The sequence below is a fragment of the Micromonospora sp. WMMD980 genome, from assembly GCF_029626035.1.
Taxonomy (GTDB): domain Bacteria; phylum Actinomycetota; class Actinomycetes; order Mycobacteriales; family Micromonosporaceae; genus Micromonospora.
Genome location: NZ_JARUBE010000003.1, coordinates 6,549,292 through 6,779,079 on the forward strand (window position 1 = coordinate 6,549,292; position 229,788 = coordinate 6,779,079).

Consider the following 229,788-nt stretch of genomic DNA (forward strand, 5'->3'; position numbering starts at 1 on the left):
CGGCGGCGATCAGCCCGTCCACCCGCTCGGCCGGGTCGGCGGCGTCGACCGACGGCGGTGTCGGGGCGGCGGTGCCCGGCGCGCCGCTCGGCTCGACCGGCGCCGTGGCGGTCGGGCCCTCGCCCGCCGGCGGAGCGTCGGTGGGCGCTTCCACCGGCCCGGCGGTCGGCAGCACCCGCGGGTCGGCCGTCCGGTCCGGGACCAGCGTCGGCGCCAGCAGCGCGGCGGCGGCGACCATTACCACGCCGGCGCCCGCCAGCAGCAGGGTTCGCCGCCGCTTCGGCGCGACCGTCGCCGGTGGGGCCGCCGGCCCGGGTGGCGTGGACGCCGGCGGCGCCGGCCGGGTCGGCGCGGACGTCAGCGCGGGCAGTGTCATCGTCGGCGCCAGCATGGTGGTGGCCTGCGGGTCGGCGGGCAACAACTGGTCGCGCAGCACGGCCGCCACCCGGTGCGCGGTGGGCCGCTGCCGCGGGTCGCGGGCCAGGCAGCGCAGGCAGATGTCCGCGACCGGCCGGGGCAGCCCGGGTACGCCGTCGAGCGTGGGCGGCGCGCTCTCCGCCAGCGCGGCGCCGAGCTGCTCCCAGGTGTCCGCCGGATACGGCGGTTGGCCGGTCAGCGTCTCGAAGAGCAGCACGCCCAGCGAGTAGACGTCGGTGGCCGGCTGGGCGGGCGCGCCGTCGAGCCGCTCCGGCGCCACGTACGCCGGGGTGCCGAACGTGCCGCCGTCCTCGTCCTCGTCCGGGGCGCCGACCCGGGTGGCGATGCCGAAGTCGAGCACCTTCGCCCCGACCCCGGTCATCATCACGTTGGCCGGGGTGACGTCGCGGTGCACGATGCCCAGCCGGTGCGCCGCGGCCAGCGCCTCGGCCACCTGGGCGCCGGTCTCCACCGCCGCCGGCCAGGGCAGCGGGCCCTCGGTCAGCCGGTGCTCCAGCTCCTCGCCGCTGAGCAGTTCCATCACCACGAACGAGGTGATCGAGCCGTCCGGGGCCACCGTCTCGCCGTAGTCGTGCACGGCGGTCACGTGCGGGTGGTCGAGCTGGGCGGCCGAGCGGGCCTCCTCGCGCACCATGTCGCGGAACCGGGCGTCGGCGGCGAGCGAGGGGGCGAGGACCTTCACCGCCACCACCCGGTCGAGGACCTCGTCGCGGGCCCGCCAGATCACCGACATGCCACCGGCGCCGATCCGGTCGATGAGCCGGTACCGCCGGGCCAGCAGACGGCCGGCCTGGAGTGTCGCCATCACCTCGCACCTGCCCTGGGCTCGGGAGCGCTACCAGGTTGCGGGAATGTGTCCGGCCTGTCAACGGGCCTCGATCTCCGGTGGCGCTGCGCGCCGCCGCGATGGCGTGGCGTGACCGGACGCCCGGCCCGGCGGCACGGCGGGCCGGGTTGTGGGCCGCGTGCCAGGATGAACGGCATGGCAGGCGGTCCGGTGGCGTTCGTGCTCGGCGGTGGGGGAGTGCTGGGCGCGGTCGAGGTGGGCATGCTGCGGGCCCTGTTCCGCGCCCGGATCCAGCCCGACCTGGTGCTCGGCACGTCGATCGGCGCGGTCAACGGCGCCCTGGTCGCCGCCGACCCGACCGAGGCGGTCACCGACCGGCTGGTCCGACTCTGGGCCTCCCCGGAGGCGAGCGAGGTCTACGGCGACTCGGTCGCCCGGCAGTTGCGCCGGTTCGCCGCGCGCACCCACCTGCACTCGCCGCGACCGCTGCGCCGGCTGCTGGAGAGTGAGCTGGGCGAGGCGACCACGTTCGCCGACCTGGCGGTGCCGTTCCGCTGCTGCGCCGCGAACATCGAACGCGCCGCCGAACACTGGTTCTCCGCCGGGCCGGTGGTGCCGGCGGTGCTCGCCTCCGCCTCGGTGCCCGGGCTGCTGCCACCCGCCCAGATCGCCGGCCAGCACTACATCGACGGCGGGGTGGTCAACTCGATCCCGGTCGGCGAGGCGGTGGCCGCCGGGGCGACCCGGATCTTCGTCCTCCAGGTGGGCCGGATCGAACGCGAGCTGAGCCCGCCGCGCCGGCCCTGGGAGATCGCCCAGGTCGCGTTCGAGATCGCCCGGCGGCACCGGTTCGCCCGGGAGATGGCGGGGCTGCCCGACGGCGTCGAGGTGCACGTGCTGCCGACCGGCGGCCTGGACCCGCGGGACGACAGCCCGTGGGCCTACCGGGACATGGCGGCGGTGGGGCGGCGGATCAGCCGGGCGTACACCGCCTCCCGCCGCTACCTGGACACCGCGCTGGACCGCTGATGCCGCTGCCACCCCGCTGGGTCCGCCGGTTGCTGCTCGCGCCCGGCGTCGTGCTGCTCGCGGTCGCCGTGGTGGTCACGCTGCCCGGCTGGGCGCTGCTGGCGCTGGCCGCGTCGCCGCTGGTTCCGGGGCGGCTGCGCCCGCTGCGGCTGCTCTGGATCGGCGCCGTCTACCTGGTCTGGGACGCCGCCGCCCTGCTCACCCTCTTCCTGCTCTGGCTGGCCTCCGGGTTCGGCCGGCACAAGCGGTCGCCGGCCTTCCAGCGGGCCCACTACGTGGTCGCCGGCCGCTTCCTGCGGGTGCTGTTCTGGCAGGCCCGGTGGACGCTGCGGCTGAGCATCGACGTGGTCGGCACCGACCCGGACACCGCACTGCCCGGCCGGCCCGAGCTGGTGCTCTGCCGGCACGCCGGGCCGGGTGACTCGTTCATCCTGATCCACGCGCTGGTGAACTGGTTCCACCGCGAGCCCCGGATCGTGCTCAAGGAGAGCCTCCAGTGGGACCCGGCCATCGACGTGCTGCTCAACCGGCTGCCCAGCCGGTTCATCGCGCCCGGACCGGACGGCCGGGACTCGGCGGTGCGGCAGATCGGGCACCTGGCCACCGGCCTCGACGACGACGACGCCTTCGTGATCTTCCCGGAGGGCGGCAACTTCACCCCGTCGCGCCGGCTGCGCGCGATCGCCAAGCTGCGCGGGCTCGGCCTGGAGCGGATGGCGCTGCGCGCCGAGCGGATGCAGCACGTGCTCGCGCCGCAGCCGGGCGGGCTGCTCGCCGCGCTCGACGCCGCGCCGGACGCCGGGGTGATCTTCGTGGCGCACACCGGCCTGGACCAGATGCTCACGGTCGCGGACGTGTGGCGGGAGCTGCCGATGGACAAGCGCATCGTGATGCGGTTCTGGTCCGTGCCGCCCGAGGAGATCCCCGCCGGCAAGCAGGAGCGCATCGACTGGCTGTTCGACTGGTGGGCCCGGATCGACAGGTGGGTCGCCGCGAACCGGGACGGCACGACCGACGCCTGAGCGGCTTTCGCGCCCGGTTCGGGCGTGGCGGCCCGGTCGCCGCGTAGGGTGCGCTGGTGGAGCAGATCTGCGTGGTGACGACTGTGGTGGACGCCCGCCGGGTGGCGGACGTGCTGGCGGCCGCGGCCGTCGCCGGCCGGCTGGCGGCGTGTGCCCAGGTCGGCGGTCCGCTGGACAGCACCTACTGGTGGCAGTCGGCGATCCAGACCACCGCCGAGTGGTGGGTGCGGTTCAAGACCGCGCCGGACCGGGTGGACGCGCTCGTCGACCAGATCCGCGCCAGCCACCCCTACGAGGTGCCGGAGATCCTGGTCAGCCGGGAGGAGAGCGGCAACCCCGACTACACGGCCTGGGTGCGCGAACACACCCGACCCTAGGTACGCCTACTCTGTCCGCCCACCGCGCCGTCGGTGAGGCTGGCGGGGTGGAGAACACCGGCTACCCCTGCCCCGGGTGCGGCGCGCCCGCCGACCTCGTCGTCGGCTGCCGCGCCTGCGGCCGCCCGCCGTACCCGCCCGCCGCCGAGGTGGTGCGGCTGGACCGGGAGATCGTCGCGCTGGCCCCGCGGGTGGACGCGGCCCGGCTCGCGTACCAGGAACTGGCCGGCCTGCTGTCCACGGCCCGGCAGCGGCGGGCGGTGCTGGCCGCCCGGATCCGGGCGGAGATTCCCGCCCCGCGCCCGGTGCCGGTGCCGGTGCGGCCGGCGCCACCGGTCGTCGTCCCGGTGCGCCCCGGCGGCGCGGAGACCTCCACCCGGGCGGTGCAGGGCCTGCTCTTCGTCCTGGGTGGACTGTTGCTCGGCACCGCCGCGGTGGTCTTCACCGCGGTCGCCTGGGCCGCGTTCGGGGTGGCCGGCCGGGCGCTGATCCTGCTCGCCGTCACCGTGCTGGCGCTGGCCGCGCCGCTGCTGGCCCGGGCGCGCGGACTGCGCGGCACCGCCGAGACGATCGCCGCGGTCGGGCTGCTGCTGGTGCTCCTGGACGGGTACGCGGCCTGGTCGGTGGACCTGTTCGGGGTGGCCGGCTGGCCGGGCAGCCGGTATGCCGCGCTGGTCGCGGTGGTCAGCGCGGCGGTGGCGGCCGGGTACGCGCGGCTCAGCCGGCTCACCGCGCCCTGGTTCGCGGCGTGGCTGGCAGCGCAGCCGGTGCTGCCGCTGGCCGCGGTGGCGGTCACGCCCGCGGCGGCCGGGTGGGCGCTGGTCCTGACCGCGCTGGCGCTGGGCGACCTCGTGGTGGTGGTCGTCCTGCGTCGCCGGGTCACCGGCGCCGCGTCGCGAGGGGGCGACGCGGCGCCGGTGACGGCCGGTCCGGCGGCGCGGGCCGGGGTGGTGCTCGGCTGGCTCGGGCACGGCACGGCGCTGGCCCTGGCGGCCGGCTGCGCGCTGGTGCCGCTGGCCGTGGGCCGTGCCGCGGGCACCGCGCTGTTCGCCGGTGGTCCGCTGGTGCTGGTGGCGCTGGCCCTGGTCGCGGGCGCGTACGCGGCCGGCGGTCGGGTGCTGCGCGCCGGGGCCACCGGACTGTTGGTGCCGGTGCTGGCCGCCGCGCTGGTGCGACCGGTCGCGGCCGAGCGTGCCGGGCTGCTGCTATGCGCGGCCGGGCTGGTGACGGTGGCGTCGGCCGGCGCGGTCCGCGCGCTGCCGGCCCGCTTGCGTACCGGTCCCCGGCTGGGCGCGCTCACCGTGGCGGCCGGCCTGGGGGCGGTCGCCGTGGTGCTGACCGGCCTGGTCGCCGCCGTCACCGCGATCGCCTCGTTCCCGGCCTGGCAGGGCGGCCGGTCCGTGCCGGCCCCGTCCTGGGGCTGGCAGTTGCCGGCGGCGCTGCTGCTGGTGGCGGTGGCGGTGGCGCTCTTCGCCCCCCGGGGCAGCCGGCCGCTGGTCGGGGTGCTGGCGGCCGGGCTGATCGCCCTCGCCGCGCCGGCCGTGCTGGCCACGCCCTGGTCGGCGGTGCTTGTCGCCGACCTCGCGGTGGCCGCCGCGTTGCTGCTGGTCGCCGTGCTCCGGCCGGGCCCGGGTCGGGTCACGGTGGCGGTCGCCGCGTCGACCGCCGCGCTGCTGCTCGGGCATGCGCTGCTGGTCGGCTGTGCCGCGCCGGCCGGGGCGACGGCCGTGCTCGCGGTGACGGCCGGGCTTGGCGTGACCGTGGCCGCGCTGGGCCGGCGCGGGTCCGGGGCACAGCCGGTGGTCGCCGGGGTCGCGTTGGCCGGGGCGCTGCTCGCCGTGCCGGCGGGGGTGGCCGTCGCGCTGTTCGGCCTGGGCGCGCCGCCGTGGTGGCAGTTGCGGGGCGGGACCGCCGCCGTCGTGCTGGCGGTGCGCGCCGTCCTCGCGGTCCGTCGCGGGTGGCCGGACCTCAGCGGGTACGCCTCGGCGGGGCTCGCGGTGGCGCTCGTCGGGATCGGCGTCGGGCCGCTTGTCGCGCCCGGCGCGGAGCCGGTGGGCCTTTACGCGGTGACCGGGGCGCTGCTGGCGCTCGCGGCCGGTGGCGGGGCCCGCCCGGCGGTCGCCCCGCGGGTGGTCGGCGTCGCGCTGGCCGGCCTGGCGCTGCTGGTCGCCGCCCCGGCCGCGCTGGCGGTGCTGGGGGGCCTGCCGGTCCGGCCCTGGTCGGGGGTGCCCGCCGAGGCGGGGGTTCCGGCGCAGGCGGCCCGCGCCGGGCTGGTGCTGCTGCTCCTGGGTGTCGCCGCGGCGGCCTACGTCCGGTCGGCGGGGACGCCGGCCCGGGTCGTGGCGGACCCGGACCGGGCTGGGGTGGACCCGGAACGGGGCTCGGGCTGGTGGTTGCCGGTGCTGGCCGCGCTGCCCTTCGGCGCGGTGGCGCTGCCGGTGCTGCTCGCGGCGGCCGGGGCGCCCTGGCCGGTGGTGCCGGCGGTGGCGTTCGGAACCGGGTTGGCCGCGCTGCTGACGGCCGCGGTCGCCGGCGCGCGCCCGGCGGCGGTGCTGGTGCCGCTGGGGGCGGTCCTCGGCGGTTTCGGGTTCGGCGGGCTGCTCGCCACCCGCGCCGGGACGCTGGTCGGGCTGGGGTCGCTGGTGGTGGCCGGCATCGTGGCGGGGAGTGCGGGCCGCTCGCCCGGGGTCCGGCTCACCGGCTGGCTGGGCGCCACGTCGGCGGCCGCCGGCTTCGCGGTCACCGCGCCGGTGGCCGGCGGGCTGCCGCTGCGGACGGCCGGGTTCACGGTCCTGGCCGTCGCGGCCCTGACCCTGCACGCGGCCCCGTCCCTGCGGTCCACCCCTCGGCTCGTTCGCGGGAGGCGCGATCCCGACGACGCGGGCGTCACCACGCCACCATCGACGGCGCGGGCGGCGCTGGAGGGGGTGGCGCAGGGGGTGGCGCTGCTCGCGTTGCTGCTCACCGGTGGGTCGCTGCGGTACGCGGCGGCGGTCTGCGTGCTGTGGGGGGTGGCGGTGGCGGTCCGGGTGCTGCGTCGGGGGGAGACGCCGGCCGGGCGGACCGGTCTGGCGGCGGTCGCGGCGGGCAGCGAGCTGCTCGGCGGCTGGCTGCTGCTGGCCGTGGGCGGGGTGGCGGTGCTGGAGGCGTACACGGTGCCGGCGGCGCTGCTCGCCCTCGGCGCCGGCCTGCTGGCGCTGCGGCGACGACCGGATCTGACCAGTTGGCTCGCGCTCGGCCCGGGACTGGGTGCGGCGCTGCTGCCCAGCCTGGTCTCGGTGCTGGCCGCCCCGGACCCGCAGCCGCTGCGGCGGCTGGCGCTAGGCGCGGTGGCGCTCGGCGCCGTGTGCGGCGGGGCGGTCCGGCGCTGGCAGGCACCGGTGGTGCTGGGTACGGCGACGTTGGTGCCGTTGGCGCTGCACGAGCTGGCCCGGGGGTGGGACCTGCTGCCCCGGTGGATCTTCCTCGGACTGGGCGGGCTGCTGCTGATCGGCCTGGCGGCCACGTACGAGCGGCGCCGACGTGACCTGGCTCGGCTGCGCGCGGCGGTCACCCGGCTGAGCTGACCGTTTCGGATTACCGGCAACCCCCTCACCGAACGTGGTGAGAGGGATTCGCTGCGCCAAAAATTGATCGACGGCAACTGTTGTTCCGATGCATCGAAGGTTGTTAGATTCTGCGCGGCACCCACGGGGGGCGCTGAACCGACTCATTCCAGAGCTTGGTCGCGGTGTCCGGCGCGCGTAGGACGCACGCCGATTCTTCTTCGCGGCAGTACGAACGGCACGTCACGTGCCGGGATACGTCATGCCCTTTTTCGTGCTCTCCGCGTGGAGGACTACGCATGCGCTCACGTCACACCCGCCGCCTGCTCGCGGCGGTGATCGCCGCCGTCCTGGTGGCCTCCGGCTCGCCGGCACAGGCCCGGCCGCCGGGTGACCCCGGACCGGCGCCGCGCCCCGGCACGGTGCTCCGTCCGCCCGCGGCCAAGGGCCGCGACGTGCCGAAGACCCCGCCGGGCCCGGCCAAGGTGCTGCCGTCGGTGGCCCGCCCGGTGCCGGCCGAGGCGATGCCGGCGCCCCGCCGGGTCCGCGAGCTGGCCGACCGCCGCACCGCGACCACGAAGGTCTTCCAGCTCGCCGACGGGCGGACCCAGGCCGAGGTCAGCCGCGAGCCGGTGCACTACCGCGACGAAAAGGGGCGCTGGCAGGACATCCGGCCCGAGGTCGCCGCCGCCACCACGGCCGGTTTCCCGTACGCGGCCACCCGGAACTCGTTCGTCAGCCGGTTCGGTGACCGCAGCGACCGGGTCCTGTCCTATTCGACCGGCGGTCACGGGCTCACCCTCGGGCTGGCCGGCGATCGGCGTGCCCTGCGGCCGACCGTGAAGGGCACCCGGGTCACCTACCCGGACGCGGCCGGCGACGCCGACCTGGTCTACGAGGTGACGCGATCGGCGGTCAAGGAGCAGATCGTGCTGGCCGCGCCGCCGAGCGGACCGGCGACGTGGTCGTTCACGCTCGACGTCGACAAGGTCCGGCCGGTTCCGCAGGCCGACGGCTCGGTGTCGTTCTACGCCACCGACCGCGAGGGCCCGGCGTTGTTCACCATGCCGCGGCCCTACATGTACGACAGCGCCGACGACCCGGACTCGGTGGTCGGCAAGAAGATGAGCTACCAGGTCGACCAGCGGGTCGGTCAGCAGGACGGCCGCACCACGGTGACGGTGACCGCCGACGGTGACTGGCTGCGCAGCACGGACCGGAAGTACCCGGTGGTCATCGACCCCACGATCAAGGTCCAGCCGACGCTGAGCCAGGCTCAGGACGTCATGCTCGCCTCCAACGGAGCGGACCAGAACTTCGACAGCACGTGGAAGCTCTCCGCCGGCGCGTCGACCGGTGGCACGTTCCGGTCGCTGACCAAGTTCGACCTGTCGAAGGTGCCGGCGAACACGGTGCTCGACTCGGCCCAGTTGGAGATGTACTTCGACCAGACCCACGGTGGCGCGGACGACGCGGCCATGGCCTTCGAGGCCCGCCGGGTCACCTCGGCGTGGACCGAGAGCACCGCCACCTGGAACAGCGCGGGCAGCAAGTTCGCCGAGGTGGGCGAGAACCGCGAGCAGGTCGACGAGGCGGACGCCGCGAAGGTCACCGCCTCCGGCGAGTGGCCGGGCGCCACCGGCACGGATCGTGCCCAGGCGCTCAACGGCGCCTACCGCTACAACGCCGACGCCACCACCGGGCAGACCTTCACCTGGGTGCCCCGGCTGACCGAGACCGGGCAGTACGAGGTGTTCGTGCACTACGTGCCGGGCAGCAACCGGGCGACGAACGCGCCGTACACCGTCTACTACGACGGCGGTTCGGTGGTGAAGACGGTCAACCAGACCATCGGCTCCGGCAACGGCTCCTGGGTGTCGATCGGCTCGTACGCCTTCAAGGCCGGCACCACGCACAAGGTGGTCCTCGGCGACGTGGCCAACAAGACGGTCGTCGCGGACGGGGTGCGTTTCGTCAAGCGCGCCGAGGTGACCAAGCCGCTGCACCAGACCAACGCGTGGCACAGGTACAGCGTCCGGTCGATCGTGCAGGGCTGGCTGGACAGCCCCACCACCAACCACGGCTTCATGGTCAAGGGCAAGGACGAGTCGAACAAGAACGGCGGCCCCCGCTACGAGTCGGGAGACTTCTCCTACGGCGGCGAGGACGACCATGGCCCGAAGCTGGTGCTGACCTGGGGACGTCCCGGGGTCGCGCTGAACCCGGTGAGCACCGTCCGTGCGACCGGCGCCGACCTGTCCTGGTCGACGTACGCCGACCCGTCCTCGTCACCCGACGACGACCTGCTCGAATACCAGGTGCACGCCAGCACGACGCAGAACTTCATGCCGAGCGCGGCGACGCTCGTCGCGCCGGTCCGTCCGGGTCGCACCACCTACTCGGACACCCACGCCACGCCGACCCCGGCGAACTCGGCGAGCCAGTTCGGCGACGCCTACTTCTACATGGTCGCCGCGCGGCTGCGGGACGGCACGGTCCTCCCGGCACAGACCCAGATGGTGCGGCTGCCCAAGGCCGGCCAGGTGATCAAGTTCTTCACCGGCGCCGACGACAACACGCTGACCAGCGCCAAGCCGACCAGCAACTGGGACAAGCTGGACGCCGGCGGGGAACTCCAGGTCGGCAACAAGGGCTCGATCTACGGCACCAGCCGGGTGGTGCTCAAGTTCCCCACGGTGACCGGGTTGCCGGCCAAGACCAAGGTGATCAACGCGCAGGTCGGGCTCTGGGGCTGGTACACCGAGGGCGCCGGGATCGGCCAGCAGCAGTTCCAGCTGCGCGGGCTGACCCGGGACTTCAGCGAGACCACCTCGACCTGGAACAGCGCCCAGTCCGGCGTCGCCTGGACCACCCCGGGCGGGGACGCCGAGTCGACAGTGCAGTCCACCGTCGGTTCGCTCAACGGCGACCCGGGCTGGACCAACTGGGAGGCCGGGCCGCTGGTGCAGCGCTGGATCGACACGCCCAGCACCAACAAGGGTGTGCTGATCCGGCAGGCCGACGAGGCCGGCGCGGAGCAGCGGATGCTGTTCCTCTCGGCCGAGGCGGCCGAGCCGTCGCTGCGCCCCCGGCTGCGGGTCATCTTCACCGCGCCGAACAGCGAGAGCACCTACTACGCGCCGAACACCCCGAGCCGGATGGTCCCCGGGGACCAGTACCTGGTCCCGGTCACCGTCACCAACACGACCGCGTCGGTGTGGTCACCGTCGGACTGGGTGCTGTCCTACCACTGGACGCGTCGGGACGGCACCGACGTCACCACGGCGGGCAACCAGATCGAGACGCCGCTGCCGTCCGCGCAGGCCCCCGGTGGCGTGGTCACCATCAACGGCACGGTCAAGGCGCCGACGTCCGGCAGCGACGGTGACCGCCGGGAACCGTACGTGCTGAAGTGGGAGCTGCGGAACAAGACCACCGGGCAGTGGCTGTCGCAGAGCGCCCAGATCGACCCGCTGGACCAGTCGGTAGCGGTCGAGGACCCGACCTCCGACCAGCTCGGGCTGGAGAAGTTCTACCAGTACACCGGCGGCAGCGCCGGCTCCGGCGCCTCGCTGATGGTCAACCAGTTCTCCGGCAACGCGGTCGTGGGCTACAACCCGCTGGCCAACCCGAGCCGTGGCGTGTCGACCTTCGTGCGGCTGACCTACAACAGCCAGGACACGTCCACCTCGTCGATGGGTCAGGGCTGGTCGCTGTCCACGTCGAGCACGGTCCGGCTCGGCTCGCCGCTGCAGTTCCGGGGCGGCGACGCGACCTGGCCGCAACAGGTGGCGATGACCGACGGGGACGGCACCACCCACCTGTTCAACCTCGACAAGCACGGCAGCGGCAATCCGGCCGACTGGCGGTACGTGCAGCCCGCCGGGGTCCACCTCTATCTGCAACGCACCAACAGCGGCGACACCAGCCAGGCCTGGACGATGACCCGGCCGGATCGCAGCCAGTTCGTCTTCGACGAGCAGGGCTACCAGAGCGCCGTGCGGGACCGCAACGGCAACCAGTTGCTGTTCACGTACGAGCGGATGCGGGTCGACAACCGGGACACCTCGGTCCTGCGCTACCTGACCGACCCGGACAACCGGCGGACGCTGAGCCTGGAGTACTACGCCGCCGGGGACAGCTACACCGCGTTCGTCAACGGCACGAAGCAGTCCCTGACCAACCTGCAGAACCCGCGCATCATCGACCAGGTCAAGTCGATCACCGACGTCAGCGGGCGGACGCTGTCCTTCGTCTACAGCGACGGCGGCCTGCTGCGGGAGGTGACGGACGGCTCCGGCACGCCCGAGGCCAAGGTCTTCGGCTTCGCCTACGACGAGTCGCAGGGGCCGCAGAACGCCCGCCTGACCCGGGTGACGGACCCGCGCGCGGCGAACACGAAGATCGCCTACAACGATCCCGGCGACCAGTTCCAGCAGGGCAAGGTCAACGCGATCACCGACCGGCTCAACAAGATCACCTACGTCGACTACCAGGATCCGGACGGCTCGGCGAGCAACGCGGTGATCACCACGGTGACCGACCCCAAGGGCCGGGCCACCGAGAGCATGATCGACGGCTTCGGCCGCGCCACCCGGATCACCAACGCCAAGAACCAGGCGACCATCCTCGGTTGGGACGCCGACAACAACGTCAGCCGGCTGGAGGAGGCCAACGGCGCGATCAGCACCTGGCGGTTCGACCAGGTGACCGGCTACCCGCTGGAGATCAAGGATCCGGAGGCCAACAAGAACAACACCCCCGGCCTGCGGATGGACTACCGGTACGGGCTGTCCGGGCACACCGCCGAGCTGACCGACAAGTACTCGCCCGAGGGGCGGCACTGGAACTTCGGCTATGACGCGGTCGGCAACCTGACCTCGGTGACCGACCCCAAGGGCACGGCGACGAGCACCGCCGGCGACTACACGTCGAGCTACACGTACGACGGGGTCGGTCGGATGCTGACCGGGACGGATGCGAACGACAACCTCACCCGCTACGCCGACTACGACCCCGTCGGGTACCCGAAGACGATCACCGACCCGCTCACCAAGGTCACGAAGTACACCTATTCGTCGATCGGCAGCGTGCTCACCGTCACCGACCCCAAGCAGCACACCAGCACCTTCACCTACGACAGCCTCGGCCGCCCGCTCACCCGGAAGGTGCCGAAGGACGCCGGCAACGGCGTCTACATCACCACGCCCGCACCGGTCTACGACAAGAACGACAACGTCACCCAGGAGACGTCGCCGACCGGCGCGTTGACCACCGCGGTCTACGACCCGCTCGACCGGCCGACGACGGTCACCTCGCCGAAGGACACCAGCACCTCCGACGCCCCGACCACCAAGTACGAGTACGACCAGGTGGGCAACGTCGTCAAGCTCACCGAACCGAAGGGCGTGCTGACCGCGGCCGACACCCTCGACTACACGACCGTCTACGTCTACGACGAGCTGAACCGGCCGGTCGAGGCCACCGACGCGCTCAACGGCCGGGTGAGCATCGAGTACGACCTCGCCGGCAACGTCGTGCAGCAGAACGACCAGCGTAAGAACGCGACGCCGCAGTCGACCGACTACACCGCGAAGTTCACCTACGACTTCAACCACCGGATCAAGACGTCCATCGACGCCAAGGGCAACACCACCGGCGTCGAGTACGACCGGGACGGCAACCCGACCGTCTCGATCGACCAGGACGGCAACCGCGCGCAGATGACCTACGACGAGCGGTCGGCGCTGACCGAGGAGAAGGTGCCGTACCAGACGGTCAGCGGCACGACCACCTACCGCACCACCAAGTACGAGTACGACGAGGTCGGCAACCTCAGCCGGCAGATCAGCCCGCGCGGCGTGGAGAGCACCGACGACCCGGACGACTTCGCCACCGTCACTCTCTACGACGCCCTCAACCGGGTGCGCGAGGTCCAGCAGCCGTACGACCGGGACGACTCGGAGTTCACCACCGCGCCGGTCACCAGGTACAGCTACGACGACATCGGCAACCTGGAGCGCATCTCGGCACCGCCGTCGAAGGGGCAGTCGACCCGCAACGACACCGTGCAGACGTTCTTCGACAACGGGTGGATCCGCACCTCGCAGGACGCCGGCTGGAACATCACCACCAGCTACGACTACGACGACAACGGCGCCCAGACGTCGCGCAAGGTCACCGGCTCCAGCGGCACGCCCCGCCAGATGAACTGGACCTACTTCCCGGACGGGAAGAAGAAGAGCCAGTCGGACAACGGCGCCGGCTCCGGCACGCCCAGCAAGAACTTCGCCTACGAGTACGACGTCAACGCCAACCTGGTCAAGATGCTGGACACCAGCACCGGGGCGGCCATCGACGCCTACGTCGTGTCCTACGACCCGCTCAACCGCGTCGCCAGCGTGGAGGAGAAGAACGGCTCGACGGTCAAGAACACCACGACCTTCGGGTACGAGCCGAACGACCTGCTCAAGAAGCGCACCCACGACACGCAGATCTCGGAGTACACGTACGAGGCCGAGCGGGACCTGGCCACCGAGATCAAGAACATGACCTCGCCGACCGACCCGAAGCCGAAGTACACCCGCTACAGCTACACGAAGCGCGGGCAGACGGCGACGGAGACCAAGGGCAACGGCAACGTCGTCACCACCGACTACTTCCTGAACGGCTCGACCCAGAGTCAGGTGGAGAAGAAGTCCGGCGGTGCGGTGGTCAACCAGCACACCTACGAGTACACGGCCAACGGGCAGAAGTCGAAGGACGTCTCGCGTAAGCAGAACGCGGACAACCGCACCGCGTACCTGGACACCACCAGCACCTTCACGTACGACCCGCAGGACCGCGTCCGGTCGGTGACCAAGACCGGCAGCGGCGCCGGGACCGAGAGCTACGTGCACGACGCCAACAGCAACGTCGTTTCGCAGACCGTCGGCGGCGTGCCCACCACCTTCACCTACGACAAGAACCGGCTGACCACGGCCACCACGAGCGGGGCGTCCGCGTCCTACGCGTACGACCCGTACGGTCGGCTGAAGACGGTCACCGCCGCCGGCACCACTGTGGAGAGCTACACGTACGACGGGTTCGACCACGTGGTCAGCAACACCAAGAACCCGGGTAGCAAGACCACGACCTACAAGTACGACCCGTTGGACCGGCAGGTCGAGCGGACGTACGGCGGCAAGACCACCACGTACGCCTATCTGGGACTGACCGGGGACATCTCCGCCGAGCTTGAGGGCACCAAGGTCGTCAAGTCCTACCAGCGGGGCCCCGGCGGTGACCTGTTGTCCCAGGTCAAGACCAACACCGACAACAGCCAGGAGGACTCGTACGCCGGGTACGACGGCTCCTCCGACATCGGGCAGATCACCGACGACAAGGGTGACGGCCGGGCCACCTACGGCTACACCGCGTACGGCAAGAACGACGCCGGTCAGTTCACCGGGGTGGACAAGCCGGACGCGGGCAACCCGGAGAACCCGGACAAGGTCCCGTACAACTCGTACCGGTTCCAGTCCAAGCGGTTCGACCAGTCCACCGGCGACTACGACATGGGCTTCCGCGACTACGACCCGGGGATCAACCAGTTCCTGTCCCGGGACTCGTACAACGGGGCGCTGGACGACCTGGGGTTGGCTGTCGACCCGTACACGGGTAACCGGTACGCGTTCGCCGGCGGTAACCCGATCAGCAACGTGGAGTTGGACGGCCACAACTGGCTCTCGGACGCCGCCGACGAGGTCGGTGACTTCGTCAAGGACGCGGCCTCGGCGATCGGCTCGGACGCCAAGGGGGCTGCCGAGGGCATCGCGCAGGTCGGTTACGACACCGCGGTGGGTGGCAATCCGCTGGTCGACAAGGACACCAGTGAGGCGGCGAAGAGCCGGGGCAACGCCCGCGGTGACGCGCTGAAGAAGACGCTGAGCAACCCCGGCCAGGCGGTCCAGGACTGGGCGGACGGGCTGACCAACGACGTCAAGTCGGGGCATCCCGGCAAGGCGGCCGGTCACCTGTTGTTCGACGCGTTCAGCATCGCGGCCGGTGGTGGCGGTGGCGGCGCGGCGAAGGGCGCTGCCCGGGCCGGCGCGGGTGACGTCGCCAAGGGCGGCGTACGTACCGGAGCGGCCGACGCCGGCAAGGGTGGTGCTCGGACCGGTGGCGGTGGCTCGCGGGCCGGCGGGAACTGCCTGGACAACAGTTTCGTGCCGGGCACGCAGGTGTTGATGGCTGACGGCAGCACCAAGGCGATCGAGGATGTGGCCCTGGACGACCTGGTGCTGGCCAGCTCCCCGGAGACGGGGGAGACCGAGGCCAGGCCGGTCAGCCGCTTGATCAACGGTGAGGGCCAGCGGGACCTGGTGGCCGTCACGGTGGACGTGGACGGCGCCGCCGGCGACGAGACCGCCGACATCACCGCGACCGCGGGACACCCGTTCTGGGTGGACGACGAGCAGCGGTACATCGAGGCCGGGAAGCTGCTCGGCGGCGACCAGGTGATCACTGACGACGGCCGTGAGCTGAGGGTGGTGGCTACGCGTCAGTGGACCGAGCAAGCCACGGTCTACAACCTCACCGTCGAGGATATCCACACGTATTATGTCCTCGCCGGGGGCGCGCCGGTCCTCGTACACAACTGCGGACCATCACTTGATGATCTCGCAGCAGCAGGTAAGGCGCCTGACAAGAATGGTTTCACTCGTGCAGGATTCGAGCAGCAGAAGCATGGAAATCGGGCAACAAATAACGGCCAATGGGCTGTTCCTGATGGAAAGCGAAATCCGACCGGCTGGAGCGGCGTCGGACAGGACACTCTAGAGGACATTCTTACGCACCCGAAGACGGCCACTCAAAGCTATGTCAACAGGGCTGGCGATAATGTGATGGAATTTCTTCTACCTGATAAGGGTGTTCAGTTTCGGCAGCCCGGCGGTGTCGGTGACTGGGTTCTTCACTCCTTTAGGGAGAGTTAAGCATGGCGGTTCACCAGTACGGGGATGTCCTTATCGAGATCACTGTACTCAGCGACAGGGAATCCGATGGATGGATGGCTGAGGTGTGGGATTTAACGCCTCAGACCGGGGGGGAATTGATGCACTACTACAGGCCGCCAGCTGGCGATCTGTCGGTCGACTTGCTGGGGAATCGGGTTCCGGTGGATCTTGTGATGTGGTCCATAACGGTTGTGAGGAACGAATTGGCGGGTTATCGATAGCGCTTCCTGTCGTTGATGGGCCGTCAGGCGGGCGGGATGCTAAGTGCGGAACCTCTCCAACGACGAATGCGCTACGGCTGACAGTCGACCGGGCGGCGCCCCGGCCAGTGAATCCTGGTCGGGGCGCTACTGGTCGTCTCCTTGCCGCGCGGTGGTGGCGCGTCCTCTCCCGGGTGCGCCACCGGCCCTGCCACATGGCCCAACCCGGCAGGGCCGTCCCGTCGCTTGCTCGGATGCGTGGGCGAAGTGCCTTTGCCGGCGACGCTGTAGGTGGCACTCGCCAGAGCCAAGGGAGCTCGCCCAAGCGAACTGCTTGATACTGAGTGGGAGTTGCTGGAGTTAGATCGACTCGGGATGATGGGATCGGTCGACTTCTACCGTTGGAACACCAGGGTCGGGGATTGGGGCAGAGTTGGCTGAGTCGAATATTACTCGCGGTTCGCTGCCGTTCTCCATGCCGGGCTTGGTCAGGCCTTGGGCGATCTCGGTGGGTCACAGCAAACTCCTCGTGCGGGTGCTCGTGGGGGACCCGGAGGGCGACGAACCGCTCAAGGTAGTCGACGTTCTCTTCCAGGATGTCTTGCGGATCTGCCTCTCTGATCAGAGCGCTGCTCTTGAACTGAAGCCAGCGCCGGAGCCCGTGAAGGCCGCCGAGATGGAGCGATTGGGTGCGAACTGGGATGAATCACCGATGTGGCTGATCTCCCCCGATAAGCACACCGAGTACGTGGTGGCCGGACGGGTCTACTGGGCCGAAGTCGCGATACATCCAGGTATGTCGAGTTCACTTCTCGAAGAGACCCCTGACATGCGCAGCTTTGTCGGCGACCGCTACTTCGCCTGAGGAGTAGCTCACGCACAACTCGTTGCAGCGGCGGACGGGCCTGCCAGAGGCAGACCGTCCGCCGCTGCCTGTTGCGGGTAGGAAGGGGCTGCCTCCTACCGCGGCGGTGGCGTTACGCTGGTCGACAAGGAGACCAGTGAGGGCCCCGACGGCACGGCGCTGGCCGGATCCAACTCCGCAGCCGGCGAGACGTACAGGGTGCAGATTGGCCGTCAGTATCAAGATGAAGGCGGGAATTGTTCCATGCTCAATCTCATAATCCGAACAGCCCCAACTGCAATCCTGGCGCAGCCAATGCAACGCACATCCCTTGGTCCAGCCAGTTCCCGGGGCTGTGATGGCTGTCGGCGCTGAGGACCTGATTCGACTACTTAGGCTCATCACTTCAGTTCATGCAGGGGAGCGGGAAGCCGGCGCGGAAAATGCGAGCGACTGGGCGGCCGCATTCGACCGCGAAGAAGCTGAATCGGTCGCACTCGTGCTGGCAAATATGGCATCTCTTGAGGGGGATGCTCGGGTGCGGGAGGCGCAGTTGCATGCGATTCTCGGGATCTCGGACGTTCACACATTGCGCGCCGGTTTGGTAAATTCGATTCATCAACTGAATGGCGACAAACTGAGTGAAGAGCAGTCGTCTTACCTGGATGAGCTGGGACTCGGAACAGGCAAGTTGACTGACCCGCCGGCATAGCGGCCACGAAAAGTGCGGTTTCGATCCGGGGTGGACGGCGATGACTGCGCCGCCCACCCCGGACGAGAGCATGGCGAGGCCTTTACCAACCATCAGGATCTGCTACCAGCGTGTGGGGCGGCGGATCAGTGAGGTATATGAGGAGCGGGACGTGGTCGATGACAGCGGCGTGACCACCATCGCCTGGCCTGGCCGCAGAGCCGACATCATCTCCGCTTTAGCACTCCTCGCGACCCTGCGCCCGCACGCCCTGACATCGTGGCCAGGCCTGACCGAAGCCGTGCACTGGCTTCTCGATGACACCTTCTGGGACCAGTGCCGACCCCACGGCGACATCGGCACCATTCTCGCCAGCGCCGGAGAGGCCGACGCGATCACCGCAACGCTCGGCCCGTTGTCGGTCATCCTTGACGAACTCGGACCCGCCGCAGCCGACGACGACTACCTCACCCATCCCCGATGGCGCGAGGTCACCCACGCCGCAATCCACGCTCACCAACTCATGACTGGCCAGACGCCGACCCAACCCGAACGCCGAACAACGAGCAGAGACTCACGCTCGACACCACACCACGGGACGTGACGGGATGCTGGCTCCCTGGACGAGGCGGGAGCCTGCGGGTCGCTCAGGGCGTCGCCGCCACCGGCCCGTCGGCCCGGTCGACGGGGGTCGGGCGGCGGGTCAGGACCCGCGGTCCGGCCTCGGTGACCGCGACCGTGTGTTCGGAGTGGGCGGTGCGGGAGCCGTCGGCGGAGCGGATGGTCCAGCCGTCGTCGTCGACCCGGATCTGGTCGGTGCTGCGGCACAGCCAGGGCTCGATGGCGATGGTGAGGCCGGGAGACAGCTTCATGCCCCGGTGGGGGCGACCGCTGTTGGCGACGTGCGGGGCCTCGTGCATGGTGCGGCCGATGCCGTGGCCGCCGAACTCGCCGTTGACCCGGTAGCCGTAGGAGTGGGCGACCTCGCCGATGGCGGCGGAGACGTCGCCGAGGCGGCCACCGGGCTGGACGGCGGCGATGCCGGCCTCCAGCGCGACCTCGGTCGCCTCGATCAGCTTCAGGTCGGCCGGGTCGGGGGTGCCCACGACGAAGGAGAGCGCGGAGTCGGCGGCCCAGCCGTCGATGGTGACCGCCATGTCGATGCTGAGCAGGTCGCCGTCGCGCAGCACGTAGTCGTGCGGCAGGCCGTGCAGCACCGCGTCATTGACCGACAGGCAGAGCACGTTGCGGAACGGGCCGCGGCCGAACGAGGGGGAGTAGTCCCAGTAGCAGGATTCGGCGCCGCGTTCGGCGATCCGGCGGCGGGCGTGGTGCTCGATGTCCGTCAGGTTGACGCCGACCGCGGCGACGCCGCTCAGCTCGGCGAGCAGCTCGCCGACGAACTTGCCGGTCACGGCCATGCGGGCGATTTCAGTGGTGGACTTGAGCTCGATCACGGTATTTTTATACCACGCCCGATCGGACCACCGAGAAGGGATATCCTGCTGCCATGGTTCGCCAGCCACTGACGCCTGAACAGATCGCCGCGGGCCGGCGCCTCGGCGCCGCGCTGCGGTCCGCCCGGGCCGGCCGCAGCCTGGTCGAGGTGGCGCTGGCGGCCGGCATCTCCCCGGAGACGCTGCGCAAGATCGAGGCGGGCCGACTGCCCGCGCCGGCGTTCGGCACCGTGGTCGGCCTCAGCCGGGCCCTCGACGTCCCGCTCGCCGAGCTGGCCGACGTCTGGCAGGCCGACCTGCCCGCCCGCCAGGCGTCCTGACCGCGCCGGTCGATCGGAGGTAGGGACAGCACCACCCCGACTCCGGGGGCTGACGGGATTACCCAGCGCTACCAATCATGGCAATATCGGTGACAGAGAGTCGCCTATCGGAGCGCGGCTCGTGGCACCCGGGGGCGACATCGGATGAGTTCTTCGACGTTGGCGGCACCCCGGCGGGGTAGCGACTACGCGCGCCTGTCCCGCCGGGTCGCCGAGGCGGGGCTGTTCGACCGGCGGCCCGGCCGGTACGCGGTCCGCATCGCGCTCACCCTGGGCGCCTTCCTGGCCGGCTGGGCGCTGGTGGCGATCGTCGGCGACTCCTGGTGGCAGCTCCCGCTGGCGGCCGTGATGGCGGTGGCCACCACCCAGGTCGCGTTCCTCGGGCACGACGCCGGGCACCGGCAGATGTTCCGCCGGCGCGGGCCGAGCGAGGTGGCCGGCCTGGTCGCCGGCAACCTGGCCGTGGGCCTCAGCTACGGCTGGTGGGTGGACAAGCACAACCGGCACCACGCCAACCCGAACCACGCCGACGAGGACCCGGACGTCGGCGCGGGCGCGCTGGTCTGGACGTACGAGCAGGCGCTGGCGACCCGGGGCCTGAGCCGGTGGATGGCCCGCCGGCAGGCGTGGCTGTTCTTCCCGCTGCTGCTGCTCGAAGGGCTGGCGCTGCACGTGGCGAGCGTCCGGGCGCTGACCGGGCGGGAGCCGGACGGCCGGTGGCGCGTCCCGATGCGGCACCGTGCCGTGGAGGCGCTGCTGCTCGCGGTGCACGGCGTCGGCTACGTCGGCCTGCTCCTGGCGGTGATGTCACCGGGCAAGGCGCTGCTCTTCGCCGCCGTGCACCAGGGGCTCTGGGGCCTCTACATGGGCTGCGCGTTCGCCCCCAACCACAAGGGCATGCCGATGCCCACCGCCGACGACGGGCTCGACTACCTGCGCAAGCAGGTGCTCACTGCCCGCAACGTGCGCGGCGGCCGGTTCGTCGACCTGGCGCTGGGCGGCCTGAACTACCAGATCGAGCACCACCTCTTCCCGAACCTGCCCAGCGCCAACCTGCGTCAGGTCCGGCCGCTGGCCCGGGCCTACTGCGCCGAGCTGGAGATCCCGTACGCGGAGACCGGGCTGATCGAGTCGTACCGGCAGGGTCTGGCGCACCTGCACGACGTGGGGCGACCGCTGCGCACGGGGTGAGCGCGGCGGGCCGGGCGGGGGCGTCGGGGGGACGTCCCCGCCCGGCGTGGGCTCAGGAGCCGGCGCCGGAGAAGGCCTTGGCGATCTCCGCCGGGGCCTCCACGGTGTCGCCGGCCGCCGGCCGGCTCAGCTTGACCGGCGCGCCGAAGTCGGAGTAGGAGGCGGTCATCGTGCCGTACGACGCGTTGATCGGCGTCATGTCCATCGTGAACGTGGTGAGCCGGCCCTCCGCGTCCACGGCGGCGGTGAACGGCAACGCCTTGGCCTTGTCGCCCGCGGCGGCCAGCGCCTTGGCATCGACGCCGGTGCGCGTGTAGTCGAGCGTGCCGGAGAACCCCCGGTCGCCGTCACGCCGCACGTCGACCACGGCGGAGAGCAGCTTCTTGACGCCGCCCGGGTCGTCGACCGGCATGATGCCCTTGCCGGTCGCCATGTGCATCCACTTCTTGCCGCTGCCGAGCCGCTCGCCGAGCGCGCCGTCGAACCGGACCCAGGTGTCCTTCCCGATCACCAGCGTGCTGGCCTTGCCGAAGACGGGCAGGTTCAGGGTGGCCTGCATGGTGCGGGCCTGCGGATCGGAGACGCCGGAGGCGGTGATCATCGCCGACTCCAGCTTCACCCGCATGCTCTGCTCGTTGAGCCGGGCGATGGCGGCGGTCAGCTCGCCGGCCGCGTCCGCCGCCGGGGTCGCGGACGTGGTCGTGGCGGGGCGGTCGGCGGACGTCTCCGCGCCGGGCCGGTCCGCGCATCCGGTCAGGCCGAGGCCGAGCACCGCGACGAGCGCGACCCCCGTGGTCGCCAGCGGTCGTCTGGTCATCTGTGGTGATTCCTCCGGGAGGGGTGGGGCTCGGCCGGGCGGCCGGACCGGCGCTCAATGTAGCGGTGCGCGTCCGGTGACGGGTGCCCCTTCCCGGCGTACGCGGAAAGCCGGCGGCCGGGGCGGCCGGTAGGGTCGTCGCATGGTGGACGGGCGCGACACGGTGCGGAGCGCGGCATGAGATTCGAGATCAGCAAGGTGCTGGACGCGATCGAGGGGCGGGTCTGCACCGACCCCTCGCTGGCGCGGGCCGTGGTCGACCTGGCCGAGGTGATCCGGTGGCAGAACCTCGACGGTGGGCGACCGGCCAGCCTGTTGCGGCTCGGGATGGTGATCGACGCGCTGTCCCGCCAGATCGGCGAGGACAGCGTCCAGGTCTACGCGATCGTGCACCGGGCGCTGCTCTCCGACGCCGACCTGACCTCGAACGAGCGGATGGTGGTCCGCCGCTGGGCCGACGATGGCCTGGTCGAGGTGCTCGACCAGCCCGGTGACCGGATGCTGGAGGTGGCCGACCTGCTCGGCCTGCCGGTGCTCACCCGGGCCCGGCTCGACGGGCTGATCGGCCGGTACCCGTGGATCGGCCAGGCCGGCCGGGTGCTCGCGCCGGTCCCCGGCGCCGGCGGGCCGGTCTTCATCGCGCACGTCGGCGGCGGCCAGGACCCGGCCAGCGGCAGCCGCTCGCCGGCCGGGGTGAAGCTGCTCTGCCGGCAGTGGCGCTGCCCCGAGCCGGGCTGCGCGCTCTTCGGCGCCGGCGGGGGTGGCGGCGCGTTCGCCGACCTGGCCGCGGTCGACCGGGCCCCGTCCGAGCAGCCGCCGCCCACGCTCCGGACCGGCGCGCCGACCTGCCCCCGGCACGGCGCGCGCCTCTCCGACGCCGGTCAGCGCCCGCGCAGCGAGGTGCTGGCGGTGCGAATCGGCGGGTTGGTGCGGCAGCGGTTCGTGCTCACCGAGACCGAGCCGGTGGCGGTCGGCCGGGCACCGGACGCTCCCGGCGGGGTGCAGCTCGGCCAGTGGCTGAACGACGAGGCGCGGCGCTGGATCAGCCGCAGTCACGTCCGCTTCGACCTGGGGCGCGCGGGCGAGGTGGTGGTCACCGACACCAGCACCAACGGCTCCGGCGTACGGCCGGGCGGGTCGATGGTCGAGACGGAGCGGATCCCGCTGCCGCCGCAGCAGTCCCGGACGCTCGGCGAGGGTGACCTGATCGAGCTCTACCCGGGCGTGCAGATCGGTCGGGCGGCCGAGACGAGCAGCGACGCCACGTACACCCCGAACTCGGTGATGGCCGAGGCGCCGACCATGGCGATGCGGCTGCCGCGTCCCTGACCCACGCGCGAAAGGGCGCCGGGACCGTCGTGGTCCCGGCGCCCTTTTCGGGTACGGAGGTCAGCCGGCCAGCACGGCGGCGAGCTGCGCCACCGCGTGGTCGATCTCGTCCTCGGCGATCACCAGCGGCGGGGCGAGCCGGATGGTCGAGCCGTGGGTGTCCTTGGCCAGCACACCCCGCTCCATCAGCCGCTCGCACGCCTGTCGGCCGCTCATCAGCGCCGGGTCGATGTCGACGCCGGCCCAGAGGCCGCGGACCCGGACGGCGACGAGGCCCTTGCCGAGCAGCGCCTCCAGGCCGGCCTTCAGCCGCTCGCCCAGCTCGGCCGAGCGGCGCTGGAACTCGCCGGTGGCGAGCAGCCGGACCACCTCGGTGGCGACGGCGCAGGCCAGCGGGTTGCCGCCGAACGTCGAGCCGTGCTGGCCCGGCTTGAGCACGCCGAGCACGTCGGCGTTGGCGGCCACCGCGGAGACCGGCACGATGCCGCCGCCGAGCGCCTTGCCCAGCAGGTACATGTCCGGGACGACGCCCTCCAGGTCACAGGCGAACGTGGCGCCGGTGCGGCCCAGGCCGGACTGGATCTCGTCGGCGATGAAGAGCACGTTCCGCTCGGTGCAGACCTCGCGGACGCCGGGCAGGTAGCCCTCCGGCGGCACCACGACGCCCTGCTCGCCCTGGATCGGCTCCAGCAGCACCGCCACCGTGTTCTCGTCGATCGCCGCGGTCAGCGCGGCCAGGTCGCCGTAGGGGACCACGGTGAAGCCCGGCGTGTACGGCCCGAAGTCGGCGCGCGCGTCCTCGTCGGTGGAGAAGCTGACGATGGTGGTGGTGCGGCCGTGGAAGTTCCCCTCCGCCACCACGATGTTGGCCTGGCCCGGGGCCACGCCCTTGACCTGGTAGCCCCACTTGCGGGCGACCTTGATGCCGGTCTCCACCGCCTCGGCGCCGGTGTTCATCGGCAGCACCAGCTCCTTGCCGCAGAGCGCGGCCAGCTCCCGGCAGAAGTCGGCGAACTGGTCGTGGATGAACGCGCGGCTGGTCAGCGTGAGCCGGTCGAGCTGGGCGTGCGCGGCCTCGATCAACTGCGGGTGCCGGTGGCCGAAGTTCAGCGCCGAGTAGCCGGCCAGGCAGTCCAGGTAGCGGCGGCCGTCCACGTCGGTCAGCCAGGCGCCCTCGGCCGACGAGATCACCACGGGCAGCGGGTGGTAGTTGTGCGCCGTGTGGCGCTCCGCGTCCCGGACCGCGGAGGGCGTCCGCAGCATGTCGTCGATGATCACTTGATTGCCTTTCCCTGACGGAGTCGCAACGTGCAGCACTTCGGTCCGCCGCCGGCCTTGCGCAGCTCGGACAGGTCGATCCCGATGGTCTGGTAACCCCGGTCGCGCAGCTTCGCGGCCAGGTCGGTGGCCTGCGCCGGCAGCACCACGTGCCGGCCGTCGCTCACCGCGTTCAGGCCGAGCACCTCGGCGTCGGCCATGGTGGCGTGGATCGCGTCCGGGAAGAGCCGGCGCAGCACCGCCCGGCTGCCCGGGGAGAACGCCTCCGGCAGGTACGCCACGGTGCGCTCGTCGAGCACGGTGAGCGCGGTGTCCAGGTGGTAGAAGCGGGGGTCCACGAGCTGCATGGTGACCACCGGATAGCCGAAGACCTCCTGGAGCTGCGCGTGCGAGGCGTGCGCGGTGCGGAACCCGGTGCCGGCGAGCAGGTGGTCGCCGACCAGCAGGACGTCGCCCTCGCCCTCGTTGACGTGCTTCGGGTCGTACATCTCGAAGCCGGCGGCCTCGAACCAGGCCCGGTAGGCGGGCGCCTCGTCGGCGCGCTGCGGGTCGCGGAACTGCACCGCCATCGCCTTGCCGTCGATCACCGTGCCACCGTTGGCCGCGAAGACCATGTCCGGCAGGCCGGCGACCGGGTCGATCAGCTCGACCTCGTGCCCCAGGTCGAGGTACGTCTGGTGGAGCTGCTCCCACTGCCGGATCGCCAGGTCGGGGTCGACCGGGGCGGTGGGGTCCATCCACGGGTTGATCGCATAGTCGACGGCGAAGTACGTCGGCCGGCACATCAGGAGGCGCTGGCGGGTGGCGTCCATCGTCATGTGGTGCTCCCAGGGTCGGGCGCGCCCGGCCACGGTCGGCCCACGGGCTGGCGCCGTGCTCCAACCGTATGCGGCCGGGGGCGTCGCCTTCCACCGTGAGCCCTTGCGTCCAGCAGCAGATCGTTGCGTCTAGTGGGATCGAATCGGCGGATCGTTGCGTCCACGCGCTCCTACGCTCAGTCCACCGTCTCTCGGGTGCCCGGGGCGTCGGTCGTGGGCCGATCACGAGTTGAGATCGCGACTTCGGGGAAGTGGCTGTGTCAAGACCGGCCGGTTGCCGCCACCACGGCGAACTGGCGCCGCTCGACGGGGTCGCCCGACGGCCGGGTCGGGGGAAACACTTCGGGGGCGGCGAATCGCCGCCCCCGAAAAGGGTGTTGCCCGGCCGGTGAACCACCGGTGTTGCCCGGTGAACCACCGGAGCTTGTCGGGCTGCCGGTCGCTGCCGGCGATCACCAAAATGCCCTCAGAACCGATCGACAAACTGTGAATCAAGCCACTCGCGGAACCGGCCCACCCAGTCGCCGTCCGTGGTCGGCCAGTCGAACTGGCCGGTCATCGCCACGATGCCGAGCACCACGGCGGCCAGGCCGACCAGGATGCCGATCAGCGCGTCGGTCTTCCCGGCCACGTGCCGGCGACGGGTGGCGATCAGGCCCAGCACCGCCAGCACCGCACCGACCGCGCCGAGCCCGATGCCGTAGCCGGCCAGCGTGCCGGAGAGCACGAAGAGCGCGCCGGCCACGGACACGATCAGACCGAGCGTGGCGAGGAGGCTGGCCCGCGGCTTCTTCCTCAGCTCCGGGTCGAGTTCCCGATCGGGGCGGCCGTCGCGGTCCAGGTCGACGGGTCGGTCCGGGTGGCCGTCGCGGTCCTGGTCGACGGGGCGATCCGGTCGGCCGTCCCCGTTCAGGTCGACGGTCTGCTCCCGGGCCGGGTCGGGGTCGACGGTCCGCGCGTCCCGGCCCAACGGCCGGCTGGTCGCCGCCCGGGCCGCAGCGGCCCGCTGTGCCGCCCGCCGCTCCGCCTCGCCCGTCCGTGGCGCGGTCTCCACGTGCCCGGCGCCGACCGGACCGGCCTCGCCGCTCGCCGGAGCCCGCCCGTCGTCGGTGACCCGCGCGGTCTCGTCGACCCGCGCGGTCTCGTCGACCCGCTCGGTGTCGGCGGCCCGTTCCGCTTCCGTGGCGGTCGCGTCGCTGCGGTACGTGGTCCGAGCCGCGTCGCGGTCGGTGACCACCGGTTGGCCGGCCCTGTCGTCCGCGACCGGACTCTCGTCGCGGGCGTCTACGACACCGTCACCGTTCGTATCGGTACTGCGCGCCGGAGACTTCCGGCGGGACAAGATGTTCACCTGGCACCTCCTGATGCAGGCGCGGAGGCCGCGCATGACAGAGAGGAGGTACCCAGGCGTGCGTCAATCGACACCCGGTGACGGAACCGGACCACCCGGCGGGCGGGCGCGGTTCCGTCACCGGGCGGCACCGTCGTCAGGACGGGGTCCGCGACCACTGCTGGTTGGTGCCGCCGCCGCAGCTGTACTGCTGGACGTCCGCGCCGTCGCCGGTGCCGGCGTTGACCACGTCCAGGCACTTGCGGCTGTGCCGGGCCCGGAGCTGGAACCAGTCGCCGGTCGCGGCCCACTGCCACTGCTGGTTGGCGCCGCTGCCGCAGGTGTAGTGGATGATGTTGGCGCCGTCGGCGGTGGACGCGTCGGCGACGTCGAGACACTTGCCGCTCGTGGCGTTGACGAGGCGGTACCAGCCGCCGCCGGCGTCCTGGAACTCCCACCGCTGGTTCCCGCCGCCGTTCCACGCCCACTGCTTGACCTCGGCGTTGTTGGCCGTGGAGTTGCCGATCACGTCCAGCACCCGGCCGCTGTGCCGGGCGGTGACCCGGTAGTAGGCGGGCGAGGTGCCGGTGACCGCCCCGGTGGTCACGTCGACGGTGACCGACGGGTACCAGGTCAGGCTCATGCTCGTGCTGGTGGGGAAACCGATCGGCAGCCACACGTACTGCGAGTCGTTGACCGGGCCGCCCCAGGCGCCCGCCCACCGGTCACCCAGGTAGAGGTAGCTGGTGGCGGACGTGCCCTGGACCGGCAGCACGAAGGCCGGCTGGGAGTTGAACGTGGTGCCGTTGCCCACGTCGGTCCAGCCGCTCCACGGCCCGGAGACGCTCGGCGCGGTAGCGTACCGGGCCTGGTTCGGGCTCCAGCCCGTCGCTGCCGACGTCAGCAGGAAGTAGGTGCCGCCTCGCTTGAACATCGCCGGCGCCTCGCGGGTCGCGCCGGCCCAGAAGTTGCCCACCAGGCTGGCCACGTTGAGGTAGTCCGAGGTGAGGCGGTAGATGTTCAGGTCGCGGTTCTCGTTGGCGGCCGAGATCATGTACGCGGTGCCGCTATCGTTGTAGAGCGTGATGTCCCGCGACATGTGCTGCCCGAGCGGCCGGAAGCTGCCGTGCCAGGTGTAGGCGCCGTCCACGGTGGCCGACGAGGCGACGGCAGCCCGCGCCTCGCTGTAGTCGGATCCGTTCTCCTTGTGCATCCACATCACGAACCGACCGGTGCCGGCGTTGTAGACGACCTTCGGCCGCTCGATGTTGGCCCGTTGCAGCTCGGCGGCCGACGACCGGGTGAGCACGTTGTTGCGGAACTCCCAGGTGCGCAGGTCGGTGGAGCGGTAGACGGAGACCGCCCGGAACGTGTTGTCCGGGTTGCGGTTCTCGCCGAACCAGTAGTAGTAGTTGTCGACCTTGAGGACGCCGCCGCCGTGCGCGTGCACCACCGCGCCGGTGGTGTCGGTGAACTGTGTGCCGTTGGTGACCGTCACCGGTGCCGCCTGCGCGCCGGTGGCCGGCCAGACCCCAGCCACGGCCGCGACGAGCGCGGTCGTCGCCGCCAGCAGGCGGCGGGTCATCCGCTTCGTCACCCCGGTCACCGCCCGCAGACCGGGGTGATGCCGCCGGGCGTCGCCGAGGCGGCCACGAGCAGCCCGAACATCACCGAGCCGCCCGGCGCCAGCGTCTCGTTCCACGAGGCGTTGTGGACCACGACCTGCTGGCCGGCGCCCTCCGCCACCCCGCCCCAGATCGACTGGATGCGTTCGTCGCCTGACCACCGCCAGGAGACGAGCCAGCCGCGCATCGGCTCCGCGCCGGTGTTGCGCACGGTGACCGTGGCCACGAAGCCACCGCGCCAACTGCTGTCGATGGTGGCCGACGCGGCGCACGTCGACAGCGTCCGAGCCGGGCCGCCGACGACGTACGGGTCCCGATGCCCCTGGGTGTCGCTGAACCGGAACCAGTAGTCGGTGTCGGGCCTCAGCCCCTCGACGGTCACCGTCCCGGAGCGCTCCGCCTTCGAGACGGCCTCGGCCACCGGGTCGCGCCACCCGGTGGCGTCCTCGCGGCTGGCGAAGAGGGTGACGACCATCGGCGGGTCGTAGCCGCAGGGCGGACTGAGCAGCATCCAGTAGGTGACGGTGAGGCTGGTGGCGGTGGTCCCGGTCACCTGGCCGCTGACCGGCAGCGCCGGCGGGCACGTCAGCGTAGGACCGGGTGAAGGCGTCGCGGCGGGGCGACTGGCGACCGAGCGGCTCCGGCGGGGGCGGCGAGGCCGGCGAGGGTGAGGGCGGCGGCCAGAGTGGCACCGAGGGTACGAATCATTCTGCGCTCCTGAGCTGGGGGCCCCGCGGCGCGATCGGCGGTGGGTGGCGTTCAACCGCCCGGCCGGCGCGACGGCGGCACGGCGGACTGCCGGAGAGGAGTGCCCAGCGCCGGGGTGGTGTGTCCCCCGCGCGTCTCGCTCCCGTTGGGATCGAACGGCTCGCACCGGCTCCCGAGCACGAGCGGAGACAGTCTCTCAGTCGACAGGCATCGATTCAACGACGTCCCGTGGTGCGGTCACGGGCCTCGGTGACCTGATCCCGACCTGGGCGGAGAGGTCCGCCGTGACGCTGTCGACCCGGCGGCGGCCAGCCGGCGGAGGTGAGCGGGGCTGGCTACCCTTGGCACCCGTGCCAGAGGGACACAGCATCCACCGCCTCGCGACCCGCCACGCCGAGCTGTTCGCCGGTGACAAGGTGCACGCGGACAGCCCGCAGGGGCGTTTCGCCGAGGGCGCGGCGCGGCTCACCGGCACCGTCCTGGACGGCACCGAGGCGTACGGCAAGCACCTGCTGCACCACTACGCCGGCGAGCTGACCCTGCACGTGCACCTCGGGCTCTACGGAAAGTTCGCCGACGGGCCGGGGGAGCCGCCGGACCCGGTCGGCCAGGTGCGGCTGCGCCTGCACAGCGACCGCAACTGGCTGGAGCTGCGCGGCCCCACCGCCTGCGAGCTGCTCACCCCGCCCGAGGTGGCGGCGCTGCGCGGCCGGCTCGGCCCCGACCCGCTGCGCACCGACGCCGACCCGGACCGGGCGTACGCCCGGATCCGGCGCAGCCCCACCCCGCTCGCCGCGCTGCTGCTCGACCAGTCGGTGGTCGCCGGCACCGGGCTGATCTTCGTGACCGAGGCGCTGTTCCGGGCCGGGTTGCCGCCGCTGCTGCCCGGCCGGGAGCTGACCCCGGCCGGCTGGGCGGAGATCTGGGCCGACCTGGTCGCCCTGATGACCGTCGCGGTCGAGCGCGGCCGGATCGACACCGTCCGCGACGCGGACCTGCCCGAGGCGACCGGCCGGGCGCCGCGCGTCGACCGGCACGGCGGCGAGGTGTACGTCTACCGCCGCCCCGGTGCACCCTGCCACGTCTGCGGCAGTGAGGTGAGCCGGGGTGTGCTGGCCGGACGCAACCTCTACTGGTGTCCCACCTGCCAGGCCGGCTGAGTCACGCCTCGTCGAGCAGCCAGCGGGCCGTCGCGACGTTGCCGGGGAAGACCTGGTCGCCGCCGACGCTCCAGGCCAGCGTCTGCCCGATCGCCCAGCCGCGCACCCGCTCCCGGTCCAGGCCCAGTTCGGCGCTGAGCCGGTCGAGCCGGTGCCGCACCGCCGCCGGGGAGTGCCCCAACTCCGCACCGCGCACCAGCGGAACGACCGCGAACTCCCGCTCGCCGACCAGCGGCTTCGGGTCGATGACCAGCCACGGCTCACGGTCGGCCGCGAGCACGTTGCCGGCGTGCAGGTCCTGGTTGACCAGCACCTGCTCGCCCTGGCTCGGCACCAGGTCGGCGAGGAACCCGAGGGCGGCGTCGAGCAGCCGCCGCTCGTACGGGCGGTTGGCCCGCTGCCAGTTGCCCGGCATCCGCTCCGCCCAGCCGGCCGCCTCCTCGGCGAGCGGCGTGAACGGCGGGCCGGCCGGCACCCCGAGCCGGGGCAGCAGTCCGACCGCCGAGTCGAGCGCGGCGTCGGCCGGCAACGCGTGCAGCGGGGTACCCGGGTCGCAGCGTTCGACCAGCAGCGCGCGGTGCCCGGCGTCGTGGGCGAGCAACCGGATCGCGCCCCGACCGGCCCAGTGCGCCAGCGCGGTCGCCTCGTGGACGCTGTCGTCGTCCGGGTACTGCAGCTTCAGCACCGCCCGCGTCCCGTCCGGCAGCTTCGCCGGCAGGGCCAGCGAGGCGAACGCGTAGTCGAACGGCGGCCCGACGGCGGTCAACTCCCACCGCGCGACACACTCGGCCAGCCGGTCGGGCAGCTCCGCCAGCCACGCCCGCCCGCCCGGCGCCCGCTCGACCCACCGCAACCCGTCCGGAATTCGCATCCGCCCATCCTGCCCGAGCCCGCCACCCACTTTGGGTGCGGTTGTTGTTGCCCCGGCGACAACGACCGCACCCAAAAGATGTTCAGGGAACCCAGCCGGCGGCGGACAGGGCGGCGCGGAGCTGCGCGACCACGTCGGCCGGCCGGTGTCGCACGTCGAACGCGGTGAACCGCAGGATGCGATCGCCCACGATCCAGACCCGGTTCTGCCGGCGCAGGTCCGCGGCCCAGTGGCGGGCCTCCATGTGGTGCCCGCCGTCCACCTCCACGTGCCGCCGCCAGCGCCGCCAGTAGGCATCGAGGTAACGCTGCCGGCCGTCGGCGTCCCGTCGGCGTTCCTGACCGTCAGGGAGCGGCAGCCCATGGCGGCGGCAGAGCCGAAACAGGTCGATCTCGGACAGCGCCTCCGCACCACCGGCCACGTCCCCCAGCGTCTGCCGGATCAGGCGCCGCCGTCGGGCGCGGGGTAGCCGGTCCAGCACCGCGCCGAGCTCCGCCGGAGTCGCCCGTCGCTGCTGGCAGCCGGCCGCCACGATCATCTGCGCCTCGTCGTCGGTACGTGCCCAACCCGCCGCGTCCACCAGCGAACGCGCCATCCCGGTGCGGTCCGGTCGGCCCCGCTGGCGGTCGGCCGGGGCCAGATGACGGACCCGGTGGACCCGCACCGCGGGCAGACCCAGCGGCAGCCGGCGCAGTAGGTCGGGGGCGTGCCGTTCGTGCGGCAGTAGGACATCCACCACCTCGTGTTCCCAGTTCACGCGCAGCCCGCCGGCCCGAGCGGCGGCCAGCCCGGCGAGCACCGCGCCGTCGCCCGCCGCCAGCACCGCGACCCACCACTGCTGTTCCCTGGTGTACGGCCCGTCCGGCGCGGCTCGCAGAATGCCGCGGCACACCCGGTGCCAGCGGCCGCCGGCCACCAGGTGACGGACCCGGCCGGGGGTGAGCTCGGCTGTCGCCTGGGCCCAGGTGAGCACCCCGGCCTGCCCGAACAGCAACCATTCCAACCGCGACGCGTCGTTCCCGGGCATCCGCACCAGTCAAGTCCACAGTGCTCCGGCGTGAGACGTCCGCCCCGGGACGGCGGCTGGCGGGGCGTTAAGAAGGGGCCCCGCCTATGCGGAAAGCGTTAAGAGGGGGCCCCGCCTTACCTGCCGGTGCCGGCGAGGGCGTCGACGGCCTTGCGGGCGGCGATCAGCACCGGATCCCAGACCGGGGCGTACGGGGGCGCGTAACCCAGGTCGAGCGCGGTCATCTCGTCCACGGTCATGCCGTTCCACAGCGCCACGGCCAGCGCGTCGATCCGCTTGGCCGCCTCGGACCAGCCGACGATCTGCGCGCCCAGCAGCCGCCCGCTGGGCCGCTCGGCGATCAGTTTCACGGTCATCTGCCGGGCACCCGGGTAGTAACCGGCCCGGTTCGTCGACTCGGCGGTCACCGTGACGAACTCGAAGCCGGCCTCGGTGGCGTCGCGCTCCCGCAGCCCGGTGCGCCCCACCTCCAGCTCGCAGACCTTGGTGACGGCGGTGCCGACCACGCCGGGGAAGGTGGCGTAGCCGCCGCCGATGTTGATCCCGGCGACCCGGCCCTGCTTGTTGGCGTGCGTGCCGAGCGGGACGTGCACCGGCATGCCGCTGACCCGGTGCAACGACTCCACGCAGTCGCCGGCCGCCCACACCCCGGGCACCCCGGGCACCCGCATCCGGCGGTCCACCCGGATCCCGCCGGACGGCCCGAGCGGCAGGCCGGCGGCCTCGGCGAGCGCGGTGTTGGGGCGTACGCCGAGGCCCAGCACCACGACGTCGGCCGGGATCGGTCCCTCGTCGGTGACCACCGCGGCGATCCGGCCGTCGCGTTCGGTGAGGTCGGTGACCGTCATGCCGGTGCGGATGCTGATGCCGACCCCGCGCATCGCCTCGGCCACCAGCTCGCCCATGTCCGGGTCGACGGTGGCCATCGGCTGCGCGGCCTGCTCGACCAGTTGGACCGTGAGCCCGCGCTGCACCAGCGCCTCGGCCATCTCCACGCCGACATAGCCGCCGCCGACCACCACCGCGTGCCGGGGCCGGGGCTCGCGTTCCAGCCAGTCGAGCAGCGCGGCGCCGTCGTCGAGCGTCTGCACGCCGAACACGCCGGCCACCTCCGCGCGTGCCCACTCCGGCTGCACCGGGGTGGCGCCGGTGGCGTACACCAGGGTGTCGAAGCCGGCGCGGACCTCGCCGCCGCCGGCCAGGTCCCGGGCGACGACCTCGCGGCGGTCCAGGTCGATGGCGGTGACCTCGTGGCGGGTCCGGACGTCGATGTCGTACTCGTCGCGGAACGCGTCCGGGGTCCGGGCGACGAGCTGGTCGCGTTCCGGCACCAGGCCGCTGATCCAGTAGGGGATGCCGCACGCCGAGTAGGACGTGAAGTGCCCCCGCTCGAACGCGACGATCTCCAGCTCGGCCCGGCCCCGGCGCCGCCGTGCCTGGGAGGCCGCCGACATGCCGGCGGCGTCCCCGCCGATGACGATCATCCGCTCCGCCACGCCGCTCATCCTGTCACGCCGCCCGCTCGTCGCGGGGCGGCTCAGCCACGGGTCTGCCGGGCCACGTCGGCGACCACGTCGACCAGCTTGCCGGTGCGCTCGAACACCGCCCGCTGCCGCGCCGCGCCGCTGCCGTGCCGGCGCAGCCCGCCCAGCAGATCGGTCACCCGGTCGAGGTCGCCGTGCCGGTCCAGCTCCGGCCGGAGCCGCTCGACGAGCCGGTCCAGCAACTCCCAGGCCGGGCGCAGCTCGCCGTCGTGCAGGTCGACGCCCTGGCCCTCCAGCCCGTCGTGGGCGGCCCGCCAGTGCGCCGCGACCAGCAGGTGGTGGTCGGTGTTGACGGCCGGCCTTCCGGCAGCGATGTCGGTCAGCGCGGTCGCGACGAGCCCGCGCACCAGCGCGGCCACCAGCACCGCGTCGTCCACGGCCGGGCAGACGTCACCGATCCTGATCTCGACGGTCGGGTACTTGGCGGAGAGCCGGGCGTACCAGTAGAGCATTCCCTCGTCGAGCATCACGCCGCTGGCGATGAGCTGCCGGATCAGCCGCTGGTAGTGCTCGTGCGACTCCAGGTAGGGGGTGGGCGCGACGGACGGCCAGCGTTCCCACTCGATCGAGCGCCAGCTCGCGTAGCCGGTGTCCGCGCCCCGCGCGAACGGGGAGTTGACGGTGACCGCCTGGAGGATCGGCAGCCAGGGCCGGACGTGGTTGAGCACCTGCACGCCGGTGTCCGGGTCGGGCACGCCGACGTGCACGTGCATGCCGTTGTTGCCGGGGCCCGGCACCAGCAGCCGGAACCGCTCGATCATCCGGTCGAAGCGGGGCTTGTCCACCACCGGCGGGACCGGCCCGTCGATCGGGCCGGTGCCGATCGCCAGCAGCCGTACCCCGGCCCGTTCGGCCGCATCGGACAGCTCGGCGCGGAGCATGCCCAGCGAGTGCCGGATCGAGGACAGCTCCAGCCCCGGCGGGCTGCCGATCTCGATCTGGCTGGTCTGGAACTCGCGTTCCACCTGCCCCCGCAGCTCGGCCGGCACCTGCTCCATCACCAGTTCGACGGCGGGCACGGCGGTGCCGGTGTGCGGGTCGGCGAGCAGGAACTCCTCCTCGACGCCGACCGTCAGCAGGTCCGTCCCGCCCGGCGCGGCGTTCCGTTCCTGCTCCGCCACTGAGCCGCCCATGGTCACCACCGTCTCCTCCGGACCGGTCGCGGCACCGTGCCGCCTGGTCGACGCCCTGTTACCCACCGTGTCGGTGCCGGGAAACGCGCCGGACGGCGTGTCGGCCCGATTCGCCCGTCCGGGTCGCCGTCAGGACGCCCCCGAGGGCCGCCGCGCCACGGGAATCCGGGTCTACGATGAGCCGGCCCGGCGGGCCGCCGCCGGTGCCGGAGGAGGTCACGGTGGCATCCCACAGCACGTCGCGGACGGTGACGGGAATCCGCGCGCAGGTTCCGCGCGCCTTCGCGACCCTGCTCGCGGTGGTCGCGGCGGTCTGCGCGCTCGCGGCGCTGAGCAGCGCCGTGGCCGCCGACGTGCAACCGGTCCGCACCGCGATCGACGCGCTGCTGGTGCCGGCGCCGGCCAACCTGGCGTACGCGGTGTTCCTCGGCGTGCTGGCCGCCGCGGCCCGGCGGCGCAAGCGGCTGGCCTGGTGGGTGCTGCTGGTCTATTTCAGCCTCACGCTGGTGGTCGGGCTGACGGCCGGTGGCCTGCTGCTGACGGTGGGCGCCAACGAGCTGAACCACGCGGCCGGCCAGCGGCTCTTCGGCACCCTGGAGACGATCGGCGTCTGGGTCGGCATCGCGTTCGCCGCCGCCGCGGTGGCGCTGCTGGTCGCCGCCCGGCGGGAGTTCTACGCCCGGGTCCGGCCCGGCAGCACCTGGCGGGCGCTGGGCGTGCTCGCCGGCCTGGCCGCCGCCTTCGTCGGCCTGGGCTACCTGCTGCTCCTGGTCGAGCCGGGCAGCCTGCACACCTGGTCCGACCGGCTCGGCTACGCGGTGGAGAAGGTCTTCGGTGGGGCCGTCACGCTGGACCTGACCCGGCGCGGGCAGGCGCCCGGCTGGGTCAACCTGCTGCTCGGCGCGTTCGGCGCGACCGCGTTCCTGGCCGCCCTGTTCACCCTGGTCCGTTCGCAGCGGGCCAACGCGGTGCTGCACACCGGTGAGGAGGAGCGGATCCGGGAGCTGCTGGCCCGGCACGGCGAGCGGGACTCGCTCGGCTACTTCGCCACCCGGCGGGACAAGGCGGCCGTCTTCTCGGCCAGCGGCAAGGCCGCGCTCACCTACCGGGTGGTCAACGGCGTCAGCCTGGCCAGCGGTGACCCGGTCGGCGATCCGGAGGCGTGGGGCCCGGCCATCGAGGCGTGGTTGGAGCACTCCCGGGCGTACGCGTGGACGCCCGCGGTGCTGGGCGCCAGCGAGGCCGGCGCGCGGGCCTACCGCCGACACGGGCTCAAGGTGCTCCAGCTCGGCGACGAGGCGATCCTGCTGACCCGGGAGTTCGACCTGGACGGGCGGGACATGCGGCCGGTCCGCCAGGCGGTGCACCGGGTCGAGCGGGCCGGCTACACCGCGCTGGTCCGCCGGCACGCCGAGATCCCGCCGGAGGAGCTGGCCCAGGTGGCGGCGCTGGCCACCTCGTGGCGGGACACCGGGCACGAGCGCGGCTTCTCGATGGCGCTGGGCCGCCTCGGCGACCCGGCCGACGGCGACTGCGTGCTGGTCGAGGCGCACGACCGCGAGGGCCGGGTGCGCGGGCTGCTGTCGTTCAGCCCGTGGGGCACGCACGGGGTGTCGCTGGACCTGATGCGCCGGGACCGGACCGCCGACAACGGGGTGACCGAGTTCATGGTCGCCGCGTTGCTCGCCGCCGGCCCGCGGCTCGGCGTCGACCGGGTGTCGCTCAACTTCGCCGCGTTCCGCTCGGTGTTCGAGCAGGGTGCGCGGATCGGCGCCGGCCCGGTCATCCGCGCGTGGCGGCACACCCTGCTGTTCTTCTCCCGCTGGTGGCAACTGGAGTCGCTCTACCTCTCCAACGCCAAGTACCAGCCGCACTGGACGCCGCGTTACCTCTGCTTCGCCGAGCGCCGGGAGCTGGCCCGGGTCGGTCTCGCGGCGGCCGCCGCCGAGGGCTTCCTGGCGTTGCCCGGTGGCCGGCCCACCCCGCTGCACGGGGTGCCGCCGGCCGGCGGCGGGGTCGGCTACGTGCCGCCGGCCGCCGCCGCGGTCCGGGCCGTCCCGCCGGAGCCGCCCGCGCGCCGCCCGGAGCAGATCCGGGTACGACTGGCGAAGCTCGACCGGCTGCGGGCCGAGGGCGTCGACCCCTACCCGGTGGGCTACCCGCGCACGACGAGCTGCGCGGCGGTGCGCCAGCGGCACGCCGGGCTGGCCCCGGACACCGGCGCCGGCGAGACGGTGGCGGTGGCCGGCCGGGTGCTGCTGGTCCGCGACCACGGCCGGCTGCTCTTCGTGACCGTGCGCGACGGCAGCGGCGACCTCCAGCTCCTGCTGGAGCACGACCTGGACCGTTGGCGGTCGAGCGTCGACATCGGCGACCACGTGGGCGCGACCGGCGAGGTCTACGCGACGCGGCGCGGCGAGGTGTCGGTGCGGGTGGCGAGCTGGGAGCTGACCGCCAAGTGCCTGCGCCCGCTGCCGGACAAGCACCACGGGCTGGCCGACCCGGAGGCGCGGGTCCGGCAGCGCTACCTCGACCTGGCGCTGGACCCGGCGGCGCGGGAGATGCTGCGGGCGCGCGGCGCGACGCTGCACAGCCTGCGCGCCGGGCTGGCCGGGCGGGAGTTCCTGGAGGTGGAGACGCCGATCCTGCAACGGGTGCACGGCGGCGCGAACGCCCGCCCGTTCGTCACCCACATCAACGCGTACGACCTGCGGCTGAGTCTGCGCATCGCGCCGGAGCTGTATCTGAAGCGGCTCGCGGTGGGCGGCATCGAGCGGGTCTACGAGCTGGGCCGGGCGTTCCGCAACGAGGGCGTGGACGCCACCCACAACCCGGAGTTCACGGTGCTGGAGGCATACCAGGCGTACGCCGACTACCACGACATGCGCGAGCTGGCCCGGGAGCTGATCGTGGCGGCGGCCGGCGCGGTGCACGGCGAGCCGGTGGCCCGCCGGCCCGGCGGCGAGCTGGTCGACCTGGGTGGCGAGTGGCGGGCGGTCACGGTGCACCAGGCGGTCTCGGCCGCGCTGGGCGAGGAGCTCACCGCCGACACCGACCTGGCGACCTTGCGCAAGCACTGCGACGCGGCCGGGGTGCCGTACGACCCGCGCTGGACGGCGGGCGCGGTGCTGCTGGAGCTGTACGAGCGGTTGGTGGAGGCGCGCACCGAGGCGCCCACGTTCTATCTGGACTTCCCGACCGAGGTCTCCCCGCTGACCCGCCAGCACCGGCGCGACCCGCTGCTGGCCGAGCGCTGGGACCTGGTGGCGTACGGCATGGAGCTGGGCACCGCCTACACCGAGCTGGTCGACCCGACCGAGCAGCGGCGGCGGCTCACCGCGCAGTCGTTGCAGGCGGCCGGCGGTGACGCGGAGGCGATGGAGTTGGACGAGGACTTCCTCACCGCGCTGGAGTACGCGATGCCGCCGACCGGCGGGCTGGGGCTCGGCGTGGACCGCCTGGTGATGCTGCTGACCGGCCGCTCGATCCGGGAGACGCTGCCCTTCCCGCTGGTCCGCGAGTCCTCCTGACCCGCTCCTCTCCGCGCAGCCCGACCCGGCGTGCCCGGCGGGCGCCGGTTTCGGCAGTTCGGTGTGGTGGACGCCGCCACTTCGCCGGGTTCGCGGTCACGGGGCGGCCGGGCGTGACACGACGTTCTAGGGTGGTCGTGTGGCGGGCATGCTGGGGCTGGTGACCGGGACGTGGGCGTACGCCCTCGCCCTGTTGGCGGACCGGCCGGCCGGCTTGCTGGCCGGCGCGGCGGTCGCCGCCGCCCTGCTGCTGGCCACGCTGCTGGCGCTGCGGGTGCGGCTGGCGCCCACGCCGCCCGGCAGCCGGCACGCCGCCTCCCTGCGTGCTCGCGTCCGGACCCGCCGGGTGCCCCGGCAGGTCGATCCGGACGCGCCGGGCCGTCCGCGCCCCCGCGCGCCGGGGCTGCGCCCCTCGGCCGTCTAGCCACGCCCCACCGACCGCTGCCGGCGTGTCCCGGCATCGACGGTCGACGCCGCGAGGTGCCGTCCGTCCGTCCGCGTGGCTCGCGGCCGATTCCGTCGTCATCCGTCCCGCCGCCGCGCCGTCGCGCGCCCGGGACATCCGGAATCGTCCGAGAGGTCTCCCCATGTACGCCTTCGCGCCGCTGCACTCCGCGGCCTCGGCCGCCGCGTCCGTCGTCACCTGGCTCGCCGACGCGCTCGTCCCGCTCGCCGGCACCGCCGCGACGGCCGCCGCCATCGTCCTGTTCACCGTCGGGGTCCGGTTGCTGATCTCGCCGCTCACGCTGGCCCAGGTCCGTGGGGAGCGGCGCCGCGCGACGCTCGCCCCCGAGGTGCGGGAACTCCAGCGCCGGTACGCCGACGATCCGACCACGTTGCAGAGCGAGCTGTTCGCGCTCTACCGGCGGGCCGGGGCCAGCCCGGTCGCGGGTTGCCTGCCGGCGCTGTTGCAGGCGCCGTTCTTCCTGGTCATGTACCGGGTCTTCGCGACCGGGGACGGCGCGCCGGAACTGCTGGGGCAGCGGCTGGCCGGCGTACCGCTGGGGTGGCACCTCGGCGACGGGCTGACCGGCGGCGTGCCGGTGGTGTTCGGGGTGCTGTTGGCCGCGCTGCTGGCGTTGGCCTGGTGGTCGTCGCGGCGGGCGCGCCGGCTGGCGGCGGCCACCGGCACGGTCGGCGGCGCGCCGGCCAACGGTCCGGGCGCGGCGGTGCTGGGCCGGCTGCTGCCGTTGCTGCCGTTCGGGACCGTGCTGGTGGCGCTCGTGGTGCCACTCGCGGCGGTGCTCTATCTGGTCACCACCACCGCATGGACCGCGTTGGAGCAGGGCGTGCTGCGTCGTCCGCAGCCGGTAGCCATCGACAAGCGTTGACAAATGTGGGGACGGGCGCGTAGAAATCGCTCTCAGAGAGCGCTCTCCGCCCCATCCCCGCAGAGAGGCACCCGAATGAACCCGATCCCGGCGGCTGCGGTCGCCCCCACCACCACGTCCCGGTCCCGCCGCCGCCTCCGCCTGGCCGCGGCCGTGCTCGCCACCACCACAGTGCTCGCCGGCGTCTCGATGACCGCGCAGGCGGCCGTCCCCGCCCCGCCCAGCGGGTGGAGCCTGGTGTGGAGCGACGACTTCACCGGCGCGGCCGGCACGCTGCCCTCGTCGGCCAACTGGATCGTCGACACCGGCACCAGCTATCCCGGCGGCCCGGCCAACTGGGGCACCGGCGAGATCCAGACCTACACCTCCAGCACCGCCAACCTGGCCCAGGACGGCGCCGGCAACCTGCGCATCACCCCGCTGAAGGACTCCGCCGGCCGCTGGACCTCGGCCCGGATCGAGACGGTACGCAGCAACTTCAAGCCGCCGAGCGGCGGCGTGCTGGCGATCGAGGGCCGCATCCAGATGCCCAACGTGACCGGCGCGGCGGCGGCCGGCTACTGGCCGGCGTTCTGGGCCCTCGGCTCGCCCTACCGGGGCAACTACCAGAACTGGCCGGGCATCGGCGAGTTCGACGTGATGGAGAACGTCAACGGGATCAACTCGGTGTGGGGCGTGCTGCACTGCGGCGTCGCGCCCGGTGGCCCGTGCGACGAGTTCAACGGCCGCGGCGCGTCCCGGGCCTGCCCGGGCAGCACCTGCCAGTCGGCGTTCCACACCTACCGGTTCGAGTGGGACACCTCGGTCAGCCCTCAGCAACTGCGCTGGTACGTCGACGGGCAGCAGTTCCACACCGTCACGCAGGGGCAGGTCGGTGAGCCGTACTGGACCCAGATGACCAGCCACGCCGGCTACTTCCTGCTGCTCAACGTGGCGATGGGCGGCGGCTTCCCGAACGGGGTCGCCGGTTCGGCCACGCCGACCGGGTCGACCGTCTCCGGTCGGCCCATGCTCGTCGACTACGTCGCGGTCTACTCCCGGGGTGGCGGCGGCAACCCGTCACCGACGCCGACCACGCCGCCGCCGGGCGGCGTGCGCAACGCGTACGCGACGATCGAGGCCGAGTCGTTCAACGCCCAGAACGGCGTGCAGGTGGAGACGTGCGCGGAGGGCGGGCAGGACATCGGCTGGCTGGCCAACGGCGACTGGGCCCGCTACGACAACGTGGACTTCGGCTCGACGCCGCCGCGCGACTTCGTGGCCCGGGTCGCCTCCGGCGCGGCGGCCGGGGTGAGCGGCCTGGTCCAGGTGCGGGTGGACAGCCCGACCGCGACACCGATCGGCAGCTTCGCGGTCGGCAACACCGGTGGCTGGCAGACCTGGCGGTCGGTGCCCGGCAACGTCGGCGCGGTGACCGGCCGGCACACCGTCTATCTCACGTTCAGCAGCGGCCAGCCGGCCGACTTCGTCAACGTCAACTGGTTCACGTTCCGCCGCTGAGCCCACGCGGTCAGCGCCCGGTGGTCACCGACTGCCGGGCGCGCCGCCGGCGTACCTTCTTCACCGCCCAGCTCACGATCATCACGCCGAAGACCGCGAAGATCGCGTAGTTGAACCACTGGCTGTAGTGGTCGACGTCCTTCCAGCGCGACCCGAGCAGGAAGCCGGCACCCACGATCACCATGTTCCACACCCCGCTGCCGAGCGTGGTGAGCAGGACGAACTCGCCCAGCGGCATGCGGTTCGCGCCGGCCGGGACCGAGACCAGGCTGCGCACCACCGGCACCACCCGGCCGATCAGCACCGCCCGGCGGCCGTGCCGCTCGAACCAGCGGTCCGCCTTCTCCAGATCGTCCAGGTCCACCAGCGGAATGTGGTCCAGCCAGCGCTTCAGCCGATCCTCGCCGAGCGCCGCGCCGAGCCAGTAGAGCACCAGCGCGCCGAGCAGCGAACCGGCGGTCGCGGCCAGCACGATCACCACCACGTTGAAGCGGCCCTCGGCGGAGAGGTAGCCCGCCATCGCCAGCACGATCTCGCTCGGGATCGGCGGGATGATGCTCTCCAGCGCCACCAGCAACGCCACACCGACCGCGCCCAGCGAGTCGATCACGCTCGCCACCCATCCGGTCAGCCCGGTGAACTGGTTCGGATCGACGTCTTGGGCCAGGGCCATGGCGGTCCTTTCCGCACGGGCGCCGGAGATCCGCAGGTAGTACCCGGGCGAGCCGGACTCACACCCGCCGGTGACCGGGCTAACCCTCCGGGTGCAGCGCCGCGTCCGCCGGCCCGCGTCGCCAACCGGTGAAGCGGACCAGCAGGCCGCCGTGGCTGGGCGAGCAGCAGTACGGCCCGGCCGTCGCCTCGGCCGCCGGATCGAGTGGCGCGACCCGCACCAGCCGCCACGGCTCGTCGTCGACCCGGGCCCGGACGGTCAACGCGTCCCCGGCGCGGCTCACCCGGACCGTCACCTCCCGCCCCGACCAGTCCGGCACCGGCGCCACCGACCAGTCGGAGAACTCGTCGGTGACCACGGCGCCGACCTGCGGTGCGCCGTCGCTCACCTCGACGCCGGCCTTGGTCCACCGCCGCTCGTCCACCCGCACCAGCACGCCGGCCTGGTCGAACTGGGCGGCGTAGTCGAGCCGGAAGGAGACCTCGACGGCGGTGTCCACGGCGAACGGGGCCAGCAGCGCGGAGCCGTCGTCGTGCACGAACCCGTAGCTGGTGCGCCGCCAGAAGTCGCTGCCGCCCCGCGGCTCGACCAGCAGCCCCCCGTCGACGGCGTCGGCCCGCTCCGGCGGGTTCAGCCAGTCGCCGGCGGACCAGTCGGAAGCCTCCTCGCTCATGGGGGCACGGTACCGGGGTTTGCCGGATCGCGGGTTCGGAGAAGTAGTCCCCGCATGGGTGACAGGTGGTATCAGGAGGCGGTCGTCTACTGTCTCGACGTCGACACGTACGCGGACTCCGACGGCGACGGGGTGGGTGACTTCCAGGGGCTGATCGGCCGACTCGACTATCTGGCCCGGCTGGGGGTGACCTGCCTCTGGCTCAACCCGATCCATCCCTCCCCCAACAAGGACGACGGATACGACGCGACCGACTTCTACAACGTCGACCCGCGGCTCGGCACGCTCGGCGACTTCGCCGAACTGCTGCACCAGGCGCAGAACCGCGGCATCCGGGTGATCATCGACCTGGTCGTCAACCACACCTCGGACCAGCACCCGTGGTTCCAGTCCGCCCGCTCCTCGCCCGACTCGCCGTACCGCGACTGGTACGTCTGGGCCGACCACGAGCCGGCGGACCGGCACCAGGGCATGGTCTTCCCCGGTGAGCAGCACGAGACCTGGACCTACGACCGCACCGCCAAGGCCTGGTTCTACCACCGCTTCTACAAGTTCCAGCCGGATCTGAACATCGAGAACCCCAAGGTCCGCGCGGAGATCAAGAAGATCACCTCGTTCTGGCTCCAGCTCGGCGTCTCCGGCTTCCGGATGGACGCGGTGCCGTTCATCATCGAGAAGACCGAACCGGGCAACCCGAACGCGACCAAGGACTTCGACTTCCTCACCGACCTGCGCCAGCACGTCCAGTGGCGGCGCGGCGACGCGGCCCTGCTGGCCGAGGCCAACGTCGAGCCGGACCAGTTGCCCGTCTACTTCGGTGACGCCGCCGGCTCGGGCAACCGGATCCACATGCTCTTCGACTTCATGCTCAACGGCCGGCTGATGCTCGCGCTCGCCCGGGAGGACCCGGAGGCGATCATCGACGCGCTGCGGGACACCCCGAAGCTGCCCACCGGCGGGCAGTGGGCCACGTTCCTGCGCAACCACGACGAGATCGACCTGTCCCGGCTCACCGCCGACCAGCGCAACGACGTCCTGGCGAGGTTCGGGCCGGACGAGAACATGCAGCTCTACGGCCGGGGCATCCGCCGCCGGCTGGCCCCGATGCTGGGCAACGACCGTCGACACATCGAACTGGCGTACGCGTTGCAGTTCTCGCTGCGGGGCACCCCGGTGCTGCGCTACGGCGAGGAGATCGGCATGGGGGAGGACCTGTCGCTGGACGGGCGCGACGCGATCCGCACCCCGATGCAGTGGTCCTACAAGGACAACGCCGGCTTCTCCACCGCCGAGCCGGAGAAGCTCATCCGTCCGGTGATCGACAAGGGCGAGTACGGCTACCAGCAGGTCAACGTCACCGCGCAACGCAAGGACCCGCGCTCGCTGCTGGGCTGGTTCGAGCGGATGATCCGTACCCTGCGGGAGGCCCCGGAGATCGGCTCGGGCAGCACCACGCACATCGACGTGCCGGTGCCGGCCGGCGTGCTCGCGCACCGCGCCGACGGGCGGACCGGCACCATGGTCTTCCTGCACAACCTCGGCACCGAGGACGTCGAGATCGACCTGAGCACGCTGGCGCCGGAGGCGGACCTGCCGATCGACGTGCTCAGCGACCGCCACTACGAGGACGTGGGCAAGCTCGACCGGCTCAAGCTGGCCGGTCACGGCTACCGGTGGATCCGGCTCTGCCGGGGCGGGGCACTCTGACGGACGCGGCGGCGGGTTAGGCTCCTCCGATCAGCCCAAGTTACCGGGAGGTAATCATGTCGGAGGAGCCCCGCGTCGCCATCGTGACCGGAGCCGCGCGCGGCATCGGCGCGGCCACCGCCCGCCGGCTGGCGGCCGACGGCGTGGCCGTCGCCGTGGTCGACATCGAGGAGTCCGCCACCAAGGAGACCGTCGACGCCATCGCCGCCGCCGGTGGCCGGGCGCTCGGCGTCGGCGCCGACGTGGCCGACCGGACCCAGGTGGAGGCCGCCGTCGAGCGGGTCGCCGCCGAACTGGGCGCGCCCACCGTGCTGGTCAACAACGCCGGCGTGCTCCGCGACAACCTGCTGTTCAAGATGGCCGACGCCGACTGGGACACGGTCGTGGCGGTGCACCTGCGCGGCGCGTTCCTGTTCAGCCAGGCCGCGCAGAAGCACATGGTCGAGCGCAAGTGGGGCCGGATCGTCAACCTCTCCAGCACCTCGGCGCTGGGTAACCGGGGCCAGGCGAACTACGCCGCCGCCAAGGCCGGGCTCCAGGGCTTCACCAAGACGCTCGCCATCGAGCTGGGCCCCTACGGGGTGACCGTGAACGCGGTCGCGCCGGGCTTCATCGTCACCGACATGACCGCGGCCACCGCGGCCCGGATGAAGGTCGACTTCGCCGCGCTCCAGGAGCACGCCGCCGCCGAGATCCCGGTGCGCCGCACCGGCCGCCCGGAGGACGTCGCGCACACCATCTCGTTCCTGGCCAGCGAGGGGGCGTCCTTCGTCTCCGGCCAGGTCATCTACGTCGCCGGCGGCCCGAAGGACTGACCGCTGCCCGGGGCGGCCCCGCTCAGGCGGGGTCGCGCCGGGTGCGCCAGAGCCAGAGCAGGCCGAGCGCCGGCAGCGCCAGCGGGACGTAGCCGTAGCCGCTGCCGAAGCCGGACCAGACCGTCTCGTCCGGGAACAGCTCCGGATCGGCGATGCTCAGCACGCCCACCGCGAGCACCCCGACCAGCTCGACCGAGCAGCAGGCCAGCGCGACCCGGCGGCCGGCGTGCCCGGCCCGGGCCAGCCCGACCGCCGCCACGATGTAGATCAGCGCGGCGACCCCGGAGAGCAGGTACGCCACCGGCGCCTCGTCGAACTTCGTGGCGATCTGCAAGCCGGCCCGCGAGGTCGCGGCGATGGCGAACAGGATGTAGACCGCGATCAGCAGCCGGCCCGGCCCCCGGTTGGTGGCGCGCTCCGGCGCCCGCGTCTCAGCCACCGACGACCTCCCAGGTCTGCTGCAACCGCACCACCACGACCGGGGTGACCAGGCAGATCGCGCAGACGATGGCCGAGCCCCAGCGGGTCGGCTCCATCCGGGCCAGCACCCAGGCCAGCGGCGGCAGGCAGACCAGCGTCACCAGGTAGCCGAAGAACGCGCCCGGCTCACCGGGCCGGTCGCCGCCGCCGAGCGCGACCAGCGCCACCACGGTCAGCGCCAGCAGCGCCACCTCCAGCACGGCCAGGCCGGCGAACTGGAGCCGGTCCGGCGAGCGGTGGCGGACCGCCGCCACCAGGGCCCAGACCGCGACCGCCAGCGAGAGCACGATCGCGAGCGTGGCGAGGAACCCGTCCACCGGCGACCCGGCCGCCGCCGCGCTGGTCATCGACGCAGTGTCGTTCACCGGGCCAGCCTACTAAGAGGCGTAGTAGCGGCTTCCCACGCGGGTCGGGGCGCGCCGGGCGGGCCGGGCGACTAGCGTGGATCACGGTCCCGGCGGACGCCGGCGGCCGACGACGACGGCAGGGGGTCGCGGGTGCGGTTCGGGTTGTTCGGCACCGGTCACTGGGCGGCGGAGACGCACGCCGCCGCCATCGACGCCCACCCGCGGGCCCGGCTGGCCGGCGTCTGGGGGCGGAACCCGGCGAAGGCGGAGGCACTGGCCCAGCGGCACGGCGTGCCGGCCTTCACCGACGTGGACGCGCTGCTCGACGCGTCCGACGCGGTCGCCGTGGCGCTCCCGCCGGACGTGCAGGCCGACATCGCGGTGCGGGCCGCCACCGCCGGGCGGCACCTGCTGCTGGACAAGCCGCTGGCGTTGAGCCTCGCCGACGCCGACCGGGTGGTCGACGCGGCCCAGGCGTCCGGGGTGGCCTCGGTGGTGTTCTTCACCCAGCGCTTCCACCCGAACGTCACCGGCTTCCTCGCCTCGACCGCGGCGGCCGGCGGCTGGCAGCACGCCCGCGCCACCATGTTCGCGTCGATCTACCAGCCCGGTAACCCGTACGGCGACTCGCCGTGGCGGCGCGACCGGGGCGCGCTGTGGGACATCGGTCCGCACGCCTTGTCGCTGATCCTGCCGGTGCTCGGCCGGGTCACCCGGGTCGCCGCCATGGACGGGTCGAGCGGCCTGGTGCACCTGCTGCTCACCCACGACGGCGGCGCGACCAGCTCGCTCTCGCTCACCCTCGACGCGCCCGCCGAGGCGGTCACCCGGGACTTCGTCTTCTTCGGCTCCAACGGCACCGAGAGCGCGCCGCCCGGCGACGGCAGTGCGCTCCAGGCGTTCGGCGCCGCGCTCGACCAGTTGCTGGAGGAGGTCGACGGGGGCACCCGTGACCACCGCTGCGACGTGCGCTTCGGCCGCGAGGTGGTGGCGGTGCTCGACGCCGCCGAGACCGCCCGCGCCCAGGGGCGCACGGTCGACTTCCGGTAATCCCGTAGCGGGCGCGGCGGCTCGCCGCTAGCCTGGCCGGCATGTGCACGCATGCCCTGATCAACGCGGCCGTCGCGCCGGCCGCGTGCGGGCTCCTCCTGGTCGCCCGCCCGCGGTTCCGGCGCCCGGCCCTGGCCGGCCGGGACACCCGCCGCGCCTGACCTGACCACCGGCCGCCGAGCCCGCCCGGCTCGGCCGCCCGCCACCTCGCCGAGGTGGCGGCATCAGGCACTCCCGGACCCCACTACCTCGCTGAGGTGGTGCGTGGGTCCGGTCCGGCCGCGTCCCGACCACCTTCCAGGGTCGTCCGAGTCCCGATCCGCTCGGACCGCCCGCTCCACGCCGATGGCGTGGCACCTCCGCGCAGCGGTCCGTTTCCGTCGCCATCCCGGCGACAGACAGGACGAACCCGTGGCGCCCCGCCGACCCACCGAACGCGACCGGTCCCGTCGCGTACTGTCCCAGAACTTCCTCGCCGACCCGGCCGCCGTCGCCCGGATGGTCGCCGCCGCCCGCCCCGGCCCGGACGACCTGATCCTGGAGGTGGGCGCCGGACGTGGCCGGCTGACCCGGCCGCTCGCCGCGCGTTGTCGCCGGCTGATCGCGTACGAGATCGACCCGGCCGTGCTGCCGGAGCTGACCGCCGCCTGTGCGCCGCTGCCGGCGGTCGAGGTGCGGGCGGCCGACTTCCTCGCCGCACACCCGCCCGACGAGCCGTTCTCGGTCGCCGGCAACATCCCCTGGTCGCTGACCGCGGCGGTGGTGCGCTGGTGCCTGGCCGCGCCCGGACTGCGCGCGGCGACGCTGCTCACCCAGCTCGACTACGCGCGCAAGCGCACCGGCGGACACGGCCGGTGGAGCCGGCTCACGGTGCTCACCTGGCCGGAGCACCACTGGCGGCTGGTCGGCCGGGTGCCCCGGGCGGTGTTCCGGCCGGTGCCGGCCGCCGACGGCGGCATCCTGCGCCTGGAGCGCAGGACCGCGCCGCTGCTGGCGCCGGCCGCGTTGCCGGCGTACCGGAGGATGGTGGAGCTGGGCTTCGGCGGCGTCGGCGGCTCGCTCGCGGCCTCGCTGCGCGCCGCCCACCCGGGCCGGCGGGTCGACGGCGCGCTGCGCGCCGCGCGGATCGCGCCGGACACCCCGGTCGGGCTGGTCTGGCCCGAGCAGTGGCTGGTGCTGTTCCGGCTGCTGCACGCCGATGGTGGACCGGGCGGAAAGTCGCGGCCATCCGGGCCGGCGGCGGCTCCGAATGCCTACCGTGCTGGCAGAGGGAGCGGGCGGAAGGCGGGACCGGATGACCCACGGCGACAGCGCCGGTGACGTGCCGGGGCGGTCGAGGCTGCACGCCGTGCCCCCGGCCGCCCCGGACCGGCGGGCGGAGACCGACGACCTGCTGCGGGCGGTGGCGCGCGGCGACGAGGCGGCGTTCGAGCGGCTCTACGCCCTCATCTCGCCGCGCGTTTACGGGTTGGCGCGGCGGGTGCTGCGCGACCCGGCCCAGGCCGAGGAGGTCGCCCAGGAGGTGCTGGTTGAGGTGTGGCGCACCGCCGCCCGGTTCGACCCGGCCCGGGGCTCGGCCACCTCCTGGGTCTTCACCATCGCCCACCGCCGCGCGGTCGACCGGGTCCGGTCCGAGCAGGCCGGCGCCGAACGCGCCCGTCGGGTCGCCGCCGGATCCGCCGAGACGCCCTACGACGAGGTGGCCGAGGAGGCGGCGGCCCGGCTGGAACGGCAGCAGGTGCGCCACTGCCTGGACGCGCTCACCGAGGTGCAGCGCGAGGCGATCACGCTGGCCTACTACGGCGGGCACAGCTACCGCGAGGTGGCCGGCCTGCTGGACACGGCGCTGCCGACCGTCAAGACCCGCATGCGGGACGGGCTGATCCGTCTGCGCGACTGCCTGGGAGTGGAGCTGACCCGATGACCGACATCCACGCGCTCGCCGGTGCGTACGTGCTCGACGCGGTGGACGACGTCGAGCGGGCCGCGTTCGCCCGGCACCTGGACGGCTGCGAGAGCTGCGCGCTGGAGCTGGCCGAGCTGCGCGAGACGGCCGCCCGGCTGGCCGACTCGACCTGGTCGGTGCCCCCGCCCGGGCTGCGCGAGGCGGTGCTGGCCGAGATCCGGCGTACCCCGCAGGAACGGCCGCGCCCGGGGGGCCGGTCCGGTTCGGCCCGCGCCGGGGCCCGGCGGCGCCGGTTCGCGGTCGCGGCCGCCGCCGTGCTGCTGGCCGGTGGCGTGGGCGCGGTCACCTGGGTGGCTCAGGAGCAGCGGGTACGCGACGCGCGCACCGAGGCCGGCGCGGCCCGGGACGAGGCGGGCGCGGCCCGCGACGAGGCGGCCCGGATCCGAGCGGTGCTGACCGCCCCGGACGCGGTGGTGCGCACCGACGCCGTGCCGGCGGGCGGCCGGGTCACCGTGGTGGCGTCGGCGAGCCGGGACGAGGGGGTGGCGCTGGTGGACGGGCTGGCCGCGCCCGCGTCCGGGCGGGCCTACCAGCTCTGGCTGATCGAGGGCAGCACGGCCACCTCGGCCGGGCTGCTGCCGGCCGGTCAGGGCGGTGGCACGAAGCTGCTCTCGGGCGTGCGCGGCAAGGGCCTGTTCGGGGTCACCGAGGAGCCGGCGGGCGGCTCGGCGCAGCCGACCATGACCCCGCTTGTGGCGTTCGCGCTCACCTGATCTTTTCGGCGGGCGACCCATCCGGACGGCGGTGAACACCGAATCCCCTTCAGACCGACAGTTCACCACTTGAAGGGATTTACTCGATGCGCCCCATGAAGCTCACCACCGTCGCCCTCGCCGCCACGCTCGGCCTCGGGCTCGCCGCCTGCGGCGGGAACGGCGACGACGGCGACGCCGCCGCGCCGGCCAGCAGCGCCCCGATGAGTTCCGCGCCGGCCAGCAGCGCGCCCGCGATGGCCGACGGCCAGTTCGGCCCCGGCTGCGCGGCGGTGCCCACCGACGCGTCGAACCCCGGCAGCTTCGCCGCCATGGCCCAGGTGCCGGTGGCCACCGCCGCCTCCGGCAACCCGCTGCTCAGCACGCTGGTCACCGCCGTCAAGCAGGCCGGGCTCGTCGACTCGCTCAACAGCTCCCCGGGGCTGACCGTGTTCGCGCCCACCAACGACGCGTTCGGCAAGCTGCCCAAGGCCGACCTGGACAAGGTCCTCGCCGACAAGAAGATGCTCACCGACGTGCTGACCTACCACGTGGTGGAGGGCAAGCTCGGCCCGGACCAGCTCGCCGGCGCGCACAAGACGCTCCAGGGCGGCGAGGTGACGGTCGCCGGCAGCGGCACCGAGTTCACCGTGAACGGCAACTCCATGGTCGTCTGCGGCAACGTGCAGACCGCCAATGCGACCGTCTACATCGTCGACTCGGTCCTGATGCCGAAGTCCTGACGTCGCCACCGCCGGTGAGGGGAGGAACCGATGACCCGCCGTACCCTGGCGGCCGCCGGAACGGGCCTGCTCGCGGCGGCCGCCGGGGTGGCGGTCGCGGAGCTGCTCGCCACCGCCGTCCGCCCGCAGGCGGCGCCACTTGTCGCGGTAGGGAGCGCCGTCGTGGACGGCGCGCCCACCCCGGTCAAGGAATGGGCGGTGCGCATGTTCGGCACCTACGACAAGCCGTTGCTGCTGGGCGGCATCGCGCTGGTGCTGGCGCTGCTGGCCGCGCTGACCGGGACCGCCGCCCGCCGCCGCCCGGCGCTGGGCCTGCTCGGGCCCGCGGTGCTCGGGGTGGCCGGCGTCGCCGCCGCGCTGACCCGCCCCGACGCCCGCCCGGCCGACGCCCTGCCGGCCCTGGCCGGCGCCGCCGTGGCCGCCGCCCTCCTGCGCTGGCTGCCCCTGCCCGGCCTGCCGGCCGCCGCCCCGGACCTCCCGGACGCCGCCCCCGACCCGGTGGGGGCGGGCGGTGGTGCGCAACGCGGCGCTGGTGGCGGCCGGCACCGCGCTGGCCGGCGTCGGCACGGCGACGCTGCGCCGGCTCGACGTGGCCGACGCGGCCCGGTCCCGGGAGGCCGTCCGGCTGCCCGCGCCGGCCTCGCCGGCCCGGCCCACGCCGGCCGGGGTGGCGCCCGGGTTCCGCACCCCGACCGCGGACTTCTACCGGGTCGACACCGCGCTCACCGTGCCCCGGCTGGACGTGGACGCCTGGCGGCTGCGGCTGCACGGCCTGGTCGAACGGCCGGTCGAGCTGAGCTTCGCCGACCTGCTCGACCGCGACCTGATCGAGCGGGACGTCACGCTGAGCTGCGTGTCCAACGAGGTCGGTGGCCCGTACGTGGGGACCGCCCGGTGGCTCGGCGCGCCGCTCGCCCCGCTGCTGCGCGACGCCGGCATCCGGGCCGGCGCCGACCAACTGGTGGCCCGCTCGGACGAGGGCATGACCATCGGCACGCCGATCGCGACACTCCTCGACGGACGGGACGCCATGCTCGCGGTCGGCATGGACGGCGCGCCGCTGCCGTTCACGCACGGCTTCCCGGTCCGGATGCTGACCCCCGGCCTGTACGGGTACGCCGGCGCGTGCAAGTGGGTCACCGAGTTGGAGGTGACCACGTTCGACGCCTTCGACGCGTACTGGGTGCGGCGGGGGTGGGCGCGGGAGGCGCCGGTGAAGACGGCGTCCCGGATCGACCGGCCCGCGCCGTTCGCCAGGCCTCCCGCGGGACGGGTCACCGTGGCCGGGGTGGCCTGGGCGCAGCACCGGGGCGTCGCGGCGGTGGAGGTCTCGGTGGACGGTGGCCCGTGGCGGGCCGCCGAGCTGCTGCCCACCGCCTCGGTCGACACCTGGGTCCAGTGGCGGTACGCGTGGACCGCTCCGCCCGGCCCGCACAGCCTGCGGGTACGCGCCACCGACGGCACCGGCGCGGTACAGCCCGAGCAGCGCCGTCCCCCGTTCCCCGACGGCGCCACCGGCCACCACACCATCACCGTGACGATGCAAGGAGGGGCCCCCGCTTAACGCCTGGGGTAGAGGAGGGGGCCCCGCTTTAACACCTCTGGTCGGCTAACCGGTGACGGTGACCAGGGCCTCACCCAACTCGGCCGGGGTGTCGAACTCCTCGGCCGGCAGGGTCCGGAGCGCCTGGAGCGCCTCGGTGCTGGCACCGTTCTCCTGCCCCCAGCGGACCAGGTCCTCCCGGGAGACCGGGTAGTCGAGTCCGGCCAGGAACTCCTGCAACTGCGCGCCGGTGACGGTCATGCCGCGCGGCTACCCGCTGTGCGCGCGGGCATGCCAGTACGGCTTCGGTTTGCCCCGGCGGGTCCCGGGTAGCCGCCCCCATGCTCGTACAGCGGCTCGGCGCGCCGAGCGACTTCGACCCGCTGCTGGAACGCGTTCGGGACGCCCGGATCGTGATGATCGGCGAGGCGACGCACGGCAGCTACGACTACTACCGGCTGCGGGAGCAGCTGACCCGCCGGCTCATCGCCGAGCAGGGCTTCGACTTCGTCGCGGTGGAGGGGGACTGGCCGGACTGCGACCGGGTGCACCGCTCGGTGGTGGGCGCGCCGGGCGGGCTGGCCGATCCGCTGGTCGCGCTGGAGCGGTTCGAACGCTGGCCCACCTGGATGTGGGCGAACGCCGAGGTGGCCCGGTTCTGCCGCTGGCTGCGGGCCTGGAACCTGGAGCGCCCCGAGGGGGGACGGGCCGGCTTCCACGGCCTCGACGTCTACTCGCTCTGGGAGTCGATGCAGGCCATCTTCGACTATCTGGGCGAGGAGGACCCGGCCTCGCTGGAGGCGGCCCAGGAGGCGTACCGCTGCTTCGAGCCCTACGGCAAACAGGTCGAGGAGTACGGGATGGCCAGCCGGTTCGTCTCCGCCCGGTGCGAGGAGGAGGTGGTGCGGCTGTTGGCGCGTACCCGGGAACAGGCCGCCGCGGACGGCCCGGACCGCTTCGCGGCCTGGCAGAACGCGGAGGTGGTGGCCGGCGCGGAGCGCTACTACCGGGCGATGGTCGGTGGCGGCCCGGAGTCGTGGAACGTCCGCGACGTGCACATGGCCGACACGCTGGACCGGTTGCTCGACCGCTACGGGCCGGACGCGCGGGGCGTCGTGTGGGCGCACAACACGCACGTCGGCGACGCGCGGGCCACCGAGATGGCGGCGGACGGCATGGTCACCATCGGCCAGCTCGCCCGGGAGCGGCACGGCCGGGACGCGGTCGCGCTGGTCGGCTTCGGAAGCTGGCGGGGGACGGTGGTCGCCGCGCCGCGTTGGGGCTCCCCGGCGGAGACGATGGCGGTGCCGCCGGCCCGGGACGGGTCGCTGGAGCACCGTCTGCACGAGCTGATGCCGGACCGGGCGGTGCTGGTCTTCGGCGGCCCGGACGAGCCGGACTGGGTGACCGGCGAGGCGGATCACCGGGCCATCGGCGTGGTCTACGACCCGAGCTTCGAGTCCTGGGGCAACTACGTGCCGACCCGGCTGGGGGAGCGGTACGACGCGTTCGTCTGGTGCGACGAGACGACCGCGTTGCACCCGCTGCCGGCGTTGGTGACGCCGGGCGAGATGGAGACGTATCCGGCCGGGGTGTGAGGTGGTTTGGCGGGGCCCCCTGTTATGCGCCAGGCGTTAACAGGGGGCCCCGCCTTTCACTTCACCTGGGCGGGCTCGTGGGTGGCGAGGTGGGTGCGGAGGCCCTCGCCCTCGACGTCCACGTTGGGCAGGATCTTGTTCAGCCAGCGGGGCAGCCACCAGGCGGCGTTGTTCAGCAGCGACATCACCGCCGGCACGATGGTCATCCGGACCACGAACGCGTCGATGGCGACACCGATCGCGAGCGCGAAGCCCATCGACTTGATGATCGGGTCGTCCAGGAAGACGAAGCCGCCGAACACCGAGATCATGATGAGCGCCGCCGCGGTGACCACCCGGGCGCCGTGGCCCATGCCGTTGATGGTGGCCTGGCGGGCGGTGTCGCCGTGCACGAAGTCCTCCCGCATCCGGGAGACCAGGAAGACCTCGTAGTCCATGGCCAGGCCGAACAGGATGCCGATCAGCAGGATCGGCAGGAAACTGACCAGCGGCGCCGGCGTGTCCACGCCGAGCAGGTCGGCCAGGTGGCCCTGCTGGAACACCGCGACCGTGATGCCGAAGGTGGCCGCCACGGTGAGCAGGAAGCCCAGCGCCGCCTTGACCGGCACCAGGATCGACCGGAACACCAGCATCAGCAGCAGCACGGAGAGTCCGACCACCAGCAGCAGGTAGACCGGCAGGGCGTCGGAGAGCTTCTCCGACACGTCGATGCCGATCGCGGTGACGCCGGTGAGCAGGACGTCGGCGTTCTGGATGCCGCCCACCTGCCGGCGGATGTCGTGCACCAGATCCTCGGTCTTCTCGTCGGTCGGACCGGTCTTCGGGATCACCCCGAGCAGCGCGGTGCGGCCGGACGGGTCGAGCTGCGGCGGGGCCACCGCCAGCACCCCGTCGGTCTTCTGGACCAGCGCGGCGACCTGCGGCACGGCGGCCTGGGTGGCCTGCGGCGAGTCGGCGGTGACCACGACCGCGAGCCGGCCGGTGAAGCCGGGGCCGAAGCCCTCCCGGATCAGGTCGTTGCTGACCCGGGCCGGGGTGCCCTCCGCGGCGGTGGAGGCGTCCGGCAGCGCCAGGCGCATGTCCTGCGACGGGATGGCGAGCAGGCCGAGGCCGAGCAGGCCGACCAGGATCACCGGGATGCGGAACCGGGTGACCCAGTGCGCCCAGCGGAAACCGAAGCCGGAGCGGTCCTCCGAGCCGGTGCCCGGGTCCGCGACGGCCTCCCGGTTGCGCAGCTTGCGCGGCAGCACCTTGCGGCCGGCGAAACCGAGCAGGGCCGGGGCCAGCGTGATCGCCACCAGCACGGCCACGGTGACGGTGCCGGCGGCGGCCAGACCCATCACGGTGAGGAACGGGATGCCCACCACGGCCAGCCCGGCCAGCGCCACCACCACCGTCGCCCCGGCGAAAACCACCGCCGAGCCGGCGGTGCCGACCGCGCGGCCGACCGCCTCCTCGGGCGAGAGCCCGTCGAGCAGGCTCTGCCGGTGCCGGGAGATGATGAAGAGCGAGTAGTCGATGCCGACCGCGAGGCCGAGCATCAGCGCCAGGATCGGCGCGGTGCTGGTCAGCTCGACCGTGCCGCTGAGCGCGAACAGGCCGGCCATGCCGACGCCGACGCCGATCAGCGCGTTCAGCATGGTCATCCCGGCCGCCACCAGGGAACCGAACGTGATGACCAGGACGATCGCCGCGACCAGCACGCCGAGTGCCTCGGTGGAGCCGACCTCCGGCTCGCCGTTGAGCACCTCGCCGCCGGGCGCGATCTGCCAGCCCTGCGCCTCGGCCTGCGCGCCGACCTTCTCGTAGGCGTCGCGCTGCTCGGTGGTGACGTCGTCGGCGCGACCGGCGAACTGCACCTGGATCAGCGCGTACCGGCCCTCCGGGGTGAGCGCCTGCGCCTGGTAGGGATCGATCGCGCCGACCACCCCGGGCAGCGTGGCCGCCTCCTGGGTGACCTGCTTGACCACCGCCTGGCCGGCCGGCGAGGTGAGCGCGCCGTCCTGCGGCGCCTTGACCGCGATGGTGCCGGTGGCGCCGCTGGCCGCCGGGAACCGGTCGGCGAGCAGGTCGATCGTCTTCTGCGACTCGGTGCCGGGCATGGTGAAGTTGCTCGCCGTCGGGCCGCGCAGCGTGGCCGCGGCCAGACCGAGACCGACGAGTACGACGAGCCAGACGACGGCGACGAGTCGCCGCCGGCGCAGGGATGCCCGGCCGAGCCGGTACAGCAGGGTCGCCATGGACCTTCCTTCGTCCTCGGGATTGCGACAGTGGGATCAGGTGGTGGGTTCGAGCGCGCGGTGCGCCACGGCGAGCAGCGCGGGTCGCAGCTCCTCATCGGGGATGTCCAGGAACTCACCGCAGGTCTCGGCGATGCCGGCCAGCACGACGAGCGCGGCGATGCGGGCCGCCGGCCGGTCGGAGAACCCGGCGAAGGCGGCGACCAGTCGTTCGGAGATCTGCTGGATGTGTGCGAACGCCGGCTGCTGGAGCAGGTCGGGGAACTCGCCCCGGAGCAACGCGATCTCCCGGCGGAACCGGACCGCCAGGTCGACGAAGCCCTCGGCGGCGATCCGCTGGGCCTCGGCGCCGGTCGGCTCGGCGAGCCGGGCGTCGAGCTGTTCGAGCACCGCGATGGCGGGTGCCATCAGCTCGCAGAGCAGCGCGTCCTTGCTGGCGAAGTGGTAGAGCACGGTGGCCTTGGAGCACCCCACGTCGCGGGCGATGTCCTGCAACGAGGTGCCCTTGTAACCGGTGACGGCGAACCGACGGGCCGCGGCGGTGAGCAGCTCGTCGTGGGTGGCCGGGGTAGCGCGCGCCATGCCCTCCAGCATGCCTGACCGATCGGTCAGCACCTGACCGATCGGTCAGACGGATTGCGTGGGCTTCGCCACAGGCGACCGGTGCCCGCCGTTCCAGCTCGGTGCGGCGGATCCGGGCGGAGACCGCTGCTCCTCCGGCCTGCAAACGTGCTGACATGAACGGATCAGTCGGCCTGCGGCGGAGGTGCGTCGCGCCCGTCCCGCATCGGGCCGCTGGTCCTGCTGGCCGTTGACTCGTTCACGCCATCAGGTTTGCAGCGTGGTCGCCCACTGCCGGACGGCGCGACGGCGTCGGCGGACGAGCCGGCCGCCGTGTCGGGTTGCCGGGCCGGGCCCGGGCCGGGAAGGTGGGCGGATGGGCGCCGCTGACGAGACCCGCGACGGGATTCCGCTGACCAACCTGGACCAGCCACTGTTCGACGGCGCCGCCGCGACAAAGCGCGACCTGGTCGACTACCTCGACGCGGTGCACGGCCGGCTCCTGCCGGAGCTGCGCGACCGGCCGCTGTCGGTGCTGCGGGTCCGGCCCGGGCAGGAGCCGTTCATGCAGAAGAACCTGCCGAAGTACACGCCGGACTGGGTGTGCCGCACCGAGGTCTGGGCCGAGGCGTCGCACCGGCGCATCTCGTACGCGCTCTGCGACGACCGGCGGACGCTGCTCTGGTTCGCCAACCAGCGGGCGGTGGAATACCACGCCCCACTGGCCCGCGCCGGGCAGGCCGAGCACCCGACCCACCTGGTGCTCGACCTGGACCCGCCGGAGGGCGACTCGTTCGGCGTGGCGGTGCGGGTCGCGCTGCTGGTGCGGCAGGCGCTCACCGACGCCGGGCTGGCCGGCGCGGTCAAGACCAGCGGGGCCAAGGGCCTGCACGTGATCGTGCCGGTGGCGCCGGCCACCACGGCTGAGGAGGCCGCCGCGGCGACCCGGGCGCTCGCGGCCCGCGCCGAACGGCTCGACCCGGCGCTGGCCACCACCGCGTTCATCGTGGCCGACCGGGGCGGCCGGGTCTTCGTCGACTCCACCCGGGCGTACGGGGCGACAGTGGTGGCCGCCTACAGCCCCCGGATCCGGCCGGGCACGCCGGTGTCGTACCCGGTCGGCTGGGCCGACCTGGAGTCGGCGACGCCCGCCGACTTCACCGTGCGAACCGTGCCGGCGCTGCTCGGCGCGCGGGATCCGTGGGCGGAGGCGCTGCCCGATCCGCAGTCGCTGCCGGCGGAACTGGTCGAGGAGGGGCGGGGCATCCCGGTGGCCCGGGTCCAGGCGATGCACGAGGGAAAGCGGCGGGCGAAGGCGCGGCGCGAGGCCGGCTGAGCCGACGCGAAAGCCCGGGCGCGAGGCCCGGGCTTCGACGTCTTCTGGTGCCCCCGGCAGGATTCGAACCTGCGCCCCCGCCTCCGGAGGGCGGTGCTCTATCCCCTGAGCTACGGGGGCTCAGCGACCCGAGAAGAGTAGCAAACCCCTTCCCGGATCACCGAATCGGTGTCGCCCGGGAGTCGATCTTCACCGGTCAGGCCGCGGCGACGGCGCGACCGCAGCTCGGCAACGGGTGCAGCGCGATGCGGCGGGGCAGCCGGCGGGGCCACTCGTTGCGCGGCCAGGAGCCGTCCACGATCAGGTGCACGGTGCGTTCCTCGGCGCCACTGAGCCGCAGCACGAAGTCCCGGGGCAGCGGTGGGTCTACCGAGGGTGTGGTCACCATGAACCGCACCCGCCCCCGGGAGGAGACCGCCGAGACCACGTCGGCCGCCGGCATGGTGCCCCGCAGCCGTACCCGGCCGATCCAGTAGACCTCGGCGGCGTGCTCCTGCGCGGCCCGCGTGATCGCCGGGTACTCGCTGCGCACCCACCGCTCGACCGCGCTCACGCACAGGCCGCAGGCACGCTCGCGCGGCTCGCGCGGCCCCAGCCCCCAGGCCCGGAGGTACGCCCCGACGGTGCCGGCGTCCAACGCCAACGCGAACCGACGCTCGATGAGCGTGGTCAGGCTCTGCCGCGTCCACAGCTCCTCGTCGAGGCCGAACTCGTCCGGGTGGACGCCCCGCAGCACGTCGATCAGTTCGAGTTCCTGTTCGCGACTGAGCGTTCCCGGCTCGCCCTGCCGCAGTCCGCGACGGACGGCTGCCACCGCTCCGTCACCGCCGATGGTGTGGCGTCGGCACCAGCTGGTCACCGACCGCCCTGCGTCTCTGAGTGCAACCCCCACGTCCTACGCAACGAGCCCGAACCATAACCGGTCACGATATGTATGGAGAAAACTCCTGAAATGGACAAGCGGGACGTCAGGGGGTTCCGCCCAGGCGCTTCAGCGCCGCGTTGAGGTTGGCCAGGTCGTTCTGCTGGGTGTTCTTCATGACCTGGGCGACCGCCAGCACGTCGTCGTCGTGTCCCTCGTCGAGGATGCCGTCGATCATGTGCACCCCGCCGATGTGGTGGCGGATCATCATCTGCAGGAACAGCACGTCGAACTCGCGCCCGCTCGCCGCCCGCAGCTTCGCCATCTCCTCGGGCGTGGCCATGCCCGGCATCAGACCGTCCTTCACCAGGCCGGCGCCGTCCGGCATCCACGCCATCGGGGCCTGCACACCGGTCGGGTCCAGCTTCCAGGAGCGCAGCCAGGTCTGCATGGTCCCGATCTCACCCTGCTGCCCGGTGGCGATGTCCACGCCGACCTGGCGCACCTCGGCGTCCTGGCCCTGGCGGAACGCCAGCAGCCCCATGGCCACCGCCTGGTTGTGGTGGGTGGTCATGTCCCGGGCGAAACCGGCCTCGGCCGAGGTGTCGCCCGGGCTGGTGAGCGTCGGGGTGAGCAGGCCGCCCGCGTACCCGAGGAGCAGCCCCACCACGACGGCGGCGGCCAGGGCGAGCACGCCGTAGCGGCGGACCGCCGGCCGGCCGCGCTCGTCGGCGGCCGGCGTCTCGTCGAGCTCGCTGTCGGTGGTCACCGGAGCGGTCATCGCGGCGTCCTCACTGGGTCGGCTGCTCGGGCATGTTCGGCTGGACGTTGTCCCGCGGGGTGGTGCCGGTGGCGGTGATGCCCTGGTCGCAGAGCGCGTTCGGGCCCTCGATCGAGGCGTTCACCCGCAGCGTCTTGATGAAGTCGTCGATCCGGCCGTCGTCGGCGTTGTCGACCTTGAGCTGGAAGCCCCAGGCCTGGAGCGAGATCGGCTTGTCCAGCCCCTCGTACGGGCTGAGCATCAGCTTTTCCTGGCCCTGCACCTTGCTCTTGAGCGTCGCCACCTGGTCGGCGGGCAGGTCGGGTCGGTAGGTGATCCAGACCGTGCCGTGCTCCAGGCTGTGCACCGCGTGCTCGTTGGCGATCGGGGCGTCGTAGACGTCGCCCATGCAGTTCTGCCAGGCCTGGTTGTGCGGGCCGCCGACCGGCGGGGACTGCTCGTACTTGATCGTGCCCGGCTGGTGGTTGCCGCCCTTGACCAGGTCCTTGTCCTTCTTGCGGAAGTCGACCATGCCGCTGATCGCGTCGGCCCGCTTCTGCCACGGCTGGGCGCCCTGGTAGACCGACCAGGCGCCGATGCCGATGATCGCGACGGCGAGCACGCCGACCGCGGCGAAGAGCGCGATCGGACCCCACGAACGGCCCTGGCTCACCTTCACCGGGGTCACCGGCTTGCGGCCCTTGCCCCCGGCACCCGGCCGTGGCGCGCCCTTGCCGGCGGGCTTGCCCGCACCGGCCTTGGCGGCGGGCTTATCGCCCGCGGCGGGCCGGCCGGCGGCCGGCTTCTTGCCGGTGCTGACCACGGTGGGACGGCGTTCCGGGCCGCCCGGGGTGCTGATGCTCATCGTGCCTCGTCAGGTCGGTCGGTCAGGGGAGCGCGGGGCCCGTTCACATGCTGGGTCGCCGCCGCGGTGCCCGAGTCTACCCCCGATAACATGGTTCGGTGACTCCCGCAGAACTCGCCGAGGTCGTCCTCGCCGCAGCCCACGCCGTCTTCGACGAGCGGGGTCTGGACCGCGCCGCGCTGCCCGCGCAGACCACCGTCGAGCGACCCCGCAACCCCGATCACGGCGACTACGCCTCCACGCTGGCGCTCCAGCTCAGCAAGAAGGTCGGGGTGCCCCCGCGGGAGCTGGCGACCGCGCTCGCCGAGCAACTCGGCCGGGCGCCGGGGGTCAAGTCGGTGGAGATCGCCGGCCCGGGCTTCCTGAACATCCGGCTGGACGCGGCCGCCGCCGGCCAGCTCGCCAGGTCGATCGTCGAGGCCGGCCCGGCGTACGGGCGCAGCGACACGCTGGCCGGGCAGCGGATCAACCTGGAGTTCGTCTCGGCGAACCCGACCGGTCCGGTGCACATCGGCGGCGTCCGCTGGGCGGCCGTCGGCGACGCGCTCAGCCGCCTGCTCCGCGCCACCGGGGCCGACGTGGGCACGGAATACTATTTCAACGACGCCGGTTCCCAGATCGACCGGTTCGCCCGCTCCCTGCTGGCCGCCGTGAAGGGTGAGCCCGCGCCGGAGGACGGCTACGGCGGGGCCTACCTCGCGGAGATCGCCACCGAGGTGGTCAACCGCCGGCCCGAGGTGCGCGAGCTGGACGACGCCGCCGCGCAGGAGGTCTTCCGGGTCGAGGGCGTCCAGCTCATGTTCGCTGAGATCAAGTCCTCGCTGCGCGACTTCGGGGTCGAGTTCGACACCTACTTCAACGAGAAGGACCTGCACGATCGGGGCGAGCTGGAGGCGGCGCTGACCCGACTGCGCGAGCAGGGGCACGTCTTCGAGTCCGAGGGCGCGACCTGGCTGCGCACCACCGACTTCGGCGACGACAAGGACCGGGTGCTGCGCAAGTCCAACGGCGAGTGGACCTACTTCGCCGCCGACTGCGCCTACTACCTGGACAAGCGGGAGCGCGGCTTCGAGCGGGTCGTGATCATGCTGGGCGCCGACCACCACGGCTACCTCGGCCGGATGAGGGCGATGGCCGCCTGCTTCGGTGACGACCCGGCGCGCAACCTGGAGATCCTCATCGGCCAGCTGGTCAACCTGGTCCGCGACGGCGCCCCGGTGCGGATGAGCAAGCGGGGCCGGCACCGTGGTCACCCTGGAGGACCTGGTCGACGCGATCGGCGTGGACGCCTCCCGCTACGCGCTGGCCCGCTACTCCAGCGACTCGCCGATCGACATCGACGTGGAGCTGTGGACCCGGGCCACCCGCGACAACCCGGTCTACTACGTGCAATACGTGGCCGCCCGCACCGCGAGCGTCAACCGCAACGCCGCCGAGGTGGGGTTGACCCGGGGCGACGCCGCCGACTTCCACGCCGAGCTGCTCGACCACGAGAAGGAGAACGAGCTGCTCAAGGCGCTGGCCGCGTTCCCGTCCGTGGTGGCCGCCGCGGCCGAGCTGCGCGCCCCGCACCGGCTCTCCCACTACCTGGAGGACCTGGCGCAGGCATACCACCGGTTCTACGACAACTGCCGGATCCTGCCGCGCGGCGACGAGGAGGTCACCGACCTGCACCGGGCCCGGCTCTGGCTCAACGACGCCACCCGGGTGGTCATCGCCAACGGCCTGCGCCTGCTCGGCGTCTCGGCGCCCGAGAGGATGTGAGCTGGTGCGCGCGCACGAGGCCGGTGCCCTGCACGGCGACATCGGCAACCGGGGGCCCGCCTGGCTGCGTACCCCGGTCGACGTCAACTCCCTGGTGCCGCAGCTCTGGCCGCGGCACGTGGCGCGCGGCCCGGCCGGCGCGCTGACCGCCGCCGGCCTCGACGTCCGTGACCTGGCCGCCGAGTTCGGCACCCCGGCGTACGTGCTGGACGAGGACGACCTGCGCGAACGCTGCCGCGAGTTCCGGTCCGCCTTCCCGGACGCGGACGTCTACTACGCCGGCAAGGCGTTCCTCTGCCGGGCGGTGGTCCGCATGATCGCCGAGGAGGGCATGTTCCTCGACGTCTGCACCGGCGGCGAGCTGGCCACCGCGCTGTCCGCCGGGATGCCGCCGGAACGGATCGGCTTCCACGGCAACAACAAGTCGGTGTCCGAGCTGACCCGGGCGGTGGACGCCGGGGTCGGGCGGATCATCGTCGACTCGTCCGACGAGATCGACCGGCTCAACGCGCTGGCCCGGGAGCGGCACGTGCGCCCCCGGGTGCTGCTGCGGGTCACCGTCGGCGTGGAGGCGCACACCCACGAGTTCATCGCCACCGCGCACGAGGACCAGAAGTTCGGCTTCTCGCTGGCCGGCGGCGCGGCCGCCGCGGCGGCCTTCCGGATCCTCGACGAGGACGTGCTGGAGCTGCGCGGGCTGCACTCGCACATCGGCTCGCAGATCTTCGACGCCAGCGGCTTCGAGGTCTCCGCCCGCCGGGTGCTCGCCCTCCAGGCGCAGATCCGCGACGCCCGCGGCGTGGAGCTGCCCGAGCTGGACCTGGGCGGCGGCTTCGGCATCGCGTACACCACGCAGGACGACCCGGCCTCGCCGCACGACCTGGCCAAGCGACTCCGCAAGATCGTCGACGGGGAGTGCGCGGCGGAGAACCTGGCCGTGCCGCACCTCTCCGTCGAGCCCGGCCGGGCGATCGTCGGCCCGGCCGTGTTCACGCTCTACCAGGTCGGGACCGTGAAGGACCTGGACGGCCTGCGGACCTACGTGAGCGTCGACGGCGGGATGAGCGACAACATCCGCACCGCGCTCTACGACGCCTCCTACTCGGCCACCGTGGCCAACCGGACGTCGGCCGCCCCGCCGTTGCTCGCCCGGGTGGTGGGAAAGCACTGTGAGTCCGGGGACATCGTGGTGAAGGATGAATTCCTGCCCGCCGACGTGCAGCCCGGAGATCTTGTCGCGGTGCCCGGCACCGGGGCCTACTGCCGGAGCATGGCCAGCAACTACAACCATGTGCCGCGCCCCCCGGTCGTCGCCGTACGCGACGGGTCGGCCCGGGTGATCGTTCGCCGGGAGACGGAAGACGACCTGCTCGCATTGGATGTGGGATGACCTTACCGGTTCGCTTGGCACTTCTCGGCTGCGGCACCGTCGGCAGCGACGTGGTTCGCCTGCTGCACGAGCAGTCGGCCGACCTCGCCGCCCGGATCGGCGCGCCGTTGGAGATCGCCGGCATCGCGGTCCGCCGGCTCGGCCGCGACCGTGGCGACCTGCCGGTCGACGAGGGCCTGTTCACCACCGACCCGCTGGGGCTGATCAAGCGGGACGACGTGGACGTCGTGGTCGAGGTGGTCGGCGGCATCGAGCCGGCCCGGGGCTGGCTGGTCGAGGCGCTGCGCGCCGGCAAGAGCGTGGTCACCGCCAACAAGGCGCTGCTCGCCGAGGACGGCGCCGCGCTGCACGACGCCGCCGCCGAGGGCGGCGCCGACCTCTACTACGAGGCGAGCGTCGCCGGCGCCATCCCACTGCTGCGCCCGCTGCGCGAGTCGCTGCACGGCGACCGGATCACCCGGGTCACCGGCATCGTGAACGGCACCACCAACTTCATCCTCTCCGCCATGGACGCCACCGGCGCCGGCTTCGCCGAGGCGCTGGAGGAGGCCACCGAGCTGGGCTACGCGGAGGCAGACCCGACCGCCGACGTGGAGGGCTTCGACGCCGCCGCCAAGGCCGCCATCCTCGCCTCGCTGGCGTTCCACACCCGGGTCACCGCCGCCGACGTGCACCGCGAGGGCATCACCGAGGTGACCGCGGCGGACGTGGCCAGCGCCAAGGCGATGGGCTGCACGATCAAGCTGCTCTGCATCGCCGCCCGGGGCGTCGACGCGGCCGGGCGCGAGACCGTCAACGTCCGGGTGCATCCCGCGATGATCCCGCTGGCCCACCCGCTCGCCCGCGTCGGCGACGCGTTCAACGCGGTCTTCGTCGAGGCCGACGCGGCCGGTCAGCTCATGTTCTACGGCCGCGGCGCGGGCGGCGCGCCGACTGCCAGCGCCGTCCTCGGCGACGTGGTCGCGGTCGCCCGCAACCGCATCGCCGGGGTGCGCCAGGCCAGCGAGTCGGCGTACGCGGACCTGCCGGTGCGACCGATGGGGGAGGCGCTCACCCGCTACCACATCAGCCTCGACGTGGCCGACCGGCCGGGTGTGCTGGCGTCGGTGGCCGGGGTGTTCGCCCGGCACGAGGTCTCCATCGCCACCGTGCGGCAGGGACCCGCCGGCGGCGACGCCGAGCTGGTCATCGTGACCCACGTCGCGCCGGACGCCGCGCTCGCGGCCACCGTGCGGGAGCTGCGCGGGCTGGACACGGTCCGCTCGGTCACCAGCGTGCTGCGGGTCGAGGGCGGGGCGTAGCCCGCGCGTCCCGCCTGATGGTTAGGGCAGGGTGTGGCGGTGGCCGGCGAGGCAGGGTGGGCCACGCTGGTGACAGGCCCCGCGACCGGGGCGACGGAAGCGAGGAGCGGGACATGTGGCGAGGGCTGATCGAGGCGTACCGGGACCGGCTGCCGATCACCGACGCCACTCCCGTCGTGACCCTGCACGAGGGGAACACGCCGCTGCTGCCGGCGCCGGTGCTCTCCGCCCGGGTCGGCGCCGACGTGTGGCTCAAGGTCGAGGGCGCGAACCCGACCGGCTCCTTCAAGGACCGGGGCATGACGGTCGCCGTCTCCAAGGCCGTGGAGGACGGCGACAAGGCGATCATCTGCGCCTCCACCGGCAACACCAGCGCCTCGGCCGCCGCGTACGCGGCCCGGGCCGGGATCACCTGCGCGGTGCTGGTGCCGCAGGGCAAGATCGCGCTGGGCAAGCTGGCCCAGGCGCTGGTGCACGGCGCGAAGCTGCTCCAGGTGCAGGGCAACTTCGACGACTGCCTGGCGCTGGCCGGCAAGCTCGCCCAGGACTTCCCGGTGGCGCTGGTCAACTCCGTCAACATCTACCGGCTGCACGGGCAGAAGACGGCCGCGTTCGAGATCGTCGAGGCGCTCGGCGACGCGCCCGACATCCACTGCCTGCCGGTCGGCAACGCCGGCAACATCTCCGCCTACTGGATGGGCTACTCGGAGGACCTGCGCGACGGCAACGCCACGAAGGCGCCCCGGATGTACGGCTTCCAGGCGGCCGGCGCGGCCCCGATCGTCACCGGCCGGATGGTGCCCGAGCCCTCGACCATCGCCACCGCCATCCGGATCGGCAACCCGGCGAGCTGGACCAGGGCCGTCGACGCGCGCGACGCCTCCGACGGGCTGATCGCGGCGGTCACCGACCGGGAGATCCTCGCCGCCTACCGGCTGCTGGCCCGCGAGGTCGGGGTCTTCGTCGAGCTGGGCAGCGCGGCCAGCGTGGCCGGCCTGCTCCAGCAGGCCGACGCCGGTCGGGTGCCGGCCGGGTCGCGGGTGGTGTGCACGGTCACCGGGCACGGCCTGAAGGACCCGGAGTGGGCCATCTCGACCGCCCCCGCGCCGCTGACCATCGCCAACGACGCGATCGCCGCCGCGCGCGCGCTCGACCTGGCCTGAGGCGCGTCCGGCCCCGGGCACGGGCGACGGGAGCGGGTGCGGCACACTCAGGGCAACTTCGCAGACCCCTCCTCAGGAGTGACCAACGCCCATGTCGTTGCTCGCCAGATTCAGCCTTGCCAACCGGGGCCTGATCGCCCTGATCGCGTTGGTGACCGCGGCGTTCGGCGCGTTCGCCGTGCCGTCGCTCAAGCAGCAGTTGCTGCCGTCGCTGGAGTTCCCGGCCGCGTTCATCGTGGCGCCCTATCCGGGCGCCGCGCCCGAGATCGTCGAGTCCCAGGTCGCGGAGCCGATCGAGAACAGTCTCCAGGGCATCCCGGGGCTGGAGAAGGTCACCTCGACCTCGCGTGAGGGCGCGGCGACCATCCAGGTGCAGTACGAGTTCGGCACCGACCTGGACGACGTGGTCAACAAGATGGAGACCGCGCTCAACCGCACCCAGCTCCCCGAGGGCGTCGACCCGCAGGTGATCGCCGGCAGCACCGACGACCTGCCCGCCGTGGTGGTGGCCGCGACCGGCGACGGCGACGAGCGGGCACTGGCCGAGAAGCTGCGCACCGCCGTGGTGCCGGAGCTGGAGGGGCTGGACGGGGTCCGCTCGGTGGACGTCACCGGCGCCCGGGACCAGGTGGTGGCGATCACGCCGGACCCGGCGAAGCTGGCCGCCGCCCGGGTGGCGCCGACCGCGATCGCGCAGGCGTTGAGGACCAACGGGGTGGCGGTGCCGGCCGGCGCGCTGGCCGACGGCGACCGCTCGCTGCCGGTGCAGGTCGGCACGCCGATCCGCACCGTGGACGACCTGCGCGGCATCGTGCTCACCACCGCGCCCGCCGCGCCGGTGCGCCTCGGCGACGTGGCCCGGGTGGAGCAGCAGCTCGCCCCGGCGACGTCGTTCACCCGCACCAACGGCAAGCTGAGCCTGGGCATCGCGGTCACCGCCAGCCCGGACGGCAACGCCGTCGGCATCTCGCACGACATCCGGGACCGGCTGGACGACCTGGCGGCCGCCTCCGGCGCCGAGCTGACCGTGGTCTTCGACCAGGCCCCGTTCGTCGAGCGGTCCATCGAGAGCCTCACCACCGAGGGCCTGCTCGGCCTGCTGATGGCGGTGGTGGTGATCCTGGTCTTCCTGCTCTCGGTCCGCTCCACGGTGGTCACCGCGGTCTCCATCCCGCTGTCGGTGCTGGTCGCGCTGATCGTGCTCTGGGCCGGCGACTACTCGCTGAACCTGCTCACGCTCGGCGCGTTGACCATCGCGGTGGGCCGGGTGGTGGACGACTCGATCGTGGTGCTGGAGAACATCAAACGGCACCTGGAGTACGGCGAGCCGAAGCGGGAGGCGGTCCTGACCGCGGTCCGTGAGGTGGCCGGCGCGGTGACCGCGTCCACGCTCACCACGGTCGCCGTGTTCGCGCCGATCGCCCTGGTGGGTGGCTTCGTCGGCCAGCTCTTCGCGCCGTTCGCGATCACCGTGACGGTGGCGCTGCTGGCCTCGCTGCTGGTGTCGTTGACGGTCATCCCGGTGCTCGCCTACTGGTTCCTGCGGCCGCGTCACCGCGCCGACGACGAGGCCGAGCGCCGGGCCGCCGAGGAGAAGGAGCTGCGCAGCCCGTTGCAGCGGGCGTACCTGCCGGTGATCGGGTTCGCCACCCGGTCGCGGCGGAGCCGGTGGGCCACCGTGGCGCTCGGCCTGCTGGTGCTGCTGGGCACGTTCGGCCTGGCGCAGAAGCTGGAGACGAACTTCCTGGACGACTCCGGCCAGGACACGCTCGCCATCCGGCAGGAGATGCCGGCCGGCACCAACCTGGCCGGCACCGACCGGGCCGCCGCCCGCGTCGAGGAGGTGCTGAAGCGTACGTCGGGGGTGGAGACCTACCAGGTCAGCGCCGGTGGTGGGGACAACCCGTTCGCCGGAGGTGGCGGCAGCGACCGCGCCTCCTGGTCGCTGGCGCTCTCCGACGACACCGACGCCAAGACGGTGCGTGAGGCGCTGCGCGAGGAGTTCGACACGCTCGGCCCGGAGGTCGGCGAGCTGACCTTCGGCGGCGGGCAGAACGCCTCCGCCAACCAGGTCGAGGTGGTGGTGCAGGCCGCCGACCAGGAGACGCTGGCGCGGGCGGCGGAGGAGGTCCGGGCCGCGATGGCCGGCACCTCGGGCGTCGAGGACGTCACCACGAGCCTGGCCACCCGGGTGCCCCGGGTGGAGGTGACCGTGGACCGGGTCGCCGCGGCCCGCGCCGGCCTGACCGAGGCGGCCGTGGGGCAGCTCGTGGCGCAGACGTACCGGGGGGCGCCGCTCGGCCAGGTGACGCTCGACGGCACGGCGCAGGACGTGGTGCTGAGCACCGGGGCCCGGCCGCCGGTGAGCGTGGACGAGCTGCGGGCGCTGCGGGTGGGGGCGGTGACGCTGGACGCGATCGCCGACGTCAACCAGGTCGACGGACCGCAGCAGGTGACCCGGATCGACGGCGAGCGCAGCGTCTCGGTGACCGGCACGGCCACCGGCTCGAACCTCGGGGCCACCACGCAGGAGTTGCAGAAGAAGCTGGACGCGCTGGAGGTGCCGGGCGCCACGTACGTCATCGGCGGGGTGAGCGCCGACCAGGCGGACGCGTTCGCGGACCTCGGCCTGGCGGTGCTGGCCGCCATCGCCATCGTCTTCCTGATCATGGTGGCCACGTTCCGCAGCCTGACCCAGGCGCTGATCCTGTTGATCTCGGTGCCGTTCGCGGCGACCGGGGCGATCGCGCTGCTGCTGGCCACCGGGACGCCGCTGGGCGTGCCGGCGCTGATCGGTGTGCTCATGCTGGTCGGCATCGTGGTGACCAACGCGATCGTGCTGCTCGACCTGATCAACCAGTACCGGGCGCGGGGGATGGGCGTCACCGAGGCGGTCGTCGAGGGGGGCCGGCGGCGGTTGCGGCCGATCCTGATGACCGCGGTGGCGACCGTGTTCGCGCTGCTGCCGATGGCGTTCGGCCTGACCGGCGAGGGCGGCTTCATCTCCAAGCCGCTGGCGATCGTGGTGATCGGCGGCCTGCTCAGCTCCACGCTGCTGACGCTGGTGCTGGTGCCGACGCTCTACACGATGGTGGAGCACACGAAGGGTTCGCTGCGGGCGCGCCGGGACCGTCGCCGCGGCACCCCGGAACCGGCCGAGGCGGTGGAGGCCCCGGCCGATGCGCCGGAGTCGGAACCGGAGCCGGAGCCGGTGACCGTGGGGGGCGGGGACGGTCGGCCCGTGCCGCCGGCCCGCCCGTCCGGGGCGTTGATCGACGGCACGGACCAGTTCGAGGTGCTCCGCCTGCCGAAGAGCCGCCGTTCCCCCCTTCCCCCGACCGAGTGAAAGGCGGGGCCCCCGCTTAACGCTTCCCGTATAGGCGGGTGCCCCGCTTGCCACCTGCACCGCGCGCGGGGCGCCTCCGAGCCGCACCCGGCGGTACGCTCAGTGAGCTGGTGCCTACTTGGGGTGCGGGGGCGCGGATGGCGGGCGGCGCGAGCCGGTGGGGGCGGCGCACGCTGCTGCGCCGATCCGCGCTGGTGCTCGGCGGCGCGGCGCTCGGGCCCGCCGCCACGGTGGAGAGCACCTGGGTGGCCGACCGTCGACTCCCGCTGGCCGGCGGCCCGGCCAGCGCCACGCTCGGCAACCGCCGGCAGGATGTCGGCGGCGGCGGGGTGGAGGTGGTCTGGGGGTCCGGCTCGGCACTCCGCTGGTGGCGCTGACGTTCGACGACGGTCCCCGCCCACAGTGGACTCCGATGGTGCTGGACACGTTGGCCGAGCACCGGGTGCCGGCGACGTTCTTCCTGGTCGGTGAGCGGGCCCGCCGGCATGCCGCGGTGCTGCGCGGCCGAATGGGCGAGCACGAGGTGGGCAACCACAGCTGGGCGCATCACGACCTCACCCGGATGGACGCCGCGACGGTGCACGACGACCTGAGTCGCAGTCACGACGCGATCGTCGCGGCCACCGGTTCCGCGCCCCGGCTGCTCCGGCCACCCTGGGGCCACCTCGGCGGGGCGGTGCTGCACGCCGCGGCCCGGCTGGACTACCGGGTGGTGCTCTGGACGCTCCAGATGGTCGAGCGCGAGTTCCCGCACGATCCGGTCGGGCACGCCCGGCGGATCGTCGCCAACGTGCGCCCCGGCACCATCCTGCTCGGGCACGACGTCGGCGACGAGCGGCGGCTGGTGGCGCTGCGCGGGCTGCCCGACATGATCGCCGGGCTGCGGGCCCCGGGCTACACCTTCGTCACGGTCTCCGACCTGCTGCGTCGCGCTTCCGGCCCGGGAGCGGCCCGGTAGGGTGCCGGCGTGTCACCCACCCTCTCGGTCCTCGTCCGCAACCGCGACTTCCGGAACCTGTTCCTCGCCGAGCTGGTGGTCTTCGGCGCCGACTGGTTCGTCATGGTGCCGCTGCTGGTGCTCCTGCCGGACCTGACCGGCAGCGGGGTGTGGGGCGCGTTGGTGCTGGCCGTGGACACCGGCACCACCGCGCTGCTGCTGCCGTACGCCGGCACCGTCGCCGACCGGTTCGACCGCCGCCGGGTCATGATGGCGGCCAACCTGGCCGCGCTCGCCGGCATCCTGCTGCTGCTCGGCGTGCGCTCCGCCGGTACGGCGTGGCTGGCCCTGGTGGCGATCGCGGTCGTCGCGGTGGCGAAGGCGGTCTACTCGCCCGCCGCGCAGGCCGCACTGCCCAATGTGGTCGACCCGGCGGACCTGGCGGCGGCGAACGCGGTCGCCGGCTCGGCGTGGGGCACCATGACGGTGGTCGGCGCCTCACTCGGCGGCATGCTCAGCGCCGCGTCCGGGCCGTACGCCAGCTTCTACGTGGCCGCCGCGGGCCTGGCCGGGGCGGCGGTCCTGGCCGCGCTGATCCGCCGCCCCCTCCAGGCGCCCCGGGACCCGGCGGCGGCGGTGCCGCGCACGCTCGCGGCGATCCGGGAGGCGCTGGGCTACATCGCCCACCGGCCGCGCGTGCTGGCGCTGGTCACGGTGAAGTCGGCGGTCGGCCTGGGCAACGGCGTGCTGACCGTCTTTCCGCTGCTCGCCGGCGTCTACGGCGTCGGCGCGGTCGGCGCCGGCCTGCTCTTCGCGGCCCGGGGCGCCGGGGCGCTCGTCGGCCCGATCCTGATGCGCCGGGTGCTCAGCAACCGGGCCTGGCTGCTCACCGGTCTCGCGCTGTCCATGTCGCTGTACGGCCTGGCCTATCTGGGCGCCTCGGCGGTGTCCTGGTTCCCGCTGGTGCTGGTGCTGGTCTTCCTGGCCCACCTGGGCGGCGGCAGCAACTGGGTGCTGTCCAACTACGCGCTGCAGGGCGAGGTGCCGGACCGGCTGCGCGGCCGGGTCTTCGCCACCGACATGATGCTGGCGACGCTCGCCATCGCGGTCAGCCAGCTGGTGGTGGCGCTCGTGGTGGACCGGGTGGACGAGCGCAGCGTGCTGGCCGGCTGCGGCCTGGTCACCGTCGTCTACGCGATCGGTTGGCGCCTCGCCACCCGCAGTCTCTCGCTGACCGACCCGGTCGAAGCGCCCGCCCCGGGGCGGGCCGACTGACCGTTGACGCGCCGCCTTCGGGGGTGTCGGCCGCCCTCCGGTCCCAGGCTCCGGGCGGGTCCGGTGCGTGGTCGCGGTCAGGCCCTAGCATGAGCCGGTGCCGACGACTTTCGCCTCCGGTCCGGTCCGGGTCCGAGTGCCCGCGACCAGCGCCAACCTCGGCCCCGGCTTCGACGCGCTCGGGCTGGCTCTCGGCCGGCACGACGACGTGACCGCCGAGGTGACCGACGGCGGCGTACGGGTGGTGGTCACCGGTGAGGGCGCCGGTGAGCTGCCGTCGGACGACCGGCACCTGGTGGTGACCGCCATGCGGGCCGCCTTCGAGGTGCTCGGCGCGCAGCCCGCCGGCCTGGCGCTGGAGTGCGTCAACCGGATCCCGCAGGCCCGTGGTCTCGGCTCGTCCTCGGCGGCGATCGTGGCCGGGGTGCTGGCCGCCCGCGCGCTGGTGGTCGACGGCGAGCGGCGGATGGCCGACGACGCGGCGCTGCGGTTGGCGGCGGAGTTGGAGGGGCATCCGGACAACGTGGCGCCCTGCCTGCTCGGCGGCTTCACGATCGCCTGGACGGAGCCGACCGGCGCCCGCGCGGTGTCGCTGCCGGTGGCGCCGGCGGTCCGCCCCACCGTCTTCGTGCCGGCCGAGCGCGGCCTGACCTCGGTGGCCCGGGCCGCGCTGCCGGCCTCCGTGCCGCACGCCGACGCCGCGTCCAACGCCGGCCGGGCCGCGCTGCTGGTGCACGCGCTGACCGCCGACCCGGCCCTGCTGCTGCCGGCGACCGTCGACCGCCTGCACCAGGAGCAGCGGGCCCCGGGGCTGCCGGGCACCGCGAAACTGGTCGCTGAGCTGCGTGGGGCCGGTGTGGCCGCAGTGGTCAGCGGGGCCGGTCCGACGGTCCTGGCGCTCTCCGACGTGCCGGCGGGGTTCGAGGCGGGAACAGACTGGCGCCGGTGGGAGTTGCCCACAGATGTCAGCGGGGCCCGGGTTTTCCGGGGTAGACTTTGACACGCCGAGCGGGACCCTGTTGCCGCAGGTCGGAAGAGTTGATTACGCTCTAGACCGAGCACAGCCGCGAAGCATGCGATCTTCCTGCGGTTCGGCGCACCACCGAGGCTCTCGGCGGTCAGCCCGTCACCCCTGCCCAAGGCCTACGCCGCACCGCAGTTTCCACAGGTCGCCGCAGACGGCGAGACCTGCTCACCGATGTTGGTGAGTCGGGAGACCGCCCGGCTGCTGTGTCACAGACTCCCGCGACGCGTCCATGCGAGGCGGGTGCACCGAGGCCGCCCGGCCACCTGGTTCCACGACTCCGGGCAGTCCCGGCCTATCGAGGGAAGGAATCCATTGAGCGACACCACCGACGTGACGTCGGATGTTTCCAACGTCGCTGGCGATGCCACCACCGCCGCCCCCACGCGCCGTCGGCGTAGCGGCACCGGCTTGTCGGCGATGCTGCTGCCGGAGCTCCAGAGCCTGGCCGCGTCGCTCGGCATCTCTGGTACGGCTCGCATGCGCAAGGGCGAGCTGATCAGTGCGATCACCGAGCGGCAGGGCGGCGCCGCCGCCGGAACCCCTCGACCGCGGGCCGAGGTCGCGGCCGCGGCCGCTCCCGCCCGTGAGGAGGTGCACGCCGAGGTCCAGGAGCGGACCGAGGGGGAGCGCCGCACCGCCGAGCAGGCGCCGGCCGCCGAGGTGACCGAGGGTCGTACCCGGGGTCGTCGCAGCCGGGCCGCCGCCGCGACCGCCCCGGCCGCACCCGCCGAGGCGCGGCCGGCCGAGACGCGTGCCGAGGAGGCTCCCGCCGAGACCGGCGACCGGGCCGAGCGCGGTGGCGACCGGGCGGAGCGCACCGACGACCGGGGCCGTGAGCGGTCCGATCGTGGCGGCGAGCGTGCCGAGCGGGGCGACCGCGCCGAGCGGGGCGACCGTGCCGAGCGGGGCGACCGTGCCGAGCGGGGCGACCGTGCCGAGCGGGGCGACCGCAACGAGCGGGCCGAGCGGGGCGACCGCAACGACCGGGGTGACCGCAACGACCGCGGTGACCGCAACGACCGGGGCGAGCGCGGCGAGCGTAACGACCGCGGTGAGCGGGCCGAGCGCGGCGACCGGGGTGACCGTAACGACCGCGGTGACCGTAACGACCGCGGTGACCGTAACGACCGGGGTGACCGCAACGACCGGGGTGACCGCAACGACCGCGGTGACCGCAACGACCGGGGGCCGCGCGCCGACCGGGACAACGACGACGACGACGAGGGCGGCGGCCGGCGGGGCCGGCGCAGCCGGTTCCGGGACCGTCGACGCGGACGCGGCGAGCGTGGCGAGGGCGGCGACGGCGGCGGTGGCGGTGGCCGCGAGCCGCAGGTCGGCGAGGACGACGTGCTCGTCCCGGTCGCCGGCATCGTCGACGTGCTCGACAACTACGCCTTCGTCCGGACCACCGGCTACCTGGCCGGGCCGAACGACGTGTACGTCTCGATGTCCCAGATCAAGAAGTACGGCCTGCGCCGCGGTGACGCCATCACCGGCGCGGTCCGCGCGGCCCGGGACGGCGAGCAGCGGCGCGACAAGTACAACCCGCTGGTCCGGCTGGACACCATCAACGGCATGGAGCCGGAGGAGGCGCGGCGCCGGCCGGAGTTCTACAAGCTCACCCCGCTCTACCCGCAGGAGCGACTGCGGCTGGAGACCGAGCCGCACATCCTGACCACCCGGGTGATCGACCTGGTGATGCCGATCGGCAAGGGCCAGCGGGCGCTCATCCAGTCGCCGCCCAAGGCGGGCAAGACGATGGTGTTGCAGGCGATCGCGAACGCGATCACCCGCAACAACCCGGAGTGCCACCTGATGGTGGTGCTGGTCGACGAGCGGCCCGAAGAGGTCACCGACATGCAGCGGTCGATCAAGGGCGAGGTCATCGCGGCCACGTTCGACCGTCCGCCGCAGGACCACACCACGGTGGCCGAGCTGGCGATCGAGCGGGCAAAGCGTCTGGTCGAGCTGGGCCACGACGTGGTCGTGCTGCTCGACTCGGTGACCCGGCTCGGTCGGTCGTACAACCTGGCGGCGCCGGCCTCGGGTCGGATCATGTCGGGTGGTATCGACTCCACCGCGCTCTACCCGCCGAAGCGTTTCCTCGGCGCCGCCCGCAACATCGAGAACGGCGGCTCGCTGACCATCATCGCCACCGCGCTGGTGGAGACCGGGTCCATGGCGGACACGGTCATCTTCGAGGAGTTCAAGGGCACCGGCAACGCCGAGCTGAAGCTGGACCGGAAGATCGCCGACAAGCGGGTCTTCCCGGCGATCGACATCAACCCCACCGGTACGCGTAAGGAGGAGGTCCTGTTCGCGCCGGAGGAGCTGGCGATCATCCACAAGCTCCGCAAGGTGCTGCACTCGCTGGACTCGCAGGCGGCGCTCGATCTCCTGCTGGACCGGCTCAAGCAGTCCCGCACCAACATCGAGTTCCTGATGCAGATCGCGAAGTCCACTCCGGGCGAGTGAGCTGACGGATCGACGACGAGGGGCACGGCCGGCGGCCGTGCCCCTCGCTCGTGTCCGGGACGCGCCCGGCGATGAAGTTTTTCTACGGTTAAGCCATGAGATATTGAAACTTCTGTTCATGGTCGGGTTGACTGTCGTCCATGCGAATCCGCAGACGATCCGCCCGTCTCACCGGCGTCCTGCTGCTCACACCGCTGCTCACCGTCGCCGCTCCGGTGCCGCCCGCCGCCGCCGCGCCGCCCGCGGCGCGGCCGGCGCAGGCCCCGGCCACGCCGGCCGAGGACGCGCCGGCGGCGTCCTCCCGTCCCGAATCCGCTGTCGCGCTGGCCGGTGTGGAGCCCGGCGACGGCCTGGAGACCGCGAAGACCACCCGTCCGGTCGCGCCCGGTCTCGACCTGACCTCCTTCGACAGGTATGACGCCGCCGGCTGGCTGCGCGCCGACGCCCTCACCGCCGACCTCTCCGGCGGGCTGACCGTGGACTACGTCAACTCCGGCGCGGTCACCCGGGACGAGCCGCTGCGGGCGGCGGTGGACCGCTCACGGGCGGTCGCGGCGGTCAACGGCGACTTCTTCGACATCAACAACTCCGGTGCCGCGCAGGGTGTCGGCATCCGCTCCGGCGAACTGGTGCAGTCGGCGGTCGCCGGGCACCCCAACGCGGTCGGGATCGACGCCCGGGGCATCGGCCGGGTGGTGCAGGTCGGCTTCGAGGGCACCGCGGCGCTGCCCGCCGGGCCGGTGCCGCTCACCCAGTTCAACAACATGGTGCAGCGTGACGGCGTCGGGGTGTTCACCCCGCTGTGGGGCTCGTACCCCCGGCGGCGGGCGGTGGACGGCGCCGTTCGGGTGGTCGAGGTGACGCTGACCGGCGGCCGGGTCGCCGCCGTGGCCACCACGGCGGGGGAGGGGCCGATCCCGGCCGGCAGCACGGTGCTGCTCGGCCGCGAGGCCGGCGCGGACGCGCTCGCCGCGCTGCGCCCCGGCGACGCGGTGGACGTGTCCTGGCGCCCGCGCGCCTCCGACGGCGGCGACCTGCGCGCCGCGGTGGGCGGTGGCACCGTGCTGGTCCGCGACGGGGTGGTGCAGACCGTCGCCGACCCGTCGCTGGCTCCGCGTACCTCGGTGGGGTTCTCCGCCGACGGCCGCAAGATGATCATGATGACGGTGGACGGGCGTCAGGTCGACAGCCGGGGCGTCACCCAGACCGAGATGGGCCGGATGATGCTCGAACTGGGCGCGGCGAACGCGCTCAACCTCGACGGCGGCGGCTCCTCCACGCTGCTGGCCCGCGAGCCGGGCGCGGCGGCGGTCCAGGTGGAGAACAGCCCCTCCGACGGCAGCGAGCGGCCGGTGCCGAACGGCCTGGCGATCTACGCGCCGAAGGGCAGCGGCCGGCTCACCGGCTACTGGCTGGAGACCGCGAGCGACCCGACCGCCGCGCCGGGCGTCGCCCCGGTGCGCGGCGGTCGACCGGACCGGGTCTTCCCCGGCCTCACCCGTCGGCTCACCGCCGCCGGCTACGACGAGACGTACGGTCCGGCGGCGGGCGAGCCGCGCTGGCGGGCCACGCACGGCCGGGTGGACGCCGACGGCGTCTTCCGGGCCGGCAGCCCCGGCCCGAGCACCGTCACCGCCACGCGGGGGCGGGCCCGGGGCACGCTCGACCTGACCGTGCTCGGCCCGCTGGAGCGGGTCGACGCCACCGTCGACCGGGTCGGCCTCGACCGGGCCGGCGACACCGGCCTGTTCGGCGTGGTCGGCTACGACACCGAGGGGAACACCGCGCCGATCGAGCCGGCCGACCTGAAACTGGAGTACGACCACGAGTTGCTCTCCGTCACGCCCACCGCCGACGGCAACCTGGCCGTCGAGGCGCTCGGCGACGCCGGCTCCGCGCTGGTCACCGCCCGGGTCGGCACGCGTACCACGGTGCTGCCGGTGACCGTCGGGCTGACCGACGTGCCGGTGGCCGGCTTCGACGACGCCGCGTCCTGGACGTTCAGCCAGGCCCGGGCCGCCGGCTCGGTCGCCCCGGCCGACGGGCACACCGGCACCGGCCTGCGGATGTCGTACGACTTCGACCGGTCCACCGGCACCCGGGCCGCCTACGCCGACCCGCCGGCCTGGATCGACGTGCCCGGCCAGCCGCAGGCGTTCGGCATGTGGATCAAGGCGAACGGCACCGGCGAGTGGCCGAGCCTGCACCTGCACGACGCGCAGGACACCCAGTTCGTGCTGCGCGGACCCTACCTGGACTGGACCGGCTGGAAGTACGTCGAGTTCGCCGTCCCGCCCGGCGTGCAGTACCCGGTGCGGGTGCGCCGGTTCTACGTCGCCGAGACCGATCCGGCCAAGCAGTACCGCAGCGAGATGGTCGTCGACGACCTGGTCGCCCGGGTGCCGCCGGACGTGCAGGCCCCGCCGGAGCCGAACCGTACCGACCGGGTGGTGCTGCGCGACGGCACCGTGGACGGCGCGCCCTGGCGCTTCGCGGTGCTCTCCGACGCCCAGTTCGTCGCCGCCGACCCGGACAGCGAACTGGTCGTCCAGGCCCGCCGTACGCTGCGCGAGGTCCGCGCCGCCCGGCCGGACTTCCTGGTCATCGACGGCGACTTCGTGGACACCGCCTACCCGGCCGACTTCGCGCTGGCGAAGCGGATCCTCAACGAGGAGTTGGGCGGCCAGGTGCCCTACTACTACGTGCCGGGCAACCACGAGATCATGGGTGCCCCGATCGACAACTTCCGGAGCGTCTTCGGCGACACCTCCCGCGTCCTCGACCACCGGGGCACCCGCCTCGTCACCCTGTCCACGGCCGCCGGTTCGCTGCGCGGGGGCGGGTTCGACCAGGTGGAGCTGCTGCGCCGGACGCTGGACCAGGCCGCCGCCGACCGGTCGATCGGCTCGGTCGCGGTGCTGTTCCACCACCCGCCGCGCGACCCCAGCCCGGCCAAGGCCAGCCAGCTCGGCGACCGGAAGGAGGCCGCCCTGGTCGAGCAGTGGCTGGCCGACTTCCAGCACCGCACCGGCAAGGGCGCGGTGGTGGTCAACGGGCACGTCGGCACGTTCCACGCCGACCGGGTGGACGGCGTGCCGTACGTGGTCAACGGCAACGCGGGCAAGGACCCGTCCACACCGGCCGGGCAGGGCGGGTTCACCGGCTGGACCGAGTTCGGGGTCGACCCGGTGACGCCGCGGGAGGCGGAGCGGGCCCGCCGCGACCCGCTCCGCGAGGGGCCGGAGTGGGTCGCCGCGGAGATCCACGCCCACGCCGACCGGCTGGCGCTGAGCACGCCGGCGGAGGTGCGCCTCGGCGCCCCGGCCACCGTGGCGGCCACGCTCACCCAGCCCGGCGGCCGGCAGGTGCCGGTGGCCGCGCCGGTCAGCGCCGACTGGGCCGGCTCGCCCAACCTGCACATCGGCGACGCGTCCGGGGTACGCCCGTGGCACGTGGCCCGCTTCGATCCGGCGACCGGGCGGCTCACCGCGCTGCGCCCGGGCGGCCGGGTGCTGCTCACGGTCACGGTCAACGGCGTCCGCGCCGAGGCGACGGTGACCACCGCCGCGGCGGCCCGGGCGCGGGCCGCCGCCTGAGGCCGGCGGGAGGGCTCCTCGACCTGGGGGAGAAGCGCTCCCGCCGGCCCGCGCGTCGTCGATCATGAGGATGACGGCGCCGGTTGTCCGCATTGTCGCGGTCACCCTCATGAGCGGCGCGACCCGGTGGGCGGGCGAGGCGTGGGGACGGGGTGGGTGGGAATGCGGGGAGATGGCCGGGCGTTGTGGCGGGCGGACCTGCTGTGCCGGCCGGTCGACCACCATGGCACACTGGTCAATCGGCCACCGGTTCCGGTTCACGTCCGAGCCCGTCGTGACGACGGGCAGCACCGAGGGCGACCCGGCGACCACCCACGAAAGGACCGAGGCGACATGAAGCCCAACATCCACCCGGAGTACACGACCACCGAGGTCCGCTGCTCCTGCGGCAACACGTTCACGACCCGCAGCACCGCCAAGGGCGGCGCCATCAGCGTCGAGACCTGCAGCGCCTGCCACCCGTTCTACACCGGTAAGCAGCGCGTGCTGGACACCGCCGGTCGGGTCGCGAAGTTCCAGCAGAAGTACGCCAAGGTTCAGGCCAAGAAGGCCAAGTAGCTCCACCGACGACGCCCGTGTCCGGCTCCTGCCGGGCACGGGCGTTCGTCCGTTTTCCGCCGGTGTCGTCGTGTCGTCGTCCGAAGGAGCATCCGCAGCATGAGCAGTGAGCGCCTGGCCGCCCTCCTCGACGAGTACGCCGAGCTGGAGAAGCGGCTGGCCGACCCGGCCATCCACGCCGACCAGGGCACCGCCCGGCGGGTCGGCCGGCGGTACGCCGAGCTGGTCCCGCTGCACAAGGCGGCCGGCGAGCTGGAGCAGGCCCGGGCCGACCTCATCGCCGCCCGCGAGCTGGCCGCCGAGGACGCCTCGTTCGCCGCCGAGGCGGACGCCCTCGCCGCCGCCCTGCCGGCGTTGGAGGAGCGCCTCGCCGAGCTGCTCATCCCGCGCGACCCGCACGACGCCAAGGACGTGATCGTCGAGATCAAGGCCGGCGAGGGTGGCGAGGAGTCGGCGTTGTTCGCCGGCGACCTGCTGCGGATGTACACCCGCTACGCGGAGCGGCGGGGCTGGCTCACCGAGGTGATCGACGCCCAGGACTCCGACCTCGGCGGCGTGAAGGACGTCTCCCTGGCGATCAAGACCAAGGGCGTGCCCGACGGTGGCAACGGCGTCTGGTCGCGGCTCAAGTGGGAGGGTGGCGTGCACCGGGTGCAGCGCGTGCCGGTGACCGAGTCGCAGGGCCGGATCCACACCAGCGCGGCCGGCGTGCTGGTGCTGCCCGAGGCGGAGGACGTCGACGTCACCATCGACCCGAACGAGCTGCGGATCGACGTGTTCCGCTCGTCCGGGCCAGGCGGCCAGTCGGTCAACACCACCGACTCGGCGGTCCGGATCACGCACGTGCCGACCGGCATCGTGGTCTCCTGCCAGAACGAGAAGTCGCAGTTGCAGAACCGCGAGCAGGCGATGCGGATCCTGCGTGCCCGGCTGCTCGCGGTGGCGCAGGAGCAGGCCGACGCGGCCGCCTCGGACGCCCGCAAGGCGCAGGTCCGCACCGTGGACCGGTCCGAGCGGATCCGCACCTACAACTTCCCGCAGAACCGGATCACCGACCACCGGATCGGCTACACCGCCTACAACCTGGACCTGGCGCTCGCCGGCGAGCTGGACGGGGTGCTGGACGCGCTGGCCGAGGCGGACCGCGCGGCCCGGCTGGCCGGTGGCACCGAGTTGTCCCGCCGCTGACCGCCGGGGTGTTAACAGGGGGCCCCGCCTCTACCGGAGGCGTTAACAGGGGGCCCCGCCTTACACCTCAGCTCGCGCGGAGACGGTCCTTCGCGCGCAGCATCTCGCGGTCGGCCAGCTCGAACGCGGCGCCGAGCGCCTCCCGGACGCTGATCGTGGTGCTGCCGTCGACCTCGGCGAAGCCGATGGTCACCCCGACCGGAGTGCCCGGCACCAGCGACTCCCAGTCCTCGGTGCGCACGGCCGCCTCGATCCGCCGGGCCACCTCCACCGCCTCCGACATGCCGGTGTCAGGCAGCACCACGACGAACTCGTCGCCGCCGTAGCGGGCCACGAAGTCACCCCGCCGCATCACCCGGTTGATCACGCCGGCCACCCGTTGCAGCACCAGGTCGCCCGAGTGGTGACCGTGGCGGGTGTTGACCGCCTTGAACCCGTCGAGGTCGCAGACGCCGATCACCACCCGCTCGCCCCGGGACACCACCGCGCCGAGATAACGCTCCAGCCGCCGCCGGTTGGGCAGCCCGGTGAGCGGGTCGGTGAGCGCCTCGCCCTCGTAGCGGGCGGCCTCGCGGCGCATCTCCTCGTGGTCGATCCGGGCGGCGATGCCGTCGATGTAGACGTCGCGCAGCCGGTCGCTGCGCCGCGCGGCCAGCCGGAACGCGTGCCGGTCCGCGCGGTGCGCGCCGGCGTGGTCGCCGGCCCGGGCCAGCGCGATGCTGCGCAGCCGGGGTGCCTCGGCCGCGCCCAGCGTCTCGTCGGAGACCCGGATGGCGTCCAGTCGGGTGACCGCCTCGATCGGGCGGCCGGCCGCGACCGCCAGGCAGACCTGGCCGAGCTGGCGCAGGTCGCGGGCGCGGGCGCTGTCCCCGCCGTGGCCGAGCAGTCGGTTCGGGTCGGCGTCCCCGGCGGACTCCACCCGGTCGCCGAGCGCGGCCCGGCGGGCGGCGGCGTACCCGTAGGCGGCCAGGCTGCTGGGTCGCAGGTTGCCGGCCCGCCCGCCGCGCAGGAACCGGGCCAGGTCGCCGGCCACGTCCCGCAGCACCCGCAGGCAGCCGTCGCTGTCGCCGTTGTGGTCCAGCGCCACGGCGTTGCGCAGCCGGATCCCCGGCGCGGCGAACGTCTCCTCCGGGATGCCGGCGCTCAGCCCGACCTCGCGGGCCCGCTCGATCGCGCCCAGCGCGTGACCGTGGAAGCTGAGGTAGGAGTAGGCCATCGCCAGGTCGTGCCAGCCCCATGCGGTGTCCCGGTCCGGGGCGTCGTCGGCGCCCAGCGCGCGGGCCGCCCGGACCAGGTGCATGACGCAGCGGTCGAGCGCGCCCTGATGGTGGGCGGCGAGCGCGGCGAGCGCGTTGAGGTGCCCGTGCAGGTAGGGCTCGGCCAGGTCACGCACGGCGGCGGAGGCGTCCTCGACGGCGCGGGTGAACTCGGCGGTCCGACCGAGATTGATCAGCGCGGACAGGCGCTGGACCAGCGCGTCGGCCCGGGCGTACGGGTCGTCGGTGGTGCGGATCACGCGATCGAGCAGGACGCACGCCTCGGCGGAGCGGCTGGCCTCCTGCAACGCGCGCGCGCTCCGGAGGGCGTCAACCTGGTCCTCGACCTGGTCGAGCCAGCCCACTCGCGACCTCCCTGCCGTGTGCGCCCGGACGCACCCGCTCGTGTGGCGACCCGCGACGCTTCATGATTATTGCGTGAGCACACTCCCGCAACACCCGTCCGAAGGGACAGAACGCGAACGGGTCTCGGTGGTGGTCGCCCGGACGGCACGGGCACTGGCCTCCGCCGGTGTCGAATCGCCCCGGGCGGAGGCCGAGCAACTGGCCGCGTACGTGCTCCAGGTGCCGCGCGGCCGGCTGGCGCTGGCCGACGGTTTCACCCCTGCGCAGCGCGACCGGCTCGACACGCTCGCCGACCGGCGGGTGGCCCGGGAGCCGTTGCAGCACCTCATCGGGGCGGCCGGGTTCCGGCACCTGGAGCTGTCGGTCGGCCCCGGGGTGTTCGTGCCCCGGCCGGAGACCGAGCTGCTGGCCGGCTGGGGGATCGACGCGGCCCGCCGGCTCGCCGCGCCGCTCGTGGTCGACCTGTGCAGCGGCTCCGGCGCGATCGCGCTGGCGGTGGCGCAGGAGGTGCCGGCGGCCCGGGTGGTGGCGGTGGAGCGGTCCCCGGCCGCGCTGGGCTGGCTGCGCCGCAACGTCGCCGCGCGCGCCGACGCCGGGGACCGGCCGGTCGAGGTGGTGGTCGCCGACGTCACCGACCCGGAGTTGCTGGCGGACCTGGTCGGCCGGGTCGACGTGCTGCTCTGCAACCCGCCGTACGTGCCGAGGTCGACGCCGGTGCCGCCGGAGGTGGCCGGCCACGACCCGGACGAGGCGGTGTTCGGCGGCGCGGACGGGTTGGACGTGATCCGCCCGGTGGTGGCGCGCGCCGCGACGCTGCTGCGACCGGGCGGCGTGATCGGCGTCGAGCACGACGACACGCACGCGACGGCGGCGCCGGCGGTGTTCTCCGCTGACGGTCGGTACGAGCGCGTCGAGGAGCACCGGGACCTGGCCGGGCGCCCCCGCTGGGCCACCGCGTCCCGCCGGGCGGACGGCCGTCACGCCGACCCCGCCCCGGCGTGGCAGACTGACTTCTCGTGATGCTCTACGACTGTCGGTCGCCCGCCGACCGGGACCGCGGCATCGCCGCTGCCATCGAGGCCGTCAAGAACGGCGAACTCGTCGTCCTGCCGACCGACACGGTCTACGGCATCGGGGCGGACGCGTTCACGCCGTACGCGGTGAAGGCCCTGGCGGACACCAAGGGTGGCGCCCGGCAGGCGCCCCCGGTGCTGATCGGTTCCCGGCACACGCTCGACGGCCTGGTCTTCTCGCTCCCGCAGGCGGCCCGCGACCTGGTCGAGGCGTTCTGGCCGGGCGCGCTGACGATCGTGGTGGAACACTCGCCGAGCCTGGCCTGGGACCTGGGCGACACCAGCGGCACGGTCGCGGTGCGGATGCCGTTGCACCCGGTCGCGCTGGAGGTGCTGCGGGAGACCGGTCCGATGGCGGTGGCTTCGGCCAACAAGATCGGCCAGCCGGCCGCGCTCACCGCCGAGGAGGCGCGCGACCAGCTCGGTTACGGCGTGCGGGCCTACCTGGAGGCCGGCCCGGCGGTGGACCCGGTGCCGAGCACCATCGTCGACGTGACCGGGGAGGTGCCCCGGGTGCTGCGGCAGGGCGCGGTGACGTTGGCGAAGCTGCGTGAGGTGGCGCCGGGCATGCTCGACGAGCGGGGGTTCTGAGTGCCGCCTTTCACCGTCCTGCACGTCTGCATGGGCAACATCTGCCGGTCGCCGATGGCCGAACGGCTGCTGCTGCTCGCCGTCCGGGAGCGGCTGGCCCGTCTCGACGTCGACCCGGCCGGCTCGGACGCGTTGGTGCACAGCCACAGCGCCGGCACCGGTGGCTGGCACGCCGGTGAGGAGATGAACCCGCCGGCGGCGCGGCAGGTGATCGCGCGCGGGGGCGAGGTGACCGGTTTCGCCGCGCGACGGCTGCGCTCCGACCTGATCGACGCCGCGGACCTGGTGCTCACCGCCACCGCCGACCAGCAGGAGTACGTGGTGGCGCTGCGGCCGGACGCCGCCGGTCGCACGTTCGTGCTGGGTGAGTTCGGCCGGCTGCTCGGCCCGCTGGACCGGTCGGCCCTGCCGGCGGCGGAGGCGACACCGGAGGCGGTGCACGCCCGGGGCGTGGCGCTGGTGGCGGCCGTCGAGGCGGCCCGGCAGGGCGCTTCCGCGCTGCCCACCGACGACCTCGACGACCCCTGGGGCCGGGGCGACCAGTGCTTCAGCCGGGTGGCCGACGAGATCGAGGAGACGGTCCAGCCGCTAGCCGCGGTGCTGCTGCCCTGAGGTTCATCCTTTCTCGCGAACTTCCTGCGCATTTCTCCGAAGCAGCCGGCAAACCGGGCGAATCCGGTCATTCTTGACGGGTCCATACGGCCGGCTCCTGCGGGGAGAGCTGATGAACCGCGCCCATCTCGACAAGCTGTTCACCGTTCTGCTCGCCGGCGTGCTCGCCGGCCTGGCCCTGGCCGCCGCGGCGCTGCCGGCCGCGCTGGTCTTCGGGCTGGGCGTGAAGAACCTGATGCCGTACACCGAGCTGCCCGAGGCGCTCAAGGCGCCGCAGCCGGCGCAGCGCTCCAACCTGTACGCCAACGACGGCCGCACGCTGGTCACCTCGTTCTACGTGGAGGACCGGGTGGACGTGCCGGTCGGCGAGGTGGCGCCGGTGATGCGCGACGCCATCGTGGCCGCCGAGGACGTCCGCTTCTACGAGCACCACGGCGTCGACGTGCGCGGCGTGCTGCGGGCGCTGACGGCCAACCGCAAGGAGGGCACCCGGCAGGGCGCGTCCACGCTGACCATGCAGTACGTGCGCAACGCGCTGGCCGGCGACCCCCGGCTGACCGAGCAGCAGCGGGCCGCGGCCACCGAGATCACCGCCGGGCGCAAGATCCGCGAGATGCGGTACGCGCTGACCCTGGAACGGCGGGTCGGCAAGGACGAGATCCTCGGCCGCTACCTGAACATCGCCTACTTCGGCGCCGGGGCGTACGGCATCGCCGCCGCCAGCAAGCGCTACTTCTCCACCACCCCGAACCGGCTCACGCTGGGCCAGGCGGCCATGCTCGCCGGGTTGGTGCGCGCGCCGGACCACGACGACCCGATCAACGGCGACTCCGGCGCGGCGCTGGACCGCCGCGCGTACGTGCTGGACCGGATGGCGGAGACCGGACGGGTCAGCCCGGCGGACGCGGCGGCGGCCAAGGGCACCCCGCTGAACCTGAAGCCCAACGCCACCCCGAACGACTGCGCCGCGGTGCCCGCCGACCACAACGACTGGGGCTTCTTCTGCGACTGGTTCACCCAGTGGTGGAACGCCCAGCCGGCGTTCGGCCAGACCGTCGACGAGCGGCAGCGCACGCTGCGCCGTGGCGGCTGGTCGATCGTCTCCTCGCTCGACCCGGACGTGCAGGCCAAGGCGAGCGAGCAGGTGCGCACGATCTACCCGGAGACGATCCAGCGCGCCGCGCCGACCGCAGTGGTGCAGCCGGGCACCGGCCGGGTGCTGGCCCTGGCCGTGAACCGTGGCTACGGCGTGGGCGACAACCCGGACGGGCAGCAGAACTACCCGAACACGGTCAACCAGCTCGTGGCCGGGGGCGGCGGCATCGCCGGCTACCAGGCCGGCTCGACGTTCAAGCTGTTCGCCCTGCTGGCCGCGCTGGAAGCCGGGATGCCGCTGGACACCGAGTTCGACGCGCCGCGCGTCTACGTCACCAAGTACCCGATCGACGGCGGCCCGGCCAGCTGCGGCGGCCGGTGGTGCCCGGCGAACGCCAACACCTACTGGATGGACGGCGACCGGGACATGTGGGACGCGTTCGGCCGCTCGGTGAACACCTACTTCGCCTGGCTGACCGAGCGGGTCGGCGCGGACCGGGTGGTCGAGATGGCCGAGCGGCTGGGCATCGTGTTCCGCGCGCCGCAGGACGCGAAGATGGCCCGCGACGGGGCGGCGAACTGGGGGCCGTTCACCCTCGGCGTCTCCGCCACCACGCCGCTGGACCTGGCCAACGCCTACGCCACGGTGGCCGCCGAGGGCACCTGGTGCCGGCCCACCCCGGTCACCTCGATCACCGACGCGACCGGCCGGCGGGTGGCCGCCGGCGACACCGACTGCCGGCAGGTGCTCGACACCGAGGTGGCCCGCGCGGCGGCCGACGCCAGCCGCTGCCCGGTGGGCGACCAGTCGATGTACCGGCGTTGCGCCGGCGGCACGGCCGAGGATCTGGCCCCGGGCCTGCGCCGGCCGCTGGGCGGCAAGACCGGCAGCTCGGAGCGGAACGCCACGGAGACCGTGGTGGCGTTCACCCCGCAGCTCGCCGTGGCGACCATCGCGGCGAACCCGGACGACCCGCGCGACGCGGTCGGCGGGGGCGTGCAGAAGCGGCAGATCCCGGCGGTCGGGCGCATCCTCGCCTGGGCGCTGCGCGACCAGCCGGTACGCGACTTCGTCCCCCCGGGCGAGTCCGTCGCCTTCCAGCACACCAACCCCCGCACCGGCAACTGAGGTGTAAGGAGGGGCCCCTTGTTAACGCCTGGCGATAACAGGGGGCCCCTCCTAACCGGTGGTCTGTTCGGCGCCTCGGGCTATGTTGCGGGCCATGCCGCCGAAGACGACGGCGTGGAACGGGGCGACCGAGGCCCAGTAGAGGTGTCCGGGCAGGCCGTGCGGCAGGAAGACGGCGCGCTGGACGTAGCGGCTGCCGCCCTCGGCCGGCTCGGCGCGCATCTCCAGCCAGGCGCGGCCGGGCACCCGCATCTCGGCGCGCAGCCGCAGCAGCTCACCCGGGACGATCTCCTCGACCCGCCAGAAGTCCAGCGCCTCGCCGACCTGGAGCCGGTGCGGGTCGCGCCGGCCCCGGCGCAGCCCCACGCCGCCGACCAGCCGGTCCAGCCAGCCGCGCACCGACCAGGCCAGCGGGAACGAGTACCAGCCGTGCTCGCCGCCGACCCCCTCGATGACCCGCCACAACGCCGCCGGCGGTGCGTCGACGGCCTGTTCCCGCAGGTCGGTGTAGGCGGTGCCGCCGGACCAGTCCGGGTCCGACGGCAGCGGTTCGGCCGGCGCGTCCGGCCCGCTCGCGTTCGACCAGCGCGTCTCCACCTGCGCGTCGCGCACCTTGGTCAGCGCCAGGCCGACCGCCTGGTCGAAGCCGGTCAGCCCCTCCGGCGGGTCGGGCACGTACCGGGCGATGTCGTGCTCGTGCGCCACCGCCTCGTGGATCAGGCTCTCCACCAGCGGCCGGGCGATCGCGTTCGGCACCGGCGTGATCAGGCCGACCCAGTGCGCGGAGAGCCCCGGGGTGAGCGGGCGCACCGGCAGGATGATCCGCGGTCGCAGCCCGGCCACCCGGGCGTAGCGCTGCATCATCTGCGCGAACGTCAGCACGTCCGGGCCGGCGATGTCGAAGCCGCGGTTCACCTCCGGCGGCAGGTGCGCGCAACCGGCCAGGTAGCGCAGCACGTCGCGGACCGCGATCGGCTGGATCCGGTTGCGCACCCAGCGCGGGGTGACCATCGCCGGCAGCCGCTCGGTCAGGTAGCGCAGCATCTCGAACGACGCCGAGCCGGAACCGATGATCACCGCCGCGCGCAGCACCGCCGTCGGCACGCCGCTGTCGAGCAGGATCCGCGCCACCTCCGCCCGGGAGCGCAGGTGCGCCGAGGGCAGGCTCTCCCGTTCCGCCGGCTCCGGCCCACCCAGGTAGACGATCCGGCGTACGCCCGCGGCGCGGGCCGCCTCGGCGAAGTTCGTCGCCGCCTCCCGGTCGGCCGTCTCGAAGCCGCGCTGGCCCAGCGAGTGGACCAGGTAGTAGGCGACGTCCACGCCCTCGAACGCGGCCGGCAACGTCTCCGGCCGGCGCAGGTCGCCCTCGACGATCTCCGCCTCGGCGGCCCAGGGCACGTCGCGCAGCCGCCCGGCCTTGCGGGCCAGGCAGCGCACGTCGTGCCCCTCGGTCAGGAGCCGGGGCGCGAGGCGCCCGCCGATGTAGCCGGTGGCACCGGTGACGAGGCATCTCACGGGCTCCAGTGTGCGGCTCCGTAGACTCCTTCGCTGTGGAGAACGTGAGGGACACCTTCTGGGGGCCGGACTTCGAGCAGCTCAGCACCGTCGACCCGGAGATCGCCGGGGTGGTGCTGGGGGAGCTGGAGCGGCTGCGCGGCGGCCTGCAACTGATCGCCAGCGAGAACCTCACCTCGCCCGCGGTGCTCGCCGCGCTGGGGTCCACGCTCACCAACAAGTACGCCGAGGGCTACCCGGGCCGGCGCTACTACGGCGGGTGCGCCGAGGTGGACCGGGCCGAGGAGCTGGCCGTCGCCCGGGCGAAGGAGCTGTTCGGCGCCGAGCACGCCAACGTCCAGCCGCACTCCGGCGCGAGCGCCAACCTGGCCGCGTACGCGGCGCTGGTGCAGCCCGGCGACACCGTGCTGGCGATGGACCTGCCGCACGGCGGGCACCTGACCCACGGCAGCCGGGTGAACTTCTCCGGCAAGTGGTTCCACCCGGTCGGCTACCCGGTCCGGCCGGACACCGAGACGATCGACTACGACGAGGTCCGTGACCTGGCCCGGGCGCACCGGCCGAAGCTGATCATCTGCGGCGCGACCGCGTACCCCCGGTTGATCGACTTCGCCCGGTTCCGGGAGATCGCCGACGAGGTCGACGCGTACCTGATGGTGGACGCCGCGCACTTCGTCGGCCTGGTGGCCGGCGGCGCGATCCCGTCCCCGGTGCCGCACGCCGACGTGGTCACCGCGACCACGCACAAGGTGCTGCGCGGACCGCGCGGCGGCATGATCCTGTGCCGGGAGTCGCTGGCCGCCCGGATCGACAAGGCGGTCTTCCCGTTCACCCAGGGCGGCCCGCTGATGCACGCGGTCGCCGCCAAGGCGGTCGCGCTGCGCGAGGCCGCGCAGCCCGAGTTCCGCACCTACGCGGCGCAGGTGGTCGCCAACGCCCGGGCGCTCGCCGACGGCCTGGCCGCCGAGGGCCTGCGGCCGGTCTCCGGCGGCACCGACACCCACCTGGCCCTGCTCGACCTGCGGGAGACCGGGGTGACCGGCGCGCAGGCCGAGGCCCGCTGCGATGCCGCCGGGATCACCCTGAACAAGAACGCGATCCCGTACGACCCGCAGCCGCCGATGGTCGCCTCCGGCATCCGGGTGGGCACGCCGAGCGTCACCACGCAGGGCATGCGCGAGGGCGAGATGCGGCGGATCGCGGCGTTGGTCTGCCGGGCGGTGCGGACCGATCCGGAGTCACCCGGCGGCGCCGACGAGCTGGCCCGGGTGGCCGCCGACGTGACCGAGCTGGTCACCGCGTTCCCGGCGTACCCCCGTGGCTGAGTCGGGGACGCGCGCGGCGGAGGCGGTCGCGGACCGCGGCTGGCGACTGCGCCACCTGCCGGTGCTGCTGGCCGCGGTGGCGGTCATGGCGGCGGTGGCGGCGGTGGCCGGCGGGGTGTGGCGCGGCGCGGACGGCGCGCTCGGCGCGGCGGCCGGGGTGGCCGTCACGGCGGCCAGCTACACGCTGACCACTGTGGTGCTGGCCTGGGCCGACGCCCGCGATCCGCAGCTCGTGCTGCCGTTCGGGCTGGGTCTCTACCTCGCCAAGATCACCGCGCTCGGCGGGGTGATGGTGCTGGTCGGCGCGACCGGCTGGCCCGGGTTGATCCCGTTCTGCCTGGGCATCGCCGCCGGCGTGGTGGTCTGGACCGGCGTGCACCTCTGGTGGCTGGCGACCGTCCACGCGCGACGGGTGCGGGGCTGACGCGTCCCACCCTTCGGACGACGCGCCGGAGCGTCCTCGATCGGTCATTCTCTCAGTGGCGGGGGAGGAGTACGGTGCCTCCAGACGACTTCGCCCGCCCGTGTCCCACACAACCAGGTTGTGCGGGGGGTGAGGCACAACCTCTTCTGCTCGACTGATATCGTTCGCCCCGTCATGGCCGGTGACCAGAAACCCCCCAACACTGGCGGCCCGGGCGACGTTCCGTCCGGTGCCGGTCAGGGTTGGACCGCGCTCTCATACCTCATCGGGGGCATGCTCGTCTGGGGTTTCATCGGCTGGTTGGTCGACCGTTGGCTCGATACCGGCGGCGTCGCCACCGGCATCGGGGTCGTGCTCGGCATGGCCGGGGGCATCATCCTGGTCGTCCGCCGGCTGGGCACGCCTACTTAGGAAGGGACGCGGTGTTCGGACAGGCGAACGTCCTGGCTCAGGGCCAGGCGGAATTCCCACCGAGCGTGGGGGACTTCTACCTGCCCAGCATCCTGCCCTGGGGTGCGGAGAACTCGTACTGGTTCACCAAGATCACGGCGATGGTGTGGGTCGCCGTCGGGATCTTGATCATTTTCTTCCTGGTCAGCTACCGGAACCCGCAGCTGGTCCCCACCAAGAAGCAGTGGTTCGCCGAGTCGATCTACGGCTTCGTGCGGAACAACATCGCGGTGGACATGATCGGGCACGCGGGGGTGCGGTTCGCTCCCTACTTCACCACGCTCTTCTGCTTCATCCTGCTGACGAACTTCTTCGCGATCGTGCCGTTCTTCCAGATCTCGCCGAACTCGCACATCGCGTTCCCGGCCTTCCTCGCCGTGATCAGCTACGTGATGTTCAACTACGTCGGCATCCGGCACCACGGCTTCGTGAAGTACTTCAAGAACTCTCTGGTCCCGCCGGCGCCCTGGTTCATCCTGCCGCTGCTGATCCCGATCGAGCTCTTCTCGACCTTCATCGTCCGGCCGTTCTCGCTGGCCGTCCGTCTCTTCGCGAACATGTTCGCCGGCCACATGCTCCTGCTGGTCTTCACGCTCGGCGGGTTCGCCATGATCAGCGCCAACGCCTGGCTGGCGCCGGTGTCGGTGCTGTCCTGGACCATGACGGTCGCGCTGACCTTCCTCGAGTTCCTGGTGATCTGTCTGCAGGCGTACGTCTTCACGGTGCTGACCGCCAGCTACGTGCAGGGCGCCCTCGCCGACGAGCACTGATCCGTTCTTTCGCACCAACCGTTGTCGTCCCGCGTGACCGTCACGCGTGATACCCAGGAGGAACCAACCAATGGACATCTACGCCGCGGTAGAGGGCAGCACCGCCGCCATCGGCTACGGTCTCGCGGCCATCGGCCCGGGCATCGGCGTTGGCCTGGTCTTCTCGGCCTACATCCAGTCGACCGCCCGCCAGCCGGAGTCGTCCCGGATGACCCTTCCCTACGTCTGGATCGGCTTCGCCGTCATCGAGGCGCTGGCGCTGCTGGGCATCGCGTTCGGCTTCATCTGGCAGGGCCAGCTCTAATCCAGCCCCCCTTCGACCGGGAGGTCATCCATGTTCTTCCTCGCCGCTGAGGGTGGTGAGACGACCCACAACCCGATCATCCCCGTCACTGAGGAGATCGTGGTCGGGCTGGTCGCCTTCGGTGTCCTCTGCTTCGTGCTGATGAAGTTCGTCTTCCCGCGCATGGAGCAGACGTTCCAGGCCCGGGTGGACGCGATCGAGGGCGGCATCAAGCGCGCCGAGGCCGCGCAGGCCGAGGCGAACCAGCTCCTCGAGCAATATCGGGCCCAGCTCGCCGAGGCACGCACCGACGCCGCCCGGATCCGCGACGACGCCCGGGCCGACGCCGAGGGCATCCGTCAGGACATCCTCGCCAAGGCGCGCGAGGAGTCCGACCGGGTCATCGCCGCCGGCAAGGAGCAGCTCCAGGCCGAGCGGGCCACCATCGTGCGCGAGCTGCGCACCGAGATGGGCACCATCGCGGTGGACCTGGCCAGCAAGATCGTCGGTGAGTCGCTGGCCGACGAGGCGCGTCGCAAGGGCACCGTCGACCGGTTCCTGAACGGTCTCGAGAGCACGGGGGCCCGCTGATGCAGGCCGCCAGCCGGGAGTCGTACGCCGCCGGGGTCGAGCGCCTCGACGCGTACGTCCGCGGCGCGGAGCCGTCGGCGGTGGCCGCCACCGCCGACGACGTCCTCTCCGTCGCCGCCCTGCTGCGGCGCGAGCCGCGGCTGCGCCGGGCGCTCTCCGACCCGGCCCGCTCCGGCGAGGACCGGTCCGCGCTGCTCACCGGGATCCTGAGCGGCAAGGTCGGCGCGGACGCGCTCGACCTGCTCACCGCGCTGGTCTCGGGCCGCTGGTCGGCACCGTCGGAACTGCTCGACGGCGTCGAGCGGCTGGGTGTGGAGGCGCTCCTGGCGAGCGCCGACTCCGCCGGCGAGCTGGGCGAGGTCGAGGACGAGCTGTTCCGCTTCGGGCAGGTCGTCACCGGCTCCGTCGAGCTGTCCAACGCGCTCTCCGACCCGATGGCCCCGGCCGAGCGGCGGGCCGGCCTCACCGGCGCGCTGCTCGACGGCAAGGCCCGGCCGGTCACCGTCCGACTCGTCGAGGCCGCGCTCGCCGGCTTCGGGGGACGCTCCTTCGTCGGGGCGCTCACCCGGCTGGTCGAGCTGGCGGCCGACCGGCGGGACCGTCAGGTCGCGTACGTGACCGTGGCGGCTCCGCTGACCGACGAGGAGGAGCGACGCCTCGGTGCCCGCCTCACCGAGATGTACGGTCGGGAGGTGTCCGTCAAGCAGACGGTCGACCCCGACGTGCTCGGCGGGGTGCGCGTACGGGTCGGCTCCGACCTGTACGACGGCACCGTCCTGCGCCGCCTCAACGAGACCCGTAACGCGCTCGCGAAGCGCTGACCAGCGTCTTAGCAGCCCTGATTCGACGCCATCGGACCGGTCGGTACTAGGTATCCCGGGCCCCTGAACTTTAAGGAAGCAGAGGATGGCCGAGCTGACCATCTCGACGGAGGAGATCCGCGGCGCCCTGGAGCGCTACGTCTCCTCCTACACGGCCGACGTCTCCCGTGAGGAGGTCGGCACCGTCGCCGACGCCGGCGACGGCATCGCCCACGTCGAGGGTCTCCCCTCGACCATGACCAACGAGCTCCTGGAGTTCGAGGACGGCACGCTCGGCGTGGCGCTGAACCTCGACGTCCGGGAGATCGGTGTCGTCGTCCTCGGTGACTTCGGCGGGATCGAAGAGGGTCAGCGCGTCAAGCGCACCGGCCGGGTGCTCTCCGTGCCGGTCGGTGACGCGTTCCTCGGCCGCGTGGTCAACGCGCTCGGCGAGCCGATCGACGCCATCGGCGACATCGCCAACGAGGGCTACCGCGAGCTGGAGTTGCAGGCCCCGAACGTGATGGCCCGGCAGTCGGTCTCCGAGCCGCTGCAGACCGGCATCAAGGCCGTCGACGCGATGACCCCGATCGGCCGCGGCCAGCGCCAGCTGATCATCGGCGACCGGAAGACCGGCAAGACCACGGTCGCGCTTGACGCCATCCTCAACCAGCGGGACAACTGGCGCTCCGGCGACCCGACGAAGCAGGTCCGCTGCATCTACGTCGCGATCGGCCAGAAGGCCTCCACCATCGCCTCCATCAAGGGGACGCTTGAGGAGGCCGGCGCGATGGAATACACCACCATCGTCGCCTCCCCGGCCTCCGACCCGGCCGGCTTCAAGTACCTCGCGCCCTACACCGGCTCGTCCATCGGCCAGCACTGGATGTACGGCGGCAAGCACGTCCTGATCGTCTTCGACGACCTGAGCAAGCAGGCCGAGGCGTACCGGGCCGTGTCGCTGCTGCTGCGCCGCCCGCCGGGCCGTGAGGCCTACCCGGGTGACGTCTTCTACCTGCACTCCCGCCTGCTGGAGCGCTGCGCGAAGCTCTCCGACGAGCTGGGTGGCGGCTCGATGACCGGCCTGCCGATCATCGAGACCAAGGCGAACGACATCTCGGCGTTCATCCCGACCAACGTCATCTCGATCACCGACGGCCAGATCTTCCTCGAGACCGACCTGTTCAACCAGGGCGTCCGGCCGGCGATCAACGTCGGCACCTCGGTCTCCCGGGTCGGTGGCGCCGCGCAGGTGAAGCCGATGAAGAAGGTCGCCGGTTCGCTGCGGCTCAACCTGGCCCAGTTCCGTGAGCTGGAGGCGTTCGCCGCCTTCGCCTCCGACCTGGACCGCGCCTCGCAGAACCAGCTCAACCGTGGCGCCCGGCTGGTCGAGCTGCTCAAGCAGCCGAACTACTCTCCCTACCCGGTCAACGAGCAGGTCGTCTCCGTGTGGGCCGGCACCGAGGGCAAGCTCGACGACGTCCCGGTCGGCGAGGTCCGCCGCTTCGAGTCGGAGTTCCTCCAGTACCTCCGGCACAAGCACGAGGGCGTGCTGGCCTCGATCGCGGACAACAAGTGGGGCGACGACATCATCTCCTCGCTGGACTCGGCGATCACCGAGTTCAAGCAGGTCTTCCTGGGCAAGGAGGACGAGGTCCGGATCAACGAGGCCCCGGCCGAGCCGCTGGAGGGCGACCAGACCCGCGAGACGGTGACCCGCTTCCGCGACGGCACCACCGACCGCCCGGCCGAGAGCTGATCCGATGGCCGCCCAGGTACGCGTTCTCCGACAGCGGATCCGTTCCGCCAAGGGGATGAAGAAGATCACCAAGGCGATGGAGCTCGTCGCGACGAGCCGTATCGCCAAGGCCCAGGCCAAGGTGGCGGCCTCGCTGCCGTACGCCGAGGCGATCACCGGCGTGCTGACGGCGCTGGCCTCGAACGCGCGGATCGACCACCCGCTGCTCACCTCCCGTGAGCGGGTACGGCGGGCGGGCGTCCTGCTGGTCACGGCCGACCGCGGTCTGGCCGGCGGGTACAGCTCGAACGCGATCCGCACCGCCGAGTCGCTGATCGCCCGGCTGCGCGCCGACGGCAAGGAGCCGGTGCTCTACGTCATCGGCCGCAAGGGCGTGGCGTACTACCGGTTCCGCAACCGCGAGATCGCCGGCAGCTGGACGGGCTTCTCCGAGCAGCCGTCGTTCGACGACGCCCGCGAGGTGGGTGAGACGCTGATCAAGGCGTTCACCGCCGGCGCGGACGACACCGACGGCAACGCCGGCGCGGACGGGATTCTCGGCGTGGACGAGCTGCACATCGTCTACACCGAGTTCAAGTCCCTGATGACGCAGAACCCGGTCACCCGGATCATCGGGCCGATGGAGGTCGAGGACCGGCCGCGGTCCGAGGGTCTGCTGCCGGCGTACGAGTTCGAGCCGGAGCCGGAGTCGTTGCTCGACGCGCTGCTGCCGAAGTACATCAACACGCGGATCTACGCGGCGTTGCTGGAGTCGGCGGCGAGTGAGTCGGCCGCCCGTCGGCGGGCGATGAAGAGCGCCACCGACAACGCCGAAGAGATGATCGAGAAGTACACGCGTGAGATGAACTCGGCCCGTCAGGCCGGGATCACCCAGGAGATCAGTGAGATCGTCGGCGGCGCGAACGCGCTGGCCGCGTCGGGAAGTGAAGTGTGATGACTGTATCCGCAGTTGAGACCAAGACGGCCACGGGTCGCGTGGTCCGGGTCATCGGCCCGGTCGTCGACGCCGAGTTTCCGCGCGACGCCATGCCGGACCTGTTCAACGCCCTGCACGTCGACGTGACGCTCTCCGGTGGTGAGAAGACGCTGACCCTGGAGGTCGCCCAGCACCTGGGTGACAACCTGGTCCGCGCCATCTCGATGCAGCCGACCGACGGCCTGGTCCGGGGCGCCGACGTCCGCGACACCGGTGCGCCGATCAGCGTGCCGGTGGGCGACGCGGTCAAGGGCCACGTGTTCAACGCGATCGGGGAGTGCCTCAACCTCGCCGAGGGCGAGACCATCCAGGCCGACGACCGGTGGGGCATCCACCGCAAGGCCCCGGCCTTCGCCGACCTGGAGCCGAAGACCGAGATGCTGGAGACCGGCATCAAGGTGATCGACCTGCTCGCCCCGTACGTCAAGGGCGGCAAGATCGGCCTGTTCGGCGGCGCGGGCGTGGGCAAGACGGTGCTCATCCAGGAGATGATCACCCGGGTGGCCCGGAACTTCGGTGGTACCTCGGTCTTCGCCGGCGTGGGTGAGCGCACCCGCGAGGGCAACGACCTCATCGCCGAGATGACCGAGTCCGGCGTCATCGACAAGACCGCGCTGGTCTACGGCCAGATGGACGAGCCGCCGGGCACCCGCCTGCGGGTCGCGCTCTCCGCGCTCACCATGGCGGAATACTTCCGCGACGTGAAGAAGCAGGAGGTGCTGCTCTTCATCGACAACATCTTCCGCTTCACCCAGGCCGGCTCCGAGGTCTCCACGCTGCTCGGCCGCATGCCGAGCGCCGTGGGTTACCAGCCGACCCTGGCCGACGAGATGGGCGAGCTCCAGGAGCGGATCACCTCCGTCCGGGGCCAGGCCATCACCTCGATGCAGGCGATCTACGTGCCCGCCGACGACTACACCGACCCGGCGCCGGCCACCACGTTCGCCCACCTCGACGCGACCACCAACCTGGAGCGGTCGATCTCCGACAAGGGCATCTACCCGGCCGTGGACCCGCTGGCGTCCTCGTCCCGGATCCTCGCCCCGGAGTTCGTCGGCGAGGACCACTTCGCCGTCGCCACCGAGGTGAAGCGGATCCTGCAGCGCTACAAGGACCTGCAGGACATCATCGCCATCCTGGGCATCGAGGAGCTCTCCGAGGAGGACAAGCTCACCGTCGGCCGCGCCCGCCGGATCGAGCGGTTCCTCTCGCAGAACACCTACGCCGCGGAGCAGTTCACCGGCGTCCCCGGCTCGACGGTCCCGATCTCGGAGACCATCGACGCCTTCCGCCGGATCAGCGAGGGGGAGTTCGACCACTTCCCGGAGCAGGCGTTCTTCATGTGCGGCGGCCTGGAGGACCTCAAGGCCAAGGCCGAGGAGCTGATGGGCGAGGAGGGCTGAGACCCCGCTCACACCACGAAGGCCGCCCCGACATCTCGTCGGGGCGGCCTTCGCCTGTTCCGGGCCGCCCACGTACCGGACGCCCGGTTCGCCGGCAGGCGGTTCGACAGCCGGCGCGGTACCGTTCGTGACACGATTTCGCATCGCGACCGTTGATCTCTGCAACGGAACGGACCCCCGCGGCCGTCTCTTCTTCGTGGGCGCGACGATTGGAGATGCTCGTGGGTAAGGGCGGCACGGATCGCGGCAAGCGGTCCATGTGGCGTGGCGTGCCCCGGTGGGCCCGGGTCTGCACCATCCTCGGCATCGTCATGGTGGTGCTCAGCGGCTCGGTGCTGGTGGGCTACCACACGCTCGTCGCGCGCTACGAGGGAGCGGTCGGCAAGGGCGACCTCTTCGGCGACCAGGCCGCCGGCGCCACCGAGAAGAAGAGCGACATCAAGGGACCGCTCAACATCCTGCTGGTCGGCATCGACCCCCGCAACCCGAGGACCCGGCCGCTCTCCGACTCGATCATGATTCTGCACGTGCCGGCCGGCATGGACCGCGCCTATCTCTTCTCGCTCCCGCGTGACCTGCGGGTCGAGATCCCGGCCTTTCCCAAGGCCGACTACCGCGGCGGGACCGACCGGATCAACGCCGCCATGTCGCACGGCAGCAACGTGCCGGGCAAGGACCCGAGCGCCGCCCAGGGCTTCGAGCTGCTCGCCAGGACGGTCCAGGGGGTCACCGGCATCAAGCGTTTCGACGCCGGCGCGATCATCAACTTCAGCGGGTTCAAGAAGATCGTCGACGCCATGGGCGGCGTCGACATGTACATCGAGCGCGATGTGAAGTCCGAACACCTCAAGCCGGACGGCACGGCGCGCCAGCTCCGGCCCGGGGGCGGGGGCTACCTCGGCCCACAGGCCCGCTACGAGAAGGGCAACGCCCACCTCAACGGCTGGCAGGCGCTGGACTATGTCCGGCAGCGCTACCCGAAGAACGGCGTGCCGGACGCGGACTACGGCCGGCAGCGGCACCAGCAGCAGTTCGTCAAGGCGATGGTGAGTCAGGCGTTCAGCGCGGACGTGGTGACCAACCCGGTCAAGCTGGACCGGGTGCTGCGCGCGGCCGGGCAGTCGCTGATCTTCAACGGCCGGGGCAACAGCGTTGTCGACTTCGGGCTCGCGCTGAAGGACATCCGTCCCGACGCGATCGAGACGATCAAGTTGCCGGGCGCGCCGATCGGTCAGGGCAGCGCCTACCGGGGCGAGGAACTGCTCGCCCCGTCCGACGACTTCTTCGCCGCGCTGCGCTCCGACCAGTTGGACGGCTTCCTGCTGGAGCACCCCGACTTCAAGCAGAAGACCCAGTAGCCTGAGCGAGGTGCGGGACGTCGTGGTCCGGCTCTCACCACCCGCCTTGGGTGGGCGACGAGCGCGCGACTAGACTTTCGGCAATCCGCCGCCGCAGCAAGGAGACAGCGTGGCACAGCAGCTTCACGTCGAGCTCGTAGCCGTCGAGGAGAAGGTCTGGACCGGTGAGGCCGAGATGGTCGTCGCCCGGACGACCGAGGGTGAGCTCGGTGTGCTGCCGGGGCACGCGCCGTTGCTCGGCCAGCTCGCGGAGCCCAGCCAGGTCCGCATCAAGCAGGCCGGCGGGCAGCAGGTCGCCTACGACGTCGCCGGCGGCTTCCTGTCGGTGACCGGCGAGGGCGTGACCGTCCTGGCCGAGAGCGCCACCCCGGCCACTCCGGCCCGCTGAGCCGACCCGCCGATGGAGATCGTGGAAGGGATCGGAATCGGCGTCGCGGTCGTCCTCGTCGCGCTCCTGATCCTCTTCATCCGGCGGGCCCTGTTCACCCGTAGCGGGGGCATCATCCGGCTGAGCGTTCGGGTGACCACCATGCTCGACGGGCGCGGCTGGTCGCCCGGCTTCGGTCGCTTCGCCGGCGACCAGCTCCGCTGGTACCGCATGTTCAGCTTCGCGTTGCGCCCCAAGCGGGTCCTCTCCCGCAAGGGGCTGGCCGTGGAGCGTCGGCGGCTGCCCGAGGGGCAGGAGCGCCTGTCCATGCCGGCCGACTGGGTGATCCTGCGCTGCACCAGCGACCATGCTCCGGTCGAGATCGCCATGGCGCGGTCCACGGTGACCGGCTTCCTCTCCTGGCTCGAGGCCGCCCCTCCGGGGGCGGTCTCGCCGCGTATGGCCTCCCAGGACTGGCCCGCCGCCTGACCCCCCTCGCGTCGATCGGGTAGTTGCCGCCCCGCCGCACCCCAACGGGCCCGGCCTCTCGCACCTGCAAGACCGGCGATGCGGGGCTGGTCCGCTCGGCGGGGATCTACCGGTTCCGGCCACTCGGCGGCGGGAGCCCGCGGAGCTTGACACCCCAGGATGTTCCAGTCACGCCTCGACGCGCTGGTGGGGTGGAACGCGGTGGGTGTCAGCCAGGAACTGTGACACCCATGGCGCTCCAGTGATGCCTCGGTGGGCCGGTGGGTGGAACGTGGTGGGTGTCTCCGGGGCTGGGATGCACCCATGGTGTGCCACTCGGCGGGCCGGACCGGGCGGGGTGGTGCGGTGGTATCTGCCTGGCTGGGTGGGATGTCTGGTTCGGTGGTGGTGGGTGGCACGCTGGCGGCGGAATCGTCGGCGGGGGCGGGGCGTTGTAACCGGGTGAACGACCGAGGAAGGCAAGCGCACCCCGCGCCAGCCGACCCGCAGGCCCCCGGGAATGACGGTGGCCGCCCGGTCGTTACACACACTCCCGGCACCGCGACGAGCCCCCCGCGCTCCGCGAGCACGCCGGAACCCTCCTTGATCTTATGAGCGCCTGACGGTGCCCACACCCCGCGTCCCCCGCGGAGGGTGTGTTGACCCCCGAATGGAGCCCCCCTCATGAACACGATCCTGCGGAAGAGCATTCTGGGTGTTGCTGGTCTGGCCTTCACCGGTGGTGTGTTCGCCGGTCCGATCGCCGCCCACGCCGACACCCCCGCCCACGCCGCCGCCAAGCCGGTGACGGCCGCGGCGGTGCAGGGTGAGCAGTCCACCATCGGCCTGAACGACGAGCAGACCGCTAACGTCAAGGCGATCATCGCGGCGACGAAGAAGGCCGGGCTGCCCGAGCGGGGCCGCGGTCGTCTCGATCGCCACCGCCCTGCAGGAGTCGAAGCTGGAGAACCTCGGCCACCTCGGCGACCGCAATGACCACGACTCGCTGGGCCTGTTCCAGCAGCGCCCGTCGAGCGGGTGGGGCAGCCCGGAGCAGATCACCGACCCCGAGTACTCCACCCTGGCTTTCCTCAAGGGGCTGAAGCAGGTCGACGGCTGGCAGGACATGCCCCTCACCCAGGCCGCCCAGACCGTCCAGGTCAGCGCGTACCCGGACGCCTACGCGCAGTGGGAGAAGCAGGCCACCGACCTCGTCAACCAGCACTGGACCAAGTAAGCAGCACCACGAAGGCCGGCACCCCGAACCACGGGGTGCCGGCCTTCAGCGGCTCACCGGCCGGCGACAGTGGTAGACCAGGGCCGGCGGCAGTGGTAGACCAGGGCCGGCGGCAGGTTGGCCCAGACCGTCCGCCCGATCGTCACCTCCTCGAACGACCCGTTCAGCAGTCGCCGGAAGCGGCGGGCGGGCCGGGTCGTCGACGCGTGCCGGTACGCGAATGTGGTGAACGCCCCGCCCGGCCGGAGCGACCGCAGCACCGCGTCGAGGACGGCGATCTGCCGCCCGCCGCCGAACGCCGCCCAGGGCAGTCCGCTCACCACGACGTCGGCGGGCGGCAGGTGCCGGTCGGCGAGCACCCGGTCGAGGGTCGCGGCGTCGGCGCGTACCACGTCCACGGCCGGGTGCCGGCGGGCCAGGGCGGCGGCGAAGGTCGGGTTGAGTTCGACCGCCAGGTGGTGCCCGCGTCCGGCCAGCCGCCGCTGGACGGCCCGGGTGAACGCGCCGGTGCCGGGGCCGAGTTCCACCACCAGCGGATGCCCGGTGCGGGGCACGGCGGCGGTGATGTCTCGGGCGAGGACCGTTCCGCTGGGCAGCACCGCGTCGGTGGCGAACGGGTGGCGGGCGAACTGGCCGAGGAAGGCGGGAGCGTCGCTGATCACGTCCATCGACGCTAGGCGGGCGGCGGCCGCGCGGATCTCGTGCGGCGAGCCGGTACACCGGCCAGTCGGAGGAGGGGCACCGGCTTGAGGGAGGGTCGTCCGGTCCGCCCGGATCCGTATGGTGGCCGGGTGGGCAGCGGGCGGTGGATTCGGTGGCCCGAGCTGCTGCTCGGGTTCGGCACGGCCGCCCTGGGGTTGATCGGCACCCGCATCGTCATCCCCGGCATTCCCCGCGAGACGTGGGCCGGGGTCTTCGCGGTGCTCGCCGGCCTCGCGCTGGTGGGTGTGCGGCGGTGGCCGTGGCCAGTGCTGCTGTTCACGTCGGCGGTGCTGATCGTTGCCGACGCGGTGACGGTGACCGGCGCGGACACCGCCCAGTTCGCCGCCGCGGTCGCGTTGGGCTACGTCGCGTACCGGTCGGGCTGGGTCGGCACCGCCGTCGGGTACGTGTTGCTTCTGACGGCGACGCTGCTCAACGTGATCGACCCGGGCAACACGGAGGTCCTGCGCGGTGGTGTCGGGGTGCTGCGGGCGGTGATGCTCGCCGGGGTCGCCGCCGCGCCGGTGGCCTTCGGCCGCTACCTCGGCGGGGTACGTCAGGCCGCGGCCGCGGCCGAGGAGCGGGCCCGGGAGGCGGAGGAGCGACGCGCGGCCGAGGCGCGGATGGTGCGGCTGACCGAGCGGACCGCCATCGCCCGGGACCTGCACGACATCGTCGCCCACCACGTCGCGGCGATCGCCCTGCGCGCCGGCGCGGCCCGGTACGCGGTGCAGCACACCGGGCGCCCCGAGGAGGCGGTGCTGGCGCTCGGGGAGCTGCGGGACACCGCCGGGCAGGTGCTGGACGAGCTGCGCGACCTGTTGGAGGTGCTCCGCGACCCGGACGCGGTGGACCCGGCGGAGTCGCAGGTCGAGCCGGAGCAGGTGATCCGGGACGCGGCCCGCCGGGTCCGGGAGGCCGGGCTGGCGGTGCAGGTGCGCATGCCGGGGGCGCTGCACCGGGTGCCGTTGGTGGTCGGGACCACGGCGGCCCGGGTGGTCCAGGAGGCGTTGACCAACAGCCTGAAGCACGCCGGGCCGGGCACGATCGTCTCGGTCGACGTCGAGGTGGCCGGCGGCGCCCTGCTGGTCGAGGTGCTGGACAGCGGCCCGGCCCGCCCGCGTACCCGGTTGCCCGCCTCCGGACACGGTCTGCGGGGGATGCGGGAGCGGGTCGGCCTGCTGGGTGGCACGCTCGTCGCGGGCGCCACCGACGGAGGCGGCTGGCGGGTGCGGGTTCGGCTGCCGATCAGGGAGAACGAATGATCAGGGTGCTGGTGGTCGACGACCAGGCGCTCGTCCGGGCCGGGGTGGCCCTGGTGCTGCGGACGGCGGGTGGGTTCGAGGTGGTGGGCGAGGCGGGCGACGGCCACGAGGCGGTCCGGCTCGCCGAGCGGCTGCGGCCGGACGTGATCCTGATGGACCTGCGGATGCCCCGGCTGGACGGCATCGAGGCGACCCGGCGGATCCTGCGGCAGCAACCGGCGGCCCGGGTGCTGGTGCTGACCACGTTCGCCGACGACGTCAACGTCTACGGCGCGCTGGGCGCCGGCGCCCAGGGCTACCTGGTGAAGGATGGCGCTCCCGAGGAGTTGGTGGACGCCGTGCGGCGGGCGGCCCGGGGTGAGCCGCTGCTCGCGCCGTCGGTGCTGGCGCGCGTGCTGCGCCGGGCGCTGACCGCCCACGACCGGGACCGGGCCACCGACCCGGCCGCCGCCGGGCTCGGTCAGCTCAGCCCGCGCGAGCGGGAGGTGCTGGCGCTGGTCGGCGCGGGCCTGTCGAACGCCGAGATCGGGGCCCGGCTGCACCTCGGGGTGACCACCGTCAAGACGCACGTCTCGGCCGCCATGGAGAAGCTGGAACTGCGCAACCGGGTCCAGGCCGCGGTGGTGGCGCACCGGCTCGGCCTGGTCGACGACGGGTTCAACCCGGTGCCGGGTCCGGGGGGACCCTAGGGCGGCGGGCGGCCACTCGGAGGACCCGCCCCGGCCACGGGCAGGACGTCACCGTCCCGCCCGGGCGCGACGCTGGGAGCATGACCTTCCTGGACTCCGTGGTGGACCGGCTCGACGCGCTGCCGCCGAACCTCGTGCTGCTGGTCGCGGCGGTGCTGGCCGGCGAGGTGGGGCTGCTGGTCGGCGTGGTGCTGCCGGCGGCGACCACCATGCTGACGGTCGGGTTGCTGGCCCGCGCCGGCCACGTCGACCTGGGAGTCGCACTGGCGGTGACGACCGCAGCCGCGTTCGTCGGCGACCAGTTCGGCTACCTGGAGGGGCGGCTGCTGGGTCCCCGGCTCCGCCGGGGGGCGTTGGGCCGGTGGGTGGGGGAGCGGCGCTGGCAGTGGGCCGAGGACCTGGTCGCCGCCCGCGGCGGGACCGCGGTGCTGCTCGGCCGCTGGACCGCGTTCGCCCGCACGCTGGTGCCCCGGGTGGCCGGCGCGGCCGGGCTGCCGTACCGCCGGTTCGTGCTCGCCGACGGCGCGGCGGTGGCGGTCTGGGTGCCCGGCACGGTGCTGGTCGGCTGGGCCGCCGGCGGCCTGCCGTCCGGGCTGCCGGCCGCCGCCGGGGTGGCGGTGGTGGCGGCGGTCGCCCTCGCGGCCGGGTTCCGGCGCCTCCGGGTACGCCGACGGCGCGCCGCCCGCCGGGCCTGCGCGGGTCCGGTCCCGGCCCGCCTCCGGCCGGTCCGTCGCCCGGCCGGTGCGCGACGCCCGGGCGAGGGCCGGACCGCCCCCGTCCGGCGCGGCGCGGCCGACCGGTGCTGACCCCGCGTCTCAGCCGGCACCGGCGGCACCGGTCGAACGACCGGAGCAGGTCGGCCGGGGTCAGCACCGGTCGAACGACCGAGACAGGTCGGCCGGCTGCCCGGCACGGCCGGAGGCGGCTGCCCCCGACCGCCGCTCAGCCGGTCTCGGCAACCAGTTCGACCTCGTACCCCTGGTTGTCGGTGAGATAGGCGGCGTAGCTGTCCGGGCCGCCGGCGTGCGGGTGCCGGTCGCCGAAGAGCAGCGCCCAGCCGTGCGCCGGGGCGGCGGCGGTCAGGCGGTCGACGGCGGCCGGTGGACCGGCGTGGAAGGCCAGGTGGTTGAGGCCCGGCGCGCACCGGTCGTGGGCCCGGCCGGTGAGCGCCGGCGACTCCTCCAGCACCAGGTAGGTGGGCCCGTGCCGCCAGGAGACGCCGGCCGGCCAGTCCTGGTACGGCGTCCAGCCCAACTCGCCGAGAAGCCAGCCCCAGGCACGTCTGGCCGCCGCCAGGTCGGGTACCCACACCTCCACGTGGTGCAGGCCGCCGACGGTCAGCGCTTACCGCCCGGCACCCATAGCACATCTCCACCGGGATTGGCCGTTCTTGACAGGATGAAGAGCAGGTCGGAGAGCCGGTTGAGATACTTCGCCGGGAGGGTGCTGGTCCGATCGGGGTCGTGGGTGACCAGCGCCCATGCCGCACGCTCGGCGCGCCGGGCGGTCGTCCGTGCCACGTGCAGCAGTGCCGCGCCCGCGGTGCCGCCGGGGAGGATGAAGGAGTCGAGCTTGCTCAGGCGCGCGTTGAACTCGTCGCACCAGCCTTCCAGGCGCTCGACGTACTCCTCGGTGACCCGCAGCGGCGGATACTTCGGGTCCGGCTCCACCGGCGTCGCCAGGTCCGCGCCGACGTCGAACATGTCGTTCTGCACGGATTCCAGCACGGTCCGCAGCTCGTCGGGGAGCTGCCCGAGGGCGAGCGCCACGCCGATCGAGGCGTTGCACTCGTCCACGTCCGCGTACGCGGCGATCCGCGGATCGGTCTTCGGCACCTGCTCGTTGTTGCTCAGCCTGGTCATGCCGGCGTCGCCGGCCTTGGTGTAGATGCGCGTGAGGTGGACGGCCATGACGCACAGCCTACGGATACCGGACCTGACCATCCCGGTGCGGCCGGACCGGCCGACCGCGGTGGGGCCGGGTGACGCCGGCGACCCGGCGCTCAGCGACGTCGACGTCATCCGGGTGGGCGGGAACGCCCGGCTGGCCGGCACGGTGCACGTGGTGGGCGCGAAGAACTCGGCGTTGAAGCTGATGGCCGCCGCGCTGCTCGCGCCCGGCCGCAGCGTGATCACCAACGTGCCCCGGATCACCGACATCGCGATCATGGGCGAGGTGCTGCGGCGGCTCGGCTGCGGCGTCCGCTTCGGCCCGGACGACCCGGTCGATCCGATGGTTGCCGGCGGCGGCCGGGAACGGTCCCGCTCGGTCGTCATCGACGTGCCGGAGCGGCCCGGCGCGGAGGCCGACTACGACCTGGTCCGTCGGCTGCGCGCGTCGATCTGCGTGCTCGGCCCGCTGCTGGCCCGGCGCGGCCACGTGCGGGTGGCCCACCCGGGCGGCGACGCGATTGGCTCGCGCGGCCTGGACATGCACATCGCCGGGCTGGCCCGGATGGGCGCGGAGATCTCCGGCGAGCACGGCTTCGTCATCGCCGAGGCACCCGACGGCCTGCACGGCGCGGACATCGTGCTGGATTTCCCGAGCGTCGGCGCGACCGAGAACCTGGTGATGGCGGCGGTGCTGGCCCGCGGCGGCACGACCATCGACAACGCGGCCCGGGAACCGGAGATCGTCGACATCTGCGCCATGCTGAGCCGGATGGGCGCGCGGATCTCCGGCGCCGGCACCTCGACCCTGCACATCGTCGGCGTGCCGGAGCTGCACCCGGTCCGGCACGCCACGGTGGGCGACCGGATCGTCGCCGGCACCTGGGCGTTCGCCGCGGCGATGACCCGGGGCGACGTGACAGTGACCGGCCTCGACCCGGCCTACCTGGAGGTCGCGCTGGACAAGCTGGTCTCGGCCGGCGGCCTGGTGGAGACCCGCGGCGACGCCTTCCGGGTACGGATGGACGACCGGCCGGCGGCCGTCGACGTGGTGACGCTGCCCTACCCGGGCTTCGCCACCGACCTGCTGCCGATGGCGATCGGGCTGGCCGCGGTCAGCGACGGCGGCTCCCTGATCACCGAGAACATCTTCGACGGCCGGTTCATGTTCGCCAACGAGATGATGCGGCTCGGCGCGGAGATCCGTACCGACGGTCACCACGCGCTGGTGTGCGGGCGGGAGCGGCTCTCCGGCGCCCCGGTGCGCGCCACCGACATCCGGGCCGGCGCGGGCCTGATCATCGCCGGGCTCTGCGCCGACGGCGTCACCGAGGTCTCGCACGTGCACCACGTCGACCGGGGCTACCCGGACTTCGTCGCGGACCTGCGGGCGCTCGGCGTCGAGGTGGAGCGGGGCACCGCGCCGGAGGAACCCGACCTGGCCATCTGACGGTCCTTATCCCTCGTTAAGTAGGGTTCTCCAGGACAGTCGAGAACAGGGGCGAGGGAGAAGCAGATGGCGGGTCGACTCGCGGTCGTCGGTGCCGGGCTGATGGGCTCGGGCATCGCCCAGGTGGCGGCGCAGGCGGGCTGGCAGGTGACGCTGCGCGACGTCGACGACGCGGCCACCGGGCGGGGCGTCGACGGCATCCGGAAGTCGCTGGCGAAGTTCGCCGAGAAGGGGAAGATCGAGGAGTCCGACGTCGAGGCGACGCTGGCCCGGATCACCCCGACGACCGAGCTGGAGGCGGCGGCGGACGCGGACATCGTGGTCGAGGCGGTCTTCGAGAAGATCGAGATCAAGCACGAGGTGTTCCGCGCGCTGGACAAGATCTGCAAGGCGGACGCGGTGCTGGCCACCAACACCTCGGCCATCCCGGTCACCCAGATCGCCACCGCCACGCAGCGGCCGGAGTCGGTGGTCGGCACCCACTTCTTCTCGCCGGTGCCGATGATGAAGCTCTGCGAGCTGGTCCGGGGCTACAAGACCAGCGACGCGACGATGGACACCGTCCGCGCGTTCGCCGAGGAGATCGGCAAGACCGTCGTGGTGGTCAACCGGGACATCGCCGGTTTCGTCACCACCCGGCTGATCTGCGCGCTGGCGATGGAGGCGGTCAAGCTGGTCGAGTCCGGCGTGATCTCCGCCGAGGACCTGGACACCGCCTGCAAGCTGGGCTTCGGGCACGCCATGGGCCCGCTGGCCACTGTCGACCTGACCGGCGTGGACGTGCTGCTCAACGCCACCCGCAACATCTACACCGACACCGCCGACGAGAAGTTCTTCCCGCCGGAGCTGCTCCAGCGCATGGCCACCGCCGGCGACCTGGGCCGCAAGACCGGGCAGGGCTTCTACTCGTACTGACCGTGCCGACCGCCCCGCCCTGGACGGCTCACGTCCGGGGCGGGGTGAGCGCGGCGCCGAGCAGCGCGAACGCGTCCGGGATGACGGTGCCCCAGTAGCCGAAGTTGTGCCGCCCGTCGGCCCAGGCGGCGCGTACCGGGCGTTCCGGCAGCACCCGGGCCAGCGCACGCACGTCCTTCAGGAAGTTGTCCTGCCGGCCGCACCACAGTCCGACCGGGGTCCCGCGCAGCTCGTCCACGCCGGTGAAGACCGCGTCGCCGGGGGTCACCGCGGGGGAGAAGGCCGCGGCCATCCGCAGCCACGTCGGGTACGCCTCGGCGAGCAGCAGCGCGCCGAAGCCCCCCATCGACCAGCCCCACACGGCAAGCCGGCTGCTGTCGAAGCCGCGTCGGGCGCACCAGGCGGGCACCTCCTCGCGCACCATCCGTTGCGGGTCGTCGTCACCGGACCGGCGCCAGGAGAGCCGGCCACCGGTCGCGCCGGCGAGCGCGAACGGCGGGGCGCCGCGGCGTACCGCGTCGGTGAGGAAGCGGGCGAAGCCGAACCGGCCGAAGTCGCGCGGGGTGGCCGAGGCGCCGTGCAGGACCAGGCAGACCGGTAGGCCGCGACCGTCGCCGTAGCCGTCGGGAACGGCGGTCCAGAAGTCCACCTCCCGGCCCCGGGCGCCGGAGGCGATGCGGGTCAGCCGCTCGTCCCCGGCCGGCGCGTCCGGCAGGGCCGGGGCCGGCCCGGGGCGAGGCGCGGACAGTTGCCGAGCGGCCAGACCGCCGACCAACCCGGCGCCGACGATCGCGCCCCCGGCGGTCAGCAGGGTGCGCCGGCTCAACGTGCGTGCCATGCCGGCGAGTGTGCCACCTGAGTGTGAGAAGGGGCCCCTTCTATCCGCCAGGCGTTAACAGGGGGCCCCTCCTTACACCTCAGCCGTCGCGGCGGGTGGTCCAGCGGAAGGTGGTCAGGCAGAGGATCAGGCCGATCACGCACCACAGGCCGAGCACCAGCGCCACCTTGCCCAGCTCGAACGAGCCGCCCGGCTCCTGGGCGCCGAAGCTGTCCGGCAGGAAGACCGAGCGCAGCCCCTGGCACATCCACTTGAGCGGGAAGAGCGCGGCGACCTGCTGCATCCAGGTGGGCAGGCTGGTGAAGACGAAGAACACGCCGGAGATGAACTGGAGCACCAGCGCGACCGGGGTGACCACGGCCGAGCCGCTGCGGGCGGTGCGGGCCAGCGACGAGATGGCGATGCCGCAGAGCGTGCACGCGGTGACGCCGAGAACCGCGACCCAGCCGAACGTCAGCCACGTGGCGGCGGTCTGCGGCAGGTCCAGGTCGAACAGCGCGACCGAGACGGCGAGCAGGAGCGCGGTCTCGGCGATTCCGATGACCACCACCATGATCACCTTGCCGGCGAACCAGACCCACTTCGGCATCGGCGTGCCCCGGTAGCGCTTGAGCACGCCCCGGTCCCGCTCGATCGGGATCCAGATGCCGAGGTTCTGGAAGCTCACCGTCATCAGGCCGGTGGCGATCATGCCGGTGATGAAGTATTGCGTGTAGCTGACGCCGGGGGCGATCTCGTCGCTGAAGATCGCCGCGAAGATCAGGATCATGATGATCGGGAAGCCCATCGTGAACACGACGGACTCCCGGCTGCGCAGGAACTGGGTGATCTCCAGCCGGCCCTGGCGCAGGGCCAGCGCGCCCGGGCCGAGCCGCCGGGCCGGCGCGGCGGCGGCGATCGGGGCCGCCGGCTTCGTCGTGGTGCTCATGGGTGTCCGATCATTCGCAGGTAGACGTCTTCCAGGGTCGGCCGGCTCACCGCGAGGCCGGGAACCTCGCCGCCGAAGCGCGCGGCCAGCTCGGCCACCAGCGCCGTCGGCGTCGCGGTCTCCGCCGACTCCGCCAGCCCGTCCGGGGTACGCCAGGAGACGGTCGCCAGCGCCTCCTGCCGGTTGCCGAGCCGGTTCGGCGGCGCCACCTCCACCACCCGGCCGGCCGCGATCACGCCGACCCGGTCGGCGAGCGCCTCGGCCTCGTCGAGGTAGTGGGTGGTGAGCACGATCGTGGTGCCGGCGGCGGAGAGGTCCCGGATCAGCTCCCAGAACTCGCGCCGGGCCTCCGGGTCGAAGCCGGTGGTCGGCTCGTCGAGGAAGAGCAGTTCGGGGCGGCCGATGATGCCCAGCGCCACGTCCAGGCGGCGCTTCTGCCCGCCGGAGAGCGTGTGCGTACGGGCCTTGGCCTTGGCGCCCAGCCCGACCCGCTCGACGACCTTGGCCGGGTCGTCGGCGTCCGGATAGAAGCCGGAGAAGTGCCGGACCACCTCGCCGACGGTCAGCTCGTCGAACTCGCCGGTGCCCTGGAGCACGATGCCGACCCTTGAGCGCCAGTCGGCGTCCGGCTTGGCCGGGTCGACGCTCAGCACCCGGACCTCGCCGGCGTCGCGGTGGCGGTAGCCCTCCAGGATCTCCACGGTGGTGGTCTTGCCCGCGCCGTTCGGGCCGAGCAGGGCGAACACCTCGCCCCGGTGGACGTCCAGGTCCACCCCGGCCACCGCGACGTTGTCGCCGTACGTCTTACGCAGTCCCCGAACGGAGATCGCGAGCTGCTGGTCCATGCCTCAAGTGTGCGTCCTGCCGTTACCCGCTGCGATCCCGGGGTTATCTATATACGTGAGGTATACACCCGGTGTAGTCTGCCTGCATGACGGTTCCCCTGACCCTGCTCGGCCTGCTCGAACGCGAACCGAGCCACGGCTACGACCTGAAGCGTGACTACGACACCTTCTTCGGGCGCGGCAAGCCGCTGCCCTACGGGCAGGTCTACTCGACGCTCAGCCGGCTGGCCCGCGACGGCAAGGTGGTGGTCAGCGACGTCGAGCCCGGCGCCGGCCCCGACCGCAAGCGCTACGTCATCACCGACCGGGGCGCCACCGAGGTGGAGCACTGGCTGACCGAGCCGGTCGAGCCGGAACCACACCTGCAGACCGTGCTGTTCGCCAAGGTCGTGCTCGCCCTGATGCTGGGCCGCCCGGCCGAGGACTACCTGGACACCCAGCGCGCCGCCCACCTGCGCCGGATGCGGGAGCTGACCGAGGTCAAGCGGTCCGGCGGGCTGGTCGACGTGATGCTCGCCGACCACGGCCTCTACCACCTGGAGGCCGACCTGCGCTGGATCGAGATGGCCGGCGCCCGACTGGACGCGCTACGGAAGGCGGTACGGCGATGACCGTGACGATCGAGGCCCGGGACGTGACGTTCTCGTTCGGTGACACCCCGGCCCTGCGCGGCGCGAGCCTCACCGTCGGGGCCGGTGAGATCGTCGCCGTGATGGGCCCCAGCGGCTCCGGCAAGTCGACGCTGCTGCACTGCCTGGCCGGCATCCTGGTGCCCGACTCCGGCGAGGTCCGCTTCGGCGACGTGCGCCTCGACGCGCTCGGCGAGGCGGAGCGCAGCGCGCTGCGCCGCGACCGCTTCGGGTTCGTCTTCCAGTTCGGCCAGCTCGTCCCGGAACTCACCGCGGCGGAGAACGTCGCGCTGCCGCTGCTGCTCGGCGGCGTCCGGCGCGCCCCGGCGCTGCGGTCCGCCCGCGCCTGGTTCGAGCGGCTCGGGCTGGGCGGCCTGGAGCACCGCCGCTCCGGGGAACTCTCCGGCGGGCAGGCCCAGCGGGTGGCGCTGGCCCGGGGCCTGGTCGCCCGGCCGCAGGTGCTCTTCGCCGACGAGCCGACCGGCGCGCTCGACTCGCTCACCGGCGAGGAGGTGATGGACCTGCTCGTCGACACCGCCCGGGAGCAGGGCACCACCGTCGTCCTGGTCACCCACGAACCGCGCGTCGCCGCGTACGCCGACCGGGAGGTCGTGGTGCGCGACGGCCGGGTCAACGCGCCGGCCGGGGTCGCCTCGTGATCGCGCTCGCGCTCCGCCTGGCCGTCGCGGGCGGCCGGGAGGCGCTGGTCCGGCTGGCCGCCGTCGCCGCGGCCGTCGCGATCGGCACCGGGCTGCTGCTCACCACCGTGGCCGGCGTGCACGCCACGAACGCCCAGCTCGGCCGGTACGCCGCGATGTATCCGCAGGAGACGCCGGGCGGCGCGGCCGACCCGCTGCTCTGGTCGACCCGGTTCGACTACTTCCACGGCGCGCAGATCCAGCGCGTGGACGTCGCCGCCACCGGGCCGTCCGCGCCCACCCCGGTCGGCGTGCCCCGGGTGCCCGGCCCCGGCGAGTGGTACGCCTCCCCGGCGCTGCGGAAGCTGCTCGCCACCACCCCGGCCGACCAGCTCGGCGACCGCTATCCCGGCCGCGACCTCGGCGCCGTCGGCCCGGCCGGGCTCACCTCGCCGGAGAGCCTCCTCATCCTGGTCGGCGGGACGCCGGAGCAGGTGGGCGCGCTGGACCGGGTCCGGAAGGTCACCCGGGTGGCCGGCAACGAGGCGCCGCTGCCGGAGACCGCGATCGACCTGATCCTCGGCGTGGTGGTCGGCGGGCTGCTCTTTCCCGTGCTCATCTTCATCGGCACCGCGACCCGACTCGGCGCCGCCCGGCGGGAGCAACGCTTCGCCTCGATGCGCCTGGTCGGGGCCACCCCACGGCAGATCTCGGTGGTCGCGGCCGTGGAGGCCGCGCTCGCGGCGACGGTCGGGGCCGCGGTCGGCTTCGCGCTGTTCCTCGCGTTCCGCGGGCAGTTGGCCGAGATCCCGTTCACCGGCATGCCGTACTTCCCCGGCGACCTCGCGCTCGGGGTGCCGGACGTGTTGGTGGTGGCGCTCGGGGTGCCGGCGGGCGCGGCGGTCGCGGCCCGGGTCGCGTTGCGCCGGGTGCGGATCTCCCCGCTCGGCGTCACCCGGCGGGTGACGCCGCGCCCGCCGCGGGCGTACCGGTTGATCCCGCTCGTGCTCGGTCTCGCCGGGCTGGGCCTCGGCCTGCTCTACCGGCCCGTCACCGGCGACGGCCAGACCGCGCTCTTCCTGTCCGCCCTGCTGCTGGTGATGACCGGGCTGGTCACCGGCGGACCCTGGCTGACCATGGTCGGCGCGCGGGCGATGGCCGCCCGCGCCGGGCGGCCGGCCACGCTGATCGCCGCCCGCCGGCTCGCCGACACCCCCCGGCCGCCGGCTTCCGGGCGGTCAGCGGCGTGATGCTCGCGTTGTTCGTCACCACCGTGGCGGTCGGCATCATGGGCACGATCGCCGCCGAGCGCGGTCCCGCCCCCCGGGGCTCGCTGGAAGCCGGCCGGCTGTCCTTCTGGCTGGGGGAGGACGCGCAGGTGCCCGCCACGCTGCCGGCCGACCTGGCCGCGGTCCCCGGCGTGCGCAACCTCGTGGTCATCCGGGAGAACCCGGTGCAGGGCGCGGGTCACGACTACGGCGTGATCGCCTGCGTCGACATCCCGGCCGCATACGGGCGGTGCGCCGACGGGGCGGCCGTCGCCGAGGTGTCGGAGGGCCTGATCCCGTGGCGGGGGTCCGCCTCGGCGGACCGGGTCTGGCCCGCCTCCGAGGTCGACCCGGCGGCGCTCCCGCGGCTGCCGGCGGGTTCGCTGGCGGTCGACGCGGACGGCCCGGCCGCGATCGAGCGGGCCCGGACGATCATGGAAACCGCGTTCCCCGCCCACGCGGTGGCACCGACCGTGCCGGGCGACTTCGAGTCCGACTTCGCGAACACCATGCGCGGCTGGCAGCGGCTGGCCGACGTGGTGGTGGTGTTCAGCCTCGCGCTCGCCGGGTGCAGCCTGGCGGTGGCCGTGGCGGCCGGCCTCAGCGAGCGGAAGCGGCCGTTCAGCCTGCTGCGGCTCAGCGGCGCGCCGGTGCGGCTGCTGCGCCGGGTGGTGGCGCTGGAGAGCGCCGTGCCGATGCTGACCGTCGCCGCGGTCGCGGTCGGGATGGGCCTGGTGGCCGCGCACCTGTTCCTGCGCGCGCAGATGCACTACGACCTGCGGCTGCCCGGGGTCGGGTTCGCCGCCGTGGTGGCCGTCGGGCTGCTCGGCTGTCTCGCCGTCATCGCCGCCACGCTGCCGCTGCTGGAACGCGTCACCGGCCCGCAGACCGCCCGCAGCGAGTGACCCGCCAGGTGGGCCGGCCACACCCGAAGCCCCGGCCGGCCCACCGGCACAGCCATCCAACTGTGTGGTTTTGCACAGCCTCTTTTACTGAACGGTAACTTAGACTCCGGCCATGGACGACGCGATGCCGGGACGCCTGCCGGAGCGGGACCGCCCGTGGGTGATGCGCACGTACGCCGGGCACTCCTCCGCCGCGGCCTCCAACGCGCTCTACCGCCGCAACCTGGCCAAGGGGCAGACCGGGCTGTCGGTCGCGTTCGACCTGCCCACCCAGACCGGGTACGACCCCGACCACGAGCTGGCCGCCGGCGAGGTGGGCCGGGTCGGCGTGCCGGTGGCGCACCTCGGCGACATGCGCGCGCTCGTCGACGGCATCCCGCTGGCCGAGATGAACACCTCGATGACCATCAACGCGCCGGCCATGTGGATGCTCGCGCTCTACGGCACCGCCGCCGTCGAGCAGGGCGCCGAGCTGCGCCGCTGCGCCGGCACCACGCAGAACGACATCATCAAGGAGTACCTGTCCCGGGGGACCTACATCTTCCCGCCGACCGCGTCGCTGCGGCTGACCGCCGACGTGGTCGCGTACACGCTGCGGGAGATGCCGCGGTGGAACCCGGTCAACATCTGCTCGTACCACCTCCAGGAGGCCGGCGCCACGCCGGTGCAGGAGGTCGGCTTCGCGCTCGCCACCGCCGTCGCCGTGCTGGACGCCGTGCGTGACTCCGGCCAGGTGCCGGCCGAGCGGATGGGCGACGTGGTCCAGCGGATCTCGTTCTTCGTCAACGCCGGAGTGCGGTTCGTCGAGGAGATCGCCAAGATGCGCGCGTTCGGCGCGCTCTGGGACGAGATCACCCGCGACCGCTACGGCGTGACCGAGGCGAAGCAGCGCCGGTTCCGCTACGGCGTGCAGGTCAACTCGCTGGGCCTGACCGAGGCGCAGCCGGAGAACAACATCCAGCGGATCGTGCTGGAGATGCTCGGCGTCACGCTCTCCCGGGACGCCCGGGCCCGGGCCGTGCAGCTGCCCGCCTGGAACGAGGCGCTCGGCCTGCCCCGCCCGTGGGACCAGCAGTGGTCGCTGCGCATGCAGCAGGTGCTGGCGTACGAGTCGGACCTGCTCGAATACCCCGACCTGTTCGAGGGCTCGCACGTGATGACCGCGCTGGTCGACGACATCGTCGCCGGGGCCCGGGCGGAGCTGGAGAAGGTCCTGGACATGGGCGGCGTGGTGACCGCCGTGGAGTCCGGCTACCTCAAGAGCGCGCTGGTGGCCTCGCTGGCCGAGCGGCGCCGGCGGATGGAGTCCGGCGCCGACGTGGTGATCGGCGTCAACCGGTTCACCGAGACCGAGCCGTCCCCGCTGACCGCGGCCGGCGCCGAGGCGATCGAGCAGGTGGACCCGTCGGTCGAGGCGGCCGCCGCGGTCGGCGTACGCGAGTGGCGGGCCGGACGGGACGCGGCGGCCGTGGACGCCGCGCTGGAGCGCCTGCGCGCGGACGCCGCGACCACGACGAACCTGATGCCGGCGACGCTCGCCTGCGTGGCCGCCGGGGTGACCACCGGGGAGTGGGCGGGCGCGCTGCGCCAGGTCTTCGGTGAGTACCGGGCGCCCACCGGGCTGTCCGGGGCGGCCGGGGCCGGCGGCGACGCCAGCCTCGCCGCGGTGCGGGAGCGGGTCGCCGCGACCGCCCGGGAGCTGGGCAGCGGCCGGTTGCGGCTGCTGGTCGGCAAGCCGGGGCTGGACGGGCACTCCAACGGCGCCGAGCAGATCGCGGTCCGTGCCCGCGACGCCGGCTTCGAGGTGATCTACCAGGGCATCCGGCTGACCGCCGGGCAGATCGTCGCCGCCGCCGTGGAGGAGGACGTCGACCTGGTCGGGCTCTCCGTGCTCTCCGGCTCGCACCTGGCCGCGGTGCCGGCGGTGCTGGACGGGCTGCGCGCCGCCGGGCGGGGCGACCTGCCGGTGGTGGTGGGCGGGATCATTCCGCCGCGCGACGCCGAGGAACTGCGGGCCGCCGGGGTGGCCCGGGTGTTCACGCCGAAGGACTTCGCGCTCACCGGCATCATCGACGAGCTGGTCACCGTCATCCGCGAGCGGATGTAAGGCGGGGCCCCCTGTTAACGCATCCGGTAGAGGCGGGGCCCCTTGTTAACACCGCCTCGCGGTGTTGGGCGAGATCCGGCCCGGTGCCGCCCGGAAAAGCCTAAGGTCGGGGCAAGACACCACGGAAGGGCGGAAACATGACCGCGTCGTTGGAAATGCCCCGGGTCCAGGAGTGCGCCGTCCGGTCCTGCGCCTACAACCACACGAACGACTGCCACGCATTCGCCATCACGATCGGCAGCAGCGACCACGCGCACTGCCACACCTACGTGGACATGCCGGTGCGCGGTGGCATCGCGCAGTTGACCGCCCAGGTGGGCGCCTGCTCACGCTCCGACTGCCAGCACAACTCCGACCTGGAGTGCCACGCACCGGCCATCACCGTCGGCCCGGACATGGACCTGGCCGACTGCATGACCTACCGCAGCCGCTGAGCGGTCCCCGGCAACGGGTAAGCGGCGGGTGACGCGGGCCGGGCGCGGCCCCGGTCAGACGCGGAAGCCGGCCGCCCGGGCGGCCGCGCGTTCCCGGCGGCGTTCCCCGCGTCGGCGGAACAACCAGGCGACGAACGCCACCAGGCCGACCGCGAACACCAGCACCAGCACCGGCAGCAGGATCGCCACCACCGACATGACCACGCTGGTGGCGTCCTCGGCGGTGCTCGCCACCGGCGCGCCGAAGCCGGCCGTGGTCGCGTTGATGACCGGCCGCGCGGCGGCCTTGAGCAGGTGCACGCCGAGCGCGATGAGCACGCCGACCACCACCGGCACCCACTGGTGGGTGGAGAAGAACGTGTCCGGGTCGCTGACCGTCACCGTCTCCGAGCCGGACCCGGCGCCGAACGCCAGACCGCCGGCGGTCGGCCGGACCACGGTCTGCACCATGTCGTTGACGTGGTCGACCACCGGCACCTTGTCGGCCACCACCTCGACCGCCAGCAGCACGGCGAGGATCAGCAGGACCCAGCCGTTGCCCAGCCACTGCCAGCCGCTCGGCAGCTCGATCAGGTTGGTGTAGCGGGCCAGCAGGCCCATCAGCATCAGTGGGATGTAGGCGTTGAGGCCCGCCGAGGCGGCGAGACCGGAACCGGTGAGGACTTCGAGCACGATCTCAATATGGCACCGGTGCGCCAGTGGCGCTCGTCGGCGCCGGCCGGGGGCTCGGCTACCCTCGTCGGGTGCGGTTGGTCATTGCGAAGTGCTCGGTGGACTATGTCGGACGGCTCTCGGCTCACCTGCCGCCGGCCACCCGGCTGCTCATGGTCAAGGCGGACGGCTCGGTGTCGATCCACGCGGACGACCGGGCCTACAAGCCGTTGAACTGGATGAGCCCGCCGTGCCGGCTGGAGGAGGCGCCCGGCGTGTGGCGGGTGGTCAACAAGGCGGGCGAGGAGCTGCGCATCACCCTGGAGGAGATCTTCCAGGACACCTCCTACGAGCTGGGGGTCGACCCCGGCCTGCGCAAGGACGGCGTCGAGGCGCACCTGCAGGAGTTGCTCGCCGCCAACCCGGGGACGCTGGGCGAGGGCTACACGCTGGTCCGCCGGGAGTACATGACCGCGATCGGCCCGGTCGACCTGCTCTGCCGGGACGCCGACGCCGGCGCGGTCGCGGTCGAGGTGAAGCGGCGCGGCGAGATCGACGGGGTGGAGCAGCTCACCCGCTATCTGGAGCTGATGAACCGCGACCCGCTGCTCGCGCCGGTCACCGGCGTCTTCGCCGCGCAGGAGATCAAGCCGCAGGCGCGCGTGCTCGCCACCGACCGGGGCATCCGGTGCGTGGTGGTCGACTACGACAAGCTGCGCGGCATCGAGCGCGACGAGCTGACGCTGTTCTAGCGCTTCCGGCCGTACATCAGCTTCGCCACCTTCACCAGCCGGGCGACATCGGCCGGGGTGCGCTCGAACGTCATGGCCGGCAGCAGTGACCGCGCGCGACGGCGGGTGACCGCCTTGGGGCGGCCGAACTCGCGCAGCCCGTCCTCGCCGTGGATCCGGCCGAAGCCGGAGTCGCCGGTGCCGCCGAACGGCAGCGTCGACATGCCGGCGAAGGTCAGCGCCGAGTTGACCGAGGCCATTCCGGAGCGCAGCCGCCGCGCCACGGCCACCGCCCGCGTCCGGCCGAAGACCGAACCCCCGAGGCCGTACGGCAGCGCGTTGGCGCGCTCCACGGCCTCGTCGACGTCGCGGACCCGGCTGACGGTGAGCGTCGGGCCGAACGTCTCCTCGCGGACGGCCGCCGAGTCCTCCGGTACGTCGACCAGCACGGTCGGATGCACGTACGGCGGCCGGACCGCCTCCGGACCGCCGAGCACCGCCCGGCCGCCCCGGGCCACCGCGTCGTCGATGTGCCGGCGGATGACGTCGATCTGGGACGGCATGGTGATCGGGCCGAGGTCGGCGCCCTCGGCGCCCACGGTCAGCCGGCCGGCCTTCGCCACCACCTTGTCGACGAACGCGTCGAAGACCTGGTCGACCGCGTAGACCCGTTCGATGCCGATGCAGGTCTGGCCGGCGTTGGTCAGGCCGCCCCACACCGCCGCCTCGGCCGCGGCGTCCAGGTCGGCGTCCGAGTCGACGATCATCGCGTCCTTGCCGCCGGCCTCCAGCAGCACCGGGGTGAGCGTCTCGGCGCAGGCCGCCATGACCTTCTTGGCGGTGGCGGTCGAGCCGGTGAAGGCCACCTTCGCCACCCCGGAGCGGCACAGCGCCGCGCCGACGTCGCCCAGCCCGTGCACCGCCTGGAACACCGGCTGCTCCGGCACCACCTCGGCGAACCGGTCGACCAGCCACTGGCCCACCGCCGGGGTGTACTCGCTGGGCTTGAACACGACCGCGTTGCCGGCGGCCAGCGCGTAGGCGGCGGAGCCGATCGGGGTGAAGACCGGATAGTTCCACGGCCCGATCACGCCGACCACGCCGTAGGGCTGGTATTCCAGGTGACCGGTGAACTCGGCGAGGATCAGCCGGGAGCGGACCCGCCGGGGGCCGAGCACCCGGCCGGCGTTGCGCGCGGCCCAGTCGACGTGCTCCAGCGCGGTGAGGATCTCGACCACGGCGTCGCCGACCGGCTTGCCGCCCTCGGTGTGCATCAGGTCGGCCAGCTCCTCGATGCGCCGGGCGAGCACGCCGCGCCAGCGCTGGAGCCGGTCCCGCCGGCCGGTGAAGCCGAGCCCGGCCCACCAGTCGGCGGCGGCGCCGGCCCCGCTCGACGGCGGTACGCACGTCGGCCTCGGTCGCCACCGGCAACCGGCCGGCCTCCTCGCCGGTCGCCGGGTTGGTCGACACCAGCCGGCCGTCGGAGATGAGCGGGGTCCCGGGGACATGCACGGCGGTCATGACCGCAGTCTAGACCCGAATATTACTCACCGGTAGGTGTCGCGGGGCCCGCACGCTGCCCGTACCGATCACCGTCGCATCGACACCAGTTAATGGCCGATCGCGCCCTTCCCGGCCGTCCGAACGGCGAACGGGAGATGACCACCCGGGGTCGCGGGGGTGACCGCGCGGCGGTGGGAGTCACTACGGTGAGGTGGCAGGCTAACGCCGCGGGGCGATGTGGGGTGGAGGTCGACTGTCCATGGAGGAGCATCCTGAGCTGATGCCGTTGCTGACGGTGTCGGGTGGGGCGATGCGCGGGCTCAGTTTCCGGGTCGGGCGGGGCGTGCAGGTGATCGGCCGGGCGCCGACCGCCGACGTCGTGCTCGCCGACCCGCACCTGAGTCGCCGACACGCCAGCGTCCAGGCCACCGGTGAGGGGGTGCTGCTCACCGATCTCGGCTCCACCAACGGCACCTGGCTCAACGACCGGCGGATCACCGGCAGCGTGCCGATCTCCGACGGCGACGTGGTCCGACTCGGCCGCACCGACCTGCGCCTCTACGACCCGGGCGTGGCCCGCACCGATCCGGTCGGGATGAGCTTCGGCCAGCCCCGCCGCGACCAGCGGCCCACCCTCCCGCTGCCCGTGCCGGCGCAACGGCAGCCGATCGAGGCACGTGAGGCCCAGCCGGTCGACGCCGGCTGACCTGCCCGCGCCCACCGCCCCCGGAGCGGTTGTCGACCACAGGTGCTGGCCGCCCGCCGTGGGCGCCGGCCACATGGCAACCGGCCGGGTGGTGTGCCAGCATGCCCGGATGCGGAGCGCGCGGCAGACGGTCCAGGCCAACGGCATCACCCAGGCGGTCCGGGTGGCCGGCCCCTCCGACGGCGTGCCGGTGCTGCTGGTGCACGGCAACGTCTCGTCGGCGGCCTTCTGGGAACCGCTGCTGCCCCGGCTGCCCGAGACGCTCCGGGTCGTCGCCCCCGACCTGCGCGGCTACGGCGAGACCGACACCGCCCCGGTCGACGCCACCCGAGGGCTCGGTGACGTCGCCGACGACGTGGCCGCCCTGCTCGACGTCCCCGGGCTGTTCGCGCCCGGCGCCCGACCGGTCGTGGTCGGGCACTCGCTGGGCGGCGGGGTGGTGATGCGGCTGCTGGTCGACCACCCGGAGCGGGTGTCCGGGCTGCTGCTGGCGGCGCCCGTCTCGCCGTACGGCTTCGGCGGCACCCGCGGCCTCGACGGCACCCCCACCACGCCCGACTACGCCGGCACCGGGGCGGGCGGCGCGAACCCCGACTTCGTGGCCCGGCTCGCCGCCGGTGACCGGGGCGCCGACGGCCCGACCAGCCCGCGCAACGTGCTGCGCGCCGCCTACGTGGCCGACCCGGCGTCGCTCGGCGAGCACGAGGACCTGCTGCTGGAGAGCATGCTGACCACCGCCACCGGGGACGACAACTACCCCGGCACCGCGGTCGGCTCGGCCCACTGGCCGGGCACCGCCGCCGGGCGCCGCGGCGTGCTCAACGCGCTGGCCCCGGCCCACTTCCGGCTCGCCGACGAGCTGGTCGCCGTACCGGTCAAGCCGCCCGTGACCTGGGTGCGCGGCGACGCGGACGTGATCGTCTCGGACACCTCGCTGTTCGACCTGGCGTACCTCGGTCAGCTCGGGATCGTGCCCGGCTGGCCCGGCGCGGACGCGTGCCCGCCGCAGCCGATGGTCGGCCAGACCCGCGCGGTGCTGGACCGGTACGCGGCGGCCGGCGGCGCCTACCGGGAGGTGGCGCTGCCGGGCTGCGGGCACAGCCCGCACCTGGAGCGGCCGACCGAGTTCGTGGCCGAGCTGCTGGCGCTCGCCGGGGTGGCCGCGCCCGCCTGAGGCGGGGGTGCGTGAAATATCCCACGGCGTCTCGACAACGCAGCGTCACGTGGCAGACTCCGGCGCATAACCTTAGCGGCCGTTCAAGTCGGCAACGGCGGAGTCAACCGAGGGAGGCCGGTCGTGGCGCGCGAGTTCACCAGGGTTGGTGTGGTGGGTCTGGGCACCATGGGTGCCGGCATCGTCGAGGTGTTCGCCCGCAACGGTCTCGACGTGACCGCCGTGGAGATCTCCGACGCGGCGCTGGAGCGCGGCCGGACCACGCTGACCGGCTCCACCGACCGCGCCGTGGCCAAGGGCAAGCTCGCCGAGGGCGACCGGGACGCGCTGATGTCGCGGGTCGACTTCCGGGTCGGGCTGGACGCCCTGCACGACGTGGACCTGGTGATCGAGGCGGTGCCCGAGCACCTGGACCTGAAGCAGCGGATCTTCGCCGAGCTGGACCGGGTCTGCACGCCCGACGCCATCCTGGCCACCAACACGTCGTCGCTGAGCGTCACCGAGATCTCCGTCGCGACCACCCGGCCCAACCAGGTCATCGGCATCCACTTCTTCAACCCGGCCCCGGTGATGAAGCTGGTCGAGGTGGTCCGCACGGTGGTCACCTCGGCCGAGGTGGTGGCCGACGTGGAGGCGCTCTGCGAGCGGCTCGGCAAGGTCGACGTGACCATCAGCGACCGGGCCGGCTTCATCGCCAACGCGCTGCTCTTCGGCTACCTGAACCACGCCGTCGGCATGTTCGAGGCCCGCTACGCCACCCGCGAGGACATCGACGCCGCCATGAAGCTCGGCTGCGGCCTGCCCATGGGCCCGCTGGCGCTGATGGACCTGATCGGCCTGGACACCGCCTACGAGATCCTCGACACCATGTACCGGCGCGGCGGCCGGGACCGCCGGCACGCCCCGGCCCCGCTGCTCAAGCAGATGGTCACCGCCGGACTGCTCGGCCGGAAGTCCGGCCGGGGCTTCTACACGTACGAGCGGCCGGGCTCGCCCAAGGTCGTCGCCGACGAGCACACGCCGGTCGCCGCGGAGGTCGCGCTCGCCGACGGTGCGCGCGTGGTCGCGAAAGTCGGTGTGGTCGGGTCCGGCACCATGGCCACCGGCATCATCGAGGTCTTCGCCAAGGCCGGCTACGAGGTCGTCTCGGTGACCCGGGGCGCGGAGAAGTCCGCCAAGGTCTGCGAGGCGGTCAAGACCTCGCTCAACAAGGGCGTGGTCCGGGGCAAGCTCGCCGAGACCGACCGGGACGCCGCGATGGGCCGGATCACCTGGTCCGCCACGCTGGAGCACCTCGCCGACGTCGACCTGGTGGTCGAGGCCGTGGTCGAGGAGTTGAGCGTCAAGAAGGCGCTGTTCGCCAGCCTGGACGAGATCTGCAAGCCGGGCGTGGTGCTCGCCACCACCACCTCGTCGCTGCCGGTGATCGACGTGGCGATGGCCACCCAGCGGCCCGCCGACGTGGTCGGCCTGCACTTCTTCAACCCGGCGCCGATCATGCCGCTGGTGGAGGTGGTCCGGACCATCCGCACCTCCGCCGAGACGTCGGCGACCGCCCGCGCGGTCTGCGCCGCGGTGGGCAAGACCGGCGTGGTCTGCGGCGACCGGTCCGGTTTCATCGTCAACGCGCTGCTCTTCCCGTACCTGAACGACGCGGTGAAGATGCTGGAGGCCAGCTACTCCACCGCCGACGACATCGACTACGCGATGAAGCTCGGCTGCGGCTACCCGATGGGCCCGTTCGAGCTGCTCGACGTGGTCGGCCTGGACGTCTCGCTGGCGATCCAGCGGGAGCTGTACCTGGAACTGCGCGAGCCCGGCTTCGCCCCGGCGCCGCTGCTGGAGCACCTGGTCACCGCCGGCTACCTGGGCCGCAAGGCCGGCCGGGGCTTCCGCGACCACACCAACCGCTGAGCGGGGTCAACAACCCGCGCCGGTGACGGCGTCGTGAGGGTGTGACCTTCGAGGAGTACGTCGGCAGCCGGGGCCCGGCCCTGTTACGCCTGGCCCGGCTGCTGACCGGCGACGCGCACCGCGCCGAGGACCTGACCCAGGACGTGCTGGCCCGCGCGTACGTGCACTGGCGGCGGATCGCCCGCGCCGACCGGCCCGATGTCTACGTGCGCCGGATGCTGGTCAACGCCAACAACTCCTGGTGGCGGCGGCGCTCCAGCCGCGAGCTGGCGGTCGACACGTTCGCCGAACGGCCCCAGCGGGGCGACCTCGACGGCGAGGCGGCCGACCGGGACGAGATGTGGCGGCTGATCCGTGCCCTGCCGGACCGCCAGCGTGCCGTGCTCGTGCTGCGCTACTACGAGGATCTGGACGACCACACCATCGCCCAGATCCTCGACTGCTCCCCGGTCACCGTCCGCACCCACGCGATGCGGGCGCTCGCCCACCTCCGGGAGCGCTGCGGCGTCCCGACGACCAAGGGGAGCCGGCCGTGACCGACCTCGACCAGCGGATCGCCTCGGTGCTGCGGGAGCGCGCCGACGGGGAGATCGACGCCCGCCGCCTGCTGCGGGGCTCGCGCGCGCTCGGCCGGCGCCGGCAGGTACGCCGCCGGGCCACCGCCGGGACCGCGCTCGCCCTGGTCGGCGTGCTCGGCTTCGTCGGCGTGGTCCGGGTGGACGTGGGCGGGCTGGCCGGGCGGATGCCCTGGACCGCCACCACGCCGGCGGTGTCGCCGCCCCCGGTTCCGCCGCTCGCCGACGGGGTGCCCGGGGGGAGCGATCGCCCCGACCTGGTCGGCACCGATCCGCAGGTGCTGCACGTGAGCCTGGACAGCAGCCGGGCCCGCTATCTGGGCTGGTCCGTCTACGGATCCCACCAGATCGAGTCGATCCGGTTCAGGGTCGGCGGCGGACAACCGGTCCTGCTCGAGGTGAGCCGGGATGCCAAGGCGCTCGACGACACCCCGATCGACGGCTTCCCGGTACAGGCGGTCACCGGGCGGCTGACCTTCGACGGTGGCGTGCTGCGCGTCGCCGGCACCACCGACGGCCTGGTCAAGTCCTGGCAGCCCGTCCCCGGTCTCTACGCCCGAGCGGCCATGCTCGGCGGCGATCCGGCCGCCCTGAACCTGGCCGCCGGCCTGGTGCGCTGGGACGAAGCCCGGCGGTGCGCCGCGCCGGTACGGTTGACCACGCTTCCCGCGAACGCGGCGGTGACGGGTTGCTCGGTGGACGTGACCGGCTTCCCGAGGGGCCTCACGGCCCAGCTCACGGTCTCCCGGGCACCCTCCTCGACCATGTGGACGCGGCTGGTCTACGGGGCGATGATGGCGGACGACACGGGCCGGAGCAGCAACCGCGACCTGGGCGGTCGTCCCGGCTACCGCTATCCGGACGGCACGCGACTGGAGTTGCTCGGCATACCCAAGGGGCGGTTGACGGTCGACTTCGCCTGGCCCTACCCGGACGGCCGGCCCGCGGGCCACGTGGACTTCACCGAGGCCGAAGCGGCGACCGTGCTGGCCGGGGCACAGGTGGCGAAAGACCTGCCCCGCCCACAGACCTGGCCCTGACCGGCCACCACGCGCGAGATCCTGGTACGGAACAGCCCGCCGAGGGGTGCGCCCGCACCAAGATCGCTCGGATCCGGGTCACCGGCGGCGGGCCGGGGAGTGGCCGTACGCTTGGTGACCGTGAGTCCCCGTCGCAATCGGCCCCGCCGGGAAGAAGGCCCCAGCCTGGACGCCGAACGAGCCCGGCACGGCGTGCCGACCGTGCAGCAGTGGCGCGACGGCGACTGGCAGGTCCGCGCGATCAGCGGCGGCGCGTCCGCCAAGACGTACCGGTGTCCCGGCTGTGACCAGGAGATCCGGCCGGGCGTGCCGCATCTGGTGGCCTGGCCGGCCGACGACCGGGGTGACCTCACCGACCGCCGGCACTGGCACAGCGGTTGCTGGCGGGCCCGGGAGCGCCGCGCCCCCAACCTCCAGCGCGGTCGCGGCGCACCTCGGCACGGCTGAGCGATCTGGATCACCCGGTTCCCGCCCCGGCGGGCGGCCGGGCCGACGACGCGGGACACTGGCAGGGTGAGCACTGCGATTCGCGCGTCGTCGATCCTGCCCGGCCGGCGGGAGGACATCGAGCTGCACACCGCCGACGGCCTGACGCTCGTCGGCGAGCTGGCCCGGCCGCTGGACCGCGCGCCGGTCGGCACGCTGATCTGCCTGCACCCGCTGCCCACCCACGGCGGAATGATGGACAGCCACGTGTTCCGCAAGGCGGCCTGGCGACTGCCCGCGCTGGCCGACCTGGCCGTGCTCCGGTTCAACACCCGGGGCACCAGCAGCGTCCGGGGCACCAGCGAGGGGGCGTTCGACAACGCCGTCGGCGAGCGGTTCGACGTGGCCGCCGCGATCGAGTACGCCGAGTTCCACGAACTGCCGAACATCTGGCTGGTGGGCTGGTCGTTCGGCACCGACCTGGTGCTCAAGCACGGCTGCGACCCGGCGGTGGCCGGCGCGATCCTGCTCTCCCCGCCGCTGCGCTTCTCCGCCCCGGAGGACCTGACGGTCTGGGCCTCCTCGGGCCGACCGCTCACCGCCCTGGTGCCGGAGTTCGACGACTACCTGCGCCCCGAGGAGGCTCGGCGGCGGTTCGCCGCGATTCCGCAGGCCGAGGTGGTCGGCGTGGACGGCGCCAAGCACCTCTGGGTCGGCGACGCGGAGCGGGTGCTCGACGAGGTCGTCCGGCGGGTCGCCCCGGCCGTGCCGCTGCCGCTGCCGACGACCTGGGACGGCCCGATGGAGACCGGCGACGTCAGCTCCTACGCCGACCGCACGGTGGCCGCGTTCGCCGACACTCCGGTCCCCGGCCCGGCCCAGCGCAGCGCCGAGTAGCGCCTCAGCGCGCGTCCTGCCGGGGCAGCACCACCTCGCGCAGGATCAACTGCAGGGCGGCCACCGTCGGGATGGCGATCAGCGCGCCCACCACGCCCAGCAGGGACACCCCGAGCAGCGCCGCGAGCAACGCGGCCACCTCGTTGACCGACACCGCCCGTCGCATGATCTTCGGGTAGAGCAGGTAGTTCTCCACCTGCTGGTAGACCACGAAGAACACCAGGCAGGCGATGCCCACCGGCAGGTCGGTGGCGAGGCCGACCAGGGTCACCACCACCGCGCCCAGGGTCGCGCCGATCTGCGGGATCAGGTCGGTCACCGCCACCACCACGGCCAGGGCGAACGGGTACGGCAGGCCGACCACCATCGCGAACACGAACGTGCTCACCCCGGCCAGCACCGCGATGGCCAGCGCGCCGACCATGTACGCGCCGACCCGGGTGAGGATCTCGTCGCCGATCAGCCGCACCCGCTCCCGGCGCGAGCGGGGCACCAGCGCGTACCCGAGGCTGCGCAGCTTGTCGAAGTAGGCCAGGAAGTAGATCGTCAGCACCAGCACGGTCAGCACCCGGAAGATCGTGCCGAAGATCAGTTGCGCCCCGCCGAGCACGCCGCCGAGCGCCCGGCCGATCGTGTCGGCGTTCGCCGCCGACCGGACCCGCTCCATGACGTCGTAGCGGACCACCAGGTCGTTGACCGTGGGGTTGCGGCGCAGGTCCTCGACGTAGCCGGGTAGCTGCTGGACGAACTGCCCGGACTGGGTCACCACCGGGGGCACCAGCGCGAGCAGCCCACCCACGATCAAGAGCACCACGGTCAGCGTCACCACCGCCACGGCCAACCCGTGCGGCACTCCCCAGCCGCGCAACCGGACCACCGCCGGGTGCAGGCCGACCGCCAGGAAGAGCGCGATCACCACCAGGACCAGGATGCCGGCCGCGTTGCGGACGCCCAGGAAGACGGCGTACGCCAGCAGCACGCCGAGCGCGCCGGTGAAACCGACCAGGAAACTGTTGCGCCGCAGCGGCCGCCCCGGCACGCCGAAGCGCCCCGACGGCTCGAACTCGCCCGGCTCGAACTCGCTCGCCTCGACCTTCACGCTCCCGCTGCCGACCCGGGTGGTCCCGAAGCCGGCGGGCCCGCTCGTCGACCCGGCTCCGGCCCCGGTGTGGGTGACCGATGCGCCGGTGTCGGACGTGGACGTGTCGGACGTGTCGGGGCGGGCGTTCCCGGTCGGGTCGGCCGGCCGGCCCGGCGCGGCGCGGGTGGCGGGCCTGCCATCGGAGCCCGGCCGTTGGGTGAGGGCGGTGTCGGGGCCTGGTTGTCGGGTGGGGGTGTCGGCCGTGGTGTCGGGGCCTGGTTGTCGGGTGGGGGGATCCGTCATGGTGTCGGGGTCCGGGGGTCGGGCGGGGGTGCCGGCTGGCGCGGCGGCTTCGGCCGGCTGTGCCGCCGGCGCTTGTCGCGGATCGTCGGGTTCGGGGCGCAACGCCTCGAACGGGTCGTCGTCCGGGGCGGCGGATCCCTCCTGCGACACCCGTGCCTCCCCGGCTCCCCGCTGCTCCGACGGGCCCGTCGGAGCAGCGCCGCGACGGACCGCGCCTGCTGGTGCGACCCTCTGCCCGCAGGTTAGCCGTCGCCGTGCGCGGCGACCATCCCTCCACCACACCGATCGACACCAGCTCGGGGCGGTGGTGCGGTCCCGGCGCGCGGGACACCGCCGTTTCGCTGAGCTGGTTTGGATCTTGTCGGTCAGTCCTTGTCGACGGTGACCGTGCTGGGCTTGGCGCTGCGCTCGTCGGTGGTGGGCTTGGTCGGGCGTTTGCCGTTTTCACCGGTGCTGGTGATCTTCGTGGGGGTGGCGCCCCGGCCGCCCTCGCCCGGCACGGCGGCCACTGTGGGTTCCCCGTCGACGCCCGCCCCGTTGACGGAGTCCATGGTGGTCACCGGCTCGCCCACCGGCTTCGCCGGCCCACCCTCGGCCGGCTCGCCGGTGGCCCGGCTCTCGCCCTTCTCCGGCCCGGCGCCGTTGACCCCCGGCGAGCCACCGCCCACCGGAACGGACTCACGCGACGTCCCGCCGGCCGCGGAGGCCAGGTCGGCGGGGTCGACCGGGGTGGCCGCGATGCCGGCCGAGTCGGCGTCCCGGCGCAGCGTCGTGAGCCGGCTCTCCAGGTCGTCGGACTCCTGCCGGGACCGCCACGTCTCGGTACGCAGGTCGGCCAGCTCCTGCTGCGCCTTGGCGATCTCCAGCATCACCTGGGCGAGCTGCTGCCGGCCGGCGGCCACCTCCTGCTGGGTGGCGGCGAGGTGCTGCTGGGTGGTGGCCAGGTGCTGCTGGGTGGTGGCCGCGTACTCCTCGAACTGGCGACGCGAGGCCGCGACGTGCTCGTCGGCCTTGCGGCGCTGCTCCGTGGCGCCCGCCTCGGCCCGGCGCAGCAGCTCGGCTGCCTCCAGCTCGGCCTGCTGCCGCATGGTGAGCGCGTCTTCCTCGGCGGCCTGCCGGATGCTCGCGGCGTTCCGCTCGATCTCGTCGCGCCGGGTCGTGTACGCCTGCTCCAGCTCCTCGTGCCGGGCGGTGTGCTGCTTGTCCAGCTCGTCGCGGCGCTTGGCGAACTCCTGCTCGGCGGCGGCCCGGCGCTGGGCCAGCTCCTTCTCCGCCTTCTCCCGCTGCCCGGCCACCTCCTGCTCCACCCCGGCCCGCCAGGCGCCCAGCTCCTGCTGGGTCTGGGCGCGGGACTTCTGCACGTACGCCTCGGTCTCGGTGCGCATGCGCTGCACGTACGCCTCGACCTCGGCGCGGTTGCGCTTGCCGGCCTCGGCCGCCTCGGTGGTGAGCCGGTTCGCCTCGGTGCGGGCCCGGCCGCGGGTCGCCTTCGCGGCCTCCTCCGCGTCGTCCACGATCTTCTTGGCCTCGGCCAGCGCCTTGGCGTGGGTGGCCCGACCGGCCTCGGCGGCCGCGTCGGTGAGCCGCTTGGCCTCCTGCTGGCCCTTGGCGTGCACCTCCTTGGCCGCCTCGCGCAGCTGGTTGGCCTCCTGCTGGGCCTTGGCCAGCGCCTCCTTGGCCGACTCGCGCAGCCGCGCGGCCTCCTGCTGGGCCCGGGAGTGGATCTCCTTGGCGGTGTCCCGTAGCTGGGTGGCCTCCTGCTGGGCCTTGGCCAGCGCGTCCTGGGCGGTCCGGCGCAGCTTCTCGGCCTCGTCCTGGGCGGCCGTCCGCAGCTTCGCGGACTCGTCCTTGGCGGCCTTCAGGGTGGCCTCCGCCTCGGCCTTGCGGGTGGCGGTGTGCCGCTCCTCCTCGGCCCGGCGCGCGGCGAGCGCGATCTCGAAGTCCTTGAGGGCCTGCGCGGCCTGCTCCCGGGCCTCCTCGACGATGTGCTCGGCGGCGGCCCGGCGGGCCTCGATCTCCTCGTTGGCGGCGGCGAGGATGTCGTCGGCCTGCTCCTCGGCCATGGTGAGGATCTGCTCGACCCGGGGACCGAGGTGCCGGAACGAGGCGCGGTCGACCACACCCACCGGCTTGCGTGCCTGGGCGAGGTCGCGCTGCAACACCTCGACCTGGCCGGCCAGCTTGTGGATCTGGGTGTAGGCCTGTTCCCGCTCGGTGGTCAGCGCCGCGATCTCGTGCTCCGCGCGGGCGACGTAACGGTCGACCTGTCGTTTCTCATATCCCCGCAGCGCGGACTCGAAGCTGGGTTCCGTGGTCACGTCCCCGCCGAGCGCGAACAGTTCCTCGCCGTGCGACATGCCCCCATCCTCACACGCATCCGGCTCTGTGGGGGCGATACGGACGCCCCTTCTGGGACCTACCTCACCCTCGCCGCGAAACGGGCCGGGGAAAGCATGACGGCGCGGAGTGACACCGGTGACCCGGTGTCACTCCGCGCCGCGGCTCATGCCCCGTCAGCGGGTGGTGCTCAGCCGGCCGACTCGGCCGTGACCTTCTGCCCGGCGGTGTCGGCCTTCGGCGCCTCGGCCTTGTTGCCGCCCGCCGGCACGCCCGGCACGATGCCGGCCAGACCGGAGAGCATCTGCCCGAGCTGCGAGGTGACCGCGTCCTTCTGGCGGGTGAGGTCCTCCACCTCGCGGCGGGCCGCCTGGGTGGTCAGCTCGGCCTCGGTGCGGGCCTCGTTGAGCACCCGCTGCGACTCGGCCCGGGCCTCGTTCAGCGTCTTGTCGGCCAGCGCCTTGGCCTTGTCGACGGTGTCGTTGGCGGTGCGCTCGGACTCGACCCGGCGGGCCTCGGCCCGCTGCTCGATCTCCTTTGCCCGCTCCTGGGCGGCCCGGGCGCGCTGCTCGGCCTCGTTGACCATCTTCTGGGTCTGGCTGACCTGGGCGGCGTGTCGCGCGGACTCCTCGCGCTCGGCCTTCTCCCGCCGCTCGGCGAGCTGGAGCTCCAGCGCCTGGAGGTCCTTGTCGCGCTTGTCGCGCGCGTCGGTGAGCAGCTTGGTGGCCTCGGCCCGCTTCTCCTCGGCCTCCCGGGCGGCCTTGGCCCGCTGCTGGGTGATCTCCCGCTCGGCGGTCGCGCGCAGGGTGGCGACCTCCCGCTCGACTGTCGACTTCAGCTCGGCCACCTCGTGCGCGGTGACCGTGCGCAGCTGCTTGGTCTCCCGGTCGGCGTCGGCACGCAGGGTGTCCGCCTCCCGGCGGGCCTGCACGCGCACCTCGGCGGCCTCGCGCTCGGCGGCGGTGCGGACGCTGCCGGCCTCGCGTTCGGCGGTGGCCTTCATCGCGGCGGCCTCGGCGCGGGCCTTGTCGGTGATCTCCCGGGCCTCGAGGCGGGCGGCGGAGAGGATGCCCTCCGACTCGCGCTTGGCCTCGTTGCGGTGGTCGTTGGCCTGCTCCTCGGCCAGCCGGAGGATCTGCTCGACGCGGGTGCCCAGGCCGGACAGGGTCGGCCGGCTGTTCTCCTCGAGCTGCTTGTTGGTCTCGGTGAGCTTCTGCTCGAGCGCGCCCTGGCGCTGCTCGGCCTGCCGGAGGCGGCGCTGCGCGTCGTTCATCCGCTGCTCGGCCTCGGCGCGGGCCTGCTCGGACTGGCTCAGTGCGGCGCTCAGCCGGCCGATGAAGTCGTCGACCTGGTTGGTGTTGTATCCGCGCAGGCCAACAGTGAAATCGGGCTGTGAGTTCGCGTTATCGAAGAACGCAAGAGGGGAGGACTGCTGCTGGGGCATTGGGACATACTCGCAGACGCCCCAGGGTGGTTCGCAAGAGTGGTCGGCAGCTTTCGCGTCCTCTTTACATGGTCAACTCACCCGGGCGGCGAGGCCGGACCAACCGGCGATCTTGGCAGGTCCCGGGCACGACGGGCGGCCCGGCGACGGTGACGGGAAAGGGCCGCGGGTCGGTACCCGCGGCCCTTTGTCCGCACGACTGTCTTCGCGCCAGTCGAATGGCGTCACGGTCGGCCGGAAAGGCAATCCGGCGCCGCCGTACGGTCAGTGCCCGCGGAACCTGTTGATCGCGCTTTCGTGCCGGGACCGCAGCTCGGTGTCCCGGACGCCGAGACCGTCGGTGGGCGCGAGGCAGCGCACGCCGACCTTGCCCTGGTGCGCGTTGCGGTGCACCTCGTACGCGGCCTGGCCGGTCTGCTCCAGGGGGTAGGTCTTCGACACGGTCGGGTGCACCTTGCCGAGCGCGACCAGCCGGTTGGCCTGCCACGCCTCGTGATAGTTGGCGAAGTGACTGCCGACGATGCGCTTGAGGTGCATCCAGAGGTAACGGTTGTCGTACTGGTGCAGGAAGCCGCTGGTGGAGGCGCAGGTGACGATCGTGCCGCCCTTCTTGGCGACGTAGACGCTGGCCCCGAACGTCTCCCGACCCGGGTGCTCGAACACGATGTCCGGGTCCTCGCCCCCGGTCAGCTCACGGATCCGCTCGCCGAAGCGGCGCCACTCGTCCTGGTCCTGCGTCTGCTCGTCGGACCAGAACCGGAAGCCCTCGGCGGTGCGATCGATGACCAGTTCGGCGCCCATCTTCCGGCACAGCTCGGCCTTCTCCGGGGAGGAGACCACGCAGACCGGGATCGCGCCTCCGTTGAGCGCCATCTGGGTCGCGTAGCCGCCCAGGCCGCCGGAGGCGCCCCAGATCAGCACCACGTCACCCTGCTTCATGTTCGCGCCGTGGTGCGAGACGAGCTGCCGGTAGGCGGTGGAGTTGACCAGCCCGGGGCTGGCCGCCTCCTCCCAGCTCAGGTGGCGCGGCTTCGGCATCAGCTGGTTGGCCTTGACCACGCACAGCTCGGCCAGGCCGCCGAAGTTGGTCTCGAAGCCCCAGATCCGCTGCTGCGGGTCGAGCATGGTGTCGTCGTGGCCGGCAGCGTCCTCCAGCTCGACCGAGAGGCAGTGCGCGACCACCTCGTCGCCGCTCTTCCACCGGGTCACCCCGGGACCGGTCCGCAGCACCACGCCGGCCGCGTCCGAGCCGACCACGTGGTACGGCAGGTCGTGCCGCCGGGTCAGCTCGGAGAGCCGGCCGTAGCGCTGGAGGAACTTGAACGTGGGCAGCGGTTCGAAGATGCTCGTCCACACCGTGTTGTAGTTGATCGCGCTGGCCATAACCGCGACCAGCGCCTCGCCCGGCCCCAGCGCGGGGGTGGGCACTTCCTGGACGTGCAGTGCCTTGCGCGGGTCCTTGTCCCGGGTGGCCATGCCGTCGAACATGCGGGTGTCCTCGGCGCGGACCACCACGCCGCGGTAGCTCTCCGGCACCGGAAGCCCGGCCAGGCCGGCGAGTTCCCGCTCCGGCTGCGCCGAGCCCTCCGCCGCCATGATCGCTTCAAGGATGTCCTGCACGGTGACCTCCCGTTCGTCAGCACCCGCACCGGGGGCAGGGGTGCTGCCATCGTCGGCGCCGGCGCGACGGGGAACCATGTCGGCAATCGACACATCCGGCACCGGTCGCGTTCCTGTGGGGGCGGACGTTACTGAACGGTAGCTTGGGCGGGAAGCCCTCTGTGAAAAACTGCATCCGCCGATGCGTGGAGATGCCCATGGGAACGCGGAACCGCGCATGGCCGCACGTCTTCCCACTTGTTAGGAGGGGCCCCTTGTTAACAGACGTCTGTTAACAAGGGGCCCCTCCTTACACCTCAGGCGGGCTGGACCAGCTCGATCAGTACGCCGCCGGCGTCCTTCGGGTGCACGAAGTTGACCCGGGAGTCGGAGGTGCCCCGGCGGGGAGCGTCGTAGAGCAGTCGCACGCCGCGCTCGCGCAGCGCCGCGCAGGCCGCGTCGATGTCCGTCACCGTGTAGGCGACCTGCTGGATGCCCGGACCGCGCTTGTCCAGGAACTTGCCGATCGTGGTGTCCGGCGAGAGCGGGGCCAGCAACTGCACCATGCCGCCGGAGGCGTCCGGCCCGACCGCCAGCATCGCCTCGCGTACGCCCTGCTCGTCGTTCGTCTCGGTGTGCACGCAGCGCATGCCGAAGGTGCGCTGGTAGAAGTCGATCGCGGCGTCCAGGTCCGCGACCGCGATCCCGACGTGGTCGATGCGGCGCAGGCCGATGTCTGTGACAAACTCGGCAGCGGGCTCGACGGAGGAGTTCTCAGCCATGGCGCTAGTCTGACCGAACAATCGTTAAGGCGTACAGGTCGGCACCCCCCTCGGAGGCAGGCATGGCTTCGGTGATCGTCAGCGGCGCGCGGACCCCGATGGGCCGCCTGCTGGGCAACCTCAAGGACCTCCCGGCGACCAGGCTCGGCGGCATCGCGATCAAGGCGGCGCTGGAGCGCGCCGGCGTGGCACCGGACCAGGTGCAATACGTGATCATGGGGCAGGTGCTCCAGGCCGGCGCCGGCCAGATCCCGGCCCGCCAGGCGGCCGTGGAGGCCGGCATCCCGATGTCCACCCCGGCGCTGACCATCAACAAGGTCTGCCTTTCCGGCCTGGACGCGATCGCGCTGGCCGACCAGCTCATCCGCGCCGGCGAGTTCGACATCGTGGTGGCCGGCGGCATGGAGTCGATGACCAAAGCCCCGCACCTGCTGCTCGGGCAGCGCTCCGGCTACAAGTACGGCGACGTGACGATCAAGGACCACTTGGCCCTCGACGGGCTCACCGACGCCTGGGACTGCTGCTCTATGGGCGAGTCCACCGAGCGGCACGGCGCGCGGCACGGCATCACCCGCGAGGAGCAGGACACCTTCGCGGCCGCCAGCCACCAGCGTGCCGCCGCCGCCCAGAAGAACGGCCACTTCGCCGAGGAGATCACCCCGGTGATCATTCCGCAGCGCAAGGGCGACCCGCTGGTGGTCAGCGAGGACGAGGGCATCCGGCCGGACACCACCGCCGAGTCGCTGGGCCGGCTGCGCCCCGCCTTCGCCAAGGACGGCACCATCACCGCCGGCAGCTCCTCGCCGATCTCCGACGGCGCCGCCGCGGTGGTCGTGATGAGCAAGGCCAAGGCGACCGAGCTGGGGCTCACCTGGCTGGCCGAGATCGGCGCGCACGGCAACGTGGCCGGGCCGGACAATTCCCTGCACTCGCAGCCGTCGAACGCCATCAACCACGCCCTGAAGAAGGGCGGCCTGGGCATCGACGACCTCGACCTCATCGAGATCAACGAGGCGTTCGCCGCGGTCGGCATCCAGTCCTCCCGTGACCTCGGGATCAGCGCGGACAAGGTCAACGTCAACGGCGGCGCGATCGCGCTCGGCCACCCGATCGGCATGTCCGGCGCCCGGCTGGTGCTCACGCTCGCGCTGGAGCTGAAGCGGCGGGGCGGCGGCACCGGGGCGGCGGCGCTCTGCGGCGGCGGCGGTCAGGGCGACGCGCTGATCATCCACGTGCCGACGGGCGGCGAGTCGCGCGCGTGAGTGACGTGACCATCCCGGGCGCCGGCCCGGTGCGCCGCAGCCGGGACGTACCCCTGCTGGTCGAGCGGGCCCGCGCGGGTGACCCCCGCGCGGTGGCCCGGCTGATCACCCTGGTCGAGTCCGGCGACGAGGTGCTGCCGCAGGTCGCGGCCGCGCTGGCGCCCTACGCCGGGCACGCCCAGGTGGTGGGCCTGACCGGTTCGCCGGGCGTGGGCAAGTCGACCACCACGAACGAGCTGGTACGCGCGCTGCGGGCGCGCGGTCACCGGGTCGGCGTGCTGGCCATCGACCCGTCCAGCCCGTTCACCGGCGGGGCGATCCTCGGCGACCGGGTCCGGATGCAGGACCACGCCACCGACCCCGGTGTCTACATCCGCTCCATGTCCAGCCGGGGCCACCTCGGCGGGCTCTCCGCCGCGACGCCCCAGGCGGTCCGCGTGCTGGAGGGCGCCGGGTGCGACGTGGTGCTGGTCGAGACCGTCGGGGTCGGGCAGGCCGAGGTGGAGGTGGCCTCGCTGGCCGACACCACGCTGGTGCTGCTCGCCCCGGGCATGGGCGACGCGATCCAGGCGGTCAAGGCCGGCATCCTGGAGATCGCGGACGTCTTCGTGGTCAACAAGGCCGACCGGGACGGCGTCGACGCCACCGTGCGCGACATCCAGGGCATGATCGCGCTCGGTGAGCGCGGGCCGGGGGAGTGGCGGCCGCAGGTGGTGCGCGCGATCGCCGCCCGGGCCGAGGGCATCGACGACATCGCGGCCGCGATCGACAAGCACCGCGACTGGCTGGAGCGGCACGACGAGCTGCGCCGCCGCCGGGAGGCGCGGGCCGCCGCCGAGATCGAGGCCATCGCGCTCGGCGCGCTCCGCGCCAAGATCGGTTCGCTGCGCGACGGTACGCAACTCCCGTCGCTCGCCGCGAAGGTGGCCGAAGGCACCCTTGATCCGTACGCCGCGGCGGACGAGTTGCTGACCCAGCTCGGCACCTGAACCGCTACGCTCCCGGGGTCTGGTTGGGCGAGGGGGATGGGGAGCAGGCGTGGAGCACGAGGCTACGCAGGAGCTGTCGATGACGCCGGACGCCACCGCGGGCGGGACGACGCACGTCGCCGACGAGGTGGTGGAGAAGATCGCGGTGGCCGCCGCGAAGTCGGTCCCCGGCGTGGCCGAGCTGGGCGGTGACGTGGCCCGCTTCTTCAACGCCGTGTTCGACCGGGTCGGTCTGGACCAGCTCGGCGACGCCCGGCGGGGCTGCTCGGCGCACGTCACTGACGGTGCGGCGGTGGTCAACCTGGTCATCGTGATCGACGGTGGTCACCCGGTGCCCCAGGTCACCGACGCGGTGCGGGCCGCGGTCACGTCCGCGGTCGAGGCGTACGGGCTGCGCGTCGACGAGATCAACATCCGGGTGGACGACGTCGCCATCGGTGACCCGGGCGCATCAGTGCGCTGACCCGCAAATGGGTTCACGCCGCCTGCAAACTTGATGGCAAATGTGGGTCGCCCGGCCCAGCCCCACGATGATCAACGCCATCACGCCGAAGTGGCGGTATCGCGCCGACCTTGATACCGCCACGTCGGCGTCATGCCGGGCGGGTGCCCGTCGGAAGCCACCACGTCGGCAAACCGGCGTCGCCGGTGGCGTTCCGATCGCGTCACCCGGGTACGTGCCGCACGGATACCAGTCGGATCGGCCCGTCTTGAGGGGTGGGTGGAACGGCATGGACGTCAAACGGGCGCGCATACGTCCATGACGTTCCAGCCACCCGGCCTGAGCGTCACGAGTGGAACGGCATGGACGTCAAACGCCCGGTCCGTCGCCGCCATCGGTGCCGCCCCGCCCTGACGAGCCGGAATCCTGGCATCCGACCGCCGGCGCGGGCCGCTCATCTCTCACGCTGGCGACTCAGGTCGGCGGGGGAGCGCACCTCGCCCCGGCGTCGGCGGAGGGGGTGACCTGAGCGCGTACGCCCTGGCGGACTGCCGGACCGGTTCAGGTGTGCTGGGGGCGGGTCAACTGCCGGTCGGCATCCGGGCGATCACCGAACTGCCGGCCGCGAGCTCGACCTGCCGCCGCTGAGGCGTCTCCCGAACACGGGTGTCGAAGGGCCTGCTGGTGGTGACCGGTCCTTCCGATCGCAGCATCGAGATCGCCCGCGACGTTCGCGCCGGCCGGGAACGCGCCCGACTCGATCTGCTCTCGAAGCAGTTCGGCTGGCTGCACATAGACCGGTCGGGGGTGCTCGCCCCGGCCGACCCCGGAGGGGCGACCGTGTCGGCCGAGGACGCGCAGGGCGTACGCCATCGGTTCTTCTGCGACCTGGAGATGGTCGGCGGCCGGCGCGGGTTACCGGCCGGTACGCCTGTCCTTAGCGATCGTTCAGGTGCGCGTTCTACACTCGGTCTTCTGACGAGGACTCGAGGAGGAGCTCCGCGCATGGACGCTGACGAGATCGCCGCAGGCCGGGCCCGCTGGCAGGCCCGCTACGACGCCGCCCGCAAGCGCGACGCGGACTTCACCACGCTCTCCGGCCTGCCGGTCGACCCGGTGTACGGCCCGCCGGAGGGGACCGCCTACCCGGGCTTCGAGCGGATCGGCTGGCCCGGCGAGTTCCCGTACACCCGGGGTCTGCACCCGACCGGCTACCGCGGGCGGGCCTGGACCATCCGGCAGTTCGCCGGCTTCGGCAACGCCCGGCAGACCAACGAGCGCTACAAGATGATCCTCGGCGCCGGTGGCGGCGGGCTCTCGGTCGCCTTCGACATGCCGACGCTGATGGGTCGCGACTCGGACGACCCGCAGTCGCTCGGCGAGGTCGGCCACTGCGGCGTCGCCGTCGACTCGGCCGCCGACATGGAGGTGCTCTTCGACGGCATCGACCTGGCGGGCGTCACCACCTCGATGACCATCTCCGGCCCGGCCGTGCCGGTGTTCTGCATGTACCTGGTCGCCGCCGAGCGGCAGGGCGCCGATCTGTCCACGCTGGACGGCACGCTCCAGACGGACATCTTCAAGGAGTACATCGCGCAGAAGGAGTGGCTGTTCGACCCCGAGCCGCACCTGCGCCTGATCGGCGACCTGATGGAATACTGTGCCGCCGAGATCCCGCGCTACAAGCCGCTCTCGGTCTCCGGCTACCACATCCGCGAGGCCGGCTCGACCGCCGCGCAGGAGTTGGCGTACACCCTGGCCGACGGCTTCGGCTATGTCGAGCTGGGTCTGTCGCGCGGGCTGGACGTCAACGTGTTCGCCCCCGGGCTGAGCTTCTTCTTCGACTCCCACCTCGACTTCTTCGAGGAGATCGCCAAGTTCCGCGCCGCCCGCCGGATCTGGGCCCGCTGGCTGCGCGACGTCTACGGCGCCACCAGCGAGAAGGCGCAGTGGCTGCGGTTCCACACGCAGACCGCCGGGGTGTCGCTGACCGCCCAGCAGCCGGTCAACAACGTGGTGCGCACCGCGGTCGAGGCGCTCGCCGCGGTGCTCGGCGGCACCAACTCGCTGCACACCAACGCGCTCGACGAGACGCTCGCGCTGCCCACCGACGAGTCCGCCGAGATCGCCCTGCGTACCCAGCAGGTGCTGATGGAGGAGACCGGGGTGACGAACGTGGCCGACCCGCTCGGCGGCGCCTGGTACGTCGAGGCGCTCACCGACCGGATCGAGGCCGAGGCCGAGGAGATCTTCGCCCGCATCCGGCAGCTCGGCGGCGAGGGCCCGCACCAGATCGGCCCGATGACCTCGGGCATCCTGCGCGGCATCGAGGACGGCTGGTTCACCGGGCACATCGCCGAGTCGGCGTTCGTCTACCAGCAGGCGCTGGAGAAGGGCGACAAGAAGATCGTCGGCGTCAACTGCCACACCGGCACGGTCGCCAAGGAGTTGGAGATCCTGCGCATCTCGCACGAGGTGGAGCTGGAGCAGCGCCGGGTGCTGGCCGAGCGCAAGTCGGTCCGCGACGACGCCGCGGTCACCGCCGCCGTACGTCGGATGGTGGAGGTCAGCCGGACCGGGGAGAACATGATCCCGGCGATGCTGGACGCGGTCCGCGCCGAGGCCACCCTGGGCGAGATCTGCGACGCGCTGCGCGCCGAGTGGGGCGTCTACCGCGAGCCCGCCCGCTTCTAGTGCAAGGAGGGGCCCCTTCTTAACAGACGTCTGTTAAGAAGGGGCCCCTCCTTGCACCTCTGAGCAGGGGTGAGAGTCGCAACGTCGCCGTTGCGGCTGAGCGGAGTTCGGCGCGGCACGTGCGAGACTAGACAACCATGAGCGACCCACGGATCACCTCGTCGATCTTCACCCGCGGCGCGGTCGACCTCAGCGCGCTGCGCACCCCCGCACCGGCCGACACCCCGCCCGCCACACCGTCTCCGGGCGGCCCGCCCGCCGGGCTGCCGGGCAGCCCCGCCGGCTCGGCCGCCGTGCTCGACGTGACCGAGGCGAACATCCAGACCGAGGTGCTCGAACGCTCGCTCAGCACACCGGTCGTGGTCTTCTTCGGCGCCGCCGGCTACCCGGAGAGCGACCAGTTCGCCCCGGTGCTGGAGAAGCTGGCCGCCGAGGGCGCCGGAGCCTGGCTCCTGGCCCGGGTCGACGTGCAGCAGCAGCCCCGGCTCGCGCAGATGTTCCAGCTCCAGGCGCTGCCCACCACCTACGCCATCGTCGGCGGCCGTCCGGTCGACGCCTTTCCGGGCCCGCTGCCCGAGTCGGAGCTGCGCAAGTGGCTCCAGGCCGTGCTCAAGTCCGCGGGCGTCGCCGTGGCCGAGCCGGAGGACCCGCGACTCGACGCGGCCGACGACGCGCTGATGAGCGGCGACCTCGACGCCGCGGAGGCGGCGTACCGGAAGATCCTGGCCGAGTCCCCGGCCGACGCGGCGGCGGAGGCCGGGCTGGCGCAGGTCGGGTTGGCCCGCCGGGTGGCCGGCGCCGACCCGCAGGGCGTGCTCGACGCCGCCGCCTCGGCCCCCGACGACGTGGACGCGCAGTTGCTGGCCGCCGACATCGAGGTGCTCAGCGGCCTGGCCGAGCAGGCCTACCAGCGGCTGGTCGGCCTGGTCCGCCGGACCGCCGGCGAGGAGCGGGACCGGGTACGCCAGCACCTGATCGGCCTGTTCACCATCGCCGGCCCGGACGACCCCGCCGTGGCCTCCGCCCGACGCGCACTGGCCAGCGCGTTGTTCTGAACCCGACGTACGCCCGTGCGGGCCGGCGCACCGCCGGCCCGCCCGACCACCGAGGACGGGAGCTCATGATGCGCCGGATCGCCGTCCTCGACGCGCCGACGAACCTCGGACTGCGGCCGCCCACGGCCAGCTCCGTCCCCGGCTGCGCCAAGGCGCCCGGCGCGCTGCGCGACCACGGGCTGCTGGCGCGACTGCGTGCCCGCGACGCCGGCTGCCTCACCCCGCCCCGCTACGACCCCGGCGACTGGCGGCCGGGTGACGGCGTCTGCCACGCGCCGGAGATCTCCGCCTACTCGGCGGCGCTCGCCGACCGGATCGGCGCGATCATCGACCGTGGCGAGTTCCCGCTGGTGCTCGGCGGGGACTGCTCGGTGTTGCTCGGTTCGGCGCTGGCCATGCACCGGCTGGGCGAGGCGGTCGGCGGGCGGATCGGGCTGGTCTTCGTGGACGGTCACTCCGACTTCCGGCACCCCGGCAACGCCTCGTACGTCGGCGCGGCGGCGGGGGAGGACCTGGCGCTGGTCACCGGGCGGGGGCAGCCCGACCTGGCCGCGATCGAGGGGCGCCGGCCCTACTTCCGGGACGTCGACGTGGTGGTGCTCGGCATCCGCGCGCAGGACGAGTACCGGCTCGACCTCCAGGCCGCCGGCATCACCACCCGGCCGGTGCCGGCGCTGCGCGCCGAGGGCGCCGCCCGGACGGCGCAGTGGGCGCACGAGCAAGTCGTGGACTGCGCCGGCTACTGGGTGCACATCGACGTCGATGTCCTCGACCCGGCGGTGATGCCCGCCGTAGACGCGCCCGACCCCGGTGGGATCGCCTTCGCCGAGCTGGAGATCCTGCTCGCCGGGCTGGTCGACACCCCGCACTGCCTCGGCGTCGAGCTGACCGTCTTCGACCCGGACTACGACCCGGAGGGGGCGTACGCGGCGGAGATCGTGAACACGGTGGTGGCCGGGCTCGCCCCGGTCGTCGCCCCGGGCGCCCTGCCGCCCCGGCTGCTGCCGGCCGACCCAATGGCCCCGACGCCCCGCACGGGCAACGGGCGCCGCGCGGAGCGTGGCCCGGTGATCGCGCCCGCGCCCGCCGTCGCGACGGACCCGATCGGCCCGCCGGCGGCCCCGCCCGGGGAGGGCGACCCCACCCCGGCTCCGGCCGCCGACACCTCAGTCTGAGCGTTTGGATGCACCTGATGTCGCCCCGGCAACCACAGACGCACCCAAACCTCGCTCCCCGCCGTTCGGGGCGCGGTGCGATCGGTGGGTGGAACGTCATGGACGTCAAGCGGGTGCGGAGACGTCCATGACGTTCCACCCACCCGGCCTGGGTGCCACGAGCGGAACGGCAGGGACGTGTGGGCGCGGACGGCTCAACTGCCGCGCTGACGGTTGAGGCCGGCGGGGGAGCGCGCCTCGCCCCGGCGTCGGCGGAGGCACGCCCTGGCGGACTGCCGGACCGGGTCAGGCGTTCGGCGGGGGTCGCCGCGCGCCCGGTCAGCGGGCGAGGCCGCGCAGGAAGCGCTCGGCGATCGGCACCGCGCTCGTCGTGCTCGACCCGCCCTGCTCGACGAAGACGGCGAAAGCCACGTCGCCCTGCCAGCCCACGAACCAGGCGTGGGTGTGCGCCGGGTTGTTGTCGTATTCCGCGGTGCCGGTCTTGCCGTGCACCGGGTCGCCAGGCACGTCCGCCAACGCGGCGCCGGTGCCGCCGGTGACCACGCCGCGCATCAGGGTCTTCAGCGCCGCCACGGACGCCGGCCTCAGCTCCGGACCGGCCGGGGCGGGCTTGGCGGGTGCCGGGTCGAGTAGCAGCCTGGGCTGCTCGAATCGGCCCCGGGCCACCGCCGCGGTGGCGGCGGCCATCGCCAGCGGGCTGACCACTGTGGTGCCCTGGCCGATCGCGGCGGCGGCCCTGCTCGGTCAGCCCGCCGTTCGCGGAGACCTTGCCGGTGAACGCGTCCACCCCGAGATCCCAACCGGCCTCCAGCCCGAGCGCGCGGCCGGCCTGGGCGAGGCCGTCCGGGCCGAGCTTCGGGGCCAGCGCGGTGAAGGCGGTGTTGCAGGACTTGGCGAAGTCGGTGGCGAACGGCACCGCGCCCAACTCGAAGCCGCCCGAGTTCTTGAAGATCCGGCCGTCCACCTTGGCGGTCTTCGGGCAGGCCACGGTGGTCTGCGGCGTCACCGCTCCCTCGTCGAGCAGGCGCAGCGCGCTGACCATCTTGAACGTCGAGCCCGGCGGCACCTGGGCGGTGAACGCGAAGTTCTCGCCGGCCGCGCCGGGGCCGTTCGCGGCCGCCAGCACCGCACCGTCGCCGATCCGCACGGCGACCAGTGCGGAGCGCCGCTTCTCGCCCCGCAACGCCGCGTCGGCGGCGTTCTGGGTGGCCACGTCCAGGGTGGTCTTCACCGGCTGCCCGGGCGTCGGATCGCTGCGGAACACCTCGGTGCCGGTGGGTTCGGTGGCGCCCTCGGTGGCGGGCCGCTCGGTGATCACGGTGACGCCGGGGGCACCGCGCAGCCGTTCGTCGTAGCGGCCCTGGATGCCGCCGTGCCCGACCAGGTCGCCGCGGGCGTAGCGGTCGGGGTGGGCCTGGAGGTCGTCCGCCTGCGCCGGGTCGACCGAGCCGAGCAGCGCCCGGGCGAACTCCCGGGTCGGCGCGAGCATCAGGTTGTCGGTGGGGAACCGGGTGCCGGGCAGCTCGTAGATGCGTGGCTTGATCTGCCGGTAGGCCTCGTCGCGCAGCGTCACCACGTCGACGAGTGCGCCCCGGTCCGCCTCCTTGAGGCGCGCCGGCAGGTCGCTGACGTCGACCGGCGGGTCGAGCGGGGGCCGGATCGCCTTGAACGCGGCGTCGAGCCGGCGCGCCAGCCCCGGCGCGTCGGTGACCTCGCCCGGCGCGACCTGCACCCGGACCACCGGGCTGGGCGCGACGATCGGGTTGCCGGCGGCGTCCAGCACCCCGGCCCGCTCCGCCGCCTCCCGGCGCAGGGCGAGATGGTCGCCGGCCTCCAGCTTCTCGTGCACCAGGCTCGGCTCCCAGATCACCTGCCACTCGTCGCCGCCGCCGCGCAGGCGGACCAGGTTCTCGTAGGCCCAGCGGGCGCCGTCCGGCAGTGGCCAGGCCACCCGGACGCGGGCGGTGGCGATGTCCCCGGCGACCTTGATGTCGCCGGTGCGCTCCAGCTCCGGCGGGTTGGCGGCCAGCTCACCGGAGAGCGCCCGGAGCCGCTTCGTCACCTCGGTGGCCGGCACCCGCCCCCCGGTCGGCTCGATGAAGCCGACCGCCTGCAGGTCGCCCGAGCGCCAACCGCTCAGGAAGGCGTCGACGGTGCGCTCCGGCCCGTCCTCGCCCGAGCACCCGGTCAGCGCGCCGGCGGCCAGCAGCACGGCGACCAGCGCCGCGACGGGTCGGCGGCGGGATTGGCGTGGGGGGTCAGCGGGGTACGACACGGGCATGAAGGGGTCCCTCCGATGCGTAGCTGACCTGCACGCTAATACGGCACGTGGCTCCCCACCGCCCCGCCACCGCCGTCGGCGGGGCGAGAAGTGCCGTGTGGCAGTGTGATGAACATCGCCAGTCGGGGTACTCCGCGACCGGCCGACCACGCACCCGCAACAGGTGAAAGGGCACAGTCCCGATCCGGACGTCCGGCCAGTGGTCCGCCGACCGAGGGGCACAACGGTAGGGCCTAGGCTGGGCGGCAGAGTGACCCACAACGCGGTGGGTCGAGGGGAGTGGCACCGATGGACCGGCGTCCGGCGATCAAACCGGGACCCGATCTCCAGGCTGACACCAGCCGGGACGATGACAGCTTCGATTCGGCGACCGACGGGGACGGTTTCGGCCGTCTCGACACAGGAGTGACCGGCCTGACCGGTTCCAGCATCGACACCCTCTACGACCTCGGTCTGCCCGCCCAGGCGCTGGCCGACGAGTCCGAGGACGCCGAGCTGGACGAGCCGGTTCCCAACGCGGAACGGCTGGTCGCCCAGGCGGTCACGCTGGCCGGCGACGACCACGACGCGGCCACGCTGGTGGACCGCTTCTGGCGGTTCGCGCCGGACGAGGAGCTGATCGGCTTCACCGCCGAGGAGATGCTGGAGGCGGCCCGGGCGCACCGGGACCTGGCCCAGCAACGGGTGCCGGGCGAGCTGAAGCTGCGGATCCACGAGCCCGACGCCGAGCAGCACCACACCGTCGTCGAGATCGTCACCGACGACATGCCGTTCCTCGTCGACTCGGTCACCGCGCTGCTGAACTCCCGGCACCTCGACGTGCACCTGCTGGTGCACCCGCTGGTGGTGGTGCGGCGCGAGCCGCTGGGTCGGCTCACCGAGGTTTCCGCCGACGTGGAGCCGGACGACGCGATCGCCGGCGACCTGGTCGAGAGCTGGATGCGGATCGAGATCGACCCGGTCCGCGACCCGGCCGAGCGGGAGGCGGTGCGGCGCGAGCTGCAACGGGTGCTCACCGACGTGCGGGAAGCGGTCGAGGACTGGCCCAAGATGCGGCAGCGGGCGCTCGCCCTCGCCGACGAGCTGGCCGCGGCGCGCACCTCGGACAACCGCCCACCGGTGCCGGAGAAGGACATCACGGACTCGGTGGAGCTGCTGCGCTGGCTGGCGCACGACCACTTCACGTTCCTCGGCTACCGGGAGTACCGCCTGGTCGACACCGACGGGGCGGACGGCGGGCAGGCGCTCGAGGCGGTCCTCGGCACCGGCCTGGGCATCCTGCGGTCCGACTCGCCGGAGGCCCGGTCGCTGAACTCGATGACACCCGAGGCGCACGAGCGGGTGCTGGAGAAGCGCCTGCTCATCATCACCAAGGCCAACTCGCGGGCCACCGTGCACCGGTCGGCCTACCTCGACTACATCGGCTTCAAGATCTTCAACGAGGCCGGCGAGGTGGTCGGGGAGCGGCGCTTTCTGGGGCTGTTCTCCACCGCCGCCTACCGCACGAGCGTGCAGGAGCTGCCGGTGGTCCGCCGCAAGGTGGCCGAGGTGCTGGACCGCTCCGGGCTGAGCCTGCGCAGCCACTCCGGCAAGGACCTGCTCCAGATCCTGGAGACCTATCCGCGCGACGAGCTGTTCCAGATCAAGACCGACGACCTCTACCACGCGGTGATCGGCGTGCTGCGGATGGCCGGTCGCCGGCAGTTGCGGGTCTTCCTGCGCCGGGACGCGTACGGGCGGTTCATCTCCTGCCTGATCTACCTGCCCCGGGACCGGTTCACCACCCAGAACCGGCTGCGCATGCAGGACATCCTGCTGCGCGAGCTGAACGGCGTCGGCGTCGACTACACCACCCGGGTCACCGAGTCGATGCTGGCCCGGGTGCACTTCATCGTCCGCACCGACCCGAACAACCCGCCCGGCGATATCGACGCCGACCTGCTGGCCGAGGAGTTGGCCGACGCCACCCGGCTGTGGGACGACGACTACCGGCTGGTGCTGGAGCGCAAGCTCGGCGACGAGCAGGCCAAGCACCTGTTCGGCCGCTACGCCGACGCGTTCCCGGAGGGCTACAAGGACGGGCACACGCCGTACGAGGCGATGAAGGACCTGGCCAAGCTGGAGCTGCTGGAGGAGCCCGGCCAGCTGGAGATGCACCTCTTCCGCAAGCAGTTGGCCCCGCGCGCCTACTCGGGCCGGGCGAACGACGCCGACGAGTCGATGGACGTGCGGTTCAAGGTCTACCGCTACGGCGAGCCGATGATGCTCTCCGCTGTGCTGCCGGTGCTGCACTCGCTCGGCGTGAAGGTGGTCGACGAGCACCCGTACGAGGTGGAGCGCGTCGACGGCCGGATCTGGCTCTACGACTTCGGCCTGGAGCTGCCCGAGCGGCACCAGGATCTGGCCGAGGTGCGCCCGCACGTGGAGAACGCGTTCGCCGCGGCCTGGCGGGGCGAGGCCGAGGTGGACGGCTTCAACGAGCTGGTGCTGCGTACCGGGCTCACCTGGCGGCAGGTGGTGGTGCTGCGGGCGTACGCGAAGTACCTGCGGCAGGCCGGCACCGTGTTCTCCCAGGAGTACATGGAGCAGACGTTCATCGCCTACCCGCGCATCGCCGGCCTGTTGGTGCAGCTCTTCGAGGCCCGGTTCGCACCCGGCGTGACCACCCTCGACGAGCGGCGGCAGCGCAGCGGCGAGCTGGTCGAGGCGATCGGCGAGGCGTTGGACGAGGTGGCCAGCCTGGACCAGGACCGGATCCTGCGGGCCTACCTGACGTTGATCCAGGCCACCCTGCGCACCAGCTTCTACCAGCGGCCGGTGGGCGGGCGGCCCAAGCCGTACGTGGCGTTCAAGCTGGACCCGCAGGCGATCCCGGACCTGCCGGCCCCGCGGCCGAAGTTCGAGATCTTCGTCTACTCGCCCCGGTTCGAGGGCGTGCACCTGCGGTTCGGGCCGGTGGCCCGGGGCGGGCTGCGCTGGTCCGACCGGCGCGAGGACTTCCGCACCGAGGTGTTGGGCCTGGTCAAGGCGCAGATGGTGAAGAACGCGGTGATCGTGCCGGTCGGCGCCAAGGGCGGCTTCGTGCTGAAGCAGAAGCCGGGCGACCGGGACGAGGCGGTGGTCTGCTACAAGGAGTTCATCTCCGCGCTGCTCGACGTCACCGACAACATCGTCAGCGGTGACATCGTGCCGCCCGACGACGTGGTCCGGCACGACGCCGACGACCCCTACCTGGTGGTGGCGGCAGACAAGGGCACCGCGACGTTCTCCGACATCGCCAACGAGATCTCCACCGCGCACAACTTCTGGCTGGGCGACGCGTTCGCCTCCGGCGGCTCGGCCGGCTACGACCACAAGAAGATGGGCATCACCGCCCGCGGCGCGTGGGAGTCGGTGAAGCGGCACTTCCGGGAGCTGGGTCACGACACCCAGACCCAGGACTTCACGGTGGTCGGCGTCGGCGACATGTCCGGTGACGTGTTCGGCAACGGCATGCTGCTGTCGGAGCACATCCGGCTGCTGGCCGCCTTCGACCACCGGCACATCTTCCTGGACCCGGATCCGGACGCGGCCACCTCGTTCGCCGAGCGCAAGCGGCTGTTCGACCTGCCCCGCTCCTCGTGGGAGGACTACGACCCGGCGCTGATCTCGGCCGGCGGCGGCATCTTCCCGCGTACCGCGAAGTCGGTGCCGATCACGCCGCAGGTGCGCGCGGTGCTCGGCCTCGACGACGACGTCACTCAGCTCAGCCCGCAGGAGCTGATGAAGGCGATCGTCACCGCGCCGGTGGACCTGTTCTGGAACGGCGGCATCGGCACCTACGTCAAGGCGTCCACGCAGACCAACGCGGAGGTCGGGGACAAGTCCAACGACGCCATCCGGGTGGACGGCAAGAGCCTGCGCTGTCGGGTGGTCGGTGAGGGCGGAAACCTGGGCTTCACCCAGCAGGGCCGGATCGAGTACGCCGCGACCGGCGGCCGCATCTACACCGACTTCATCGACAACGCGGCCGGGGTGGACTGCTCCGACCACGAGGTGAACATCAAGATCCTGCTCAACACGGCGGTCGCCGACGGGGAGCTGGACCGGCCCGAGCGCGACGAGCTGCTGGCCCAGATGACCGACGAGGTCGCCGAGCTGGTGCTGCGGGACAACTACGACCAGGCCCGGGCGCTCAACAACGCCCAGGCCCAGGCCGCCTCGTTGCTCCCGGTGCACCGGCGGATGATCAACGAGCTGGAGCGGTCCGGCGCGTTGGACCGGGCGCTGGAGGCGCTGCCGCCGGACGAGGAACTGGCGGTCCGCACCGAGAGCGGGCTGACCGCGCCGGAGTTCGCGGTGCTGCTCGCGTACGTGAAGATCGTGCTGGAGCGGGAGATCGTCAGCGAGGGGCTCGCGGACGAGGAGTGGACGACCGACGTCCTGGTCAACTACTTCCCGACGCCGCTGCGGCAGCGCTTCGCCGACCGGATGGGGCGGCACCGGCTGCGCCGCGACATCGTCACCACGGTGCTGGTCAACGAGGCGATCAACCGGGGCGGCATCTCGTTCGTGTTCCGGGTGGTCGAGGAGACGGCCGCCTCGGCGGCGGACGTGCTGCGCGCGTACGTGGTGGTCCGCGAGGTGTTCGAGCTGGGCGACCTGTGGAACGCGGTGGAGGCGCTGGACAACAAGGTCTCGCCCGAGCTGCAGACCGCCGTCTACCTGGACACCCGGCGGCTGCTCGACCGGGCGGTGCGCTGGCTGGTCACCAACCGGCGCTCGCCGATCGACGTGCCGGCGGAGATCGCCCGGCTGCGCGACGGGGTGGCCCGGCTCATGCCGGACCTGGAGCACCTCTTCTGGGGCACCGAACGGGAGGCGATCGAGGCGCACATCGAGGCCCTCGTCGGCAGGGGGCTGCCGCGGGAGCTGGCCGTGCAGGCGACCCGCCTGATGTACAGCTTCGGCCTGCTCGACATCGTCGAAACGGCGCAGACGACCGGGCGGCAGGTGAGCGAGGTGGCCTCGGTCTACTTCGTGCTCTCCGACCGGTTCCGGGTGGACGCCCTGCTGTCGAAGATCTCGCTGCTGCCGAGGGAGGACCGCTGGCAGACGCTGGCCCGGATGGCGCTGCGCTACGACCTGTACGCCGCGCTGGCCGCGCTCACCGCGGAGGTGCTGGGCTCCACCTCGGACGATCTGCCGCCGGTGGAGCGGGTGCAGGAGTGGGAACAGGCGAACGCGACCTCGATCCACCGGGCGCACCGGGCGATGGGGGAGTTCGACGAGTCCCGCGCCGACCTCTCCGCGCTGTCCGTCCTGCTGCGCCAGATCCGTACCCTGGTCCGGACCTCGGCCGCCGCCTGACGGTAAGGCGGGGCCCCCGCTTAACGCCTGCGGTATAGCAGGGGGCCCCGCTTAACACCCCGACGCGCCGCGCCGGTCACGCGGTCATGTGTGCGTAGACGACGATGTTGTTCAGGTAGCTGCCGGCGGCCCGGTCGAACGTCCCGCCGCAGGTGACCACGCGCAGGCCGGGCACGCCGGACGGGCCGTAGACCTGCTCCGCGGGAAAGGCGGTCTTCGGGTACGACCGGACGTCGTCCACGGTGAACGTGGCGGTCGAGCCGTCCTGCCGGGTGACGGTGATGACGTCGCCCCGCACCAGCGCGCCGAGGTTGAAGAAGACCGCCGGGCCGAGCTTGGCGGAGTCGACGTGCCCGACCACCACCGCGTTGCCGACCTCGCCGGGGCTGGCGCCGGGCGAGTACCAGGCCGCCTTCATGGCCTGGTCCAGCGGCGGCACCTGCACCGTGCCGTCCGGGTTGGTGCCGAGCGTCATGATCTCCGCACGTACCCCGATCCGGGGGATCGCGATGGTGGTGGGCGCCGATCGGGGCAGCCCGGCCGGCACGCCGGGGGCGCCCGCCGGTGAGCGGGGCGGGGCGGCGGGCACGGCGCCGGCCACGGCCGGCGGGGTGACGCCGGCCGGTGGGGCCGTCGGCGTCGGTCCGGCCGGCGCGCCCGGGCCCGGGGAACCAGTCGACGGCGCGGGAGCGGCCGGGGCCGCGGTGGTCGGGGGAGCCCAGTCCCAGGGCGGCCCGGCCCCGACATCCGCATCCGGCGTGCCGGTCGGATCCGTGACGGCGGTGGGGCCGGTCTGCGCGATCGGCTGCGGCGGGGTGGGTGGCGGCACGGTGCGGAAGGACGCGCCGATCAGCCCGGAGCCCACCATGGCGAGCAGGACGACGAGCGCCGCGCCGGCGGCACGCCACGGTTTCCCGCGACGGCCGCCGGCCCGGTTCGTCGTCCGGTCAGACCAGGTCACCGGCCCGGCGCCGACGCAGGAGCACCAGTCCGCCGAGCGCGGCGGCGCCGATCATCCCCGCGCCCCCGGTGGCGAGTCCGCGGTCGAGGCCGGTGGTGGCCATACCGCCGTCACCGCCGTCGACCCCGCCGTGCGGCAGGACCACCAGCTCACCCTCGCCGCAGGAGCCCCGCAGCTCGTACCGGCCCGGGTGGGCGTCCTCGGAGACCCGGGCCTCGCCGTAGTAGACGAAGTCCTTCCCGTGCTCCCAGCCGGCCTCGTCACCGGAGCCGTGCTCGTCGCCGCCCTGCCAGGCGTCGCCGCCCTGCCACCCGGCGCCGTGCTCGTCCTTGCCGTCCTTGCCGTACTCGTCGGCGGCCTCGGGACCCTTGTGCTCGTCCTTCGCCTCGGGACCCTTGCCGTGCTCGTCCTTGCCGTCCGGGCGGTGCCCGTCCTTGCCGTCCCTGCCGTGCTCGTCGTCGGCCCAGTCGGCGGCGTCCCAGCCCGGCTCGGCGGCCTGGCTGTACTCCTCCGGGACCTGGCCGGCGGCGTCGGCGGCCGCGCCGGCACCCGTGCCGCCCGGCTGCGGCGCGTCGGCCGGAGGCTGCGGCATCCCCGCCTCGCCCGGTCCGTGCCCGTCCCTGCCCTGCTCGTCCTTGGCCTCGGGACCCTTGCCGCCCTCGGGGCCCTTGCCGTGCTCGTCCTTGCCCCTGTCGTCCTTGCCGTCCGGGCCCTGGCCGTGGTCGCCGCCGTGGGCGTCCTTGCCGTCGGGGCCCTGGTCCGCGTCCTGCGCCCAGTCGCCACCTCGATCGGCCCAGCCGGTGCCGTCGGCCCAGCCGCCGTGCTCGCCATCGCGGGCCGGATGCAGGTCGACCCGGCCGGTGACCTTCGACCAGACGTAGGCGTGTTCCTGCGGCTCGGAGCAGATCTGGAGCAGTTCCACGGTGTCGCCCGCCTTGACCACGTGCGGCTTGGCGATGACCTTGCCCTCGTCGTCGTGCCCGCCCGCGTAGGCCAGCCCCGGGGTGAACACGAGAAGGCCCGCGCCGCCGAGAGCGGCACCCGCGACGACCTTCCCGAGCATCTTCTTAGCCATGAGCAGCGTCACTCCATCCCTGTTCGTCCTGAGCCCGACGTCGGTCGAGCTACCGCCGACGTTAGACCTTTTCGCGACTTATTCGGGGAAAGATTCGTTTTTAGGACTTTGCCGATGATGTGGCTTTCACGCGTGCGGAGCGCCGCCGCGCCCCGTCTGTGCCTCGGAGATCCCGCTGCGCGATAGGGTCGGCGTGGGCGCATCGAGCCATTGCCATGGAAGCGCTCCCATGCAAGAATCGCTGCACGCGGTTCGGGGAGCCACACCGCGAGCTCAGACGTCGAGGGCACCGGTTTCACCGGACGACGTCGGCTCCAACGGCCGGTCCTGCGGACCGGTCGGCACCACCACCCCTTCACGCCCGTCCGGGTCGGGCGTCCCCCGAAGCAACCCGTGGCGCGCACGGTCGATCCCGCAGGGCGACCGCCGCCGCCATTCCGCCGGGCCGTACGCGGATCCGGTCTCGCCCAAGGAGATCAGTGGCATGAATCTGTGGAGAAGGCTGTCCGGCCGGAGCCGGACGCTCGCGCTCACCGGCGCCGGCGTCCTCGTGGCCGGTGGGCTGGTGACCCTTCCGGTCACCGCGGCGCAGGCCGCGACCCAGTGCAGCGTGGACTACACCACCAACGACTGGGCCGGTGGCTTCACCGCCAGCGTGGTCATCAAGAACCTCGGTGACCCGGTCAGCTCGTGGAACCTCGGCTTCACGTTCCCGAACAGCAGCCAGCGCGTGCAGCAGGGCTGGTCGGCGAAGTGGACCCAGAGCGGCCAGAACGTCACCGCGCAGAACGAGTCCTACAACGGGTCGCTGGGCACCGGCGCCAGCGCGAACATCGGGTTCAACGGCGCCTGGAGCGGCAGCAACCCGAAGCCGACCCAGTTCACGCTGAACGGCACGGTCTGCAACGGCGGCACGCCGCCCACCAGCACGCCGCCCACCAGCACCCCGCCGACCAGCACCCCGCCGACCAGCACCCCGCCGACGAGCACCCCGCCCACGAGCACGCCGCCCACCAGCACCCCACCCGGCCAGAAGGTGGACAACCCCTACGCCGGGGCCAAGGGCTACGTGAACCCGGAGTGGAAGGCCAAGGCCGAGTCGGTCGCCGGCGGCAACCGGGTGTCGAACAACCCGACCGCGGTGTGGCTGGACCGGATCGCCGCCATCAACGGCACCACGGGCAGCAGCTCCAACGGCTCGATGGGCGTCCGTGACCACCTGGACGCCGCGCTCGCCCAGGGCGCCGGCTACATCCAGTTCGTCATCTACAACCTGCCCGGCCGGGACTGCGCCGCGCTCTCCTCCAACGGTGAGCTGGGCCCGGACGAGCTGCCGCGCTACAAGTCCGAGTACATCGACCCGATCGCCGCGATCCAGGCCGACGCGAAGTACAAGAACCTGCGGATCGTGAACATCATCGAGATCGACTCGCTGCCCAACCTGGTGACCAACACCTCGGGCCAGCCGGGCGGCACCGCGATGTGTGACACGGTCAAGGCCAACGGCGCGTACGTCAACGGCGTGGGCTACGCCCTCGCCAAGCTCGGCGCGATCGGCAACGTCTACAACTACATCGACGCCGCGCACCATGGCTGGATCGGCTGGGACAGCAACTTCGGCACGACCGCCCAGCAGCTCCACGCCGCGGCCACCGCCTCCGGCAGCACCGTCCGCAACGTGACGGGCTTCATCGTCAACACGGCCAACTACTCCGCGCTCAAGGAGCCGTACGTCAAGATCACCGACACGGTGAACGGCCAAACCGTGCGGCAGGCCAAGTGGATCGACTGGAACCAGTACGTCGACGAGCTGTCGTTCGCCCAGGCGTTCCGGCAGAAGCTGGTCTCGGTCGGCTTCGAGAGCAACATCGGCATGCTGATCGACACCTCCCGCAACGGTTGGGGCGGCTCCGCCCGGCCCACCGGCCCGGGCCCGCTGACCTCGGTGGACGCCTACGTCAACGGTGGTCGGGTGGACCGTCGCATCCACGCCGGCAACTGGTGCAACCAGGCCGGCGCGGGTCTCGGCGAGCGGCCGAAGGCCAACCCGGAGCCGGGCATCGACGCCTACGTCTGGGTGAAGCCCCCGGGTGAGTCGGACGGCTCCAGCAAGGAGATCCCGAACAACGAGGGCAAGGGCTTCGACCGGATGTGCGACCCGACGTACACCGGCAACGCCCGCAACGGCAACAGCCTGTCCGGTGCCCTGCCGGACGCGCCGATCTCCGGCGCCTGGTTCCCGGCCCAGTTCGCGCAGCTGATGCAGAACGCCTACCCGGCGCTCTGATTCCGCGGCCGGACCACCCGCCGCGGCGGGAGTGAGGCACCGCCGCGCGGGTTCCCCCGGGCCCCTGGTCGACGCCCACGTCGACCAGGGGCCCCCGGCCGTCCTCAGGTCAGGGCACCGTCTTCTCGATCGCCGCCCGGCCCAGCTCGGCCAGGTCCCGGCGGGCCCGCTCCAGGTTCGCCGGGGTCACGTCCTGACCCCGGGCCCGCACCAGGTCCTCCGGCTCCCAGGGCTGCTCGGCGCCGGTGCGGATGTTGTCCCCGCCCGCGCCGGTGCCGGTCCCGGTCGCGCCGGTCCCGGCCGCGTACGGGTCGCCGAGGATGTCCGGCGACCCGGTGTCGGCCACCGCGCCGTCCGGCTCGGCGAAGGTGGGATTGTCCGGGTCGGTGCCGCCGGTACGCAGCTGCGGCACCGTGCTGTCGTCGTCCACCGCCGCGGCCACCTCGGGGGTCTCCTCCAGCGGTCGTCCGGGGTCACGATCGGCCATGCTGCTGCCCTCCTGTCCCATCGGTGATCCCCCTGGCCTACCCCGTGGGGAAGCGGCCATGCCGGCCGCCACCACGCCGGCATCTCAGGACTCGTCGGCGCGCGTCTTCGGCGCCTCCGTCGGGCTCAGCTTCTGCCAGAGCAGCATGAGCAGTCCGAAGACCAGCATCACCGCGCCGGCCCAGAGGTTGATCCGCAGGCCCTGCGCCTTGTCGATCTCGGCCGACGAGTCGAAGAGCCCCATCAGCCCGACGATCAGCCCGTACGCGACGAACAGCCCGCCGATGACCCGGCGGATGTCGAACAGCCGGGCCGCCGCCGAACTCTCCTCCCGGGCGTCCTCGGTCTCGTCGACCAGCGGGTCGTGGGCCTCGCCGCCCTGGTAGCGGTCCTCGTTGTCTGCCATGACCTGGGTCCCTTCCTCAGAAGACCGGGATGTAGAAGAGGGCGGCGAGCACCACGGCGACCAGGCCGAGCAGCACCGGGGAGCGGTACCAGGCCGCGTCGCCGGCCAGCGAGTCGTCCTTCAGCGTGGTGTCGCTCATGCCGTACACCAGGCCGGTCAGCTCGCTGTCGGTCTTCGGCCGGGTCAGCGGCGTGATGATCGCGGCCACCACCGCGACGGTGACGAAGGCCAGGCCCGCCCCCCAGAAGCTCTCCTCCAGGTCGGAGTTGAAGCTGATCACGCCGGTCTTGTAGAGCAGGTAGGTGGCGATCGCCACGACGGTGCCGGAGAGCAGCGACCAGAAGCCGGCCAGCGCGCTCATCCGCCGCCAGAACATGCCGATGATGAACGTGCCGAAGAGCGGGGCGTTGAAGACCGAGAAGAGCGCCTGGATGTAGTTCATGATGTTGCTGAAGCCGGCCGCGATGAACGCGGTGCCGATCCCGACCACCACGGCCACCACGGTGGCGATCCGCCCGACCCGCACGTAGTACTCGTCCGGGCGGTCCCGGCGGAAGTACGCCTGCCAGATGTCGTACGTGAAGACGGTGTTGAAGCCGCTGACGTTGGCCGCCATGCCGGCCATGAACGACGCCACCAGGCCGGTGACCGCGATGCCGAGCACGCCGTTGGGCAGCAGGTCGCGCATCAGCAGCGGGATGGCGTTGTTGTAGACCAGGTCGCCCTGGTCGGCGCCCAGGCCCTTGACCGTGATCAGGGCGATCAGGCCGGGGATCACGGTCACCACCGGAATGAGCAGCTTCGGGTACGCCCCGATGATCGGGGTACGCCGGGCGGCGCTCATGTTCCGCGCCGAGAGCGCGCGCTGCACCTCGGCGAAGTTGGTGGTCCAGTAGCCGAAGGAGAGCACGAAGCCGAGGCCGAACACGATGCCCAGCCAGTGCGCGCCCAGCGGGTTGTCGGTGCTGCCGGTGCCCTGCCAGGCGTGCAGGCCGGCCTCGCCGAGCTTGGACTCGCGCACCGCGTCCATCAGACCGCTCACGCCGCCGACCTTGACCAGGCCGATCACCGTGATCGGCACCAGACCGGCGATGATCACGAAGAACTGGAGCACCTCGTTGTAGATCGCGCCGGAGAGGCCACCGACGGTGATGTACGCCAGCACGATCGCCGCGCCGACCACGATCGCCACCCAGAGCGGCCAGCCCAGCAGCGCCTGCATGATCAGCGCCAGCGCGTAGAGGTTCACGCCGGCGATCAGCACCTGGGCGACCGCGAAGCTGATCGCGTTGAGCAGGTGGGTGGGGCGGTTGAAGCGCAGCCGCAGGTATTCGGGAACGCTGCGGACCTTGGAGCCGTAGTAGAACGGCATCATCACGATGCCGAGGAAGACCATCGCCGGCACCGCGCCGATCCAGTAGTAGTGCACCGTCATGATGCCGTACTGGGCGCCGTTGGCGGCCATGCCGATGATCTCCAGCGCCCCCAGGTTCGCCGAGACGAAGGCCAGGCCGGTGACCCAGGCGGGCAGCGACCGCCCGGAGAGGAAGAAGTCGACGCTGGTCTTGATGGCACGTCGGGCGGCGAAACCGACCCCGAGCACCGTGACGAAGTAGAGCGCCAGGATCAGGTAGTCCAGGGCGTTCATGTTCAACCGTAGGCCGCTGCCCATGCCTGTTGCTCCCCTCGTGTGGGTGCGTGGTGCGCCGGCAGTTACCCCGATCGCGAAGTTTCATGCCTGCTGCGCATATGCAAGGAGGGGCCCCTTCTTAACGCCTGGCGTCGAGAAGGGGCCCCTTCTCACACGGGAGGCGGTGTGAGGTGGCAGTGGCCGGCTCAGCGGCCCAACACGCGGTCCAGGAAGTCGCGGTAGCCGCGCACGGCGACCCGGAGCTGCTCGGTGTCGGACGAGCCGGACTCCTGCCAGGCGCCGAGCTTGGTGCGCTGCTCCCGCAGCGCGGTGGACAGCGCCTCGATCGCCTCCTCGACCAGCGACTCCGCCTCGCCGACCGCGGCCTTCGGGTCGTCCACGAAGCGCAGCTGGACGTCGCGCCAACGGTCCCGGAAGCCCTGCGCCGCGTCCGCGGCGAACAGCGTCGCCGCGTCGCCCGGCACCGCGCCGGGCGTGGGCCGCTCCGCGCCGGCCAGCGTCGCGCCGGCCGCGCCGCCGGCCACCGTGCCGGCCGCCGCGGTGGCGGTCTCCGGGTCGACGGTGTCGTGGTGCCGCCCGGTAGCGTCGGCGTCCCCGGGGACGGCCTCGGCGTCGGGGTCGACCAGGCCCGGCTCGGGGCTGCCGTAGCCGACCGCGCCGGCGGCCACCGCGTCGTCCCGGTCGCGGTCCGGCACGCCGTCGCGGTCCGTGTCCGCAGCCGGGGTGCCGTCCCGGTCCTCGTCGTCGGCGAGGGTGTCGTCGCGGTCCGCGTCGGGGTGCTCGGCCGTCCAGCGGTCCCGGTCGTGCAGCCGGTCACCGGCCGTCGGGTCGGCCCGCTCGTCGTCCAGCGGTTCGGTCCGGCCCGGCGCGCCGTCGCCCGGGACGGCGGTGTCCTCGCCGCGCGCGTCCCGCTCGTCCTGCGGACGGCCGCCGGCCAGCGCCGAGGCGGCCACCGCGTCGCCCACCGTGGCCGCGCCGAACGCCGTCGGCAGCGGCGCCGGCTCGTGGAACTCGGTGCGCCCGTCGTCGCGCGACTCGTCGTCCGACCGGTCGGCCTCGTCCCGCAGCTCACCGGCGTCGTACGCCCGGGTCTCGTCGAGCCCGGCGGCCCGCTCGTCGCCCACGGCCGGGTCGTCGAACGTGTCCCGGTCGTCCGACGCGTCGCCGGACACATCGGTGCGGTCGGCGCGGTTGGCGTCGAGGTTGTCGTCCGGCGGCGGGACCGGTACCGGCGTGGACCGGACGGCCTCCGGGTGGTCCTGCGTGACCTGCTGCTCTTCCTGGCGCATGGTGGCGGCTCCTCAGCGACTCGTGGCGTCGTGCTCGGAATCGGGGTGGTGCTGCTCCGGCGCCCGCTGGCCGACCGGGTCCTCGCCGAGCAGGTCGGCGAAGAGGGCCCGGTAGTGCACCAGCGCCTGCCGGAGGTCCTCGGTGCCGGCCTCACCGCGTTCGTTGCGCTGCCGGATCTCGTGGGCGTCGCGGTAGTGGGTCAGCGTGCGGGCGTGCTCGACGGAGAGGTGGGCGATCTGCTCGGAGAACTCCCCGGTGGGGTATCCGCGTTCGGCGATCAACCGGCTGACCAGCTCGTCGGCGTCGCCCACGGTCTCCGCCGGCGAATCGACGAAGCGCACCTGGAGCTCCTCCCAGGCGGCGGCGTAGCGGGCCCGGGACTCCGGGCTGAGCGGCGTCAGCTCCAGCTCGGCGTGCCGGCGCTCGCGCTCGCGCAGCTCACGCTCGGCGGCGCCCCGGCTGTCCTGTTCCTGGACGGCCCGGTCGTACTCCGGGCCGAAACGCTGCCGCAGCGCCCGCCGGCGGTTCGCGACCACGGCGAACGCGACCAGAGCGGCGACCACGAGGACGACGATGACTATGACGACTACCTGGGTGGGCGACATGGCTCCTCCTTCGGCAGCTGGTATTCCCTGGTCGGGGTGATCGCCAATCCCGTTCCGGGGCACTTTCCCGTGCGGAACACGAAAGCTGAGTCATTCCAGAAAGGGGCCGGCCGGCGGTGTGTCGGGCTCCAACGGCGGCCGGCGGGGCCGTCTCGGACCGTAGTGAGGGTCGAGACGGCCGGTAGTGCATCCGCCGGGGATTACGTATCCTGCCCAAGGCGTCCGGGTCGGGCCCGGCGTCGTGGCCGGTCACCCGACGGCCGCTGCCGGCGCCACCCAGCGAACCTTCCCGGGCGAGGTCTGATTGAACACCCGCGACTGGCCGATCCGCGCCAAGCTGACCGCGCTGGTCATCGGCCCGGTGACCGGGCTGTTGGCACTGTGGATCTTCGCCACCACGCTGACCTTCGGGCCGGCGCTGGATCTGCTCGCCGCCCGCACCCTCCTCTACGACCTGGGCCGGCCGGGCGAGACGGTGGTCGCCGAGCTGCAACGGGAACGGCGGCTCTCGGTGGTCCAGCTCGCCGGTGACGGGATCCTGCCGGAGCTGTCCGAGCAACGCGAGCGCACCGACCAGGCGGTCGCCGAGTTGCGCGGGCGGATCGACGGCGACGCGCTGCGCGACGCGGCCGACGACCAGCTCGACGCGCGGCTCGACCAGTTGGGCGCCGCGCTCGAGGCGCTGCCCGCGGGGCGGGTCTTCATCGACGACCGGAAGGTGGACCGGGCCGGCGCGGTCGGGCTCTACAGCGGCATGATCGGCTCCGCGTTCCAGGCGTTCTCCGCCATGGCCACGCTGCCCGACGTCCACCTCAACCGGGAGGCCGCAGCGCTCACCGCGTTGGGCCGCTCCCGCGAGCTGCTCGGTCAGGCCGACGCGCTGCTGGCCGGCGCGGTCACCGCCGGCCGGTACGCCGAGGGCGAGCACGAGCAGTTGGTGCGGACCGTGGAGAACCAGCGGTTCCTGGCCGAGAGCGCGGTCGCCGACCTGCCGCCCGACGAGCGGTCCGGCTACCAGCGACTCACCGAGGCGCCCGGCTTCCTGCGGCTACGCGCCCTGCAGGACGCGTTGATCCGCGCCGACGAGCTGCCCGCCGGGTTCGACGTCCGGGCCTGGGAGAGCAGCCACGCCGAGGTCTGGCAGGGCCTGCGGGACTTCGAGCTGCGTGGCGCGGACGGTCTCGCCGAACGGTCGGTGCCGATGGCGGTGCGCATCCTGGTCCAGCTCGCCGCCGCCGGTGTGCTGGGTCTGGTGGCGATCGTGGTCTGCGTGCTCGTGGCGTTGCGGGTGGGCCGGTCGCTGGCGCACCGGCTGACCGGGGTGCGGTCGGCCGCCACCGAGATGGCCGAGGAACGGCTGCCTGACGTGGTCGCCCGCCTGCGCCGGGGCGAGGAGGTCGACGTCGCCCGCGAGGCTCCCGAGATGGACCACGGCGGCGACGAGATCGGCCAGGTGGCGAGCGCCTTCAACGAGGTACGCCGCACCGCGGTGCAGGCCGCCGTCGACGAGGTCACCCTGCGCCGCGGCTTCAACGAGGTGATCCTCAACCTCGCCCGGCGCAGCCAGGGCCTGGTCCACCGCCAGCTGGCGCTGCTGGACCGGCTGGAACGGCGCACCGAGGACCCGGACGAGCTGGCCGGGCTGTTCCAGGTCGACCACCTGGCCACCCGGCTCCGCCGGCACGCCGAGGACCTGGTCATCCTGGCCGGCGCCGCGCCCGGGCGGGGCTGGCGCCGGCCGGTCGCCGCGGTGGACGTGATGCGCGGAGCCATCTCCGAGGTCGAGGCCTACCACCGGGTCGACGTCGGCGAGGTGCAGCCGGCGGGGGTGCTCGGCCGGGCCGTCGGCGACGTGATCCACCTGCTCGCCGAGCTGATCGAGAACGCCACCGCCTTCTCCCCGCCGGGCACCCGGGTGGAGGTGACCGGCCGGACCGTGCCGGGCGGCTACACCATCGAGATCACCGACCGGGGGCTGGGCATGTCCCCGCCGACGATGGCAGCGGCCAACCGCAAGCTGGCCGCCCCGCCCGACTTCGATCCGGCCGACAGCGCCCGGCTGGGCCTGTTCGTGGTGGCCCGGCTGGCCGCCCGGCACGGCGTACGGGTGGAGCTCCGGCCGGGGCGACAGACCGGGACGACCGCCTCCGTGTTCGTGCCGTCCGACCTGATCACCGACGAGCCGCCGGTCGGCCCGGACGCCTCCGCCGGGCCGGAGCGGCGGCGGATGGCCAAGGTGAGCCGGCTGACCACGGTGCCCCGCGGCCGGGCGGGCCGGCCGGGCCGGGAACGCCCGGAGTCCACGGTGATCCCGCTGCCGACCACCCGGGCCTCGGCGGTGGAACCGCCCGCCGACTCCGACGGCCTGCCCCGCCGGGTGCGGCGGCGTGGTCCGGCGGCCCGCCCGCGCACGGTCGTCGCGGACACCCCCGCCCACCGCCCGCCGGAGGAGGCGCGTCGGGCGATGTCCGCGTTGCAGGCCGGCACCGCGCGCGGGCGCCGGGACGGCACCCGCAGGGGCGGCCCGGCGACCGGCCGGATCCGGGACGCCGGCCCGGACACGCCCACCGACGTGCCGGCCGACACGGGTACGCCGACCACCGCGCCGGATCCGGCCACGGAGCCCGCCCCGCCGGCGTCGGACCCGCGAACCGCGACTGAGAGGGACGCCTAGTGGTGTACACGACGCGGCAGAACGCCGATCTCGACTGGCTGCTCGACGACCTGGTGGATCGGGTGCCGGCCGCCCGCCGCGCGGTGGTCCTCTCGGCGGACGGGCTGCTGCTCGGCGCCTCCGTCGACCAGGACCGCACCGACGCGGAGCACCTCTGCGCGCTGGCGTCCGGCTTCTCCGGCCTGGCCAAGGGCGCCACCCGGCACCTGGACGGCGGCGCGGTCCGCCAGACGGTGGTGGAGATGGAGTCGGCCTACCTGTTCGTCACGGCCGCCGGGCAGGGCGCCTGCCTGGCCGTGGCGAGCGACGCCGACGCCGACATCGGCCTGGTGGCGTACGAGATGGCGATGCTGGTCATCCGCGTCGGGGAGAACCTAGCCGCGCCGGCCCGGACCGTGGGAGCGCCGACCGATGCGGGCTGAGTCGCCGGGGCCCCAGCACGAGTGGCTGGACGCCGACGCCGGTCCGGTGGTCCGCCCCTACACGCTCACCGGTGGGCGGGTGCGCCCGCCGGTCGACGGCTTCGACCTGCTGGCCTTCGTGCTCGCCACGTCGGCGGCCGAGGCGGCCGGCATGCCCGGTCTCCAGCCGGAGCACCGCCGCCTGGTCGAGCTGGCCCGGCGGCCGAAGGCCGTCGCCGACCTCGCCGCCGACCTGGATCTCGCCGTCGGCGTGGTCCGGGTGCTGCTCGGCGATCTCCTCGCCCATGGGTTCGTCGCGGTGCGCCGCCCCCCGGCCACCGCGTACCTGCCCGACGACAACATCCTCAAGGCGGTGGTCAGTGGACTCCGTGCGCTTTGACCGGGAGCCGGCCGCGTCGCGGGTGCCGCTGGCCCTCAAGATCTTGATCGCGGGTGGCTTCGGCGCCGGCAAGACGACGCTGGTCAGCGCGTTGAGCGAGGTGCGGCCGTTGCAGACCGAGGAGGTGCTGACCGGGGCCGGTCTCGGCACCGACGACGTCTCCGGGGTGGAACAGAAGTCGACCACCACGGTGGCGATGGACTTCGGCCGGATCACCATCAACGACGACCTCCAGGTCTATCTGTTCGGCACCCCGGGCCAGGACCGGTTCTGGTTCCTCTGGGACGAGCTGGCGTTCGGCGCGCTCGGCGCGGTGGTGCTCGCGGACACCCGCCGGCTGGCCGACTGCTTCCCCTCGATCGACTACTTCGAGCAGCGGGGCGTCCCCTTCGTGGTCGGGGTGAACTGCTTCGAGGGTTCCCGGCGGTTCGGCCTGGAGGCGGTGCGCGACGCGCTCGACCTCGACCCGGACGTCCCGCTGGTGCTCTGCGACGCCCGCGACCGGCAGTCCGGGAAGCTGGTGCTGATCTCGCTCGTCGAGCACGTGGCCCGGCAACGCGGTGAGCCGGTGCCGGTGGGGTGAGCCGCCCGACCCGCGATTCCCGCGCCACGTTCCGCACTGACCGGGCGGTCCGCCGGAAAGCCTGGTTGGATCGCAGCATGATCGGCGGAAGGTGGGAGCGGTGACCGGGCAGCACGAGGTCGTCCACATCGGCGGCTACACGGCGGAGTCGGACGGGCGGGCGGACGGTATCGTCGCGGCCCGGCGGGACCCGGCGACCGGGGCGTTGACCGTGCTCGGGACCGTGGCGGTGACCCCCTCGCCGTCGTTCCTCGCCCGGCATCCGGCTCTGCCGGTGCTGTACGCCGTCAACGAGCTTCCCGACGGCCTGCTCAGCGCGTTCCGGGTGGGGCTCGACGGCGACCTCACGCCGCTGGCCGTCCGCCCGACCGGCGGGGCCGAGCCGTGCCACCTGGCGGTCGCGCCGGACGGGCGGCACCTGTTCGTGGCGAACTACGGCGGTGGCAGCCTGGCGGTGTTCGCGCTGGACGCCGACGGCGTGCCGGGGGAGCGCACCGACCTGGTGCGGCACGAGGGGCACGGCGCCGATCCCGAGCGCCAGGAGCGGGCGCACTGCCACATGGTCTCGCCCGATCCGGGCGGCGGGCCGCTGCTCGCCGTCGACCTGGGCACCGACTCGGTCTACCGCTACGACCTGGAGGCCGCCTCCGGGCGGCTGGTGCCCCGGGCACCCCGGCTGCGGACACCGGCCGGCACCGGGCCCCGGCACCTGGCCCGGCACCCGGACGGGCGGCGCTGCTGGCTGGTCGGTGAGCTGGACGCCTCGGTCACCGCCTACGACCTGACGCCGGACGGGCTGCACCAGCGGGTCCGGGTGGACGCCAGCGGCCGGACCGGGCACGTGCAGCCCTCCGAGGTGGCGGTCGGGCCGGACGGACGCTTCCTCTACGTGGGCAACCGCGGCGTGGGCACGGTGGCCGTCTTCGCGCTGGCGGGCGCGGCGCCGGAACTCGTGGCCGAGGTGGACGCCGGCGGCGGGTGGCCGCGGCACTTCGCGCTGGCCGGCACGCACCTCTACGTCGCCGACGAACGGGCCGACCTGGTCAGGATCTTCCAGGTGGATCCGGGCAGCGGGGTCCCCGAGCCGGTCGGGGAGCCGGTTCCGATGGCCAGCCCGACCTGCGTTTTGCTGTGACCGGGCGGTGACCGCCTGCGTTGTCCGGAGTGGATGACGATCATCTGCGTCACTGATGCGTGACTCAGCGTATCGATTATGTGATCAACTGTTTCTCCTGCGTAACTTTCGTCCGAACGGTTGTGGCAGTAACCCCACGAGATACGCAAGATGGTCACCGTGTCAGGCCGCCATCGCATGCGTTCCAACCTCCGTGGGGCAGGTGCCGCCGCCGCGGCGACCGCCCTCGTCGCCGTCGTAGCCGGCTCCTGGTTCGGTTACCAGCAGCTGGCCGGCCCGAACTGTTCGGGCCGGATCGAGCTGTCGGTGTCGGCCGCCCCGGAGGTCGCCCCCGCGGTCCGCGGCGCCGCCGACGAGTGGGTCGCCAACGGCGCGGCCGTCGGCGGCACCTGCATCGCGGTGAACGTGGTCTCCGCCGAGTCGGTCGACGTCGCGGCTGCCGTGGCGAGCAAGCACGGCGCCACGCTTGCCGGGGTCGGGCAGGCCAGCGGCACCGCGGTCACCCCCGATGTCTGGGTGCCCGACTCGTCGACCTGGCTGGTGCGGCTCAAGGCCGGTGGTGCCAGCGCCTTCGCGCCGGCCAACGGCGCGTCGATCGCGCGCAGCCCGGTGGTGGTCGCGCTGCCCGAGCCGGTGGCCGCGCGGATCGGCTGGCCGCACAAGGAACTCCGCTGGTCCGACATGCTCAAGCAGGTGACCGCCAGCAAGCCGCTGCGGGCCGGCATCGTCGAGCCGACCCAGGACGCGGCCGGCCTGTCCGGCCTGCTCTCGCTGACCGCGGCCGCCAGCTCCACCGGCGAGGCCGGCTCCCCCAAGGCTCAGGAGGCGATGGTCGGGGCGCTGCGCGCGCTCGCCACCAACCGCTCCTCACTGCGGCAGGACCTGCTCGCGCGGTTCCCGCGTTCGACCGACCCGACGGCCATCGCCAACGGGTTGGGTGCGGCGGCGCTGTCCGAGGAGGACGTGATCGCCTACAACGACACGAAGCCCCCGATCAAGCTGGCCGCGCTCTATCTGGATCCGGCGCCGATCCCGCTCGACTTCCCGTTCGCGGTGCTGCCCGGCATCGAGCCGAGCAAGGCCTCGGCCGCGCGGGTGCTCTTCGAGGCGCTGCGCTCGCCCGGCTTCAAGGACCGGCTCGCCGCGCAGGCACTGCGGGCCCCCGACGGCAACTGGGGTAACGGCTTCCAGGCGCCGACCGGCGCGCCGAGCCCGGCCAACGGCGGCGAGAAGCAGGTGCCGCCGTCCGGTCAGGGCGGCGCGGCCGACCTCGACCCGGTCGCCATCTCGACCGCGACCACCACCTGGTCGGTGGCCACCCAGTCCGGCCGGATGCTCTGCGTCATCGACGTGTCCGGTTCGATGAAGAAGCCGGTGGCCACCGCGAACGGGGCGAGTCGGGAGCAGGTCACCGTGGCGGCCGCGAGCCAGGGGCTGGGGCTCTTCGACGACTCCTGGTCGATCGGCCTGTGGACCTTCTCCACCAACCTCCAGGGCTCGCAGGACTGGAAGGAGCTGGTCGGGATCCGGCCGCTGTCGAGCAACCGCGGTGAGTTGCAGCGGAGTCTCGCCTCGATCCGGCCGTCGAGCGGCAACACCGGCCTCTACGACACGGTGCTCGCGGCGTACAAGAAGGTCCAGCAGGACTGGGAGCCGGGCAAGGTCAACTCGATCGTGCTCTTCACCGACGGCAAGAACGAGGACGACGCCAACGGCATCTCGCAGAAGGAGCTGCTGGCGCAGATCAAGAAGCTCCGGGACGACGAGCAGCCGGTCCAGGTGATCATCATCGGCATCGGCACCGAGGTGAACCGGGCCGAGCTCAAGTCCATCACGGACGCCGCCGGCGGTGGCGCGTTCGTGACCACCGACCCCAGCAAGATCGGCGAAATCTTCCTCCAGGCGATCGCGCTGCGGCCGCCCGCACCGCGCTGACCTGCGACTCAGTGACGTTCTTCCGCCGTACCGGGAAATCCGGTACGGCGGAAGGCTTCCCGGGTCAAGGTACGAGAAGTGAACTGACGGTAATGTGTCCGAATCAATCGGTAACCATAATTGTCCTGGCATGATGTCCGAGTGCCTCGACCGCGGGTCCCGGGGCGGGACCGGGTGGGAGCGGGGCGGTCGGTGAGTTGAGTGGGGGAGGGCCGGTGACCTCGGCGACGCTGTTGACTCCTGCCAGGACGTCACGATCCGGGGGCGAGCGACCCGGCGCGACGACACGAGCCGCGGAACGGGCCTACATCCGGGTCCTGGTGGTGCTCGACACCGCCGTGCTGGCCGTGGCCATCCTGGTCGGCTACCTGGCCCGGTTCGGTGACGAGCAGCCCAGCGGCTCCGAGATCCCCTACGTGGTGGTCGCGCCGGTGCTCCTGCTGGTCTGGCTGGTGTCGCTCAAGGCCATGCGCTGCTACGACGACCAGGTGCTCGGCTACGGCGCCGACGAGTACCGCCGGGTCAGCGCGGCGAGCCTGCGGTTGGCCGGCGGCATCGCCATCGCCGGCTACATCGCCGACGTCGGGGTCTCCCGGGGCTTCCTGGCCATCTCCTTCGCGGTCGGCACGATCGGGCTGGAAGTGGCGCGCTTCGCCGCCCGCAAGCGGCTGCACCGGGCCCGCGACCGGGGCGCCGGCTGGTCCCGCAAGGTGCTGGTGGTCGGTGACACGGCGCACGTGCTGGAGTTGGTGCACACGTTGCGCCGGGAGCCCTACGCCGGCTACCAGGTGGTCGGCGCCTGCATTCCGGACGCGCTGCTCGCCCCGGTGCCGCAGCGCCTCGGCGACGTGCCGGTGGTCGGGTCGTTCCGGGGCATCCCGGAGGCGGCCACCGCGATCGGCGCGGACACGGTGGCGGTCACCGCCTCCGGCGAGCTGACCGCGACCCGGCTGCGCCGTCTCGGCTGGCAACTGGAGGGCACCGGGGTCGACCTGGTGGTGGCCCCGGCGCTGACCGACGTGGCCGGCCCTCGCATCCACACCCGCCCGGTCGCCGGCCTGCCGCTGATCCACGTCGAGGCCCCCGAGTTCCGCGGCGCCCGCAAGCTGGTCAAGGGCTTCGTCGACCGGTCGCTCTCGCTGATCGCCCTGCTCCTGCTGTCGCCACTGCTGGCGGTGCTCGCGCTCGCCGTCAAGCTGGACAGCCGCGGCCCGGTGCTGTTCCGGCAGACCCGGGTGGGCCAGGGCGGCGAGGAGTTCGGGGTCTTCAAGTTCCGCACCATGGTGGTCAACGCCGACGCCCTGCTCGCCGAGCTGGCCGCGCGCAACGAGACCGACGGCCTGATGTTCAAGATGCGCGACGACCCCCGGGTGACCCGGACCGGCCGGCTGCTGCGCAGGTGGTCGCTGGACGAGCTGCCCCAGCTCGCCAACGTGCTGCTCGGCCAGATGAGCCTGGTGGGCCCGCGCCCACCGCTGCCCTCCGAGGTGGCCCGCTACGACGGCGACGTGGCCCGCCGCCTGCTGGTCAAGCCCGGCATGACCGGTCTCTGGCAGGTCAGCGGCCGATCCGACCTGAGCTGGGAGGACGGCATCCGGCTCGACCTCTACTACGTGGAGAACTGGTCGCTCGCGGCCGACCTGACCATCCTCTGGAAGACGTTCGGCGCGGTGCTGGGCAGCCGCGGCGCCTACTGAGCCGGGCCGGTCCCCGGCTGCGGGCCCGACCAGTCCAGGCAGACCACCACCGCGTCGTCGACGAGGTCACCGGCGACGAAGGCCCGCAGGTCGCCGATCAGGGACCGGACCGCGTCCAGTGGTTCCAGCGGGCCGGTCCGGCGCAGGAACCGGTCCAGGGCCGACTCGCCGTAGCGGATCCGCTCGGCGGTGGCGTCGACCACCCCGTCGCTGACCACGAAGAGCCGGTCGCCGCGAGCCAACTGGAACCGCTGTTCCCGGTAGTCGGTGCCGTCGAACATGCCGAGCGGGAACTGCTTGTCCAGCTCCTGCTGGGCCACCTCGCCGTCGCGCAGCCGGATCAGGTGCGGTGAGCCGGCGTCCACCGCGGCCAGCTCCCCGGTGGCCAGGTCCAGCTCCATCAACAGCACGGAGAGGTGCTGCTCTCCCCGGTGCTGCGCGTAGATCGCCTGGTCGGCCAGGGCGGCCTGGTCGGCCAGGCCGAGCCCACCCCGGCGCGCGTTGCGCAGCGCGAAGGTGGCCAGCGAGGTGAGCAGCGCCGCGGCCACCCCCTCACCGAAGCCGTTGAGCACCGCCAACCAGAGCCGGTGGCCGTCGTCGGACCAGTCGAAGCTGTCGCCACGCACCGCGTAGGCCGGCTCGAGCTGGCCGGCCAGACTGAACGACGGGCGGATCCGGCTGCGGCCGGGCAGCATCTCCCACTGCATCTCGGCGGCCAGGGTGAGCCGCCGGCTGCGCCGGTTGGTCAGGTAGATGTCGGTGGTCGAGGTGACGGCGGCCAGCTCGTGCCCGAGGACGGTGGCGACGATGTCCAGTTCGCGCCGGGCGTCCGGGTCGGTCGGCATGGGCGAGACCCGGAGCACACCGCGCCGCTCGCCCCGCATCCCCACCGGGAACCAGCCGGTGCCGTCGGCGACCATCGGCTCCTGGTGGTCGAAGGCGTGCCAGGCCGGATGGCCGGGGCCGGTGAGCGCCTCGCCGCCGCCCAGCGGCAGCAGTTCGGTGAGCCGGTAGTCGACCTGGTAGAGCTCGGTGCGGGTGATCCCGTAGGTACGCAGCAGCTCGGCGGCGAGCCGGTCGACGATGAGATCGGTGGGCGCACCGGTCAGGATCTGACGCGCGCGAGCCTCCGGTTCGCTCATCTTTGCTCCTTTGCACAGGTCGCCGGGGTGATCCGGGGAGTAGTCTCGGGCCCACCATGACCGAGGAGCCCGGTCCCGTGGGACCTGAAGCGAGTATGTCCGCTGCCCTGGACGAGGCGGCGGGCACCCTGCTCGCCGTCTGGGAGGCGGCCCGCGAGCAGACCACCAGCCGGCTTTCCGGGGCACAGTTGCGCGCGGTCATGGTCGTCGAGCAGTACGACGGGATCAACCTCCGTCGGCTCGCCACGCTCACCGACATGCTGCTCTCCTCCGCCAGCCGGCTCTGCGACCGTCTGGTGGCCGCCGGCATGCTGGAGCGGGAACCGGGCCGCCACGACCGCCGGGAGATCTCGCTGCACCTCACCCCGGAGGCCGAGCGGCTCCTCGCCGAGCTGCGCGCCGACCGGTGGCGTCGGTTGGCGCGGATCCTGGACGCGATGAGCCCGGACGGGCGGTCGGCCCTGCTGCGCGGGATGCGCGAGTTCGACGAGATCGGGCGTCGGGGAGCGGCGTCGGTCGCCGGAGGATGGCCGGTGTTGCAGCCGTCCGGGGGGCGGATCTCCGATCCCCTGACCGACCTGGCCGCGCCGTCGCGGCCCATGGTGACGCGCCGACCTGGTGAGCCGCTGCCGCCCGACGAGCCGCCGTCGGTCCGCAGCGCCTGAGCCGGCCGATCGGCGGACGCCGCCGACCGGGCCGGCTCTCGTCGGGAGGCGTCGGCCGGCCCGCACAGCAGCGCCGGGGCGTCCCACGGCCGGCCCCACGGCAGCGCCGGGGCGTCCCACGGCCGGGCTCAACCGGCGGTGTACGCGGCCCAGGCGTCGCGCAGTCGGGCGGCCGCCCGGGGATGCTCGGACAGGGTCCGTTCCAGGGTGGCGAGCACGTCGTCGAGCAGGCGCCGGCCGCCCCGGGCGGTGAGCGCCTCCTCCTGCCACTCGACGAAGTCCAGCAGCAGCCGGTCGTCGTCCACCCGGGCCGCCGCGATCAGCGCGTCGACCAGGTGCGCGATGCCCGACGCGACGTCCTCGGCGGTCTCCTCCGGCGGGTCCACCGCGGCCAGCGCGAGCCGGACCAGCTCCCGTCGGCGGTGCAGCACCGCCACGTACCCGTCATCGGCCGGTGGGGGCGGTGGGCCGGTGTGCGAGCCGGCGGGCAACGGCACGGCCAGCAGCCGCACCGCGTCCCGGGCACTGGCTCCCCAGGCCGCCGCGCCGATCGCCGTCGCCCACCGGCCCTGCGGGCCGAAGCCGGGGCCACCGGCCAGCACCGGCACCCCGGCAGCCCGGCTGGCCTCCACCATGCGCGCCGCCCGGACGAGCCGGTTGGGCTGGACACAGCTCAACAGCACCGCGTCCGGGCCGGTCTGGTGCAGGTAGGAGACCAGGTGGCGGGCCGGCACGCTGGCGCCCAGGAACGTCACCCGCCAGCCGGCCGCCCGGACCACCTCGCTGACGATCCGGGCCGCCAACGCGTGCCACTCGCCCTCGACGCAGGCCACCACCACGTGGCCCCGGTGCGGCGCGCCGACGGCCGCGCCCAGCGCGTCGACCACCAGCTCGCTGACGTGGGTGGCGGCGTGTTCCTGCGCGACGCGCCAGGAACCGGTGAGCCAGCGTCGCCCGATCTCCCGCTGGGCCACCGCGACCAGGTCGACGAGCACGTCCGCGACCGAGCGGCCCTCCGCCAGCAGGCCCCGGGCCAACGCCACGGCGCCGGCCCGGTCGGCCCGTTCCAGATGTTCGAGGTACGCGGCCAGGGCTTCCGGCCCGATCCGGCCGCCCGGGCTCACGACGCCGCCACGGCCAGCATGGCGATGTCGTCGTGCGGCTGCCCGTCGAGCCACTCGTCGACGAGCTGGAGCACCCGGTCGACCAGCGCGGCCGGCGGCAGCCCGGCACCGGAGGCGAGCGCCTGACACAGCCGGTCGTCGCCGAACATGGCCAGCTCGGTGGGGCCACCCCGGGCCTCGGTCACCCCGTCGGTGTACGCCAGCAGCAGGTCGCCCGGCGCCAGCCGGACCTCGGCCTCGGCGAATCGCGCCGCGGTCAGCGCGCCGACCGGCATGCCGCCCACCCGGACCACGTCGATCCCGCCGCCGGCGCGGATCACCAGGGGCGCGGGATGCCCGCCACCGGCCACCCGGACCAGGAGCCCGCCGTCGGGCTCCCGGCTCAGAGTGCCGAGCAGGAGCGTGGTGAACTGGGCCCGCGCGGCGGCGCCCGGTGCGTCGAGCAGCGCCCGGTTGAGCAGCTCCATCAGCTCCCGGGGGCGCTGCTCGACCAGGCGCAGGGTCTGCAACGACTGGCGGACCCGGCCGGTGAGCACCGCCGCGCCCACGCCCTTGCCGCAGACGTCACCGAGCGCGAAAAGGCCGCCGGCCGGGGTGGGGAACAGGTCGTAGAAGTCGCCGCCGATGCGCAGGCTGTCCCCGGCGGCCCGGTAGCCGCCGGCCAGGGTCATCCCGTCCAGGCGCGGCAGCTTCGGCGGCAGCAGGCTGTTCTGGAGGACCCGGGCCAGGTGCGTCTGTTCGCCGTACAGCTCGGCGGCCGCCAGCGCGGCACCGGCCCGGCCGGCGAACTCGCGGGCCAGCGCGATCTCCCGCTGGTCGAAACCCGCGCGCTCGGGGCGACGGGCGAGGACCAGTGCCCCGGCCGGCCCGCCGGCGCTGGGCATGGGGCTGATCAGCACGGTGCCCGGCCGACCGAAGCCGGCCGGGAGCACCTCGGCCAGGTCGGCCAGTTCGGCGTCGAGCCAGGGACTGGGCTCGGTGAGGTCGCCTTCGAGCGCCTCGACCAGGCCGGGGACCGACTCCGCCGTCCGCCAGCCGGCCACGCCGGTGACCGGGCCGGAGTCGTTCGCGGCGTACCGGATCCAGTGCGGTTCGTCCTCGGCCGGCGGCGGCGGTCGGTGCACCACCACGGCGACGTCGGCCAGGTAGGGCACCGGCAGCGTCACGGCGGTGCGCAGCGTCTGCTCGCGGTGCAGGGAGAGCCCGAGCCGGCTGCCGGCTTGGGCCAGGAAGGCGGTGCGGGAACGCTCGGCGAGCAGCGCGTCGGTGCGGGCCTGTTCCTCGGTGACGTCCCGCACATACCATGCGCAGCGGTCTCCGGCCAGCTCCCGGCGCAGGCCGCGCAGCCGCCGCCCGTGGTGCTCGCTCTCGAACGTGTCGGCGCCGGCGCGGGCCGCCTCGGCCAGCGCGGGCACCCGGCAGCCGGCCAGGGCGACGCCCGGTGTCAATTCGGGGAGCAGCGCCGTCGCCATGGTGTTGACCAGGGCCACCACGCCGGCCGGGCCGGTCGTCACGACCGCCTCGGCCGACCCGTCCAGCAGCTCGCGGGCGAGGCGGTCGTCGGCCGGCAGCGCGCTCCCGGCCACCCGCCGGGATCGCTTCCGGGGGACGGCTCCACCGCCGCTGACCGGCCCGGCGACACCGCCGCGGCGTGCGGCGGTCACCGCCGGTGGCCGGGCGCTTCGGCCGGTCGACCCGTGTGCATGCTGTCGGTGCGCTCCTCGTTCGATGGACAGGTTGCCTCACGGCAAGCGTACCGAGCGGAGGCGACGAATGCCCGTCGAGGACGGCTGCGATCAGGGCGTCCGGGCGAGCCAGCCGACCGGGTGGTCGACGATCCGGCGGACCACCGAGGTGGCGCCGCCGACCGCGGCGGACTGGGCCCCCAACACCGCGGGCCGCACCGTGACCGGGGACCACGCGGCGGTCAGCACCCGCCGGGAGATCTCCGCCACCACCGGCGGGCACAGCCAGGGCGCGAGCGGCGCGTATCCGCCTCCGAGCACCACGGTGTCCAGATCCAGCAGGTTCACCACGCCCGCCACCGCCACCCCGAGCGCGGTGCCGGCGTCGGCGAGCGCGGCGAGCGTGGCCGGGTCGCCGCCCCCGGCCAGGTCGGCCAGGCGGGTGGCGGCGGTGTCGGCGGGCAGCTCCGCGCCGGGCAGGCCGGCGGCGGCCAGGATCGCCTCCTGGCCGGCGTACCGCTCCAGGCAACCCTGACCGCCGCAGCGGCACGGCCGGCCCTGTGGTTGGACCGGGAAGTGACCGATCTCTCCGCTCCAGCCGCGGGCACCCCGATAGAGCGCCCCGTCGAGCACGATCCCGGCGCCGATGCCGATCTCGCCGGTGACGTGCAGGAAGCTGCGGGCCCGGGGCGCTCCGGCGTACAGCTCGCCGAGCGCGGCGAGGTTGGCCTCGTTGTCGACCATGAGCGGCGGGACGCCGTCGACCGGCTCGGCGAGCGGGTGCCCGGCCAGCAGCGCCGGCACGTCCACGTCCCGCCAGCCGAGGTTCGGCGCGAGCCGGACCAGGCCGTCCTCGCCCACCAGGCCGGGCACGGCCAGCGCCGCGCCGGCCAGGGTCAGTCCGTCGCGTACGGCTGCGGCGCGCGCCTCGGCGGCGAGCGCGGCCAGCCGGGCGAGCGCGTCGGCGGGGGAGGTCGGGCGCAGGTCGGCGCGGCGGACCAGATGGTGCCGGACGGTGCCGGTGAGGTCGACGACGCAGGCGGCCAGGTAGTCGACGTTCACCTCCAGGCCCAGCCCGGCCGGGCCGTCGGCGGCCAGCACCAGGCCCCGGGCCGGCCGGCCCGCGCCGGTGCGCGGGGCCGGTTCCGCCTCGGCGACCAGCCGCCCGGCGATCAGGTCGTCGACGACGGCGGAGACGGTGGCCCGGGTCAGCCCGGTCTCGGCGGCGAGCCCGGCCCGCGACGGCGGGTGGTCGGCCGCGGCGATCCGCCGGAGCACGACCGCGAGGTTCAACTCGCGCAGGCTGCCCTGCCGGACCGCTCCGACGGTGCTGGCGCTGGTCACCACTTGACACTGCCACATCCCCGCCATTTAATTCAACCGCTGAACAAATCGCGGACGACACCACCACCGGAGGTTCCCATGGCACCCCGTCCCACCCCCGCGGACAAGTTCTCCTTCGGCCTCTGGACCGTGGGCTGGCCGGCCCGCGACCCGTTCGGCGACGCCACCCGCCCCGAGCTGGACGCCGTCGAGGCGGTGCACCGGCTCGCCGAGCTGGGCGCGTACGGCATCACCTTCCACGACGACGACCTGGTTCCCTTCGGTGCGGACGCCGCCACCCGCGACGCCCGGGTCAGCCGGTTCCGCAAGGCCCTCGACGAGACCGGCCTGGTCGTGCCGATGGTCACCACCAACCTGTTCAACCACCCGGTGTTCAAGGACGGCGGGTTCACCAGCAACGACCGGGACGTGCGCCGCTACGCGCTGCGCAAGGTGCTGCGCAACGTCGACCTCGCCGCCGAGATGGGCGCGAAGACGTTCGTCATGTGGGGCGGCCGGGAGGGCGCCGAGTACGACGTGGCCAAGAACGTCCAGGCCGCGCTGGAGCGTTACCGCGAGGCCGTCGACCTGCTCTGCCAGTACGTCGTCGACAACGGCTACGACCTGCGCTTCGCCCTGGAGCCCAAGCCGAACGAGCCCCGGGGCGACATCCTGCTGCCCACCGTCGGCCACGCGCTCGGCTTCATCTCCACCCTGGCCCGCCCGGAGATGGTCGGGCTCAACCCGGAGGTCGGCCACGAGCAGATGGCCGGGCTGAACTTCGCCCACGGCATCGCCCAGGCGCTCTGGCAGGGCAAGCTGTTCCACATCGACCTCAACGGCCAGCGCGGCATCAAGTACGACCAGGACCTGGTCTTCGGCCACGGCGACCTGCTCAACGCGTTCGCCCTCGTCGACCTGCTGGAGCACGGCGGCCCGGACGGCGGCCCGGCCTACGACGGCCCGCGCCACTTCGACTACAAGCCGTCGCGCACCGAGGACATCACCGGCGTGTGGGCGTCGGCGGCCGCGAACATGAGCACCTACCTGCTGCTCAAGGAGCGGGCCGCGGCGTTCCGCGCCGACCCGGAGGTCGCCGAGGCGCTCGCCGTCGCCCGGGTGGCCGAGCTGGCCACGCCGACGCTCGACCCGGGCGAGGGCTACGCCGAGCTGCTCGCCGACCGGAGCGCCTTCGAGGAGTTCGACCCGGAGGCCGCCGGGGCGAAGGGCTTCGGCTTCGTCCGGCTCAACCAGCTCGCCGTCGAGCACCTGCTCGGCGCGCGCTGAGGCGGGCCCCTATGCCGCTCGTCGCCGGGGTCGACTCGTCGACCCAGTCCTGCAAGGTGGTCGTCCGGGACGCGGAGACCGGCGCGCTGGTCCGGCAGGGCCGCGCGCCGCACCCGCCCGGCACCGAGGTCGACCCGTACGCCTGGTGGGACGCCCTGCGGGCGGCGCTGGCCGAGGCCGGCGGGCTGGCCGACGTGGCCGCCGTCTCGGTCGGCGGCCAGCAGCACGGCATGGTCTGCCTGGACGAGGCGGGTGAGGTGGTCCGCCCGGCGCTGCTGTGGAACGACACCCGGTCCGCCGACGCGGCCCGGGACCTGGTCGAGGAGGCCGGCGGCGGGGAGACCGGCCGCCGGTTCTGGGCCGACGCGACGGGCGCGGTGCCGGTGGCCAGCTTCACCGCCACCAAGCTGCGCTGGCTGGCCCGGCACGAGCCGGCCAACGCCGACCGGGTGGCCGCGGTCTGCCTGCCGCACGACTGGCTGACCTGGAAGCTGGCCGGCGCGCCCGGCCTGGCCGCGCTGCGCACCGACCGCGGCGACGCCAGCGGCACCGGCTACTGGTCGCCGCGCGCCGGCGAATACCGGCTCGACCTACTGGAACGGGCCTTCGGCCGGCGGATCCGGGTGCCGGCCGTGCTGGGTCCGGCCGAGGCGGCCGGTCGGCTCGACCTGGCGACGCTCGGCGAGGCCCCGGCCGGCGGCCCGGGGTCCGGCGCGGCCCTGCTCGGGCCGGGCACCGGGGACAACGCCGCGGCGGCGCTCGGCGTCGGCGCCGGCCCGGGCGACGTGGTGGTCTCGATCGGCACCTCCGGCACCGTCTTCGCGGTCACCGACACTCCGGCCGCGGACGCCTCCGGCGCGGTGGCCGGCTTCGCCGACGCCAGCGGCCGGTTCCTGCCGCTGGTCGCCACGCTGAACGCGGCCCGGGTGCTCGACGCCGCCGCCACCCTGCTCGGCGTCGACCTCGACACGCTCGGCGAGCTGGCCCTGTCCGCCCCGCCGGGCGCGGACGGGCTGGTGCTCGTGCCCTACCTGGAGGGGGAGCGGACGCCGAACCGGCCGGACGCCACCGGCACGCTGCACGGCCTCACGCTGGCCACCTCGACGCCGGCGCACCTGGCCCGGGCCGCCGTCGAGGGGCTGCTCTGCGGGCTGGCCGACGGTCTCGACGCGCTGCTCGCGCAGGGCGCCCGCGCGGACCGGATCATCCTGGTCGGCGGCGGCGCCCGGTCCGCCGCGGTCCGGCGGATCGCCCCGCAGGTGTTCGGCCGCCCGGTGGTGGTCCCGCCGCCGGGGGAGTACGTCGCGGACGGCGCGGCCCGGCAGGCGGCGTGGGTGGCGCTGGGCGGGGACGCCCCGCCGCACTGGTCCATCGGCGACATCGAGGAGTACACCGCCGCTCCCACCCCCACCATCCGCGAGCGCTACGCGCACGCCCGGGGTTAAGGAGGGGCCCCCGCTTAACGCTTCCTGCATAGGAGGGGGCCCCGCTTAACACCGGACGCGGCGCGCCGGGGGGTCGTGGTGCGCGCCGGGCGCGAGCCTGGTTGGCTGCCGGCATGAGCGACACGACGGTCTCCCGGCGCGGGAACGCGGCGCACCGGTTCTACAGCGTCGTGGTCTTCGTGGTGCTCGCCTCGCTGGACAACGTGGCGATCGGCCTGGTGCCGCCGCTGTACGGGCCGATCTCCGGCGCGCTCGGCGTACCCCAGCGGTTGCTCGGCCTGGTCACCGCCGTCAGCTTCCTGGTCAGCGCGGCGGCGGCGGTGGGTTGGGCGTACGTCGGCGACCGCACCAACCGCAAGCCGCTGCTCATGGTCGGCACGCTGATCTGGGCGGCCGGCACCGGCGGCAGCGCGCTGGCCGACCGGTACCCGACCTTCCTGGCCGCCCAACTCGTCGCCGCGATCGGGCTGGGCGCGGTCGGCTCGGTCGGCTTCTCCGTGGTCACCGACCTGATCTCGCCGCGCCGGCGCGGCCTGGTGATGAGCTTCTGGGGCCTGTCCCAGGGCGTCGGCACGCTGGCCGGCACGCTGGCCGGGGGACTGCTCGGGGCGACCGACTGGCGGCGACCGTTCCTGCTGCTCACCGGCGTGGGCCTGGCCGCCACCGTGGCCTACCTGTTCACGTACGACATCGCGCGCGGGCAGAGCGAGCCGGAACTGGCCGGGGCGCTGGACGCCGGCCGCGAGTACGACTACCGGATCAGCCGCGCCGACGTGCCCCGGATCCTGGCCCGCCGGACCAACCGCTGGCTGATCCTGCAGGGGCTCACCGCGCAGGCCGCGTTCGGTTCGTTGGTCTGGCTGCCGGTGTTGTTCAGCCAGCGGGCCGAGGCGCAGGGCTACTCGGCGGCCACCGCCGTGGTGGTGGGCAGCGTGTTCGCCACCCTGTTCCAGCTCGGCGGCGTGTTGTCCATCGTGGGCGGGTTGGTCGGCGACGCGCTGCAACGGCGTACGCCGAGTGGCCGGGCCCTGGTCGCGGCCGTGGGCATCCTCGCAGCCGTGCCGTTCTACCTGGTGCTGTTCTTCGTGCCGATCCACATCGACGTGCCCGACGGCGGCGGCTCCGGCGCGGTGGTGGCGGCCGTGCTGACCAGCGTGCTGACCGAGCCGACGGTCGGGCTGAGCCTGCTCACCGCCGTGGTCGCGCTGGCACTGACCTCGGCCAACTCGCCGAACTGGTTCGCGCTGATCGCGGACGTGAACCCGCCCGAGCACCGGGGCACGGTCTACAGCCTCGGCAACCTGGTCAACGGCGTGGGTCGGGCGGCCGGCAACGGGCTCGTGGGGGTGGCGTTCGCGGCGCTGCGGGTGGCGTTCCCGCCGCCGCTGAACTACGCCGTCGGGCTGGCCGCGTTCCAGCTGTTCTTCGTGCCGACCGGGATCATGTACTGGCTGGCCGCCCGCACCTCACCCCGGGACATCGCCCAGGTGCACGCGCTCCTGCACACCCGCGCCGACCGCCTCGAAGAAGGGGCCCCCTCCTGACACCTGGGCGTTAGGAGGGGGCCCCTGCTATACCGGAGGCGTTAACCGGGGGCCCCTCCTTACACCCACCACACGGTGACGTCGGTGGGGACGGCGGAGCCGTCCAGGGGGGCGCTGGAGGCCAGCACCTGCGCGCCGGAGGGCAGCGGCACCGGGGCCGCGCCGAAGTTGGTCAGCACGGTCAGGTCGCCGTTGGTGAACGTGAGCACCTCGTCACCGGAGGTGAGAAAGCGCATCGGCCCCCGGGCCAGCCCGTGCTCGCGCCGCAGCCGCAACGCGGTCCGGTACAGCTCGTACGTCGAGCCGGGCACCCCGCGCTGGCGGTCCAGCGCGTACTCGGCCCAGGCCGGCGGCTGGGGCAGCCAGCTCGCGTCGGTCGGGCCGAAGCCGTACGACGGGGCGTCGGCCTCCCACGGGATCGGCACCCGGCAGCCGTCCCGGCCGCGCTGGGTGTGCCCGCTGCGCGCCCAGGTCGGGTCCTGGCGGGCCTCGTCGGGCAGCGTGGTGTGCTCCGGCAGCCCCAGCTCCTCGCCCTGATAGAGGTAGGCCGAGCCGGGCAGCGCCAGCATCAGCAGGCTGGCCGCCCGGGCCCGGCGCAGGCCGAGCGCCGCGTCCGGCTGCGGATCGTCGACGCCGATGCCGCTCGTCCGGCCACCGGCGGTGCTCAGCCCGAGGCGGGAGGCGTGCCGGACCACGTCGTGGTTGGACAGCACCCAGGTGGTGGGCGCGCCGACCGCGTCGGTGGCCTCCAGCGAGCGGGTGATCACCGCGTACTGGGCCGGGGCGGTCCAGGCGGCCATCAGGTACTCGAAGTTGAACGCCTGGTGCATCTCGTCCGGCCGGACGTAGCGGGCCAGCCGCTCGGCCGGCTCCACCCACGCCTCGGCGACCAGGACCCGCTCCCCGGCGTACGAGTCGAGCAGCCGCCGCCACTCCCGGTAGATCTCGTGCACCCCGTCCTGGTCCCACATCGGCGGGCGCGGCTTGTCGGTCTCGCTGCCGGAGAGGATCTCCTGCGGTTCCTGCCAGTCGGCCAGGTCGGCCTGCTTGATCAGGCCGTGCGCCACGTCCACCCGGAACCCGTCGACGCCCCGGTCCAGCCAGAAGCGCAGCACGCCGAGGAACTCCTCGCGCACCTCCGGGTTGTCCCAGTTCAGGTCGGGCTGGCCGGGGTCGAACAGGTGCAGGTACCACTGGCCGTCGGGCAGCCGGGTCCAGGCCGGGCCGCCGAACACGCTCTCCCAGTCGTTCGGCGGCTCGGCGCCGTCCGGGCCCTTGCCGTCGCGGATGACGTAGCGCTGCCGCTCCGGGCTGCCCGGCGCGGCCGCGACGGCCGCGGTGAACCAGCGGTGCGCGGAGGAGGTGTGGTTGGGCACCAGGTCGACGATCACCCGCAGGTCGCGGGCCTTCGCCTCGGCGATCAGCTTGTCCGCGTCGGCGAGCGTGCCGAAGAGCGGGTCGACGTCCCGGTAGTCGGCCACGTCGTAGCCGGCGTCGGCCTGCGGGGACGGATAGAACGGGGACAGCCAGACGGCGTCGACCCCCAGCTCGGCGAGGTGGTCGAGGTGGGCCGTGATGCCCGGCAGGTCACCGACGCCGTCGCCGTCGGAGTCGGCGAACGAGCGCGGGTAGACCTGGTAGATGACCGCCTCGGTCCACCAGCCGGTGGCCGGGGCCTGCTGCGTCGCGTCGGTGTTCAGCGCCTTCTCCCTGTCGTGGTCGCGGACGAACGGGTCCGTTCAGTGTGCCCGGGGCGGCGCGGTCGACTCCCGCACGACGAGCCGAGTGGGGAGGATCACCGAGGTCGGCGTCCGCCCGTCGGCGTCGGCGCCGCGCGGCGTCGGCACCAGACCGGGGTACGGGTCGGCGGCGCGCGTGCCGAGCGGGTCCAGCAGGATGCGGGCGGCGAGCCGCCCCTGGTCGGCGGCGGGCTGGGCGATGGTGCTCAACCCGAGCACGCCGGCCAGGTCGTGGTCGTCGATACCGATCACGCTGACGTCCTGCGGCACCCGCAGCCCGGCGTCGCGCAGCGCGGTGACCGCACCCATCGCCATCTCGTCGCAGGCGGCGAAGATGGCGGTCGGCGGCTCGCCCCGGGCGAGCAACTCGGCGGTGGCGTGGGTGCCGCCGTCGATGGTGAACCGGGACTCGACGTCGAGGCTCGGGTCGGGCCGGAGGCCGGCGGCGCGCAGCGCCTCCTGGTAGCCGCGCCGCCGGTCCAGGTGGGTGGTGAAGGCGAGTTCGTCGTCCGGGTCGCCGGAGATGTGCGCGATCCGGGTGTGCCCGAGGTCGAGCAGGTGTCGGGTCGCGGTGCGGGCGGCGGCCACGTCGTCGATCCGGACGCAGGGCCAGCCGGGCACGCCGCTGCCGGAGCTGATCGTCACGCCGGGCAGGTCGAGTTTCGTCAGCGCGTGCACGTCGGCGGCGCGCAGCGGGGTGGCGACCAGGATGATCGCGTCGACCCGCTTGTGCAGGGCGGCGGTGCGCAGCACCCGCTGACGGTTCTGTTCCCGGCCGCCGAGGTTGTAGAGCAGCAGGTCGTAGCCGTTCTGCTGGAGGTGGTCCTCGACCGACTCGACGACCGTGCCGAAGAACCAGCGGGTGATCCGGGGGACGACCACCGCCACGGTGCCGGTCCGTCCGCCGGCCAGCCGGGAGGCGCTGGGCGACACCGCGTACTGGAGCTGCTCGGCGGCGGCGAGCACCCGGCGGCGGGTGGCGGCGGAGACGGTCGGCAGGCCGCGCAGCGCACGGGACACGGTGGCCGTGGAGACCCCGGCCAGGCGGGCGACGTCGTCAATCTTGGTCATCGTGGCTCCCCGCTGCGATCCGTGCCCCGCCGCCGCCGGGCCCGGCGGCGGCGGGACGGTGGATCAACCCTTGACGCTGCCGGCGAGCAGGCCCCGCACGAAGTAGCGCTGGAGGGACAGGAACACCAGCAGCGGTACGACGATCGACACGAACGCGCCGGCGGTGAGCCGTTGCCACTCGTTGCCCCGGGTGCCGGCCAGCTCGGCGAGCCGGACCGTCAGCGGGGCGGTCTCGTCGCCACCCCCGGCGAAGATCAGCGCGACCAGCAGGTCGTTCCAGACCCAGAGGAACTGGAAGATGCCGATCGCCGCCAGTGCGGGCGTGATCAGCGGCAGCACGATGGTGCGGAAGATCTTCGGGTGGGTGGCGCCGTCGACCCGGGCCGCCTCCATCAGGTCGCCGGGGAGCTGCGAGATGAAGTTGTGCAGCAGGTAGACGGCGAACGGAAGGGCGAAGCAGGTGTGCGCGAACCACACCTGGGCGAACTTCTGCTCGTCGACCAGGTCCCACGCGGGGAGGATCTGGACGCCGCCGAGGGTGACGCCGGTGGAGAAGAACCGCAGCAGCGGCACGAGGGCCATCTGCAGCGGCACGATCTGCAGCGCGAAGATCCCGATGTAGAGCCAGTCGCGCCCCCGGAAGTTGATCCAGGCCAGCGCGTACGCGGCCAGCGAGGCGAACGCGATCGGGAACAGCACCGACGGGATGGTGATCGCCAGCGAGTTGATGAAGTAGCTGGCGAGCTGCCCCGACGAGCCGGTGCTGAACAGCACGTCCTGGTAGTTCTGCAGGGTGAACTGCGGGTCGCTGAAGAACGTCCACCAGCCGGTGGTCTTGATCTGGTTCTCGGGCCGGAACGAGGAGACGAACAGGCCGAAGGTCGGGATCGTCCAGAGCAGCGCGAGCACGATCGAGACGAGCGTGGCGGTGCGGCTGTTGAGCCGCTTGCGGACTCGGGCGGCCCGGGTGAGCGGCGCCGGGGGTTGGACGCCGGCTCCGACGGTGGGCGTGGCGGTGGTCATCTCAGCCCTCCCGCTGCTTGCGCAGGTTGCGGATCTGGTAGATCACGAGCGGGAGGACCAGGACGAAGAGGAAGACCGCGAGCGCCGAGCCCTGTCCGTTCTCGCCGTACCGGAACGCCTGGTTGTACATCTCGGTCGCGATCACGTTGGTGTCGTAGTTGCCGTTGGTGGCGGTTCGGACGATGTCGAAGACCTTCAGCGTGGCGATGGAGATCGTCACCACCACCACGATCAGCGCCGGCCGGATGCTCGGCATGGTGATCCGCCAGAACATCTGCCACGGCGTGGTGCCGTCCAGCCGGGCCGCCTCGATGATGTCCGCCGGGATGGCCTTGATGGCCGCGGAGAGCACCACCATGGCGAAGCCGGCCTGGATCCACACCATGATCACGATGAGCAGGAACGTGTTCAGCGGCGAGTCCAGCAGCCACTGCTTCGGCTCGCCGCCCAGGGTGACCATGATCTGGTTGAGCAGGCCGATCTGGTCCTGCCCGTCGCCGCGGAACGCGTAGATGAACTTCCAGATGATGGCGGCGCCCACGAACGAGATCGCCATCGGCAGGAAGATCAGCGACTTGGCCGCCGACTCGAACTTGGCCCGGTCCACCAGGACCGCGTAGATCAGGCCGAACGCGCTGGCCACCAACGGCACCAGCAGCACCCAGACCAGGGTGTTGATCAGGACTCGGAAGATCGAGTCCTCGGAGAACATCCAGCCGTAGTTGTCCAGGCCCACCCAGTTGGTGCTGCTCGAGTCCATGAAGGAGAGCAGCGTGGTGCGGACGGCCGGGATCACCAGCCCGATGGTCAGCAGCAGCAGCGTCGGCAGCAGGAAGAAGAACGCGAACCCGCCCTCGCGCTGCTTGCGCCGGCGGGGCAGTGGGGCGCCGCTCGCCGAGGCCGCGACCAGTTGCGCCTCCCGGCGCCGGGTGAACCAGGCCGGCACCACGTCGAGGAGCAGGAGCAACCCGCCCACCACCGCGACGAAAGCGATCAGCCCGTACATCAACATGAGGAACTTCGGCTGTTCCGCCGCGAAGTCGAACTCCATCAACCCTCCCTCAAGGGTTCGGATGCGGACGGGTGGCCCGGCCCGCGACGCGGACCGGGCCACCCGCTCGGATCACTTCCAGCTGCCCTCGATGTCGTTCAGGACGGTGGTGGTGTCCTTGCCGTTGATCCAGGCGACCATGCCCTTCCAGAACGTGCCCGCGCCGACCGCGGCCGGCATCAGGTCCGAGCCGTCGAAGCGGAAAACGGTCTTCTCGTCCTGGAGAATGCCCACGGAGAGCTTGTCCACCGGGTTCGGGACGTTGTTGAGGTCCAGCTTCTTGTTCGCGGACACCCAGTCACCGATCTTGGCCCGGCTGTTGGCGAACTCGCCGGAGGCCAGGTAGGTCTGCACCGCCTGGACCTCGGGACGGTCGGCGAAGGCCGCGACGAACTCGCCGCCGCCCAGCACCGGCTTGCCCTTGGCCGGGTCGATGGCCGGGAAGTAGAACGCGAAGACGTCGCCGTCCTCGGCCACCTTGGTGCCCTTCGGCCACTGGTTGGCGTAGAAGGACGCCTGGCGGTGCAGGGCGCACTTGCCGCTGGTGATCGGCGTGCCGGCCTCCTGGAAGGAGGTGGTGGCGATGCTCTTCACGCCGCCGAAGCCGCCGTTGACGTACTTCTCGTTCTTCAGGATCGTGCCGGCCTGGTTGACGGCCGTGGCGACCTGCGGGTCGTTGAACGGGATCTCGTGGGTGGTCCACTTGTCGTAGACCTCCGGCCCGCCGGTACGCAGCAGGACGTCCTCGATCCAGTCGGTGGCCGGCCAGCCGGTGGCGTCACCGGACTCGATGCCGGCGCACCACGGCTTGGTGCCGCTGGCCGCGATCTTGTCGCTGAGGTCGATCAGCTCCTGCCAGGTGGTCGGGACCGACCAGCCCTTCTCCTTGAAGGTCTTCGGCGAGTACCACACGAAGGACTTCACGTTGGAGCCCAGCGGCGCGCCGTAGAACTGGCCGTTGACGGTGCTGTACTTCAGCCAGTCGGGCGAGTAGTTCTGCTCGGCCATGGCCTTGGTGTCGGCGCCGGCCGGCTTGAGCTTGCCCGAGTCGACGAACCGCTTGAGCAGGCCCGGCTGCGGGATGAAGGCGATGTCGGGGGCGTTGCCGCCGTCCACCCGGACGGGGAGCTGGGCCTCGAACTCGCCGGAGCCCTCGTGGTCGATCTCGATGCCGGTGCAGTCCTCGAACTCCTTCCAGGACTGCTGGAGGCGCTCGTCCTCGATGTCCCGGATCGACGAGTAGATCGAGACCTTCTTACCGTCGTGACCCTGGTACTTCTCGTATGCCGCGCACTCGGCCGAGCCCGCCTTGTCGCTCTTCTTGTCGTTGCCGGTGCCGCAGGCGGCGACGCCGAGCGCCAGCCCCAGCACGCCGGTGACCGCGAGAGCCTGGCGTGATCTGGCAAACGCCATGCCGATCTCCTTCCTTGCCGGCGCGTGGGGGGAATCGAACCCGCGCCGGTCCGATGGTCGTCCCCACATGTAAGCGCTTGCATCCCGCGCGGTCCACCCCTAGGGCGGACACGGGCCGGTAACAATCCAGAAACCCGGTCACCCCTGGTGGGTGCGCTCCCACGGATCTTCCCTCGAGCGGAACTTTCTGCCACGCTGTCCGTATCGCATTGAAGACTTTCAACATTGGAGGCAGTGGATGCGCAAGCGGTGGCTCAGTCTCGCGGCGGGGGTGGCGGTCCTCGCCGCGACCGTGGTCCCGGCGGCGCCGGCGATGGCCGCGCCCACGTTCAAGGTCCCGTTCCCGTGCAACCAGTCCTGGTCCGGGCAGACTCGGTCGGACCACAGCCCGGCCAACGCGATCGACTTCAACCGCACCGACGACCTGGGTGACCCGGTGGTGGCCAGCGCGCCCGGCACCGTCGACGTGGTGACCAACCTCGGCAACACCAGCTACGGCAAGTACGTGCGGATCAACCACGGTGGCGGCTGGACCACCTACTACGCGCACCTGAACGCCTTCAACGTCTCGGTGGGGCAGACCGTCGGATACGGCCGAGTGATCGGATACGTCGGCACCACCGGCGGCTCCACCGGACCACACCTGCACTATGAGCAGCGGTCGGGCGGCAGTGCCGTCAAGATCAAGTTCAATGGCGCCCAGGCGCTGTACTGGGGCACGAAGACCTACAAGAGCGACAACGGCTGCTCCGGGTCGAACACCGGCGCCGGCACGGTGAACACCGCGGGCGCGCCGCTTACCGTGCGCTCGGGCCCGGGCACCGGCTACAGCGCGGTCGGCACGGTGGCCGACGGGGCCGGCGTGACGATCCACTGCCAGACCAGCGGCACCACGGTCACCGGCACCTACGGCACCAGCTCGATCTGGGACCGGATCGGCTCCGGCCGGTTCGTCTCCGACGCGTACGTCTACACCGGCTACGACGGTTACATCCCGAGCGTGCCCCGCTGCTGACGCCGGCCGGCGCGGGGGCGGCGGCCCCCGCGCCGGAAGCGGGTCAGGCGTTCATCCGCCAGATGGCGAAGTTCAGCGCGGCGGCGAACGTGACCCACGCCCAGTACGGCAGCATCAGCAGCGTCGCCGGCCGGGACACCCGCCGGAACAGCAGGACGGTCACGCCGATCGCCAGCCACATCAGCACGATCTCGGCGAACGCCAGCCCGTAGCGGCCGGCGCCGAAGAACAGGGGGGTCCAGATCGCGTTGAGCACCAGCTGTGCGCACCAGGCCCAGAGCGCGGGGCCGAAGCCGACCCGCCGCCAGACCAGCCAGCCGGCGATCGCGATCAACGCGTAGAGCACGGTCCAGACCGGGCCGAACAGCCACGACGGCGGCGCCCAGGAGGGCTGCTCCAGGCTCTGATACTCGGCGGAGGTGCCCCGGACGCCCAGCCCGCCGAGGGCGGCGGCGGCGAACGTGGCGGCGCCGAAGCCGACGAGCGCCCACCATTTCCGGGCCCCGGCGGTGCGCCGGGCGGCACGCTGCGACATCTCCATGGTCGAGATATTGCCGTTTCGCCCCGGGGGCAAACCCCCGAACGCGAAAGCGCCGGGATCGTCAGGTCCGGGCGCTCCGGTCTGGGAGGACAGAGCACCGGACCCGACGACCCCGGCGGGTCAGGGTGTGGTGGTCGAACGGTTACGTGTTGAAGATGCTGACGCCACCCGGGCCGACCAGCAGGCCGACGACGATGAGGACGATGCCCCAGAGGATCTGCCGGCGGAAGAGGGCAAGAATTCCGGCGACCACGAGTACGACTGCGAGAATCCAGAGAATCAGCTCCATGGCGGCTGGATACCCGGGCGTCCGATCCCGGAAACCCCGTCCCTCAGTCGATCTGATCTCCCAGGTGGAACACGCTGTACGCCTGCTTGATCACGGGGTGCGCGACGTTGCGGACCCGGACCCCGCCCGGGGTGGTGCCCCGCTCGGTGCCGTGGTGCGCGTGCCCGTGCAGCGCGAGCGCGGTGGGGGCCGAGTCGATCGCCTGCCCGAGCTGGTAGCAGCCGAGGAACGGATAGATCTCCAGCGGCTCACCGGCGAGCGTGTCCGGCACCGGGGCGTAGTGGGTGAGCGCGACGAGCGCGTCGCACTCCAGCGAGAGAAGCGCGGACGCCAGCGCGTCGGCACTCTCCCGGGTGGTCCGCACGAACGACTTCATCTCCGGCTCGCCGAAGTCGCTGGCGCACCGCCCGGCGAAGCCGCCGCCGAAGCCCTTCACCCCGGCCACCCCGAGGCGCCCGCCGGCGCACTCCAGCACGGTCCCGGTGCCCTCCAGCACGGTGATCCCGGCATCGGAGAGCACCTTGACCACCTGCGGCACCTGGTCGCACTGGTGGTCGTGGTTGCCCAGCACGGTGATCACCGGCACTCCGAGGTCGCCGAACTCGCGCGCCACGCAGCGCGCCTCGGCCTCGGTGCCGTGCCGGGTCAGGTCCCCGGCGAGCAGCAGCACGTCCGCGCAGTCCGGCAACTCCTCCAGCGCCGGGCGGAACCGGCCCACCACGTCCTCGTCCACGTGCACGTCGCCGACGGCGGCGATCCGGATCACCATCGAACCTCCCTCACGGCAGCTCCTCGACCTGGCTGGGCGCCTGCGTGCGGATCACGCCGATGTCGCTGGTCACCGGCGTGTCGGGGAAGCGCTCGGCCACCCGCCGCAGGATCTCCTCCCGCCGGTGCGGGCTCTCCACCTCGCCGGAGAGCACCAGCCCGCGCTCGTGGCGCGCCACGGTGATCCCCTGTTCGGCCACGGACGGGTCCTCGGTCAGCATGTTCTGGATCTCGGCCTCGACGTATTCGTCCGGAGGCACGTCGCCGGGCTGTCCGGTCACGGGATCTCCCTTCCGCCGGGCGCGCCGCCGGGCAGCACGTCCAGCCGGTCGAGCAGCACCAGGAACGCCTCCGCGTACGGCGAGTGCTGCGTTTCCTTCCGTACCCGTTCCCAGTCGATCTGCTCCCGCAGCGAGCGGGCGAGCGGCAGGGCCCGGGCGAAGTCGCAGTAGTGCTGGGAGAAGCTGAGCAGCTTGTGCACCATGAGCTGGCTGGCCGAGAGCACCGGCATGCGGATCGCGTCGACCGGCCGCACGATCGTGTCGGCGAACGTCTCCTCGGTCACCGGGGTCTCGATCGGCCGGTGGATGAGGTCCACCATCCGGCCCTCGTCGTAGACCTTGACCAGCCAGTCCTCCGGCGGGCGCTCGGCGGTGAAGCCCGCCTCGACGAGCGCCTCCAGCGCCCGGTCGACGTCGGCCTCCCGGAGCAGGAAGTCGACGTCGTGGTCGCCGGAGTGACCGCCGTGCGCGTACACCGCGAAGCTGCCGCCCAGCGCGAACGGGATCTCGGACTGCTTGAGCACGGCGGCGACCTTCTTCAGCGTGTGCACCAGGGTCTCGTCCCCGCGCTCGGCCATCTGGGTCTCCCGTCGTCGTCAGGGGCGGTGAGATTGAGTGGCGTACCCGGCGGATGCTCCGGTCACACCTTCCGCATCCACCTGGGGAGGAATGCGACAAAAAGGCAGCCGCGAGCACGTGTCGGATAACCTGGGGAAGGTGGCCAGCTCACTGCGGACGCGGCGCGGCGGGGCCCGACTGCGCGCCGTCGCCCTGATCGGCATCGACGGTTCGGGCAAGACCACCCAGGCACGTCTGCTCGCCGAGGCGCTCAGCGCCGCCGGGCATCCGGCCACCTACCACCGCAACGCCGGCGGCCGGCGCTGGCTCGGCCGGCTCGCCCAGCGGGTCGGCCGGCCGGACGCGCAGCGCCTCGTCGGGCGCGACGGCCTGCTCGCGGTCGAGTCCGTGCTGCGCTGGCTGGCCATCGCGCTCGCGCTGCTCAGCTGCCTGGCCACCGGCCGTACCGCGGTGATGGACCGCTGGTCCGCCTGCCAGTACGCCAGCATCCGGGCGCACGGGGGGCAGCGCTGGGAGCGGCTGGCCCGGGCCGGCTACCGGGTCTTCCCGCCGCCCCGGGTCACCTTCCTGCTGACCGTCGACCCGGCCGAGGCGTACCGGCGGATCGAGCGGCGCGGCACCGATCACGAGAGCATGCGGTGGCTCACCGCCGCCGACGCCGCCTACCGGTCGCTGCCGGAGTACGCCGGTTTCGTGGTGGTGGACGGCGGCGGCACGCCGAAGGACGTGTCCCGCCGGATCCGGGCGCACCTGAGCGAGTGGCTGCCGGACGACCCGTCCACCGTCGCCGACTCGCCGCCGGACGGCACCCCGGGCCCGTCCGGCGGTGGCCGGGACGGCCCGGTGCCGGCTCAGGCCCGCCCGTAGACCGGGACGCTCGCGCCGCTGGTCGGCGCGGACTCCTCGCCGGCCAGGAAGCGGATCACCGTGGCGATCTCGGCCGGTGGCACCCACCGCTGGTGGTCGGCCTCGGGTCGGGCGGCCCGGTTGGCCGGGGTGTCGACGACGCTGGGCAGCACCGTGTTGCACCGCACCCCGCGCTGCCGGTACTCGACCGCCACCGCGTTGCCGAACGCCTGCACCGCGGCCTTGGCGGTGACGTAGCCGGCCGCGCCGGGGAAGGGCGCCACCGCCGCCCGCGCCGAGACGCAGACCACCGCGCCGCCGCCGGCCGCGACCAGGTGCGGCAGCGACGCGTGGGTGACCAGGTACGTCGGGCGGAGGTTGAGCCGCAGCAGCCGCTCGAACTCCTCGACCGGGGTCTCGTGCACCAGCCCGCCGCTGGCGTACCCGCCGACGAGGTTGACCACCGCGCGCAGCGGCGCCGCGGGCTCGGCGGTCGCCGCCGCCACCGCCGCCGCGGCCCCCTCGAGGGTGAGCAGGTCCGCCACCACCCGGACCGGGCCCTCGGCCGCCGTCTCCCCGGCCTCCCGACCGGGTACGACCACCCGCCAGCCGTCGGAGAGGAACGCGGCGGTGACCGCGCCGCCCAGCCCACCCGTGCCTCCGGTCACCAGCACCGTGCGATCCACCATGACCACACGTTAGCCGCCGAGGGTCCGCCGGCCGCCCGGCGCAGCACCACACGGCGGTCACGAAGAGCGACTCCGAGGTGCGGCGGCGGGTCGGGCCGCCGCCGCCTTTGCTCTGCAGCCATCGCCGCAGCAGGCACCGATAGTGACCGCTGGTCCGGCCGCGCCACAGAGGTTCCCTCCCTGTAAGGCCAGGTAGATGCACTGATGCACATGTGGCTGCAGAGCAAAGGCGGTGGAATGCCTCTCGCCCGTCCCGGAAGTAACGGTCACTCTGAGCAACCGAATGTCCGTCACCCTTAGTGATGTCACCGCACGGTCGCGTCGGCTCCGTACGACGCGCCGTTGGGTGTCGTCGGAGACCCGCCCGTGCCCGGCCGGGCCGGCGCGCGTGCGACGCCGTGGCGTGCCACCGAGGCGGTCGGCGCGGCGGCGGGAGGTCCGCCCGGCTGACCGGTGGACCGATGCCGGCCGTCCGGGCCGGGTGGGCGGCGTGACGGTCGATCAGACGCACCTCCGACGGGCCGAGTCGGCCGGACCGGGGAGGCGGGCCGGGCTGCGGTGATGGAACCCTGGGCGGGGCCGGGCGCGGAAGGCGGTAAATTTCCCGATACGCGGCGTCATGGTTGACGCTCAGGCCCTCTGAAAGTAAGTTTCATCCGTGGTGAAAAGTCCGAAGATTTCTGCGAGTCACGAGCCCGGTGGACTGATCGTCCACATCAGCGGGCTCCTGCCCTCGCTGTCCCCGGCCGAGCAGCGGGTGGCCCGGCTGGTCGTCGCCGATCCGGCGGACGCGGCCCGACGCACCATCACCGATCTCGCCACCGCCGCCGAGACGTCCGAGGCGACCGTCATCCGGTTCTGCCGCTCGGTCGGCATGGACGGCTACCCCCAGCTACGCATCCGGCTCGCCGCCGAGGCCGCCCGCCGGGTCGAGCCGCCGGACGCCCGGGTGGTCGGCGGCGACATCCCGCCCGGCGCCGACCTGGCCCAGATCATCGCCACCATCGCGTTCAACGACGCGCGCGCGGTCGAGGAGACCGCCGAGCAGCTCGACCCCGCGGTCTGCGAGCAGGTGGTCGAGGCGATCGGAGCGGCCGGCCGGATCGACGTCTACGGCGCCGGCGCGAGCGGCTTCGTCGCCTCCGACTTCCAGCAGAAGCTGCACCGCATCGGCCGCATCGCGTTCTACTTCCCGGACGTGCACACCGCGCTCACCTCGGCCGCGCTGCTGGGCCGCGGCGACGTCGCGGTCGGCATCTCGCACACCGGCACCACCTCCGACGTCATCGAGGTCCTGGAGCAGGCCCGGGCGCGCGGGGCCACCACGGTGGCGCTGACCAACTTCCCGCGGTCGCCGATCACCGAGGTCGCCGACCACGTGCTCACCACCGCGGCCCGCGAGACGACCTACCGGTCCGGCGCCACGGCGAGCCGGCTGGCCCAGCTCACCGTGGTCGACTGCCTCTTCGTCGGGGTGGCCGCGCGCAGCCGGGCCAGGACGAAGAAAGCTCTGGAGGCCACCGCCGAGGCCGTCCGGTCGCGCCGGGTCGGCCCCGGCCGGAGGCGGGCATGACGGCGGGCCGGGTGGAGCGCGACGAGGTCGCCGCGATGCGTCCGGTGGTCCGCGTCGGCGCGCCGACCGAACGGCGCAACCCGCAGAGCGTCGACCTCGACCTGATGTCGACCCGGGACGTGCTCACCGTCATCAACGAGGCCGACCGGCGGGTGCCGGCCGCGGTGGCCGCCGTGCTCGACGAGATCGCCGAGACCGTCGACCTGGCCGTCGCCGCGCTGCGCGGCGGGCGTCGGGTGCACTACTTCGGCGCCGGCACGTCCGGCCGCCTCGGCGTGCTGGACGCGGCCGAGCTGGCCCCCACGTTCAACTCGCCGCGGCACTGGTTCTGCGCGCACCTGGCGGGTGGCCCGGAGGCCATGTGGCGAGCCGTCGAGGACGCCGAGGACGACGAGCGCGGCGGCGCCGCCGAGGCGGGCGAGTGCGTGCGCGCCGGCGACCTGGTGGTGGGCCTGGCGGCCAGCGGGCGCACCCCGTACGTCCTGGGCGCGCTCGCCGCGTCCCGGGCCCAGGGCGCCGGGACGGTGCTGCTCTGCGCCAATCCGGAGGCCGAGGCCGCCGGATCGGTGGACGTGTTCATCGGGGTGGACACCGGACCCGAGGTGGTCACCGGGTCGACCCGGATGAAGGCCGGCACCGCGCAGAAGCTGGTGCTCAACACGTTCTCCACCGCCGTGATGGTGCGACTGGGGCGGGTCTACTCGAATCTGATGATCGACATGGTGGCCACCAACGCGAAGCTGCGCGGCCGGATGATCTCGATCCTGATGGAGGCGACCGGGTGCGCCGAGGAGGTCTGCCGGGTCGCTCTCCAGCAGGCCGACGGCGATCTCAAGACCGCGCTCGTCGCGCTGGTGAGCGGCGCCGAGGTGCCCGCCGCGCGGGCCGCCCTGGCCCGCTCCGCCGACCAGGTCCGCGACGCCCTGGACCTGCTCGCCTCCTGAGTCCGCGCCCTTCCCACCCGCCGGTGCATCCGCCCGGCGGGTGCGACGCGTATCACGTGACGGGAGGGGACGTCTCTCCCCGCGCGGATTGTTCAACGAGGCGGAGGGTAATCCTTCCGCGTGGCTGAACCGACCGGTCCGGTCCGTGCGTATCCCGCAGTGACCAGGATCGCAAAGGCGCGGTGACGGGGCTCGCTGTGTTCATGGAACACGCAATGGTGACATTCCATGGGCGGGCGACGGCTCCGCTGCTCCGGGCCCCGTTCACCAGGGCGTCCACGGGCCGCCCGAGCAGGGGTCCTGACAGGAAACATGGACCGGGCTCTCAGCTACTACTCAGGCATTCGTGACAGTTTCGACTCACGGCATGGAATCCCCGACACGTCACATCTGTTGTGTAGGTGTCAGCACCTACGGGCACAGCGGAAGTTACGGGGAGGGCTGATGAACGTGGGGATGGCAAGGAACCGGGCAACCGGCGCGAGCGAGGGGACCGTGGCAATCGTGGACAAGAACATCGGCATGCGTACCGACGAGGTCGCCGAGGAGCGGGACCTGGTCGGCGTCTACCTGCACGAGATCTCCCGGACGCCGCTGCTGGACGCCGCCCGTGAGGTGGATCTCTCCAAGGCGATCGAGGCGGGTCTCTACGCTGAGCACCTGCTCGACACCGACCGGCTTCCCGACGGGGCGACCCGGGACGAGCTGGAGCGCGTGGTGGCCGAGGGTGAGCGGGCGAAGGACCTGTTCATCCGCGCCAACCTGCGCCTGGTCGTCTCCATCGCCCGGCGCTACGTGCGTTCCGGCATGCCCATGCTGGACCTGATCCAGGAGGGCAACACCGGCCTGGTCCGGGCGGTCGAGAAGTTCGACTACGAGCGGGGCTTCAAGTTCTCCACCTACGCGACCTGGTGGATCCGTCAGGCCATCAGCCGGGCGATCGCCCAGCAGGAGCGGACCGTGCGGCTGCCCGTGCACCTGGTGGAGGACGTCAACCGGATGCGCAACGTGGCCCGGCAGCTCACCCGTGAGCTGGGCAGCGACCCGGAGCCGGAGCAGATCGCGACCGCGCTCGGCGTCACCGTCGAGCGGGTCAACGAGCTGCGCCGCTGGTCGCAGGACACGGTCTCGCTGGACACCCCGGTCGGGGACGACGGCGACACCAACCTCGGCGACCTGGTCGCCGACAGCGACGCGCCGTCACCGGAGGAGATCGTGCTCACCGGTCTGGAGCGGCAGCGGATCGAGGGTCTGCTCAACCACCTGGACGACCGGTCGGCCGGCATCATGCGGGCCCGCTACGGCCTGGAGGACGGCCGGGAGCACTCGCTGACCGAGGTCGCGTCCCGGTTCTCGCTCTCCCGGGAGCGGATCCGCCAGCTGGAGATCCAGGCCCTCGGCCGGCTCCGCGAGCTGGCCCGCGCCGAGGGGCTGCAGGCAGCCTGACCTGGCGGTGAGCAACGACGAAACGGCCGGCGTCCGACAGGAGGACGCCGGCCGTTCGCTGCCCGCGGTCAGACCCGGCCGTAGCCGGCGATCGGCATGATGTTCATGCCCCGCTTGCTCACGTTGCGGCCCGCGCTCGGCGCGTCGATGATCTGGCCGCCACCGACGTAGAGCGCCACGTGCCCGAGCCCGGAGTAGAAGACCAGGTCACCCGGTTGCAGCGCGCTCCGGCTGATCCGGGTCACGACCTGCCACTGCCGTGCCGCGCTGTGGGGCAGGGACTTCCCGGCGGCCCGCCAGGCAGCCAGCGTGAGGCCCGAACAGTCGTAGCTGCCGGGACCGTCGTCGCCGTAGCCGTACGGCTTGCCGACCGCGCCATAGGCGTACCGCACCGCCACCCCGGCCTGGCCGGAGACGGCCGGCGGCTTGCCCGCCGAACTCGCCTTGGCGGGCGCCTCGGTGGCCCGCCCGTACGCCTTGCGGCGCATCTCGTAGAGGCGGGACAGGTCGGACTCGATCCGCTTCTTGCCGGCGGTGAGCTGCTTGGCCTGCGCCGCCTCCCGGGCCAGCGTGACGTCGAGCTTGGTCTTCTGGTCGATCAGCCGCCGCTGGTCGGCGGTGAAGCCGGTGATGGTGCGTTGCCGCTGGCGGGTGAGCTGGTCGAGCGTGCCCAGCCGCTCCGGCAACGCGGCCGTGCCGCCCGGCTCCAGCAGAGCCGCCGCGGTGCGCATGCCACCGGTCTTGTACGCCGTCGCGGCCAGCACGCCCACGTCGGCGCGGCTCCGCTCGGCCTGTTCCTGCAACGGGCCGATCCGGGCCTCCAGCGCGGCCGCCTCGGCCTTGTTGGCCTTGATCTCCTCGCTGAGCTTGTTGTAGGACTCGACGATTCGCTCCAGCTCAGTCGAGGACTTCTCGATCTGCTTCGTCAGCTCGGCGGGGGTGGGCTCGGCCCGAGCCACCGACGCCGGGGCGAGCAGCGCGGCCGAGAGGCCGGCCACCGCCAGCGAGCGGAGCAGCATCCGTAAGGACGACAAGAGCGGAAAGCTCCTCTCCAGGGTCGGCGGAGCGCGGTGTCGCGATCCGTCGACACCGGCCCGGCGCCGTCCGGGTGGACGGCGGTCGACCGGACCGACCTGGACAACCTAACCCGTGATCGGAGTTGCCGGGAGTTCAAGGAGGGTCGAAAGTTGGCAAAGTGTCGGAAAGTGACAATGATGACGTTCACGGTCCGTGACCGTTTTCCGGGGTAGCGGGGCAGTTCCACAATGGGGTGCGGATCCGGGAATCCCACCGCGGGATCCGCGACCCCGGGAGGCCACCGTGCAGACCGATCGCTCCTTTGCCGCGCCCACCCTGCTCTACGCCCGACCCGGCATCGTCGTCACCGCCGAACGCTTCACCGTCGGCCGCACCAGTTGGTCGGTCGCCGACATCACCCAGCTCCGCACCGCCCGGGGCCCGCACGACCGGCTCGCCGTCCGGGCGGTCGCCGTCTCCGCGGCGTTGATCGCGTCGGTCGGCCTGCTGCTCGGCTTCACCGGCGGCCTGGCGCGGCTCACCGCCGGCGCGTATCTCGCGCTCGGCGCGGTGGGGCTGCTGCCGCTGCTGCTCGTGCTCGCCGGTGACCGCTGGCGACCTCCGGCGCACGAGCTGTGGGGGCGGATCCGCAGCACCGAGGTGCTGCTGTTCAGCAGTGACGACGAACGGCAGTTCGGCCAGGTCAGCCGCGCGTTGCGCCGGGCCCGGGAGGGGGCGGCGCGCGGCTTCACCGACCCGCCCGGCGCCGGCCCGTGGCGGCCGGCACGCTGAGCCGCGCTCAGCCGGCGACCGGCTCCGGGGTGCGGGTCCGGCGCTCGGCGGCCAGCCAGTGGCTCACCCGCCGCTCGGCGTAGAACGAGACGAACGGCACGGTGCCCGCCAGCATCACCAGCAGCATCCGCTTCAGCGGCCAGTCGGCCCGGCGCGACAGGTCGAACGTGAGCGCCAGATAGAGCATGTAGAGCCAGCCGTGCGCGACGCCCACCACGGCCACCACGCTCGGATTGTCGAAGCCGTACTTCAGCGGCATGCCGATCAGGACCAGCACCACGAGTGCCACGCCCACGATCCAGGCGATCACGCGGTACCGGGTAAGGGCTCCGCTCACCGTCGTCCCACCTTCCGCACCGGCCTCAGCCGGGATAGTCGCCGGGCCGGGCGCCCGGATTGGCGTTCAACCAGGAAAGATAGCGGTTGTACTCGGCCAACTCGCCGTCGTCGGTCCCGTCGGCCGGCACCGCCGGCATCCGGGCGACGCGCACCGGCCGGCGCACCGCGGGGGTGGCGGCGAGCGGCTCACGTCCCGCCGGGTCGGCGGCGACCGGCTCGGCCGGCCGCTTCCGCTCGGCCCGCAGGGCATGGCGCACCTCGCGCCACCACACGAAGACCACGAAACCGGCGAAGACCGGCCACTCGATGGCATAGCCGAAGCTCAGGGCGTTGCCCCCGGCGGCCCGGGTCACCTGCCACCAGCCCAGCCCGAGGAACGCCACCACCAGCACGACCATGGCCACGTGGCGGACGATCCACGCCGGTGTCCGGAGCCGCTGCATGCCATCGAGGGTACCGGGGCCGCCGGCCGTCTCCGACGCGGCGTCGTAGTGCGCGGGGTTTGGTGACATCCCGGCTGGGCATCCGTCTAGTCGCCAGCCCGAACGAGACGAGGGGGCGACGATGACCGAATCGGTACGCCGGGACACCAGCCCGGAACAGCGCGTCACCGAGTGGGACGGCGACCACGCCCGCACCGGGGCCGCCGACGGCGAGATGCTCGGCGTGGACCCGGCCGAACTGGGCGACGAGGACCTGATCCGGGAGATGCGGAGCCTGCACCGCACCCGGTTGGACACGTTGCGGCACGCCACCGACTCCGCGCTCGCGAACCACCTGCGCCGCACCGCCGACCTGGAGACGGAATACCTGACCCGGCACCCGGGCCGTGAGGTCGACCCGCACCGGCTGCGGGACGCCTGATGACCGGCCACGCCGAGCGCGGCATGGCCGCGCCGCCCGAGGTGGTGTTCAACACCGCCACCGACCCGGACCGGTCCTCCGCCTGGCTGCCCGAGGAACTGCGCCGCTCCGGGGCCTGCCGGGTGGAGGTGCTCGACGCCGACGACATGCGGGCCCGGTGGAGCAGCGCCGACTGGTCCGCGGAGCTCGACGTGGAACCGGCCGACGCCGGTGGCGCCCGGGTCCGGCTGGACCTGGCCGGGCCCGACCACGGCCTGGCCGACGAGATCCTGGCCAACCTCGACCGCGAGGTGGCCGACAACCTGACCGCCGGTTGAGCCGGGCCGCGATGACGACGAGGGAGGCCGGGTTGACCGGGAGTGGCCTGAAGCAGAAGGTGGCGCGGTTGCGCCAGGCGTACGCGCCGCACGAGCACCGACCGCTGGAGGGCTACCTGAAGGCGATGGGCACCTACGCCGGCGTGACCGCCGCGCTGGTCGGGGTGGTCCGGGCGACCGGCCGTCCGGTGCCGGAGCGGCCCTCGCCCGGCGACGTGGTGCTGCTCTCGATCGCCACGCACAAGCTGAGCCGGCTGATCTCCAAGGACGCGATCACCAGCCCGCTGCGGGCGCCGTTCACCCGCTACGACCACCCGATCGGCAGCGGCGAGGTGATGGAGCAGGTCCGCGACGAGGGCAGCCCCACCCGGCACGCGCTCGGCGAGTTGGTGAGCTGCCCGTTCTGCCTGGCGGTGTGGGTGGCCACCGGGCTCACCGGTGGCCTGGTGCTGGCGCCCCGGCTGACCCGGCTGGTGGCCACCGCGTTGACCGCGGTCGCCGCGTCCGACTTCCTCCAGACGGGCTACGCGGTGGCCCAGCAGGCGGCCGAGGGCGGGCACCGCGAGCAGTGACCGACGACGACGGGGCCGGCGCGCACGCGCCGGCCCCGTCGTCGTGGTGCGGAAGATCAGGTGGGGGTGGTGCCGTGGTCCTCGCCGGCCCAGCCGCGCGACGTCTCCGGCTCCCGGTCGTCCTCCCCGGTGATGATGTCCCGGTCCACCGCGGTGCGGTCGTGCTCGTTGGCGAAGTCCGGCTCCGGCAGCGTGTCCACGCCCTCCGGGGGCTGGCCGAGCGCCGGCAGGTGCTCGTGCTCGGGCTCACGGTCGGTCATGTGCGTCCTCTCGTCGGCTGGCGCTCAGGCGACCGTGCCACCCAGCAGGTCGGCCACCTCGTCCACCGCGTACTCGCCCTGGGGGAGCGCGGCGATGCGGGTGAGCAGCTCCGCGGGGAGTTCCGCGGCCACCGCCCGGCGGTAGATGTCGGTCTGACTGATCCGCTCCTGGCCGTGGTAGAGGTCGTCGAGCAGGTCGTCGAGCGGCCTGGTGTCCGGCTGCTCGGTCACGGGCGCGTCATCGGTCACGCCGACCACCTACCCGGCCCCGAACCGGTCAAACGCTGCCCAATCCCGCTCAGGCCGGCGCGGGGAGCGCGGCCCGGCGGGCGCGGACGGCCTGGGCCAGGTGGTCGAGCACCTCGGCGGTGGTGTCCCAGCCGATGCAGGCGTCCGTGATCGAACGGCCGTACTCCAGCTCCCGGGTCGGGTCCAGGTCCTGCCGGCCGGCGCGCAGGAAGCTCTCCAGCATGATCCCGACGATGCCGCGCCCGCCGGCGGCGAGCTGCCCGGCCACGTCCGCGGCGACCCGCGGCTGGTTGCGGTGGTCCTTGCCGCTGTTGGCGTGGCTGGCGTCGATCACCACCCGCTCCGGCAGGCCCGCGGCGCGCAGCAGGCCCAGCGCCCCGGCCACCGACTCCGCGTCGTAGTTGGGCCGGCCACCCCCGCCGCGCAGCACCAGGTGACCGTCGGCGTTGCCCCGGGTGTGCATGATCGCCGGGATGCCGGAGACGTCGATGCCGGGGAAGACGTGCGGCACGCCGGCCGCGCGGATCGCGTCCACGGCGGTGGCGATGCTCCCGTCGGGGCGGTTCTTCATGCCGATCGGCATGGACAGGCCGGAGGCGAGCTGCCGGTGGACCTGGCTCTCCACCGTCCGGGCCCCGATCGCGCCCCAGGCCACCGTGTCGGCGATGTACTGGGGGGTGATCGGGTCGAGGAACTCGCAACCCACCGGCAGGCCCAGCCGCAGCACGTCGAGCAGGAGCGCCCGCGCGGTGCGCAGACCGGTGTTCACGTCGCCCGAGCCGTCCAGCGCCGGGTCGTTGATCAGGCCCTTCCAACCCACCGTCGAACGCGGCTTCTCGAAGTAGACCCGCATCACCACGAGCAGGTCGTCGGCGACCCGGTCGGCGGCCTCGCGCAGCCGTCCCGCGTACTCCAGCGCGGCTGCCGGGTCGTGCACCGAGCACGGGCCGACCACCACCAGCAGGCGGTCGTCGGCGCGGTCCAGCACCTGGCCGACCGCACGCCGGCCGGCCACGACGGACTCGGCGAGCGACGCGTCGAGCGGCAGGTGGTGGTGCAGCAGGGCCGGGGTGGTCAACGGCACGACGCGGTCGATCCGCTGGTCGATGACCCGGCGGGCGTCCGGGGACGTGGTCACGGTGGGGATCCTTCCGCCGACCGCGCCCCGGGGCCGGCGCCCAGGGTGTCGAGCCGGCTGCTCGCATGCGAAAGGGCAGGGAACCATCCCTGCCCGGCCGGCTCGAAGAGGAAGTGACGTCAGCTCACGGTCGAGTCACCGGCTCTTCCAGCCGGCTGCCTAAACCATCGATACGAACGCGTCACGCCGGCAAGCGTACCCGACCCGGCCGGAAACGGGCCCCGCGTTCCGCCAAGCGGGACGCGGGGTATGGGAACGCCCATGAGCCACGACCAGAGCGACCAGGACCGGATCTCCTCCCGCGCCCACCTGCTGCCCGAGGAGGCGGCGGCGGGCAGCGACGACCCGCAGGCCCAGGCCGACGCGATCCTCGCCGAGTCGGACCTGCGGGAGGCGGACCGCGACGCCGCCCCCGACACCGTGCTGGAGCACCGCACCTCCGCCGAGACCGTCAACCCCGTCGAGCCACCGGACTGACCGCCTCGCCCCGGCCCCGGCGCGAGCCCCGGTAGCCGGCGTCCCGCAACCGGGCCAGCGGTCCGGCCAGCCGCAGGCCCGGCGGTACGTTGCCGATCGGGTCGAAGGCCAGCGCGGCGTCCTCCCGGGCGCCGCGCCGGCCGTTCAGCCTGACCTCGCCGAACGTGCGCCACGGCCCCGCCGCCGAGGCCACCGCGAGCACCAGCCGGGGCGCGTCGCCGGCCACCGCCGCGTCCGCCTCGGTCAGGGTGCGGCCCAGGTCGGGGGAGTCCGGGTCGGCCAGCGCGGCCAGGAACAGCCGCCGCGTCCCAGCCCGGAACGACATGATCGAGGTGTACGTCCCGGTGAAGCGCCGCCGGGGCAGCGGCAGGTTCCGCAGCACCGGCGCCGCGCCGCTGGAACTCACCAGCAGATCCACCGGCGGCTCCGGGTCCCGGTGCAGCCGGATCGCCAGGCCCAGCACGTCCGGCCAGCCGGCCGGCGTCGGCGTGCCCTTGGACAGGCGGACCGTGCCCGGCCAGCGACCGGGGTCGTCCAACAGCGGCACCCCGGTCGGCGGTCCCGGCGTACACCAGACCAGCACGTCGGCGGCGAAGACGCGGCCGGCGGGATGCAGCAGTCGGGCGTGCCGGAGCCGGGCCAGCGCGGTGGCGGCGCGTTCCACGACGGACGATGCGGGGGTCATGCCGGGTGGGGTACCCCGTCACGCGGCGACGACGCGGACCGCGCGTCCCCTTTCCGCCCACCGGATCGGATAGCGTCGTGCCATGCCCGACAGCGGTTTCCCCTGGCCGATCGAGACGACCCGACTGGACAACGGCCTGCGCGTGGTGGTGAGCGAGGACCGCACCGCGCCGGCCGTGGCCGTCAACCTCTGGTACGACGTGGGCTCCCGCCACGAACCGGCGGGCCAGACCGGCTTCGCCCACCTCTTCGAGCACCTGATGTTCGAGGGCTCGGTGAACGTGGCGAAGACCGAGCACATGAAGTTGATCCAGGGCGCCGGCGGTTCGCTCAACGCGACCACCAACCCGGACCGGACCAACTACTTCGAGACCGTCCCGGCCGAGCACCTGGAATTGGCGCTCTGGTTGGAGGCCGACCGGATGGGTGGTCTGGTGCCGGCGCTCACCCAGGAGACGCTGGACAACCAGCGCGACGTGGTGAAGAACGAGCGGCGGCAGCGCTACGAGAACGTGCCCTACGGCGACGCCTGGCTGCGGTTGCTGCCGCTGCTCTATCCGCCCGGCCACCCCTACCACCACGCCACGATCGGGTCGATGGCCGACCTGAACGCCGCCGACCTGGCCACCTTCCAGGCGTTCCACACCACCTACTACGCGCCGAACAACGCGGTGCTGACGGTCGTCGGCGACACCACCGCGGCGGAGGTGTTCGCGCTGGCCGACAAGTACTTCGGCGGCCTGGCGCCGCGCCCGGACATCCCGGCCGCCCCGGACGGGCGCACGGTGCCGGCGACCGGACGGCCGGCGGAGGAGACGGTCACCGCCGACGTGCCCGCCGCCCGCGTCTACCTCGCGCACCGCACCCACCCGTTCGGCGACCCCGGCTACGACGTGACCACGGTCCTCGCCACCGTGCTCGGCAGCGGCCGGGGCAGCCGGCTCTACCAGCGGCTCGCCGACGGCGAGCGGATCGCCCAGCCGGACCTGGTCGGCGCGTACGGGGTCGACCTGGCGCACGCCCCGGCCCCGCTGATCGTCACCGCCACCGCCCGGCCCGGGGTGACCGCCGAGCGGCTGCGCGACGGGCTGGCCGAGGTGGTCGACGAGCTGGCCACCGTGCCGGTGACCGCCGCCGAGCTGGAGCGGGCGAAGGCGCTGCTGAGCACCATGTGGTGGCGTCAGATGTCCACCGTGGACGGTCGGGCCGACACGCTCGGCCGATACGCCACCCAGTTCGGCGACCCGGCGACGGCCGCCGACCGGTTGCCCGGCTGGCTGGCCGTCACCGCCGAGCAGATCGCCGAGCAGGCCGCCGAGCTGTTCGGCGCCGACGACCGGGTGATCCTGACCTACCTGCCCGAGGAGACCTCATGACGCTGATCGCCACCCGTCCCGGTCCCGGCGCCGCCCGCGCCTACCGGTTTCCCCAGGTGGTCCGGCGGGCGGTCGCCGGCGGGCAGGTCGTCGCCGCGCACCTGCCCGGGCAGAACCTCGCCGTCGCGCTGCTGCTGCTCGACGGCGGCGCCGGCCGGGAGCCGGTGGGCAAGGAGGGCCTCGGCGCGGTGCTGGCCAAGGCGCTGGAGGAGGGCACCGCGCAGCGGGACGCCACCGCGTACGCGCTGGCCATCGAGGCCCTCGGCACCGAGCTGGTGAGCGGGCTCGACTGGGACTCGTTCCAGGTCAGCGTGCAGGTGCCGGTGGGCCGGCTGAGCGCGGCGGTGGAGCTGATGGCGGAGGCGGTCCGCACGCCCCGCCTCGACCCGGCCGACGTGCTGCGGGTCCGCGACGACGAGGCGACCGCGCTGCGGATGGACTGGGCGAACCCGGGCCCCCGGGCCGACGCGGTCCTCCGTGCCGACCTGTTCGGCGCCGAGCATCGGAGGGGTCGCCCGCTCTACGGCGACCCGGAGAGCGTGGCGGCGCTGGAGGTGGACGACGTCACGGTCTTCCACTCGGAGTGGTTCATCCGCCCCGGCACCCTCGTCGTCGCCGGTGACCTGGACCGGATCGATTTGGACGCCCTCGGCGCGGCCGCGCTCGCCGGCACCGGCGGCGGGCCGGTGGACCGGGGCGGCCCGATCGAGGTGCCGCTCGCCGACCGGCGGCGGATCATCCTGGTGGACCGGCCCGGCTCGGTGCAGTCCACGCTGCGGCTCGGCCACCCGTCACCGCACCGCGCCCACCCCGACCACGTGCCGATGACGCTCGCCGGCACGGTGCTCGGCGGCGCGTTCACCTCCCGCCTCAACCACCTGATCCGCGAGGTGCGTGGCTACACGTACGGGATCCGCGGCGACTTCGCCTCGTCCCGGCGGTTCGGCCGGTTCGCGGTCAGCTCGGGCGTGCAGACCGCGGTGACCGCGCCGGCGCTCGTCGAGTCGGTGGGCGAGGTGACGCGCACCCGGGAGACCGGGGTGACCGAGGAGGAGCTGACGGTGGCCCGCTCGTGGCGGGCCGGGCAGCTCTCCGTCGAGTTGCAGAGCCCCCGCGCGATCGCGTCCGCGCTGACCACGCTCGTGGTGCACGACCTGCCGGACGACTACCACGCCCGGCTGCGCGAGGCGCTGCTCGCGGCCACCGTGGAGGAGGTCTCGGCGGCGGCCCGGACGCACCTGCACCCGGAGGCGCTGACGCTCGTCGTCGAGGGGGACGCGGCGGTGATCCGGGACGAGTTGGTGGCCGCCGGTCTCGGCGAGGTGGTCGACCACGCGTGACCGGGTGGGGGCGGCGGGATCGATGTGATTCCCGTCGCCCCGGCCCGCGCGCTGGGAAAGGCTTCCCGCCCACGCGGCCCGGCTGGGTAGCCTCGCGGGCATGAGGATCGGCATTGTGGGTGCCACCGGCCAGGTCGGTGGCGTGATGCGGCGGGTGCTGGCGGAGCGCGACTTCCCGGCGGAGCAGGTGCGGTTGTTCGCCTCGGCCCGGTCGGCCGGGCGCGCGCTGCCCTGGCGCGACGGCGAGGTGACCGTCGAGGACGCGGCCACCGCGGACTACCGCGGCCTGGACATCGTGCTCTTCTCGGCCGGCAAGGGCACCGCGAAGGAGTTGGCCCCGCGCGTCGCCGAGGCCGGCGCCGTGGTGATCGACAACTCGTCGGCGTACCGGATGGACCCCGACGTGCCGCTGGTCGTCGCCGAGGTCAACCCGCACGCGATCGCCGACCGGCCCAAGGGCATCGTGGCCAACCCGAACTGCACCACGATGGCCGCCATGCCGGTGCTGCGCCCGCTGCACGCCGAGGCCGAGCTGGTCAGCCTCGTGGTCGCCACCTACCAGGCGGTTTCCGGCGCCGGCCTGGCCGGGGTGGCCGAGTTGGACGACCAGGTCCGCAAGGTGGCCGAGGACGCGAGCGCGCTCGCGTTCGACGGTTCGGCGGTGCAGTTCCCGGCCCCGCGCCAGTTCGCCCGCCCGATCGCGTTCAACGTGCTCCCGCTGGCCGGTTCGATCGTCGACGACGGCTCCTTCGAGACCGACGAGGAGCAGAAGCTGCGCAACGAGAGCCGCAAGATCCTCGGCATCCCCGGGCTGAGGGTCTCCGGCACCTGCGTGCGGGTGCCCGTCTTCACCGGCCACTCGTTGCAGATCAACGCCCGGTTCGCCCGGCCGATCGACCCGGCCCGGGCCCGCGAGCTGCTCGACGGCGCGCCGGGGGTGGCGCTGAGCGACGTGCCCACCCCGCTGGAGGCGGCCGGGCAGGATCCGACGTACGTGGGGCGGATCCGGGTCGACGAGACGGTCGAGCACGGGCTGGCGCTGTTCTGCGCCAACGACAACCTGCGCAAGGGCGCGGCGCTCAACGCCGTGCAGCTCGCCGAGTTGGTCGCCGCCGAGCGCTGAGCCCGGCCGACCGATTCGCGGCACCACCGGAGGCGTCCGTCCGGGACCGGCACGGACGCCTCCGCAGTGGGTATGCGGGCCCGGTCGCCGGCGGCCCACGCCGGCGGGTGGGGGGAACCATGCCGGCCGGACCGGGCGCGGAGGACGTCGACGAGGTCGAGACCGGGCTGCGTTCGGACACGGCGCGGGCGATCGGCTTCAGCGACGCGGTCTTCGCCATCGTCGTCACCCTGCTCGTGCTCGACCTGCGCGTGCCCGAGGTGGCGCCGGGCGGGATGTGGCACGCGTTGCTCGACCAGTGGCCGGTCTATCTCGCCTACGTCACGTCGTATCTGTACGTGGCGGTGAACTGGCTGAACCACAAGGGGACGTTCCACCGGGTGCGCTGTGCCGACCGGGGCCTGCACTGGGCGAACCTCGGGGTGCTCTTCAGCGTGGCGTTGCTGCCGTTCGTCACCGCGCTCGTCTCCCGTGCGGTGGAGGCGGGCGACGCCTACGACGAGCGGGTCGCGGTCACCGCGTACGCGGTGGTCGGCGTCGTCCTCTCCGCCGCCTGGCTCTGGCTCTACCACTACCTGAGCCGGCACCGGGAGTTGCTCCAGGCGGGCGTGGTCTCCCGGTTCTTCGAGGTCGAACGGATCCGGGCGGCGCTCGGCGTGGTGGCGTACGCGGTCGCCGGCCTGGTGGGCTGGGTGAGCGTGCCGGCGGCGCTGGTGGTGCTTCTGCTGCTGCCGCTCTTCTACGGGCTGTCCAGCAACGGCACCTACGACCTGCGCCGGCGGCTACGTCGTCGGCGGTGAACCGGCCCGCGTTACCCCGCCTCGAGCGGTGGGTAGACCGCGGTGCCGACACCGAGAGGGGAGCACCATGACAACGGTCGGAGAGTTCATGACGACCCGGTTGGTGACGATGGACGGCAACGACACGCTCGCCGCGGCGGCCCAGGAGATGCGCGACAGCGCCATCGGCGACGTGGTGGTGACCGACGGCGACAACGTGGTCGGTATCGTGACGGACCGGGACATCACGGTCCGAGCCGTGGCCGAGGACCGGAACCCCGCCACCACCCGGCTCAACGAGATCACCAGCAAGGACGTGGTGACGGTGAGCCAGAACGACGACGCGGTGGCCGCCGCCGACCTGATGCGCACCTACGCCGTCCGCCGGCTGCCGGTGACCGAGGACGGCCGGCTGATCGGCCTGGTCTCGATGGGTGACCTGGCGGTCGAGCGGGAACCCCAGTCGGTGCTCGCGGACATCAGCGCCGACGACCCCAACAACTGACGTCCGCCCGTGGTGCCGCCGGCCCCCGGTTCGGGGGCCGGCGTCCCGCGTCCTCGGGCCCACGTGACCTCACCCGATCCGGGCGAGGTTGACCCGGGAGCCGGCGGGCACCCGTGCTGTCGACGAGGAGGACGCTGGTAGCGCGGGAGGAGTCGCCTTCGATGGTGGACACGGCCATGAGATTCTTCGAGGAGTTGGACCGGCGGGGCTTCGAGCCGCTGTTGGTCAAGACCGTCGGAACCCTCCGGTTCGACCTGCACGAGGGGGCCCAGACCAACCACTGGCTGCTGGAGATCGACCGGGGCAAGCTGCGGGTCCGGCAGGAGGACGGCGAGGCGGACACCGTGGTCGGCACCGACCCCCGGCTCTTCGGCGCCCTCGTCGCGGGTGAGGAGAACGCGATCGCGGCGCTGCTGCGCGGCGACATGACAGTCGTCGGCGACCTGCGGCTCGTCCTGCAGATCGAGCGGGTCTTCCCCGGTCCGCCGGACTCCCGAGGGCCGCACCACGCCTTCGCCAGGAGGGCTGCCTGATGGCCGGGAGCAACACCGTCCGGATCCTGGACGGAAACACGTTCGTGGTCTCCGAGGACACCGGTGACATCGAGGCCACGCCGAGCGAGCCGACGGGTCTCTTCTCGCTCGACACGCGGTACCTGTCGAAGTGGGTGCTGACGGTGAACGGGGAGCGGCTCAACGCGCTCTCCTACGACGACCTGCAGTACTACGAGGCCCGCTTCTTCCTGGTGCCGGGCATGGCCACGCACTACGTGGACGCGAAGCTCTCGGTCATCCGGGAGCGGGTGGTGGGCGGCAGCTTCCGGGAGACGCTGACCATCCTCAACCACGACGAGAAGGCGGTCGACCTGGAGATCCGGATGGAGGCGGGCTCCGACTTCGCCGACCTCTTCCAGATCAAGGACGAGATCCTCAACAAGAAGGGCGAGTTGTACGCCGAGGCGGAGCCGGACCGGCTGCGACTGGGCTACCGGCGGGGCAACTTCAAGCGGGAGACGGTGCTCTCCGCGAACCAGCCGGCCCGCTACGACAACCGGGGCATGGCCTGGAGCATCCACCTGGAGCCCAACGAGCAGTGGGAGGTCCTCCTCGACGTGCAGACGTTCGCCATCGGCCCGGGGGGCCGGGACCTGCGGATGGGGTTGCGGGCACACGGCACCGAGCGGCTCGCGCTCCAGCACGACCTGGAGGAGTGGATCGACAGGGCGCCGAAGGTGAACAGCGAGCACGGCCGGGTCGCCGCGACCTACCGGCGGAGCATGGTCGACCTCGCCGCGCTGCGCTTCTCACCGCTGTCGCTCGGCGGGCAGACGTTGCCCGCCGCCGGTCTGCCCTGGTTCATGACCATGTTCGGTCGGGACAGCATCCTCACCTGCCTCCAGGTGCTGCCGTTCGCGCCGGAGATGTCGAAGACCACGTTGCGCATTCTCGGTGCTCTCCAGGGCACCCGGTTCGACGACTTCCGGGACGAGGACCCGGGCCGGATCCTGCACGAGATGCGCTACGGCGAGACCGCCGCGTTCGAGGAGCAGCCGCACTCGCCCTACTACGGCTCGGTGGACGCCACCCCGCTGTTCGTGGTGCTGCTCGACGAGTACGAGCGGTGGAGCGGCGACGTGGCGCTGGTCAAGGAGCTGGAACGGGAGTGCCGCGCCGCGTTGAAGTGGATCGACGACTACGCCGACCTGGTCGGCAACGGCTACATCTGGTACGAGCGGCGCAACACCGAGAACGGCCTGGAGAACCAGTGCTGGAAGGACTCCTGGGACTCCGTCTCGTACGCCGACGGCTCGCTGCCGTCGTTCCCGCGCGCCAGTTGCGAGGTGCAGGGGTACGCGTACGACGCGAAGATGCGGGCGGCCCGGATGGCCCGGAAGTTCTGGGGCGACCCCGGGTACGCCGATCAACTGGAGCGCGAGGCGGCGGAGCTGAAGGAGCGGTTCAACCGGGACTGGTGGGTCGAGGAGGACGGGTTCTACGCGCTCGCGCTGGACCCGCAGGGACGCAAGTGTGACGTGCTCAGCTCCAACATCGGCCACCTGCTGTGGAGCGGCATCGTCGACGAGGAGCGGGCGCCACGGATCGCCGAGCACCTGGTGGGGCCGCGGCTGTTCTCCGGCTGGGGGGTGCGGACGCTTGCCGAGGGCGAGGTCCGCTACAACCCGATCGGCTACCACAACGGCGCGATCTGGCCGTTCGACAACTCGTTCGTCGCCTGGGGCCTGCGCCGCTACGGCTTCGCCGAGGAGGCGGCGACCGTGGCGAACGGGATCCTGGACGCGGCGACCTATTTCGACGGTCGGCTGCCGGAGGCGTTCGGTGGTTACCAGCGGGAGCTGACGAAGTTCCCGGTGGAGTATCCCACCGCGTGCAGCCCGCAGGCCTGGTCGACCGGGGCGCCGCTGCTGCTGATCCGGACCATGTTGGGGCTGGAACCGCACGAGGGTCACCTGGCCGTGGACCCGCGGCTGCCGGTGGGCATGGGGCGGATCGAGGTGCTGGACATCCCGGGCCGGTGGGGCCGGGTGGACGCGTTCGCCCGGGGCCGGCTGGACCTGCACAACCTGGCCGGCTGACCGGCCGCCGGCCCGGGATCAGTGGCCGGGCGGTGGCTCGGTGCCGTGTGCCTCGTGCGGGGGCAGCAGGCAGAACTCGTTGCCCTCCGGGTCGGCCAGCACCGTCCACCGGGGCAGTTCGCGCACCACTGTCGCGCCGGCCTCCAGCACGGCGGCCCGTTCCTCCGCGTCGCCGACCAGGTCGAGGTGGATCCGGCCGGGCGCGGGCAGCTCGGCGGCGGGACTGATCCACAGGTCCGGCCGCCGTCCGTGCGGGTCGCGCAGCAGCACCGCCTCGGTCGGCCCGAGCGTCCGGTCGGCGAGCTTCGCCCGGTCCGCCTCGACCACCGGTAGCCCACTGACCGCGCTCCAGAACGGGGCGAGCAGGTAGGGATCGCGGCAGTGGATGACGATCGCGGCGAGGTCGGGCATGCCTGTAGAACCTAGCCGTCCTGGACCTCCGGCAGGACGTTGTCCAGGAACGCGGCGGCGACGGCGCGCAGGTCGGGCCGGGCCAGGTCGAGCGCGTGGCCGCCGTGGGTGAGCCACAGGTGCGTGGGGTGCCCGGCGGAGAGCAGCCGGCCGGCCAGCTCGACCGTCTGGGCGGCCGGCACCGGAACGTCGTCGCACCCCTGCACCAGCAGCACCGGCACGCCCGAGCCGAGGTGGGTGGCGACTGTCGCGTCCGTGGTGGCCGGGTCGTCGGCGGCCGGCGGATGGCCCAGCAGGTCGGTCCACGGGTCGTCGCCGGGGGCACGGTGACGCCGCTGCGCCGGGTCGAGCGGGTCCACCGGAGCCCAGTACGCCAGCGCGCCCGCCACGTCGCCCGGCCGGTCCACCCCGCGCAGGGCCAGGTGCAGGGCGAGCATCCCGCCGGCCGAGTCGCCGCCGACCAGCAGCGGCAGGCCACCGGCCCGGGCCACCCGCGCGGCGGCGCGTACGTCGTCGAGCTGGGCCGGCCAGCGGGCCTGGTGGGAGAAGCGGTAGTGGGCCGGCGCCACCCGTAGCCCGAGCGGCGCGAGCGCGGCGCCGTCCTCGTGGGCCCGGGCCCGCCAACCCCCGCCGTGGATCCAGAGCAGTACGCCGCGTTCGGTCATCCCGTCATCGTGGCGGTGGCCGGCCGCGGGGACCACCCCGGTCTGCGCAGAGCAGAGCGGCCCTACGGAGGCGTAACCTACCCGGGGTAAAGTTACCGGATGCCGGAGCTCGTGTACCCGCCCGTGATCACCGCCGCCAAGACGATGTTCCGCGCTCTCGACCTGCGCCTGGACGTGCGGGGCAGCGAGCACGTGCCCGCCACCGGCGGGGCGGTGCTGGCGTCCAACCACGTGAGCTACCTCGACTTCATCTTCTGCGGCTACGGCGCGCACGCGTCCCGCCGGCTGGTCCGGTTCATGGCCAAGGAGAGCGTCTTCCGGCACCGCGTCTCCGGCCCGCTGATGCGCGGCATGAAGCACATCCCGGTCGACCGCGCCGCCGGCGCCGGGTCGTACGCCGCCGCGGTCGCCGCGCTGCGCCGGGGCGAGGTGGTGGGCGTCTTCCCGGAGGCGACGATCAGCCGCTCCTTCACCGTCAAGGACCTCAAGAACGGCGCGGCCCGGATGGCGCAGGAGGCCGCCGTGCCGCTGCTGCCGGTGGCGCTCTGGGGCACCCAGCGGCTCTGGACCAAGGGGCGCCCGCGCACCCTGGCCCGGCGGCACACCCCGATCACCATCCTGGTGGGCGAGCCGATGGACCCGGCCGGCTACCCGGACGCCACGGCCATGACCACCGACCTGCACACCCGCCTGTCGGCGCTGGTCGACCGCGCCCAGCGGGACTACCCGGAGCAGCCGGCCGGCCCGGACGACGCCTGGTGGCTGCCGGCCCACCTGGGCGGCGGCGCACCCACCCCGGAGCAGGCCGTCGAGCTGGACCGCTCCGACCGCCGTTCCCGCAGCACCTCCTGACCGGGCCTGCCCCGGCCCGTTCGCACCGCCGCCGGGCGTGGCCCGGCCTGGGAGACGGGCCGGGCCACGCCTTGTGGTGCCGGTGAGACTGGTTCCGGTCGCCTACGAACTTGATGACGTGGATGGGTCACGGCCCGAGAAGGTGGCGCGGGCGGGCGCACCGGTAAGCCGGGGCGGGCGAGGCTGGCCCGGCGCCGCTCAATTCCCGGGCCCGACTTCGCGGCGCGAGGCTCATGAGTCATTCGTGCCGTCAAGTTCGCCGGCGGCATGGGGACGCATCTGCCGCGCGGCCACGGTGGGTCGGCCCCGGCAGCGTCGGGACACGACTACCGCGGCGGCCCCTCGGCGCACGCGGTCACCGCCACCTGCCCGCCGGGTCAGCAGGCGGAGCCGGGCTGGTCCCGGGCCGGGAAGTCGGGCCGTGGCCAGGTCGACGCCTCCGCCACCGGGTGGCGGTAGTAGTCGTCGCGGGACAGGAACTCGACCGGGAGCGAGCCGGGCAGCGTGACCGCGCCCAGCGCCGGCCCGGGGGAGGCGGTGACCCGGGTGGCGAGGACGTCCCGCTCCGGTGGGGACAGGTCCACCAGGTCGGGATGGGCCAACCGGAACCCGGCGACCGAGCGGCGTACCTGCCGGGCCAGCGCGGTGACCAGGGCGACCGGCCCGGTGAGCGCGAGCGCCGGCTGCCGGATGGTGCGCAGCGCGTCGCACACCACGCGCAGCTCCACCGCGTCGTCGCCCACCTCGGCCAGCTCCACCCGGGACGGCCACTGCCAGCGGATCTGACCGCTGACCAGGCGGGACAGCCGGGCCGGACGCCGGTGCCGGGCGCCGGTCGAGCCGTCCCGCCCGGGGACCAGGGACAATTCGGGGCCGGTGCACACGTAGGCCAGCCGCCGGTCGGTCACGGTGACCGACGCCGGGTCGGGCAGCGCCCAGCAGCGCACGTCCTCGGTGGGACCGAGCAGGTGACCGGCGACCCGCAGCCGGTGCTGGCCGAGCAGCCGCTCGCCCGGCTCGGGCACCAGCGCGTAGCGCCGGTCGAGCAGCGGACGGGTGGGGTCGTCGTCGGCGTCGAAGCGGTGTGGCCCGATGAAGAAGGGTGCGGCGTCCTCCGGCACGGTACGACCTCCCGGTGACGGTTGGCGGTATCGGTGAGCCTGACGGATTCCTGGGGTGATTGTCATGACACCCGTTAGGGGGTCGGCCGGTCGGCCGACGCCTGCGACCGGTAGATGCCGATCTCTTCCGGTCGGACGAGGCCGTCCTCGATCGCACGGGCGAGCAGAGCGGCCTTGGTGGCCGCCGGACGACCCGCTCGGGTGTACTTGATCCGCGCCCGGTCCACGTACTGCTTGACGGTGTGCTCGCTGATCTGCATCCGGCGCGCCACCGACGCCTTCGACATCGACTGGAACCAGAGCAGCAGCGCCTCGCGCTCCTTGTCCGACAGGACCGGCCGGCCCGGGCGGGCGTCGCCGACCATCGCGCCGGCCAGCGCCGGCGGCACGAACGGGCGGTCGCTCGCCGCCGCGAGCACGGTGCCCACGCAGTGTTCCCGCCCCTCGTGCTTGGCCAGGAAGGCCACCGCGCCCGCGTCCAGGGCGGCCAGCATGGTCTGCGGGTCGGTGTGCTCGGAGTAGACCACCACCCGCCGCCCGGCCGCGCTCAGCTCGGCCAGCTTGTCGAGCACCATCCGTCCGTGCAGCCGCAGGTCGAGCAGCACCACCTCGGCGTCCGGCGCGGCCCGCAGCACCGCGTCCGGGTCGTCGCCGGTCGCCAGCACCCGCAGTCGCGGCTCGGTGGCCAGCCAGGCGCGCACCCCGTCGATCACCACCGGGTGGTCGTCGACGATCGCCACCCCGATCGGGTGCCCGGCGTTCACGTCCGCCGCCAGCGGGTCTGCGTCCATCTGATCTCCCCGTCCCGCTCGTGCACGCGCTCCACCGGGCCGTCGCCGCCGGCCGGCGCCACGGAGTCGTCGGGGCCGTCGTGGTCCGGCGTCACCAGGCTGACCACCACCTCGTCCGGGCCGGCGACCACGGTCAGCCGGGCCCAGCCGCGGGCGCCGGCGAGCGCGCCGGTGAGTGGGTCGGCCAGCCCCCGGCGCACGTCGACCGCCAGCGCCGGCGGGGTGCCGACCGCGACCAGCTCGATCGGCAGGCCGTTCCGTTCCGCCAGATCGGCCGCGGCGCGCAGCTCGTGCAGCAGCGGGTCGGGCACGTCGTCGGACTCGGCGATCAACCGGCGCAGTCGGGCGGCGGCCAGCACCGCGCGGCGGCGTACCGCCTCGTCCGCCGGGTCGGCGTCGCCTGCCGCCAACGCCGCCAGCACCTCCTCGGCGGTGCCGCTGACCAGGGCGAGCCGGGCCTGCCGTTCGACCTGGGCGCGTTCGGCCGCGTCCCGTTCCGCGGCCACCGCCAGCACCGCGGCGGCGGTGCCGGCCCGGTCCCGGGCCAGCGCGGTCAACGCCGCCGCGCCGGCGAAGACCGCCACCGGCAGCGTCGAGGTGCCGTAGACGTACATCGCGTAGCGGCTCAGGTCGGCCGGCGCGGTCGCGCCGTGCAGCACCACCGCCACCAGCGCGATCGTCGCGTGCGCCGCGAGCACGGCCAGCAGCCAGCGCACCGGCCGCTGCCAGAGCACCAGCAGGAGGAACCAGGCCAGCCCACCCCACACCCAGTTGGCGGTGCTGAACAGGAACCGGTCACCGACCGCCGCGAAGACCGCCGCGTCGACCAGCAGCAGCGCCGTGGCCAGCCGCCGGGCCGGGGGGAGTCCACCGCGCAGCAGGCGTACGCCGGTGGCGACGCCGACCAGCGCGGTAACCAGCCAACCGACCGCCACCACCGCCGGTGCGGCCATCCCGGGCCCCGCCGCCAGCACCGCCGGCAGCCCGATCACCAGGTGCCAGGCCAGCGCGATGACCACCGCGACGAGCCGCGCGCCCCGGTCCGACGCGTCCGCCACGGCGTGCGCCTCCGGCGACGCCCCGGCCACCCCGGCGCGCACCGGCATCCGGGGCAGGGGGAGTGACGCCCGGCCGGCGGTGACCGCCGTGGAAAACTCAGTCGCCATCCGACCACTCCAGCCGTACCCGGGTGCCGGCGCCCGGGGCGGAGGTCACCACCGCCCGACCGGCCACCGTGTCCATCCGACCGTGGATCGATTCGCGCAGCCCGTACCGGTGGGCCGGGACCGTCGCCGGATCGAAGCCCGGACCGTCGTCGACCACCTCGACCACGACGGCGCCGCGCTCGCGCGCCAGCCGCAGCGCGGTGGTCGCGCCCGGCGCGTGGCGCGCCACGTTGGCCAGCGCGGCGGCCGCGCTGTCGGCGAGCGCCGCGGCGACCTCCGCCGGCACCCGGCACCGCGGCAGCGTCGCGGTCACCCGCAGCTCCGGCAGCCCGGCGAGGACGGTGCGCAGCCGCTCGTCCAGGTCCGCCTCGCCGGTCGCGGTCCGCGCGCCGGCCAGCGCGCCGAGGGTACGCAGATCCGCCGCGCACCGCTCGCGCAGCGCCGCCGAGCCGCCGGGGACCGCGCCGAGGCCGACCATGGTCAGCGTGCCGAGCACGGTGTCGTGCAGGTCCCGGTTGTGCCGCCGTTCCGCCTCGCGCGCGGTGCGCGCCACCACCACCTCGTGCGACAACCGCCGGTAGTCGGCGAACGCGGCGTCGCCCCGACCGATCCAGCGGCGCATCACCGCGGTCATCACCGCCGTGCAGCCGGTCTGCACCAGCAACGTGCCGGTGTGCGCCCGGGCCTCGACCGGGTTGCCGGCCAGCGTCGCGCCGGTCGCGTAGGCGGCGGTGACCAGCAGGCCGGCCGGCACCGACCAGCGGGCCGGGGCGGTGGCCTGTGCGTTGATCACGGTGGTGCTGGCCAGCACCGCGACCCAGCTCGCCTCGCCGGGCAGCACCTCCGGCGCGACCAGCCATCCGAGGGCCAGCGCGGTGGCGGTGGTGAGCGCCACGTCGCCGGCCATCAGCGCGACGCCGATACCGTGCCGGAACGCGCGCGCCGCATACCAGCAGGACCAGGCGGTGAGCGCCAACACGGCCGGGATCAGCAACGCCACCCGCACCGGCGGCGTCCGCACCGACAGGGCGACCACCGCGCCGACCAGCCCGCAGGTGAGCCGGAGCAGGGCCGGCAGGGTGGTGAAGATCAGCGTGAACGCGCCGCCCGCGGGACGGTCCAGTGGGGACCGGGGCAGGGTCGTGGCGGCGGCCACCGGCATCGGGGAGGTGTCCTTCCGGCAGCGACCCGGCCGGGTCCGCACGGCAGAGATTGACGCCGGAGAATAACATGTTTTGTCGGAACGGTCACCCTCGGTGCGCGGCGCGTCGCTAACCCGATCTGCGGCTGAGCCACTCCAGGGCCGCCTCGGCGTGCCGGAGCACGGAGATGTGCCCGTCGCCGGAGAAGCAGCGCAACTCGGCCGACGGGCACCGGGCGGCCAGCCACTCGGCGTGTGCCACCGGCGCGATGCCGTCCCGCTCGCCGTGCAGCAGCAGCACCGGCACCGCGACGTCGGCCGGGTCGAAGCCCCACGGCCGCACATAGGCCAGGTCGTCGTCGATCAGCGGGCCGGGACCGCGCTCGGTGCCGGGCCCGACCACGCTGTCGAACCAGGACCAATCCGCGTGCAGCGCGGCCAGGTCGACGTCGGTGAACTCGGGATCGTATTCCACGCCGGAGGTCTCGTGCGCCTCCTTGGCCGCCCGACCCGCGGCGGCGGCCCGCAGCGACGCCACCCCGGACGGCACCATGCCGGCGAACCAGTCCAGCCCGGCCGCGCCGTAGGGTGCCAGCCCGGCGCCCACGACCACCGCGACCACCCGCTCGGGCAGCAGCGCGCCGCAGGCCAGGGCGTGTGGGCCGCCACCGGAGTGGCCCATCACCGCGAACCGGTCGAGGCCGAGCGCGTCGGCCACCGCGGCCACGTCCGACGCCGCCGAGGCGACGTCGCGACCCGGTGCCGGCGTGGAGCCGCCGTAACCGGGACGGTCGTGCGACACCCAGCGCAGCCCGAGGCGGTCGGCGGCGGCGAACAGCGGCGCGGGCGGGGCGCCGACGTTCGGCGTGCCGTGGTGCCAGACGACGGGCAGCCGGTCGACCCCGCCGGTGTCGTAGACGTGCAGGGTGCGGCCGTCGGGCAGGCGCAGGTCCGTCTCGGTCACCATGGGCGCAGATTAGCGGCGACCGGTGACACGCCCGCCGCCGTGCGTGCCTTTCGAGCTGATATCAGGAACGACTCGACGGGGTAGCCTCGCGGTGACGTCGCCGTGTGGTCATTCCGATTCCAGGGCCACGGCGTACGCGTGGACGAAGAAGGACTCCACCCGTGCCCAGTGCAGGTGGCCGGAGAGGGCGACGTCACCTTCCCGGCCGAGCACGACGTGTAGATGCACCTCGCCATCCCGGATCTCACCGGTGCCACTCACCTCACATGGCTGCCGATACTCGGTGACGATGTCCGTGCTCACGTCGCCGGCCGGCATGTTGCTGATCGCGCACTCGTCCACGGCGCCGATCAGGGAGACGATCGCGCCGTCGGTGATCCCTTGCTCAGCGGCCAACCGGGTGAGCGTCTCGACAACCTCTTCGCCGCGATTGACTGACAGCATCTTCATGCGCCTACCCCATTGCCAGTGGAGTGACTCCGGCCAACGCAGCGGCGAAAGCTCGTAGATTCTCCGGGCACCGCTCACGCCGCACGGCCGACATGATCACAGATCGTGTGCCTGCGTCCTCGGTGTCGATGCATCCCGAGACAAGCAGCGCCGCACACCATCTCGCGGCGGCATCACGGCTGTTCATGAGTTCGTCGGTGAGAAGCCGGGATGCCCGCGATCTGGTGTCGCCGCTGACCCCCGATTCCCAGCCGTTCCGCTGTGACTCGCTCATGGCGGACAGGTGAGCGGCTTGCTCCCAGGGCACCTTCAGGACTCGACTGGCCACGGCGGTGACGTAGAGATGCCGAGCATCCTGATCCGCACGGATTACGGAAATTGCCCCATCATCCAGCTCGGCGGCACCGACCTTGGCGAGAATGCCAGCAGCATTCACCCTGAGGACGGCCGTAGCGCCCCTACGCATCAGGAGCACAAGCCCCCGCCGTGTGTCTTCCTCGCCCGCGACCAGCCTGCTGATGACCAGATCCGTGGCATGGCTGGTCTGTGCCGTGGCGAGTAGGTGGCCGCTGCCGTGCGTGATGTCACCGAAGACTCGGTGGGCGACCAGGACCTCAGTCAAGTGGGGGTCAGTGAAGCGATAGCCACCTCCCGCTCCTCGGACCACGTGTGGATGCGTGTTCAACCGTCGGACGAACGGCTGTGGGACCCTCGATAGGTCCAGCTCGTCCGTGCGGCTCTGCCAGAGATGCCATGCGAGCCACAGGACCGCCTCGTCACTCTCCCGACTCTCAGGGGTCGGCTGTCCACGCAGGATGCCCCCCGTCGCGATGGCCGCCGAGGCGAAGAACTGGCGCCTGTCCACTCCACCCTCCATCTGGTCGATCCGGTCGTTCCTGGCCGGTAGCGCGAACCACAGCCGGTCCGGGGGTATGCGCAGCACCGTTGCCCACTGGGCCAGACGGTCAAGGTGAACGATCGGCGGACCGTTCTCCACCCGGCTGAGCTGAGCCTGGCTCATGCCCACCCACGCGGCCACCTGAGTCTGGGGGACCGGATGGCGACCGTGATGAGGATGCGTGCGCCACGCCCGAATCACCTGGCCCATGTGGCGGCGCCGCAGCGCCCCCGACACGAATGCCTCACCCCAGAACTCGGCGGGAACCTCGGGCGCCTCACCCGGGTTGCGAAGTCGCTGTGAGAGGCAGGGCGAGCAGTGCCCATCCCGATTGTCGCGCGCAAGGCGCGTGCCGCATTGGCAATGACGGACCTGATGGTCATCTGACATCGTCGCGTCCTCGGGAAGCGGCCGGCTACGGACGGTGGGCGGGGCGGCTTGAGGATCTCACGCACGCGCCCGCGGTCCCATACGCAACGCGCATATCGTTGTCTGTCGTGGTCGTACGAGGACGCGTAGCAGATCGCGCAGCTCTCCGGGGATGTGGTGCACTGTGCGGATGGCTGCCCCACTTCCGCCCGACGTCGACGCCCGGCTCGTTCGGGAGCGGAACGTGTGGCTGTGCACGCTGCGCCCGGACGGCTGCCCGCACGTCACGCCGGTCTGGTTCGTTCACGCCGACGACGTCTGGTGGGTCGGCTGCGAGGCCGGCAGCGTCAAGGCCCGCAACGTGGCGGCGGACCCGCGCGTCTCGCTGGCGCTGGAGGACGGCGACCACCCGGTCGTCGCGGAGGGCGACGCCCGGCTGCACCACGCCGACTTCCCCGCCGCCGTGGTGCGGGCCTTCGCCGACAAGTACGGCGGATGGGACATCCGTCAGCCGGTCACCCCGGACGGTGGCCGGGTGCTGCTGGAGATCCCGGTCCAGCGGTGGCTGCTCGCCGGCGCCGCGCGCTGACGCCGCAGACCTGCCAGGGCGTCAGGTCCAGGTGCGGATAACGCTGCGCCACACCGGCGACGGTGTCGGCGGTCCAGTAGGGATGGCCCGGCGGCGGAAAGCCGAACAGTCCGAGCTGCGCCGGGGTGGCCCGGCTCACGAATCGGTACCAGGCGGGCTGGTGGCTCCGCTCGGCCCAGGCGTGCCGGTCGCCCCACTCCACAGCCGTTGGTCGGAAGCAGAGGTGCATGGTGTAGCGGGCGCCGCGCGGCGTGGTCATGCCGGTGCCCCGGTGGAACGTGCCGGGCTGGAACGCGACCACCGTGCCGGCCGGACCGGCGCCGGACACCTCCGCGTCGTAGAGACCAGGGCTGCCGGTGGGCGCGACGAAGTCACCGAACCGCTCGCCCACATCGGTCCGGGGATACCAGTTCGGCCTGGCCGGAAGATCCCGGGTGTGCCGCCTGGACAGCAGGTGCGGCGGGCCGAGGCCCTCGGGCACGTCGACGAGGTAGACGAACATCTCCAGTTGTCGACAGTCGGGAGCGTCCGTCGGCACCAGCAGCGTGTGGTTGAGGTAGTCGCGGTGCAACTCCTGGTCGTAGTCGGCCGCCCCGGTGAACTTCGCCCAGGACTCCGCCGAGGAGATGCGGAGATCGTCGGTACGGAGCAACGCGCGGGCCAGACCCACCAGGCGGTCGCCCGTCGCCAGCAGGCTCAACTCGACGCTCTCGAACGGAAACCCCTGGATGCCGGCGAACTCGTCGCCGAGGTAGCGGTCCCGACGCGGATCCGTCCCGTCGTGGAAGCCCTCCGGCGACGGAAACATGCTTCCCAACTCGCCGAGCGCCGGCGCGAGGTCGGTGGCCGGGAGGAAGCCGGGCAGGACGACGAACCCGTCGCTCTCCCAGGCGTCCCGGACGGCGTCGTCGGTCATCCGGGCAGTATCACGAAGGATCCACGCGCGTGCATCCGAATTGCGCGCCCGGGCGTGGTAGACCGGTACGAGGGTCCGGACGGACGGGGGGAGACATGGTGGAATCGCGCGCGTTCTGGCTCGACGAGCACGTCGACCGTGAGCACGGCACCGGCGGGCATGGTCGCTACGAGGCGGAGGTGCTCGGACGTACCGATGAATTCGCCGACACGTGGGGCGACATCGCGCCGGTCGCGTTCGCCGCGACCGCCTGGCGGATCGCCACCGAGCTGTCACCCGGCTACGTGCGTTGGCATCGGCGGATCGTGTCGGCGACCTGCGCGCCGAGCCCGTGGGACGGCAGCCTGATCGGCGCCGTCACGGTGATCTCCCGGTGGCCGGCCGAACTCACCTGGACGAAGCAGTGGCAGCGCGACCGGGGATGGCGGGACTGGCCGCAGTTGTTCGGGCAGTACACGACACCGACCGAACAGGACCTGACCCGCAGCCCACACCTGCGCGCCCTGCTCCAGGTCGACGCGCCCGTCCCGCTCGGCGACCTGCCGCCGGCACCCGACGGGCCGGGCGACGCGCTGGCGGCCACCGCGCGACGCGCGGTCGTCGTGCTCACCCGGGAACTCAATGACCTGCTCGGCCCGATGATCGGTCAGCTGGAGGCGGGCGTCCCGGCCGACTCCTGATCGCCCGCCGGTCGCCAGTCCCGCCGCAGCAGCCCGAACACCCACGAGTCGGAGACCTCGCCGGCCACCACGCAGTCCTCCCGCAGCGTGCCCTCCCGCACGAACCCGAGCTTCTCCAGCACCCGGGCGGACGCCACGTTGCGGGTGTCGGTCTCCGCCTGGACGCGGTTCAGGTCCAGCGTGTCGAACGCCCAGCCCAGCAGGGCGCGCGCGGCCTCCGTCGCGTACCCCTGGCCCCAGGCCGCGTCGTCGAAACAGTAGCCCAGCGACGCGCTGCGGTAATCCGGGTTCCAGCGGACCAGGCCGCACCAGCCGAGGAACGCCCCGTCGGAGAGCCGGTCCACGGCCACCCGCGCCCCGGTGCCCTCCTCGGCCATCCGCCGGCACGCCGCGACGAACCGCGCGGCGCGTTCCGGGTCGTGCCACGGCGGCGAGTCCCAGTAGCGCAGGACGCGGGCGCTGCTGTGCAACGCGAAGAGGTCGTCCGCGTCGCGGTCGGCGAAGGGACGCAGCCGGAGACGGGCGGTGCGCAGGGTGGGGGTGGGCAGCAGCATGGGCCCGATGATCCCGCTCGGCACGGGCGGCCGGTCAACCGGATATCCGGTGCTGGGCTAGCGTGGGGTGGTGGGCGTAGTCCTGGCGATCCTGCTGGTCGCCGGCTGCCTGGTGGGCGTCCTGGGGCTGCTCGCCTGGCTGGCGGCCCGGGTTCGCCGCCGAGGGGTCGGCGACAATGTGATGGGCCCGTTCGAGGAGATCTGGCATCCGGGCGCCCACCGATTCCGCGCCGAGACCAAGGTGTACGAGGAACGCGTGGTGCCGCTGCCGTCCGCCGCGGATCCGCAGCGGCGCGGTCGAGGGTGGCGGTCCCCGAGTTGATGAACGGACCGACGATGCTTCTCGTGCACAGCCCGCTCCTCACCTCGGAGACGTGGAGTGCCCTGCGGCCGCACCTCGAAGAGGCAGGGTGGCGGGTGGCGGTCCTGGACCTTCGCGCTCTGGTCGAGTCACCGTCCTTCCACGCGGCGGTCTGCGAGTCCGCCGCCGACATCACCCGGGGCACGCCCACCGTGGTCGTGGGCCACAGCCGCGCCGGTCCCTATCTGCCCGGCATCGCCGACGCCGTCGGTGGCGACCGGCTCGACGTCGTCTTCATGGATGCCCGCCTGCCACATCCGGGGACGAGTTGGTTAGGGTCGCTGCCGCCGGAGCAGGCCACATGGTTGCGCGAGCTGGCGGCTCCCGGCCGGCTGCCGACGTGGGACACCTGGTTCCCCACCCACTCGATCGCCGAGATCCTGCCCGACCCGGAACAGCGGCGACGGGTGCTGCACGGCTTACCCGAGCTTCCGTGGCAGCTCGTCTCCGAGGTGCTACCGGCACCAGGGCGGGGGTGGCACTCTGCCGGACGGGTCTACCTCCAGTTAAGCGCCGCGTACCAGGCCACGGCGGTGCAGGCGGAGGAACGTGGATACCGGGTCCGGAGCCTGGACGCCGAACATCTGGCGATGATCACTCAGCCGGCGAGGGTGGCCGATCTGCTGCTGTCGGCCCTGCTGCCGTAAGGCGGCGGTGTCCAACTCCTGGCAGTTACCGGTGCGCCCGGCAGGATTCGAACCTGCGGCCTTGGGATTAGAAGTTGAATTCCGCACGGGTTAGCGCGTTGTCATGAGTGGCTAGGGGTGTCTATCTGTCCTGGTAGACACCCCTATGCTTGCCGGTCCGTGTCAGCTCGTGATGCCGGGTCCAACGGCGTCCGGGCTCACAGCGGGCACACCTGCACGACGGTCGGCGCGTAGTGCAGGCGTGGGTAGGTGGCCTCTGTAGAGCTGAACCCAATCTAGCGTAAACCGAAGCTGCGGATGAGATGAGGCCGCTCATTCAGTAGAAACTCCAAGCGGGCGTCATTCCAAACTTCGATTATTGGGCGCTGCCCACGGGAATTGTGTCGTTCGATCCAGGCGATGGCGTCAGAGGTGAAGCGTCCACTAGTCGCCAGAACAAGCACATCGAATGGCGGATTGTCCCAGTGGCTGATGCTTACGACGGCTTGGCTTGCATCAGTATCACGGATGGCGCGGGAGAGCCAATGCTTGCATTGAATTGCGACTCGCTGTGAACTATGCCCGCTCAATGGATCTTTGCGAAGGCGCATGGCACTCACATCACGCCCATGGTCGGCGGCGTTGGTGTGCATAAGCCAATCGACGTTTTCGTAACCCTCGGTCTCGACAACAAGCTGGAAGATAAGACGCTCAAAGGCGGTGAAGTCAATCTTCTCCCACGCCAATTCTAAGCCCGCTCGCCTGACGGGAAGGTCAACCGGCGAATATGCCATAGCGTCTTCGAGTTGGAGTGCTCGGGAGAAAAGTATGTGCGAAATCGTCGACTGTGGCAAGCGTGAGTCGCGCCGATAAACGCTTACGTCCCAACCTTGGGCGTAGGCGCGATCGACGTCTCCCGAGATTCTAGTTATTGCGCTGTTCGCGGCCTGCTTTGCAGGCACCCGTTCCCTCGCCATGTAAGCGGCGCTATCTCTTGCTGCTCGCCAGATGAAGTAGTACATCTGACCGATTGAGTACCAACGCAGCGCGTGGCGGAAAACCTCTTCTGTCCGTTGCCCTGGCGTAAAATCGAGCCCATGTCGTTTGAGCATGTGAACCAAATAGGCTTTGCACTCCGACACCGCGAGGTCGAACCAGAAGTCCGAGAACTGGTCCGTCCAACGGTCGGGCCAGTTGTCCCGAGAGATTATCTGGGAAAGTCCCTTGAGGTATTCTCGAAGCCGACTCTCCACATCGCCAGTGCCTGTCAGATAATAAGACGCAAGCATTGGGTAATGTTGGTTGTCAAGCGTGCCATCGTCCTTCCATACGAAAGCATCGGATGACGAAGAGGGATGTATCTGTAGAATCCCTCGGTCGATGAGGGCTTTGAGCAGCTTCAGATCAAGGTCTGATGTAGGCGTTAAGGGGGTGCCTCGTTCTACGACTGGAACGGTAACTCCTTCGGAGACCTCTTCTCCGTCTTCGAATAATGCGGCCACCGCTAGAGCCGATGGCAGATCGAGATCTTCGGCACGAATCGGTGACCCGCTCTCCGCTACTTCGAAGTGCTCGGAGATCGCAGCCTGCATAGCTGCCGCCGCTCTACGTCGGTCAGCTTCCAGTCGTTGCTTCTCTGATTCGACGCAGGTCCGGCAACGGGTGGGTGCGAAGCGGTGGCCGGAGGTCCATTCCGAACGAGTTCTGTATATGAATCCCTTGCCGCACTCAACGCATGACTTGCTGGACGAGCGGGCATAGCAAGATTCCGAGACGGTCTTGCTGATCTTATGTGCGGGCTGTTCAAAGCGCTCTGATAATTCTTTTACTGTCCATGAGAAGGAGCCGTCGTCTTCAGTAGCCCAATACATCGAGCAGAGATCAGCAAGTGTCGCATCCTCAGCTTCGACCTCGACCTTGAACTCCGGCACGAGACCTCCCTGGCCGTTCGTTAACCCGCCCTGGGACTTACAAATGCTCGGCAGGTAGGTTGCGTTTCCATTTCAATTCGACGGCTGCGAGTCATGTCGACAGCCAGTCTAGTGCTGGCCCTAGCGATTAGCTTTCGGGTGAAGTGGCAGGTCGAAGTGGTCTGCCCACCCGAATATGTCGTCCTTCAGATGTTCGCTATTTCTGATTCTCGATCGGCGGCGAAAAGTAGAGTCCCAACATCTGAGTTGTCCAGTCGGCTTGGCGAACTTCGCCTCGCGGGCCGAATTCCGAGAACCAAGGCTTGATGTCAAAAACGGGGCTGCCGCTAACCGCGTCCAGATCCTCAACGTGAAGGTCAAGACCCTCAACTTTGATGAGGCGGCACCGGGATACGCCTAGCCAGTTGATGCGGCGCATGTTGCGGTGGCCGAAGATGCCTACCTCGGGCCACTCGGGGTTGTCTCTCGGGCGGCGAGCACCAAGATGCAGATCGGTAGGATCTGTGAGGTGGAAGCGGAAGACGATTTCTAGGTGAGAGAACTCATCAAGCCCTTTGGTGGCAGCCGGCGAGAAGCGTTCGCCATCGATTCGGACGATCGCTCGGCTGCCGCCCCAGTAGTCGTCGGTCGGCTCGGTTCGCCCGCCTACGACGTGCGCAATGGGTTCGACGGTGAATCTTTCGGCTGTCATCGCGGCCTCCGGTCTTCGGGGTTGCTGTTTAGGCGAACGCTGCCAGGTAGCTCTTCGCTCGCGTGTCGATGTCTCGGACTGCTCGGATGTTGCGGCGCGTGTAGGGGGCAAGGATGGCGCGCATGTCGGCGGCAACTTGGCGTGTGCGGCCCGAGCGGACGCCGTCCATCGCGTCCAGCGCGCGGGACCACGTGCCGCAGGCTTCCTCGATCTCGCCCTGTCGTGCCTGCACTGCTCCCATGTATCCGAGGGTGACTGCATGGGTGCGCGTAAAGGCCGAGGCTTTCCGGGTCCTCACGCTGCGGCGGAAGTGTCTCGCCGCGCCCGCCAAGTCGCCCGTATCGCGAAGCGCGCAGGCAGTTTCGTGAGCCAGGCTGGCTTCCGCGAAGAAGAAGACCCTCCCGGGTTCGTCGTCGCCTTGGGTGGCGGAGGAGAGGTCATCCTCGGCACGGAGTAGCGCGCGGGCGGAGCGTTGTTTCTCGCCGTTCACCGCGAGCGCGCGAGCGTAGACAACGCCGAGTAGTGCGCGCTCTCTCGGGGAGGCGGACTCGTAGCGCTCACCGTCGACGGAAGCCGCCGCCAGGTCGAGAGCGTGCTTGTGGTGCCCGAGGTCGACGGCCTGGTGCGCCATTGCGCGTAGGACGTGGCCTGCCATCGCAGGATTGTCGGCCTCGGCGGCCAGCTTCACTGCCACGTTGAAATAGTGCTGGCCGACGTTGTGTTCGCCGTTGTCGAACGCCATCCAGCCCGCCAGGTAGGCCAGCTCACTGGCGGCGGTGAACATGTCACGTCTGAGGGTTTCGTCGGCGTACCGGCCGCGTAGGTAGTTCGCCACGTCGGAGGTGAGGTACTGGACGACTGCCGAGCGGGCGTGTCCGCCACCTCGCCGCTGGTCAACGCGTGAGAACAGCGAAACCATGTCGGTCACTGCCTCGACGTCGCCCTTACTCACGTTCCGGCCAGCTCCTGCACCACGGGTCTGGCCACGCTCGGCCATGTGCGTCCACCAGCGATCGGTTGGCAGCGCCAGCGCGGCGAGCGAGTAGGCGGCAGTGCTGAGAACGCGTCTGCGTTCAGCGTCCACGTCGACTCTCCCGAGTTCGGTTAGCGATGACAGCGTATCGACCTGCCAACCGAGCATGTCCGTTGAGGACAGCGGTTGGCCGGGCAACCCGATCTCGTCGAGAGTGACGACCCGACCGAGCTTTCGAGACAGCGCCTCACAGAGCAGCAGAGGTGCCCGGCCGGAGGGTTTGGAGCCAGCGATCCAGTGAGAGACGTGGGAGCGGCCTACTCCGACGAACTCGTTGGCGTTGCTCTCCTGGGCGACGCGGACCAGCGCTCGTGCAACCTCGGCGTGAGACATTCCCGCCTCCGCGATGACGGCTGCGAGCTTGGCATTTCCGGGTCCTGGTTGCGGCACAGCGCCCCCCGCCTTTAGTCGATCTTTCACCACGTTCACCGCTTCGACGTGCGTCACAGAGTACCTACGGGCTGTGGTTTGCGATTCGCTGTAGGTACGCAAGACAGCGGCCAACCCGGTGCACATTAGGCCATATCCCCTCCGTCTTGCATACCGGAGACCGCAGTGGGCTCCCCATTGCTACGAGCGGTGCGCGCCGTGGTGGTGGGCGATGGGCGGGGCACGCCGTGTGACCAGCGTGGATGGATTTACGCGGCGTGCCCCACCCCCCTTGGAGGCAGATCACGTGACGACTTACCTCGGTGGTGGTCAGGTCGACATCGCGCAAGCCGAGCTAAACCGGCACGCGGTATCGAGTGCAGATGGACGATGCATCGGCTGTGGGTCGCTTGGGTCGTGCTCCGTCCGTGACAGCGCCGTGCGGGTGTTCCGCATCGCGCTGCGTCTACCGCGACGGGTCCCGGGAGCGACGCGTCCGGAGTTGATCGGCGCACGACGGGTGGGCGGACCGCACTACTTCGGCGTAGCGCCACGGATCGCTGCCGAGTCGGCCCCTTCTCATGGATGACGACGATGACCTGGTCCGTCCCAGGCACCGCCCGCACCGGTCGCGCCGCTTCCCCGGCGGTCGGCCATGTGCCTGCCCAACCTGCCGCACCTCGCGCAAGGGCCGCCGGCCCTCTCCTTCGCCAATGTGGCCTGGCAACTCGGTTTCCGGCCCTGGCTACCCGTCCTCGGAGGCCGAGTCGATTAACGGGCCGGCGCAGATCAATTGGACCCACGCGGCCGAGGTGATGACCCGGGGCCAGGTCGGCCGTGCCCGAGGAATCGCACGAGTGGAGGGAGGTGAACCGCTTCGTACGTCTGCTCCTGGCAACAATCCCCCAGTTCTACCGAAGGAGACACGACACCATGACTGACACGATCACTGGTAACCCGACGATCGAGGCGTACGACGGTCCGATCGACCTGTCCCGCCCGCACTTCGTGGGCGTCGGCGGCTGCGCGATGTCCGGCCTGGCCCGGCTGCTGGCCGAGATGGGCCACCAGGTCACCGGAAGCGACCTACACGACTCGGCGGCTCTCGCGGCGCTGCGTACGGCCGGCGTCCGGGTGCAGGTCGGCCACGACGCGGTGTACATCGAGGGCGCGTCGTGCGTCGTCTACACGACCGTTGCGCAGAACGCGCCGGAGGTCCGCGCGGCGCGTGTCGCCGGCATCCCGGTGGTGCACCGGGCGCAGGTTCTGGACAGGCTGGCCGCCGGGCGGCGGCTGGTGGCGGTGTCCGGGTCGCACGGCAAGTCCACGACGACCGGCATGCTCGCGCACATCCTGCGCACCCTCGGGCAGGACCCGACGTACCTCATCGGGGCCGACCTGAACGGGCCAAGCTCGGGCGCCCACCTCGGCGCGTCCCGGCTGCTGGTCGCGGAGGCAGACGAGTCGGACCGGTCGTTCCACTTCCTGGCCCCGTCAATCGCGGTCATCACCAACGTGACCGACGACCACCCGGAGAACTTCACCGACCACGCCGACGTGCTGCGCGCCTACGTCGGGTTCGGGGCGCGGATCGCACCGCACGGGTTCCTGATCGTCAACGCCGACTGCGTGGGCGCGACGGTGGCCGCCGATGTCATCGCCGCCGAGCGACCCGATCTGACGGTGCTGCGCTACGGCCGCGACCGGGCGGCGGACGTGCGGCTGCTGGACGTGCACGCCGAGGGGTGGAGCGCGTCGGGGTCGGTGCGGATGCCCAACGGCGTCGTGGTCGGGGTGACCCTGCCGCGACCGGCCACGCACCACCTGGACAACGCGGTGGCGGCCGTGGCGTGCGCGGTGGCGCTCGGGCTCGACCCCGCCGACGTGGCCGGCGCGGCGTGCACGTTCGGCGGGGTGCGCCGTCGGTTCGAGCACATCGACACCCGCTCCGGGGTGACGGTGATCGACTCGTACGCCGATCACCCGAACGAGATCGCCGCCGACCTGGACGCCGCGCGCACCCTGGCGCGGGGTCGGGTGTTCGTGGTGTTCCAGCCGTCCGGACACGCCCGGGTCCTGGCCTTCGGCAACCGCATCGGTGGGGTCTTGGCGGAGAAGGCCGACTACGTGCTGCTGCTCGACGTGCACGGCACCGTGCCGGAGGGTCGACCGATCGCGGACGGCACGGCCATCCTGGGGCGGCTGCGTGACGGCGACTACTGCCTGCCGCTCGGCCCCGACCACGCCGCCCGGATCGTCGGTCGGATGGCCGGCCGCGGTGATGTGGTGCTGACCATGGGCACCGGCGACGTCACCGGTTACGGCCCGGCGATCCTCGACGCCCTGAGCAGCCGGTCCGAGGTCGCGTTGTCCGCGTGACCTCTACGCCTGGGCGGTGACAGCGCCGGGTTCCTCGTTCAGCTTGTCCGCGAGCGCTAGTACGGCAGCCGCCATTCGTGATCATGGTGGGAATTCGAGGTTGAGGCGGCGGGCGTAGTGGGCTCGTTTGGCTCGTGCTTGGTGTCGGCGTCGCCATGTTGACCAGCGCAAACGGTAGGCGATGCTGCGGGTCGGCCGGATGAGCAGGATGTTGATCAGGCGGCGGATCTCGTTGACGGTCAGCTCGATCATGTCGGGTTGACCGTGACGGTCTGCTGTTCGGGCGTCGGCGGCGCAGATCGCGAGGACCGCGAGGGCTGCCAGGGCCAGGGTGGTGAACCGGTGCCAGGACGTCCAGCGGCGGACTTGGTGCTGGTCAAGACCGACCTGACCCTTTCCGGCCTGGAACGATTCCTCCACGACCCAACGAACTCCCGCTACCCGCACGAGCTGGGCGAGGGTGGCCGGGCCGGGTGTCCAGCAACGGTAGAAGGCCAGCTCACCGGTGGTGTTGTTGCGGCGGATCAGCAGACTGTGCCGGCCGTCGTCGTCCGAGTCGCCGTCGGCGCCGACGTCGGTCAGCCATGCCCAGTCGTAGAACCGTGGCCCTTTCGACCCGTCGCCGGCACTGCGCCGGGTCCACGCGGTGGCAGGCAGGTCGGCGGCCAGCCGGTCGGCGCGACAACGGGTCTTCCCGCCGTCGATCGGCACGAGATGATCGCAGGAGACCGCCAAGACGTAGCCGAGGCGCAGTTTGCGCAGTTCACCCCGCAGCCGAGTGTTGTTGCCGTAGGCCTCGTCCGCGGCGACCCATCGGGCCGGGACCAGGGCTTGAACAGCGGCGGTGATCATGTCGTCGGCCAGCTCGGATCGGGTGGCGAACGCGACGTCGTCCGGGACGCCGGCCTGCTCACACCGCTGTCGATCGTCGGTCCAGGACTTCGGTAGGTAGACCCGGCGGTCGATCAGGGTGTGGCCGTGTCTGCTCGCGTAGGCCAGGAACACGCCAACCTGCGCGTTCTCGATCCGCCCGGCGGTGCCGGTGTATTGGCGCTGGACACCGACGGTGTGCACACCTTTTTTCAGATCGCCGGTCTCGTCAACGACGAGGACCCCGTCGGGGTCGCCAAGCCGGTCGACGACGACCTGTCGCACGTCGTCACGCACCGCGTCGGCGTCCCACTTCGCCCGATACAGCAACCTCTGCATCGCGTCCGGCCGGCCATGCCCGGCCTGCTCCGCCAACTGCCAACACGTCTTGATTTCGATATTCGTGAGCAGCCCTGTCACGAACGCCGCCGCCGCCCGCCGCGGCTCCACCCGCCCGAACCGTCCCGCGAACGCATCGCACACCCCGGCCAGGACCTGCCGCCACCGGGCAGGGTCTACGCTGTGGCACGCGGCCACCGCCAGATCTGAAGTTATGTCCACAGCAGACAGACGATCACGCGGTGGCCGCACCTCGTCTACCGACCCCCACCAGCAACATCTCAAACGGCGGCTGCCGTACTAGGAGCCCGGCGCTGTTGGCCGCCTTGACCAACACCACATCGCCCGGCCGCAACCCGTCGCGCAGCAGTTCCCACGCCTCGGCCACGGTGCCCGCCCGGTCCACCGTCGTGCCGGTGCCGGCGGCTCCGGCCGCGTACTGCCCGGCGTCGGCTCCGCCGATGGCCACGAGCCACCCGGCCCCGACCTCGGCCACGTGCTGCCCGATCTCGCGGTGTACCTGGGCGGCGTGCTCGCCCAGCTCGGCCATTTCCCCGAGCACCGCGACCGCCCGCCGGCCGTCCTCCGTCATCGCCTTCAAGGCGCGCAACGCGGCGCGCATCGCATCCGGCGCGGCGTTGTAGGCGTCGTTGATGATCGTCACGCCGTCCGCGCGGTTGCTGACCTGCATGCGTCCCGGCGACACCGCCTCGGCCTGTGACACCGCCTCGGCTACCGCCTCAATCGGATGGCCCAAACCGAGGGCGACCGTTGCGGCGGCAAGCGCGTTGGACGCCTGGTGCAACCCGTAGAGGCGCAACCGCACGTCGGCGGCCTGACCGTCGTGCACGAGCCGGAAGGCAGCCCGGCCCAGCTCGTCCAGGGTCACATCCTCGGCGCGCACGTCGGCCGGGTTGTCGATGCCGTACGTCAGCACCCGTGCGGTGGTGCGGCTCGCCATCGCGGCAACCAACGCATCGTCGCCGTTGAGCACGGCCAACCCGCCGTCGAGGATGTCCGGTAGCGCCTCCACGATCTCGCCCTTGGCCTGAGCGATGTTCTCCACCGATCCGAACTCGCCAAGGTGCGCGTGGCCGACGCGCGTAACCACGCTGACCCTGGGCGGGGCAATCCGGGTCAGGTAGGCCACGTGCCCGATGCCACGGGCGCCCATTTCCAACACGAGATACCGGGTGTCGGCGGTCGCGCGGGTGACCGTGTAGGGCAACCCCAACTCGTTGTTGTTCGATGCCCGGTTCGCCACCGTGGCACCCCACGTCGGGAGGATCTGAGCGAGGATGTCCTTGGTCGACGTCTTGCCCACCGAACCAGTCACACCGATCACCGTGGTCTGCGGAAGTCGGTCCACGACCGCGCGGGCCAGCCTCCCGTAGGCGGCGGGCACGTCCTCCACGACCACCGCCGGCACTCCAACTGGCCGCGATGCCAGCACAGCCGCCGCGCCAGCCTCGATCGCCTGGACGGCGTAGTCGTGCCCATCGACACGCTTACCGGGTAGCGCCACGAACATCCCGCCGGGCTCTACGCGCCGGCTGTCGAACACGACCGGGGCCGCCACCGTCACCGTGTCGGGGGCGTCGTGGACGGCTCCACCGATAGCGGCGGTGATCTCTTGCAGAGTCATCGGAAGCACGAGATGAACCTACCGTGCCGAGTTCACGTCGCACCCGACCCATTGGTCCCTGTCGCTAGACGGGATGACAGCGCCCGGCAAGCCTCCGCGTGATCCTTACCGGGCATCGTCTCTTGCTGGCGGTGCGGGTTACCGATGCCGGAGTCCTCCGCCGCCGCCCGTGGCGGACAGGGTGATGCAGTCGTAGTCGGAGGCGGTCACCTTCGCGGCGTTCTCGTTGGATGAGACGTAAAAGTAGGCGAAGCCGAGCGTGTCGGCGCAGATCCGCGCGGTGCTGGTGACGGCAGGTCAAGCCTGCTGCGTGAGAGTGCGCCCGGCAGGATTCGAACCTGCGGCCTTGGGATTAGAAGTCCCCTGCTCTATCCGCTGAGCTACGGGCGCGCGTCGACGGTCGTCGCGCCAAGAGGGTACCGCCGGCTCCGGCCCGGCCGGGGGTACGGGTGGGCGCGCCCACGTCGCCGCCAGCGTCCCACGCCCGGGCCGCATCCGGCACCGGAGTTCCGGCGGGTCAAGGGCCGGCGGGCGCGCCCCGGTCCGTACCCTCGGCGGATGCTGCTCGACCAGGAAACCGAAAACGAGATCGTCTTCGAGCTGTGCAAGCACCTCGGGCGGTCGATCCTGCCCGTGGCCGGGTCGGAGCGGCCCGGCGCGCCGGCCGGCACGGTCGGCACCGCCTTCTTCTACAGCGAGCTGGTCGGCGCCACCGACGACGGGGATGTCGCGCACGAGTGGCTGCTCACCGCCGACGCGCTCACCGACCGGCCGTACGGGGAGATTCTGCTCCGGCCGAGCGTCACCGAGCCGGCCGAGGGGGCGGCGGAGCCGATCGAGCTGCCCGGTTTCGCCGACCACTGGCTGCGCCTGCCGGAGCTGGGGGTGGCCGCCATGCCCACCGGCGGGCTGCACGGGCACGCCGACGACCGGGGCTGGCGCTGGCGTACCCAGCAGGTCACCGAGGCGCTGGCCGCGCCGGCCGACGCGGTCGCCCGGATCGGCGCGGCGCCCGGCTCGGCGTTCGTGCTGGCGCTGGGCGTCGGCGACGACGGGTCGCGGCCGCTGGAGGCGGTGGTCGAGCGGGTCGCCCGGGACGCCGACGGGGTGCGGGTGACCGTCGAGCTGCCCGCCGGGTACGTGGGCGCGCCGGTCTTCACGGTGGAGGCCGGGGCGGCGGACGAGCCGGTGCCGCGCTGCCTGGGCCTGCTGCTGCCGGCCCGCGACGGCGGGCACCCGGTCGCCACGTTCGACCGCATCCGTGCGGCGCTCGCCGAGGCAGCGGAAGGAGGGGCCCCTTCCTAACGCCTCCGGTAGAGAGGGGGCCCCTTCTCACCACCTACCGAAGGAGACGGCCGGCAGTTCAGCCCTCGGCGCTCGCGTCGGCGGGTTCCTTGACCGGGCGGCGGGGGGCCGGCGGCGCGGGCTCCGGCTCGGTCGGGCCGGCGCGGAGGAAGCCCTCCGCCCACCGCCCGACCTCCGCGAAGACCTTCTCGCGTACGCCGGGGCTGGACAGCGTGAGGTCGTGCAGCCCGCCGTCGAAGCGGGCCACCGTGACGTGCCGGCCGAGGCGGGGCGCCCAGCGCACCATGTGCTCCACGTCGAGCACCGCGTCGGCCCCGGTGGCGCTCTCGTGCCACTTCGCGCCCCGGAAGCTGCGGGTCGAGCAGGCGAGCAGCACCGGGACCTCGATGCCCAGCCCGGCGCGCAGCCGGCGCTGGCCGGTGCGGATCGCGTCGAGCCAGCCGGCCCGGACCGGGAACCCGGCCAGCGGCTTCCACGCCAGGTCGTAGCGCCACTCGCCGCGGTGGTCGGCGTGCAGGCTCTCGCCGTACACGGTGCCGAGCCCGAACGGCAGGATGCGCTGCGGCGCCCGGCGGCCCAGGCGGGAGACGGCGGCCGCGAGCGGTCGACGGACCAACCAGGGAGCGTTGATATCGAAGAAGGGGCTGTTGAGCACGATGCCGTCGACCAGGCCGGCGTCGCGGCGGGCGTCCGCCCAGAGCGAGATGATCAGGCCGCCGGTCGAGTGGCCCATGGCGAGCAGCGTCTCGTGGCCCTCGTCGGCACGGATGATCTCCGCGGCGGCGTCCAGCTCGGGGAAGTAGTCGCTCAGGTCGCGGCAGAAGTTCGGGGTCTGGTGCGGGAGCAGGCTGCGGCCGTACTTGCGCAGGTCGAGGGCGTAGAAGTCCCAGCCGCGCGCGGCGAAGAAGTCGGCCACGTGGGTCTGGAAGAAGTAGTCGACGAAGCCGTGCACGTAGAGCACGGCCCGGCCGGTCGGTCGGTCGGCGCGGCGGCGGACCAGGGTCGCGACGACCGGTCCCTCGTCGTCGGTGCCCAGTTCGATCGTGCGCCGCTCGTAGGGCGCTCCCAGCACGTCCGGTTCCACGACCGCGACGGTACGCCGCCGAGCTACCCGGCGGTAGGGGTGTAAGGCCGGGCCCCCTGTTAACGCATTCGGTAGAGGAAGGGGCCCTGTTGACACCTGCGGCCGGCCCGCCCGCCGGCACCGTGCGGGCGGGCCGGGTCCGGGTCAGGCGGTTTCGGCGTCCTGGCGCAGCACGTCGTCCAGCGGGACGGGGTCGGGCTGCTCCGTCGCGCGCAGGTGCTTGTTGTTGCGCGGCTCCTGCCGAGTCTTCGCGTCGTTGAGCTTGCGGCGCAGGTCGTCCCGGACATCGTTGAGCGCGGCGTGCAGGTCCTCCTCCGTCGAGGTGGTGACGATCTTCTGCCGGCCGGCCACCCAGCACTCCAGGGTCACCTTCTGGCCCCGGGCCTCGCGGTCCTTGACCGACACCTCCAGCTCGGTGGCGTCGGCGTGGAAGCTGGCGAGCCGGGCGTCAAGCGTCGCGAACTGCTCGGCGATCCAGTTGCGGTCGCCCTGGGAGAACCCG

The 229,788-nt window shown here is 72.8% G+C and carries 199 protein-coding genes, 2 tRNA genes and 5 pseudogenes (1 of these 206 only partly in view); 119 read left to right on the forward strand and 87 right to left on the reverse strand.

Features of this window, described 5'->3' with window-relative positions; genetic code table 11:
* Window positions 1-1,243: the 5' portion of a serine/threonine protein kinase gene (locus O7618_RS31065; protein WP_278109687.1), read on the reverse strand. It extends 215 nt beyond the left edge of the window; the window shows 1,243 of its 1,458 coding nt (coding positions 1-1,243); it begins with the start codon at window positions 1,241-1,243; the stop codon falls past the left edge of the window.
* A 177-nt stretch (window positions 1,244-1,420) separates the two neighbouring features.
* On the opposite strand from O7618_RS31065, the gene O7618_RS31070 reads away from it, so the two are divergent.
* The 8 genes from O7618_RS31070 to O7618_RS31105 all read left to right on the forward strand — a co-directional run bounded on the left by O7618_RS31070 (window position 1,421) and on the right by O7618_RS31105 (window position 18,533).
* Window positions 1,421-2,254, forward strand: coding sequence for a patatin-like phospholipase family protein (locus tag O7618_RS31070; RefSeq protein WP_278109688.1), 834 nt, complete (start codon window positions 1,421-1,423; stop codon window positions 2,252-2,254).
* Window positions 2,254-3,276 carry a 1-acyl-sn-glycerol-3-phosphate acyltransferase gene (locus O7618_RS31075; RefSeq protein WP_278109689.1) on the forward strand — a complete coding sequence of 341 codons (1,023 nt, stop codon included), beginning with the start codon at window positions 2,254-2,256 and terminating at the stop codon, window positions 3,274-3,276. The genes O7618_RS31070 and O7618_RS31075 overlap by 1 nt, the downstream gene beginning before the upstream one ends.
* 56 nt (window positions 3,277-3,332) lie before the next feature.
* Window positions 3,333-3,653 (forward strand): divalent-cation tolerance protein CutA, encoded by a 321-nt coding sequence (gene cutA, locus O7618_RS31080; RefSeq protein ID WP_278109690.1) that lies wholly within the window; start codon window positions 3,333-3,335, stop codon window positions 3,651-3,653.
* A gap of 47 nt (window positions 3,654-3,700) precedes the next feature.
* Window positions 3,701-7,219, forward strand: coding sequence for a hypothetical protein (locus tag O7618_RS31085; RefSeq protein ID WP_278109691.1), 3,519 nt, complete (start codon window positions 3,701-3,703; stop codon window positions 7,217-7,219).
* Window positions 7,220-7,497: 278 nt separating this feature from the next.
* Window positions 7,498-16,173: a DNRLRE domain-containing protein gene (locus O7618_RS31090; RefSeq protein WP_278109692.1), complete on the forward strand. Its 8,676-nt coding sequence runs from the start codon at window positions 7,498-7,500 to the stop codon at window positions 16,171-16,173.
* Window positions 16,174-16,827: 654 nt separating this feature from the next.
* On the forward strand, window positions 16,828-17,259 hold the full coding sequence (locus O7618_RS31095) for a hypothetical protein (protein ID WP_278109693.1): 432 nt from the start codon (window positions 16,828-16,830) through the stop codon (window positions 17,257-17,259).
* Window positions 17,260-17,596: 337 nt separating this feature from the next.
* Window positions 17,597-17,950 carry a hypothetical protein gene (locus O7618_RS31100; protein ID WP_278109694.1) on the forward strand — a complete coding sequence of 118 codons (354 nt, stop codon included), beginning with the start codon at window positions 17,597-17,599 and terminating at the stop codon, window positions 17,948-17,950.
* Between the two features lie 151 nt (window positions 17,951-18,101).
* Entirely contained in the window at window positions 18,102-18,533 is a 432-nt protein-coding gene (locus O7618_RS31105; RefSeq protein ID WP_278109695.1) for a hypothetical protein, read from the forward strand.
* Window positions 18,534-18,576: 43 nt separating this feature from the next.
* Here O7618_RS31105 and map read toward each other — a convergent pair whose 3' ends face one another.
* The gene (gene map, locus O7618_RS31110) at window positions 18,577-19,386 is read right to left on the reverse strand and encodes a type I methionyl aminopeptidase (RefSeq protein WP_278109696.1); all 810 of its coding nucleotides are present in this window, start codon (window positions 19,384-19,386) and stop codon (window positions 18,577-18,579) included.
* 53 nt (window positions 19,387-19,439) lie between these two features.
* Between map and O7618_RS31115 the strand changes: the two genes are divergently transcribed.
* Both O7618_RS31115 and O7618_RS31120 read left to right on the forward strand, forming a co-directional pair.
* Window positions 19,440-19,706, forward strand: coding sequence for a helix-turn-helix transcriptional regulator (locus tag O7618_RS31115; protein WP_278109697.1), 267 nt, complete (start codon window positions 19,440-19,442; stop codon window positions 19,704-19,706).
* A 144-nt stretch (window positions 19,707-19,850) separates the two neighbouring features.
* Window positions 19,851-20,897, forward strand: a complete 1,047-nt coding sequence (locus tag O7618_RS31120; protein WP_278109698.1) for an acyl-CoA desaturase — start codon at window positions 19,851-19,853, stop codon at window positions 20,895-20,897.
* Between the two features lie 52 nt (window positions 20,898-20,949).
* Here O7618_RS31120 and O7618_RS31125 read toward each other — a convergent pair whose 3' ends face one another.
* Window positions 20,950-21,714: a hypothetical protein gene (locus tag O7618_RS31125; RefSeq protein ID WP_278109699.1), complete on the reverse strand. Its 765-nt coding sequence runs from the start codon at window positions 21,712-21,714 to the stop codon at window positions 20,950-20,952.
* 177 nt (window positions 21,715-21,891) lie between these two features.
* On the opposite strand from O7618_RS31125, the gene O7618_RS31130 reads away from it, so the two are divergent.
* On the forward strand, window positions 21,892-23,043 hold the full coding sequence (locus O7618_RS31130; RefSeq protein WP_278109700.1) for an FHA domain-containing protein: 1,152 nt from the start codon (window positions 21,892-21,894) through the stop codon (window positions 23,041-23,043).
* A 60-nt stretch (window positions 23,044-23,103) separates the two neighbouring features.
* Here O7618_RS31130 and rocD read toward each other — a convergent pair whose 3' ends face one another.
* The 5 genes from rocD to O7618_RS31155 all read right to left on the reverse strand — a co-directional run bounded on the left by rocD (window position 23,104) and on the right by O7618_RS31155 (window position 28,647).
* Entirely contained in the window at window positions 23,104-24,318 is a 1,215-nt protein-coding gene (rocD, locus tag O7618_RS31135; protein ID WP_278110218.1) for an ornithine--oxo-acid transaminase, read from the reverse strand.
* Entirely contained in the window at window positions 24,318-25,133 is an 816-nt protein-coding gene (gene ddaH, locus O7618_RS31140; protein ID WP_278110219.1) for a dimethylargininase, read from the reverse strand. Before ddaH ends, rocD begins: the two co-directional genes overlap by 1 nt.
* A 472-nt stretch (window positions 25,134-25,605) precedes the next feature.
* On the reverse strand, window positions 25,606-26,376 hold the full coding sequence (locus O7618_RS31145; protein WP_278109701.1) for a DMT family transporter: 771 nt from the start codon (window positions 26,374-26,376) through the stop codon (window positions 25,606-25,608).
* Window positions 26,377-26,626: 250 nt separating this feature from the next.
* Entirely contained in the window at window positions 26,627-28,054 is a 1,428-nt protein-coding gene (locus tag O7618_RS31150) for an RICIN domain-containing protein (RefSeq protein ID WP_347405434.1), read from the reverse strand.
* Between the two features lie 17 nt (window positions 28,055-28,071).
* Entirely contained in the window at window positions 28,072-28,647 is a 576-nt protein-coding gene (locus tag O7618_RS31155) for a cellulose binding domain-containing protein (protein WP_278109703.1), read from the reverse strand.
* Between the two features lie 505 nt (window positions 28,648-29,152).
* Here O7618_RS31155 and O7618_RS31160 point away from each other — a divergent pair.
* Window positions 29,153-29,962 (forward strand): DNA-formamidopyrimidine glycosylase family protein, encoded by an 810-nt coding sequence (locus O7618_RS31160; protein WP_278109704.1) that lies wholly within the window; start codon window positions 29,153-29,155, stop codon window positions 29,960-29,962.
* Between the two features lies 1 nt (window position 29,963).
* Here the strand turns inward: O7618_RS31160 and O7618_RS31165 are convergent, their stop codons facing one another.
* From O7618_RS31165 to O7618_RS31180, 4 genes are all read right to left on the reverse strand, one after another.
* Entirely contained in the window at window positions 29,964-30,833 is an 870-nt protein-coding gene (locus O7618_RS31165; RefSeq protein WP_278109705.1) for an aminoglycoside phosphotransferase family protein, read from the reverse strand.
* An 82-nt stretch (window positions 30,834-30,915) separates the two neighbouring features.
* On the reverse strand, window positions 30,916-31,860 hold the full coding sequence (locus tag O7618_RS31170; protein ID WP_278109706.1) for a hypothetical protein: 945 nt from the start codon (window positions 31,858-31,860) through the stop codon (window positions 30,916-30,918).
* A 116-nt stretch (window positions 31,861-31,976) separates the two neighbouring features.
* Entirely contained in the window at window positions 31,977-33,356 is a 1,380-nt protein-coding gene (locus O7618_RS31175; protein ID WP_278109707.1) for an FAD-dependent oxidoreductase, read from the reverse strand.
* A 41-nt stretch (window positions 33,357-33,397) separates the two neighbouring features.
* Window positions 33,398-34,546, reverse strand: a complete 1,149-nt coding sequence (locus O7618_RS31180) for a glutamate--cysteine ligase (protein ID WP_278109708.1) — start codon at window positions 34,544-34,546, stop codon at window positions 33,398-33,400.
* Window positions 34,547-34,758: 212 nt separating this feature from the next.
* Here O7618_RS31180 and lysX point away from each other — a divergent pair, with 212 nt between their 5' ends.
* The 4 genes from lysX (at window position 34,759) to O7618_RS31200 (ending at window position 40,898) form a co-directional block, all read left to right on the forward strand.
* Window positions 34,759-38,067, forward strand: coding sequence for a bifunctional lysylphosphatidylglycerol synthetase/lysine--tRNA ligase LysX (lysX, locus tag O7618_RS31185; protein WP_278109709.1), 3,309 nt, complete (start codon window positions 34,759-34,761; stop codon window positions 38,065-38,067).
* Between the two features lie 148 nt (window positions 38,068-38,215).
* On the forward strand, window positions 38,216-38,491 hold the full coding sequence (locus O7618_RS31190; protein WP_278110220.1) for a DUF6412 domain-containing protein: 276 nt from the start codon (window positions 38,216-38,218) through the stop codon (window positions 38,489-38,491).
* 163 nt (window positions 38,492-38,654) lie between these two features.
* Entirely contained in the window at window positions 38,655-39,398 is a 744-nt protein-coding gene (locus tag O7618_RS31195; protein WP_278109710.1) for a membrane protein insertase YidC, read from the forward strand.
* Between the two features lie 75 nt (window positions 39,399-39,473).
* Complete coding sequence (locus O7618_RS31200; RefSeq protein ID WP_278109711.1) at window positions 39,474-40,898, forward strand: carbohydrate-binding protein; 1,425 nt, start codon at window positions 39,474-39,476, stop codon at window positions 40,896-40,898.
* A gap of 10 nt (window positions 40,899-40,908) precedes the next feature.
* Here O7618_RS31200 and O7618_RS31205 read toward each other — a convergent pair whose 3' ends face one another.
* Both O7618_RS31205 and O7618_RS31210 read right to left on the reverse strand, forming a co-directional pair.
* Window positions 40,909-41,571 (reverse strand): DedA family protein, encoded by a 663-nt coding sequence (locus tag O7618_RS31205; protein ID WP_278109712.1) that lies wholly within the window; start codon window positions 41,569-41,571, stop codon window positions 40,909-40,911.
* Between the two features lie 79 nt (window positions 41,572-41,650).
* Window positions 41,651-42,244 carry a DUF1349 domain-containing protein gene (locus O7618_RS31210; protein WP_278109713.1) on the reverse strand — a complete coding sequence of 198 codons (594 nt, stop codon included), beginning with the start codon at window positions 42,242-42,244 and terminating at the stop codon, window positions 41,651-41,653.
* Between the two features lie 54 nt (window positions 42,245-42,298).
* Between O7618_RS31210 and O7618_RS31215 the strand changes: the two genes are divergently transcribed.
* Together O7618_RS31215 and fabG are read left to right on the forward strand one after the other, a co-directional pair.
* Window positions 42,299-43,951 (forward strand): alpha-amylase family protein, encoded by a 1,653-nt coding sequence (locus tag O7618_RS31215; protein ID WP_278109714.1) that lies wholly within the window; start codon window positions 42,299-42,301, stop codon window positions 43,949-43,951.
* Window positions 43,952-44,007: 56 nt separating this feature from the next.
* Complete coding sequence (gene fabG / locus O7618_RS31220) at window positions 44,008-44,766, forward strand: 3-oxoacyl-ACP reductase FabG (protein ID WP_278109715.1); 759 nt, start codon at window positions 44,008-44,010, stop codon at window positions 44,764-44,766.
* Window positions 44,767-44,788: 22 nt separating this feature from the next.
* Here the strand turns inward: fabG and O7618_RS31225 are convergent, their stop codons facing one another.
* Both O7618_RS31225 and O7618_RS31230 read right to left on the reverse strand, forming a co-directional pair.
* A complete protein-coding gene (locus O7618_RS31225; RefSeq protein WP_347405400.1) occupies window positions 44,789-45,205 on the reverse strand; it encodes a hypothetical protein in 417 nt (138 codons plus the stop codon).
* Window positions 45,198-45,593 carry a hypothetical protein gene (locus tag O7618_RS31230; protein ID WP_278110221.1) on the reverse strand — a complete coding sequence of 132 codons (396 nt, stop codon included), beginning with the start codon at window positions 45,591-45,593 and terminating at the stop codon, window positions 45,198-45,200. The genes O7618_RS31225 and O7618_RS31230 overlap by 8 nt, the downstream gene beginning before the upstream one ends.
* 150 nt (window positions 45,594-45,743) lie before the next feature.
* Between O7618_RS31230 and O7618_RS31235 the strand changes: the two genes are divergently transcribed.
* The 6 genes and pseudogenes from O7618_RS31235 to O7618_RS31260 all read left to right on the forward strand — a co-directional run bounded on the left by O7618_RS31235 (window position 45,744) and on the right by O7618_RS31260 (window position 51,608).
* Entirely contained in the window at window positions 45,744-46,643 is a 900-nt protein-coding gene (locus O7618_RS31235; RefSeq protein WP_278109716.1) for a Gfo/Idh/MocA family oxidoreductase, read from the forward strand.
* Window positions 46,644-47,054: 411 nt separating this feature from the next.
* Window positions 47,055-47,963 (forward strand): ErmE/ErmH/ErmO/ErmR family 23S rRNA (adenine(2058)-N(6))-methyltransferase, encoded by a 909-nt coding sequence (gene erm, locus O7618_RS31240; protein WP_347405401.1) that lies wholly within the window; start codon window positions 47,055-47,057, stop codon window positions 47,961-47,963.
* On the forward strand, window positions 47,938-48,567 hold the full coding sequence (gene sigK, locus O7618_RS31245) for an ECF RNA polymerase sigma factor SigK (protein WP_278109717.1): 630 nt from the start codon (window positions 47,938-47,940) through the stop codon (window positions 48,565-48,567). The genes erm and sigK overlap by 26 nt, the downstream gene beginning before the upstream one ends.
* Complete coding sequence (locus O7618_RS31250; protein ID WP_278109718.1) at window positions 48,564-49,322, forward strand: anti-sigma factor; 759 nt, start codon at window positions 48,564-48,566, stop codon at window positions 49,320-49,322. The genes sigK and O7618_RS31250 overlap by 4 nt, the downstream gene beginning before the upstream one ends.
* Before the next feature lie 86 nt (window positions 49,323-49,408).
* Window positions 49,409-50,044: a fasciclin domain-containing protein gene (locus O7618_RS31255; RefSeq protein WP_278109719.1), complete on the forward strand. Its 636-nt coding sequence runs from the start codon at window positions 49,409-49,411 to the stop codon at window positions 50,042-50,044.
* Window positions 50,045-50,074: 30 nt separating this feature from the next.
* A pseudogene (locus O7618_RS31260) lies at window positions 50,075-51,608 on the forward strand (molybdopterin-dependent oxidoreductase).
* A 45-nt stretch (window positions 51,609-51,653) separates the two neighbouring features.
* On the opposite strand, the gene O7618_RS31265 reads toward O7618_RS31260, so the two are convergent.
* Window positions 51,654-51,848, reverse strand: a complete 195-nt coding sequence (locus O7618_RS31265; protein WP_278109721.1) for a DUF2795 domain-containing protein — start codon at window positions 51,846-51,848, stop codon at window positions 51,654-51,656.
* 80 nt (window positions 51,849-51,928) lie between these two features.
* On the opposite strand from O7618_RS31265, the gene O7618_RS31270 reads away from it, so the two are divergent.
* Window positions 51,929-53,185, forward strand: coding sequence for an erythromycin esterase family protein (locus tag O7618_RS31270; RefSeq protein WP_278109722.1), 1,257 nt, complete (start codon window positions 51,929-51,931; stop codon window positions 53,183-53,185).
* A 56-nt stretch (window positions 53,186-53,241) separates the two neighbouring features.
* Here the strand turns inward: O7618_RS31270 and O7618_RS31275 are convergent, their stop codons facing one another.
* The gene (locus tag O7618_RS31275) at window positions 53,242-55,425 is read right to left on the reverse strand and encodes an MMPL family transporter (protein ID WP_278109723.1); all 2,184 of its coding nucleotides are present in this window, start codon (window positions 55,423-55,425) and stop codon (window positions 53,242-53,244) included.
* A gap of 36 nt (window positions 55,426-55,461) precedes the next feature.
* A complete protein-coding gene (locus O7618_RS31280) occupies window positions 55,462-56,007 on the reverse strand; it encodes a TetR/AcrR family transcriptional regulator (RefSeq protein WP_278109724.1) in 546 nt (181 codons plus the stop codon).
* A 355-nt stretch (window positions 56,008-56,362) separates the two neighbouring features.
* On the opposite strand from O7618_RS31280, the gene ligD reads away from it, so the two are divergent.
* Window positions 56,363-57,322: a non-homologous end-joining DNA ligase gene (ligD, locus tag O7618_RS31285; protein ID WP_278109725.1), complete on the forward strand. Its 960-nt coding sequence runs from the start codon at window positions 56,363-56,365 to the stop codon at window positions 57,320-57,322.
* A 45-nt stretch (window positions 57,323-57,367) separates the two neighbouring features.
* Here ligD and O7618_RS31290 read toward each other — a convergent pair.
* The 4 genes from O7618_RS31290 to O7618_RS31305 all read right to left on the reverse strand — a co-directional run bounded on the left by O7618_RS31290 (window position 57,368) and on the right by O7618_RS31305 (window position 59,809).
* Window positions 57,368-57,442 (reverse strand) — tRNA-Arg (locus O7618_RS31290).
* 76 nt (window positions 57,443-57,518) lie between these two features.
* Window positions 57,519-58,214, reverse strand: coding sequence for a winged helix-turn-helix domain-containing protein (locus O7618_RS31295; protein WP_278109726.1), 696 nt, complete (start codon window positions 58,212-58,214; stop codon window positions 57,519-57,521).
* 76 nt (window positions 58,215-58,290) lie between these two features.
* Entirely contained in the window at window positions 58,291-58,965 is a 675-nt protein-coding gene (locus O7618_RS31300; RefSeq protein ID WP_278109727.1) for a DUF305 domain-containing protein, read from the reverse strand.
* Between the two features lie 10 nt (window positions 58,966-58,975).
* Window positions 58,976-59,809, reverse strand: a complete 834-nt coding sequence (locus tag O7618_RS31305; protein ID WP_278109728.1) for a DUF3105 domain-containing protein — start codon at window positions 59,807-59,809, stop codon at window positions 58,976-58,978.
* Between the two features lie 98 nt (window positions 59,810-59,907).
* On the opposite strand from O7618_RS31305, the pseudogene argS reads away from it, so the two are divergent.
* The 13 genes and pseudogenes from argS to prfA all read left to right on the forward strand — a co-directional run bounded on the left by argS (window position 59,908) and on the right by prfA (window position 79,829).
* A pseudogene (gene argS, locus O7618_RS31310) lies at window positions 59,908-61,573 on the forward strand (arginine--tRNA ligase).
* A 4-nt stretch (window positions 61,574-61,577) separates the two neighbouring features.
* Window positions 61,578-62,963, forward strand: coding sequence for a diaminopimelate decarboxylase (gene lysA, locus O7618_RS31315; protein WP_278109729.1), 1,386 nt, complete (start codon window positions 61,578-61,580; stop codon window positions 62,961-62,963).
* Window positions 62,960-64,264 (forward strand): homoserine dehydrogenase, encoded by a 1,305-nt coding sequence (locus O7618_RS31320; RefSeq protein ID WP_278109730.1) that lies wholly within the window; start codon window positions 62,960-62,962, stop codon window positions 64,262-64,264. The genes lysA and O7618_RS31320 overlap by 4 nt, the downstream gene beginning before the upstream one ends.
* Before the next feature lie 113 nt (window positions 64,265-64,377).
* The gene (thrC, locus tag O7618_RS31325) at window positions 64,378-65,427 is read left to right on the forward strand and encodes a threonine synthase (protein ID WP_278109731.1); all 1,050 of its coding nucleotides are present in this window, start codon (window positions 64,378-64,380) and stop codon (window positions 65,425-65,427) included.
* 91 nt (window positions 65,428-65,518) lie between these two features.
* A complete protein-coding gene (locus O7618_RS31330) occupies window positions 65,519-68,773 on the forward strand; it encodes an efflux RND transporter permease subunit (RefSeq protein ID WP_278109732.1) in 3,255 nt (1,084 codons plus the stop codon).
* Between the two features lie 110 nt (window positions 68,774-68,883).
* Entirely contained in the window at window positions 68,884-69,150 is a 267-nt protein-coding gene (locus O7618_RS31335) for a hypothetical protein (RefSeq protein ID WP_278109733.1), read from the forward strand.
* Entirely contained in the window at window positions 69,141-69,731 is a 591-nt protein-coding gene (locus tag O7618_RS31340) for a polysaccharide deacetylase family protein (protein ID WP_278109734.1), read from the forward strand. Before O7618_RS31335 ends, O7618_RS31340 begins: the two co-directional genes overlap by 10 nt.
* Window positions 69,732-69,740: 9 nt before the next feature.
* Window positions 69,741-70,985, forward strand: a complete 1,245-nt coding sequence (locus tag O7618_RS31345; RefSeq protein ID WP_278109735.1) for an MFS transporter — start codon at window positions 69,741-69,743, stop codon at window positions 70,983-70,985.
* Between the two features lie 97 nt (window positions 70,986-71,082).
* Window positions 71,083-71,985, forward strand: a complete 903-nt coding sequence (gene thrB / locus O7618_RS31350; RefSeq protein WP_278109736.1) for a homoserine kinase — start codon at window positions 71,083-71,085, stop codon at window positions 71,983-71,985.
* A gap of 339 nt (window positions 71,986-72,324) precedes the next feature.
* Window positions 72,325-74,487, forward strand: a complete 2,163-nt coding sequence (gene rho / locus O7618_RS31355; RefSeq protein ID WP_278109737.1) for a transcription termination factor Rho — start codon at window positions 72,325-72,327, stop codon at window positions 74,485-74,487.
* Between the two features lie 140 nt (window positions 74,488-74,627).
* Complete coding sequence (locus O7618_RS31360; RefSeq protein ID WP_278109739.1) at window positions 74,628-78,083, forward strand: phosphodiester glycosidase family protein; 3,456 nt, start codon at window positions 74,628-74,630, stop codon at window positions 78,081-78,083.
* Between the two features lie 333 nt (window positions 78,084-78,416).
* Window positions 78,417-78,641 carry a 50S ribosomal protein L31 gene (gene rpmE, locus O7618_RS31365; protein WP_181570044.1) on the forward strand — a complete coding sequence of 75 codons (225 nt, stop codon included), beginning with the start codon at window positions 78,417-78,419 and terminating at the stop codon, window positions 78,639-78,641.
* Window positions 78,642-78,740: 99 nt separating this feature from the next.
* Entirely contained in the window at window positions 78,741-79,829 is a 1,089-nt protein-coding gene (gene prfA / locus O7618_RS31370; protein WP_278109740.1) for a peptide chain release factor 1, read from the forward strand.
* A gap of 67 nt (window positions 79,830-79,896) precedes the next feature.
* On the opposite strand, the gene O7618_RS31375 is transcribed toward prfA, so the two are convergent.
* Complete coding sequence (locus tag O7618_RS31375; protein WP_278109743.1) at window positions 79,897-81,450, reverse strand: GGDEF domain-containing protein; 1,554 nt, start codon at window positions 81,448-81,450, stop codon at window positions 79,897-79,899.
* 73 nt (window positions 81,451-81,523) lie between these two features.
* Between O7618_RS31375 and prmC the strand changes: the two genes are divergently transcribed.
* The 4 genes from prmC to O7618_RS31395 all read left to right on the forward strand — a co-directional run bounded on the left by prmC (window position 81,524) and on the right by O7618_RS31395 (window position 85,951).
* Window positions 81,524-82,471, forward strand: coding sequence for a peptide chain release factor N(5)-glutamine methyltransferase (prmC, locus tag O7618_RS31380; protein WP_278109744.1), 948 nt, complete (start codon window positions 81,524-81,526; stop codon window positions 82,469-82,471).
* Window positions 82,471-83,115, forward strand: coding sequence for an L-threonylcarbamoyladenylate synthase (locus tag O7618_RS31385; protein ID WP_278110222.1), 645 nt, complete (start codon window positions 82,471-82,473; stop codon window positions 83,113-83,115). The genes prmC and O7618_RS31385 overlap by 1 nt, the downstream gene beginning before the upstream one ends.
* A complete protein-coding gene (locus tag O7618_RS31390) occupies window positions 83,116-83,727 on the forward strand; it encodes a phosphotyrosine protein phosphatase (protein WP_278109745.1) in 612 nt (203 codons plus the stop codon).
* Window positions 83,728-83,839: 112 nt separating this feature from the next.
* Complete coding sequence (locus tag O7618_RS31395) at window positions 83,840-85,951, forward strand: transglycosylase domain-containing protein (protein WP_278109746.1); 2,112 nt, start codon at window positions 83,840-83,842, stop codon at window positions 85,949-85,951.
* Between the two features lie 51 nt (window positions 85,952-86,002).
* Here O7618_RS31395 and O7618_RS31400 read toward each other — a convergent pair whose 3' ends face one another.
* Window positions 86,003-87,466 (reverse strand): SDR family oxidoreductase, encoded by a 1,464-nt coding sequence (locus tag O7618_RS31400; RefSeq protein ID WP_278109747.1) that lies wholly within the window; start codon window positions 87,464-87,466, stop codon window positions 86,003-86,005.
* A gap of 35 nt (window positions 87,467-87,501) precedes the next feature.
* Here O7618_RS31400 and glyA point away from each other — a divergent pair, with 35 nt between their 5' ends.
* The 14 genes and pseudogenes from glyA to O7618_RS31470 all read left to right on the forward strand — a co-directional run bounded on the left by glyA (window position 87,502) and on the right by O7618_RS31470 (window position 99,677).
* Window positions 87,502-88,791, forward strand: a complete 1,290-nt coding sequence (gene glyA / locus O7618_RS31405; protein ID WP_278109748.1) for a serine hydroxymethyltransferase — start codon at window positions 87,502-87,504, stop codon at window positions 88,789-88,791.
* Complete coding sequence (locus O7618_RS31410; protein ID WP_278109750.1) at window positions 88,784-89,215, forward strand: hypothetical protein; 432 nt, start codon at window positions 88,784-88,786, stop codon at window positions 89,213-89,215. Before glyA ends, O7618_RS31410 begins: the two co-directional genes overlap by 8 nt.
* Before the next feature lie 174 nt (window positions 89,216-89,389).
* Complete coding sequence (locus O7618_RS31415; RefSeq protein WP_181570036.1) at window positions 89,390-89,626, forward strand: AtpZ/AtpI family protein; 237 nt, start codon at window positions 89,390-89,392, stop codon at window positions 89,624-89,626.
* 11 nt (window positions 89,627-89,637) lie between these two features.
* A complete protein-coding gene (atpB, locus tag O7618_RS31420; RefSeq protein WP_278109751.1) occupies window positions 89,638-90,435 on the forward strand; it encodes a F0F1 ATP synthase subunit A in 798 nt (265 codons plus the stop codon).
* A gap of 70 nt (window positions 90,436-90,505) precedes the next feature.
* On the forward strand, window positions 90,506-90,739 hold the full coding sequence (locus O7618_RS31425; RefSeq protein ID WP_091571232.1) for an ATP synthase F0 subunit C: 234 nt from the start codon (window positions 90,506-90,508) through the stop codon (window positions 90,737-90,739).
* A gap of 30 nt (window positions 90,740-90,769) precedes the next feature.
* Window positions 90,770-91,309, forward strand: a complete 540-nt coding sequence (locus O7618_RS31430; RefSeq protein ID WP_278109752.1) for a F0F1 ATP synthase subunit B — start codon at window positions 90,770-90,772, stop codon at window positions 91,307-91,309.
* Window positions 91,309-92,130 carry a F0F1 ATP synthase subunit delta gene (locus tag O7618_RS31435; protein ID WP_278109753.1) on the forward strand — a complete coding sequence of 274 codons (822 nt, stop codon included), beginning with the start codon at window positions 91,309-91,311 and terminating at the stop codon, window positions 92,128-92,130. Before O7618_RS31430 ends, O7618_RS31435 begins: the two co-directional genes overlap by 1 nt.
* 85 nt (window positions 92,131-92,215) lie before the next feature.
* Window positions 92,216-93,868, forward strand: a complete 1,653-nt coding sequence (atpA, locus tag O7618_RS31440) for a F0F1 ATP synthase subunit alpha (RefSeq protein ID WP_278109754.1) — start codon at window positions 92,216-92,218, stop codon at window positions 93,866-93,868.
* 4 nt (window positions 93,869-93,872) lie between these two features.
* Window positions 93,873-94,802, forward strand: coding sequence for a F0F1 ATP synthase subunit gamma (locus O7618_RS31445; RefSeq protein WP_278109755.1), 930 nt, complete (start codon window positions 93,873-93,875; stop codon window positions 94,800-94,802).
* Window positions 94,802-96,247, forward strand: coding sequence for a F0F1 ATP synthase subunit beta (atpD, locus tag O7618_RS31450; protein ID WP_278109756.1), 1,446 nt, complete (start codon window positions 94,802-94,804; stop codon window positions 96,245-96,247). The genes O7618_RS31445 and atpD overlap by 1 nt, the downstream gene beginning before the upstream one ends.
* A 215-nt stretch (window positions 96,248-96,462) precedes the next feature.
* On the forward strand, window positions 96,463-97,605 hold the full coding sequence (locus O7618_RS31455) for an LCP family protein (protein WP_278109757.1): 1,143 nt from the start codon (window positions 96,463-96,465) through the stop codon (window positions 97,603-97,605).
* Between the two features lie 109 nt (window positions 97,606-97,714).
* Entirely contained in the window at window positions 97,715-97,993 is a 279-nt protein-coding gene (locus tag O7618_RS31460; RefSeq protein WP_047893558.1) for a F0F1 ATP synthase subunit epsilon, read from the forward strand.
* A gap of 12 nt (window positions 97,994-98,005) precedes the next feature.
* Window positions 98,006-98,461: a DUF2550 domain-containing protein gene (locus tag O7618_RS31465; protein ID WP_278109758.1), complete on the forward strand. Its 456-nt coding sequence runs from the start codon at window positions 98,006-98,008 to the stop codon at window positions 98,459-98,461.
* 663 nt (window positions 98,462-99,124) lie between these two features.
* Window positions 99,125-99,677: pseudogene (locus O7618_RS31470) on the forward strand (hypothetical protein).
* A 53-nt stretch (window positions 99,678-99,730) separates the two neighbouring features.
* Here the strand turns inward: O7618_RS31470 and O7618_RS31475 are convergent.
* Entirely contained in the window at window positions 99,731-100,339 is a 609-nt protein-coding gene (locus O7618_RS31475; RefSeq protein WP_278109759.1) for a methyltransferase domain-containing protein, read from the reverse strand.
* 129 nt (window positions 100,340-100,468) lie between these two features.
* Here O7618_RS31475 and O7618_RS31480 point away from each other — a divergent pair, with 129 nt between their 5' ends.
* The 3 genes from O7618_RS31480 (at window position 100,469) to O7618_RS31490 (ending at window position 103,139) form a co-directional block, all read left to right on the forward strand.
* A complete protein-coding gene (locus O7618_RS31480; RefSeq protein ID WP_278109760.1) occupies window positions 100,469-101,644 on the forward strand; it encodes a histidine kinase in 1,176 nt (391 codons plus the stop codon).
* The gene (locus O7618_RS31485; RefSeq protein WP_278109761.1) at window positions 101,641-102,333 is read left to right on the forward strand and encodes a response regulator transcription factor; all 693 of its coding nucleotides are present in this window, start codon (window positions 101,641-101,643) and stop codon (window positions 102,331-102,333) included. Before O7618_RS31480 ends, O7618_RS31485 begins: the two co-directional genes overlap by 4 nt.
* An 80-nt stretch (window positions 102,334-102,413) precedes the next feature.
* Window positions 102,414-103,139 (forward strand): DedA family protein, encoded by a 726-nt coding sequence (locus O7618_RS31490; RefSeq protein WP_278109762.1) that lies wholly within the window; start codon window positions 102,414-102,416, stop codon window positions 103,137-103,139.
* A gap of 136 nt (window positions 103,140-103,275) precedes the next feature.
* Here O7618_RS31490 and O7618_RS31495 read toward each other — a convergent pair whose 3' ends face one another.
* Window positions 103,276-103,674 carry a VOC family protein gene (locus tag O7618_RS31495; RefSeq protein ID WP_278110223.1) on the reverse strand — a complete coding sequence of 133 codons (399 nt, stop codon included), beginning with the start codon at window positions 103,672-103,674 and terminating at the stop codon, window positions 103,276-103,278.
* A complete protein-coding gene (locus O7618_RS31500; RefSeq protein ID WP_091069145.1) occupies window positions 103,671-104,243 on the reverse strand; it encodes a cob(I)yrinic acid a,c-diamide adenosyltransferase in 573 nt (190 codons plus the stop codon). The genes O7618_RS31495 and O7618_RS31500 overlap by 4 nt, the downstream gene beginning before the upstream one ends.
* On the opposite strand from O7618_RS31500, the gene murA reads away from it, so the two are divergent.
* Both murA and O7618_RS31510 read left to right on the forward strand, forming a co-directional pair.
* Window positions 104,242-105,672, forward strand: a complete 1,431-nt coding sequence (gene murA / locus O7618_RS31505) for a UDP-N-acetylglucosamine 1-carboxyvinyltransferase (RefSeq protein ID WP_278109763.1) — start codon at window positions 104,242-104,244, stop codon at window positions 105,670-105,672. The genes O7618_RS31500 and murA overlap by 2 nt on opposite strands.
* Window positions 105,673-105,738: 66 nt before the next feature.
* Window positions 105,739-106,587, forward strand: coding sequence for a 3-hydroxyacyl-CoA dehydrogenase family protein (locus O7618_RS31510; RefSeq protein ID WP_278109764.1), 849 nt, complete (start codon window positions 105,739-105,741; stop codon window positions 106,585-106,587).
* A 28-nt stretch (window positions 106,588-106,615) separates the two neighbouring features.
* Here the strand turns inward: O7618_RS31510 and O7618_RS31515 are convergent, their stop codons facing one another.
* The 3 genes from O7618_RS31515 to O7618_RS31525 all read right to left on the reverse strand — a co-directional run bounded on the left by O7618_RS31515 (window position 106,616) and on the right by O7618_RS31525 (window position 109,198).
* Complete coding sequence (locus tag O7618_RS31515; RefSeq protein ID WP_278109765.1) at window positions 106,616-107,425, reverse strand: alpha/beta hydrolase-fold protein; 810 nt, start codon at window positions 107,423-107,425, stop codon at window positions 106,616-106,618.
* A gap of 79 nt (window positions 107,426-107,504) precedes the next feature.
* Entirely contained in the window at window positions 107,505-108,353 is an 849-nt protein-coding gene (locus O7618_RS31520; protein ID WP_278109766.1) for an ABC transporter permease, read from the reverse strand.
* On the reverse strand, window positions 108,350-109,198 hold the full coding sequence (locus tag O7618_RS31525; protein WP_278109768.1) for an ABC transporter ATP-binding protein: 849 nt from the start codon (window positions 109,196-109,198) through the stop codon (window positions 108,350-108,352). Before O7618_RS31525 ends, O7618_RS31520 begins: the two co-directional genes overlap by 4 nt.
* An 86-nt stretch (window positions 109,199-109,284) precedes the next feature.
* Between O7618_RS31525 and O7618_RS31530 the strand changes: the two genes are divergently transcribed.
* The 6 genes from O7618_RS31530 (at window position 109,285) to O7618_RS31555 (ending at window position 115,179) form a co-directional block, all read left to right on the forward strand.
* Window positions 109,285-109,809, forward strand: coding sequence for a PadR family transcriptional regulator (locus O7618_RS31530; protein ID WP_278109769.1), 525 nt, complete (start codon window positions 109,285-109,287; stop codon window positions 109,807-109,809).
* Window positions 109,806-110,486, forward strand: a complete 681-nt coding sequence (locus O7618_RS31535; protein WP_278109770.1) for an ABC transporter ATP-binding protein — start codon at window positions 109,806-109,808, stop codon at window positions 110,484-110,486. The genes O7618_RS31530 and O7618_RS31535 overlap by 4 nt, the downstream gene beginning before the upstream one ends.
* Window positions 110,483-111,715, forward strand: coding sequence for an FtsX-like permease family protein (locus O7618_RS31540; protein WP_278109771.1), 1,233 nt, complete (start codon window positions 110,483-110,485; stop codon window positions 111,713-111,715). Before O7618_RS31535 ends, O7618_RS31540 begins: the two co-directional genes overlap by 4 nt.
* Window positions 111,715-112,638, forward strand: a complete 924-nt coding sequence (locus tag O7618_RS31545) for an FtsX-like permease family protein (protein WP_347405435.1) — start codon at window positions 111,715-111,717, stop codon at window positions 112,636-112,638. Before O7618_RS31540 ends, O7618_RS31545 begins: the two co-directional genes overlap by 1 nt.
* 112 nt (window positions 112,639-112,750) lie before the next feature.
* Complete coding sequence (locus O7618_RS31550; RefSeq protein WP_278109773.1) at window positions 112,751-114,745, forward strand: protein meaA; 1,995 nt, start codon at window positions 112,751-112,753, stop codon at window positions 114,743-114,745.
* 137 nt (window positions 114,746-114,882) lie between these two features.
* Complete coding sequence (locus tag O7618_RS31555) at window positions 114,883-115,179, forward strand: DUF1540 domain-containing protein (RefSeq protein ID WP_278109774.1); 297 nt, start codon at window positions 114,883-114,885, stop codon at window positions 115,177-115,179.
* A 54-nt stretch (window positions 115,180-115,233) separates the two neighbouring features.
* On the opposite strand, the gene O7618_RS31560 is transcribed toward O7618_RS31555, so the two are convergent.
* On the reverse strand, window positions 115,234-115,851 hold the full coding sequence (locus O7618_RS31560; RefSeq protein ID WP_278109775.1) for a DUF4126 domain-containing protein: 618 nt from the start codon (window positions 115,849-115,851) through the stop codon (window positions 115,234-115,236).
* Window positions 115,852-115,922: 71 nt separating this feature from the next.
* Between O7618_RS31560 and nucS the strand changes: the two genes are divergently transcribed.
* Window positions 115,923-116,582: an endonuclease NucS gene (gene nucS, locus O7618_RS31565; RefSeq protein WP_278109776.1), complete on the forward strand. Its 660-nt coding sequence runs from the start codon at window positions 115,923-115,925 to the stop codon at window positions 116,580-116,582.
* Here the strand turns inward: nucS and O7618_RS31570 are convergent.
* Window positions 116,579-118,082: pseudogene (locus O7618_RS31570) on the reverse strand (aldehyde dehydrogenase family protein). The gene nucS and the pseudogene O7618_RS31570 overlap by 4 nt on opposite strands.
* Window positions 118,083-118,323: 241 nt before the next feature.
* On the opposite strand from O7618_RS31570, the gene O7618_RS31575 reads away from it, so the two are divergent.
* From O7618_RS31575 to O7618_RS31605, 7 genes are all read left to right on the forward strand, one after another.
* A complete protein-coding gene (locus tag O7618_RS31575; RefSeq protein WP_278109777.1) occupies window positions 118,324-118,770 on the forward strand; it encodes an FHA domain-containing protein in 447 nt (148 codons plus the stop codon).
* Between the two features lie 109 nt (window positions 118,771-118,879).
* Window positions 118,880-119,944: an alpha/beta hydrolase gene (locus tag O7618_RS31580; RefSeq protein ID WP_278109778.1), complete on the forward strand. Its 1,065-nt coding sequence runs from the start codon at window positions 118,880-118,882 to the stop codon at window positions 119,942-119,944.
* 123 nt (window positions 119,945-120,067) lie between these two features.
* Window positions 120,068-121,858 (forward strand): 3-hydroxybutyryl-CoA dehydrogenase, encoded by a 1,791-nt coding sequence (locus O7618_RS31585; protein WP_278109779.1) that lies wholly within the window; start codon window positions 120,068-120,070, stop codon window positions 121,856-121,858.
* A gap of 41 nt (window positions 121,859-121,899) precedes the next feature.
* The gene (locus O7618_RS31590; protein WP_278109780.1) at window positions 121,900-122,394 is read left to right on the forward strand and encodes a SigE family RNA polymerase sigma factor; all 495 of its coding nucleotides are present in this window, start codon (window positions 121,900-121,902) and stop codon (window positions 122,392-122,394) included.
* Window positions 122,391-123,473 (forward strand): hypothetical protein, encoded by a 1,083-nt coding sequence (locus O7618_RS31595; protein ID WP_278109781.1) that lies wholly within the window; start codon window positions 122,391-122,393, stop codon window positions 123,471-123,473. Before O7618_RS31590 ends, O7618_RS31595 begins: the two co-directional genes overlap by 4 nt.
* 114 nt (window positions 123,474-123,587) lie before the next feature.
* Window positions 123,588-123,920 carry a hypothetical protein gene (locus O7618_RS31600; RefSeq protein ID WP_278109782.1) on the forward strand — a complete coding sequence of 111 codons (333 nt, stop codon included), beginning with the start codon at window positions 123,588-123,590 and terminating at the stop codon, window positions 123,918-123,920.
* Between the two features lie 66 nt (window positions 123,921-123,986).
* Window positions 123,987-124,796 carry an alpha/beta hydrolase gene (locus tag O7618_RS31605; protein WP_278109783.1) on the forward strand — a complete coding sequence of 270 codons (810 nt, stop codon included), beginning with the start codon at window positions 123,987-123,989 and terminating at the stop codon, window positions 124,794-124,796.
* 4 nt (window positions 124,797-124,800) lie between these two features.
* Here O7618_RS31605 and O7618_RS31610 read toward each other — a convergent pair whose 3' ends face one another.
* The 5 genes from O7618_RS31610 to mce all read right to left on the reverse strand — a co-directional run bounded on the left by O7618_RS31610 (window position 124,801) and on the right by mce (window position 132,342).
* Window positions 124,801-125,895: an AI-2E family transporter gene (locus O7618_RS31610; RefSeq protein WP_278110224.1), complete on the reverse strand. Its 1,095-nt coding sequence runs from the start codon at window positions 125,893-125,895 to the stop codon at window positions 124,801-124,803.
* A 650-nt stretch (window positions 125,896-126,545) separates the two neighbouring features.
* A complete protein-coding gene (locus tag O7618_RS31615; protein ID WP_278109785.1) occupies window positions 126,546-128,537 on the reverse strand; it encodes a hypothetical protein in 1,992 nt (663 codons plus the stop codon).
* A gap of 170 nt (window positions 128,538-128,707) precedes the next feature.
* A complete protein-coding gene (locus O7618_RS31620; protein ID WP_278109787.1) occupies window positions 128,708-129,961 on the reverse strand; it encodes a DivIVA domain-containing protein in 1,254 nt (417 codons plus the stop codon).
* 264 nt (window positions 129,962-130,225) lie between these two features.
* Window positions 130,226-131,581, reverse strand: a complete 1,356-nt coding sequence (gene ccrA, locus O7618_RS31625) for a crotonyl-CoA carboxylase/reductase (RefSeq protein ID WP_278109788.1) — start codon at window positions 131,579-131,581, stop codon at window positions 130,226-130,228.
* A 296-nt stretch (window positions 131,582-131,877) separates the two neighbouring features.
* The gene (gene mce, locus O7618_RS31630) at window positions 131,878-132,342 is read right to left on the reverse strand and encodes a methylmalonyl-CoA epimerase (protein ID WP_278109789.1); all 465 of its coding nucleotides are present in this window, start codon (window positions 132,340-132,342) and stop codon (window positions 131,878-131,880) included.
* 62 nt (window positions 132,343-132,404) lie between these two features.
* Here mce and O7618_RS31635 point away from each other — a divergent pair, with 62 nt between their 5' ends.
* The 6 genes from O7618_RS31635 to O7618_RS31660 all read left to right on the forward strand — a co-directional run bounded on the left by O7618_RS31635 (window position 132,405) and on the right by O7618_RS31660 (window position 139,959).
* Entirely contained in the window at window positions 132,405-133,604 is a 1,200-nt protein-coding gene (locus O7618_RS31635; RefSeq protein ID WP_278109790.1) for an acetyl-CoA C-acetyltransferase, read from the forward strand.
* Window positions 133,605-133,609: 5 nt separating this feature from the next.
* A complete protein-coding gene (gene meaB / locus O7618_RS31640; protein WP_278110225.1) occupies window positions 133,610-134,593 on the forward strand; it encodes a methylmalonyl Co-A mutase-associated GTPase MeaB in 984 nt (327 codons plus the stop codon).
* A 49-nt stretch (window positions 134,594-134,642) separates the two neighbouring features.
* Window positions 134,643-135,056, forward strand: coding sequence for an Asp23/Gls24 family envelope stress response protein (locus O7618_RS31645; RefSeq protein ID WP_278109791.1), 414 nt, complete (start codon window positions 134,643-134,645; stop codon window positions 135,054-135,056).
* A 984-nt stretch (window positions 135,057-136,040) separates the two neighbouring features.
* Entirely contained in the window at window positions 136,041-137,729 is a 1,689-nt protein-coding gene (locus tag O7618_RS31650; RefSeq protein ID WP_278110226.1) for a methylmalonyl-CoA mutase family protein, read from the forward strand.
* A gap of 137 nt (window positions 137,730-137,866) precedes the next feature.
* Complete coding sequence (locus tag O7618_RS31655) at window positions 137,867-138,784, forward strand: tetratricopeptide repeat protein (protein ID WP_278109792.1); 918 nt, start codon at window positions 137,867-137,869, stop codon at window positions 138,782-138,784.
* A 65-nt stretch (window positions 138,785-138,849) separates the two neighbouring features.
* Entirely contained in the window at window positions 138,850-139,959 is a 1,110-nt protein-coding gene (locus O7618_RS31660; RefSeq protein ID WP_347405402.1) for an arginase family protein, read from the forward strand.
* 318 nt (window positions 139,960-140,277) lie between these two features.
* On the opposite strand, the pseudogene O7618_RS31665 reads toward O7618_RS31660, so the two are convergent.
* Window positions 140,278-142,240 (reverse strand): annotated as a pseudogene (locus O7618_RS31665) (penicillin-binding transpeptidase domain-containing protein).
* Between the two features lie 288 nt (window positions 142,241-142,528).
* Between O7618_RS31665 and O7618_RS31670 the strand changes: the two are divergent.
* Complete coding sequence (locus O7618_RS31670) at window positions 142,529-147,589, forward strand: NAD-glutamate dehydrogenase (RefSeq protein ID WP_278109793.1); 5,061 nt, start codon at window positions 142,529-142,531, stop codon at window positions 147,587-147,589.
* A gap of 76 nt (window positions 147,590-147,665) precedes the next feature.
* Here O7618_RS31670 and O7618_RS31675 read toward each other — a convergent pair whose 3' ends face one another.
* The gene (locus O7618_RS31675; protein WP_347405403.1) at window positions 147,666-148,550 is read right to left on the reverse strand and encodes a class F sortase; all 885 of its coding nucleotides are present in this window, start codon (window positions 148,548-148,550) and stop codon (window positions 147,666-147,668) included.
* A complete protein-coding gene (locus O7618_RS31680) occupies window positions 148,537-149,625 on the reverse strand; it encodes a hypothetical protein (protein WP_278109794.1) in 1,089 nt (362 codons plus the stop codon). Before O7618_RS31680 ends, O7618_RS31675 begins: the two co-directional genes overlap by 14 nt.
* A 484-nt stretch (window positions 149,626-150,109) precedes the next feature.
* Between O7618_RS31680 and O7618_RS31685 the strand changes: the two genes are divergently transcribed.
* The gene (locus O7618_RS31685; protein WP_278109795.1) at window positions 150,110-151,912 is read left to right on the forward strand and encodes a glycoside hydrolase family 6 protein; all 1,803 of its coding nucleotides are present in this window, start codon (window positions 150,110-150,112) and stop codon (window positions 151,910-151,912) included.
* Between the two features lie 109 nt (window positions 151,913-152,021).
* Here O7618_RS31685 and O7618_RS31690 read toward each other — a convergent pair whose 3' ends face one another.
* The 5 genes from O7618_RS31690 to O7618_RS31710 form a co-directional block, all read right to left on the reverse strand.
* On the reverse strand, window positions 152,022-152,399 hold the full coding sequence (locus O7618_RS31690; protein ID WP_278109796.1) for a hypothetical protein: 378 nt from the start codon (window positions 152,397-152,399) through the stop codon (window positions 152,022-152,024).
* An 84-nt stretch (window positions 152,400-152,483) separates the two neighbouring features.
* A complete protein-coding gene (locus tag O7618_RS31695) occupies window positions 152,484-152,804 on the reverse strand; it encodes a hypothetical protein (protein WP_278109797.1) in 321 nt (106 codons plus the stop codon).
* 16 nt (window positions 152,805-152,820) lie between these two features.
* The gene (locus O7618_RS31700; protein WP_278109798.1) at window positions 152,821-154,476 is read right to left on the reverse strand and encodes a sodium:solute symporter family protein; all 1,656 of its coding nucleotides are present in this window, start codon (window positions 154,474-154,476) and stop codon (window positions 152,821-152,823) included.
* Window positions 154,477-154,640: 164 nt separating this feature from the next.
* On the reverse strand, window positions 154,641-155,744 hold the full coding sequence (locus O7618_RS31705) for a hypothetical protein (protein WP_278109799.1): 1,104 nt from the start codon (window positions 155,742-155,744) through the stop codon (window positions 154,641-154,643).
* 12 nt (window positions 155,745-155,756) lie between these two features.
* The gene (locus tag O7618_RS31710; protein ID WP_278109800.1) at window positions 155,757-156,350 is read right to left on the reverse strand and encodes a hypothetical protein; all 594 of its coding nucleotides are present in this window, start codon (window positions 156,348-156,350) and stop codon (window positions 155,757-155,759) included.
* Window positions 156,351-156,654: 304 nt separating this feature from the next.
* On the opposite strand from O7618_RS31710, the gene O7618_RS31715 reads away from it, so the two are divergent.
* The 7 genes from O7618_RS31715 to O7618_RS31745 all read left to right on the forward strand — a co-directional run bounded on the left by O7618_RS31715 (window position 156,655) and on the right by O7618_RS31745 (window position 165,175).
* Window positions 156,655-159,024: a nitrate- and nitrite sensing domain-containing protein gene (locus tag O7618_RS31715; RefSeq protein ID WP_278109801.1), complete on the forward strand. Its 2,370-nt coding sequence runs from the start codon at window positions 156,655-156,657 to the stop codon at window positions 159,022-159,024.
* A complete protein-coding gene (locus O7618_RS31720) occupies window positions 159,024-159,446 on the forward strand; it encodes a roadblock/LC7 domain-containing protein (protein ID WP_278109802.1) in 423 nt (140 codons plus the stop codon). The genes O7618_RS31715 and O7618_RS31720 overlap by 1 nt, the downstream gene beginning before the upstream one ends.
* Window positions 159,436-159,825 (forward strand): DUF742 domain-containing protein, encoded by a 390-nt coding sequence (locus tag O7618_RS31725; protein ID WP_278109803.1) that lies wholly within the window; start codon window positions 159,436-159,438, stop codon window positions 159,823-159,825. The genes O7618_RS31720 and O7618_RS31725 overlap by 11 nt, the downstream gene beginning before the upstream one ends.
* On the forward strand, window positions 159,806-160,408 hold the full coding sequence (locus O7618_RS31730; protein WP_181569981.1) for an ATP/GTP-binding protein: 603 nt from the start codon (window positions 159,806-159,808) through the stop codon (window positions 160,406-160,408). Before O7618_RS31725 ends, O7618_RS31730 begins: the two co-directional genes overlap by 20 nt.
* A 100-nt stretch (window positions 160,409-160,508) precedes the next feature.
* Window positions 160,509-161,543, forward strand: coding sequence for a lactonase family protein (locus tag O7618_RS31735; RefSeq protein WP_278109804.1), 1,035 nt, complete (start codon window positions 160,509-160,511; stop codon window positions 161,541-161,543).
* Window positions 161,544-161,720: 177 nt separating this feature from the next.
* Window positions 161,721-163,478, forward strand: coding sequence for a substrate-binding domain-containing protein (locus tag O7618_RS31740; protein WP_278109805.1), 1,758 nt, complete (start codon window positions 161,721-161,723; stop codon window positions 163,476-163,478).
* Window positions 163,479-163,693: 215 nt separating this feature from the next.
* Window positions 163,694-165,175: a sugar transferase gene (locus tag O7618_RS31745; protein ID WP_278109806.1), complete on the forward strand. Its 1,482-nt coding sequence runs from the start codon at window positions 163,694-163,696 to the stop codon at window positions 165,173-165,175.
* On the opposite strand, the gene O7618_RS31750 is transcribed toward O7618_RS31745, so the two are convergent.
* Complete coding sequence (locus tag O7618_RS31750) at window positions 165,169-166,317, reverse strand: PP2C family protein-serine/threonine phosphatase (RefSeq protein ID WP_278109807.1); 1,149 nt, start codon at window positions 166,315-166,317, stop codon at window positions 165,169-165,171. The two genes, O7618_RS31745 and O7618_RS31750, sit on opposite strands and share 7 nt — an antisense overlap.
* Window positions 166,318-166,412: 95 nt before the next feature.
* On the opposite strand from O7618_RS31750, the gene O7618_RS31755 reads away from it, so the two are divergent.
* The gene (locus tag O7618_RS31755; RefSeq protein WP_278109808.1) at window positions 166,413-166,982 is read left to right on the forward strand and encodes a MarR family winged helix-turn-helix transcriptional regulator; all 570 of its coding nucleotides are present in this window, start codon (window positions 166,413-166,415) and stop codon (window positions 166,980-166,982) included.
* Between the two features lie 128 nt (window positions 166,983-167,110).
* Here O7618_RS31755 and O7618_RS31760 read toward each other — a convergent pair whose 3' ends face one another.
* The 3 genes from O7618_RS31760 to O7618_RS31770 form a co-directional block, all read right to left on the reverse strand.
* Window positions 167,111-168,106, reverse strand: a complete 996-nt coding sequence (locus tag O7618_RS31760) for a cobalamin-dependent protein (RefSeq protein ID WP_278109809.1) — start codon at window positions 168,104-168,106, stop codon at window positions 167,111-167,113.
* Complete coding sequence (locus O7618_RS31765) at window positions 168,103-169,692, reverse strand: PP2C family protein-serine/threonine phosphatase (RefSeq protein ID WP_278109810.1); 1,590 nt, start codon at window positions 169,690-169,692, stop codon at window positions 168,103-168,105. Before O7618_RS31765 ends, O7618_RS31760 begins: the two co-directional genes overlap by 4 nt.
* A gap of 210 nt (window positions 169,693-169,902) precedes the next feature.
* A complete protein-coding gene (locus tag O7618_RS31770) occupies window positions 169,903-171,162 on the reverse strand; it encodes an ROK family protein (RefSeq protein ID WP_278109811.1) in 1,260 nt (419 codons plus the stop codon).
* Window positions 171,163-171,213: 51 nt separating this feature from the next.
* Here O7618_RS31770 and xylA point away from each other — a divergent pair, with 51 nt between their 5' ends.
* The 3 genes from xylA to O7618_RS31785 all read left to right on the forward strand — a co-directional run bounded on the left by xylA (window position 171,214) and on the right by O7618_RS31785 (window position 175,390).
* Window positions 171,214-172,401: a xylose isomerase gene (gene xylA / locus O7618_RS31775; RefSeq protein ID WP_278109812.1), complete on the forward strand. Its 1,188-nt coding sequence runs from the start codon at window positions 171,214-171,216 to the stop codon at window positions 172,399-172,401.
* An 11-nt stretch (window positions 172,402-172,412) separates the two neighbouring features.
* Complete coding sequence (xylB, locus tag O7618_RS31780) at window positions 172,413-173,846, forward strand: xylulokinase (RefSeq protein ID WP_278109813.1); 1,434 nt, start codon at window positions 172,413-172,415, stop codon at window positions 173,844-173,846.
* 113 nt (window positions 173,847-173,959) lie between these two features.
* Window positions 173,960-175,390 carry an MFS transporter gene (locus O7618_RS31785; RefSeq protein ID WP_278109814.1) on the forward strand — a complete coding sequence of 477 codons (1,431 nt, stop codon included), beginning with the start codon at window positions 173,960-173,962 and terminating at the stop codon, window positions 175,388-175,390.
* A 59-nt stretch (window positions 175,391-175,449) separates the two neighbouring features.
* Here the strand turns inward: O7618_RS31785 and O7618_RS31790 are convergent, their stop codons facing one another.
* The 5 genes from O7618_RS31790 to O7618_RS31810 form a co-directional block, all read right to left on the reverse strand.
* The gene (locus O7618_RS31790; protein ID WP_278110230.1) at window positions 175,450-177,090 is read right to left on the reverse strand and encodes a glycoside hydrolase family 13 protein; all 1,641 of its coding nucleotides are present in this window, start codon (window positions 177,088-177,090) and stop codon (window positions 175,450-175,452) included.
* Between the two features lie 39 nt (window positions 177,091-177,129).
* Window positions 177,130-178,200 carry a LacI family DNA-binding transcriptional regulator gene (locus tag O7618_RS31795; protein WP_278109815.1) on the reverse strand — a complete coding sequence of 357 codons (1,071 nt, stop codon included), beginning with the start codon at window positions 178,198-178,200 and terminating at the stop codon, window positions 177,130-177,132.
* A gap of 63 nt (window positions 178,201-178,263) precedes the next feature.
* Window positions 178,264-179,223, reverse strand: coding sequence for a carbohydrate ABC transporter permease (locus O7618_RS31800; RefSeq protein ID WP_278109816.1), 960 nt, complete (start codon window positions 179,221-179,223; stop codon window positions 178,264-178,266).
* A gap of 1 nt (window position 179,224) precedes the next feature.
* Window positions 179,225-180,274 carry a sugar ABC transporter permease gene (locus O7618_RS31805; RefSeq protein ID WP_278109817.1) on the reverse strand — a complete coding sequence of 350 codons (1,050 nt, stop codon included), beginning with the start codon at window positions 180,272-180,274 and terminating at the stop codon, window positions 179,225-179,227.
* 72 nt (window positions 180,275-180,346) lie between these two features.
* A complete protein-coding gene (locus O7618_RS31810) occupies window positions 180,347-181,687 on the reverse strand; it encodes an ABC transporter substrate-binding protein (RefSeq protein WP_278109818.1) in 1,341 nt (446 codons plus the stop codon).
* A 238-nt stretch (window positions 181,688-181,925) separates the two neighbouring features.
* Between O7618_RS31810 and O7618_RS31815 the strand changes: the two genes are divergently transcribed.
* Window positions 181,926-182,702: a peptidoglycan DD-metalloendopeptidase family protein gene (locus O7618_RS31815; RefSeq protein WP_278109819.1), complete on the forward strand. Its 777-nt coding sequence runs from the start codon at window positions 181,926-181,928 to the stop codon at window positions 182,700-182,702.
* Window positions 182,703-182,745: 43 nt separating this feature from the next.
* Here the strand turns inward: O7618_RS31815 and O7618_RS31820 are convergent, their stop codons facing one another.
* The 5 genes from O7618_RS31820 to O7618_RS31840 all read right to left on the reverse strand — a co-directional run bounded on the left by O7618_RS31820 (window position 182,746) and on the right by O7618_RS31840 (window position 185,159).
* Window positions 182,746-183,243: a TspO/MBR family protein gene (locus tag O7618_RS31820; protein WP_278109820.1), complete on the reverse strand. Its 498-nt coding sequence runs from the start codon at window positions 183,241-183,243 to the stop codon at window positions 182,746-182,748.
* A 142-nt stretch (window positions 183,244-183,385) separates the two neighbouring features.
* Window positions 183,386-183,532: a GPGG-motif small membrane protein gene (locus tag O7618_RS31825; protein ID WP_013288160.1), complete on the reverse strand. Its 147-nt coding sequence runs from the start codon at window positions 183,530-183,532 to the stop codon at window positions 183,386-183,388.
* Between the two features lie 43 nt (window positions 183,533-183,575).
* A complete protein-coding gene (locus O7618_RS31830) occupies window positions 183,576-184,301 on the reverse strand; it encodes a metallophosphoesterase (protein WP_278109821.1) in 726 nt (241 codons plus the stop codon).
* A gap of 10 nt (window positions 184,302-184,311) precedes the next feature.
* Complete coding sequence (locus O7618_RS31835) at window positions 184,312-184,521, reverse strand: hypothetical protein (RefSeq protein WP_278110232.1); 210 nt, start codon at window positions 184,519-184,521, stop codon at window positions 184,312-184,314.
* A 56-nt stretch (window positions 184,522-184,577) separates the two neighbouring features.
* On the reverse strand, window positions 184,578-185,159 hold the full coding sequence (locus tag O7618_RS31840) for a nucleotidyltransferase (protein WP_278109822.1): 582 nt from the start codon (window positions 185,157-185,159) through the stop codon (window positions 184,578-184,580).
* A gap of 139 nt (window positions 185,160-185,298) precedes the next feature.
* On the opposite strand from O7618_RS31840, the gene O7618_RS31845 reads away from it, so the two are divergent.
* The gene (locus tag O7618_RS31845) at window positions 185,299-186,027 is read left to right on the forward strand and encodes a dTMP kinase (RefSeq protein WP_278109823.1); all 729 of its coding nucleotides are present in this window, start codon (window positions 185,299-185,301) and stop codon (window positions 186,025-186,027) included.
* Here the strand turns inward: O7618_RS31845 and O7618_RS31850 are convergent.
* Window positions 186,012-186,695: an SDR family NAD(P)-dependent oxidoreductase gene (locus tag O7618_RS31850; protein ID WP_278109824.1), complete on the reverse strand. Its 684-nt coding sequence runs from the start codon at window positions 186,693-186,695 to the stop codon at window positions 186,012-186,014. The two genes, O7618_RS31845 and O7618_RS31850, sit on opposite strands and share 16 nt — an antisense overlap.
* Window positions 186,696-187,353: 658 nt before the next feature.
* Here O7618_RS31850 and O7618_RS31855 point away from each other — a divergent pair.
* The 3 genes from O7618_RS31855 (at window position 187,354) to O7618_RS31865 (ending at window position 190,658) form a co-directional block, all read left to right on the forward strand.
* Window positions 187,354-188,268 (forward strand): MurR/RpiR family transcriptional regulator, encoded by a 915-nt coding sequence (locus O7618_RS31855; RefSeq protein ID WP_278109825.1) that lies wholly within the window; start codon window positions 187,354-187,356, stop codon window positions 188,266-188,268.
* A complete protein-coding gene (gene murQ, locus O7618_RS31860) occupies window positions 188,265-189,212 on the forward strand; it encodes an N-acetylmuramic acid 6-phosphate etherase (RefSeq protein WP_278109826.1) in 948 nt (315 codons plus the stop codon). The genes O7618_RS31855 and murQ overlap by 4 nt, the downstream gene beginning before the upstream one ends.
* Window positions 189,213-189,668: 456 nt before the next feature.
* Window positions 189,669-190,658 carry a sigma-70 family RNA polymerase sigma factor gene (locus O7618_RS31865; protein WP_278110234.1) on the forward strand — a complete coding sequence of 330 codons (990 nt, stop codon included), beginning with the start codon at window positions 189,669-189,671 and terminating at the stop codon, window positions 190,656-190,658.
* 68 nt (window positions 190,659-190,726) lie between these two features.
* Here the strand turns inward: O7618_RS31865 and O7618_RS31870 are convergent, their stop codons facing one another.
* On the reverse strand, window positions 190,727-191,692 hold the full coding sequence (locus O7618_RS31870) for a C40 family peptidase (protein WP_278109827.1): 966 nt from the start codon (window positions 191,690-191,692) through the stop codon (window positions 190,727-190,729).
* Between the two features lie 286 nt (window positions 191,693-191,978).
* Between O7618_RS31870 and O7618_RS31875 the strand changes: the two genes are divergently transcribed.
* Window positions 191,979-192,467 (forward strand): DUF6232 family protein, encoded by a 489-nt coding sequence (locus tag O7618_RS31875; RefSeq protein WP_278109828.1) that lies wholly within the window; start codon window positions 191,979-191,981, stop codon window positions 192,465-192,467.
* Between the two features lie 7 nt (window positions 192,468-192,474).
* On the opposite strand, the gene O7618_RS31880 is transcribed toward O7618_RS31875, so the two are convergent.
* Complete coding sequence (locus O7618_RS31880) at window positions 192,475-192,804, reverse strand: DUF3817 domain-containing protein (protein ID WP_278109829.1); 330 nt, start codon at window positions 192,802-192,804, stop codon at window positions 192,475-192,477.
* 25 nt (window positions 192,805-192,829) lie between these two features.
* Window positions 192,830-193,249, reverse strand: coding sequence for a hypothetical protein (locus O7618_RS31885; RefSeq protein ID WP_278109830.1), 420 nt, complete (start codon window positions 193,247-193,249; stop codon window positions 192,830-192,832).
* Between the two features lie 121 nt (window positions 193,250-193,370).
* Between O7618_RS31885 and O7618_RS31890 the strand changes: the two genes are divergently transcribed.
* The 3 genes from O7618_RS31890 to O7618_RS31900 are packed head-to-tail and all read left to right on the forward strand — an operon-like array spanning window position 193,371 to window position 194,559.
* Complete coding sequence (locus O7618_RS31890) at window positions 193,371-193,670, forward strand: DUF6158 family protein (RefSeq protein WP_278109831.1); 300 nt, start codon at window positions 193,371-193,373, stop codon at window positions 193,668-193,670.
* Window positions 193,670-193,987: a hypothetical protein gene (locus tag O7618_RS31895; protein WP_278109832.1), complete on the forward strand. Its 318-nt coding sequence runs from the start codon at window positions 193,670-193,672 to the stop codon at window positions 193,985-193,987. The genes O7618_RS31890 and O7618_RS31895 overlap by 1 nt, the downstream gene beginning before the upstream one ends.
* 11 nt (window positions 193,988-193,998) lie before the next feature.
* On the forward strand, window positions 193,999-194,559 hold the full coding sequence (locus O7618_RS31900; RefSeq protein ID WP_278109833.1) for a DUF1360 domain-containing protein: 561 nt from the start codon (window positions 193,999-194,001) through the stop codon (window positions 194,557-194,559).
* A 56-nt stretch (window positions 194,560-194,615) separates the two neighbouring features.
* On the opposite strand, the gene O7618_RS31905 is transcribed toward O7618_RS31900, so the two are convergent.
* The 3 genes from O7618_RS31905 to O7618_RS31915 are packed head-to-tail and all read right to left on the reverse strand — an operon-like array spanning window position 194,616 to window position 196,215.
* Window positions 194,616-194,819, reverse strand: a complete 204-nt coding sequence (locus O7618_RS31905; RefSeq protein ID WP_091069400.1) for a hypothetical protein — start codon at window positions 194,817-194,819, stop codon at window positions 194,616-194,618.
* A gap of 24 nt (window positions 194,820-194,843) precedes the next feature.
* Entirely contained in the window at window positions 194,844-195,068 is a 225-nt protein-coding gene (locus tag O7618_RS31910) for a hypothetical protein (RefSeq protein WP_091069627.1), read from the reverse strand.
* Window positions 195,069-195,117: 49 nt separating this feature from the next.
* Window positions 195,118-196,215: a 3-deoxy-7-phosphoheptulonate synthase gene (locus O7618_RS31915; protein ID WP_278110235.1), complete on the reverse strand. Its 1,098-nt coding sequence runs from the start codon at window positions 196,213-196,215 to the stop codon at window positions 195,118-195,120.
* 252 nt (window positions 196,216-196,467) lie between these two features.
* Here O7618_RS31915 and O7618_RS31920 point away from each other — a divergent pair, with 252 nt between their 5' ends.
* Window positions 196,468-196,683, forward strand: a complete 216-nt coding sequence (locus tag O7618_RS31920) for a hypothetical protein (RefSeq protein ID WP_278109834.1) — start codon at window positions 196,468-196,470, stop codon at window positions 196,681-196,683.
* On the opposite strand, the gene O7618_RS31925 is transcribed toward O7618_RS31920, so the two are convergent.
* Window positions 196,658-197,368: a phosphodiesterase gene (locus tag O7618_RS31925; protein WP_278109835.1), complete on the reverse strand. Its 711-nt coding sequence runs from the start codon at window positions 197,366-197,368 to the stop codon at window positions 196,658-196,660. The genes O7618_RS31920 and O7618_RS31925 overlap by 26 nt on opposite strands.
* Before the next feature lie 82 nt (window positions 197,369-197,450).
* On the opposite strand from O7618_RS31925, the gene O7618_RS31930 reads away from it, so the two are divergent.
* The 7 genes from O7618_RS31930 to O7618_RS31960 all read left to right on the forward strand — a co-directional run bounded on the left by O7618_RS31930 (window position 197,451) and on the right by O7618_RS31960 (window position 205,083).
* Window positions 197,451-198,743 carry a pitrilysin family protein gene (locus tag O7618_RS31930; RefSeq protein ID WP_278109836.1) on the forward strand — a complete coding sequence of 431 codons (1,293 nt, stop codon included), beginning with the start codon at window positions 197,451-197,453 and terminating at the stop codon, window positions 198,741-198,743.
* Entirely contained in the window at window positions 198,740-200,083 is a 1,344-nt protein-coding gene (locus O7618_RS31935) for a pitrilysin family protein (RefSeq protein ID WP_278109837.1), read from the forward strand. The genes O7618_RS31930 and O7618_RS31935 overlap by 4 nt, the downstream gene beginning before the upstream one ends.
* Window positions 200,084-200,183: 100 nt before the next feature.
* Window positions 200,184-201,206: an aspartate-semialdehyde dehydrogenase gene (locus O7618_RS31940; protein WP_278109838.1), complete on the forward strand. Its 1,023-nt coding sequence runs from the start codon at window positions 200,184-200,186 to the stop codon at window positions 201,204-201,206.
* Window positions 201,207-201,325: 119 nt separating this feature from the next.
* A complete protein-coding gene (locus O7618_RS31945) occupies window positions 201,326-202,006 on the forward strand; it encodes a TMEM175 family protein (protein ID WP_278109839.1) in 681 nt (226 codons plus the stop codon).
* A 67-nt stretch (window positions 202,007-202,073) separates the two neighbouring features.
* Window positions 202,074-202,490: a CBS domain-containing protein gene (locus O7618_RS31950; RefSeq protein WP_278109840.1), complete on the forward strand. Its 417-nt coding sequence runs from the start codon at window positions 202,074-202,076 to the stop codon at window positions 202,488-202,490.
* Window positions 202,491-202,651: 161 nt separating this feature from the next.
* Complete coding sequence (locus O7618_RS31955; RefSeq protein WP_278109841.1) at window positions 202,652-203,023, forward strand: SCP2 sterol-binding domain-containing protein; 372 nt, start codon at window positions 202,652-202,654, stop codon at window positions 203,021-203,023.
* Window positions 203,023-205,083 (forward strand): glycogen debranching N-terminal domain-containing protein, encoded by a 2,061-nt coding sequence (locus O7618_RS31960; protein ID WP_278109842.1) that lies wholly within the window; start codon window positions 203,023-203,025, stop codon window positions 205,081-205,083. Before O7618_RS31955 ends, O7618_RS31960 begins: the two co-directional genes overlap by 1 nt.
* Before the next feature lie 18 nt (window positions 205,084-205,101).
* Here the strand turns inward: O7618_RS31960 and O7618_RS31965 are convergent, their stop codons facing one another.
* Together O7618_RS31965 and O7618_RS31970 are read right to left on the reverse strand one after the other, a co-directional pair.
* Window positions 205,102-205,494 carry a VOC family protein gene (locus O7618_RS31965; RefSeq protein ID WP_278109843.1) on the reverse strand — a complete coding sequence of 131 codons (393 nt, stop codon included), beginning with the start codon at window positions 205,492-205,494 and terminating at the stop codon, window positions 205,102-205,104.
* Window positions 205,495-205,505: 11 nt separating this feature from the next.
* The gene (locus O7618_RS31970) at window positions 205,506-206,159 is read right to left on the reverse strand and encodes an alpha/beta hydrolase (protein WP_278109844.1); all 654 of its coding nucleotides are present in this window, start codon (window positions 206,157-206,159) and stop codon (window positions 205,506-205,508) included.
* A gap of 99 nt (window positions 206,160-206,258) precedes the next feature.
* Between O7618_RS31970 and O7618_RS31975 the strand changes: the two genes are divergently transcribed.
* Window positions 206,259-207,011, forward strand: coding sequence for a lysophospholipid acyltransferase family protein (locus O7618_RS31975; protein WP_278109845.1), 753 nt, complete (start codon window positions 206,259-206,261; stop codon window positions 207,009-207,011).
* 377 nt (window positions 207,012-207,388) lie between these two features.
* On the opposite strand, the gene O7618_RS31980 is transcribed toward O7618_RS31975, so the two are convergent.
* The 7 genes from O7618_RS31980 to O7618_RS32010 form a co-directional block, all read right to left on the reverse strand.
* A complete protein-coding gene (locus O7618_RS31980) occupies window positions 207,389-208,132 on the reverse strand; it encodes a hypothetical protein (protein WP_278109846.1) in 744 nt (247 codons plus the stop codon).
* 74 nt (window positions 208,133-208,206) lie between these two features.
* Window positions 208,207-208,923: a response regulator transcription factor gene (locus tag O7618_RS31985; RefSeq protein ID WP_278109847.1), complete on the reverse strand. Its 717-nt coding sequence runs from the start codon at window positions 208,921-208,923 to the stop codon at window positions 208,207-208,209.
* Window positions 208,893-210,029: a hypothetical protein gene (locus O7618_RS31990; protein WP_278110236.1), complete on the reverse strand. Its 1,137-nt coding sequence runs from the start codon at window positions 210,027-210,029 to the stop codon at window positions 208,893-208,895. Before O7618_RS31990 ends, O7618_RS31985 begins: the two co-directional genes overlap by 31 nt.
* Before the next feature lie 49 nt (window positions 210,030-210,078).
* On the reverse strand, window positions 210,079-211,251 hold the full coding sequence (locus O7618_RS31995; RefSeq protein WP_278109849.1) for an ATP-binding protein: 1,173 nt from the start codon (window positions 211,249-211,251) through the stop codon (window positions 210,079-210,081).
* 109 nt (window positions 211,252-211,360) lie between these two features.
* A complete protein-coding gene (locus O7618_RS32000) occupies window positions 211,361-212,197 on the reverse strand; it encodes an alpha/beta hydrolase (protein ID WP_278109850.1) in 837 nt (278 codons plus the stop codon).
* Between the two features lie 108 nt (window positions 212,198-212,305).
* Window positions 212,306-212,647, reverse strand: a complete 342-nt coding sequence (locus O7618_RS32005) for a PPC domain-containing DNA-binding protein (RefSeq protein ID WP_278109851.1) — start codon at window positions 212,645-212,647, stop codon at window positions 212,306-212,308.
* Between the two features lie 4 nt (window positions 212,648-212,651).
* A complete protein-coding gene (locus O7618_RS32010) occupies window positions 212,652-213,935 on the reverse strand; it encodes a helix-turn-helix transcriptional regulator (protein ID WP_347405404.1) in 1,284 nt (427 codons plus the stop codon).
* Between the two features lie 169 nt (window positions 213,936-214,104).
* On the opposite strand from O7618_RS32010, the gene O7618_RS32015 reads away from it, so the two are divergent.
* Window positions 214,105-214,503, forward strand: a complete 399-nt coding sequence (locus O7618_RS32015; RefSeq protein ID WP_278109852.1) for a TIGR03618 family F420-dependent PPOX class oxidoreductase — start codon at window positions 214,105-214,107, stop codon at window positions 214,501-214,503.
* Here O7618_RS32015 and O7618_RS32020 read toward each other — a convergent pair.
* Window positions 214,430-215,419, reverse strand: coding sequence for a hypothetical protein (locus O7618_RS32020; RefSeq protein WP_278109853.1), 990 nt, complete (start codon window positions 215,417-215,419; stop codon window positions 214,430-214,432). The two genes, O7618_RS32015 and O7618_RS32020, sit on opposite strands and share 74 nt — an antisense overlap.
* 95 nt (window positions 215,420-215,514) lie before the next feature.
* Here O7618_RS32020 and O7618_RS32025 point away from each other — a divergent pair, with 95 nt between their 5' ends.
* Window positions 215,515-216,099, forward strand: a complete 585-nt coding sequence (locus O7618_RS32025) for a hypothetical protein (RefSeq protein WP_278109854.1) — start codon at window positions 215,515-215,517, stop codon at window positions 216,097-216,099.
* On the opposite strand, the gene O7618_RS32030 is transcribed toward O7618_RS32025, so the two are convergent.
* Entirely contained in the window at window positions 216,066-216,653 is a 588-nt protein-coding gene (locus O7618_RS32030) for a GNAT family protein (protein ID WP_278109855.1), read from the reverse strand. The two genes, O7618_RS32025 and O7618_RS32030, sit on opposite strands and share 34 nt — an antisense overlap.
* Window positions 216,654-216,723: 70 nt before the next feature.
* Here O7618_RS32030 and O7618_RS32035 point away from each other — a divergent pair, with 70 nt between their 5' ends.
* Complete coding sequence (locus O7618_RS32035; RefSeq protein ID WP_278109856.1) at window positions 216,724-216,975, forward strand: hypothetical protein; 252 nt, start codon at window positions 216,724-216,726, stop codon at window positions 216,973-216,975.
* A gap of 23 nt (window positions 216,976-216,998) precedes the next feature.
* The gene (locus O7618_RS32040) at window positions 216,999-217,661 is read left to right on the forward strand and encodes a hypothetical protein (RefSeq protein ID WP_278109857.1); all 663 of its coding nucleotides are present in this window, start codon (window positions 216,999-217,001) and stop codon (window positions 217,659-217,661) included.
* A 275-nt stretch (window positions 217,662-217,936) separates the two neighbouring features.
* Here the strand turns inward: O7618_RS32040 and O7618_RS32045 are convergent, their stop codons facing one another.
* The 3 genes from O7618_RS32045 to O7618_RS32055 form a co-directional block, all read right to left on the reverse strand.
* A complete protein-coding gene (locus tag O7618_RS32045; RefSeq protein ID WP_278103943.1) occupies window positions 217,937-219,571 on the reverse strand; it encodes a restriction endonuclease in 1,635 nt (544 codons plus the stop codon).
* A gap of 196 nt (window positions 219,572-219,767) precedes the next feature.
* Window positions 219,768-220,262, reverse strand: coding sequence for a TrmO family methyltransferase (locus O7618_RS32050; RefSeq protein WP_278103944.1), 495 nt, complete (start codon window positions 220,260-220,262; stop codon window positions 219,768-219,770).
* A gap of 28 nt (window positions 220,263-220,290) precedes the next feature.
* Window positions 220,291-221,742: a Tat pathway signal protein gene (locus O7618_RS32055; protein ID WP_278103945.1), complete on the reverse strand. Its 1,452-nt coding sequence runs from the start codon at window positions 221,740-221,742 to the stop codon at window positions 220,291-220,293.
* An 855-nt stretch (window positions 221,743-222,597) separates the two neighbouring features.
* Here O7618_RS32055 and O7618_RS32060 point away from each other — a divergent pair.
* Window positions 222,598-224,043, forward strand: a complete 1,446-nt coding sequence (locus tag O7618_RS32060) for a Mur ligase domain-containing protein (protein ID WP_278103946.1) — start codon at window positions 222,598-222,600, stop codon at window positions 224,041-224,043.
* Between the two features lie 81 nt (window positions 224,044-224,124).
* On the opposite strand, the gene O7618_RS32065 is transcribed toward O7618_RS32060, so the two are convergent.
* From O7618_RS32065 to O7618_RS32075, 3 genes are all read right to left on the reverse strand, one after another.
* Window positions 224,125-225,405 (reverse strand): IS701 family transposase, encoded by a 1,281-nt coding sequence (locus O7618_RS32065; RefSeq protein ID WP_278103967.1) that lies wholly within the window; start codon window positions 225,403-225,405, stop codon window positions 224,125-224,127.
* 82 nt (window positions 225,406-225,487) lie between these two features.
* Window positions 225,488-226,897: a UDP-N-acetylmuramoyl-tripeptide--D-alanyl-D-alanine ligase gene (murF, locus tag O7618_RS32070; protein ID WP_278103968.1), complete on the reverse strand. Its 1,410-nt coding sequence runs from the start codon at window positions 226,895-226,897 to the stop codon at window positions 225,488-225,490.
* Window positions 226,898-227,214: 317 nt separating this feature from the next.
* Window positions 227,215-227,287 (reverse strand) — tRNA-Arg (locus O7618_RS32075).
* Window positions 227,288-227,455: 168 nt separating this feature from the next.
* Here O7618_RS32075 and O7618_RS32080 point away from each other — a divergent pair.
* Window positions 227,456-228,202 carry a hypothetical protein gene (locus tag O7618_RS32080; RefSeq protein ID WP_278103947.1) on the forward strand — a complete coding sequence of 249 codons (747 nt, stop codon included), beginning with the start codon at window positions 227,456-227,458 and terminating at the stop codon, window positions 228,200-228,202.
* A gap of 58 nt (window positions 228,203-228,260) precedes the next feature.
* On the opposite strand, the gene O7618_RS32085 is transcribed toward O7618_RS32080, so the two are convergent.
* Entirely contained in the window at window positions 228,261-229,286 is a 1,026-nt protein-coding gene (locus O7618_RS32085; RefSeq protein WP_278103948.1) for an alpha/beta hydrolase, read from the reverse strand.
* Between the two features lie 144 nt (window positions 229,287-229,430).
* Window positions 229,431-229,788: HPF/RaiA family ribosome-associated protein (locus tag O7618_RS32090; RefSeq protein ID WP_278109858.1), on the reverse strand; the 358-nt coding region annotated here is incomplete at its 5' end.

What these genes read in the sequence shown, in the direction of transcription:
- O7618_RS31650 (WP_278110226.1), top strand. Translation starts at nt 136,041, where the DNA reads ATGGACGCTGACGAGATCGCCGCAGGCCGGGCCCGCTGGCAGGCCCGC.
- O7618_RS31820 (WP_278109820.1), bottom strand. Translation starts at nt 183,243, where the DNA reads ATGGAGATGTCGCAGCGTGCCGCCCGGCGCACCGCCGGGGCCCGGAAA.
- O7618_RS31395 (WP_278109746.1), top strand. Translation starts at nt 83,840, where the DNA reads ATGAACCGCGCCCATCTCGACAAGCTGTTCACCGTTCTGCTCGCCGGC.
- O7618_RS31970 (WP_278109844.1), bottom strand. Translation starts at nt 206,159, where the DNA reads ATGACCGAACGCGGCGTACTGCTCTGGATCCACGGCGGGGGTTGGCGG.
- O7618_RS31705 (WP_278109799.1), bottom strand. Translation starts at nt 155,744, where the DNA reads ATGCGCCAGGAAGAGCAGCAGGTCACGCAGGACCACCCGGAGGCCGTC.
- murA (WP_278109763.1), top strand. Translation starts at nt 104,242, where the DNA reads ATGACGCACAGCCTACGGATACCGGACCTGACCATCCCGGTGCGGCCG.
- xylB (WP_278109813.1), top strand. Translation starts at nt 172,413, where the DNA reads ATGCCGCTCGTCGCCGGGGTCGACTCGTCGACCCAGTCCTGCAAGGTG.
- O7618_RS31785 (WP_278109814.1), top strand. Translation starts at nt 173,960, where the DNA reads ATGAGCGACACGACGGTCTCCCGGCGCGGGAACGCGGCGCACCGGTTC.
- O7618_RS31685 (WP_278109795.1), top strand. Translation starts at nt 150,110, where the DNA reads ATGAATCTGTGGAGAAGGCTGTCCGGCCGGAGCCGGACGCTCGCGCTC.
- O7618_RS31280 (WP_278109724.1), bottom strand. Translation starts at nt 56,007, where the DNA reads ATGGCGCGCGCTACCCCGGCCACCCACGACGAGCTGCTCACCGCCGCG.
- O7618_RS32060 (WP_278103946.1), top strand. Translation starts at nt 222,598, where the DNA reads ATGACTGACACGATCACTGGTAACCCGACGATCGAGGCGTACGACGGT.
- O7618_RS31655 (WP_278109792.1), top strand. Translation starts at nt 137,867, where the DNA reads ATGAGCGACCCACGGATCACCTCGTCGATCTTCACCCGCGGCGCGGTC.
- O7618_RS31415 (WP_181570036.1), top strand. Translation starts at nt 89,390, where the DNA reads ATGGCCGGTGACCAGAAACCCCCCAACACTGGCGGCCCGGGCGACGTT.
- O7618_RS31815 (WP_278109819.1), top strand. Translation starts at nt 181,926, where the DNA reads ATGCGCAAGCGGTGGCTCAGTCTCGCGGCGGGGGTGGCGGTCCTCGCC.
- O7618_RS31905 (WP_091069400.1), bottom strand. Translation starts at nt 194,819, where the DNA reads ATGACCGACCGTGAGCCCGAGCACGAGCACCTGCCGGCGCTCGGCCAG.
- murQ (WP_278109826.1), top strand. Translation starts at nt 188,265, where the DNA reads ATGACGGCGGGCCGGGTGGAGCGCGACGAGGTCGCCGCGATGCGTCCG.
- O7618_RS32000 (WP_278109850.1), bottom strand. Translation starts at nt 212,197, where the DNA reads ATGGTGACCGAGACGGACCTGCGCCTGCCCGACGGCCGCACCCTGCAC.
- O7618_RS31850 (WP_278109824.1), bottom strand. Translation starts at nt 186,695, where the DNA reads ATGGTGGATCGCACGGTGCTGGTGACCGGAGGCACGGGTGGGCTGGGC.
- O7618_RS31950 (WP_278109840.1), top strand. Translation starts at nt 202,074, where the DNA reads ATGACAACGGTCGGAGAGTTCATGACGACCCGGTTGGTGACGATGGAC.
- O7618_RS31210 (WP_278109713.1), bottom strand. Translation starts at nt 42,244, where the DNA reads ATGAGCGAGGAGGCTTCCGACTGGTCCGCCGGCGACTGGCTGAACCCG.
- O7618_RS31270 (WP_278109722.1), top strand. Translation starts at nt 51,929, where the DNA reads ATGCTCGTACAGCGGCTCGGCGCGCCGAGCGACTTCGACCCGCTGCTG.
- O7618_RS31900 (WP_278109833.1), top strand. Translation starts at nt 193,999, where the DNA reads ATGACGACGAGGGAGGCCGGGTTGACCGGGAGTGGCCTGAAGCAGAAG.
- O7618_RS31580 (WP_278109778.1), top strand. Translation starts at nt 118,880, where the DNA reads ATGCGGAGCGCGCGGCAGACGGTCCAGGCCAACGGCATCACCCAGGCG.
- O7618_RS31330 (WP_278109732.1), top strand. Translation starts at nt 65,519, where the DNA reads ATGTCGTTGCTCGCCAGATTCAGCCTTGCCAACCGGGGCCTGATCGCC.
- O7618_RS32050 (WP_278103944.1), bottom strand. Translation starts at nt 220,262, where the DNA reads ATGACAGCCGAAAGATTCACCGTCGAACCCATTGCGCACGTCGTAGGC.
- O7618_RS31465 (WP_278109758.1), top strand. Translation starts at nt 98,006, where the DNA reads ATGGAGATCGTGGAAGGGATCGGAATCGGCGTCGCGGTCGTCCTCGTC.
- O7618_RS31170 (WP_278109706.1), bottom strand. Translation starts at nt 31,860, where the DNA reads ATGCCCGGGAACGACGCGTCGCGGTTGGAATGGTTGCTGTTCGGGCAG.
- O7618_RS32005 (WP_278109851.1), bottom strand. Translation starts at nt 212,647, where the DNA reads ATGAAGATGCTGTCAGTCAATCGCGGCGAAGAGGTTGTCGAGACGCTC.
- O7618_RS31615 (WP_278109785.1), bottom strand. Translation starts at nt 128,537, where the DNA reads ATGTCGCACGGCGAGGAACTGTTCGCGCTCGGCGGGGACGTGACCACG.
- O7618_RS31840 (WP_278109822.1), bottom strand. Translation starts at nt 185,159, where the DNA reads ATGGCCGAGCGCGGGGACGAGACCCTGGTGCACACGCTGAAGAAGGTC.
- O7618_RS31575 (WP_278109777.1), top strand. Translation starts at nt 118,324, where the DNA reads ATGGAGGAGCATCCTGAGCTGATGCCGTTGCTGACGGTGTCGGGTGGG.
- O7618_RS31305 (WP_278109728.1), bottom strand. Translation starts at nt 59,809, where the DNA reads ATGAGCATCAGCACCCCGGGCGGCCCGGAACGCCGTCCCACCGTGGTC.
- O7618_RS31695 (WP_278109797.1), bottom strand. Translation starts at nt 152,804, where the DNA reads ATGGCAGACAACGAGGACCGCTACCAGGGCGGCGAGGCCCACGACCCG.
- O7618_RS31925 (WP_278109835.1), bottom strand. Translation starts at nt 197,368, where the DNA reads ATGACCCCCGCATCGTCCGTCGTGGAACGCGCCGCCACCGCGCTGGCC.
- O7618_RS31635 (WP_278109790.1), top strand. Translation starts at nt 132,405, where the DNA reads ATGGCTTCGGTGATCGTCAGCGGCGCGCGGACCCCGATGGGCCGCCTG.
- O7618_RS31195 (WP_278109710.1), top strand. Translation starts at nt 38,655, where the DNA reads ATGTACGCCTTCGCGCCGCTGCACTCCGCGGCCTCGGCCGCCGCGTCC.
- O7618_RS31555 (WP_278109774.1), top strand. Translation starts at nt 114,883, where the DNA reads ATGACCGCGTCGTTGGAAATGCCCCGGGTCCAGGAGTGCGCCGTCCGG.
- O7618_RS31885 (WP_278109830.1), bottom strand. Translation starts at nt 193,249, where the DNA reads ATGCAGCGGCTCCGGACACCGGCGTGGATCGTCCGCCACGTGGCCATG.
- O7618_RS31895 (WP_278109832.1), top strand. Translation starts at nt 193,670, where the DNA reads ATGACCGGCCACGCCGAGCGCGGCATGGCCGCGCCGCCCGAGGTGGTG.
- O7618_RS31250 (WP_278109718.1), top strand. Translation starts at nt 48,564, where the DNA reads ATGACCGACATCCACGCGCTCGCCGGTGCGTACGTGCTCGACGCGGTG.
- O7618_RS31770 (WP_278109811.1), bottom strand. Translation starts at nt 171,162, where the DNA reads ATGGCGGGGATGTGGCAGTGTCAAGTGGTGACCAGCGCCAGCACCGTC.
- fabG (WP_278109715.1), top strand. Translation starts at nt 44,008, where the DNA reads ATGTCGGAGGAGCCCCGCGTCGCCATCGTGACCGGAGCCGCGCGCGGC.
- O7618_RS31515 (WP_278109765.1), bottom strand. Translation starts at nt 107,425, where the DNA reads ATGGCACGCACGTTGAGCCGGCGCACCCTGCTGACCGCCGGGGGCGCG.
- O7618_RS31425 (WP_091571232.1), top strand. Translation starts at nt 90,506, where the DNA reads ATGGACATCTACGCCGCGGTAGAGGGCAGCACCGCCGCCATCGGCTAC.
- O7618_RS31545 (WP_347405435.1), top strand. Translation starts at nt 111,715, where the DNA reads ATGCTCGCGTTGTTCGTCACCACCGTGGCGGTCGGCATCATGGGCACG.
- xylA (WP_278109812.1), top strand. Translation starts at nt 171,214, where the DNA reads ATGGCACCCCGTCCCACCCCCGCGGACAAGTTCTCCTTCGGCCTCTGG.
- O7618_RS31075 (WP_278109689.1), top strand. Translation starts at nt 2,254, where the DNA reads ATGCCGCTGCCACCCCGCTGGGTCCGCCGGTTGCTGCTCGCGCCCGGC.
- O7618_RS32010 (WP_347405404.1), bottom strand. Translation starts at nt 213,935, where the DNA reads ATGTCAGATGACCATCAGGTCCGTCATTGCCAATGCGGCACGCGCCTT.
- O7618_RS31700 (WP_278109798.1), bottom strand. Translation starts at nt 154,476, where the DNA reads ATGGGCAGCGGCCTACGGTTGAACATGAACGCCCTGGACTACCTGATC.
- atpA (WP_278109754.1), top strand. Translation starts at nt 92,216, where the DNA reads ATGGCCGAGCTGACCATCTCGACGGAGGAGATCCGCGGCGCCCTGGAG.
- O7618_RS31935 (WP_278109837.1), top strand. Translation starts at nt 198,740, where the DNA reads ATGACGCTGATCGCCACCCGTCCCGGTCCCGGCGCCGCCCGCGCCTAC.
- O7618_RS31275 (WP_278109723.1), bottom strand. Translation starts at nt 55,425, where the DNA reads ATGGCGACCCTGCTGTACCGGCTCGGCCGGGCATCCCTGCGCCGGCGG.
- O7618_RS31455 (WP_278109757.1), top strand. Translation starts at nt 96,463, where the DNA reads ATGCTCGTGGGTAAGGGCGGCACGGATCGCGGCAAGCGGTCCATGTGG.
- O7618_RS31890 (WP_278109831.1), top strand. Translation starts at nt 193,371, where the DNA reads ATGACCGAATCGGTACGCCGGGACACCAGCCCGGAACAGCGCGTCACC.
- O7618_RS31620 (WP_278109787.1), bottom strand. Translation starts at nt 129,961, where the DNA reads ATGCCCCAGCAGCAGTCCTCCCCTCTTGCGTTCTTCGATAACGCGAAC.
- O7618_RS31835 (WP_278110232.1), bottom strand. Translation starts at nt 184,521, where the DNA reads ATGCTGACCGAGGACCCGTCCGTGGCCGAACAGGGGATCACCGTGGCG.
- O7618_RS31990 (WP_278110236.1), bottom strand. Translation starts at nt 210,029, where the DNA reads ATGCCGGTGCGCGCCGGGGTGGCCGGGGCGTCGCCGGAGGCGCACGCC.
- murF (WP_278103968.1), bottom strand. Translation starts at nt 226,897, where the DNA reads ATGACTCTGCAAGAGATCACCGCCGCTATCGGTGGAGCCGTCCACGAC.
- ligD (WP_278109725.1), top strand. Translation starts at nt 56,363, where the DNA reads ATGGGCGCCGCTGACGAGACCCGCGACGGGATTCCGCTGACCAACCTG.
- O7618_RS31535 (WP_278109770.1), top strand. Translation starts at nt 109,806, where the DNA reads ATGACCGTGACGATCGAGGCCCGGGACGTGACGTTCTCGTTCGGTGAC.
- O7618_RS31205 (WP_278109712.1), bottom strand. Translation starts at nt 41,571, where the DNA reads ATGGCCCTGGCCCAAGACGTCGATCCGAACCAGTTCACCGGGCTGACC.
- O7618_RS31265 (WP_278109721.1), bottom strand. Translation starts at nt 51,848, where the DNA reads ATGACCGTCACCGGCGCGCAGTTGCAGGAGTTCCTGGCCGGACTCGAC.
- O7618_RS31215 (WP_278109714.1), top strand. Translation starts at nt 42,299, where the DNA reads ATGGGTGACAGGTGGTATCAGGAGGCGGTCGTCTACTGTCTCGACGTC.
- O7618_RS31985 (WP_278109847.1), bottom strand. Translation starts at nt 208,923, where the DNA reads ATGGACGCAGACCCGCTGGCGGCGGACGTGAACGCCGGGCACCCGATC.
- O7618_RS31800 (WP_278109816.1), bottom strand. Translation starts at nt 179,223, where the DNA reads ATGACCACCGCCACGCCCACCGTCGGAGCCGGCGTCCAACCCCCGGCG.
- O7618_RS31920 (WP_278109834.1), top strand. Translation starts at nt 196,468, where the DNA reads ATGAGCCACGACCAGAGCGACCAGGACCGGATCTCCTCCCGCGCCCAC.
- O7618_RS32080 (WP_278103947.1), top strand. Translation starts at nt 227,456, where the DNA reads ATGCTGCTCGACCAGGAAACCGAAAACGAGATCGTCTTCGAGCTGTGC.
- O7618_RS31510 (WP_278109764.1), top strand. Translation starts at nt 105,739, where the DNA reads ATGGCGGGTCGACTCGCGGTCGTCGGTGCCGGGCTGATGGGCTCGGGC.
- O7618_RS32025 (WP_278109854.1), top strand. Translation starts at nt 215,515, where the DNA reads ATGGTGGAATCGCGCGCGTTCTGGCTCGACGAGCACGTCGACCGTGAG.
- O7618_RS31200 (WP_278109711.1), top strand. Translation starts at nt 39,474, where the DNA reads ATGAACCCGATCCCGGCGGCTGCGGTCGCCCCCACCACCACGTCCCGG.
- O7618_RS31120 (WP_278109698.1), top strand. Translation starts at nt 19,851, where the DNA reads ATGAGTTCTTCGACGTTGGCGGCACCCCGGCGGGGTAGCGACTACGCG.
- O7618_RS31090 (WP_278109692.1), top strand. Translation starts at nt 7,498, where the DNA reads ATGCGCTCACGTCACACCCGCCGCCTGCTCGCGGCGGTGATCGCCGCC.
- O7618_RS31805 (WP_278109817.1), bottom strand. Translation starts at nt 180,274, where the DNA reads ATGGAGTTCGACTTCGCGGCGGAACAGCCGAAGTTCCTCATGTTGATG.
- O7618_RS31360 (WP_278109739.1), top strand. Translation starts at nt 74,628, where the DNA reads ATGCGAATCCGCAGACGATCCGCCCGTCTCACCGGCGTCCTGCTGCTC.
- O7618_RS32015 (WP_278109852.1), top strand. Translation starts at nt 214,105, where the DNA reads ATGGCTGCCCCACTTCCGCCCGACGTCGACGCCCGGCTCGTTCGGGAG.
- ddaH (WP_278110219.1), bottom strand. Translation starts at nt 25,133, where the DNA reads ATGGACGCCACCCGCCAGCGCCTCCTGATGTGCCGGCCGACGTACTTC.
- O7618_RS31975 (WP_278109845.1), top strand. Translation starts at nt 206,259, where the DNA reads ATGCCGGAGCTCGTGTACCCGCCCGTGATCACCGCCGCCAAGACGATG.
- O7618_RS31670 (WP_278109793.1), top strand. Translation starts at nt 142,529, where the DNA reads ATGGACCGGCGTCCGGCGATCAAACCGGGACCCGATCTCCAGGCTGAC.
- O7618_RS31165 (WP_278109705.1), bottom strand. Translation starts at nt 30,833, where the DNA reads ATGCGAATTCCGGACGGGTTGCGGTGGGTCGAGCGGGCGCCGGGCGGG.
- O7618_RS32020 (WP_278109853.1), bottom strand. Translation starts at nt 215,419, where the DNA reads ATGACCGACGACGCCGTCCGGGACGCCTGGGAGAGCGACGGGTTCGTC.
- prfA (WP_278109740.1), top strand. Translation starts at nt 78,741, where the DNA reads ATGAGCAGTGAGCGCCTGGCCGCCCTCCTCGACGAGTACGCCGAGCTG.
- O7618_RS31530 (WP_278109769.1), top strand. Translation starts at nt 109,285, where the DNA reads ATGACGGTTCCCCTGACCCTGCTCGGCCTGCTCGAACGCGAACCGAGC.
- O7618_RS31320 (WP_278109730.1), top strand. Translation starts at nt 62,960, where the DNA reads ATGACCTTACCGGTTCGCTTGGCACTTCTCGGCTGCGGCACCGTCGGC.
- O7618_RS31995 (WP_278109849.1), bottom strand. Translation starts at nt 211,251, where the DNA reads ATGCCGGTGGCCGCCGCCACGACCCTGCCCCGGTCCCCACTGGACCGT.
- O7618_RS31955 (WP_278109841.1), top strand. Translation starts at nt 202,652, where the DNA reads ATGGTGGACACGGCCATGAGATTCTTCGAGGAGTTGGACCGGCGGGGC.
- O7618_RS31525 (WP_278109768.1), bottom strand. Translation starts at nt 109,198, where the DNA reads ATGGACCAGCAGCTCGCGATCTCCGTTCGGGGACTGCGTAAGACGTAC.
- O7618_RS31690 (WP_278109796.1), bottom strand. Translation starts at nt 152,399, where the DNA reads ATGGCCGATCGTGACCCCGGACGACCGCTGGAGGAGACCCCCGAGGTG.
- O7618_RS31190 (WP_278110220.1), top strand. Translation starts at nt 38,216, where the DNA reads ATGCTGGGGCTGGTGACCGGGACGTGGGCGTACGCCCTCGCCCTGTTG.
- O7618_RS31125 (WP_278109699.1), bottom strand. Translation starts at nt 21,714, where the DNA reads ATGACCAGACGACCGCTGGCGACCACGGGGGTCGCGCTCGTCGCGGTG.
- O7618_RS31725 (WP_278109803.1), top strand. Translation starts at nt 159,436, where the DNA reads ATGCGGGCTGAGTCGCCGGGGCCCCAGCACGAGTGGCTGGACGCCGAC.
- O7618_RS31100 (WP_278109694.1), top strand. Translation starts at nt 17,597, where the DNA reads ATGGCTGTCGGCGCTGAGGACCTGATTCGACTACTTAGGCTCATCACT.
- O7618_RS31550 (WP_278109773.1), top strand. Translation starts at nt 112,751, where the DNA reads ATGGACGACGCGATGCCGGGACGCCTGCCGGAGCGGGACCGCCCGTGG.
- O7618_RS31830 (WP_278109821.1), bottom strand. Translation starts at nt 184,301, where the DNA reads ATGGTGATCCGGATCGCCGCCGTCGGCGACGTGCACGTGGACGAGGAC.
- O7618_RS31660 (WP_347405402.1), top strand. Translation starts at nt 138,850, where the DNA reads ATGATGCGCCGGATCGCCGTCCTCGACGCGCCGACGAACCTCGGACTG.
- O7618_RS31485 (WP_278109761.1), top strand. Translation starts at nt 101,641, where the DNA reads ATGATCAGGGTGCTGGTGGTCGACGACCAGGCGCTCGTCCGGGCCGGG.
- O7618_RS31300 (WP_278109727.1), bottom strand. Translation starts at nt 58,965, where the DNA reads ATGACCGCTCCGGTGACCACCGACAGCGAGCTCGACGAGACGCCGGCC.
- O7618_RS31150 (WP_347405434.1), bottom strand. Translation starts at nt 28,054, where the DNA reads ATGACCCGCCGCCTGCTGGCGGCGACGACCGCGCTCGTCGCGGCCGTG.
- O7618_RS31430 (WP_278109752.1), top strand. Translation starts at nt 90,770, where the DNA reads ATGTTCTTCCTCGCCGCTGAGGGTGGTGAGACGACCCACAACCCGATC.
- O7618_RS31795 (WP_278109815.1), bottom strand. Translation starts at nt 178,200, where the DNA reads ATGACCAAGATTGACGACGTCGCCCGCCTGGCCGGGGTCTCCACGGCC.
- O7618_RS31680 (WP_278109794.1), bottom strand. Translation starts at nt 149,625, where the DNA reads ATGGCTAAGAAGATGCTCGGGAAGGTCGTCGCGGGTGCCGCTCTCGGC.
- mce (WP_278109789.1), bottom strand. Translation starts at nt 132,342, where the DNA reads ATGGCTGAGAACTCCTCCGTCGAGCCCGCTGCCGAGTTTGTCACAGAC.
- O7618_RS31750 (WP_278109807.1), bottom strand. Translation starts at nt 166,317, where the DNA reads ATGAGCGAACCGGAGGCTCGCGCGCGTCAGATCCTGACCGGTGCGCCC.
- O7618_RS31710 (WP_278109800.1), bottom strand. Translation starts at nt 156,350, where the DNA reads ATGTCGCCCACCCAGGTAGTCGTCATAGTCATCGTCGTCCTCGTGGTC.
- O7618_RS31810 (WP_278109818.1), bottom strand. Translation starts at nt 181,687, where the DNA reads ATGGCGTTTGCCAGATCACGCCAGGCTCTCGCGGTCACCGGCGTGCTG.
- O7618_RS31520 (WP_278109766.1), bottom strand. Translation starts at nt 108,353, where the DNA reads ATGAGCACCACGACGAAGCCGGCGGCCCCGATCGCCGCCGCCGCGCCG.
- O7618_RS31960 (WP_278109842.1), top strand. Translation starts at nt 203,023, where the DNA reads ATGGCCGGGAGCAACACCGTCCGGATCCTGGACGGAAACACGTTCGTG.
- O7618_RS31070 (WP_278109688.1), top strand. Translation starts at nt 1,421, where the DNA reads ATGGCAGGCGGTCCGGTGGCGTTCGTGCTCGGCGGTGGGGGAGTGCTG.
- O7618_RS31930 (WP_278109836.1), top strand. Translation starts at nt 197,451, where the DNA reads ATGCCCGACAGCGGTTTCCCCTGGCCGATCGAGACGACCCGACTGGAC.
- O7618_RS31115 (WP_278109697.1), top strand. Translation starts at nt 19,440, where the DNA reads ATGGTTCGCCAGCCACTGACGCCTGAACAGATCGCCGCGGGCCGGCGC.
- O7618_RS31490 (WP_278109762.1), top strand. Translation starts at nt 102,414, where the DNA reads ATGACCTTCCTGGACTCCGTGGTGGACCGGCTCGACGCGCTGCCGCCG.
- rpmE (WP_181570044.1), top strand. Translation starts at nt 78,417, where the DNA reads ATGAAGCCCAACATCCACCCGGAGTACACGACCACCGAGGTCCGCTGC.
- atpD (WP_278109756.1), top strand. Translation starts at nt 94,802, where the DNA reads ATGACTGTATCCGCAGTTGAGACCAAGACGGCCACGGGTCGCGTGGTC.
- O7618_RS31740 (WP_278109805.1), top strand. Translation starts at nt 161,721, where the DNA reads ATGCGTTCCAACCTCCGTGGGGCAGGTGCCGCCGCCGCGGCGACCGCC.
- O7618_RS31825 (WP_013288160.1), bottom strand. Translation starts at nt 183,532, where the DNA reads ATGGAGCTGATTCTCTGGATTCTCGCAGTCGTACTCGTGGTCGCCGGA.
- O7618_RS31130 (WP_278109700.1), top strand. Translation starts at nt 21,892, where the DNA reads ATGAGATTCGAGATCAGCAAGGTGCTGGACGCGATCGAGGGGCGGGTC.
- thrC (WP_278109731.1), top strand. Translation starts at nt 64,378, where the DNA reads ATGTGGCGAGGGCTGATCGAGGCGTACCGGGACCGGCTGCCGATCACC.
- O7618_RS32030 (WP_278109855.1), bottom strand. Translation starts at nt 216,653, where the DNA reads ATGCTGCTGCCCACCCCCACCCTGCGCACCGCCCGTCTCCGGCTGCGT.
- O7618_RS31940 (WP_278109838.1), top strand. Translation starts at nt 200,184, where the DNA reads ATGAGGATCGGCATTGTGGGTGCCACCGGCCAGGTCGGTGGCGTGATG.
- O7618_RS31865 (WP_278110234.1), top strand. Translation starts at nt 189,669, where the DNA reads ATGGCAAGGAACCGGGCAACCGGCGCGAGCGAGGGGACCGTGGCAATC.
- O7618_RS31965 (WP_278109843.1), bottom strand. Translation starts at nt 205,494, where the DNA reads ATGCCCGACCTCGCCGCGATCGTCATCCACTGCCGCGATCCCTACCTG.
- O7618_RS31755 (WP_278109808.1), top strand. Translation starts at nt 166,413, where the DNA reads ATGTCCGCTGCCCTGGACGAGGCGGCGGGCACCCTGCTCGCCGTCTGG.
- O7618_RS31230 (WP_278110221.1), bottom strand. Translation starts at nt 45,593, where the DNA reads ATGACCAGCGCGGCGGCGGCCGGGTCGCCGGTGGACGGGTTCCTCGCC.
- O7618_RS31445 (WP_278109755.1), top strand. Translation starts at nt 93,873, where the DNA reads ATGGCCGCCCAGGTACGCGTTCTCCGACAGCGGATCCGTTCCGCCAAG.
- sigK (WP_278109717.1), top strand. Translation starts at nt 47,938, where the DNA reads ATGACCCACGGCGACAGCGCCGGTGACGTGCCGGGGCGGTCGAGGCTG.
- O7618_RS31435 (WP_278109753.1), top strand. Translation starts at nt 91,309, where the DNA reads ATGCAGGCCGCCAGCCGGGAGTCGTACGCCGCCGGGGTCGAGCGCCTC.
- O7618_RS31500 (WP_091069145.1), bottom strand. Translation starts at nt 104,243, where the DNA reads ATGGCCGTCCACCTCACGCGCATCTACACCAAGGCCGGCGACGCCGGC.
- O7618_RS31255 (WP_278109719.1), top strand. Translation starts at nt 49,409, where the DNA reads ATGCGCCCCATGAAGCTCACCACCGTCGCCCTCGCCGCCACGCTCGGC.
- O7618_RS31945 (WP_278109839.1), top strand. Translation starts at nt 201,326, where the DNA reads ATGCCGGCCGGACCGGGCGCGGAGGACGTCGACGAGGTCGAGACCGGG.
- O7618_RS31385 (WP_278110222.1), top strand. Translation starts at nt 82,471, where the DNA reads ATGCTCTACGACTGTCGGTCGCCCGCCGACCGGGACCGCGGCATCGCC.